The following is a 195,599-nucleotide window of genomic DNA, read 5'->3' as shown; positions in this document are numbered from 1 at the left end:
TTTATTATAGGAAGGAGAATCAAGATGTCTAATCTGCTTTTTATAATATTAATGATCATCATAATTTTCAGTCAAATGTATATGTTTAGATTCGATGGTAGTGAAGAAGGAAAGGATGAAAGAGGGAAAGAAATTCAACGGAAAAGAAATAACTTACTTTACGGAATTTTGTACTTAGGTATTATTTTAGTATGTATTCTCGTGGATATGTTTGACGTATTCCAAGTTGAACATCTGCCGACGGTTTTATTAATGTTTGTACTCTCGCTAAGCATTATTGGCAGTATATACACTTATGTCCTTAGAAATAGAAGAAATTATTAATCCTTATTCAACCTGAAATGTTAAGAGTGCCAGTTACCAAGATAAAAGGTGAGGAGGAGATGTAGTGTTTATAGTAAACGTAGAAGGGGCCATTCACCGTAACGGCAAATGGCTTTTCATCAAAAGAAGTGAGAAAGAAGAGCATGCAGCTGGCGCTATTTCCATGGTTGGAGGAAAATGTGACATGGAAGGTATGTCTTCTGATATTTTAGAGCGTACATTAATGCGGGAAATCTATGAAGAAGTTGGCATAAAAGTTAGTAATCTTACTTATGTGAACAGTTCCGCCTTTGTTACCGATAAAGGAACACATGTGATTGATATTGTATTTCTTTGTGAATATATAACACGTGAACCTTATGCCAAGAGTGAGGAAGAAGTGGCTGCTGTAATGTGGATGAGTACGCAGGAGGTACTTGAGAATCCTCATTCACCAAACTATTTAAAGGAAAATATAAAACGGGCAGAACTAGTGCTGCAAGGGAAAGAGAGAAGAGCGGCAGTCATTGAATGACAGCACTTATATTCTGTCCTAGTAAGCACCAAATAGGATTACAAGAGTTATGCTAGAATCCTTCTCCCAATGCTGACTTTATCTCATAAATTATTCCTTGTTTCACGCCCATCCAAATGTGGAAAGAGTATCCATGAGATAACTCAGCAAAGGAGAGATATTCATGGAACCAAAAAACATGCAAACAGATGGAACACCAAAGCAGGAGCAGAATCGCCAGCCTGGTATTGAATCTAGAATGGATCCGCTGCCGCATCAGCCGAAGGAATATAAAGGGTCTAGCAAGCTGCAGGATAAGGTAGCGCTGATTACCGGAGGCGATTCTGGTATTGGACGTGCTGTAGCTATCACCTATGCAAAAGAAGGTGCAGATGTTGCTATTTCTTACTTGGATGAGCAAGATGATGCGGAAGAAACAAAACGATTAGTCGAAGCAGAGGGTCGGAAATGCTTGCTGCTTCCTGGCGATATTAAAGATGAAGAGCATTGTATCAACTTGGTTGAGAAAACAGTGAAGGAATTCGGCAAGTTAAACATCCTTGTAAGTAATGCGGCTATTCAATATGTTGTCGATGATGTCCTTGAGATTTCTAGTGCGCAATTCGAGGAAGTATTCCGCACAAACTTCTTCCCGCTATTCTACTTGACTAAAGCTAGTGTGAAGCATATGAACGAAGGTGATTCTATTATTGCAACGTCTTCTATCAATGCTTTCCAAGGTAATGCCATCTTCATGGATTATTCTGCTACGAAGGGCGCGATTACAGCTTGGATTAGAAGTATTGCGCAGAGTTTAGCAGGAAAAGGCATTCGTGCTAATTCTGTGGCACCGGGACCTGTATGGACACCGCTTATCCCGGCTTCAATTCCTGCTGATAATATTGAGAACTTCGGTCAAAGCAATTTAATGGGCCGTCCTGGACAGCCATCTGAGCATGCGTGGGCATATGTAATGTTGGCTTCAGATGAAAGCTCGTATATGACTGGTCAAACTATTCATATTAACGGCGGACAATATACATCTTCCTAATAAAAGAGAGAAAGTACCAGCCAGTGCCGGCTGGTGCTTTTTTGTGCGTTCATTATTGATTTTCCTGGAGAAGTTTAGGCATCCTGGCATGATAGTGCTTAAATAAAGTTCCCACTAGTAATCAGCTCTTAAGTCCACATATGGAAGATACGCACAATACCTCGTCCAATCCAAAGAACAAAACGAATGGGCAGTTCCGGAACCCAGAATAGTAAATCGATGATATCCCATTTGTAATTTGGATTTTCTTCCTTTTTTCGCTGTCTCCTTCTTTCACGAGGCGTCAAGTTGCATCTCCCCTTAAGTCAATATTGGTAGTCTTATCATAACATATCGAATTACAATATATGTAAGTTAATTATATGCGGATTTGACTGAATCTTGACAAAAGAAGGAAATGCTAACACTATTAAAGAAAGCGCTTTCTGATGTGCGAAGCGATGACTGGATAAAGGAGTGTCATACACATATGGCATTATGCAAAACGTTGATTGTAGATGATGAGATTCTTATCCGACAGGGAATTAAGCATTATATAGATTGGGAGAAAGAAGGCTTTACAATCGTAGGGGAGGCATCGAACGGAAAAGAAGCGTTAGAGCTGATCGAATCGCAGCAGCCGCATATTGTGATTACTGATGTTGTTATGCCAATTATGGACGGTGAAGCATTAACAAAAGCTGTAAAAGAGAAATACCCGCATATCGGTTTAATCGTTTTGAGCAGTTTTAGTGAATTTGATTATGTTCGAAGTGCCTTTCAAAATGGCGTTATCGACTATATTCTGAAGCCTAAACTGAATGCAGAGAGTTTGCTCAAAGCGTTGCGTCAAGCAGCAGGTCAATTAGACGATATGGTGCTGAACAGGAATGAAGCACATGAACAGACACTAAATGAAAAACTGCGAAAACTATATGAAGGAAACGACATCAACATAGAAAATGAAGCAGCGGCAAAATTTCTGTGCAGTGTTTTTCAAGTAATCAGTTATAAGAATAAAGCTGACCAAGATACTGCGGCGATTTTTCGTGCGATCAAGAAATTGGACGGTACTCTAATGACGCTGCAATCAACAGCGGACTATGATGTTTACTTGTGGAATGGCAGGGAGGCGCTCGGTAAAGACACTTTTTCAGATTTAATGAAATCCAGCGTCGTCTGCGGTACGAATGCTTTTTATAAGCTTTCCGAACTTAAAGACAAACAAAAGGAACTGGAAAAGCTAGAGAAGTATCAGTTTTTCTTTCCAGAAGATACTTTTCTATCGGAGAGCACACTTCCGTCGCCACCTGACGAAAGACGTGTGTTTCAGCTGGACTATTTTATAGAGGCTTGCAAGAGGGATAACTTTCATGAAGCTTTTTCCTATTTAAGTGCCCATCTGGAACAAATGGCACAAGATTATCGGCAGGATGTTGATGAATACAAAGCATTTCTTAATAATATTCTGTTCAATCTGATAGTATTGCTTGGTAATTTGAACTACCAAACTGAAGTGTTGCAAGCACAGAAGTATGCGTATTTTCAGCGTATCAGCCAAGCAGCAGATGTATATACCGCCAACGAAACGGTGAAGTCATTCCTAACAGATGCAGAAGGGATTGTAAAGACGGAGGAAGAACAGGGGCATATGCGTAAGCTGATGGACTATATTAAATCGCATTATCATGAGTCATTATCACTTTCTGACATTGCACAGCATTTCCATTTCAGCCCGTCTTATTTGTCCAATTACTTCTCTACTCATAGCAAAGAGGGGTTCAGTGAATATCTCAATCGGATACGGATTGAGGCGGCTATCACATTGCTCAGACAGAATGATATACCAATTGCAAAAGTAAGTGAGCAAGTGGGTTTTTCTGATCATAGTTATTTCTGCCGCGTTTTTAAAAAGCAAACAGGCTATTCTCCTTCCCAATACCGGCGGAAAAGGATAGCGCCTTGAGGAGGTAATTGGATGAAATTCATTAGAGACCGTCTTCATCCTAATGGTCTGTTTATGAAAATGTTTTTCATAACTGTTGCGCTTATTATGCTAGTGGCTGTTACAGTAACACTTGCAACAATCCGAATGGCAGAGCAATTTTTCGTCGAGAAGTTCAGTATTACAAATTCCCAAATTATTAATCAGATCCAGGATGATTTTGAGGAGTTGAATTATAGCATTGTAATGGCTGCTACAGACATCAGTAAAAGCAGTACAATTGAAAGATACTTGTTAGCAGAGGAGGCACGAGATAATGAACGGATACTCAGTCTATTTCTGGTTATGCGGCAAATAGATAATTTGCGGGAGCAGCTTGGAGATCAGAATGTTGAAATTGCCATTGCTGATCAAACGGAAATTATTTATACAACAAACTTTACATATTGGCCTGCTGCATCCACGGACATTCGTGCACACCGTATTACACAAGCAATCACAGCTGAGCCGAATAAATTACGCTATTTTCAAGCTTCGCGAGGCACCTCTGATGATTACGTTGTTGCTGCCAAGACACTTATGGATAGCGACACAGATCAAGCGTATGGTGCTGTGTATCTTCCAATTAAGGAAGAGCAGCTGCGTTCTTTCTATCAAGATTATGTGAAGCCTGGGAACGATTTTTATGTGTTGAATCAAGATGGAGAAGTTGTTTCGAGCAGTTTATCCAATGCGATTGGTACATCGCTCCCCGAGCTTCATCAACAAGCTGAAACGATGGTGAAAGATGGGGAGTTATTCAAGGAAATAAATGAGGAAGATACAAGTCAGATAATGGTGGCAGAATATTTGCCCTACTTTAATATGTATCTCGTTAATATGGTGGATAAACAAGCGGCAGTCGGAAACTTAATTGATACGAAACAGATTATTTTATTGCTAGCAGGCGTCGTTGTGCTTGCACTTATAATCGTATTCCTTGTTACCAAGCGGCTAACCAATTCTCTTTCTAAGCTCGTTAACGACATCGAGGCAGTACCTAAAAAAGGGCTGAAGCGGCGGCTGGATTATACAGGTACTTATGAAACAAAACAAATTGGCTTGGCTTTTAACAGTATGATGGATGAATTGCAGGTGCATGTAGAGAAACGTCTTAAAGCGCAAAAACAGCAGCGCCATGCTGAGCTGGCGGCTTTACAGCAGCAAATTAATCCGCATTTTCTTTATAACACAATGGCTTCAATAAAATTCCTAGTGATAATGGGAGAACGTACGGAAGCTGAGAAAACGATTGATGCGTTCATTACATTGCTGCAAAACACAATTGGGAATGTGGATGAGTCCATTACGGTAGAGTTGGAATTAGCCAATTTAAAAAACTATGTACTTATCAATCAGAAACGTTATGGAGACAAGATTCAGGTGCAGTTTATGGTAGCGCCAGATTGTTTGCAATGCCAGATACCAAAACTTATTCTCCAGCCATTTATTGAGAACTCCTTTTTCCATGCGTTTAATAAAACAGCAGCAGGAACAATCTCTGTTCTTGTATGGAAGGAATCAGATGAGCTTCTCTGTGAAATAGCGGATAACGGCGATGGCATGGCAACAGATGATAAGCAGCTTCCCAATACAAACCGAAATCGGCAGTTATTTTCCGGAATAGGGGTAAAGAATGTGCATGAGCGAATTCAGCTGTTGTATGGTACCGACTACGGTGTAACGATTACTAGCAAGGCAGGGGAAGGAACTACCGTAAAGCTGCGGCTGCCGGCAATTCCTATGGAACAGGCTGAGGAAACTGTTATGTGAGCATACGTCTCAGGAAAGTGCATAGTCAAGCTTTTTCGCCAACTAGCTTGATTATGCAGGATAAAAAATTGGTTGGTGAACCGGCGAAAGATACACTTTCAATTCCTGCAATTAGACAGAACAGTTAATCAAAATAAAGTGCTAATTACAAAAAATAATCCTAATCCTCATAATGAAAGCGCTATCAACAAAGTGATTTACTCCTAGTTTGGATAAAGAATTTCCTAACAAAGAAGGAAGTGCACATGCTACGATAAGAATATAAAGATAGCGCTTACAAAAATGAGGAGGGTTATATGATGAAGAAGTTTTTAGCACTTTTATTTGTTAGTTTGCTCGTTTTGGTTGCATGTTCTTCGGGCTCCAATTCCGAAGCTGATGCCGACACAAACGATATCAAAGTTTGGGCGTGGGATCCGAACTTCAATGTAAAAGCGATGGAGCTTGCCAAAGAAGCATATAAAGAAGAAAACAGTGAGCTGAACATTGAAATCATTGAAAATGCCCAAGACGATATTATTCAGAAGCTGAACACAAGTCTTAGCTCCGGTACGACAAAAGGGATGCCGAACATTGTGTTGATTGAGGATTATCGTGCACAAAGTTTCTTACAATCCTACCCGGATATGTTTTATGCGGTAGATGATGCTATCACTACAGAAGAATTTGCTAAATATAAAATTCCGCCTACAAGCTTCGAAGGTAAGCAATACGGTGTACCTTTTGACTCTGGTGTAGCTGGTTTATATGTAAGAACTGACTACTTAGAGGAAGCAGGATACAACAGTGAAGATTTACAGAATGCAGACTGGGAGCAAGTAATTGAAATTGGTAAAGCTGTGAAAGAGGCAACAGGCAAGCAAATGATTACGCAGGATCCTAAAGATCTGGGGTTGCTGCGCATGATGATTCAGACAAGTGGTGCATGGTATTTAGAGGAAGATGGTGTAACACCAAATATCGCCAATAACGAAGCATTGAAAGAAGCTTTCCGCTTGTACAAAGAAATGATAGATGCAGACTTGGTTAAACCGCATGCGGATTGGAGTCAGTTCATTGCGGCAATCAATAACGGAGATATCTCCATGGTGCCGAGCGGTAACTGGATTACACCTTCCATTAAAGCAGAAGCATCGCAATCTGGTAATTGGGCAGTAGCTCCATTCCCGAAACTGCCTGGTATGGAATCTGTCAGTGCATCTAACCTGGGTGGAAGCTCTTGGTATGTGTTGAATATCCCTGGTAAAGAAAAAGCAGCTGAATTCCTAGGCAAAACATTCGGAGCAGAGAGCAGCTTTCATCAGCAATTTGTTGAGGAAGTTGGCGGCGTAGGAACTTACCAGCCAGCACTTGAAGGAGATGCATATCAAGCAGAAGATGAGTTCTTCGGCGGCCAGAAGATTCTATCTGACTTCGCTGCTTGGACGGAAGAAATTCCGCAAGTAAACTATGGTTTGCACACGTACGTCATTGAAGACATTCTTGCAAATGAAATTCAGAAGTATCTAGATGGCGAGGATTTGGATACTGTTATGGATAATGCACAATCGCTGGCAGAACAGCAAGCGAACTAATCAATGGCCCTGGGACGCTGCAAACAATCATGCTGCTTCCCGGGGCTTTTTTAGAAAGGAGAACTTATATGAATATACCAAAGAACCTCGGACCAGAAAAAGTTGCTAAAAAGCCAGCGCCACGTCCGGCGCAGTCTTTGCGATTGAAAAATACGCTCGTTGGCTGGTCATTTGTTTCCTTAGCTTCACTGCTTATCGGAATCTTCTATTTCTATCCGATGGTGCAAGCGTTAATTCTGTCTTTTCAATCCGGTTCAGGTGTAAATCTGTCTTTTGTCGGATTTGAGAATTATGTGCGTCTATTCCAAGACCCTGTGTTTCTTACCACTGTGAAGAACACCGTAATCTATCTAATTATCCAAGTACCTGTGATGATCTTATTGGCATTATTTTTGTCTGTTGTGCTGAATAACAAGACGCTGAAGTGGAAAGGGTTTTTCCGAACAGCAATCTTCCTGCCGTGCGTAACGTCACTTGTTGCATACTCTGTTGTGTTCAAGTACTTGTTCGCACCAGATGGCATCGTCAACATGATGCTGCTTAAGATTAATCTGGTCGCTGAACCAATTCAGTGGCTGACAGATCCATTTTGGGCAAAAATAACGATCATCTTGGCTATCACATGGAGATGGACCGGCTACAATATGATCTTTTATTTATCAGCGCTGCAAAACGTGGATCGATCTATCTATGAAGCTGCTAAGATTGATGGTGCTTCCGCTATACAGCAGTTCTTTAAGATTACCATTCCGATGCTGAAACCGATTATTTTGTTCACCTCAATCACTTCCACAATCGGTACTTTGCAGCTATTTGACGAAGTAATGAATATTACAGCGGGCGGTCCAGGGAATGCAACCATGACCATCTCTCAATATATCTATAATCTCTCATTCAAATACACACCTGACTTTGGCTACGCTGCGACTGTATCGTACGGCATTGTCTTCTTAATTGTCATCTTCTCAATCATCCAATTTAAAGCGGCAGGTGATAAAAAATGAAACTACCGAATAAAGTAATTGGCTATTTGTTTCTAAGCATTTGTGCGATCATCTCTATTTTTCCGTTTTATTGGATGGTCGTTAGTATGACCAACACCTCAGCAGATGTTACAAGAGGCAAACTGCTGCCGGGCGGGCATTTTATAGAAAACTTTAAGAACCTCTTGCAGACTGTTGACCTTGTGCCAGCGTTAACAAATTCAGCTCTTATAGCAGTAGGGACGACTATACTGAGCTTGCTAATCGCTTCCTTAGCAGGGTATGGGTTTGAAATATACCGCAGCAGAGCAAAGGACGTTGTGTTTAATGTTTTACTATTATCGATGATGATTCCATTTGCTGCATTGATGGTGCCTTTATTCCGGATGTTTGGTTCGATTACGCCAGTGCTGCCGTTCATTGGAATTGACACACTTTCGGCTGTTGTTCTTCCGACAATCACAACAGCTTTCCTAATCTTCTTTTTCCGGCAAAGTACCAAAATGTTCCCGAAAGAAATACTAGAGGCAGGTCGTATTGATGGGTTGAAGGAGATCGGCATCTTTTTCCGTATCTACGTACCAACCATGAAGACGACTTATGCAGCAGCTGCCATTATTACGTTTATGGCAAGCTGGAATAACTATCTCTGGCCGCTAGTTGTGCTACAGTCGCCAGAAAAACAAACCATTCCGTTACTTATTTCAAATCTAGGTTCCAGTTACTCGCCAGATTACGGGATGATCATGATGGCAATCGTTATCGCCACACTGCCGACAGCGATCATTTTCTTCTTTATGCAAAAGCATTTCGTAGCAGGAATGATGGGCTCTGTGAAGTAATAGATACAAGAGGGAGGAAGATTTTATGACAAATGATACAAAGGTGACACCAAGTTTGGATTGGCTATCGGATACAAGTGTTTTTGAAGTCAATCGTGTTGCTGCACATTCTGATCACTTGTATTATGAGACGATGGAACAGGCAAAGTCGCGCGGAGAGATGTCGTGGCGCCACAGCTTAAATGGCCAATGGAAATTCCATTATGCCAAGAATCCCGCAGTTCGGCCGGCTTCCTTTTATGAACAAGAATTTGATTGCAGCTACTGGGATACCATTACAGTACCGGCACATATTCAGCTGGAAGGACACGGGACACCTCAATATGTAAATACAATGTACCCTTGGGATGGGGTACATGATATTCGACCGCCAGAGGTGCCGATGGAGGATAATCCAGTCGGCAGTTATGTGACACAGTTTACAGTACCAAAGCATATGGAAGATATGCCTTTGTTCATCTCCTTCCAAGGAGTAGAATCTGCATTTTATGTGTGGCTGAACGGTCACTTTGTGGGTTATAGTGAGGATTCTTTTACACCGGCAGCGTTTGATCTGACAGATTACTTGCAGCAAGGTGACAATAAATTAGCGGTGGAAGTTTACCAGCGCAGCACAGGAAGCTGGCTGGAGGATCAAGATTTCTGGCGTTTCTCTGGTATTTTCCGTGACGTATATCTCTATACAACACCAGAAATGCATGTGTTTGATTTGGCAGTACAAGCAAGATTAGACGAAACGTATTCGAAAGGTTCCTTAAAAGCAGCAATGCTATTCCAAAAAGAACTGCCAGCTGCCGCTAAAATAACTGGCAGTCTATACGACAGAAACGGCAGTTTGGTGCAGGAAGCAGAAGGGCTATTCAGCGAACAAACAGCAGTTGTCCCTATTGATATCGACAAACCGAATTTATGGAGTGCAGAGGATCCCTATTTGTATTCACTGTATCTGCAAATTTACAACGAAGAAGGGCAGCTTGTGGAAGTTGTCCCGCAGCAAGTTGGTTTCCGTCGTTTTGAAATGATTGATAAAGTAATGTGTCTGAACGGAGAGCGCGTTGTATTCAAGGGTGTCAATCGACATGAGTTTAACGCTCGTACTGGGCGAGTTGTTTCGGAAGCGGATATGCTGTGGGATATTAAAACGATGAAGCAGCACAATATCAATGCTGTCCGCACATCACATTATCCCAACCAGACCCGCTGGTATGAACTATGTGATAGGTACGGTCTGTATGTTATTGATGAGATGAACTTGGAAACACATGGGTCATGGCAGAAGCTCGGTGAGGTGGAGCCATCTTGGAACATCCCGGGAAATTTGCCGGAATGGCAGGATATTGTTATGGACCGGGCAATCTCGATGCTAGAACGGGACAAAAACCATCCATCTATCTTGATTTGGTCTTGCGGCAATGAATCATACGCGGGCGAAGTAATTGTGCATGTAGCGAACTACTTCCGACAAAAGGATCCAAGCCGTCTTGTTCATTATGAAGGTGTGTTCCATGCTAGAGAGTATGATGAAGCAAGTGACATGGAAAGCCGCATGTATGCAAAAGCTGCTGATATTATCACCTATCTGGAAAATGATCCGGAAAAACCTTTTATCAATTGCGAGTACACACATGCGATGAACAACTCATTGGGCGGAATGTACAAATATACCGAACTGGAAAATAAGTATCCGATGTATCAAGGCGGGTTCATTTGGGATTATATAGACCAAGCATTAGTGAAAAAAGATCGTTATGGTCAAGAATTTCTTGCCTACGGGGGAGATTTCCATGATCGTCCGACGGATTATATATTCTGTACCGATGGACTCATTTTTGCCGACCGCAAACTTTCACCAAAAATGCAGGAAGTAAAATACTTGTATCAAAACATTAAGTTAGATGTAACAGATAAAAAAATCAAGGTACGAAACGAAAATCTTTTCGTAGATACATCAGCTTATGAGTTGGTCTGGACACTGCGAAGAGATGGTGTGACGATGTATGAAGAATCCATTGAGCAGAATGTCAAAGCCGGGGAGGAAGCAGCATATAGCATTGCTATTCCAGAGAATGTATTAGCTGAAGCAGGTGTCTTTACAATAGATGCGAGCATGAAATTAGCCAAGTCCTCCGCATGGGCCGAAGCAGGATTTGAAGTGGCATTTGGCCAATATGTTTGGGAAAAGCAGCCTGTTGCACCGAAACCATCCGGAAAACTTCGTGTTGTCGAAGGAGATGTGAATATCGGGGTACACGGCCAAGATTTCGCTGTCCAATTCTCGAAAGTGGCAGGCAGTCTCACGTCACTTCGTTATGATGGAAAGGAAATGATAGAGATACCTCCTTATCCAACATTCTGGCGTGCTAGTACAGATAATGACAATGGCTATCAGCAAAGCTATACGGCTGGCGTGTGGCTGGCGGCGAGTACAGCGAGAAAATGCACAGACGTAGCGCTGCATGCTGACGAAAAGCAGGTGGACGTAACTTTCACTTACACGTTTGCCATGGCTGAGAAGGTGACTGTACAAAGCCTTTATTCTGTATTCCCTGATGGAGAGGTTCGTGTGAAAGCAGTATACCATGGTGCAGCAAACTTGCCAGATCTGCCAACGTTCGCTCTTTCTTTCAAAACGAGTGCTGATTACAGCAATCTAGAATGGTTTGCCAAAGGACCAGAAGAGAATTACGAAGACCGTAGTCACGGTGCAAGACTGTGTCGTTTCCAAAATACGGTGGAAACTAACAGAACAGCATATGCAAGACCCCAGGAGTCTGGCACGAGAACAGGAGTCCGCTGGCTGACACTTACGAACGATCAAGGCAGCGGTATACAGCTGCAAGCGGCAGATGCGCCAATTACGTGCAATGCTTCTCCACATACAGCTTTAGAAATAGAGCAAGCGAATCATGCTTATGAACTGCCGACTGTCCATTACACAGTCTTAACTGTTGCTGGCAAGCAGATGGGTGTTGGGGGAGACGATAGCTGGGGTGCACCAGTACATCCGGAGCATAGATTAGCAGCTGCAGAAGAACAGTCATTTGTATTTAGCATAAATAGAGCGTAAAGAAAATCCCCTTTGCTAAGGCAAAGGGGATTTTCTTATGCTAACATGGCTTCTTCGTATTGCAATAATGTTTTTGTCATAACAGGAGCTTCATCTTTTTTCTCTTTGCGCATTGCACGATGTTCAGCGACATGTGATTCACGGGAGATCCAAGCGACGAAATCTTGCTTTTTATCCCATTTCGTCACAATTGCATAAGCAACAGTATCACTTTTCTTTGTATCTTTATTCCAGCATTCAGCTGTGTGTAAGCCGCTAACATCTGTCAGTTCTTCCATCGTATGCTTTACTTTATTGATAATTTTATCTTCATTGGCAATGTCACCTTCAAAAATAACTTGATTGACAAACATAGGATTGCCTCCTTATTTAACTGATTCTTCTTTAACGGTATCAGAAAAAAAGTAGGTAGTCAATGAGAATGATTATCAACGATAAAAGAAAAGGAGCTGTGCAAGACAGCCCCAAATTCCTTAATAAACTTTATCTCCGTTAAAGATGCTGTTTTTCACAACAACATAATCAACGTTGCGAATTGCTTCTAGTTTGTTTCCGCCTGCGTATGAAATGGAGGACTGCAGATCTTGCTCCATTTCTGTCAATGTATCTTGAAGAGCGCCTTTGTGCTCAACGAACATTTTCTTGCCTTCGACGTTGCGTTTCTCGCCTTTTTGGAATTCAGACGCAGAACCGAAATATTCTTTGTACAGTTTGCCATCTTTTTCAACTGTATCGCCAGGAGATTCTTCATGACCAGCGAATAAAGATCCAATCATAACCATAGAAGCGCCGAAACGGATGGATTTTGCGATATCACCGTGTGTGCGGATACCGCCGTCCGCAATGATTGGCTTGCTAGCTGCTTTGGCACACCAGCGAAGTGCAGCCAGCTGCCAGCCGCCAGTACCGAAGCCGGTCTTGATTTTCGTAATACATACTTTACCTGGTCCAATTCCTACCTTTGTAGCATCAGCACCTGCATTTTCAAGTTCTCTGACTGCTTCTGGTGTACCAACGTTTCCGGCAATGACAAAGCTCTCAGGTAAATGCTTTTTAATGTGCTGAATCATGCGGATAACGGCATTTGAATGACCGTGTGCGATATCAATTGTGATGTATTCTGGAACCAAATTCTTGCTGGCTAGTTCCTCAATAAAGCCGTATTCGTCTTCTTTTACACCCGCACTAATAGAAGCAATCAAATTCTGCTCCTGCATTTGCTTGATAAAAGCAATTCGTGTCTCTGGCTCAAAGCGATGCATCACATAAAAATAATTATTTTTTGCCAAGTAAGTGGCGATTGTTTCATCAATGATCGTCTGCATGTTAGCTGGTACGACCGGCAGACGGAATGTATGGTTTCCGAGTGTGACCGCTGTGTCGCATTCTGAACGGCTCTCCACTACGCATTTTGCAGGAATTAACTGAATATCTTCGTAATCAAATACATTTTCCATGTTTATACCCCTCTAAAGACGAATTATTTTTGGTTATATCTTTTATTTCGTTCGCCCTTTGGTACTATACAATAATTCAGAAAACAAAGCAAAGGTTTTTACCTAAAAAAATAAAAAATCAGTCAAATAGGGTAAGCTATAGAAGGAGGGATACAAGATGAAACTTCGAATGAAAATCATTTATTGCACACCAAGAGGTACGGAAGCAGCATTTCATTCAGAATTTATGCCGGCTGGAGCTGTATTGCTGTTAATGGAGGACATGCAGCAAAATGGCAGAGTGGTACAAATGGAATTGATTGATCAGTATGAGACAGAATGGACGTTAAAGGAATTACGAGCTTACATGAAGGAACTCGAGATTGAACCGCATCATGTTCGTTTGTTTGCTGATGGCGGTTTTGAGAAACATTCGGGACGGTCAGGGCTCGGCTGTGTTGTACATTACGAACAAAATCAGAAGGAATTTCGTCTTCGGCGCAATCGAGAAGTGGAACAGCTTGCTTCTAATAACGAAGCAGAATTTGCAGCTTTACATTTTGGAATCGGTATCTTAGGGGAGCTAGGTGTACAAAATCAAGAGATAGAAGTATTCGCTGATTCTCGTGCTGTCATCATGCAAATGTCTGGGGAGTGGCCGGTTTATGAGAAAGAACTGCAGTATTGGGCGGATAAAACAGATGACTTACTAAAGGAATTCGGCCTTTCTGTTCAGTACACACATGTGGATCGTAAGCAGAACAAGGAAGCGGATCAGCTTGCCAGTCAGGCTCTGAAAAAAATCGAAATCGACAGCACCATACAAAAATGACCGCCTGGCACATGATTGGCCGGGCGGTCATTTTTATTTGGAAGTCTGTTGATCAAGCGCTTCGATCAAACTAGTTTTGGTTGAACCAGATGCTGCTTCCACTAATGTCTGGAAACGTTCTGTCAGCAAATCTTTGTTTTTGTACTCCTCCGGATGGTTCTGATTATAATAGAAACGGAAGACAGCTTCTTCTGGGAAGTGCTGTTTACCTGTCTTAATCATGAATCCAACAGGGAGCTTATGATAAGCATATGCTGTTGCTGTTTTTGTTTCTGCAAGCGGTGCTTCAGCTTTCACGGCAGCTGTAGTCTTTTCAGTTTCCAGCTGCTGCATAGCCTGCTTGATGAATTTCTTGCGAGCGCGCTTTTTCTTGGAACGCATGTTCATTTCAGCAAGAACTTTATCCAGACTTTCAGTTTTTGTAAGTACAGTCACGACGAAAAACTCCTCTATTATTGTCTGCAACCTCTATCATATGATATTTTCGGAGATTTTAGAAGGCTAGAGGTAGAATTGTTAACATTCTGACAAATCATCAATACGTATAAGTGGTTGAATATGTCGGATCTGTATCAGGGATTAAGGAAACGCCTATGATTGTAAATATAATCACGAAGAGTATAGAAAGCACGATCATAACGGCAAATAAGAGGAAATAAGCAATCGCAAAATTTCTTCTTGGATTCGTTCGATCAACTGCCCAGATGATGAGCATTACGATATTTACCACTGGAAGTGCAATTAATAACAGCGTCCAAAACCAATCCATAATACTGAGCTGATTACTTGCCCGGGTTCCTCGTTCCTGTTGTTCCATAAAATCGCTCCTGACTAAGATTTAATAATGGCAAAAACAACTATAAAGGATAGTTTCTGTATATTCAACCAAAGTCAGTAAGGTCACAATCGGCATGAAAAAAGGTTTTTAAGGACTTTTTCCCTGTTTTGCTGCGCGCTCAAGCTGTTGCTTCATTCGAAGCATCTCTTGTCTTGCAAGCGGGTCAAAAAGACCTTCGTTCAGTGTTTTATCAATAAATTTTATGGCTTGGTCCATTTGTCGATTCAATTTGCGTTACCTCCTGTCCTTTAGGTTTCATTTCCTATCTTAGTTTGTGAACACCTTCATTAGAATAGCTCATAATTGCATCTATTATACTAGGTCAAATGATGGCATATTTATTTGGAAAAGCTTGTCTGACCTCACGTAGTTCGATACACTTTCGTTAATGAAAAAATGAGGTGAATGAAGATGTTATACGATGTAATTGTTCAGGGAGCTGGGTCAATGGGGATGAGTGCGGGCTACCAGCTTGCGAAAAAAGGACAGCAGGTGCTTTTACTGGATTCATATCACCCGCCGCATGTACATGGGAGCCATCATGGGGAAACGAGAATTATACGCTATGCGTATGGAGAAGGAGAAGCATATGTACCGCTGGCTCTGAGGGCAAAAGCATTGTGGAAAGAGCTTGAACAGGAGATAGGCAAAGACATTTTTGTTGAGACTGGTGTACTAAATAGCGGACCGGAAACAAGTCCTTTCATTCAAAACGTTATAAGAAGCGGGAAAGCTTATGATTTGCAAGTAGAGCAGCTTACTTCTGCAGAAATGAAAAAACGCTGGTCCGGACTTACCGTTCCGCCTGATTATATTGGTTGCTACGAAAAAGACGCTGGCTACTTGCTGACAGACCAAATTCTAAAAGGCTACGCACATTTGGCTGCTTCTCATGGAGCTGTTGTGGCAGGCGGACAACGTGTGGAAGCAATCCAAATGAAAGGAAGTTTAGTGGAAGTTAAGACGAAGGAACATACATATCGAGGGAAGAAATTGATCGTAACGGCGGGCGCGTGGGGAGGCGAGCTGTTGGCAAAGCTTGGACTAAAACTGCCGATTCAAGTGACTAGGAAGACGTTTGCTTGGCTTCATGCAGATAAAAACTTTCGGGAAGGCAGTTTCCCATGCTTTAGCTTTGATACAGAATTGGGCACATATTATGGTTTTCCAGACATCAACAATACCGGATTAAAGATTGGACGTCATGATACCGGCACACCAATCCATCCAGATGATAAGGATGCGCCTTACCATGAAGGAGATACAGAGGAGCTGCTTCGTTTCTTGACACAATTCATGGGAAAGGGTTCATTCAAGTTGCGGGAAGGAAAAACATGTATGTACAGCATGACGCCGGACGAAGATTTTCTAATAGACTATCATCCAGACTATCCGCAAATTTTGTATGCGCTTGGCTTTTCCGGTCATGGCTTCAAGTTCGCCAGTGCAATCGGTGAGGTTTTGAGCGAGATGGCAATGGAAAAAGAGCAAACAATAGACATAAATTCATTTTGCAATACAAGATTCCAATAAAAGAGTCTGTGAAATGAAGGACTTTTGTGACAGAATGGTCATAAATAGAAATTCAGCGTTACGCTGTCATGGTATAATAAGTGCAGATTATTAGTAAGGAGATGCATTTCATGCCACCAGTAGTACGTTTAATCGTCATTTCGTTGTTTGCTTTGCTCACTGTCGGGCTCTTAGTTCTTGGAGCTGTAAAGAGTAAGCAAATGCGATTACCATTTACAATTTTAGCGATAGTGTTAGCATTTATTTATATCGTGTCATATATTGTATTATTTATCTTCTAAAACATGTGCGCTTCCGTGCATGTTTTTTATTTTTCTACAAAAGTACTGAGATAATTCTCCAGCATATGAAAAATGAAATATTATTGTAATGTTTTGTCAGACTCTCGTGTAGTATACTGTTCCCGGAGATTACTTTATTTCTATTCTAATTCATCGCAGACTAATCGAACTAGGAATGCTAACGCCTATACAATAGATTCACAGGGGGAAACAATTTGAAAAGAAAATGGCTACATATTGGCTTGGCTGCAGTGATCGGAACAGCTGCGTTAGTTTTGCCGGTATCAGGAAATGCTGCATATGCCTATGAAGATTTAGATGAAAAGAAGGAAGAAGTCGAACGGAAAAAAGAAGACATTAATAAGGAGCAGGCAGAAAAGACAGAGAAGCAGGACGATCTGCAAGCTGCTGCTGAGAAACTGCGCGTAGATTTAACAGAGATTGATAGTAAAATAGGGAAAACAAATACAAAACTAACAGAGACTGAATCAGAGGTTTCTGAGCTGGAATCTGATATTAAATCATTAAAAACAGAGATTGCAGACTTAGAAAAAAGAATTGAACAGCGTCATAGTTTGCTGAAAGACCGGATACATTCATTGCAGAAAAATGGCGGCCAAGTCAGCTATTTAGCTGTCATTATGGAATCAAAAAGCTTTTCTGACTTCCTAAACCGTGTAGATGCTGTAAGCACAATCATGGGCGCGGATCAGGAATTAATGGATGCGCAGCAACGTGACCTGAAAGACGTCGAATCGAAAAAGACAGAGCGTCAATCGAAACTAGCACGTGCGGAGCAGCAAGCTGCAGCACTGAAAGAAACAAAACAAACACTGACTGATCAGCAAAATGAGAAGGACAAGCTTATCGAAGATGTCATGAATGAATATGATATAACATCTGAAGAGTTATTCAGCCTGACAGAAGAAGCAGAGTTATTAGCTGCTCAAGAAGAAGCAATTGCGGCTGAAGCTGCACATCGTGATAAACAGAAGGCAGAAGAAGAGGCTCGTAAGGAAGCAGAACGCCAGCGTGCTGAGCAAGCGAAGCAGGAAGAAGCGGCGCGTATAGCGAAAGCTGAAAAAGAAGAAGCAAACGAGGCAGCAGCTCAGGCGGATGCTGAGCAGCAAAAAGCAGCGAAACAAGAAGAAGCAAAACAAGATGCAGCAGAAGAGAAGCGTGTAGCATCTGCTGCCAAGAAATCTTCATCTGAAACCGAACCGAAGCAAAAAGTGGAGAAGAAAGCCGACTCCCAGCCAGCAGCACAGCCTAAACAACCGGCAAGCCCTGCACCTAAGCAAGAGAAGCAGCAAGAGTCTAAGGCTCCAGCCTCCAGTGCTAATTTCATTACACCAGCACCAGGTTACATCTCTTCTGGTTTCGGACCAAGATCTGGTGGATATCATTACGGCATTGATATTGCTAAACGAGGTGCAGGAGTTCCAATTTGGGCAGCTGCATCCGGGGAAGTTAAACGAGCATATTATTCACCTAGCTATGGAAATGTGATTTTCGTGACACACTCGATTAATGGCAAAACGTATACCACTGTGTATGCTCACTTAACTTCGATGAACGTAAGCGCAAGACAGCACGTATCACAAGGGCAGCAAATCGGCACAATGGGGAACACAGGTATGTCACATGGACAGCACCTTCATTTCGAACTGCATACAGGTCCTTGGAATAATTCCAAATCAAATGCGGTCGATCCGCGTTCATACCTTAACTAACAAAAACGCCAACGCTCAATCTGAGGGTTGGCGTTTTTTCTATTTTATGTAAAAATTATGGAATATATATAAAGGGGAGAGAAGATGCAGCAAGAAGCGTTACATAAATTAGCTGATTTGTTAGCAAGCGAAAAGGAAGTAAAGGCAGTCTTTGTGAAAGGATCCTTCGGCAGAGGAGAAGAAGATGCGTTTTCCGATATTGATTTGTATTGTCTGGTAGAGGAAGCAGAAAGGCAAGCTTTTCTAGCGAAAAGATTGTCTCTGCTCGCAGCATATCGCGAAGTCCTCTATAGCGAAGAGCTATTTATTATCGCGCCTCAATTAATTGTTGTGTATGATAATTTACTGCATGTGGACTTGTTTACCGTGACGGAGGAGACATTTAAGCAAACCGATCAGTTTCTTGTTCTTTATGATCCGGAAAATCGACTCCAACGATTTAAAGAAACGCAGACATTGACAATAACGGATGAAATGTACGGAGAACAAGTAATTGATTTGACGTGGTTCCTGTTTCAGTACCGAAAAGCAGCTTTAAGAGGAAATGGGGCATGGGCTGCTGCGATGCTCCAGCAAGTAACAGAGCCGCTAGCGCGAATGCTGCTGCATCATTACGCACCGACACGTGCCCTGCTGGGTCTAAAAAGAGCCCAGCAGCTCTTACCAGCAGCAGTATATAGTAACTTACTGGACGTCTTGGAACATGTAACACCAACCGGTCATGGCAGGGCTGCAGCTGCTGTGTTACAACTACTGGAAAACGAGAGACCTTTTTTAGAGAAACATGTAAAAGAAGAAGAGAAAAATATAATAGAACCACTTTTTGAGCGTTTAATTACAAGGAAGCAAATAACAGAGTCAAAAGAAAAGCCATAACCGTAAAAGGATATGGCTTTTAATCTATGCAAGCTTGGACCGACCAAACGACATTGCTTTTCGTGTGGGTTTTAAGTTTCTCTATCAAATCAGCGGCATCCGCTTCATTAAGAAACAGCATATCTGAAGATGTATTTGAATGTTTTAGGTAGGTTTTCGTTCCGTTCGCTTCTCGTGCTATTTTGAACATCGAACACACTTCCTCACCTATTTATTTTCGATCTATTGCTATTTTCTCATAGCAGTATAGCCATGTATAGGTACAGAGGTGAATATTAGATTAAGGTTTTGTGGTAAAACGGTGAAAATCTCTCTTTTCAGTCATGAAATTAAAGTATGGAAGAATGCTTTCATAAAACCTGGGCAGAGAGGAAGCGAATGCTGTAGAAGAAACAGATATTCCTTCTTGGAGACAGTTTGTTATAACGGATATCCTGGCGAAAAATGTTAGACTTATAAATAGAGTATTTGCAGGCAAACAAAACAGCCAATCGCCGATTGAGTACCGGCGATTGGCTGTTTGTAAGTGTTCCTGTCCCAGTCTCAATGACCGGGGCAGTCCCAAACCAAAATAAAGTTTATTTTATTAGGGTTTAATTATACTTTTTGAACGTTTGCTGCTTGTGGTCCACGCTGACCTTGTTCAACATCAAACGTTACTTTTTGGCCTTCATCCAATGATTTGAAGCCTTCGCCTTGAATAGAGCTGAAATGTACGAATACATCGTCTCCACCCTCAACTTCGATAAAACCGAAACCTTTGTCTGCGTTAAACCATTTTACTGTACCTTGTTCCATTATATTGCCTCCTAGAATCTAAAAACTTCACTAGATTATGTTTGAATCTAGCCTATTTCCTATAATAACACAATAAAGCTGTTTTAAACTTAATTTCTCAGGGTTTCCATAATAAATATAATTTAATGCCTATTCCGCCGTGAAAATACGTGAATATGGTTAACCTTGGTTGTTTCTTTTCCTAGTCACTTTAGGGGAACGATTAAACTCTGCTAATAGCTCTTTTCTGGATTTACTGCTCTTTGAAGCCGTGCAACTTAAAGACTTAGGCCTTGCCCGAGAAATCAGAGCAATTCGTTTACAATGCCGTAATTTTCGCCGCTCTTACAAGGGAGAAAATTCATTATATAGCAGCTTCTTCTTATAAGGGGAGAGATAATCTTTTGTAAACACAGTGTAAATTCTTTACGTTATGGGTGTGCGTTTATTTGGAGATGAGAGAAATGGCAAGGCTTTATTCCGCTATTCATTTTTTAAATTTTTACATTAATTAAACATATCTTCACAATATTTTAAACACTAGCTTCATATTCGGCTTGTACAGTTAACAATATAAGAACAACCGAAGGGAGATAGTGTATTGGAGAATATATATTTTTCTTCAACTTTGCTTTGGCATGAGTCTGTTGAACAAGTTGTCCGGCAGGCTGCAAGTGATCAGCTGCCAGGTATAGAGATCTGGGCGCCGCACGTGTTCATTCAAGAAAGTGATCCACGCATCATCCGTAAAACCAAACCGACCGAAATGCAGTTTACCATGCACGCTCCAAGCTGGGATTTGAATATTACAAGTATTGATTACAGCGTCCGAATTGCTTCTGTAAACAGTATTATTCAATCAATCGAACTAGCCGACAAATTGAATGCAGATTCGATTACAATTCATCCGGGGTATAAGAGTTTGGCAAATTGGACACAAACATTCTACGAGGAATTGATGCAGGAAGCACTTTACTGGATCTATCAGCGAGCTGGTGAGCTAGGCAAACGTATTTCGCTGGAATTAATGGAAGAGCGACCGAAGGAGGTAGCTGTTACTCCTGACGTAATGAATAAGCTGGTTCAGCCATTTTCAGATATGTACACAACTTTTGATGTGGCTCATATCACGAAGCCATCAGATGCACCATTATTTTTTAATCAAATGAACCGTTGTGACAAGATTCATATCAGCGATAACACAGCGGCACAGATGCATGTACCTCTAGGGACGGGTCTTATACCGGAGGAAGTATTGCAGCACTTTCTTCAACAGAATCAAAAAAATGTCGTTGAAGGAATGGATACGACCTCTGTCTCTTGGAATCAGAATCTTTCCTTCATTCGTCAGCATTTGCAGGCAAAGGAGCGTGTGATATGAAAATACTTGTTACCAATGACGATGGCATCTTTTCGCCGGGTGTGGAAGCGATGATTGAGACGCTTCAGCATTTTGGTGAGGTGTATGTTGTCTGTCCGGATCAAGCGAGCAGTGGTATCAGTCATCCTGTTACATCGCGTCAGCCAATCCGTGTCAAAGAGATGTATCATTTTCCGGGAGTAGCAGGTGCATGGTGTCTCAATGGGACTTCAGCAGATTGTGTAAAATTAGCAGTAGAAGTTCTAATACCGGATGAGCTGGACTTTATCTTTTCTGGAATCAATCTCGGTCCTGCTATAGGGCGGGATGTTTATTATTCCGGTGTGGTGGCAGCAGCAATAGAAGCCTCCCTTTACAACATCCCGGCTGCTTCTGTCAGTTTGAATTGCAGTTCCCAAAATCATGTGAACTACTCGAAGGTTAAGACATTGTTTTATCAGGTTGCCGAGGTACTGCTGCAGCATAAGTCAAAGTCAATCGGTCTGCTGAATGTGAATTTACCAAATATCGACAAGCGGGAATGCAAGGGAATCCAAGTTATTCCGATGGATATGAGTGTATCCCGTTATCGTTTTGTCGGTCTGCGTGATCCGCATGGAGAAGTGTATTACTGGCTGAAGGATCAGCTGCAAGAGCTTGCGGCTTTTCATCCGACGAGTGATTATCTTCTATTAAAAGAAGGATACATAACCGTTTCACCAATAGAATTGCGCAATAACTATCGACGAAAGCAAGAACAAGTGGAACGCTGGTTTAAAACAATGGAAACAAATACTTCTGAATAAAAACGAAAATGAATGGAAATCGTAGATGCAATATTCTTAAGCATTTTCTCAGTAAGATGAGCGAATAGAAGAAGCTGCAAGAACACAGGTATAGCAAAGCAGTTAAAGCAGCAGCGCGTGTTTCCGGCCAGAGAAGAGAGACTGCGGGGCAAGATAAACAGCCAATTCCAAGGAACAGAAAGACATTACGTCATACAAGATGGTAATATGGATTATCAAGCTTCTCACCCATTTCTCTTACAGCTTGGCGGGAAGGCGATCGTGTAGCACTGCAAGTAAAGGGGCAGCAAACGACATTCATTTCTGAATCAACGAGGCTAGAGATAACATAGTAGTGCGTGACTTCCTTCTAGAAGGAAGTCTTTTTTTGAAGGAATAAACGAATCAAGGCAGAAATAAGGGATGAGGTGATGCACATGAAGCGTGATATGAGTATTATCAGAGACCTTCTATTGGATATTGAATCCGAATACACAGAGGGCGGATTTGCACTGGAGGTGACAGAGGAGGATGACTATACAGAAGAGGAAATGAATTATCATTTGCAGCTGATGAAGGAAGCGAAGTTGATCAAATTGGAAACGGTGCTTGATGAGGAAGAGGAAGAAGAGGAGCTGCTCATTTACGGACTAACCTGGGATGGACATGAACTTTTGGACAGTATTCGTGAAGAAGCAATATGGCAGCAATTATTAGTAAAGCTGAAAAGAGAGAAGGGAAGCATGCCGTTTTCTGTGTTAAGGAAGCAGGCAGCTAAAGCGGCCGAGGCGTACTATGCAGCCGAATAAGGTTTTAATTTCATGTTCTTCTAATTACCTGGCATACCCGAAAATAAATTCGCATATTATCTTATAAAAGTTAAAAAAATGAGTTTTAATAATCAGCAAATTGGCAAAACAGAAGTAACAAACAAAAGAGGAGGGTCGAGCATGTTCTGCATCTATTCTGCGGCAAAGGAAAAATTTAAAGAAGATTATCAAAAGCAGCAGCAGGCAGCTAAAGTTAATGCAAAGACTAATTCAACCGCTATTAAAAAGTAAGCTTGAAACAGACTGCGTACTTATAAAAAGATGCAAGAACGTGCAGACTAGGGTTAAAAGCAAAAAGAGGTGCTAGTACGTGCGCAGTCGGTATTCATTTATGAGAGGATTTATGTTAGGTATTGTTGTGGCACTCGCAGTATGGTTTGTTGTAACTTATATCGCTTCTAAATTTATATAATCCAAAAAGAAACACAGCTATTATCGCTGTGTTTTCTCTTGTTTATGGACATTGTTTTCATATTCCGTTTCCGGATGACCGTACTCTCCGTTCATTGCTTGCTCGTCTTGATCCAGTCCGATTGCTTCTGCTGCTTCATCACGCTGAACGGATTTAGTTTGTTTTTGCTGCATATCAAGCCACCTCCTGACTAGTAGTGTGGCTTTGTTGTCAAAAAATATGTAGGGACAGCAATAGCTGCCCATCTATATTAACGCGGCCGCCCTGGATAATAGTAGTTGCTGTAAGGGTAGGGTGCAGGATAGGCATAAGGGACTGGATAAGGAACCGGATAAGGGTTGCTGTATTTGTAACCATACCCCGGACCGTTTACGAAAGCACTGCCTAGTAGCCCGCCAGCAAGTCCGCCAAGAAATGGGATGAATGCAAACCCAAACCGTTGATCTTCCCCATTATTTCGCGGATAAGGATGTGTATATGCTGCCTGTGCTGGATGATACGTGTAATGTGTATAGCTCATGTTCATTCCTCCTATCTCTTTACTGTATGCACAATCGTCCAGTAAAGGATGGGCAAGTAACTTGAAGAGGTGAAAAGAATTCCAAGTCAGAAAGCAATTAACAGGACTAGCTTTCACGTTCGGCACATACACTAGCCATAGCAAATCCATGTTTGTCATTAGAGATGAATGGGTATAAATCGTTTATGGATTGAACTTTAACTTACATAAACATAGTAAAGGACTGGATTATGCAAAAACTACTCTCGCATTCCTTATTGATCTTCTTTGTTGTTAGTAACTTGTGTCTATTGCTTTATTTGCCGATGCAAAATATGAAGCAAGGTGTATATCCAGCAAAAGTCTACGCAGATGAAAGATTGCAGCCTTTTTTAAATGAAAAAAACTTGCATACAGTAGAAGGACCAGCTTCCCTTGTCTTATCAGATCAAGAGAAGCAAAAACCAGAATTGGAAGAAGTAACGTTTAAACAAAAACAATATAACGCAGAGGACATCAATCTTCTGCAGAAGCTAGTTCAAGCCGAGACGAGCGGAGAAGACTATCCAGGAAAAGTAGCAGTTGCGACAGTTGTCTTGAATCGCATAGAAAGCGAAGAATTTCCGGATACAATTCATGATGTCATTATGCAAGAGGGGCAGTTCCAGCCAGTAATGACTGGTGTTATTTGGAAGAGTGAACCAACAGAAGAGACAGAACAAGCTGTAGCGGATGCACTAATTCAGAAAGATAATATGAATAATATTGTTTGGTTCATGAACCCAAAAACTGCTACAACGAATTGGATAGCCGATACACAAGAGCAAGTGAAGCAAATCGGAAATCATGTATTTTATCGCTAACAGGTAGCGAGTTGAATTTTAACTGCCTGGTCAAATTGCTCGTTTTCTGTAAAATATGTAGTCAGCAAGTGACGGAAGCGCTCCGTTGCATGTTCGTGTCTTGCTCCTTGAAGCTGGGACATGCTAGGTTCTACTAATACACGAAAGCCCTCTGGATCATTAAACTTTTTCACAAGCATGGCGAAACGCCACAGATAATGTTGACTGTTTTCCTGTTTGCATAATTGGAATCCATGTTCAAAAGCCTGATAAGCCTTCTGGTGATTTCCTTGTTCCATATAAGCCTCTGTACGCAAGTAGTCATTCGCAATAAGGAGGGAAGAATCTGCAAGTTCACTAACTTTTTCAAGATAAAAAAGTGCGTCTGCAGTTCTGTTTTGATGAAGAAATAACGCACCTAGATTATGGTAGACAGCAGCAAGTGATTGTTTATGCTCTATCTTCTCAGCTATCTTTGTTGCAAGCAGAAGATATTTTTCGGCATCTTTTTCTTCTCCAGCACTTAGTGAAGTAAGTCCCATACCCATAAGTGCATGTGATTTACGCACTAAAGAAGCAGTATCCTTGCTAAATATTCGAAATGCTTGCTCGAAATGAAGCTTTGCAAGAGGTGTTATTCCAAGATAGTGAAAACCCGTTCCGAGCTTGTAATGCAGTTCCGCTGAGTCATTCTCTTCTACAGCCGCCACATAATTTTCCGCTTTCTCCAAGGTACAAATTGCTTTCTTGTATTCGCCATCTAAAAGAAAAATATCAGATTGGAAAAGACAATAATAAAACAAATAGTTAGGATCTAATTCTTGTATAGATATGGACTTTATTAAACCTTTTGCTTTTGCTATGTAATGGTTTTGCAGCAAATGCTTTACTTCAAATAGTCTGAATAGCATCAATTCCCTTGCTGACTTTGGTAACTCCTCAAGCATATTACGAAGTATTAACGCCTCGGCTGTCTCATGCAATTTAACATGTTCGTACCATTTGATAAGCGAATTATGAAAACTATCTTTCGAAATGACTTGCATATATTCCAGTCCTTTCTCTTTATTTACAAGAAGATTGTTCGGTTATCTGCCTTTATTTTAGCAGATTAAACAGCATTAATATACATTTTAAGGAAGAATTTGCTGAAATTTGTCGAAAGGCAATCCATGCTTGACCTCATCTCATTATGTACATGTTTCGTTTTGTGCTAAGCCGGTAAAACATTACAGAAAGCATAATGGCGAAGGAGAGTTTTTAGACATGGGAAAATTAGATAATCGTATTGCAGTTGTTACCGGTGGAGCAACGGGCATTGGCAGAGCAACTGCTTCTTTATTTGCGAAAGAAGGTGCTGCTGTGCTTGTAGCTGATTTAAAGAAAGATGATTTAACTGAACTGACGGAGACTATCCAAAAAGATGGAGGACAAGCAGAAGCTTTTGAAGTAGATGTATCTAACGAAGAAGGGGTGCAGGAATTCGTCAGATCCGTAAAAGAAAAGTACGGTAAAGTAGACGTACTTTTCAACAATGCTGGTATTGACCAAGAAGGCGGCAAGGTGCATGAATATCCGATTGAATTATTCGATTCAATTCAAAAAACAGATTTGCGCGGAACGTTCTTAATGAGTAAGTTCCTCATTCCGCTTATGCTGGAGAACGGTAAGGGAGCAATTGTGAACAATGCGTCCATGAGCGGCAGCTTTGCTGATCTGGACCGTTCTGGATATAATGCTGCCAAGGGTGGTATCATTAACTTCACGAAAGCAACGGCTATCGATTATGGCAGATTAGGCATCCGGGCAAATTCTGTTTCACCAGGTACGATTGAAACACCGTTAATTGACGAATTGTCTGGCTCAAAGGCAGAGGAGCAAGGCAAGGAATTCCGTGAAGCGAACAAATGGATGGCTCCGATGGGCAGACTTGGTGCCCCGGAGGAAATTGCGAAAGCAGTACTGTTCCTCGTTTCCGATGACAGTTCCTACATTAGTGGGCAAGATTTAGTTGTTGATGGCGGACTGACTGCTTACACATGGCCAGGTAAAATGGTGATGGACGACAGCTGGAAAGAAACAACTGAAAAAGGGTGATGCGTAAGCATCACCCTTTTTCAGTTGAGCAAGCTCGTTGACAGGAAGAGACTTACGATATATCATTGACCTATCAATCGTTGATGTATCAATTATATGGGAAGGGTTTTGCCAATGAATGATTCTTGTTCTGTCCGTTTACAGATTTTTTTACAGCTGCAGGCAGTAAATAAGGACCTTTGCTCAAAGTTTGAGACATGTTTCGGTGCTAGTACTTCCCGAGTGGAGATACTTCATTACCTGCTGCAGCACGGAGAAGTACCTCAATCTTCCTTACAAAAGGAAGTTAACATTGATGCTGCAGCTGTGACCAGACATCTCAAACAACTAGAAGCTGCCGGTACGATTGTTCGTTACAAGAAAGCAGACGACCAGCGAGCTACATGGGTAAAGCTGGATGATGAGGCACAGCGACACATTGAGCAATCCTATCAGGAAAAGAGTCAATTTATAGAAGAGACACTGGCTGATTTTTCAGAAGAGGAATTGCAGCAATTTCTGCATATGTTAAGCAAAGTTAGTGATAATGTCTCCCGCGTCACGAAACAGCATCTAGGAGGAGAAAAATGAACCAGGCATCAACTTATAATAAAGAGGCGTTTCTGCAAGTTTTACATGACCGCCGCTCCATTCGCCGCTATGACGAAAGTGTTAAAATCAGCAAAGAGGAAATGACTGAAATTCTTGCATCCGCAACAAAAGCACCATCCTCTGTCAACTTACAGCCATGGCGATTTGTTGTCATTGAAAGCCCAGAGGCAAAGGCAAAACTTGCATCGCTGGCATGGTTTAATCAGCGGCAAGTTGAGACATCATCAGCAGTAATTGCAGTATTCGGTGACTTACAAAATCTTAATTACCTTGAAGAGATATACAGCAAAGCTGTTGAACTTGGCATGATGCCACAGGATGTGAAAGAGCAGCAAGTAACTTCTATCCGCAGCCTGCTATCTGGTATTTCGGAACAAGGAAATCGTGATTCTGTCATGATTGATAGCGGACTTGTATCCATGCAGATTATGCTTACAGCCAAAGCTTATGGATACGATACGAATCCAATCGGCGGTTTTGAGAAAGATAAAATAGCAGAAGCATTTGATCTGGATAAGAATCGCTATGTGCCAGTTATGCTTCTCTCAATAGGAAAAGCATTGGACAATGGCCATCAGTCTTATCGTTTGCCAGTAGAACAAATTACAGAATGGAAATAAGGAGAGATAAATATGATTATTATTCATGCTAGAATGGCAGTAAAACCTGAGAAGAAAGAAGAATTCCTGAAAGAAATTGATGCTGTTATAGAAGGAAGCCAGGCAGAAGCAGGTAACAATAGCTATGACCTATACCAAGATCCGAAAGACGCAAACAGCCTTATCATGATCGAAAACTGGAAAGACATGGATGCCGTACAAGCGCATAACAGCAGCAGCCACTTTCAAAAATTCAGTGAAGCAGCGAAGGAAATGCTAAGCGCACCATTAGATGTGGATGTTTATCAAGGTGAGAAAATAAACTAATAAAAAGGGATGACCACAGCGGTCATCCTTTTTTGTTTGTGTGCAGTGTTACAGAATCTATATACGCTATCGGCTTGTTGCTGAGAAAAGTAATTAAACCGAGAAATAGTACTAGCTCGTAACTGTCAGTCTTTTTCGTTAGCTAATGAAATAGCTGTATGTCCAATTATTAGATTCTGCTCTAGCTGCTGAGCGGTGTCATGAGGATGATAATAGCCTTTATCCATCATATATAAAGAGATGTTTCGATGCTGCTTGATGCTATCGTCTAATTGTTTTATAAGTACCTGTCTTATTTCCGGGGTGGCAGTTTCGGTAATTGCGAGTGCATAGCTTTTAATACCTGCTTTTGCCGATTGCAGCATATCAGATGCAATCACTTGGTCGCTAAAAGCTCCCATCCCAATAAGCTTCTTTACCATTTCGTTCATACTTGTTTCGTCCTTTCCAGCAAACGCGTTAGTTCTTGGACGTGCTCAAGTGATGTAGCGGTGTCGGTTTTCATAAGTTGTTTTAAGGAGGGATCCGAAACAAAAGCTTTCATCATGGACGATTTGGTCAGACAAAGACTTTTAAAATGCAGCAGTTCCTGTAGCTCGAGTTCTTCATGTAATCCAGCTTTCATTGCATTCCACCTGTCCCCTCTAGTGCTTCAGCAATATAACTGCTATCTTTCTCGAGCTGATGCGGAACCCGATATGCATCATAAATACCACGGTCTTGCAGGAAACCATAAATCTTTTCATGCTGCTGAATGGCTTTATGCAGTTCATCTGTCAGAAGTTCATGCAGCTCCCCAGTTGTAGTTTCTGTAATGGCAGCCGATAAGTCTTTAATGGAAGCTTTTGTTTTAAACAATAGATCGGTAGCGATACCGCGATCAGCTACCGATAATGGTTGTTCTTTCATACAGATCCCTCCCCGTGCATAAACGATTGGCTGGCCGATTCCAAGAAAGGCTGCATATGCTTGATCGTTAGCTTGTCTTGTTCTGCACTTGCTTGAAGAAGTTGTTTTAATTCGTTGTTTTCAACTTGCTGGAGCTGGGCTTGTGTTTGCGTCAGGCAAGCCCATTTGAAGTTACTAAGTTCCCTTAAATCTGTTATCTCATGAACGCCGAATTGTTTGCTTTTCATCAGCTCATCCATCCTTTTTTGTTTCCCTTAGTATGTGGTCAAGTCAGGGGATTATGCGAAGGATAAAGAGAAAATTTTATGTGCTGCTGACAAGCGCTGTAAAAAAAATAGCCGCAATATCTGCGGCTATTTCATATTAAACTTAGTGTTTAGCAACATATGATACGTATCTTCATTAATTGACTGTTTAGCAGCTGCACCGTTGCCCCATTCTGTAAACGAGGTTGGCGTCAAAGTAAAGAGCCCGGCTGCTGTTCGCTTCGTAAGTAAAGGTGATTTATTGAAGGGTGAAGCAGCATCAGTCTCGATTAGTCTCTGAATCTGTTCTAATTGTCTTAAATCTGTAATTTTGTTTCCTTCTGAAAAGCGATAACCTGTGCGCCATACATGATCACGATTTGCTAATTTTAATTCAAGTATAGGAAACATATCTTCCTGTCTGATCCGAAAAAGACCATTAGGAGTGGAGACTGTTTGGCCATTTAAAGGTACAGGAGCAAGAGGAATATTTGCTCCAAACCCTGCATCGACAATATATTTCTTACCGTAACGCTCTAAAAGGATTATTACATGCGTATTACCTGTTGCATTCCATGCATTTTCCTGCTGATTATAGATGCAGGCTGTCAGCATGGTAACATTCCATCCCTCATCTAGTAAGTAATGGTAGAGGAGCGTATTTAATTCATAACAGACGCCGCCTTCATTTCGTAGAAGAATCTTATTCTCCAAGTCAGCTTGTGTGAGCGGGCTTGTTTGTTGATTTATAATACGTAGATTCTCAAATGGTATTGCTTGTGAAAATTTCTCTAAAAATATCGGCAGGGTTGTAAAGGTTACTTTTTCGGTTATTCCAATTCGCTGTTCTAGTAATGCTTTAAACGAATGCATACATACACTTCCTTCTAACCTTATTATAAAGGTCTTAATCTTTTCATGCTTGCATCCTGCTCGCTAAGCCTTTATACTGACAGAAATAAATACGGAGATAGTTTTCTAGGGTTCCGCAGCTGCATGTTGGCCTGGTCCGAGAGAAAACACACAGTATTGCTGTGACACGGAAGGATAAAAGCCTGGGAGATGATAAAATCTCCCAGGCTTTTTGATTGGAGGAAACGAAAATGACAAAACAATGGCTGTATGTCTTGCTGGCAGGGATTATTGAAGTTCTGTGGGTGATCGGTTTGAAGCATGCGAGTAACTTTTGGGAATGGACTGGTACGGTTGGTTGTATTTTACTCAGTTTTTATTTAATGCTACATGCGAGTAAGCATTTGCCTGTCGGAACGGTTTACGCCGTTTTCGTTGGGATTGGATCAACTGGTACAGTTATCGCAGATATGCTCTTCTTTGGAGAACCATTCCAGCTTGCAAAAGTAGTATTGATTGCCGTACTGCTAGTGGGGGTAATTGGACTTAAGTTTGTAACAGGGGATAACCAGAAGGAGGAGAGTATGTGATGGCTTGGATTGTATTAATAATTGCAGGTTTGTTTGAAGTACTTGGGGTGACCATGATCAATAAGATAAATCAAAAACCAAATGCATTAAATATAAGCGTATTTGTACTAGGGTTTGCAGGCAGCTTTGGATGCTTATCCTATAGTATGGCTTCTCTACCGATGGGAACCGCTTATGCTATTTGGACCGGAATCGGAACGGCAGGAGGCGCCATTGTCGGAATGCTTTTCTTCCAAGAATCCAAAGATTGGAAGAGGATTGTGTGTATTGCGATGATATTAGCAGCTGCAGTTGGATTGAAATTGATTGCTTAAGTGAGCAGGAGCATGTATATACATGCTCTATTTTTTATATGAAAATATACGGATAGTATGCAACTCGACAATAATCCTCATTTTACCAGTTTATAAGACTTTTATAACAGGTCTTTATAATTCTGTTGCAATAACCGGGATATAATCCTAGCAAACACCGTGACTTACTAATCAATTTCTGGAAATCGTTTCATACTCCGTTGACTTTAATTTTTTCTTTCTTTAGGATTTAAATGTGAAGGTGAAGGGTATACATTTATTGGAATAGATACAACCTTCTGTAAAAAATAATAAGGAGCTGAGTAAATGTCTGGACAAATTCGCATGACCCCAGAGCAATTACAAAACCACGCAAAAACATATGGTACTAGTTCACAACGAATTGATGATGTTCTAAACACCTTATCTAATTTACAAGACCAACTTCGCCAAGAGTGGGAAGGTAGAGCATTCGATCGCTTTGATGATCAATTCGTTCAGCTTAGACCAAAAGTTCAAGAATTCTCTCAGCTTATGCTTGATATTCAAGCTCAGTTGGAAAAAACAGCACAAGCCGTACAAGAGCAAGATCAAGCACTATCCCAAAACTTCGGTTTCAGATAAGCACCCATCTGGCTGCTGCGTAACCGTCGCATGAGACGACAGAGTGGGCTGCATGACGCATGCGTTATGCAGCCTAATTAATGTAGAAAGACAGGTCATAATGTACCATGCTGTTTTACTTATTGTTTTTTAAAACAAAAAATATACAAACTGGAGACACCAGGAGTTGAAAATACATTGAAAAAGTTTGATAAAAGATGGATTTTGTTTCTAGTACTGATTGTATTGCTGGCGTCTGGTTTATCTTACTTAACGCTTCACCAAGAAACGACCAAGACAGCTGAGCAGCCGAAGACACAAAATATGTCTATCGCTCTCGTTAATGAAGATAAAGGCTCTACTTTCAATGAAACCGAGCTAGCTTTCGGCGATGCCTTTGTCAGTTCGGTAAGTGAGAACGAAAATAATGAATGGTTCGTTGTGAGTCGGGGAGTTGCGGAAAGCGGCTTGAAGAATAATACATATGACATGATGATCGTAATTCCCAATGACTTCTCAGAAAAATCGTTAAACATAACAGCTGAAGCGCCAGAGCAAGTAGTGCTTCAATATAAGGTTAATGCATCAGAATCGCCTCAAATAAAGCAGCAAGCAGAAAAGACAGCAAGCGATGTCTTGAATGACTTTAATCGTCAAATCATTGACGTTTATTTTGCGAGCATCATCGGAAATCTGCAAAATGCACAAGATAGTATCGGGCAAATGGTGAACCGACAGGCAGTCTATACGAATTCCTATAATTCGAATGTATATCAGCCGCTATCAGGTTATACAGACCAATTTAACAGAGTGAAAGACAATACGAAAGCTTCCAAAGAGAGCTTTACAAGTTTCGAAGATCTATTAGCTTCTTATGAAGAACAGTTAGTAGATGAATCACAGACGGGCGCAGATTTTGTTAATGAACTAGACGAAGTAATGAAACTTAAAGAGTCGAATACAACAAATCTAGCAACCTTCCAAGAACAAATGGCGCAATTTAGTGAAGGGCTCACTTCTGCAGAGGTAGAGCAGCAGCTCGATCAACTAGCAGCTACAAATGAAGCTATTAATCAACAATTTACGGCTAATCGTGAGAATGCTGCAAATACAACAGTGATGCGCAGACCTGTCACAGCGCTGAATACAGCTAATATCTATTCTGGCTCTGTTTCATTAAAACAGCAGCTGCAGCAATCTTCTGAAAGAGTGGCAGCTTTACAGGAAGACATCAATGCCTACTTAACAGAAAGCAACGAGCAATTCAGAGCTAAGATTGGGGAAAGAATTCAGAGTACAATTGAGCAGGAATTAGCCAATGATTCTGAGCTAAATATTAATAGGCTCTTTGAGGAACCTGATAAAGAAGCAAAAGAAAATATTAACACTGTTATTAGTAGACTTCCCTCTTTGAATTCAGAAGATTTTAGAGGTGTAGGATTACCAAAAGAAACAGAAAACTATATTGCAAATGTTATAGAGATCACGAAAAAGTATCGTACGAGTAAAGAAAACGAATATGTAGAGATTAATCCAGATCCATCTGAAATCCTTAAAGATAATTTTAATCGTTTGAATGAAAAGTTAACTGTGAAAGGAGTTCAAGTAACAGACAAGGTAGAGATCCTTGAGAATGAGAATAAAAAAGAAGGTCAAATATTTAGCTTGGATGTACCAAAAGGATTCACCGTTGAAAATCTAAAACTCCAACTGCCAGATGAAAAAGAAAAAAGCTATATGAACGCTTACCACTCCGGCGATGGAGAAATTAAGCTGCCCGCAAACAGCGCAGGTGAGTTCAAAGTTAACCTTACACTTAAAAAGAAGAAAAAAGAGTTTGATGTATATAAACCAATTAATTGGGGATGGAAGTTAGAACAGAAAGACCTTAAAGATGTGGACAAGCCAGACGAATTGGCATATGCACCCACTCCTGGAAAACTGCTCGCCTCTTTAAATATCAATGCAGAAACAAATATAAACTCTGAAGAAGGTAAAGCAGAAGGTAACACAAACTCTACTACGCCTCCTAAAGAAAACGGAGAAACAGAACCGAATCAGGATGCAGGCAAGGAACCAAACAATGATGGCGATTCAGATTCAGGAAACACAGATACACCTGAAGACGAGCAAGGTAATAATCAGGGAAATGAAGATGAAAAACCTGATCAACCTGCTGGTGGAGAAAACCCGAGTGTTGATGGAGATGCCGGTGAGGATTCTGGAACTGATAATCCTGTAAATGAAGATGAAGAAGAAAAGCTTGATGGTGAAGAGCCTAAGGAAGACAAAGAAGAACAAGAGCCAGAGAAGCTGTATGTAGAAAATAATATCATCCAGCATAGAATTAGTACTTCTTTAGAAGAGATTGATGAGATAGGCTTAGACAATACAACAGAGACCTTAATTAATACGGTGACAAATTCAATCTCAGCATATAAAGAGCTAGGTTCTCTTTATGAAAGCTATTATGGCTTTGAATTGGAACGTCTTCCTGAAGATTTCAATGATAAGTCTTTATCCAGTCTGGCGACAAAGGATTCACTGCACTATCTATTCAATCAAAAAGATATTAAACAATTGCTAACAGACTATATGACGGGTCAGATTACTGGCAGTGTAACAGAACAGCTACGTACACCGACCGAAGCATTCCGTCTGCAAGTTAGCAATTATCAAGAAAACCTGCAGCAGACGATTGCAAATGCTGATACGCTGACGAATCAAGTTGCTGCCACTAACGAACAAGCTGCAGTCTTGAACCAAAGTGTGAATCAGACATTAGAGGATGTAGCAGCATGGCGTGATCAGATGCTGGCATTGCTTGAGCAGCAGGCAGAGATTCAAACAAACGCACAGGGCGAGCAGGAAGCAGTTCTTACACTTAATAGTGAGTTTCAGCCGCTGTTAACATCAAGTCAAGCTTTGGCTGAACAGGCTCAGAATAATACAAATACAGCCGAACAAGTTTATGACACTTTTGAAAATATTGATACACAAGCGCAACAGATCGAAGAAAGCGGTACAACGCTAGTAAGTGAGGCGGAACAGCTCGCATCCAATATGACCGATAAACTATCTGATGACCGTAACTTTACAGAAAACTTTACAGAGGTCTTGGAAAATAGCCGAGTTGGGGAAAGACAGAATGAAAATCTGTATGAATTCTTGTCAAATCCTGTTCAAACTAGTAACGAGGGTACAATCGCAGCACAAAGTGAAACGATCTTCACGCCTTATTATCTTGTGCTGATTAGCTTTATTGTCGTATTGTTTACAGCTTACGTGATTTCGACGTTGCACATGAAGCGTAAACAAAGTGATCAATTTGCATCGGGAAGCTCCATATTTGCACAAAATGTACCAATTACTATTATTACCGCCGGTCTTGGTTTGCTAGAAGGTATTGTTATCGGTATCGTATCAAGTTATTACTTGCCTATCGATGACATGAACAAGCTGCAGATAACAGCTGTTATGGCGTTTCTTATTACAGCTATGCTGCTAGTAGCAACGTACCTGCTGAGACAGCTAAAAATGATTGGTATGTTCATCCTGCTAGCGATATTCAGTTTGTATCTGTTCTTTACAAATGCAATCGGGACAGCAAGCACAGCTTTCCCAGCTATTGAAAAGTTTTCTCCTTTGCAGTACATGGAAACATTTATGCTTCGTATTGTAGAAGGTTCCGTCAACTATACAGCTGCGATATTCATTTTGATTGTTGCCGCAGCAGCAGGGGCACTTGTGAACCTGCTGGTGTTCAGTCAAACGGACAAAGGAGTAGATATTGCCGATGAAGACCAAAAAGAAACGGTTTGATTTGGCGTTCATATTCATTATCTTTCTGCTGATACTTCCAATGGAAGTATCAGCAGAATCTCATTCTGAAGATAAAAATGAAAATGGAAGCTTAGATTTACAAATCGACCGTATTCAAAAAGACAAGAATGTCGTAACGGAAAACCAAGAAACAGAAAAGGAAAAGAAGTTTCCAAATTTATTTAAAGCTGATACAACCGAAGAAATTCAGCAAAAATCCGAAAAGCAAAAAACAGAATTAGAAGAACTTCAAGATACTATATTCACACTTAAGATTAATGAGCCAACGCGTAATGAACAAGTACAGGAGTCGTTGTTTACATCTGACTATACTTCTGAGGCAGCAACTGTGCAGGAGGAATCAGATGAGACGAAGGAGGACGCTGGTAAAGGTGTTTTAATCTTCTTAATTGGAATTGCGCTGGTACTGTGTGTTGGTTTGTACATGCTGATGAGAAAATTATTAGACTAGGAGACAGACGATGGCTAACACGAAACATGTTAACGTAACAATGGATTTTCATCGTGTCAGCGGAGAAAATTCTGCTTATGACCTACGTATTCCTACCCAATTGACGGTAAAGCAGCTGCTTCATCATGTGATGGAAACATTACACATTGAACAAAGCTGCACTATTTCCACAATCAAGATTCTAACGAAGAATCTTGTATTAGCGGATGATGACCATCTGAGAGACTATCCAGTAACAGACGGCGACGTACTTGTAGTCTTATAAGTTGCCTATCTGTGCTGATTGTGAAGGAGCTAGCCCACTATGAATGAAAAAAAGATAGAATTGGATAACGCCATATATAATCTGCGGCGCGACAACCAAACAGTTCAAATTACTATACCGAAATCACAAACAGCTGTTAAAGATATTCGACAGCTGCATTTAATGCAGCAGCCTTCTGAGTTTTTTGTACCGATGGAAGTACAAGATGATGAGGATACGTTAGAATTCACCTATAATATCCATAATCAGCGAAGAAAATGGTCCGAGGCGCAACAGCTGCGTCATCACGATAAGCTGCGTATTCTCAGCAATATCGGTAAGCTTGAACGATTCCTTTCCAGTCGAATCACGTTCTTTCTTCATCCAGACAATTTAGTTTTCGATGAGAATTTAATGCCGCAAATTATACATCGCGGTGTGCGTGAGACTGTACCCCCATTTGACATACAGTCAGAAACTTTCCTAAAACAATATAAATGCATGAGCATTGCAATGTTTTCAAAAAAGTATACATTTGACCAGCTCTATCATGGTTCCTTAGACAACGCAAATGAATCGGATTTCGAAAAAGGTGTCCAACAAGCTGGAACGATCGAAGCGCTTCGAAAGTTCCTTCAAGACAGCTATGAAAAAGAACAAAAGAAGACAGATAAAATAATGAGTTTTGTTCCAACCAAACGCTTCCGCCTTTATAAGCGGCTGTCGATTGTTATGATTGTTCTTAGTGTTTTACTAGCAGTTCCGCTTGTTTACTTCGCGCTGATCAAAGAGCCTTTCCAAGACAAGCAGCTAGAAGCATTTGAGCAGTTTCTGGCAGAGGATTATAACAAAGTCATTTCTACTTTGGAAAGAGAAGATCCTGAGAAACTCCCAAGTCAGACGAAATATGCTTTAGCATATTCCTACATTCAAGCCGAATCTCTCTCAGACGAAGAAAAGAAATCTATTTTAAATAATGTAACGCTCAAAAGCGATCAAGATTATTTGCTTTATTGGATTTATAACGGCCAGGGTGAATTTGATGCTTCTTTAGAAAAAGCGAAATTTATCGACGATCCGCAGCTGATTATCTATGGATTAATTAAGAAAATGGAACAAGTGAAAAACAACCCAGACATCTCGGGAACAGAACGCGATAAACAAGTAGAAGACTTACAAAATCAGCTAGATAAATTGCTCGAAGAATACAATCTTGATCCTCTTGGTGAAGACACCGGAACAGAAGAAGCAGAGCAGGAAGCTGCATCAGCAAGCGAAGAACAGCAAACCGCATCTCAAGAAGAACAGAAGAAAGAGGAAGAGAAACAGGCAGAAGAAGAGAAAAAACAAGAAGAGAAATAATGTCGATCAGCAATGGATGGCGTGCATAGAGAGGAAGAAGGAACGATGGCACATAAAATACTGCTAGCTGCATATCAAGATAAATTGCATAAATGCCATTTACCGGCAGATTCCGGCCAAACGATAACCATTGGAAACAGCCGTAAGAATCAGGTAACAATAGCTGCGTTCACAGATGAATTGGTATTGGAATGGGATGGACACAACTTACGTGATGGCAAAGAAGAAATCGAGTCTGTTAAGCGACTAGGAGAACTGTCCTTATATGTAATAGACGAGCATACGTCTGTTATGTACGATATTGCTGGCCAGTCTAGTCTCACCTTTGGTGCAGCTTCTTATAATGCAATCAGCAAAAAGAATTGGAAAGCAGACTTTGTTCTGATGAGAAGAGAATCGTTACCTGTTTTTGAATTGGATATTCAAAGTGGGGCTGTCTACCACAATTATCAGCTTGTATCGAGTAATCAAGAGGTGTTGGTAGAAGAAGGAGATATCCTATTCGCTGACGGTGTACTGTTAAAAGTAAGTATGGACACGATTGAATTACAAGCAAATAAAGCGATAGATACGTCATTATTAGAATTGATTGGGCAAGAAAAACCTTATAGTGGCGAATATCCAGATTATCATCGTTCGCCAAGGATTATCTACCGAGAGCCAGATGAAAAAAGGACCATTGCTAAACCTGCCAATAAGCCAAGCAAGCCAAGTGAACAGTTAGCGAGAACTATCATACCTCCGCTAGTTATGATTGCGGCCTTGGTAATTATTTCACTAATACAGCCGCGAGGTATTTTCATTATCGTTATGGTTGCTGTTACGACAGTTACGATTATTTTCTCAATTACCTCTTATGTAAAGAGTGTGAAAGAATATAAAGCGAACATGAAGCATCGCGAAAAAACATATAAGGAATATTTGCAGCGGAAGACGAAGGAATTGTATTCCGCCAGTGAAGAACAGCGGCATGCACTGCAATACCACTATCCGGATGTGGAAGGAATCTCAGAGATGGCTGCTGCTACAGAAGCACGTATCTATGAAAAAACTATGTATCATCACGATTTCTTAAACTTCCGGACAGGCTTAGGAAGCGTGGATGCAAGCTTTGAGATTTCTTTTAACGAAGAAGAATTCACACAAGATAAAGATGAACTGGTAGATGAAGCCAGACATTTGCTGGGCCAATTTGATGAGCTAAGGGACGTTCCTGTGATTACTTCCTTGAGAAAAGGACCAGTCGGATACATTGGACCGCGAAAATTAGTATTAGAACAATTGCAGTTGCTTGTCATGCAGCTGTCGCTTTTCCACAGCTATCATGATTTGCAGTTTGTTACTGTCTTTCCGGAAGAAGAAAAGAAAGATTGGGAATGGATGCGCTGGCTCCCGCATGCAAGTGTACGTGACATCAATGTGCGCGGATTTGTTTATCATGAACGCTCACGTGACCAAGTTCTGCACAGCATGTACCAAGTGCTGAAGGAACGGAAGCAGCAGGTCGATGAGAAGAAAAATTCGAATGAGAAGATATATTTCTCACCGCATTATGTTGTATTGCTTACGGATGAAAAGCTCGTTCTTGATCATACAATTATGGAATTCTTTAATGAGGACCCAAGTGAATATGGCGTTTCGCTTGTATTCGTTCAAGACGTATTGCGAGCGTTGCCGGAGCATGTGAAAACCGTAATTGATATTCGCGACAGCAGTGACGGTAAGATTGTGCTAGAGGAAGGCGAACTCGTTAATAAGGCATTCCGTCCAGATCATTTTCCGAAGAATTTCAATAAAGAAGCTGTTTCACGAGCGCTGGCACCACTCAACCACCTACAAAACCTAAAAAACTCGATACCCGAGCAAGTGACTTTCTTAGAAATGTATGGTGTAGAAAAAGTAGAAGAACTCGCGATTCAGAACCGATGGCAGCGTAACGAAACCTACAAGACATTGGCGGTTCCATTAGTGCTTCGCGGTAAAGAAGATATTGTTCAGCTTAACCTCCATGAGAAAGCCCACGGACCGCATGGTTTAGTAGCCGGTACAACAGGTTCTGGTAAGTCGGAAATCATCCAGTCTTACATTCTATCGCTTGCTGTCAATTTTCACCCTTATGAAGTCGCGTTCCTGCTAATTGACTATAAAGGCGGAGGCATGGCCAATCTGTTCAACAAGCTGCCGCACCTGATGGGTACCATTACCAACTTGGACAAAGCGCAGTCCATGCGAGCTTTAGCTTCTATTAAAGCGGAGCTGCAAAAGAGACAGCGACTGTTTGGAAAATATGAAGTAAATCATATTAATCAATATCAAAAGCTCTTCAAGCAAGGAGAAGCGGATGAGCCAATGCCGCATTTATTCCTTATATCGGATGAGTTTGCCGAGTTGAAATCCGAACAGCCTGACTTTATGAAGGAGCTTGTCTCCACTGCTCGGATCGGACGTTCCTTAGGCATCCATTTGATATTGGCTACTCAGAAGCCAACCGGTGTTGTCGATGATCAAATCTGGTCGAACTCGAAATTCAAATTAGCATTGAAAGTACAAAATGCTGGAGATTCAAACGAAATTTTAAAAACACCTGATGCAGCCGAAATTACCCTTCCTGGGCGTGCTTATTTACAAGTCGGTAATAACGAAATCTACGAACTTTTCCAAAGTGCTTGGAGCGGAGCGGATTACGTGCCGGATAAGAATGATGAAGATCATGTTGATTTAACGATTTATGCCATCAATGATTTAGGGCAGTACGATATTTTGACCGAAGATCTTAGTGGCCTGGAACAGAAAGAAACTGTTGCCAAAATACCGTCTGAACTAGATGCGGTTATTGATCATATTGCAGATTACACGGAAAAGCAGAAAATGGAACCATTGGCGCGTCCTTGGCTGCCGCCGCTTTCAGAGAAGCTATTCGGACCGGAACTCCATCCTCTTGTATTCCAAGATGCATGGAAAGAGTCGAAGAAGCCATTGCAGCCAATGATCGGACTGCTTGATCAGCCGGAATTGCAGCAGCAAGCACCGCTGACATTGAATCTTTCCAAAGACGGGCACATAGCAGTATTCTCTAGTCCAGGTTACGGGAAGTCGACCTTCTTGCAAACCGTCGTGATGGATTTAGTGAAGCAGCATAATCCAGAGCATTTGCATGTTTATTTGCTCGACTTTGGTACAAATGGTTTGCTGCCATTGAAAAACCTGCCGCATGTGGCCGATACATTCCTCGTCGATCAGACAGAGAAAGTCGGAAAGCTCGTTCGGATGCTGACGGGCGTGATGAAGCAGCGCAAACAGAAGCTGAGTCAATACGGGGTAGCGAATATAGGATTGTTTGAAAGAGCAAGCGGGGAGACCGTCCCAAACATTTGTCTTGTAATTGATAACTATGAATCGGTTAAAGACAGTGATTTTGGTGATGATTTCGAAAAAGTGATTACGCAAGTCGCCCGAGAAGGCGCCAGCATCGGTATTCACCTTATTATCAGTGCAGGTCGTCAGAGTGCCATGCGTATGCCGCTATTGTCCAATATCAAGACACAAATCGCACTGTATTTAATTGAAGGTAATGAAGCGCGTTCAATTGTTGGAAGAACTGAAATTGAAATTGAAGAAATTGCTGGCCGAGGACTTATTAAACTGGAAGATCCCGCTCTGTTCCAGACCATGCTTCCAGCTTACGGCGAAGAACCATTGCAAATACTCGACAACATCCAAGGGTTAGCAAAAGAGATGAACGACGTATGGGATGGCGACTATCCAGATCCAATTCCAATGATGCCGGAAGGAGTCGTGGACTTCCAGCAATTCAAAGAACAACGCAGAACAAAACGAATGGTTGAAGAGAAAAAAATACCACTTGGCTTAGATTTCGAGGAAGTTTTGCCGGTTGCATTTAACCCCGCACAACACGGCAACTTAACGGTCGTCAGTGACCGCAAAGATGGACTGGATCGTATGATTCTGTCAGTGGCGAAAAACGTCACGCTGCTGAAAGAAACATACCAAACGATGCTGATTGATACTGCTGATCAAGATTTCTCCGACATCGGGAGCAGTATGCATAACTACGTATCCGAAGATGTTGGCATTGCAGCAATTAAGAATGAAGTTATAAGTGAAATCAAACAGCGAAATGCAAGTAATAATACCAATTCAAAATGGCTTATCCAAATTGCAGACTTACAGGACTTTATCGAACGCTCCGGGCTGACATTGGATGAAGTTACTTATATGATGGAACGCGGTTCAAAAGCAGGTATACACTTCATTATCTGCAGCGATTATACCTATCTTGGCATCAGCTACGAACAAATTCCCAAGTACCTTAGAAGCCAAGCTATCTTTGGACTCGTCGGGATGCGCCTGGGTGATCAGGATATTTTCAAGCAGCCGTACATTCGCCAGGAGCAATATCCAGAAGCATATGAATGCTATGTAGCAATGGATCATCAGCATGTGAAGGTGAAAATACCGAACTAGAATCTCTGAATGGAAGAGGGGAGGGGATGCCAAATGTGGGATTGGCTTATTGGTACAGAAAATGAGAGGAAAAGAGACGAGTATCATGATCTTTACAATAAGTTAGAAGACTTGAGGAGAGAACACGACAATCTGATTAAGGAAGCGGAATCTGCCTTTTCTTCTTACAAAAACAGCATGCCTTGTGTAGCAAGTGATTCGATGCCTAGCAATGATTTCCTTCCTGCGCAAGAACGTTTAGATAAGCAATTCTCCAATTATATGGACGAAGAAATGGACTATCGAAGCAGTCTTGTTACAGCAAGCAATCAGGCATATGACCGGTATTTGTATTACAAGCGTAAAGCGATCGAAGAGGCAAAGGAGGATTAACGAATGGCTGAAGATGTTGTGATTGATCAAGAGGAATTGAATAATGCTAAAGAAGCCGCAGCTAAGCTCAAAGAATCCTTGAACAACACGTATACACAAAGTGAGAGCCTGCTAGCCCAAGTACAAGGGTCGAATTGGAAAGGCAAATCTCGTGATAGTTTTCTAGCTTATTTAGAATTGCTGATTCAATATCATGGTGATCTGAAAGATGCAGCCAATCTGCAGAAAACAGCACTGGATAACTTGGAAGACTATAAAGCTGACTTTTCTAGCCACAGTACAGTTAGGGAAGTGAAGAATCTATGAGCCAGCAAGAAACAGATAGTTTTCATGTTACCGAATTGTATTTGCTTGCTTCAGCTTTTGATGCAGAAGCTTTATTCGGACTACCTGACAAGAAAGCTTATCAGCTTCAAGGAGAAGAACCTTGGCGAGAAGCGCATGAACGCCTTATAAAGAAAGGCATTTTCACTTCTGAGGGTAAAATGACAAAAGATGGCATCGTCATTATTCAATCACTGTATGAATACTTTTTTAGCCAAAAATATGTCCGGATTAATAATTTGATGTTCGCTTTTCGTGAGAAAGAGGCGGATGAAGTGATTATTCTGGCGGAGACGGAAGCAGGATCTTACAGACTTTATGTTATGGCAAAAGCGCTTGTGCTTAAGTTGCTAGGAGAGAAAGTTCCACTCATAAACCGTGAGCCACTGGAGGGAGAGCTAAATTTCTTAAGGCGTGAACTTACAGAAGTAGATAAGGAAGAAATTAACCAGCTGGAAGCGAGCGAGGATATGGTCAATATAGAGCTATTCCATCCGCGCGTTAAACCGCAATCTGCTAGCAACCCAAATTACTATCAGCAATGGATCGCCCTCACGAAAGCTGAAAAGCTGGTTATGATTGATACGTATAAAAAGCAATATTACCAAGCAAGTCAACATTGGTTTTTAAAACTTTTATTTGATGCTTTGGACTTTCCATATCGCCAGAAGGAGGTAAGGTAATTGCACGCATCGCAAGGTAGTTCAACTGCTAGTATTACGATTGATCCAACGGAAATCACGAGTATATATAAAGCGCTGCTCGCTATTATGAACGATTTAGAATCCAACGCTCTTCCAGCAATCAACAAAATTAAGGATTCTAATTTCTACAAATCAGGTAAAGCCATGGAGGCGATAGAAGCTTATCCAGATGCGAACGATAAATTCATGGAACTGCAAGACCATTACGCGCGTATCTCAACATTGGTCGTTCACACACTGGAAAAGATGATAGAAACCGATCAAGCCATCGCCGCAAAAATTATCGATGAACTGGAGGTATAGCGATTGGATGTACATTATCGGAGCAAGCAATGGGAAAACACCAGGGAAGGTATCCGTGATTTTATTGAATTAGGCAGCTGGGGAAAAGGCGGCATTGATACAATGAAGGATGTCACCAAAAACCTAGAGGATGCCAGTGACGCAGTGAGAAGGAATGACCCAGATGGCGTTGTTTCCTTCTCTTACAAAAGTGATGAAAATAAGTACCAGCAGCTGTATAAAGATTATAAGGTCTTGGAAAAATTCACTGCAAAGGTAGGCAATATTGTAGAAGATACCATTGATCAGCCCTTCTATGAAGACATCGATAAATTTGTCCATACAGTCCGAGATGCATCTATATCCAACTATACAACAAAAAACCACATCGGCGCAGTTGAAGTAACAAGCATGCCCTATGGGTACGGGGCCTATTCGGAATATGAGACAGAGAAAAAGGAAATCAACATAGACGATATCCTCAGCGGGGATAATTATTACGCCGATCAGATTAAAACTTCTTTTGCAGAATATAAAGCTGAAAACCCCGACGAAGATATCAGCGAAGAAGACTACCGAACTGCTGCGGTTAACACACGGGCTTTTGAATATGAGTCTATAGAGGACGATCAATTCACCAAGGAACTTTGGATTAACATAGCCGCCCTCGTCGTCACCGTTACCGTTACAGTTGTATGCCCGCCGGCAGGTTTCGTATTAGGAGCAGCTTATGCAGGAGCAGAAATGGGCAGCGCTATATCCGGGAAGGACTGGGCATCTGGGCGTGAGCTGGATACGTCGGAGCGCTGGTTACGCGGCATAGCGGCACCAGTCGATATATTGCCGGTAGGAAAAGCCGCAACAACCTTCACAGGTACAGCGCGCACCACTAATAAAGTAGTCGACTTAGGAAGTGCACTAAATAAAACAAAACTTAGCACCTCACTAGCAAGTGATACCGCTCATCAAACATCTAAAGTGAAACAACTAGTAGAAAAAGCAGGACAGCAAACATCATCCAGATTAAGAAACGCCAGCCATTCGGTGAAGAACTCCACAAGTGTTCTAAAAAACAAACTCGGCGAAGAAGCAATCAAAGTCGCACAAAAGGGAGATGCGGGGATCACAAAAGTTCTCCATATGTTCCCGCAAGCAAACTTAGCAACAGGTAATGGCATAATGTTTGCATCTCCCGGTAATTTTAATAAACTAGAAGCAGGGACTACGAAGGTAGTAGATAGACTTGGGGCTGCTTCTAAGGGTACGGATAATGGTAATAAAGTTAACAAAGTTAAAGAAATTGATTTTGGAAAGCACATTATAAAAGGTGAAAATGGTAAGAAACAACTACTCCCAAATACTAAGTACGTAACCAATGATAACTACAAATATAATACCGATGAACTTGGACGTATTGTAAATGTAGATGCTCCCGAACTTGTATTGAAAAAGGCTAATAGAAATAAATACGCTCAAGCAAATGTAGGGGGAAAAGACAGATTACTAGATGATGATGGCGGACATTTAATAGGGGCACAATTTAATGGTCCTCCTGATATTGATAATCTTGTACCACAAAATAGTCAAATTAATAGGAGGGGTGGAGTTTGGTACGAAATGGAGACTGAATGGGCCAATGCATTGAAAGAGGTACCGCCCAAGAAAGTCTCTGTTAGTATAGAACCGATCTATTCTAATAATTCAATGCGACCAGATTCCTTTATGATAGAATATGAAATTGAAGGCCAATTTCCAGTGATTCGCGAGATTGCAAATAAATCAGGAGGCTGATATTGATGAGTTTTGAAACAGAATTAAACGAGTTATATAAAGAAATTGCACAACAGGTTAATGATATGATTCCAACTGAATGGGATAATTTCTATTTTAATGGTGAAGTTAAGGAGGGAGAAGGAGGAGTTTTCTTCTTTTTTACGCCAAAAGGTGAGGAACAACACATTTTTTCACATTATATTCCAAAGTTATATAGTGTAGATAAGAGGACTTATAATAAAGAACTACATAAATTATTTCAACTTACTGTTGAACTCCAAAAAAAATTTATTGATAATGACCAAGATCCGTGGTTTTCAGTGACATTAATATTAAATGATGCAGGTAAATTAAACGTACATTTTGACTATACAAATTGGCATGAAAGTGAATTTGGTCCAACAGATAGAATTAAGTATTTTGAATATAAATATATAAGTCAAAACAAAGAACAGCTAGATTTAAATTTATTAGAGAGAATGAAGGAATTTAAAGAAAAATAAAAAATAAAAGCACTTGGTTACCTAAAAGGCAACCAAGTGCTTTTATTTTTGGTGAAGTAAGAACAAGGTGAATGAGACCAGTTTGAAATTCAAAGCTTATGAAGGTATTACCATAATTGGTGTTTTATTTTAATATTTGAATATTGCGAGAAGTACGATAACGAGACGAGATGACATCTTACATGCCAAGAGGGCTTATGGTACTGCAAAACACACAAACTAATGAAAATGATAAAACTCGTAATGCTAAAGGTGGTATCGATACGGATACATAAAGATAGTGAATAATAAAAAGTGAAGATTTTTGAGTGAGACAATAAGAATGTGATTTGTTTGAGAATCGAAAGCTCATGATGGTTGTACTATCATGGAGTATCGTTTTAATACTTGGGTAGTAAGAAAAGTACGATAATTAGGCGAGATGACATTTTATATGGTAGGGGTAGTTATGACATGTATTGGCTAACAAACTAAAGACAATGACAAAGCTCGTGGCGATAACCAATGGGTAACGTAAAGAGGTGCTGTTTTATTGTATAAGAAAATTAACTTATGGTTGTATTTTTACAAGAGACGGTCGTATAATACTCGCTATTCGTAAAAAAACGTTACGAAAATTAAAATTTATGTAACGGGAGGGTGAAAAGTTGAACGTTGTTGGGTATATACGAGTCTCCACTCAAGGGCAAGCTAAAGAGGGATATAGCTTGAAATATCAAGAAGATGAAATTAAAGCATACTGTGAAGAACAAGGCTTAAACTAGATTCATATTTTTAGAGATGAAGGAATTAGTGGCGCAAGACTAAATGAAGAAGCATTAGAAATTGACAGGGTGGGCTTACAGGAGATGTTGGCTCACCTTTCGTCTGCCCAAATTGATTATGTGGTAGTGCTGAACACATGCCGATTATGGCGGTCGGATATTGTTAAGGTGCTGATCCAACGAGAGCTGAAGAAATATGGCTGTGATATTTGCGGTCAACACGCGAGCTTTCGAATATGAGTCCATAGAAGACGATCAATTCACCAAGGAATTTTGGATTAACATAGCCGCCCTTGTCGTTACCGTTGCCGTTACAGTTGTATGTCCACCGGCGGGAGCGGTATTAGGTGCCGCCTATGCGAGCGTTGAAATGGGGAGTGCTATTTCCGGGAAGGACTGGGCATCTGGACGGGAGCTGGATACGTCGGAGCGCTGGACTCGAGGAATATTGGCACCAGTCGATATATTGCCGGTAGGAAAAGCCGCAACAACCTTCACAGGAACAGCGCGCACCACTAATAAAGTGGTCGACTTAGGGGGCGCACTAAATAAAACAAAACTAAGCTCCTCACTAGCAGGTGAAACCGCTCATCAAACATCTAAAGTGAAACAACTAGTAGAAACAGCAGGACAGCAAACATCATCCAGATTAAGAAACGCCAGTCATTCTGTGAAGAACTCTACGAGCGTTCTCAAAAATAAACTCGGCGAAGAAGCAATCAAAGTCGCACAAAAGGGAGATGCGGGGATCACAAAAGTTCTCCATATGTTCCCGCAAGCAAACTTAGCAACAGGTAATGGCATAATGTTTGCATCTCCCGGTAATTTTAATAAACTAGAAGCAGGGACTGCGAAGGTAGTGGATAGACTTGGGGCGGTTTCTAAGGGTACGGATAATGGTGTTACAAAAGATGAATATAAAAACTTGAGGAAAAAGACACCAAGTAACGATATAAGAAAAATGGTTAATCCAGATGGTCCTAAAGTGGATCCAGTGTACGGGTATGAAGTAGATAAGTTTGAAGCAGACCATATTGTTTCAATGAAAGAAATAACTGAAATGGATGGATTTAGTAGGTTAACTAGAGAACAACAAATAGAAATTCTAAATCTAAAAGATAATTTTGTTGGTCTTGGAAAATCTTCGAATGCATCTAAGGGAGCTCATAGTTGGGCTGATTGGAAAGGACATTCTAAGATGGGAGAGGTTCCTGTTAATGTTAGAATGGAAATGCTTGAAAAAGAGAAACAGGCTAGAGAAGCTCTAAAAATAGCTATAGAAGAGAGGTTGAAGAAATGAAGAAATTTGAAAAGAGTATTATGGGTAAAACCATTATAGTGACTGCTGAAAAAGAATTAGAACCTCAAGTAGAAAGTTTGTTTGCTATATTAGAACAGGTAGACCGTAATAAATTAATTCATGGATTCTCATTACAAGTTGGTTGGTCCGTCTATTATTTACAGGAGAGAGAAACTGGGAATTTTATATTGACTACTCCTGACTACTCTAAAAATCCATTTGAAGATATAACAGAAGATTTAACTTTAGCATTGTGGGTACAACTAGAACAAGGTCATTTTTTGAGAAATATGAATGTAGATGGTTTATCAATAAAATTTAGTGATAAAATCATACTTTCTAAAGGTGTACTAGAACTCGAAAAAATATATTTACAAAGAAATGGAGATGCTGAAAAAGGAGATTCAGGTTGGTATATAGGACCTGTAGAGGATAATAATACTACAGAGTTGTATGCTCTATATGCTTATCAACTACTAAAAATTAAACCAGAAATCATTCAAGTTCTTGCTTTACCAAATGACTATATGGTTGTTTTTAAAGGTAATGAAATAAAAGCAGTATTAAACGAAAACGATGTAGATGTTTTAAAAGATTCAATATAGCTTTTATTTATGGAATTTATAGTTACACAACTAAACTATACAGGAAGTAAAACACTGAATAAAGCGCTTGATTGTGTCTACTAATGGCAACAAGTGCTTTTTGTTAGGAATGTAACTTTGGACAAATTAAAATGTCTACATGAAATTCATAACTCATGAAGGTAGTACCATCAAGGCATTCTGTTTTAATAATTGCTTTGCGAGAGAAGTACGATAAATAGGCGAGATGACATTTTACATGGCAGGAATAGTTATGATATGGAATGGCTGACAAACTAACGAGATTGACAAGGCTCGTGGCTATAAACAATTGGTAATGTGAAAGGGAGTTGTTTTATTGCCTTGGCACTTAAATTTTGGGTTGTATTTTTCCTAGAGACGGTCGTATAATACTCGCTATTCGTTTAAAAGCGTTACATAAATTTTAATTTCCATAACGGGAGAGTGAAAAGTTGAACGATGTTAGATATTTACAAGTCGTGAGTTTCGGTTTTTATATGAGAAAGAAGCATGCCCTACACATGCTTCCTCTCACAATGGATTAATCAATTCCTCCCTATTATTCCTCGGCGAATTAACTAATGTGGAAACGGGATACGCAGTCAATTCCTCTGAAAAAGGCTTCAGTATTTGCTGTAGTGTTTCTGTATTCTGCTCATTCCGATCCAGCCAGATGGCTTGTGAATTGGCTGGTAAAATAACGGGCATGCGGTGATGGATTTGTTGCATGAAGCTGTTGGCTTCGGTGGTGATGATGGTACAGGTGTAGATGGTGCTTCCATCGTCGTCTTGCCATTTCTCCCAGAGGCCGGCGAAGGCGAAAGGGGTTTTGTCCTTGCGCTGGATGCGCATGGGCTGCTTGTTGCCGTCTTTGGTTTTCCATTCGTAAAAGCTGTCGGCAGGAATGAGGCAGCGCTGTTTTTGAAAGGCTTTCTTGAAGCTGCGTTTTTCCTGAAGTGTTTCAGCTCGGGCGTTGATCATTTTGCTGCCGATTTTCTTATCTGGTGCCCATGGTGGAATTAGACCCCAGCGCAAACTTCCTAGCTTGCGTTTTTTGCCATCATGAATGATTGCTGCTATTTGTTGAGTTGGTGCTATGTTGTAGCTTGGCTCAAGTGATTCTATTTCCGAGACAGCGTCATACGTCCGTAAAAGTTCTTCCCAGGGCGTGAGTAGTGTAAATCTGCCGCACATGTTAAAGCTCCTTTTTTTCTCCAGTATAACCTTTCAGACAGCTACTGAAACGATTTAGAAAAGACAATGCACAAGCCAAGCGCGCAAATCATGACAAAACCGAATACCCAATCTGTCCATCGTATGTGATAAGAGCGGTAATATGTTCGATCTCTTTCTCCGGTGAACCCTTTGGATTCCATGGCAACGGCAGTTCTTTCGGCTTTACGAATAGCACTTGCCAACAAAGGAATCGTATATTGTTTATATCTCGTCAGTCTGCTTGTTTTTGTTCTGGCTCCCCGAACAAGGTGGGCAGATCGAATGGTGGTTAATTCGTTTGTCAGTAATGGCAAGAAACGATAACCGGCTAGTATGCCGTATGCAAGCTTAGGCGATACACGGCATTGCTGAATTAAGCTTAAAATAAAGGCTACCTTGTCGGTCGTCAGGACAAACAAGAGGGATAACGTGGCATAGCTGAATACACGAATAGCCAATGCCAGTGCATCCTGCACGGTTTCCGATGGTAAATTCCAGAATAGAAACTGCTGTGTAACAGAAGGATGCGCTGGTGTTTTCGCAAATAGCAAAGTTGAAACTAGCATGCCAAGTGCAAAAATCGTGAAGGGAAGCAGATAAAGGAAGTACTTTCTTATCTGTATTTTCCCTAACAGCAAGGTGACAGCCATTGTCCAGCCGGTGTATAACAGCAAGGTAACTGGGTCAAACAGAAATGCAACGGCGATTGCGGCTATTGTAACCGTACCTGCTTTTACACTAGGGTTGATGTTATGCATGGAGGCTCACCTTCAGTTCTCGTTGCTGATAAGCTTCTTTCAAGGGCAGAGAGAGCCCATATTCTGATAAATCGGCCGTTTTCCAAATGGCTTCAGGTGTGTCGTCAAGTACAATTTTCCCTTCATTAACAAGGAGGACACGAGATGCGTAACGATCAACCAGCTCCATATCATGCGTTATCATGACAATTGTACAACCGCGCTGATGCTGCGCCGTCACTTGCTGCATTAACATAGCTGTCGTAGTGCTGTCTTGGCCGAATGTTGGTTCATCCAGTACGAGCAGCTGCGGCTCATGAACCAGCATCGTAGCGACACTGAGTCGTCTTTTTTGACCCTGACTTAACAGAAAAGGATGTTTATCGGCATGTTCGGCTAACTGGATTTCGTCTATTAATTTTTCCGTTTTAGCTGTACTAGCCGGTTGGCCAAAGGCAATTTCATCTAGAACTGAGTCAGATAGGAATTGATGTTCTGGATTTTGAAACACGTACCCAATTTGCTGATAAAGTTCCTCCTGTTTCCACCGTTTGAGCTGTTTGCCTAGAAATTCAATTTTTCCAGATGAGGACTTTCGCAGGCCGGTCATCATCTGGGATAGAAGTGTTTTTCCGCTGCCGTTTTTGCCAGTAATTGCGATAAACTCCCCCTGATGGATAGCAAGTGATGGAATGTCCAGTAGGAGCTTATCTTTACTTTTAAAGCTGCCGTGATTAATCTGTAACATAATCTTACCAAAGTGGTTAGCGGCTTGTTTCGCTGCATGCAAAGTTAATCCATTAGGCAGCTGATCGGCTGTGATCGGCCATGGCTTTGCTAGCTTTGCATCTTTGGCAAATCGGGTTACCTCAGGGAGCCAAATCCCGCGCTGCTCGAGTTCGGCATCATATTGATTGATTGCCTCTGTCATCTCACCATCAAAGAATAGGGAGCCATTTCGGTCTAATACTATCGTTCGATCGATTATCGGAAGCCAGTAATCAATATTGTGCTCGATTATTAGAAGTGTGAGATTTTGCTGCTTTTTCAGCTGACAGATTGTCTCTGCCAGCTCTTTGCTGGCGGCCGGATCCAGATTAGCTGTTGGCTCATCGAGAATAAGCATACTAGGGCTTAACGCAAGAACTGCTGCTAAAGCGAGTTTTTGTTTTTGTCCGCCAGAGAGTGTATGAATTGTATCTTTTCTTCGATGCTCTAACCCGACAAGAGAGAGGACCCGCTCGATTTCTGCATCCATTCGCTCGGGAGCCATTTTCTTGTTTTCCAAGCCAAAAGCAACTTCATCTTCCACTGTCAGCATACAAAACTGTGTTTCTGGGTCTTGAAATACTGTTCCGACTTCTAAGTTAAGCTGCCCGCTGGCATATTGATCAAGGGGTTTGCCGGAGAATGATATTGTTCCGCCCATTTCCCCGTCAAGCTCTTTTGGATATAATCCATTTAAACAATAAGTGAGCGTGCTCTTGCCAGAGCCGCTTGGACCTAGTAAGAGAATGCTGTCTCCTTTCTTTATGCTAAAGCTCAATTCATTTAGAGTAGGGTGGCTTTCCTCTTCAAATGTAACGGACAATTGGTTAACTTCCAGCAGGACATCTTTCATCCGGCTTTTCGCTGGCGATAGGTTTTGCCGAGCGGGAAGCTCGTCAATGTGCCTGTTTTGGCTAGCGCCTCACTGATTGCTTTACCGATTAAACCACTGATTACCGCACCGCTAATGATGCGCACAACCAGCATAAGTACAACATAAGAGGGATCTAGGGCAGTGAAACCGCCGCGGAAATATCCCCAGATAAAACTTGTAATCGCTGCTCCTATGCCGGCTCCCATCAGGACAAATACGTGATAAGAACGATAACGGGTTATAGTAAAAGCAGCTTCCGCCCCAAACCCCTGGACGACAGCAGAAAGAATAACAATCGGTCCGACACTGCTGCCAATTAGCACTTCAACAATTCCAGCGATTGTCTCCGAAATAAGCGCAACGCCAGGCTTTTGAATAATATAAGCAGCAACAATGGATACAAGGAACCAAACTCCAAAAATAATGTCTGTTCCAATGGGTCCAATCAGTCCCATCATTACAACGTTGACAGGGAGAAATACCAAGTACACAATCCCAAATACGACAGCTAGTGCTGCCATGACGACAATATCTTTCATACGCCAGTTCTTCATTTGGTTGCTCCTTTGGCAGAAGGACTGTTTGCCGACATGGTAACTGTCATCACAGTATGAGAAGAACCAGATGCTTCTGTTTCGGTAAAGACGTGCTCCAATCCTACAAATACATCGTATGCATTGCCATCGAGACGAGTGGAGTAGTGTGATTTCGATACCGTAATCCCTCGAGCTCGCATATTTTCAATTTGTGTATAAATGGTATCCATATAATTACCGCCGCCTAACGGATAGAGAGAAAATTTAGAGGCGGTTTCCAGTTTTATATCTTTTATGTTGGGCATGTTCTGTTTTGTTTCGTCTTCGGCCATATACACATCGCCAGTTGAATCGCCTGGACAGCCGATTGAATAGGTGCCATTAAAAACAACGTGTTCATCTGTTTTTGCGGCCGCTAAAAAAATTGCGGATGTAACATCAAATACATGAGGGATTCTTCCGCGCACAAGTGTAGTCACATCGTCTGTTTCTATCCATACCTTTGACGTGTCTACTTGATTAAGTGCGTCTAAAATAATTTCCTTAAATTTGTCTGCCATCGGGTAAATCGAAAAACTGCAGCCGGCAATGCGGCTTGTTCCACAAACATTCTCCATTACAGATCCTCCTATTTTTTGCATGAAAAAAGCGACTGCACCATAGGGTGCAGTCGCAGAATATATACAAAAAGAGTAAGAGCATTCTGGCTGCACTTCCCCACGCTGGTATTATCCAGATCGAGTTCAAAGGGTCGGAAAAAGTCCTCTCAGCCGTTGCCAGCTCCCCTAGTGCGTCGTAATTTTTATGCAATTGTTAGGTATATAGTAAGAAAAACAAGTACTTTTGTAAAGGGCTTCTTTTCAAATTCTTTACAGGTATAGAAGTTTATTCGTCTGATTGCGCTGTTTTCTGGCCTATTTTCAGCTTATTAATTAATGGACCAACGGTAAGACCTTGGATGAGCAAAGAAAATAGTACAACCCCGAAGGTTAAGATGAGTATATTATCTCTGCCTTCAAAAGACTGCGGCAAACTTAATGCCAATGCGATGGACAGACTTCCTCTGAGCCCGCCCCAATTTAAAATAAGCTTGTATGTTGATTCGAAGCCTTTGATTGGCAGTGTGCTTAGGTAGATAGCAATCGTTCTTGAAGCTAATACAATGACGATTGCGGCAACAATCAATCTCCATTTTCCCGATAAATCGATATTTTGTATTTCTAACCCAATCATTAAGAAAATGAGTGAGTTGGCAATAAGTGTAATGGTATCCCAGAAAGAATCGATATTCATCCTCGTCGTTTCAGACATACCAATTTTTGCTCCATAGTTTCCTAAAATTAGTCCTGAAACAACAACTGCGATAACACCGGAAACGTCAAAATGCTCGGCAATAAAATAGCTCCCGAAGAATAAAAGCATGGAAAACACAATCTCTAATGGGTAGTCATCATAGAATTTGAAAATCCGAGAAATAATCCAGCCTAATACAGACCCGACAACGACACCGCCTACACTGAATTTCAAAAATAATAACAAACCATGACCAAGACCTGCCCAGCCCATTTCTATATATGTTAACAAATACATAGATGCAATTTGAAACAGCACAACGGCAATACCATCGTTAAATAATGATTCTCCTTCAATGATTGTAGTCAGTTTTTTGGGCACACCCAAAGATTTAAAGATGGAGATAACACTAATTGGATCGGTTGCGCTCATTAATGCCGCAAATGTAAAGGCAACGACAATTGGCAAATCCATGAAATAATAAACACTGAAGCCGACGGCTATAAATGTAATTAATGTTCCGCCGAATGCCATTGCAATTACAGGTTTCTTCTCTTGGTTCAAGTGAGAAAAAGGTAACTTAATAGACGCGTCACCCAATAATATTGGTAAGAATAAAGAAATCACGATTGCTTGGAAGACATTGGATTGGACGATATAGTTCTCTGCTTCTTCTAAAAAGGGAATATCAACAAGACCTAAAATTAATCCGACAAGAACTAAGGCAATCGAATAAGGTTTGTTAAATGTTTTGGATAAAGCGATTACTGTTACAGAAATGGCGAGCAGGATAAGTAATTGGATAAATGTTTCGTTGAAATGATGCAAGATAATACGCTCCTTAGAAGATGTACTGGATAATAAATTCTTCTTAATAGTTCCCCAACTTGCTGTCTGGTATAGCATGTTTTATTATATTTTCAACTTTCTCCTTGTGAATCCATTATTTGTAGAGACTAAATTAACAAAAAATAGCAGAGGGGGAAACATTGATTTCTCCCTCTGCTATTAAATATGCTTAATTCACTTTATCTTTCTGTTTGTTGGCGGCCTCTTCCAAGCGGCGGTAACGCCTTAAGTCAGCTTTGCGGATAGGAAGTGGTTCATTTTTTAGCATTATAACCATGCTGACTATCATAAGAAGGATGAGAATGGTAAACGGCAGGGCCGAAATGAGCGATGCGGTTTGCAAGGCATCAAGTCCACCCGCATAAAGCAGTACACCTGCAATGGCAGCCATTAGCAAACCCCAAATAATTTTCACATACAGCGAAGGGTTAAGGCTTCCATAGCTTGTCATGCTGGCTAAGATGTAGGTAGCTGAATCTGCGGAAGTAACCAGGAAAGTAAAAATAAGTAAGATGGCAAGAACAGAAACAAGCTGTGTGAGCGGCAAGTATTCAAATACTTGGAAAAGAGAAGAATTCAAATCTTGATTTACAGCTTCTGCTATTGCGGTTCCATTATTTAAATCATTATAAAGCGCTGTTCCGCCGAAAACAGCAATCCATAAACACGCGATTGCTGGCGGGATGACCATAACGCCAATAATATACTCCCGTATCGTTCTTCCGCGGGAAACGCGCGCTACAAATGCTCCTACAAATGGTGACCATGCAATTGCCCATGCCCAGTAGAATATCGTCCAATCGAGTACCCATTCGCCGCCTTGGTAAGGCTGTAAACGTAAGCTGTATGGAATGAATTTCGTAATATAATCTCCTATTGCCACGACAAAAGTATCCAAAATAAATACGGTTGGTCCGGCAATAAAAACAAACACTAGTAATAGAAGGGCAATGCCAAGGTTCAAGTTACTTAGATAAGCAATCCCTTTTTTTAATCCGGTTGCTGAAGATATCGTATAGGCAATGAGCATGGCAGCAATAATCAAGAATTGAGTACCGATTGCGTTTTCTGTGCCGAATACTGCATGCAAACCGCCATTCATCTGCATAACGCCTAATCCAACCGAAGTAGCAATACCCATTACTGTCGCAATAACTGCAAGCGAATCAATTGTTCCTTTTACAGCAGGCTTCTTTCCTGTAACAGGTTCAAGTGCAGTTGAGACTAAACCATCTTTCTTTTTTCGAAACTGCAGAAAGCCGATAACAAGTCCTACAATGGCAAAAACGGACCATTGACTAACTCCCCAATGAAAGAACGAATAGCCCATCGCCACTCGAGCTGCTTCCTCTGTCTGTGCTTCTTGGTCAGGGAAAGGAGAGGAGAAGAAGTGACTCATTGGTTCGGTTACACCCCAAAAAACGAGACCTGCCCCAAATCCGCCTGAAAACAACATGCCGATCCAAGTGAAAAAATGGAATTCTGGTTTTTCGTTTTCTCTACCAAGTCGGATTGAACCATACTTGCTAATTGCCAAGCAAGCTAAAAATACAATGACAATAAATACGGCGAGTAAATAGAACCAGCTGAAATTTACAAATGGAAGATTCGATTTGCGACTGCCCCAAAAGCTTTCGGCTTAGCGGAACCGACTACTACTAAAGTGAGGATAACGAGAGATGAAACAATGAATACAGGATTTTTCCAAACTTGTTTATTCATGATTACCTCCTATTATGTATCTCTTATCCATACCCAAGCCAAAGCAGTATAAACCTGTTATTTTATTGACTAAAAATATCAATGAAGGAGAAAACGCTACTTGATTTTTTTGGAGGCAATAAACCGAGTAATATTAGTGAAAAAAAGAATTATAAAATAAAGTATCTATTAAAGGAAATATCAAAAAGTCACCCCATATCACAAACGAAAGATGGGGTAGTATGGAAAATAAAGTAGTAAAGGCAATAGAAAATTATAGCGTTCCTTTAACAAGTCCTGTTGACTTGGACATTTTAGAGGAAGGAGTTGGAGAAGCAAAATTTGTCCTGCTGGGGGAGGCGTCTCATGGTACCTCGGAATTCTATACTGTACGAGCGGAGCTAACAAAGAAACTTATCACAGAGAAAAATTTTACTTTTGTTGCCGTGGAAGGAGATTTGCCTGCTTGCATCGAGCAGGTGCGTATGACAAAGTACTTATTTTTAACGAGGAAAATAAAAAGATCTTTCAGCAGCGAATAGGGCATCGCGCAATTGGTGTTGTGTATCGCCGGAGTTTGAACAGTTTGGTAATTATGTGCCATCTGTCATGTCTCAGCGATATGATGCTTTCATTTATATCGAGGAATCGAGAGCGCTGCTGCCATTAGTTTTAAGAGGATAGTGCTTTGAATCTGGAGTTATAAGGTTGAGAACATGTTGGCGCATTCGCAGGGAAAGAAAAATCCATTTTAGGATTTTCTTTTCCTGCTTTTATTAAAATAAACGCAGGGATTGCAGTTTAATGCACACCAAGGTATTCTAACGCATCTTTTACTGTAGTTTTAGTCGGCGTTCGAAGCTGGCTTATGTCCATGTTTGCTGCTTCTAAAGCATGGTTTGGCTGTATACCGGTGTAAATTGACTTTATGCCTAATAAGTTAAGAACATGGCTGAGTTTAAACAAGTAATCTGTAACAACTTGATGTAATTGATAAGTACCAGAAAAATCAATGATTAAACAATCAATACCTTGCTGCTTTGCCTTCTCCGGCACTATCTCGAGTAGTTGAAAGGCACATGTTTCATCAATTTCACCTACTAAGGGCAGTACAGCAATTCCTTTTAATAAAGGTACTAAGGTAGCGGAAAGCTCGTTTATATGCTTCGTTAATAACTGTTGTTTCGTTTCTGCTGCTTTTCTTTCCGAGATATCTGTTACATAAGTTTGTATTGCTTTTTTATTACCAATTAAAACGGGGTGACAATATAATTCGACGTCAACTTTCTCCCCGTCCAGCTTGAAGATTGTTTCTTCTATCACTTCTGCAGGGGTTTCATAAGCTGATTGAATTCTTTTATCAATGGAGGACTTTGAACTTTCTTGAAAAATATCCAAAGGACTAGCTCCAACAATGTCATTCCTATTACCTCTGAAAAAAGCCTCAGCTGCAGCATTGACATAAAGTATCTTAAGATCAGTATGTACAATCAAGGGATTCAGTGAATATTCAATAACTTCCCGGTAATCGATTTTCGATATATCTTCACTCATTTTATCCCTCCTAAACTTTAAGTATAGATAACTTGGTACGGTGAAACAAGGGAGACGCATGTTTAGCAGAAATAAGAAGACTTTGTGATTGTTTTAACAAGGGAATTCTCTAAATAACTAGAAGTATATACATACAGGGATAAAAGAATGATGTCTAACTATATACCTGTCAAAGAGGATGATTCACGGAAACTAGAGGGAGAGGGAAGATGAAAAAACGTGGGTTAACTTTGTGTCTAGTAATGATGTTAACTGGTTGTAATCAGCAAGTAGAACATTTAGAACCAAGTACATATGAAAACAAAATCTTAGAGATGGATCAGTCGACTGGAATAACACTCGTTGCAGAGGATGTTACGATAACAATGGAGGAAGATGAAATAGTTTACAAGATAAGAAATAATACAGATAAGCAGATAGGTGTCGGGCGAGAATATGTGATTGAGAAAAAAGTTAATGGTGAATGGATGCAGGTACCCTTTAAAAAGAATATAGGTTTTCTAGCTGATGCTCAAATTCTGTTTCCGCATTCAGAAGGCAGATTCACAGCGTCTTTTGATGTATTGGATTATAACATATCAGAAGGCGAGTACAGGTTGATAAAACCGTATGGAGCTATTATTCTTTATGCTACTTTTAATGTCATTAGGTGAAATAAGAGGTAAACAAGAATCAGAAAGGAGAATTAGATGAAAGTTGTACTTGCAGGCGGAACTGGTTTTATTGGAGAGTATTTAGCTAATAAATTTAAAGATTCAGGTTATGAGGTTATTGTTATCTCTAGGAAAAATCCATATTTTTCTTGGGACAATAAGCTAGGACTGATAAAGGCTGTAGAAGGAGCAGAACTGCTCATCAATTTAGCTGGGAAATCAGTAAATTGCCGCTATAATGAAGCAAATAAAAAAGAAATAATGAATTCTAGGGTAAAGACGACAACATTATTAGGAGAAGCTGTCCAAGCGTGTGATAACCCGCCTTCATTGTGGATCAATTCCAGTACAGCCACCATATATCGGCATGCCGAAGATCGGCCAATGACAGAAGCTGAGGGAGACATTGGAACTGGCTTTTCTGTTGATGTAGGGACAAAATGGGAAGAGACTTTCTTTTCATATGAACTGCCGAAAACAAGGCAAGTTGCTTTACGTATAGCTATTGTGTTAGGAAAAGATGGCGGTGTAATTACGCCTTACAAGAACTTAGTGAAATTCGGACTCGGAGGTAATCAGGGGACGGGGAATCAGATGTTCAGCTGGATACATATTGAAGATTTATATCAAATCATTCTTTTCTTACAAGAGAAACAATCTCTAAGCGGTATTTTTAATTGTGCGTCTCCGGAGCCGGTTTCCAACCATGAGTTAATGCGAACGCTGAGAGAGACCATGCGTGTCCCGTTTGGCTTGCCTGCGCCTAAATGGATACTGGAATTCGGGTCCGTTATGATTAAAACGGAAACAGAGTTAGTTTTAAAAAGTCGCTGGGTTGTCCCAGATCGGTTAGAGCGGGAAGGCTATACGTTCCGTTTTAAAGCTCTTGAGAAAACCTTACAAGATATACTGTAAGGTCTTCGTATATAGGGAGAGTGAAACTTTTCTGCTTCTGTTTCGTATAGAAAGTACGACACTTAAGGGGGAACAGCATGATTTTTCTTATCGCGTTAGCCAGCATGGCTGGTTTTATCTTAATTGCTTTGGCTGATTTAGCAGCTGGGGGAGGAAAAGCAAGACTTAAACAGTATATTCTAACAGGAATCGCTGGTTACATTGTGCTTTTCTTGATTATATACTTCGTGTTGCCTGCATTTATTATTCAAAATATACTTTGGCTGAACGCCATCGGTATTTTCTTCGCTGTTTATGTGCTTTTTGCAAGCAAACGGACGGAAGCGGAAACGAAAAAGAATACGGGATTGCAACTGACAGCAGGATTGTTTGCAGTGCTGCTAATAGGAGCAGTTGTTTGTGTGATTGCGAATTTCGCAGTTTATCAATCGGCATATGATCATGTTGTCAAATCAACCGAAGATGAAGCAAAGCCGCTTGATGAAGAGAAAACACCAATTGCTATTGCGCCGAGCTCGGTGCGTAATATGATGAACAAGAAGATGAGTGTCGTTCCGGAGACGCAGCTGTATCAGCTTGGCAGTCTGCAAACACAGACAGTCGGGGATACAAATGAATATATTGCACCTGTTGAATTTGATGGATTTTTTAAATGGATAAAAGGCGGCGAAACGTCAGGGTACTTTGTTATCGATGCAACTAGTTTAAGCGCACAGCCGGAATTTGTTGAAAACAAGCTAACTTATGTACCATCTGCATACTTTCACAAAGACCTAGAACGTATTATCTATTCACGATATCCAACTCACATTCGAGAAGGAGAGGCTCGTTTGGAAATCGATGAAGATGGAAAAGCATGGTATGTGCAGACCGTATACCAACCGAAATTGTTCACTGGAAAGGCAAATGGAGATGACATTCAAGTGGTCGTAGTTAATCCATATAATGGCGAGTCTAAGATTTATGATGCTGATAAAGCACCTGCCTTTATTGAGAATACGATTGCTCCGGAAATGGCAAGCAAACTTAACACGTATTATGGCGAGTACAGCGGCGGTTTCTGGAATCGATACTTTGGGAAATCCGGTGTGAAGATACCTAATGATAACGGCACAGAGCATGGTGTGACAGCTGTTTTCTCTGAGGACGGCAGCATCCAATACTTTACTGATTTTAAATCACCAAAAGAAAATATTGATTCTGCGCTAGGCTATAGCATGGTAGATGGCCGAACAGGTGAAGTAACATTCTACGGCGGTGAAAAGAACAATGGCATAATGGACTCCTCAGGTGCAGTGCAAGTTGTTGAAAAGGAATATCCAGAGAAAAAGTGGGAAGGAAAGATGCCGGTTCTGTACAACATTGACGGTAATCCGACTTGGGTAGTCAGTGTACTTGATGCCAATGGCATATTTAAGAAATATGCCTACGTGCGTGCAGCTGATTCTGATTATGTTGTGTTCGGGGATGATGCAGAAAGTACACTGCAGGCTTATCGATTGCAGCTCAGAACGGATCCAAGCACCGCAGAATCTACAGGTGATGCGCCTGTACAGCAGGTGAGCGGAAAAGTATCGCGCTTGTACATTTCTGGAGAAAGTTCCGGGACGAAAACAATTCAATTCCTGCTGCAAGGTCAAGATACCATTTATAGCATCAGTTCTGCTGATGCGCCATATGCGATCTTCTTGAAAGAAGGGGATCAAGTCAACTTCGAAGCTGCGATGCAAGAAGATGCTTCATCAGCAACAATAGAACAAATCTCCATTGACGGTTTAAATTAATCTTAAAGCCAGCTTCTTGAGGAAGCTGGCTTTATTTTATATTTGTAATTGTGTATAGAACAATATATTCAAAAGAAAAGGAGTGACGGCATGAGTAATGAGAAAGAATCACCGGAAGAAAGAAGAGAAAGGTTGCGCCAAGAGGAACGAAAGAATAATCCTGGCGGCAATTTTCATGATGGGTTAAACCGTTCTGAACATAGCAACCTTGCAGATTTAGTTGGCGGTTTAGGTTGGAAAGGTACAGGCATTATCTTGCTAATTATTATTATAGCTTTGGCAGTTTTATGGATATTTTTTAGCTAAGCAACTGCTTTATTAAGCGATAGTCATATACTGCGTAAAGCGTTTCTCTGCAACAAAAGGACCGTGCTGAATAGAATGATGATAGAACTCGATACGAGCAGAATGGATAGAATGGAGATTTCTGCTACTAATAATAGCGAAACAATTCCGTAAGATAAAGGAACCAATCCAATGGAAACAAGTGTACTTACACTAATTATTCTGCCAATTAAGTGTTTTGGTACAATTTGCTGGATGATGCTGATGACAGGTATGTTGATGGCAGAGACGCACATACCGAGCAGGCAAAGAAGTACACTAGCAAAAATAAAGCTGCCTGACTGGCTGTATATACCGAGCAAAAAACCTTCTAAAAGCAAGACAGCTGCAATCCAGCGTCCTTGCTTTTTTATTAGAAAGAAACTAAGCAGGAATCCGCCAACGACAATTCCGCCTGAAAAAGAGAGTTGCAGAAAGCTAAGTGTAAACGCATTTCCTTCCAGAATGTTTTCAGCAAAAAGCGGAATGCTTAGCATCAATGGACCTATATAAAGTAAATTATCCACAATGAATGTCAACATAAGCAGTTTGAGTGTAGGGCTTGTTTTTATAAAATGAATTGCTTCTTTCATCTCTGTGCGCATGGAAAAGTCAACCTGGCCTTCATTTTTAGGCTCCTTGATCATCAATTGACAAAGACTGCCTAAAAGAAGAGATGCGCCTACCATACAGAACACCGCTGCATAAGGAAATCTGGATATTAGGAGTGCGGCAGTGGGAGGGCCGAGCACGACACCGAGCTGATTTATAGTCTGCATTATTGCATTCGCTTTTGCTAAATTGGCTTCTGGTATGATCTGCGGGATGATGCTGTCTCGTGCTGGCCAAAAAAAAGCATCCGATATACCAAAAATAATAGCGAAAAGTAAAAGAGGAGCAAAATGCAACATGTTGTTGTCTGTAAGGAAAGCTGCCAGCATCAGCAGCAGACTCCTAACGAAAAGTGAACAGAAAATAATACGGCTTTTTCGCAGTCGATCAGCAAGTATTCCGCCGAAAAACATACAAATAACACGAGGCAGTGTTGTCGCTAATAAAACGATACCGACTAGTTTTGGGGCGCCTAACTTATTTATCACATACCATTGTTCGATTAGCAAATACATAGATATGGATAAACTTGAAAAGATACTGGAAACAAGCAGCATACGAAAATCACGATTGACCAATAGGTTCATCTTTTTCCTCCTAGTAGTTTGATGAGTATCTAATTAGATGTGAGGCAACGGCCCGCTCTCAAAAGCTAGCGGGCCACATTTCCTCAGGATTCAATTGGTATTTATTATTGTCACGATAAAGAAATTGGTGCGTAATCCACTCTCGTCGGATGGTCGCATAATCGGAATGGTACCGCTGGATATAACCATTTATTTCTTGTTCTTCATAAACACGGTGCTTCTCTAAATGCTGTATCATATAAGCTAAAACAACGACGCGTTTTTTCTCTTTAGCCGGTAATTGGAGGAGCTTACCATCGGGAGAAAAGAAATTCTTTACTAATTTAAGCTTTTCCTCAGGATTTACTTGCGCACTTGGGTGCACGCTTTCTTCGCCGAGCTGCAAGATACTTTTTGATAATCGTTCTAAGTGCGGTTCGTCTAAGTAAAAGTAAATACTGTTACCGTCCCTAATTGGATAAATAATGCCGGATTCACGCAGCTTTGTTATATGGTGTGTGATGGTGGGCGGCTTTAATCCAAGCTTATGCGCGATAGCTTGCCCGTGAAGCGGTCCTCTTTTTAACACTGCGATGATTCGCATTCTTGTAGTATCTCCAACAGCTTTGTGGAAGCGGACGATTTTATCAAGCTGCATTAGATCATCTCCTTTTGATTAGATTACTATCTAATTAGATGGAAGTCAAATTAGATGTGGTTTCATTTATGTTAAGAAAAGGTATAGACAGGAAAAAACAAAGAGAGGTGAAAACGGTGCGAGCTATGCTTATTATTAATCCTTCATCGGGAAAGGAAAAGGCAATGGACTATGAAGAAAGGGCAGTTGGGGTGCTTGGCAAGCGGCATGATTTAGTCGTAATAAGATACACAGAAAAAGCGGGGGATGCGACAAAATTTGCGGCTGAAGCTTGTGACGGTACATATGAAACACTGCTTGCTATGGGCGGAGACGGTACAATTAATGAATGTGTCAATGGGTTGGCTGAAAAGAAGCAGCAGCCTGCATTTGCTTTTGTTCCGCTTGGGACAGTAAATGATTTCGCCCGTGCATTGCAGATTCCAAAGAAGCCGAAAGAGGCGCTAGATTTACTGGAAGGTTACCATACAAAGCGCGTGGATATCGGTAAATTGGGGAATCGGTATTTTATGAATGTGTTAGCAGTTGGCGTCATCGCAGAGGCTGTCTACGATGTTACGCCGGAGGAGAAAAGCAAGTACGGCCACTTTGCTTATTTGAGGGAGGGTGCAAAAGCATTCCGTAACAAGACACCGTTTCTGCTGCAAATGGATGCGGACGGGATAGAAGCATACCATGACAACGCATATATGATGCTAGCAGCAATGACAAATTCCGTGGCTGGATTTGAGAAGTTTGCAGAGCAAGCCAAAGTAGATGACCATCAATTTCATATCTTCCTATTAAAAGACCTTTCTATCCCAAAGGCAGCTTCCATTATTCCGGACCTTGTCAAAGGGAAGCTAGGTGCGAATGAGCAAGTAGCTTATTTTAAAGCGAAGTCAATTCGGGTTCAATCAGATACAAAGCTTGTTGTTAATATTGATGGGGATGAAGGGGTGCCGCTTCCATTCCAAGCTGAGGTTTTGCCCGAAGAAATTCGGGTAATTGTACCAAAAACAGTATAAGAAAAACCCCGCCTTATTAAGGCGAGGTTGTGGGAGTGCTAGAGTCAAGCGCCGGCAGCTCCAATTGATCACGCAGTGTTTGGGTAGCGTTAGCAAGTGAAGTGGGATCTGGAACAAATGCCCAAGCACCGTATCCGGGAACGATACCAGTTCCTCCTTGACCTTCAAGTTGTATCGTTTCCATAGACAATTTATTATTGACTCCATAAGAGACAAAGCTCTTCATTTCATCGAATGTCATATTTGTCTGCATATTGCTTCCAACAGCTTCTAATAAATCCGAATACTTAAGGACAGAACTTAGGTCCGTTGCTTTATCCATCATAGCTTTGATGATTTGCTGCTGTCTTTCACTGCGGGCAAAGTCACTATCCTGCTTACGCGTTCTGGCAAGTGCTAGAGCTTCCTCACCGTTCAGCTTTTGAACCCCAGGCTGCAGGTGGATAGCGCCTTTTTCATCTTTGGAATTCATCTCTTCCAGTTCATATGGGACATCAACTTTAACGCCGTCTAATGCATTAACGACACTAATGAAGGCTTCAAAATTTACATCCAAATAATAATCGACAGGTACTTGAAGCAGTTCTTCTACAGCTTCAACTGTTGCAGTAGGCCCGCCATTATAGGAACTATTAATTTTGGTGTTCCGTTCCAAATAAGGGACGTATGTGTACGTGTCACGCGGAACGCTAAGCATTTTGATGCTTTTCTCATCCTTATTAAATGTTGCAAGAATCATGGTGTCAGACCGTTTACCGATGTTTTGATTTTCCCGCTTTTCACTGGAATCAGAACCGATAAACAGCACGCTGACACTGTCTTTAGCTGGATCTACAGCACTGTCACGAAGGGAAGATTTGTCGCGCCCATCATCTTGATAGGAATCGTTGGCCAAATTTCCGGCTTTCACGTATAGATAACCGGCGTATGCTGCCGGGATAAGGAGCAAGAGTATAACAATCAGAAAGATATTTCGGATGACACGCTTTTTACGTGATTTCTTCCGTTTTTTCTGCGATCTGCGCAGCTCCTGTCTTTCTTCTTTAGGCATATATTGGTGTCTCCTTTAATTGCTAACTAAAATTTTGTCAATATTTGTTTGAATATTACCAGAGTCTACTATAACATATCATTCGCTTTCAAGGGAGATTTTCTATATGATGAGGAGAAGAACCAAAAGGTGAGTGATGCGTGTGCAATTGCATAGTATAGAAGCGGCAGAGCGTTTCGTAGACGAGAATCAGCTTGCCATCTTGTTTATCTCGTCACCAGGATGCAGTGTATGTGAGGCACTTCTGCCTCGTATGAAAGAGCTTGCGGCTAGTCTGCCTGATGTACAGCTAGCTTATACAGATGCAAGTGAGGTGCAAGAAGTAGTCGGCAGGTTTATGGCTTTCGGTGCGCCAACGATTTTGGTGTTTGCAGGAGGTAAGGAACAAATTAGAGAAGGCCGATTTGTCCGTATGGAGGACTTCGCTCAGAAACTCGATAAAATTATTTCATTAATGAACAAGTAGAAATAAAGAAACGTTTTTTGAGGAACTTAGTTGGATTACCAATCGTATAGGAAACAGTAGAAGTAAGGGAGGAAAGCTTATGTTCAAGAAGTTTATCCGTAAATTAAAAGAATCCGCCGGCGGCAGCAGTCATCGTCGCAGCAGAAGATACGATTCCAGCGGTCACCGTGGCCGTCGCTATGATTCCAGCAGCCATCGCGGCCGCCGTCGTCATGGTTCGAGCGGAAGCAGCGGTTATGGTCGCAATCGGTATGGAGGCAGCAGCCGATATAAACGCCGGGGTTATGGAAGCAGCAGTTAATCTGCTGCTTTTTCTTTTGCTGTTTCCATTGCTTTAACTGCTTCTGCTACCGTGGCGAAGGGATCTCGAATGCCAAGTAATCTTTCCAGAACAAATTTGCAATCAGCTGATAAGGTAAGCTCTTCTGTCCAAGGAAGGGCTTTTTTATTTGTCTGTTCGAAAGTTGTATACAAGAGGTAAAGAAGGATATCACCTAAATCAAACAAGTCTTGTTCCCTGCGCAGCTGTTCTTCTCTCGTTTCTGAACCTGTAAATTTTGCTGCCAATCCAAAATCAATTAAAGAAGCATGCCCTTTTATTAACATGACATTCGGAATGCGAATATCGCCATGGTATATACGCTGTGCATGCAGGTATTCTACAATAAGGGCGATATCCATTGTCAGCGTCAGTGCATCTTTTTCGGTGTATTTTTTCTTTGTATCAAAAATATGCTGTTCGATATTTTCGCCAGCTAGATAGTCCATAACAAAGAAATAGCCATGTTCTGTATGGAAAAAGGATGTAGCTTCGGGAATGGCGGGATGCTGAAGTGCTTGCAAAAGCTCAAATTCGCGCTCGAACATCGCGAAGTATTTTTTGCGCTTTTGTCTGCTGCGCCGCAGCTGTTTCACAGTGCATGTTTGATTTAGCACAGTATCGTCACATAGATAAGTTGTGCCGTAGCTTCCTGAACCAAGTTTTCGTATGACATTGTATCGTTCTATTATGTGCGAGCCAGGTGGGTAATTCTTATCGACTAGCTGACGGTGCAGCAAGCGAAACGGTCTGCTGATGTGATAAAGCATATATTTTCTCCGTTCTTTTTCTTTTTAGTATATCGGCTTGTCAGCAGGTTGCAAAGTAAGTTATCTGAATATATAATAATATTAAAGTGATATCACTTTAATATTAAAATGTAGGAGTGACGTGTATGAAAGAAAAGCAGGCTGCCGTCTTGAATGGTTTTCTAGGAGTATTGATTATCCTCGCGCTGGTGGGTGCTGGTATCTTTAGTTTGACACAAGAGGTGATTTTTCCGGCTATCCTTCTGTTTATTGTTGGTTTGCTGCTCATTACTGGTATTGTTATTGTACCTCCAAACCAATCCTATGTGGTGACTTTCTTCGGAAAGTACATCGGCACAATCCGTGCCAATGGGCTGTTCCTCACTTTTCCATTAACAACAAGACAGCGAGTTACGCTGCGTATCCGCAACTTCAACTCCAAGACGCTTAAAGTAAATGATGTAGAAGGGAATCCAATTGAAATAGCAGCCGTGATTGTGTATCGTGTAATAGATACGGCCAAAGCGGCGTTTAACGTGGATGATTACGAAGAGTTTGTTGCGATACAGAGTGAAGCGGCAGTGCGTTATATTGCTTCCAATTACCCGTACGATAATTTTAATGAAACTGGATATTCGCTGCGTGAAAACGGAGATGAAATTACCGGGAAACTGCAAGCAGAGCTGGAAGCGCGTTTGAGTGAAGCGGGTGTGGAAGTTATGGAAGCGCGTTTCACGCATTTAGCTTATTCAACAGAAATTGCACAAGCGATGCTGCAGCGTCAGCAAGCGTCAGCCATCATTGCTGCACGTAAAATGATTGTAGAAGGTGCGGTCGGCATGTCAATGGATGCTGTTGAAGCTTTGAATGACGGTGATTTAGAGCTTGATGCAGAGCGTAAAGCACAGATGGTGAATAATTTGATGGTGGCCATTGTTTCCGATCGCGGGACACAGCCCGTCGTAAACAATGGATCGCTGTATTAAAGCAGGGGTATTATGGCAAAAAAGAAGAGTTTTCCGTTGCGCATAAACCAGGAAATTTACGATATGGTGCAGAAGTGGGCAGACGATGATTTTCGCAGTGTGAATGCTCAAATCGAATATCTGCTTCGCGAGCAGCTGAAGCAAGCTGGGCGACTGAAGTCAGAGAAAGAAAAATAGAGCAGGAAGCGATGTGCTTCTTGCTCATTTTTTATGCCATGCTGTTGGCGGGGAGATGCATAGTATGTGTGTGCAGCTCAGACAGCTTCTGAAGATCGAAGTTCCCACCGCTGATGATAATCCCGCAATGCTTGGAATGAATACTCTGATGATGGCGCATCAAGGCAGCGAATGCTGCCGCACCAGCTCCTTCTGCAAGCGTTTTGTGCCGTTCAAGCAGCTGCAGAATACTTGCTGCAATATCATGTTCTGAAATGGTAACCACATCATCCACATATTGCTGAATCAGCGGCATCGTCACCTTGCCAGGTTCCTTTACAGCAATTCCCTCAGCAATTGTCTTGCAAGTCAAGGACGGAAGCAGATGCTTGTGAAAAGTATGATACGTTGCACAAGCTGCCTCTGTCTGTACGCCGATAATACGGATGGACGGTTTAATCTGTTTAGCTGCAAAAGCAATACCGCTAATTAAACCACCGCCACCGATAGGGACGATTAAGGTATCCAGCTGAGGCTGATCTGTGAGCATTTCGATGGCTATCGTACCTTGACCTGCAATAATATCAATATCATCAAAGGGGTGGATGAACGTGCTTCCTGTTTGCTGCTGTTCTTTTTGGGCAGCGAAGAGAGCTTCTTGAAAGTTCTCGCCTGCGAGCTCAACTGCGGCTCCGTAACTCTTGGTTGCCTCGACTTTAGGCTTTGGTGTATGAATCGGCATAAAAATCTTTGCTTGAATACCCCGTTTTGCTGCAGCCAATGCTACACCTTGTGCGTGGTTGCCTGCAGAAGCTGCTATAACACCGCGTTTTGCCGCTTCATCATTCATGCAGCCAATCTTAAAGCAAGCCCCACGCGCTTTAAAAGCACCTGTTTTTTGTTCGTTCTCCATCTTCAGATAAACGTTCATTCCTACCGATTGGTCCAAAGTGGTAGAAGTACGAATCGGTGTGTGATGCACCAAGTTCTTCAAATAAGCTGCTGCTGCTTGTATTTTCTTCTGACTTAAGCAATCCCCAATGCCCTTCACACTCCTTTAATTATGTGTCTGTTCAAATTGTTTGATCTGATCGGCATACGTCAACGTAATACCGATTTCGTCTAGTCCATTTAAAAGCATATGCTTATGGTAGGCTGGAATGTCAAAGCCTGCCTTAAACTCAAGATTATCATATACTATCTGATTTTTCAGATCTATTGTTAGTATATACGAATTTTTTTCTGCTTGCTTGAGCAAGTAGTCTACTTGCTCTTCCGAAAGTTTAATAGCTAAAATGCCGTTCTTTGTCGTATTATTATAGAAAATATCGGCAAAGCTCGGTGCAATAATCACTTTAAATCCATAATCTAATAGGGCCCATGGCGCGTGCTCGCGTGAGGAGCCGCAGCCAAAGTTATCGCCGGCAATTAATACAGATGCACCTTTGTATTTTGGCTCATTTAATGTAAAATCTTGTCTTGGCTGACCATCGTCATCAAAACGCCAGTTATAAAAAAGAAACTGGCCGAAACCTGAGCGCTCAATCCGTTTCAAAAATTGCTTCGGAATAATTTGATCGGTATCGACGTTTCTTTTTGGCAATGGGTACACGAGGCCATTATGTGTGTTAATTGGTTCCATTATTCATCCTCCTTACACAGTTGGTGCCATCACTTGCCGCACATCGACGAAACGACCCTCTATGGCTGCTGCTGCTGCCATCTCTGGACTAGCTAGATGGGTCCTTGCCCCATTACCTTGACGTCCTTCGAAATTCCGGTTTGAAGTGGAAGCGCAGCGCTCCCCAGCAGGTACAACATCCTCATTCATTGCCAAGCACATACTGCAGCCTGCATCACGCCATTCAAATCCTGCTTCCCGGAAGAGAGTGTCCAGTCCTTCTTGCTCGGCTTGCATCTTGACCGTGAATGAACCAGGAACAACCATTGCCCGTACGGAAGGATGTACTTTTCGTCCGCGAATGACACTAGCTGCTTTGCGTAAATCGGTAATACGTGAATTCGTACAGGATCCGATAAATACATGCTGTATTTCAATTGATGTTAGCTGTTGGTTTGGCTTTAGTCCCATGTAAGCCAGCGCTTGTTGTACTGCATTTTTCTCGTCTTGATCTTCAATCAAAGCAGGGTCTGGCACACTTGCAGAAATAGGCAGACACATACCGGGATTTGTTCCCCATGTTACTTGCGGCTCTATTTTTCTTGCATCAAGCGTAACGGTATGGTCATAAGTGGCGTCTTTATCCGTGGCTAGCTGTTTCCATTCTTCCACTGCTTCCTCAAAAGCTGCAGCATCGGGTGCATATCTTCTGCCGCGCAAATACTCAAATGTTGTTTCGTCTGGACTAATCAAGCCAGCACGAGCACCAGCTTCAATCGACATGTTGCAGACTGTCATGCGTTCTTCCATAGACAACCCGCGAATTGCTTCTCCTGTGTATTCAATCACGTAACCAGTTCCAAATTTGACCCCGAATGTACCGATAATAGCAAGAATCAAATCCTTTGCTGTCACACCTGGACCGAGCGGACCGTCAATCTGGACGTTCAAAGTTTTTGGCTTGTTTTGCCAAAGCGTCTGGGTTGCTAAAACATGTTCAACCTCGCTCGTTCCAATACCGAAAGCAAGTGCTCCGAATGCACCGTGTGTCGACGTATGACTGTCACCGCAAACAATCGTTTTACCAGGCTGGGTTAGGCCAAGCTGGGGTCCGATTACATGGACGATTCCTTGGTCGGGGTGATCAATGTCGGCCAAGCGGATGCCAAACTCTGCACAATTGGATCGTAATGTATCCATTTGTTTACGAGCAACTTCATCGCGAATTAATGGGCGGTTGATTGTTGGAACGTTATGATCCACTGTTGCATATGTTCGTTCCGGCTGACGTACTTTGCGTCCTGTTAAGCGCAGTCCTTCAAAGGCTTGCGGAGATGTTACTTCATGGACTAGATGCAGGTCGATATACAGCAAATCAGGCTTTTCGGTTTCCTGTACAACGGTATGTTTTTCCCAGATTTTCTGGATGATTGTCTTGGGCTGTTTCATCGTAATCTTACTCCTTTCATTACGCACGTACTTTCGCAGCTTGCAGCTGCTCTAGAACCAGTGATGTCATCTTCTCGGTGCCAACAGTAAGCTCCGGGTCAGCTTGCATATCAGTTGTGCCATATCCTTTCGTTAGAACATGGTCTACAGCAGCTTCAACGCTATCTGCTTCTTTTTCCAACCCGAAGGAATAACGCAGCAGCATAGCTGCCGACAAGATGGCACCTAGCGGATTCGCGATATCCTTTCCGGCTATATCCGGAGCGGAGCCATGCACTGGCTCATAAAGTCCAAGCTCATCTTTTCGAAGGCTTGCAGAAGGGAGGAGGCCGAGAGATCCCGTAAGTACGGATGCTTCATCGCTCAGGATATCGCCGAACAAATTCTCTGTCACAATGACATCAAAGTAGGTCGGATTGGTAATTAGCTTCATTGCAGTGGAATCAACGAGCATATGTTCAACAGTTACTTCCGGATAATCTTTACTTTTTTCATTAACAACTTCCCGCCAGACCTTACTGGATTCGAGAACGTTCGCTTTGTCAACAGAAGCAAGGCGTTTATTCCGGAGCATTGCACTTTGGAAACCAATCTCCACAATTCTCTCAATCTCGCTTCTCTCATAATGCAGCGTGTCTACCACGGTCTGCCCATTGTCACGACGCTCGCTTGGGAGACCGAAGTAGAGGCCGCCAGCTAATTCCCGTACAATTAATAGATCGCTACCTGCAACAATTTCCGGCTTAAGCGGTGAGCTGTCCAGCAGGGAAGGGAAGGTCTTCACAGGACGTAAATTAGCAAAAAGGCCAAGCCCCTTGCGCAGCTGTAGCAACCCTTTCTCTGGCCGTAAATGAGGGGCTTGCTGCTCCCATTTCGGACCTCCTACAGCACCTAATAAAATAGCATCTGCTTCCTCACAAGCATGCAGCGTATCAGCTGGCAGCGGTTCACCAGCTGTATCAATTGCTGCACCGCCAATTGCTTTTGTGTGTAAGGTAAACGTGTGAGAAAAATTAGCAGCCACTTGCTGCAGGACAGAAGCCGCAGCTTCTGTTACGGCAGGGCCGATTCCATCTCCTGGAAGCAGGACAATTGTTTTTTGCATAATCAACACTCTCCAAAACAAGTTTTAGGTTATCGGTTGTGTTTTCTTCAGGGTAGCTGCCCGTAGTGCACGGTTCACGCCATTTACAAAGGCATGGCTCGAAGCTTTTAATACATCATTAGCTGTACCACGTCCGGTAAACGGCTCTCCGTCCACTTGCAGCTGCACATGTACTTCAGCCAGTGCATCTTCGCCTTTGCCGACCGAATGAATGCGATAGTCGGTGAGTGTTATTTGTTCGGCAATTAAAGCTTCCAACGTGTTGTAAATAGATTCTACTGTCCCGTGACCAGTTCGGGCCGTTTCTTTAATTCCGTCGTCCGGTGTTTGTAAAGCGATTGTTGCCGTCGGCAGATTTTGCGGCCCCATCGTTACTTGCAGCGCTTTTACTTCATATGTCCGTACAGGATCATGCTTCGTTTGGACGTCTAGTGCAATGGTGAATAAATCATCATCTGTCACTTCTTTTTTCTTGTCGGTTAAACGTTTGAAACGGTCGAATGCTTCTTGCAGCTGCACTTCAGAAAGAACAAAGCCTAATTCATCTACCCTTGTGTTAAAGGCATGGCGACCTGAATGCTTTCCAAGCACAAGATTGGTAGCGTTCATACCGACTAGAGCAGGTGTAATAATTTCATACGTTTCAGCGTGTTTGAGCATGCCATCCTGGTGAATGCCGGATTCATGAGCAAAGGCATGATCTCCGACAATCGCTTTGTTTCCTGGAACAGTCATACCAGTCAGTTTACTAATAAGGCTGCTCGTTCGTTTAATTTCCTGTAAAACAAGACGAGATGTATGTTCGTAAGCATCTTTGCGAATGTGCAAAGCAACTGCTACTTCTTCCAAGGCCGCATTTCCGGCGCGTTCACCAATGCCATTGACTGTTCCTTCGATTTGAGTGGCACCATTCTCTATAGCAGCAATACTATTGGCGACAGCCATTCCTAGATCATCATGGCAGTGGGCGGAGAGGTCAGCTTTTTCGATATTGGGCACATGTTCTTTCATATAAGCGAACATTTTGCCGTATTCAGCTGGTGTCGCGTAACCGACTGTATCAGGCAGGTTCACCACGGTTGCGCCCGCTTCGATGACAGCTTCCACAACTTGTGCCAAAAAGCTAAGTTCAGAGCGAGATGCATCTTCTGCCGAAAATTGAACGATGGGAAATCGTTCCTTGGCATAAGAGACCATCTCGACAGCAGTTTGCAATACTTCTGCCAGCGTCTTTTTTAGCTTATATTCCATATGGATAGGGGAGGTGGCCAAGAACACATGGACTCTTGGCTGTTCCGCATCCTTTAAGGCTTCCCACGCAGTATCGATATCACTTTTCTTTGCACGAGCTAATGCGGTAACCGCGGTAGTCTTGATAGAACGGGCAATTTCCTGAACTGCAAGAAAGTCCCCCTCGGAGGAAGCGGGGAATCCCGCCTCCATGACATCCATACCGAGGCGCTCCAGCTGACGGGCAATTTCAAGCTTTTCCAGTTTGTTTAGATTGACCCCCGGTGTTTGTTCACCATCCCGAAGTGTTGTATCAAAAAATTTTATTTGAGCCATGGACGATCACTTCCTCAGCGGATTGATTTTTCTTGCCTTGTTTGACGAATGGCATCAATTCGCGGAGCTCACGACCGACAGTTTCAATTGGATGATTTGTTTCTTTAGCGTTAATTGCATTAAACTGCGGACGGTTGACTTGGTTTTCCAAAATCCAGCCTTTAGCGAATGTACCATTTTGGATATCTGTCAATACGTCTTTCATGCGCTCTTTTGTTTCAGCATTCACAACACGCGGTCCGGAAACAAAGTCACCCCATTGAGCTGTATCAGAGATGCTGTAGCGCATTCCTTCCAAACCAGATTCATACATCAAGTCAACAATCAGCTTCAGTTCGTGCATACATTCGAAGTAGGCAACTTCAGGCTGATAGCCAGCTTCTGTCAACGTTTCAAATCCAGCTTTCACAAGACTTGTAAGTCCGCCGCAAAGTACTGCCTGCTCCCCGAACAAATCGGTTTCGGTTTCTTCTTGGAAAGTAGTTTCCAAGATGCCGGCACGGCCAGCTCCGATCCCTTTTGCATAAGCAAGTGCGACTTCTTTGGCTGTGCCGGTTACATCTTGGTAGATACCATAAAGTGCAGGGACGCCAGCGCCTTCTGAAAAAGTACGACGAACGAGATGTCCAGGACCTTTTGGTGCTACTAAGAACACATCAACATTTGAAGGAGGTGTAATTTGATTAAAATGAACGTTAAAACCGTGCGCGAATACTAGTGCATTGCCGGTTTCCAAATTTGGTTCAATGCTTTCTTTATAAACAGCAGGCTGCAGCTCATCCGGTACAAGTACCATGATGACATCCGCAGCTTGTGCGGCTTCGGCTGCTGAACGAACATCATGTCCATCCTCGATTGCTTGGTTCCAAGATTTACCTTGACGAAGACCGACAACAACATCAAATCCGCTTTCCTTTAGGTTTTGAGCATGGGCATGACCTTGGGAGCCATATCCGATTACTGCGATTTTCTTACCTGTTAGTACCTCTTCTTGGATATCATTGTGATAGACTACTTTTGCCATAAACGTGTCATTCCTCTCTGTTTTTAATAGGTTTTTAGTTTGTTATAAGTGAATACGTGTTTCCATCCGCAGTTTGCGGCTGGTGCCCACGTAGGAAGGCCGTTACACCAGTTCTAGTCAATTCTTTAATTCCATAAGGTCGAACCAGCTCGAGAAAGGCTTCGATTTTATCGGAGTCGCCAGTTACTTGAACGATCATACTATCTTTGCTAATGTCAACCGCGCTTGCGCGGAAGGGAGCAATGATACTTTGTAATTCACTGCGGCTGGCAGGGGGGCAGACAACTTTCACTAGCGCAAGTTCTCTGGCCACAATGGCATGATCGGTAATATCAGCAACTTTCAGTACATCAATTTGCTTGTGCAGCTGCTTTGTGAGCTGTTCCAGCTTCTGCATGTCTTCAACTTCGACGACGAATGTCATGCGGCTGATTTGCTCGACTTCTGTTTTGCCAACAGAGATGCTGTCGATGTTAAATTGCCGTTTTTGCATCAGACCGGTAATCCTGTTTAGTACTCCGCTTCGATTTTGAACAGTAGCAGTAATGACTCGCTTCATCGACTCACTCCAATCATTTCATGCAAACCTTTGCCAGGGGCGATCATTGGGAATACATTTTCCTGCCGTAGCACGCGGCAATCAATAACGACAGGTTCATCAGATTGAAGTAGGGAAGGGAGCTGTTGGACCAGCTGTTCCTGTGTATCAAGCCGCACTCCCTTGATGCTGTAACTGTCCGCCAATTTGATAAAATCAGGCTGTACATTTAGCAATGATTCTGAATAACGCTCTTGGTAGAAAAATTCCTGCCATTGTCTTACCATGCCGAGACTTTGGTTGTTTACAATCAGTACCTTGACAGGCAGTCTGCGTTCTTGCAGAACAGACAATTCCTGCATCGTCATTTGGAAACCACCGTCGCCAACAATACTGATAACGGTACTGTCAGGACATGCCAGCTGAGCTCCGATAGCTGCAGGGAAGCCAAAGCCCATTGTACCGAGGCCGCCGGAAGTGACCCACCTATTTGGCTGATCAAAACCGTAATACTGCGCCGCCCACATCTGATGCTGCCCGACGTCGGTCGTAATGATCGCCTTGCCGTCAGTTGCTTTATGCACAGCTTGCATGACCCATTGCGGGGTAAGATCTTGTACTGGATTGTTATACCAGAGCGGAAAATCTGCTTTGTATTGCTGCAAATGATTGCACCAATCTTCACTAGCAGTTGCACTCGATTCTTCTGCCAAAAGCGCCTCGATTGCTGCTTTTGCATCTGAAACAACGGGAATGCTTGTTGGAATAATCTTACCAATCTCAGCTGGATCAATATCGATATGCGCTATTGTTGCTTCAGGAGCAAAATGTGCTAAGTTTCCAGTCAGCCTGTCATCGAAACGAGCGCCTACATTGATTAGCAAATCGCATTCGTACAGGGCGCGGTTAGCTGCATAGGTGCCGTGCATGCCACCCATTCCTAGGAATTGTGGATGACTGGCAGGGAAGGCACCAAGTCCAAGAAGGGTAGAAGCGACAGGCAGCTTGAAATGTTTTGCGAAATTCTCAACTTCCTGTGCTGCTTTTGCGTGCAATACCCCTGCACCTGTTAGAAGTACTGGACGTTTTGCTTCTTCAATTGCCTGAATCAGTTTTTTTATTTGATTGCTGTTCGGTTTTGTTGTCGGCTGATAACCTGGAAGGTGAATCGCATGTGATGATACAGCCGTTTGGTAAGCTTCGCCTGAAATATCTTTTGGAATATCTATCACAACGGGACCAGGTCGTCCTGTTGTCGCAATATAGAATGCTTCTTTGACAATGCGCGGCATATCTTCTTGTCGCTGCACTTGATAGTTATGTTTCGTAATTGGTGTCGTAATACCCATCACATCTGATTCTTGGAAGGCATCGGTACCAATCACACTTCTGCCTACTTGGCCAGTGAAAATAACTAGAGGTAAAGAGTCCATCATGGCATCAGCAATCCCGGTAATCAGGTTGGTAGCACCAGGTCCTGAAGTAGCAATCACAACGCCAGGTTTTCCGGATACACGTGCGTATCCTTCTGCTGCGTGAATGGCACCTTGTTCGTGACGGGTCAGAATATGCTTGAATTGTGGTTCAGCGCGATACAAGGCATCGTAGATTGGAAGTACTGCTCCTCCTGGATAACCGAAAATCGTATCGACACCGGCTGCTTGCAATGCTTCTACGAATAGATCAGCACCAGTCTTGGGAACTTTTGCGGCAGGATTTCTTTCCTGTACGGCTTGCGCCTTCACCTTCATGGTTTTATCCCTCCAAAAGATTGTTTGTTATATATAAAAAAGCCTTCTTTCTCCATTCAAGCAAGCTTGCAAGAAATGGGGAAAAAAGACTTTTCTTTTCTCGGTACCACCCAAGTTCACAGTTTCCTCACGGTAAACTGCCTCGTGGAGCTGAACTTCCGCTCCGTTTTGATAACAGGTGCTGCACACCTGGCTCAGCCTACTCTGATTTCAGCTTTGCACTCGGGGAAGAGAGATGACGGATTATATTGCCAGGATTTCAGCACCCCTGGCTCTCTGTGAATATAATGTATCCGTCACTATGGTCCCGTCTTTGTTTTGGTTATATTTTCATAACACCGCCAGTATTAGCAGAGGTTACGAGTTTTGCATATTTTGCTAGGTAACCGGTTTTAATCTTTGGTTCCGGCTGTTCCCAGTTCTTACTGCGTTCTTCGAGTACATCTTCATCGACGAGCAATTCAATGCTGCGTGTCTCTAAATCAATTAAAACTGGATCTCCATTTTCAACAAAAGCGATTGGACCACCTTCGGCTGCTTCAGGAGAAATATGTCCGACAGAGATACCTCGGGTCGCCCCAGAAAAACGACCATCTGTGATTAAGGCAACTTCTTTTGCTAACCCGCGTCCGGCAATAGCAGAAGTGGGGGTTAGCATCTCTGGCATTCCTGGTCCGCCTTTTGGCCCTTCATAACGGATAACAACAACGTGACCTGCTTGCACCGTACCATTCGAAATACCTTCTTGCGCTTCATCCTGGGAATTAAATACAATTGCTTCTCCTAGGAACTTTTTGATGGAAGGATCAACAGCTCCTACTTTAATGACACTGCCATCTGGCGCTAAGTTGCCATATAAGATACTTAGACCGCCGACAGGGCTGTAAGGGTTATCCAGCGGACGAATCACATCTTTGTTCAATATCTCGTAATTTTCTACATTCTCTGCAATTGTTTTGCCGGTAATTGTAATGCGTTCTCTATGAAGCAGCCCATCAATCTTGCAAAGCTCTTTAATAATGGCACTTACTCCGCCGGCGAGATGAACGTCATGCATAGAATAGTCAGATGCTGGACTGATTTTAGATAAATAAGGCACTTTTTCAGCAATCTTGTTAATATCAGCTAAGTTATAATCAATACCTGCTTCATGTGCTATTGCAATCGTATGGAGTACCGTGTTGGTAGATCCGCCCATTGCCATATCCAAAGCAAAGGCATTATCAAAGGTTTCTTTTGTCATAATGTCACGAGGACGAATATCTTCTTTTACGAGGCGAACCAAATGTCTGGCAGCTTCGTAGATTAGTTCGTGACGCTCTTCTGACGTTGCCAGCAGTGTTCCGTTTCCAGGAACGGTCATGCCAAGCATTTCCATAAGGCTGTTCATCGAATTGGCAGTGAACATACCTGAGCAGGAGCCGCATGTCGGACAAGCTAGTGTCTCGATGGTCGCTAATTCTTGTTCTGTCATAGTGCCATTTTGAACGGCGCCTACACCTTCAAACATAGATACAAGATTCAATGGTTTGCCTTCTGGACTAACACCAGCTTCCATTGGACCTCCGGATACAAAAACGGAAGGGACGTTTGTTCTCGCTGCCGCCATTAGCATTCCTGGGGTAATCTTATCGCAATTCGGTATATAGAAGACGCCGTCGAACCAGTGAGCCTGTATAACTGTTTCTGCACTGTCAGCAATAATTTCTCGACTTGGCAAGCTGTAGCGCATGCCGATATGTCCCATCGCAATACCATCATCAACTCCGATTGTATTAAACTCGAACGGAATACCGCCTGCCTCACGAATAGCATCTTTTACAACTTCAGCAAATTTGTTCAAATGCATATGTCCAGGAATGATATCAATGTAGGAGTTGCAAACTCCAATGAATGGCTTTCCTAGGTCGGACGTTTTTACACCCGTCGCATGCAGCAAACTGCGGTGTGGTGCCCGGTCAATTCCTGTTTTGATCATGTCACTTCTCATAAGATCAAAACACCTCCCAATTGCAATAAATTCTCTTTTTTTAGTGTGATGCATTTCATTTTTGAATAATTCGAAAATTCTTTTATTTGGTTAATTGTCAGTTATCATAACGCCTAACTAGAGCTAGGTCAACAGCAAAAACAATAAATTTTCAGATTCTTTAAATGATTTAATTAAATTGAAAGCGTTAACAAAAGGATGGCAGTGGGGATGTTTGTGAGAAAATTTGCCAAGAAACTTTTTTATAGACTTTACTTACAGCAAATGATTACCAGTAACAAACGAAAAAAACGCAGAGATATAGGGTAGCTGGCGGGGTCAGTTCGATATCAAAGCGAATAAGCATAAGAAGAGGTCGCATGAAGAGAATTAATTATTATTGACAGGAGGCAAATAATTTCGATGTCCCCCCAGAATATTATTGTTAATGGCGGGTTCGAGTCTGGTAGTTTAGTACCTTGGGTCTCATCTTTTGCATCTATCACGCAGTAATATACGAATAGCGGAAGCTTTGCAGCGTTACTAGACGGAGGGCAAAACGTTGCTTATCTTGCACAGTACGCGTCACCAATCGTTCCAGGAAACAGATATACGTTAACGCTATATTTGGCAAAGGCAAGTACGCTTCCTGCGCCACCAGTGCAGATACAATTACTCTTTCTAACAGCTGACTTTCAAGCTGTTGGAAGAAGCGAGTTCTTAATCGTACCAACAGAAAACATACCGTTTGCCGGACTAGATAGCTGGAGAGCGACTACGATTACTACCGATGTCGCACCAGCAGGAGCAGCTCAAGTCTTTTTATTAATCAACACGCTGCCTGACACAGGATCGGCTGATATTTTAGTGGATGATGTTAGTGTGACAGAAGTTGGCACAGGACCGACTGGAATCACTGGTGCAACTGGAGCGACCGGACCTGCGGGTGCAACTGGAGCCACAGGACTCACCGGAGCGACAGGACTCACCGAAGCGACAGGAGTTACCGGAGCCACAGGACTCACAGGAGTAACAGGACTCACTGGAGCGACAGGACTTACTGGAGTAACAGGACTCACCGGAGCGACAGGAGTTACCGGAGCGACAGGAATCACAGGAGTAACAGGACTCACTGGAGCGACAGGAATCACCGGAGCAACAGGACCAACCGGTGGTGCTCTGCCTGCTATTGCTGCAATTACAGCAAATCAGGCAACTGCTTCGCTGCCAATTCCTCTAAATACAGAGACAACAATAAACACAATAGCTCCTGCTGTAACTATAGGGAATAATATAAAGTTGGATTTAAACGCCCAAGTGGCAATAGTAGTTACTGCAAACTGGACTGTTTCGATTGTACTCAATCTTCGCAGGGGAGGTACTCTTATAAATCAAGTTACTATTACAAGGACAGGTCAGGCTGCCGGTACCCAAAGAATACTCATCCCAAATACATTTGTAGATGTCGCTCCTGCAACGGGGAGTGCTTCCTATACAGTTAGTGTGACGGTTGTTCCCGTCTCAAATGTAACCTCAGCAGCTGCTGAGACGCGTAATTTGAATGGTATCCGTTTTATATAAATGCATGGAGGCTATAGTAACGAATAGTGCTATAGCCTTATTTGATGAAAAATATCGAACACTAAAACTTTTCAGTCAATAGTTCGAGGCGTATAATAGAGTGGTAATTGAAGGAGGCATACATAATGACAAATAAATATGGACAAACATGGGATTTGGATGTAATTTTCCCGGGCGGCAGTGACTCAAGTGAACTTTCTGAATACGCTCAGAAAGCAGAGCAAGCATTACAAGAATGGAAACAAGCGCTGGAGGATTTCCAAGTACCAGATGAGTCCGCAAATCCTGCTGGTTTATTAAGTATAGTAGAAAAATGGGAAGGATCTGCGAAACGTGTATTTGAGGTTGTTGCGTTCGTGGAATGTCTCGTGGCACAAGATGTAACAGATAAGAAAGCGAAGCAGTGGTCAGGTAAAAAGGATGAGCTCATGGCTGCCTACAGTGGAACACTAACGGGTGTAGATAAAGTCATTACGCAAGTGCCGCAGCAGACATGGGAACAGATGCTTGAGAAGGATGAACTGATTAATTATGCATTTGTTCTTGAGGAACGCAGAAAAGAAGCAGCTGAGAAGCTATCTCCAGAACAGGAGGTACTGTTGAATGATTTGGCTATCGATGGTTACCATGGCTGGGGAAGCATGTACGACACTATTGTCAGCAGTATTCAAGTGCCATTGGAGATTGATGGGGAAGAGAAAACGTATTCTGTTGGCCAGGCAGCAAATAAATTAGATGCGGCAGATCGTAAAGTGAGACAGCATGTATTTGGAAGAATGCAGGAAGCTTGGACAGAAAAAGAGGACTTCTTTGCCGAAACGCTCAATCATTTGGCTGGTTTTCGTCTGCAAACGTACAAGCATCGGAAATGGGAGAACGTCTTAAAAGAACCGTTAGCATACAACCGTATGTCCCAGCAAACATTGGATGCAATGTGGGGCGCGATTTCAGATGAGAAAGATACCTTTGTAAAATATCTTCAGCGAAAAGCTGATTTACTCGGATTGGAAAAATTGAGCTGGTATGATATTGATGCACCATTATCTTCCACTACGAAGCAAGTAACATACGATGAAGCAGCGGACTTTATTGTAAAGCATTTCCGTGCTTATAGTACACAAATGGCTGACTTCTCTCAACAAGCGTTTGAAAAACGATGGATTGAAGCAGAAGATCGCAATAGCAAACGTCCCGGCGGATTCTGCACAAGCTTCCCAGACAAAAAGGAAAGCCGTATTTTCATGACGTTTAGCGGAACAGCGAATAATGTATCGACACTTGCGCATGAATTAGGACATGCTTACCATAGTTATGCGATGAATGATGTTGAGCAGCTGAATCAGGAATATGCAATGAACGTAGCGGAGACAGCGTCCACTTTAGCTGAATTGATTGTCTCAGACGCTGCCGTAAAAGAAGCAGCAGCAAAGGATGAAAAGGTTGCGTTAATCGAGGAGAAAATCCAGCGCAGTATCGCTTTCTTCATGAATATCCATGCTCGCTTCTTATTTGAAACTAGATTTTATGAAGAACGCAAAAATGGACTTGTGTCAGCAGCGCGCTTGCGCGAATTAATGGTCGAGGCTCAAAAAGAGGCGTACAGTGATCAGCTTGGGGAATATGATCCGACGTTCTGGGCTTCCAAACTTCACTTCTATGCAACGGATGTACCGTTTTACAATTTCCCTTATACATTCGGTTTCTTATTCAGTACGGGTATTTATGCGAAAGCAGCAGAAAATCCGGAAACATTTGAAAGCTCTTATAATGCATTGCTTGAAGATACAGGACGCATGACGGTTGAGGATCTGGCGATGAAACATTTACAAGAAGATTTAACACAAAAAGACTTCTGGCTGAAAGCAATTGAAGTGTGCAAGCAAGACGTTGAAGAATTCTTGCGCCTGACGGCAGAATAAAATAGGAAAACTAAAAAATTAATAAGTAATGAAGATGGACCGAACATTTAGAGGTATCTAATTGTTTGGTCCATTTTTTCTATCCAATATAAAAACGCTGCATCTTACGCCATGTTACGAAGTTTGTTGGAAAAGAACTTTTGCCATGGAGATTGAGTATTCAGTTGCTTTGTCAGCACCTATTAAGGTTGTCATAGAAGTAGTTCCTTCGAGCAGTAATGTGAGCTGGTTGGCCAAATGCAGCTGATTTTCACCCTGCTTTTCTTCTGTTAACTGCTGAAAATAATGAAGCAATTTTGATTTATGTTCCCTTGCAATAGTTTCAATCTCGTTGTCTGTTCCCGTATAATCCTCTATCGCTCGCAAAAACATATCCCCATTATAGGAATGTTCCTTTAACCAGCGACAGTGACCTTCTACAGCTAGAATAAAAGGAGAATCTGAGTCTGTTGCTATAGAGGAATCAAGGTAGGACCAATAACGTTCCTCACGTCGCTTTAGTACTTCTTCTACTAGTTTATCCTTCGAAGGAAAATGATTATATAGTGTCATTGTAGCTACATCTGCTTCTTTAATAATTTGCTTTAAACCCACACCGCGAAACCCATGTTCGTAAAACAACCGTTCCGCTACTTGTAGCAACATATCCTTTTTAGTTGATCGACTCATATGATTAACTGCTCCTTAAATTAATTAGAACCAAATTACAAGTTACAATTTCCAGTAACTAGAGTCAAGCAATAGTTTGTAGTGCAAACTGTGTTTTGACCAAGGAATTCGTTCTTGTATATCTATCTAAAGAATTTGATAGGTAGATTAAATCAAATCAATTAGCGCTAAACAATTGATTATGAAACATCTATATGTAAAAATAGAAAGGTCGTTCTATCTAAATAGATTAACTCGCTACGATAGTTCTTCACTGCTGCTCGTAATACGAGGATAGAGTTTACTAGCTATATAGCAGCTGCTTTAGAACTTAGTTGTACATGAAAGGGGAATATTTTATGAGTAAAGTGGGCAAAGTTTTTTGGATATCTTTGGCCATCTCAGCTATTTTTGTTGTTTGGGGTGTAGCAGCACCAAAAAATCTAGAATATATCTCTAACGAGGCGCAATCTTTCTTAACCTCGCAATTCGGGTGGTTTTATATTGTTTCAGTTGCTATTTTCTTAGTCTTTTCCATATACCTTATTTTTAGCCGTTTTGGTCATATGCGTTTAGGAAAAGAAGGAGAAAAACCGGAGTACAATAGAATTACTTGGTTTGCCATGCTATTCAGCGCCGGAATGGGTATCGGCCTTATTTTCTGGGGAGCGGCAGAGACGTTAGCTCACTACGCTGCACCGCCTGAAGCAGAGGCGGAAAGCATTGAGGCTGCTAAAAATGCACTGCGTTACTCGGTATTCCATTGGGGATTACAGACTTGGGCTGTATACACAGTAATTGCTTTAGCAATTGCATACTTCAAATTCAAAAGAGGTGCACCAGGCCTCATCAGTTCAACATTCGAACCTTTGATTGGAGAAAGAACAAAAGGCTGGATTGGTAATGTTATTGATATTATTGCGGTATTTGCAACTATATTTGGTGTTGCAACTTCTCTAGGTTTGGGAGCTTCTCAAATTGCGGGCGGTTTGTCGTTTATCTCTGATATTAAGAATAACTTTACAACACAATTCATCATTATTATTATCGTAACAATATTGTTTATGGCATCTGCTTGGTCAGGTATTGGCAAAGGAATTAAGTGGCTAAGTAACGCGAATATTGTATTAGCTGTCTTGCTTCTTTTACTAACGTTATTCTTGGGACCAACGCAATTTATTCTTAATACATTTATTGCTACTATGGGTTCTTACGTGGAGTCCTTGCCTTCCCTTAGTTTCCAAACAGGTTCATTTAATGATAATTTCAACGGATGGATTCAAAGCTGGACTATATTTTATTGGGCTTGGTTCATTGCTTGGTCACCTTTCGTTGGTACCTTTATTGCACGTGTATCAAAAGGGAGAACAGTTCGTGAATTTGTAATAGGTGTATTATTCATACCAACTATCTTTTGTGCATTCTGGTTCATCGTGTTTGGCGGATCCAGCTTGTTCCAAGAGATAAATGGTATCAACACGGGTCTTACTGATTTAGCGCAAGAAGAAACTTTGTTTGGTTTGTTTGAAGGGATGCCAATGTCGTCCGTTCTAACAATTATTGCATTGTTCTTAATCAGTACCTTCTTTATTACATCTGCTGACTCTGCGACGTTCGTTCTAGGTATGCAAACTACAAACGGCAGCTTGAACCCTTCCAATAAAATTAAGATGATCTGGGGAATTATTCAAGCGGCAACTGCCTCAGTACTGCTTGCAACAGGTGGGCTAAATGCATTACAGACAGCGTCCATCGTGTCGGCCTTTCCATTTGCTTTCATATTGCTATTTATGGTTGTGGCACTTGTAATGGCTATGAATGAAGATTTAAAGAAGGAAAAGAGTAGTAAGAGTAAAAATTAAAAAAATGTAATGGTCTGGGTCCTATGTTGATAGGATGCAGACTATTTTTTGGTTTCTTAAATGGTAGCTCCGGTGTACGTGTATGACATTTGTCACTTTTAACAGTGACAAAACTTCCTTACACTTCCAAAGGTATCTTGCTATTCTGAAAACAGGAGGTGGGCATAGATGCTGGAGCTGAATCACATTAAGAAATCCTTTCAAGGAAAATCTGTGCTAGAGGATGTTACGTTCAAAATGACGCAAGGAGAGAGCGTCGTCATGCTGGGGGCAAATGGTGCAGGAAAATCTACTTTATTGAAAATTATCATGAAGATGTTAAGGCCGGATGGCGGAATGATAGAATCGTCGCTGGAGAAGTCCCGAATCAGTTATGTACCTCAGTCGCCTTCCATGATTGGCAATCTAACTGTCTGGCAGTTTGCTTCTTATCTACTAGCGCTGCATGGGAGAAAGGAACAAACCCTTGAAGCGCTGCGAAAAGCGGGGCTGGAAGCAAAGAAAAAAGAAATCGCGGAGAATTTGAGTGCCGGACAGATGAAGCGGTTATTGTTCCAGCTCGCTGTAATAGAAAAACCAGAATTATTGATTATGGACGAACCTACAGCTGGGATGGATTTAGAAGCAAAGCGGCAGTTTTACCGCCAATTGGCTGCTATGCGTCAAACAGGGATGAGTTTTATAGTAACAACGCATATTCTTTCAGAAGCCGAGCAGCTTGCGGATCGGCTGTTATATCTGGAAGGAGGCATGATTAGGGAGGATCGGCTCATTGAGGAGATTAAACAAGACCAACAAACGATAACTTTTCGTGCCAGCAGACAATATAACAGGCTCCTGCTCTCCTTGGGATATCAATATCAAGATGGAATCTACCGGAAATTAACGAAAAAAACAGTGGAGGAGATAAAAGTACTGCTAGATGCTGCTGTTCCATTAGAACAACTTGAGGTGACAAACAATACGTTAGAGACGTATGTTGAAGAACTGGAAGGAGAGGAAACTCTATTATGAAGCCAATCATGCTTACTGTCAGCATGGAAAGCAAGCGCATGCTAAAAGATAAATACTTTCTCGTGTTCTCACTTCTTCTGCCGTTTGTACTCTATAGTTTATTTACTTATATAAACCGCGGGCAAGCAATCGGACAGATCGATTTCGACTACTATTTTCTCATCTCTATGACTTGCTATAGCTTGGTTGTAACCTCGGTTCAAACGTTCGGCATACAGATTATGTATGACCGGAAACAAACTTGGATGGCATATCTGTTTACGCATCCGATCTCAGCTGCACAGTATTTTGCAGCCCGTATGATTACACAGCTGCTGCTCAATACGCTGATTATTGCTTTCTTCTTTTTTATCTCAAATGCATGGAAACAATTTGACCGTCCGCTTGGCGAATGGCTGGTGATTAGTTTGTGGCTGTTAATGGGATCCATACTTTTTCTGGCAATCGGCATACTGATTGCTCAAACGAAGAAGCTACAGACTGCTTCTGTTACGGCGAACATCCTTGTTTTGACATTTGCTATACTAGGCGGGCTTTGGATGCCGCTAGAGACATTTCCAAATTGGGTCCAAGCAATTGGTGAATGGCTTCCATCTCATATATACGCACAAGGTGCTTGGCGTATTGCAGCGACTGGAAGTTTGGCATTTTCAAATATTATACTACTTGTTTGTTATTTTTTGGTATCCTTTATAGGAGTAGTGTTTTTGCAGTACAAACAAAGGAGCTGATCTTATAAAGCGTTTTCGGCTGTTTCCGAAAGAAGTTGGCTACATACCGCATCTCTGGCTGCTTTATTTCTATTATTCCTGTACTTACTTAATTGGCGAGCATGGCGTAAGGTTTTGGGTGCCATTATGTATTCTAATTGCGCTCTTTTTTTGTTATCGAGAGACGTTTTGGCGTCCTCAAAGAGCATTTCTTGTAGTATTGGTTTTTGCTATTTTAACCAGCAGTTTGATTTTTTTGTTTAATCAAATATTCTTTTATCTGCTTCTCTATTCATTTAATATGCTCTATATTGTAAACAAACGGGTACATTTTTGGGCGGGATACGCAGCAATTAATGCGGTAACAGGATGTATGATAATCGCTGATATATTCGAATTGAAGGAGTGGACATGGGAATACATTTTCCCAGGTATCCTAATCGCTCTTATTACCCCAGCTGTCATGCGAGTGCAAGAGCAGTGGAACCAAAAGTGGAAAGGAGTCAACGAAGAACTCGCTGAAGCGAATAAACGAGTAGAAGAACTAATCAAGGAACGAGAAAGAGATCGAATTGCCAGAGATTTGCATGATACGGTAGGACAGACTTTATCTACTATCTCCGTCAAAAGTGACATTTCTATGAAACTGTTATATCAAGATCAAAAGCGCACTGAACAGGAAATTCGTGACATTCAGCATTTATCTCGCAGTTTGCTTCAGGAAATGCGTGAGATTGTCAGTGATATGAAACGTGTGACATTGAAGGAGGAATTAGAATCAGCACATCGACGTCTGCTGGAGGCATCGATTGCTATACAGCTGGAAAGCCCGATTCCAAAACTTCAAGATAGTACAAAAGAAATGATGCTTGCTTATGTTGTGAAAGAAGCTGTTACAAACATAATTCGTCACAGCGGCGCTAGCGAATGTGCGATACGTTTTATGGAGAGTGAACAGGAGCTTTGTCTCGAACTTATGGATAATGGAAGTTTCCACATGAAAAAACTACAGGAAGGGAATGGACTAAGCGGCATTAGAACGCGCGTTAGTCTAATGAAGGGGACGGTGCAAATTCATGCACGAGCAAAAGGCGGGATGCACATGGTCGTTCGTGTTCCTTTGCATCTGGGGGGGAGAGAGACAGATGATACATATGCTGTTAGCGGATGATCAGAACATGCTGCGTGGAGCAATGGCTACGATGCTTGATTTAGAAGCAGATTTTCATGTATCCAGCCAAGCGGCAAATGGGGAAGAAGTACTCCAGGCAATGCGCACACAGCAGTTTGATTTAGTGATTCTGGATATTGAAATGCCGATATACAATGGATTAGAAGTAGTAAAATTAATGCGGCAACAAGACAGAACTGAAAAAGTATTAATGCTGACAACTTTCTCTACAGCCGCTTATGTGAAAGAAGCAATGAAATGGAAGGTAGAAGGTTATTTGCTAAAAGATACACCGAGTGATCAGCTGGCATTAGCAGTTCGAGATATCGTGTATAACGGACGTACAGTTATCAGTCCGGAGATAACATATCAATTTGTACAAGGTGCCAATAACCCATTAACAGAACGGGAAAAAGAAATTCTGCATCTAGCAGAAAAGGGTTACTCCACAAAACAAATAGCCACTGAACTCTTCCTGTCACCTGGTACAGTCAGAAATTACTTCTCTGAGCTATTAGATAAGCTCGGAGCGCAGAACCGTTCGCAGGCAGTCTACCTGGCAAAAGAAAAAGCATACATATAAAAACACAGCTCCTTTACGGAACTGTGTTTTTGTTAGTCTCGAGCATCTAGCATAGTTTGCAGTTTCTTGGATACAGTTAAGAGGATAAGACCTACTATAATGGTTACAATCCCGATTGCGCTAAAAATTTCCAAGTATCCGAGAGATTCTGTTAAAGCTGCAAGTTGACCAGCAATGATATTGGAAATTCCTGTTGCTGCCATCCAGATACCCATTAATAGGGAAGCTATTTTAATAGGAGCAACTTTACTTATCATTGACAACCCGACTGGTGATAGACATAATTCTCCAAGTGTATGGAAGAGATAAGTAAATACGATGAACAAAATGTTTGCTTTTTGGGTGATATCTGCTTCACTACTACCAGTAAATAATACTGCTGGTACTAAAATGATGAAACCAATTCCTAGTAGAACCATCCCCATAGACATTTTGGTAGTAGTATTGATGTCTCCGCGTTTTGTTCGACTTAGTTTTAACCATATACCCGAAAGAATTGGAGCCAGAATTACAATAAATACTGGATTCAGGGATTGGAACCAAGAAACAGGTACCTCGTAGCTTCCAATAGTTCGATCGATAAAGTCACGTGTATAAAGCGTTAGGGAAGTCCCGGCTTGTTCGAAGCCTGCCCAGAAAAAGATAACGAAACAAGCTAGAATTAATACAGCTACAGTTCGTTTTTTATCCGCTTTTGTTAGTTTGGCAGGAGTCCCGCCATTCACACTTGCAACTTTTCTTGCTGGTTTTGTACCAATGTCGCCAAGATATCGTTTGCTTAAAGAGTTAAAAATAATTTGCCCGATAATCATTCCAATTGATGATGCTAGGAATGCCCATTTAAAACCAAAGTGTTCAATTCCAGACGCATCTACGGTGTGGAAAAGATCTTCTGCTAAGAAACCTGCCACAAGTGGAGAGAAGAAGGCTCCAATATTGATTCCCATATAGAAAATTGTGAACGCAGCATCTTTCCGTTTATCAAGCGGCTCATATAATTCACCGACATGTGTGGAAATGTTCGGTTTGAAAAATCCGTTACCAATAATCAAGAACAGCATCCCGACGTAAAGGCCTGCTTGTGTATTGAAAAGGAATAAACTGAAATCACCAATAGCCATTAAAATACCGCCAATTGTAATTGCAGTTCGTAGTCCAATAAACCTGTCTGTAAGCCAACCGCCAATAATAGGGGTGAAGTATACAATACCAGTATAAAAACCATATATAAGCGCTGCGGTTTGAGTATCCATTCCTAACCCGCCACTTATTACCGTGGCAGTCAGATACAGCATTAGTACAGCACGCATACCATAATAGCTATATCTTTCCCACATCTCGGTGAAGAAGAGAAGATACAATCCCTTTGGATGCTTCTTCCCTTGTGGGATTGTAGCTGGTGTATCCATAATAAAAAATCCTCCCTTTTTGTCGAACAGTGTCCATTATACGTTATAGTTTTTCTCGAATTCAAACAATTTTGTTATATGAAGTAAAAGTAAAACAATTGCTAAAATTGGCACTTGGGCATTATTACAACTAAAGGAAAAATTAATATTTGTTGCTAGCGTTGTCATTTTTCTTTATAATAGAAAAACAACAGAAAACAATCGGTACAAAAAGCCTGCAGGGGGAGCCATTATGGCTGAGATGGACGTATGTTCAGACCCTTTGAACCTGTGAGTTAGCACTCGCGTAGGGATGTAGCTTCTTTGATGGGAAAACAATGCACATTTGGGCCATCGGAAGTCCCGCTGCAGCATTGTTTTTTTGTTGCATTCTTTTTATAGGGGAGAAGCAATATGCAATCAAGAAGCAAGGTTTTATTTTTAGTAGAAGTGGCGATTTTTGCCGCGCTAGCATTTGTTTTGGACTTCTTTTCCATTAAAGCATGGGCACAAGGAGGCAGTATCTCCTTGCAGATGGTGCCGATTTTCTTGATGGCTTTCCGCTGGGGCTGGAAAGGCGGACTGACAACTGGATTAGTTGCCGGGCTGCTGCAGCTGATTACGTTTCCTTATATAATACATGTTGTCCAAGGATTCTTAGATTATCCGGCAGCTTTTACTCTTGTCGGTTTGGCTGCAGTTACTGCAGGATCTGCACGTAAGGCTGCGAAAGCAAACAATCGAATGCGGCTTGCCGGTGTGCTCTTTATTGGAACGCTAATTGGAAGTGTTGGACGCTTTGCTGCTCACTTTATAGGCGGCATGGTTTTCTTCGGCAGCGCAGCTGCACCTGGGCAATCAGTATGGGCTTATTCATTAATCTATAATGGTTCTTATTTATTACCTAGTTTTATAGCTAGTATTGCAGTTATTATTATTTTAGTGTTCGCACAGCCCAAACTTATTCTTCCTAAGTGAAAAAAGAAGGCACTGTCCATTTGGACAGTGCCTTTTGCTTTAGATAAGCAAGCCTTCCACATTTTCAGTTTCTGTGACGATAAGGAAGATTTTCCCTTCATCTAAGTCTTCTTCAAAATCTTCCGCTTCTTCTTGAGAGAAGCCAATATCTTTTAGTTTCGCGCGCAGTTCATCACCTTGTTTACTGAACAAGCTGCCTACTGCACTTTTTGCATCCATTTCGGAAAGGCCGATTGTGTTCGCATCTACTTTGCTTGATACGCGTTTCGTGCGATCATCATCATGTGATAGGACGTAGATATTATTTTTACTAACGCCTTTTGTACTCAGCAGCTGAATGTCTTCTTGTAGTTTTTCATCGTTTGCGTATTCTCTCAAATATGGTTTCATGTGAATCTCTCCTTCAAAAATTAATGTGATAGTAAATATGTACCCGCAGATAACAAAGTTAAACTATTATATAATTCCCTAGAGAAAAGCATACATCTGTTCGCATATATGATAAACTTAAAGAAAAGCGCTTTGAATGTTTTCTGGTTATATAATCGGGAGGAGGAAGCGTTATGGCAAATATCATTGATATGGATCAGGTACGGACAAAGAAACGAATGCTTCAGTTTGCCAGGCCAAAAGGAATTGAATATGAGATTTATTTGACTGTGGTAAAGTACGTGGACAAACATGCCCGGCCAGATTCGACGAAGGAAACCATAATGACGACATCTTCCGATTTAGCTAAGGTATACAATGGAGATCGTAAGCTGTTTAAGGCGAGCTATTATGAATTGCTGAGCTATTGGAAAATCGCCTTACTTGATGAGGAATTTCCTACTGATAAAGAATTTGAGCAGTTCCCCAAACTAGGAGATTTGTGCAGTTTTATTGATCGTAAAGTACAACAAGATAAATATACAAGTTAAAGTCAGCAGCAGCTAGCTGCTGTTTTTTTGTGTAAGGATAGAAAGTACGTAACTGCGAATCCTATTGGCATGACGTTTCATTTCGCATGGGAAAGGCAATACAGAACTAATTGATCGTAAAAAGGAGAGAGTCATATGGCAAATAAAACAACTGATGTTTCGGCAGCTGAAGTAGTGGAGCTGCTGGAAATAGATGGCGGCGAGAAAGTAATTGTCTTTGGTGCTGGAAATGGCGACTTGGTTATTCCGATTGCACACAAAACGAAGGACCGTGTGACAGCGCTTGAGAAAGATGAGAGCTTATTAGATAAGCTGGCACTTCGAGCAGAAGAAGAGACACTAACGAACATTGACAGAATGCCGAGCGGCTTAGGAAGACTTAATTTTCCTGACTCGGCCTTTCAGCGTGGTCTTGCGGCATTCGTCTTAGATAGTACAGACGATATAGAATTAGCAGCTAAAGAAATCTATCGGGTAACGATTGAAAAAGGTATCTTTTTGGCACTTGGTTACAGTAAAGATCACAGTGTTGACTTGGTAGCTGATAAATTGCAAGGAGCTGGCTTTGAAGTTACGAAAGGGCAGCTGCATGAGGAACTTTACTATGTAAAAGCATATAAAGCATAAAAACCGCCATTTGGCGGTTTTTTAGCGTTGATATTACATTAACTTTTCTTCAGCATACTTGGAATATCACTTTCGGCTGTTGGGTACGCCCAAAGCAGTGACTTCAGTACTTGGATATCTGCATGTAATTCGATAGCTAATGTAAACAAATTAATGAGATGCTCAGCGTATGGGGAGAATAGATGTGCTCCTACAATTGTTTGTTTTTGCTTATCTAAAATAATTTTGCTGTAACCTTCTTGCAGTCTTGTTGTTTTATTTGTAAAGAAGGAACTAAGATCCTGATCTAGGATTGTATAGTCTTCCGGATTTTTAGCTGCATCTTCTGAATGGATACCAACAGAGGCGATACCTGGCATTGTGTAGCAAACAGAAGGCTGAACATGCTGGAAAGCGTCCTGCTGTTTCTCATCAAGCATATGTTTGATGACGCGGCTGCCTGCTTCGCCTGCGAGTGGGGTGAGCGGAAGTTTCCCATCGTCAGCACAATCTCCTGCAGCGTAAATATGAGGTGCTGAAATACTTTGTTGATTTTTATCAACTTTTATACCATTTTTACTGTAAGCAATAGATGTTTGATCCAAGCCTAAATTTTGGACATTTGGAGTTCTGCCAGCACCATGAATAACTATATCCGCTGTCAATTGTTCAGCGTTATTACCGGTTTTTACGTGCACATTATACGTATTGCCTTGCTTTTCAACAGACTCCAGTTCCGTATTGGTGCGGACATCAATGCCCATTCTTCGGCTGTAATCAACTAAATGGCTGACCGCATCAGCATCAAAGCCTTCTAAAGGCCTGTTTCCGCGATGGACAATTGTAACTTTACTGCTAAACCTTGCGGCAATATGGGCGAACTCAAAGCTGATGTATCCGCCGCCCACTAATATAATCTCTTCTGGCAGTGCATCTAATTCAAAAAATGCATCACTTGCTGTCAAATGCTCGAAACCATCCACTGGAAGCTTTGCCGGAGAGGCACCAGCAGCAAGTAAAATATAAGCGGCATGCAGCTTTTCTCCGTTAATTTCTAACGTGTAATCGTCAACAAATTTAGCATGCCCATGATAAACATGAATACCAGCTTGTTCGAATTCTTCTATTGTCGCTTCTGAAATTGGTTTGGTGAAAGTGTCTTTATGGTCACGTAACTGTTTCCAATTCAATTGGGAGTTCCCGGTAAGCCCATAACCTTCCATCCGGTTGAAGGCGTCTTGAATCTTTACAGTTTCAACTAGCACTTTCTTTGGGTCGCATCCCCACTGGGGACAGGTACCCCCAAACGGTTTATCGTCTATGATGGCTACTGACCAGCCTTTTTTTCTCGCAGCGGAAGCGGTGCTGTGGCCGCTCACACCTGAACCAATCACAATTAAATCCAGTTTTTGCATCGTATCATCCTTCCTCCGTATATCCTGTTTCCTTACCCGTAAGACTTGTTACAAAAACACATTGCTTACGAGAAGGATAAGTTCTGATAAGATAGAGAAAACAAATCTATGAAGACAAATGGATAGGAGTGGTACTTATGAAAACATTCAAATTAGCAGAACTTATCTTATACCCTACAAACCAAGATAGCTTAGAAGGGAAGGAAATGCAGCTTACAGAGGGGTTAATTATTAATAAAGAAGAAGATAACGAATGGGTGTTAGAAGCTGTACTAGGCAAAGAAGATTTGGTAATCGTAAGTAAATTATCACAAGAAGGAAATGTAGTGCTTGCTCAAGTGCGGATCACGAAGCCAGAAAATCGTCCAGCTTTATTCCTTATTCAAGTTCAGGAAGTCAATGATTTAGAGGAAGAAGGTAATGTCATCATGAGGGGCAACTTAAGAAGAGAGGATCGGCTTGATTTACTCACGACAATCAAACGTCTGCGCAAGGAAGGTAAAGCGGAAAGTGAAATTCTTGTAAACGGAACCGGTTTAGCAGAATAAGGCATTAAAAAAACAAGCTATTCTTTTATATCCCTGCTATAATAAACGTTTGAAACGTGCAATAAAGGAGTTCTAGTATGCGTACCTACGACCCGCGTTGGCGTTGGGCTAATAATATATCGCCAACTCGATTGATTATTCTATTTTATTTAGCAGCGGTATTAATATCTACTTGTCTTTTGGCATTGCCAATAGCACATCAGAAAAACACCGATCTTTCTTTTATAGATGTGCTATTTACAGCGGTAAGCGCTATTAGTGTGACAGGGCTTTCTTCCGTGCCAATTCATGAATATTTTAATACAACAGGTATTATTCTAATCGCTTTCACGATGCAGCTGGGTGGTATCGGAGTTATGACGCTTGGTACTTTCGTCTGGCTGCTGTTTGGTAAGAAAATTGGTTTCAAAGAGCGAAGACTCATCATGGCTGATCAGAATCAAGGTTCTTTTAAAGGTGCCGTGTCATTAATGCGTCAAATTCTCATTGTTGTCCTGACAATTGAACTTATTGGATTCTTAGTATTGGGTACCTATTATCTGCAGTACTTTCCAACTGCTGGAGAAGCGTATTTCCAAGGATTATTTGCATCTATAAGTGCTACGACAAACGGTGGATTTGACATTACTGGGCAGTCGCTTATTCCATTTCAAAATGATTATTTTGTACAGTTCGTACATATGCTTCTGATTGTTCTTGGTGCTATTGGCTTTCCTGTACTTATCGAAGTAAAGCATTTTATTTTCGCATCTAATGAAGAACGGAATTTTATCCGGTTCACTTTGTTTACAAAGTTGACGACAGTTACATTTTTAGTACTGATTGTTATGGGGGCTATTGTCATTGCCTTATTGGATTCCGGTCATTTTTTTGCAGATAAATCATGGCATGAGATCCTATTTTATTCGCTTTTCCAATCTGTTACGACGCGTAGCGGAGGGTTGTCCACGATGGACGTAGCACAGCTTACCGAACAAAATGAATTATTTATGTCGGCACTTATGTTTATAGGGGCTTCACCTAGCAGCGCGGGCGGAGGAATTCGCACAACGACGTTCGCTTTGGTTGTCATCGCTCTGTATCACTTTGCCAGAGGGAACAAGCAGATTAATATTTTCCGCAGAGAAATTCACGCAGAAGATTTATTCAAGGCAGTCAATGTGACGATTTTCGGTATTCTGATCGTCTTCACCTCGGCAGTTATTCTGGCATCGATTGAGCCATTTTCACTTACTGAAGTACTATTTGAAGTATGCAGTGCATTCGGAACTGTCGGCTTGAGTCTTGGTATTACCGCTGAGTTGACCGATGTGAGTAAAGTCATTCTGATGCTCTTAATGTTCCTTGGGAGAGTCGGCATTTTGACATTCCTTTATTCTTTACATCGCAAGTCTTCAGGAGCTAATTACCATTATCCGAAAGAGCGTATTATCATTGGTTAAAAAAAGACGGCAACCCAATCGGGTAGCCGTCTTTTTAAAGATATTAGCAGTAAAATGCTGCACCTACAATAATCAACAAGATGAAAAGTACAACGATTAATGCAAAACCGTTGCCACCGCCGTAGCCGCCAGTGTTTTCACAACCGCCGCCATAGCCACCGCCGCCGAAACCGCCGAAGCCACCGTATCCGTAACCCATTTTGTTTCACCTCCTAATGCTTACACCTTACTATATGGCAAACAGCCAGAAGGTGTATGGTCATCCGCCCAGTTTTACAGGTGTTTTTCTTTAGCTAGGGTATATGGAATGTATAGCTGGCGAACTAAATGCTTGTATGACAAAGAAAACGAATAAATGTCAGCTTTTGCCGAAGGTTAGGAGGAATGAACGGGGCCTGTCGAGTACATATGTAAAATGTGTGAAAAGTAAGCGATAAACTTTACTTTTTGACAAACTTTTGGCATGATAAGCTATGGAAAAGATTTGAAACTTATGAAGGATAATGGTGATGACATGATTTTGCCTGAGCACGCCAGATATTGTCTGCAACACTCAAATAAATTAATTAACTTAAATAGGCTCACACGGCAAATCGAAGTACTTCGTGAGCAAATGGCCGAAGTAGCTTTTGAAAAAGGATTTACAAGCAGTGAATCCATTGCCAAAAGCCAGGAGCTAGACAAGCTCTTGAACTTATACGAAGCAAAACGGAAAATATAAAAAGGACAGGTGCCGAAACCTGTCCTTTTTATTATGACAGCTGGTTGGAGGAAAGAAATCTCTCCAATCTGTCCATTCCTTCTTGAAGTTGTTCTATGCTGTATGCGTAGGAAAGGCGCATGTATCCTTCTCCAAGCTGTGAAAATGCATCCCCTGGCACGATTGCCAAACCGGATTTCTCGACAAGTGCTAACCCGAGTTCGAGTGAAGTCATTTGCTTGATCGGGAACTTTGGAAATATATAAAAAGCACCATTCGGCTTCTCGACTGTTAATCCCATCATTGATAGACGTTCCAAGCAGTAATCACGACGTTCTCGGTAAGCTAGACGCATTTCAGCAGGATCTTCCAAACCGTTTGTTAATGCTTCAACGGCAGCGTACTGGCTGACAGAAGAAGCACATGTTGCATTGTATTGATGTACCTTAAGCATATGGGTGCTTAACCAGGCAGGTGCTAAAGTAAATCCGATTCGCCAGCCTGTCATAGAGTGGGATTTACTTACCCCATTAATGATGATTGTCTTATGTCTAACCTGCTGAAAACCTGCAATTGAAACATGAGGCTGATCGTATGTTAGTTCACTGTAAATCTCATCGGATAAAATGAAAATATCTTTATCAGCTAAAAATACTGCAATCTCTTCCAGCTCTTCATATGTAAGTGTTACGCCTGTTGGATTAGATGGGTAAGGCAGAATAACGCACTTCGTCTGCGGCGTCATGTATTGCTCCAATACCGTCTTTGTCAATTTGAATCCATTTGCTGTTGTATCTGCAAGGACAGCTTTTGCTCCTGCAAGGGCAATAAGCGGTTCATAACCTGGATAAACTGGACCTGGTAAAATAACTTCGTCTCCTGGCTGCAGAATTGTACGCAGCGTTATATCGATTGCTTGGGAAGCTCCCGTCGTCACAATAATTTCACTCTCGGCTTGATAGGCCGGTGCGTATTTTGTATAGAATGTTTGAATTGCTTGTCGTAATTCCATTAAGCCAGCATTCGGTGTATACGTTGTTTGGTTAGAGCGGATTGCCTCGATACCTGCTTCTTTTACATGAAGCGGAGTCGGGAAATCGGGCTGACCGATTGTGAGGCTGATTATATCCTTTTTATCTGCTACCAAATTGTAAAACCGTCGAATACCGGAAATTTGAATGTCTTTTACATGCGGGTTGATATGCTGTTCCATCAAAACCCCTCCATTTTTCATACTTTCTTAACGTAATGTTCAAACAATTTTGATTATAGCGTGCTAACATTGGGAATAGCTAAGGGAAAATAAATAGGGAGGCCAATATATGAGACCTCGTAAGCTTTCTTTAGAAGAATTAGTCACGCAAAACAAAAATGAGTTATTACAAGATGATCAGGAGATGCTCCGAATTGAAGAATCGCTGGATAAGAAGTACGGTATCCAAACTGATCATATGGAATAACGATTGATACATTATAACATAGTGACATCACACAAGGAATCCCGCGTAGACGGGATTCCTTTTTCGTTTAGAAAAAGGAATTTTGGTCGAAGCTTTTGGAAGGGAGGGATGATAATGACGATTATACCGGTATTTGGAATAATAGGGGCGGTGTCGCTTTTTGCAGTTATATTCTTGTTTGTTCGATGGTTTGTCAAAAAGCAATGGTATGCCTTTTTATCGGTACTTTGTGCACATATGCTGTTAAGTTATCTGCTAAGTAAGGGGTGGCTTCCATTGCCTTTTTCACAAAGGGAATTACAGCTGATGATAACAACAGCATGCGGAATTCTCGTTTTAGTCAAATTACTGGAATACAAAAAGAAAAAGCGTACAGTTTATTAACTGCGTCGCTTTTTCTTATCGGGCCATGTAAACTGACCAAGGGAGGATGGCGTATAGTATGCGGATCTGCTGACTGGTGGCTGCTGTTTTTTCTTGGCTTCTTGCGGTGACAGATTCAAATAAGACGCAAGAATCCGTTTTGCTTGAGAGAGGGAGAGGTTCGGCTTGGGATTCCGAAAGGTCTTGTCCAATTCTCCAAGATGCGGCAGTGTCTTAAAGTCTTCTTTAGCAGCGGGAATGTGAAAATAATATTCTGCAACTTGCACCAGCATCGTTGAATGCTGGCGGCTAAGCTTTGGATGTTCCGAAAAGTGCAAACCAATTTTCTTTGCCTTGTTCTGCTCAAGCAGCTTGGCCACGGTCTGTTTCTTTAATTGGTATAAGTAGCTTGGATCAGGTGCTGTTTTCGCGTGGCGATTAACAACAAATAATGCTTTCGCAATATCATTTAATGTTGTATTTTCTTTCAATTGTGTAACCTCCTATTGCAGGAATAAACCTAGCGGAGAATGGTACTATCGTACAGAAAAGCTGTACCGTTGGCAAGTTCTTTTTTACAGCTTTTCAACATTCTGCTGCCCGTGTTTTAAGGTAAGGACGCTGATTTCGGGCGGACATGCAAATCGGATTGGCATCCTGGTTGTTCCAACGCCTCTAGATACGAATACATGCAAAGGACGGGAGCCAATCTCATAATAACGATTCGGGTAGCGTCTTCCATAAGGCGGGACAATTACCTCTCCGTAAAAAGGAATACGCACTTGACCACCATGTGAATGTCCAGAAAGCTGAACATCTACTGGTAAATGTTTTACATTATCGGCCAAATCAGGTTCATGCGCTAACAGAATTGTGAAGAGGTCATCATTGCTATGCTGTGTAGCAGCATGCAAGTTTGGTGTACTTCGTATAACATCATCGATGCCTGCAAGAATAATATGTTTCTGCTCGCGCTTTAATAGAGTAGCTGTATTATGAAGTGCTGTGAAGCCCCCGGCTTTCATATATTTTGCAACAATTGCTTCACTCTCATCGCGATAGTCATGATTGCCAAAGATCCAGTACTTTCCGAGTGGAGCGTGCAAGTCCGTTAGACAGTCAACGATTTCTTGCTTCCATTTCAGACGGATTGGTCGATCGGCGAAATCTCCTGTGAATACAATTAAATCTGCTTGCTGTTCTTGAATGTGACGAACAAGCCGTCTGAGTTTCCTAATAGAGTAATGATAACCTAAATGCAGATCACTAAACTGCACAATTTTCAGACCGCTGAATTCCTTTGGCAAACGCTCATTTGTCAGCGTATAAGATTTGGTGACCAATTTTGCTGGTTCAATGTATCTGGCATATGTAAGCCCAAGGCCTGCGCCTGCAAGCAGTGTTCCGGCAGCTGCGGATAGCCATTTTTTGTTGTTGTTTTTCATAAAGGCACCTTCTTTTAACCGTTAATAAAGGCACTCTTCCCTAAAATAAATGGAAGAATGCCTTTTGTCTTTAAATGAGAAAAAGAATGGCGAAGAAATGAAACGCCGATCCCGCAAGTACAAACATATGCCACACGGCATGGTGATAAGGGATCTTTCGCCAAACATAGAATACAGCACCAATTGTATAAAGCAGACCGCCAACGAATAAGTACAAAAGCGTTTGCTGCGGCAATACTTCAAGCAATGGTTTCCAAATGAACATAATCATCCAGCCCATTAGGAGATAAAGTATCGTTGACATGATTAGAAATTTTTTAACGAAGAAAATTTTAAATATTGTTCCGGCGATGGCGATTCCCCATACAATCCCAAAAATCGTCCATCCGAGCGGATCTCTAAGGCTGATCAGCAGTATCGGTGTATACGTACCGGCTATAAATAAATAGATAGCCGCATGATCAATAATCTGGAAAATATCTTTTGTTTTTCCTTCCGGTAATGCGTGCACAATTGTAGAGGAGAGATACATAAGCAGCATCGTCGTCCCAAAAATGGTGACAGAGACAATAACCCAAGGGTCACTCGAAAAACTCGACAGGACGATTGCAACAGCAAGGGCCGCTATACTAAGTAAAGCACCAAAACCATGAGTAATAGAATGCGCTGTTTCCTCTTTTTTTGTAAAAATATATGTTTCCAATTATTTACCTCATTTCTGCTTTGTTTCAGTATAATGCTTTTTCTAGCTTAACACCATTAAAAGCGGTTCAATCATGGAAATATTTTATGGTGCAGCTGCCCAAATGTGACACATTGCAGACGATGTCGAAATTGGTAGCCTGCCTAGGGATGTGGTAAACTGTTAGGGGTAATTGCCTCCTTCTATTGCCACAGACAAAAGGAGAGATCGAATGGCAAAATTAGAGCTTCAGGAACTCACTGAAATGATGGTGGGAGACTTAATGATTGAATCTGAAAAAGTCGCCCATGTACAATTGAATAATCCATTGGAGCACGCCTTACTTGTGCTTGTTAAATCTGGTTATTCTGTCATTCCGGTACTTGACCATACGTACAAGCTGCAAGGTATGATATCGAAAACTGCTATCTTAAATGAAGTACTTGGTATGGAGAGATTTGAGATGGAGAAGCTTTCTGAATTAAAGGTATTGGACACTATGCTGACAGATGTGCCGATTTTAAAGAAATCAGACCCATTTTTGACCGCATTGAAAGCTGTAGTGAATCAAGCTTTTCTTTGTGTGCTGGATGAGGAAGGATACTTTGAAGGAATTCTGACTCGCCGCGCTATCCTCAAGCAGATGAACAGATATCTGCATGAGCAAGTGCATTTTCACCCTGCAGGGGATAAGACCAATGCGTAAACTAGTACTTATTATGCGATGAACCCCGCTTAAATGCTTGTTGATTAGTAAAAGTTTTGTTAAAGTAATTCCATACGTTCTACATAGGAGGCCAAAACCATGAAAATGATGGATGCAAATGAAATTATCTCTTTCATTTCGAATAGTAAAAAATCTACACCAGTTAAAGTATACGTAAAAGGAAACGACTTGGATAAATTAACTTATCCGGAAGGTGTTAAAGCATTCCCAGAAGCAAATACGGCAGTTCTTTTTGGTGAATGGAGCGAGCTGGAAGGCTTCCTTAAAGATACAGGCGCGATTGAAGACTATGTCATCGAGAATGACCGTCGCAATTCAGCTATTCCGCTTTTGGATATGAAAGGTATCAACGCCCGCATCGAGCCAGGCGTAGTGATTCGTGATCAAGTGGAAATCGGTGATGGAGCAGTTATTATGATGGGTGCTTCCATTAACATCGGTTCTGTAATCGGCGAAGGAACAATGATTGATATGAACGTTGTAATGGGTGGGCGTGCTACTGTAGGTAAAAACTGCCACGTTGGTGCAGGTACTGTCTTGGCAGGCGTAATTGAACCGCCATCTGCGAAACCAGTTGTTATTGAAGATGATGTTGTGATTGGTGCGAACGTTGTCGTCTTGGAAGGCGTGACAGTTGGAAAAGGTTCCATCGTTGCTGCAGGTGCGATTGTGACAGAAGATGTAGCTCCAAACACACTTGTTGGCGGAACACCGGCACGCGTATTAAAAGAAATTGATGATCAAACGAAATCCAAGACAGAGATTCGTCAAGAACTTCGTAAATTGAACTAACAAAGAAAGGAGCAGCTGCTGCTCCTTTTTTTATTATCACATAAAGCAGGTGAAAAAAATGGAAAACAAGTTGATTCAAATCAGAAGAGATTTACATCAAATTCCGGAGCTCGGTTTCCAAGAGGAAAAAACACAAGCGTATTTGCTCGAGTACATACAACAGCTGCCGCAGGAGCATCTTCAGATTAAAACTTGGCGGACAGGCATTATTGTAAGTGTTACGGGGGCTGACGGGTCAAAAACAATTGGCTTCCGAACCGATATTGATGGATTGCCCATAACTGAAGAAACGGGACTGCCTTATGAGTCGCAGCATGAAGGACGTATGCACGCCTGTGGTCATGATTTACATATGACAATTGCATTAGGCGCACTAACGGCCTGCGCAAATAAACAACCTGTGCAGAATATCGTTTTTATCTTTCAGCCTGCTGAGGAAGGTCCAGGAGGCGCACTGCCGCTTTTAGAAAGCGGCGTGTTGAAAGAATGGCAGCCGGATGAAATCTTTGCGCTCCACATTGCACCAGAACTGCCGGTCGGAACGGTTTCCTCCAGGCCAGGTATTCTCTTTGCTAATACTAGCGAGCTGTTTCTGGATTTCAAAGGCAAAGGCGGTCATGCTGCATATCCGCACTTAACAAAGGACATGGTTGTTGCAGCTAGTACCTTCATAACGAATATGCAGGGGATAGTCGCTCGTAATCTTGATCCCTTACAAAGTGCTGTTATTACGATTGGTAAAATGGAAAGCGGGTTTGTGCAGAATACAATTGCGGAGACTGCTCGGTTGGAAGGAACAATACGGACGATGGATCCAGAGGCAATTGCAGTAGTAAAACAGCATATCGAGCAGCAGGCGAAGGGGCTGGAGATCAGCCATGATTGCCAGATTAGTATTGATTACGGCTCCAATTATTATCAAGTGTATAACGATAACACGAAAGTAGAAGCTTTTCAGAAGGCGATAGCAAGGACTTCCTTAACATACAAAGAGGCCAACCCTGCCATGACTGGGGAAGATTTTGGTTACATGCTGAAGGAAATACCAGGCTTTATGTTCTGGCTGGGAGTCAATTCTCCGTATGGATTGCATCACAGTAAATTGACGCCGGACGAACAAGCGATAAACTGCGGTGTTGAAGCGGTTTTAACGTATATAAACGAAGCATAAAGAAAAAGCGCAAAGCTTATTGCTTTGCGCTTTCTTCTGTCCGCTGCAGAAATACTTGGTGTGGATAAGGTATTTCGATGCCTTCATTGTCGAAAGCTTCCTTGATTGCCTTTTTCATATCTCTTTCAGCGCCATATTGTTCCATATTGGCAGTGTGCCCGATGATCCGCAATGTCACTTCAGATGCTCCCAGTTCTTGTACACCGATTACGTCCGGGCCTTCCCGGAAGCGTTCGTCATGCTGGAAATCTTCACAGATACCTTGAAGAACACGAAGTGCATGATCGATATCATCTTCATAACTGATGCCAATGTCGACCATCGCACGCATATTTCCACGAGAATGATTGCTAATACCGGTAATATTTCTGTTCGGGATAAAATTTAATGTCCCATCAAAGCTTCTAACTTGCGTTGTGCGCAATCCTACTTCTTCTACTACCCCGTTATAGCCTGAAGCCGTAATCACATCTCCTACTTCGATTTGTCTTTCAAGTAGGATGAAGAACCCTGTCACCACATCGCTTACTAATCCTTGCGCACCAAAACCAATGGCCAATCCAATAATACCGGCTCCGGCAATTAGCGGTCCAATTTGAATATCAAATACGCCAAAAATCATAACAACAAGCAGGAAAATCAATGTATACCCATATGTATTGAGCAACAGCTTCTCTAGCGTCACCATTCTGCTGGTTGATATGCGCTGTTTAGTGCTGGCTTTATTTAAGCTGGAGCTAATAAGTTTTTTACCTACTGCTCGTAAAACAAAATAACCAATTACTATTAGCAATAGTTGCAGACCAACTGAGATGATGACCTCAATTAACCCGTCGTAATTAAAATTTAGTCCGTCTGTTAAAAAATTCATAGAATGTCTCCTTTTCCGATTATCAACTCTAGGTGTATTCCCTGTTACATTCTACATGAAACGTCATGTAACGCAAGGTGTGATTTTGGCATATAGTGACACTGGTGAAAAGAAGGAGGAGAGTTCGTGATCGGGAAAATTGCACCTCAATTCGAGATACCTGCTATTATGCCGGATGGAAGGACAGCAGCTGTCAGCCTGAAACAAAGTATAGGGTCTGAAAGATGGCTTGTGCTCTTCTTTTATCCACGTGATTTTAGTACCGTCTGTCCAACGGAATTAAATGACTTGTCAGATAGGATGTCTGCTTTTGACGCATTAAATGCAGACGTCATTGCGGTTTCTACAGACAGTCTCGCATCTCATCTGGCCTGGCAGCAAACGCCGCGAGAGGAAAACGGAATAAAAGGTACCGCATATCCGCTTGCTTCGGATTTCACAGGTAATGTGTCCCAAGCTTATGGCGCGTTAAATGCAGGAGACTACACGTCGCAACGGATGACACTCATCATCGACCCAACTGGAATTATCTGCTATTGTGTCATGCATGCAGACTTGGTAGGACGAGAAACAACAGAATTGCTGCGTGTATTGGAGGCTCTTCAGACAGGAGGAGCTTGCGGTGTGAATTGGCAGCCAGGTGACGAACAGCTTAAACAGGAGGAGGTATAATATGCTATCTCAATTACCTCCCGTCATTGATCAGCAGTCGAAAAATTGGCTCATCCAGCCTGAACAGCAAACAGGAGGTCGCCCGCTAGTTGTCTTCTTTTGGTCGATAAGCTGTACGATGTGCAAAGAAAAAATGCCTAGCTTTTTACACTTTGCCAAAGAGGAATCGACATTTTTTGATATGCTATTTGTTCATGTTCCACGTTCAGCAGCGGATTTGGCTGTACATGAGATCAAGGAATATATGCAGCAATCAGACGTTCCCGTTTACTTGGATCATAAGCATCAAATGAAGAATACGTTTCGTGTTCAGAAACTGCCCAGTATTGCCTTAATTGACAGAAACGGAAGGTTACGGCATATACAAGCAGGCGGTAATTTTACAACGATGCTGACAAAACAGCTCGATGGATTGAAATACAGTTAAGCATGCTTTCTCCTTGTGAGCAATTCATGGTAAGCTTGCTCTATCAGAAAATAAAGGATGAGCGATATGAGCAAGCTGCTATACAGAGAGAATAGTTTTTGCCAGAACTGGCAGACGGTAGTGACCGATACATATGAGAAAGATGGACTGTATTTTGTTGCGTTGCAGGAAACAGCATTTTACCCCGGTGGCGGAGGACAGCCAGCCGATAAAGGTTCCATTGCCGGAGTAGAAGTGAAGGCGGTTGAAATGAAAGAGGATGTTCCTTATTATGGTTTGGAATCGCAGGTGAATAAACAGGTAGATTGCCAAATCGACTGGGAGCATCGATTTGATTTGATGCAGCAGCACACGGGACAGCATTTATTGTCTGCTAGCTTTAGAATGACAGCTGACCGGGAAACGGAAGGGTTCCATCTCGGACAGGATGACGTAACAATTGACGTAGCAGGTGACAAACTAACCAATAAAGAGCTTATAGAAGTCGAACGCAAAGCAAACCAGCTGCTGTACGATGATATAGGCATCTCCAGTTATTATGTTACTTCCGAGCAGCTAGCGAGGCTGCCCGTTGTCAAGCAGCCGACTGTTACGGAAAACGTTCGGATTGTTGAGGTTGAAGGTGTGGAATATAATCCTTGTGGAGGGACACATGTCCGATCTACAGGTCAAGTAGGTATAATTAAGATATTAAAGGTGGAGAAACAAAAACAAGCACAACGGATATATTTCCAATGTGGTAAGCGGGCATTTGAAACAACAAAAACTATATTTGAGATTGTGGATAAAGCAGCAGCGCAGTTTCAAACAAATCGTATGGACGTGCTTGAACGACTGGAAAAGCAGTCAGCTGATTTGCAATCTGCTGTAAAACATGCAGAGGAACTAGAAAATCAGCTCGAGGAGTTGGAGCTAAAGGAAATCATGCAAACAGAAGAGCGCATGACTATTCGCTCTTTGGAAGGTAAGACAGTCAAAGCATTGCAGCGAATGGCAGGTACGGCAGCGGAATCGGGTAAAGATTTTGTTATTCTGTCCAACTATTCGGACAAGAAACTAGTACTGGCCAGCCATTTAGAAGGTGTGCATAGCGGCAGTTTGTTCCGTGAATCACTAGCTGAATTCAACGGTAAGGGCGGAGGAAATGCGCAGGTGGCACAGGCGAGTTTCTCTTCCCAAGAAGATTTGGAACGTTATGTCGACTTTCTAAAGGAACATTATCAGAGCATCGTTTAATCGATGCTTTTTTTATTTGCCCGGAAATCAGACTTTTTTAAATTATCGTAAATTCATGCTGGTAAATTAGTTCGGAACCCGATATATTAGAACATGCGACGAAATGTGGAGGGAGAGAAAGGGCTTTGAATATTTTCCGAAAGTTAAAGGAATTCTACTGGCCGCACCGACGAAACTTCTATTTTTCACTCTTGTTTATTGCAGTTGTAACTGCAATTACAGTTGTTTACCCAGTCATTTTGCAAATTACGATTGATGATGTTGTGCTGGGGAACCAGTATGAGCTTATTCCTATGTTGTCAGCTGTATTCATTTTGTTGATGCTTATCAAAGGGATATCCAATTTTCTGCAGCAGTATTTAGGGGACTTGTTTGGTGTACAGACTGTTTTCCGAATGCGGAACAGCTTGTATCAAAAACTCCAGCGGTTAAGCTTCACGTATTATGACAATGCCAGAACAGGCGATTTGATGTCCAGACTGACTGCTGACGTGGAGGGGATTCGTTTTTTCCTATCAGCAGGAGTAGGGCAATTACTGAGAGTTATCTTATTAATTGTTATCAGCTTAGGAGTTATGTTTTTCTATTCCATTCCGCTTGCCCTTATCACAATGGTTTCTATGCCATTTCTGGCGATTGTAGTATATCGTTTCGATCGTCGTGTGCATCCAGCTTTCCGCAAAATCAGATCCTCTCTCGGCGTGCTCAATACGCGCGTACAGGAAAATATCAGTGGCATGAACACGGTAAAGTCATTGTCACGAGAAGATTTCGAAATCGGTCGTTTTACCACCAATAATTCCACATACCGTGATAACTACATTTCTACTTCAAAAATATGGGCAAAGTTTTTCCCGCTCATGGAACTAATCGGCAATATTTGCATGGTTGTACTTATTTCATATGGAGGCTATCTAGTCATAACGGAACGGCTTGAGCTTGGTGCTCTTGTTGCCTTCTTCAGCTTAGTCACTTATATATTAGGACCGCTTGCCAACCTCGGGTTTATTATCAATATGTTTTCACAAGCGAAAGCTTCTGGTGAGAGGCTGCTTGAAGTCTTGGAAGCAAAGGAAGATATCGTTGAGCATACACAGCCGCTTCCGAAAAGAAAGATTCGCGGTCATGTGACATTCAACCAAGTATCCTTGCAATATACGAAAGAAGATGACTTAGCGTTAAAGGATGTCAGCTTTGATGCACCTCCTGGAAAAATAATCGGTTTGGTAGGAGGAACAGGAGCGGGTAAAACAAGTATCACGCAGCTGATTACGCGTTTTTATGAACCTGCTTCAGGCGAAGTCTACATAGATGGAAAGCTGGTGCAGGACTATGATTTAAGGTCGCTGCGGCAGCATATTGGCTTCGTCTTGCAAGAGGCATTCCTTTTCTCAACAACGATTAAAGAAAATATCGCTTATGGAAATCCAGATAACATCAGCTTCGAACAAATTGTCGCTGCAGCGAAACGAGCGCAAGCACATGACTTTATTATGGAGCTGCCCAATCAGTATGACACGATGCTTGGCGAACGTGGGATGGGTCTGTCTGGAGGGCAGAAACAGCGTATCGCGATTGCACGAGCACTGCTGATAGACCCGAGTATTTTAATTTTGGACGATGCGACAAGTGCAGTAGATATGCAGACAGAAGTGAAGATTCAAAGGGCAATGAAAGAAGTGATGAAAAACCGGACGACATTTATCATTGCTCACCGTATTTCCTCGGTTAAGCATGCAGATGAAATTATCGTACTAGATAACGGAGCAGTTGCCGAGCGGGGGACGCATGATTTTCTCTTGCAAAATGGTGGTTTGTACCAACGTATTTATGACATCCAATACCAAGATCAAAAAGCAATTATGCGCTCTGCGCAGTAAGGAGGGGAAACAGTGGAGAACCTGCAATCGAATCAGCAACGGCACACAAACAGATTCCACTATTCGCAGGATCAAGTCATGGAAAAGCCTTTTGATTGGGGGCAGATAAGACGGCTACTCGCGTATATAAAACCGTACAGCAAAACATTGCTGCCTGGTGCGATTATTACGATGCTGCTAGCAACGCTCATCCGCTTGCTCATTCCAATTTTAATCGGAAAAGTGGCAATTGATATAGCCATCGCAACAGGAAATACACGTTATCTCGTTTATCTGGTCATGTTGATTGGCGGTTTGTATATCTTAAGCTATGCAGCCAATATATTTCGGATCAAATGGGTGAATATCCTTGGTCAGCATGTGATTTATGATTTGCGTAAAGCGCTTTTCAGTCATATACAACATTTGTCTCATCGCTTTTTTGATACTCGTTCTGCCGGATCGATCTTGGTTAGAATCTTGAATGATATCAATTCGTTACAGGAACTGTTTACCAACGGAATTATTAACTTGTTAACAGATTCTGTAATGCTAATAGGGATCATTGCCATTTTGTTCTTCCTTAGTCCTAAGCTTGCTATAGCAGTGCTGATTATACTGCCGCTTATGTTTTTCATTTCCACAAGACTAAGACGAAATATCCGGCGTTCCTGGCAGCAAGTGCGCATGCAGAAATCTCGACTTAATTCACACCTGAATGAAGCGATTCAAGGCATACGAGTGACGCAGTCTTATGCTCAGGAACCGGAGAATACCGATTACTTTGAAGCACTTAACCGAGATAACTTTGAGAGTGAGCGGATCGCTACGAAAAAAAGCGCATATTTCGGTCCATTTGTAGAAATGAGCAATGCGGTCGGAACAGTCATTCTAATTGCATATGGTGCTCATTTGATATTGACCAATCAGATTGAAATCGGCACATTCGTAACATTTGCTTTCTTCCTAGGTATGTTTTGGGAGCCAATCTCCCGCTTAGGTCAAATATACAACCAGCTACTTGTAGCGATGGCATCGTCGGAGCGAATTTTTGAATTTCTTGATGAAGAACCAAATGTTAAAGAACAAAGAAATGCGAAACGTTTTCCCGAAATGAGAGGGGATATTCGCTTTGAAAAAGTGGTATTTGCCTACAATTCAGATCGTATTGCACTGCATGAAATTAATTTACACATCCAAGCAGGCCAGACAGTGGCACTTGTCGGGCACACAGGTTCCGGAAAATCAACAATCGCTAACTTGATCAGCAGATTTTATGATCCAACTGCAGGTACAGTGAAAATAGATGGGGAAGACTTACGTGAAGTAAGGCTGCAAGATGTAAGACAGCAAATTAGTGTTGTCTTGCAGGATACGTTTGTCTTTTCGGGAACAATCATGGAAAATATACGCTTTGGCAACCCCGAAGCAAGCGATGAACAAGTAAGGGAAGCTGCACGCATCGTTGGTGCAGATGATTTTATCCAGCGATTGGCGGATGACTACGAAACAGAAGTAGAGGAACGGGGAAATATCTTATCAGCAGGAGAACGACAGTTGCTGTCATTTGCGCGGGCGATGCTTGCTAATCCACGAATTATTATTCTTGACGAAGCAACAGCAAGTATTGATACAGAAACAGAACTCAAGATCCAGCATGCCCTGCAAACATTATTGCAAGGACGCACAGCAATTATGATCGCACATCGACTGTCCACTATTCGGGAATCAGATAATATCATCGTCCTTGAACAAGGACGCATCTTAGAGCAAGGCAATCATAGCAGTTTAATGGAAAGACAAGGGAATTATTATGAACTCGTAAAAACACAGTTCCAATCCGAAGAGCATTAATTTAGACGAAGATCATGCAGCGTGTGAATCGAAAGATGGTGAATTCTTTTATTAGAATTTACCATCGTTCGTTTTTTATTGGACAGGATGCTTCCTTTATGAGAATCGATTGTTGCGGTCTTCCGTTATATCCCGCCTCATTCTTTTGGGTAATTTTTTCTTCTATGGGCATAACAAGAGAAGCGATTATTCTATAAAGAAAGCAGGGATGCACGTTGTTCGCATATGATAGTGTCATTTTAGCTCGAATGCTTACGTCCATGACGCTGGTTTTTCACATCATTTTCGCAACGATTGGTGTCGGTGTGCCACTGTTAATTAGTGTAGCCGAATATATCGGAATTAGAAAACGAGACCCGCATTACGTATTATTAGCACGACGATGGACGCGAGGCTTTGTCATTATAGTAGCAGTCGGTGTCGTAACCGGTACTGCCATCGGTCTGCAGTTATTTCTCTTATGGCCAACATTTATGCAGATAGCTGGTCATGTCATTAGTTTGCCGCTTTTTATGGAGACATTCGCTTTCTTCTTTGAAGCGATTTTCCTTGGAGCCTATATCTATACCTGGGATCGATTTAAAGGACGCTATACGCACTGGTACCTTTCCTTACCTGTTATTATCGGCGGCGGTATGAGTGCCGTGTTTATTACAAGCGTTAATGCTTTCATGAACACACCGCAAGGCTTCACTTTAGTCGGAAGGACCATCACTTCGGTAGAGCCGCTAAAAGCGATTTGGAATCCGGCAACGCCATCTAAGGTCTTTCATGTACTGACTTCTTCTTATATGACATGTGGAGCAGTTCTAGCTGCGATTACCGCGTTTTTTATATTGAAGTACGGCAACAACAAATACTACAAAAAAGCATTGAAAGTTACCATGATTGTAACTTTGATTTTTTCCATTTTTACAGCAATTGCGGGTGACACATCCGCCAAATTCCTAGCCTCGTATCAGCCTGAAAAACTGGCTGCGGCAGAATGGCATTTCGAAACAGAAAAAGGAGCCGATCTAATTCTTTTCGGAAAATTAACAGAAGACAATGAAGTGAAAGGCGCTATTCATCTGCCAAAGCTGCTTAGTTTCTTATCCTTCGGTGACTTCAATAGTGAGGTTATTGGGTTGGATCGGGTAGATGCAGATTTAATACCGCCTTTGTGGATTCATTATATGTTTGATTTGATGGTCACACTTGGCGCATACAGTATCATGATTAGTATGCTGTTTGTACTGTTTATGTTTTGGAAAAAAAGAGACCAATATAACAAATGGCTGCTGCGAGCGATTGTCATCAATGCCCCATTTGCCATGCTTGCACTCGAGTTTGGCTGGATTTATGCAGAGGTAGGAAGGCAGCCATGGATTATGCGTGGGTATTTGCGCGTGGCAGAAGGAGCTGTCTCCTCGCCGTATGTCCATATTGCCTTTGCCATGTTCCTGATTCTGTATGTACTTCTCGGTACTTTTGTAACGGTTGTACTTGTCCGTCTGTACAAGAAGAACCCGATTCAGAAGGAGTGGGAACAGCGGTTTCCGGATACGTTGTTTGGAGGTGACCAAAAATGAGTTACGAAATCTTAGGGCTCTCTGCTCTATGGTTTTTCCTTTTTGCTTACTTGATTATCGCGTCAATTGATTTCGGTGCGGGGTTCTTTGCTTATTATGCAAAGCAAACAAAGAAAGACCATATCTTAAACAGGCTGATTGCACGCTATCTATCACCAGTTTGGGAAATCACAAATGTGTTTTTCATTTTCTTCTATTATGGACTAGCTGGTTTCTTCCCTGATGCGGGTTATTACTACGGTTCTGCTATGCTGATACCAGGTTCCATAATTTTAGTTTTGATTGGGATTCGAGGGTCCTTTTATGCCTTCGAGAATTACGGCTCTCGCAGCAGCTTGTTGTATACGTTTCTATATGGAGCAAGCGGATTGCTTATTCCAGCTGCAATTGCTACTGGGCTTACAATTTCAGAAGGCGGATTCTTGAGAGAGGCGAATGGCAGTGTATACTTACGTTATACAGAATTGCTGACAAATCCATTCTCCTGGGCAGTTGTCTTCCTGGCAATTGTTTCTGTCTTATATATCAGCGCAAACTTCCTGACATATTACGCAAGTAAAGCGGGGGATGAGCCAGCAAAGAAACTTTTGCGTTCTTATGCGCTGTTTTGGGCAGCACCGCAGATTATTGCCAGTTTGACCGCATTTATTGCTATAAGCAGACAAAATCCAGAGCATTACAACAATATGCTTAATCTTTGGTGGATGTTTGGGCTGTCAGTATTATTCTTTTTAATCGCAGTTTACTTAATTTACAAAGAAAAACGTTTCGGACTTTCGTTCATCTGTGTGATGCTGCAGTTCTTTTTTGCCCTTTTAGGATATGGTATCGCACATATGCCTTATATATTGTACGATCAAATTCAAGTAGCGGCTGATGCGACGCTTCCGGCAATGGGCACCGCATTGCTATTGGCGTTTGGAGGCGGTCTGCTCATGCTGATTCCATCCCTGATACTCGTGATGCGTATGTTTCTTTTCGATGCAGAATATGTGAAAGGAAAGAAATGATACAACCTTGACTGTTTATGATAGACTATTATTAGTTTGTAAATAGTGGAGGAAGTACGATGAAGAGAGAATTTGCAGTAATCGGATTAGGCCGGTTCGGCGGCAGTATCTGTATGGAATTGAGTCGGGAAGGCTTCAATGTACTCGCGATAGATATGGAAGAAGATAAAGTAAATGAATTCCGCAATATAGCATCGCATGCAGTAATTGCTGATACGACAGATGAGCAGGTTCTGAAAGAATTGGGAATTCGTAATATTGAACACGTAATCGTCGCAATCGGAGAAAACATTCAAGCGAGTATCCTAACGACAATCATGCTAAAAGAGCTAGGTATTAAAAAAATTACAGTAAAAGCACAAAACGATTATCATGAAAAAGTGTTAAACAAAATAGGTGCTGACCATGTTGTTCACCCAGAACGAGATATGGGGAAGCGGCTTGCGCATAAAATTATCAGCAACAATATCCTCGATTACTTGGAGCTGAGTGACGAACATAGTATTGTAGAGGTGCAAGCTGGTAAGAAAATGGCTGGAAGATCTCTTATTGAGCTTGACATCCGGGCCGCTTACGGCTGTAACGTTGTTGCAATTAAACAGGGAAATGAAATTAACGTCAGCCCTTCACCGGATGCAGAGCTTAGTGCGGATGACGTACTAATTGTGATCGGTGCCGACCGCGATATTGGCCGTTTTGAACGCTCCCTGGCAGAAGATTAAAAACAGACTCCAAACAGTTTTACCTGTTTGGGGTTTTTTTGTGTCTAAAAAAGGTTACATATAAAAGGAGACAAAAAATTGAAACGGGAGATGGTTAGATGTTTGAAAGAAGAACTGGAGCAGTCCTTGCTGATCAGTTGGTTGACTGGGGTGTAGACCATGTTTATGGCATTCCCGGTGATTCTGTCAATGAATTTATTAGTGACTTACATAGAAAGGAAGAGGACTTGAAATTTATCCAAGTCCGCCATGAAGAGGCAGGAGCACTCGCGGCAGCTGCTTATGCGAAGTTAACTGGTAAACTTGGTGTCTGTCTGTCAATTGCAGGACCTGGAGCGGTACACTTAATGAACGGGTTGTATGATGCACGAGAAGATAAGGCGCCGGTCCTTGCGATTGTTGGGCAAGTGAAAAGCCATGAACTAGGCACAGGAGCTTTCCAGGAAGTTAAGCTCGAGCAAATGTTCGAAGATGTAGCGGTCTTCAATGAAAGAGCAGAATCTTTTGAACAGCTGCCTGATTTAATGAATCAAGCAATTCGCAAAGCCTATGCTAACTCTGGCGTGAGTGTACTGGTTGTTCCTGATGATTTGTTCGCACAGAAACATCCGGAGAATTCTGGCAAAACCTCTGCCAACTATGCGAAACCACGTATTTCACCTTCGAAGCAGGATTTGCAGGAAGCAATCAAACTGATTAATAATGCCAAAAAACCGGTTATTCTTGCAGGTAGAGGGACGAAGCATGCACGTGCTGAATTGATTACGTTCGCTGAACATATTAAGTCACCAATCATACTAAGCTTGCTGGCAAAAGGTGTCATTCCAGACATGCATAGCTACAATTTAGGGCAAAATGGCCAAATAGGTACCACACCATCTTATGAGGCAATCCAGGAGGCGGATTTACTGCTGCTCGCAGGAACCACTTTCCCATATCGTGCTTTCTTGCCTGATAATGTTCCAGCCATACAAATTGATATTGAACCAAGTACAATTGGCAGCATTTATCCAATTCAAGTTGGATTGCCAGGAGATACAAAGGAAGTGCTGGCGGAATTAACAGCAACAACAGAAGAAAAACAGGAAACAGCCTTTATTGAGAAATATCAAGACAAAATGAAAGAGTGGCATACACAGCTGCAAAAGCAAAAGAAAAGAGAAGAATCCCCGATTCAGCCGCCGCAAATTATGTATGCGTTAGAAAAAAACATGGACAAAGATGCAGTTATTTCCTCTGATGTGGGTAATGTAACGGTCTGGACGACGCGATACTTACCGTTAACCCAACAGGAATTTGTCGTTTCCGGGCGATTAGCTACTATGGGATGCGGCTTACCGGGAGCAATTGCAGCAAAAATGGCATACCCTGACAAGCAGGCGATTGCAATATGCGGAGATGGCGGTTTCAGCATGAACATGCAGGATTTTGTTACGGCGGTGAAATACGACTTGCCGGTTAAAGTGATCGTACTAAACAACAGCCAGCTTGGATTAATAAAATTTGAACAAGCAACGATTGGTTCGGCGAACTACGGTATTGATATGGGTGAGATGAATTTTGCTAAGTTTGGTGAATCTTGTGGGGGAGAAGGCTATCGTGTAGAAAAATTTGAGGACTTGGAAACTAGTTTAAAACAAGCCTTTCTTTCTGATAAACCGGCTGTCATTGATGTCGTGATTGAGGATTTAGCTCCGCTGCCAGGGAAAATTTCTTACCAGCAAGCTGTTAAATACACGGAATATCTGATTAAAGAATTTTTCTCCACCGGCAAAATAGAATTGCCGAATATGAAAGAGTCAGTAAAACGTCTTTTAAAATAAGAAAAAAGCCTGAGCTCGTAAGCTCAGGCTTTTTTGTGCTTTACACTTCCATGATGATTGGAAGTACCATTGGGCGTCGTTTTGTTTTCTCAAACAAGAACGGTGCAATTGTATCTGTGATTTCATTTTTAATTTCAGACCATTGTGTCGTTTTTCTTTCCATCACTTTATTTAGATGGGCAGAGACGATTTTTTGTGCTTCGTTAATCAGATCTTCTGATTCACGCATGTATACGAAACCGCGAGAAATAATGTCAGGCCCAGATGCAATGCGGAATTCTTTCATGTTGATGCTGACAACAACAATGACAAGACCTTCTTCAGAAAGGATACGGCGATCACGTAAAACGATATTTCCGATATCACCGATACCGCTTCCGTCTACATAGATAGAACCAGAAGGAATCTTACCTGCAATTGCTGCACTGTCTTTACCTAAGGCCAAGACGTCTCCGTTATCCATGATAAAGGAATTGGCTTCGTCAATGCCGCAAAGCTTACCAAGCTTCATATGCTCGACAAGCATCCGGTACTCCCCGTGAATCGGCATGAAGTATTTCGGATTCATCAAACGAAGCATTAGCTTCTGTTCTTCTTGGCTGCCGTGACCCGAAGTATGAATCTCATTCAATGGACCATGAATGACATCTGCTCCAGCACGATACAGCATGTTAATTATACGGCTTACACTAATTGTGTTACCTGGAATTGGTGAAGAAGAGAAGACGACTGTATCACCAGGCTGTATTTGGATCTGACGGTGTGTGCCGTTGGCAATCCGAGATAGGGCAGCCATCGGTTCACCTTGGGAACCAGTACAAAGGATAACAACTTCATTCGCAGGCAAGCGGTTAATTTGATGAGATTCAATAAACGTGTCTTTCGGTGCGTTAATGAATCCAAGCTCGATACCTAAGTTAATATTTGTTTCCATGCTTCTGCCAAAGATAGCAACTTTACGGCCTGTTTTTACTGCCGACTCGATTACTTGCTGCAATCGGTGGATATTAGAAGCAAAGGTAGCAAAAATTAAGCGTCCGTCTACTCTTCTGAAAATATCGTTGATGCTTTCGCCAACAACACGCTCAGACATTGTGAAGCCAGGGACCTCACTGTTCGTAGAATCGGATAGTAAGCAAAGTACGCCTTCTTTGCCTATTTCAGCCATTTTCGCAATATCAGCAGGCTGTCCGACTGGTGTGAAATCAAATTTGAAGTCACCGGTGTGCACGACGTTGCCAGGAGGGGTCTTGACTACTACACCGAATGATTCCGGAATACTATGTGTTGTGCGGAAGAAGCTGACGGAAGTTTTTCTGAACTTGATCACATCATCTTCGCCGTAAATGTTAAGTTTTGCATTACGCAATAAGCCGTGTTCATCCAACTTATTCTTGATCATTCCCATCGCAAGTTTACCTGCATAAATAGGGATATTCACTTCTTTTAGAAGGTAAGGAACACCGCCGATGTGGTCTTCGTGACCATGCGTAATGAACAAGCCTTTTACTTTATCTTGATTTTGAATGATATAAGTGAAATCAGGGATTACGTAATCAATACCAAGGAGCTCGTCCTCAGGAAATTTAATTCCGGCATCAATAATAATAATTTCATCTTGGAATTGGACACCATACATGTTTTTGCCAATTTCACCTAGTCCGCCGATGGCAAAAACAGCTGTTTGGTCATTTTTTACGAATTTCATTTCGCTTGCTCCAATTTGTAGTGCTCGGATTGTTGCTCATATGCAAGATGTTCCTTATCGAGCGGCTGGATGAACTCGATGTTAATGTTGCGATCTGCTAGAGTTTTACGTACTTGTCTTACACTCTCCGCTTCCATGTACAAGCTTTTTGTGTCTTCTCGTACTGGAATTTCGGATGGGTTTTCTTGATAAAATACTTTAAATACCATATTTATCTCTCCTATTCTTATGGTTGACAATTGCTTTATGTCCATATCGAACGGAGCAAGTCTGTACACAACCGAATTGCTGACGTAATGCTATTCAGTTAGATCTTGTCCGCACGTTGTAGGCACTCGTCGTTTTTGGCCAAATAAATCTTTCCACCGTTTCTTTAACTTTTCCTTCAAACGCTTGAGCACACGAAGCAACTCCTTTCGTTTCGCAGAAAAGCAAGAAAAAACGTTTACCCGTCCAATCCCTCTTACCTACAGTATAGTATGAAAACGCTAAGATGAAAACAAAAACACTATAGAGTTTCAAAAAAACTGCCTGTAAAAGGAAGGAATGGTTGTTTTCTCTTGGGATTCATGTAAAGATATTTTTCGACGAACCTGCATAACTTATACTCGATTATAAGAAGTAGAGAGGAAAGATGCAAGGGCAGGGGGAACGAGGAGGAGGATATAGTATGGAAAAAAAGATTGTATTCTTAGATATTGATGGCACAATTTTAAATTCGCAAGGTAAAATTCCGCAAGCGACAAAGGAAGCAGTTCAGGCACTGAAAGACAACGGCCATTACGTCGCAATCGCTACAGGGCGGGCTCCGTTCATGTTTGAGGATATCCGCCAAGAACTTGATATTACGTCTTTTGTTAGTTATAACGGGCAATATGTCGTCTTCGAAGGGGAAGTTATCCATCAGAATCCGATTGCAAGAGAACATCTGCTGCATTTATATAATGAAGCATCTGAAAAAGAGCTCGCTATGGTCTTTATGGGCGAATCCATTATGAAGGCATCCGAAACGGATAATGGATTTATAAGAGAGAGTTTAGCTTCTCTTGGATTTACATACCCGGAAATTGATAAGGATTATTTTCACCATGAGCCAATTTATCAAGCACTTTTATTTTGTGAAGAGAAGGAAGAAGAAACATTTGCTTCCCATCATGACCATGTACGCTTTATCCGTTGGCATCCTCTATCCTGTGATGTACTTCCTAGAGATGGATCCAAAAAGGTCGGCCTTATGAAATTATTAGATGCTGCCCAACTATCAGTTAATGCAGCCTATGCATGCGGAGATGGCCTGAATGACTTAGAGATGATTGCTTATGCAGGGACAGGAATTGTAATGGGCAATGCTGTACCCGAACTTAAAGAGCTTGCTGATATTCAGACAGCCCATGTAGATGAAGATGGATTAGCACTTGGTCTGAAGCAAGCTGGATTGATATAAATAAAATGCGCACTCAGCGGAGTGCGCATTTCTTATAGTTCAATCGGTTTTGAATTTTCCGGCTGCGCAAAAGGATCTTCTTGGTTAATTCGGTCATAAAACATCGTGCCGTTCAAATGATCAATTTCATGCTGGAAGACAACGGCAGCATAACCTTTTAACCGAAGTTTAACTTCTTTTCCTTCCAATGTTACTGCTTTAACAGTGATACGGGAATGACGAGGTACGTATCCAGGTATCTCGCGATCAACTGAAAGACAGCCTTCTCCGCTCATCAGATACGTATTTTCTACAGAGTGGCTGACGATCTTCGGATTGAACAAACCATATTCATAAAGGGTGCCGTTCGGATCTTCAAAATAAATAGCAATCATTCTTTTTGAAATGCCGATTTGCGGCGCTGCCAAACCTACACCAGGACGTAAACCATATTTTTCGGCTGTTTCATCATCTTGACTGTTCTTCAAGTATTCAAGCATTTCCGTCAACGTTTGTTTATCTTCTTCCGTAGCAGGAATCTCTACTTCCTCCGCTACTTGCTCGAGAATGGGATTCCCCTCCCGGATAATATCATCCATTGTAATCATGTTGATCACTCCTTGCGCTGTTACTTTTCAATTTTATAGTCTATCACAAGTATGCATGTATGACACCAGAATCAAACTGGAAATTGAATTATCGAATTTCTTTCACCATTTTCTTATTTGGTATACAATGGGTGGGACTACATAGAAGCTGTGGGAAACATGGCAGAGGAGGATACGTTTTGCGCAAGTTAGGACTAAGCATACTCCTGATAGGGAGTGCTGTGGGACTCACTGCATGTAACAATGCATCGCCGGAGGAACAGGTTTATAATCACCTGGAAGAGACGGTTTCGCTTGAATCAGGATACGTCGACCAGCAAGAGCCCCTGACGAAGTTAGAAAAACGGGAACAGGACTTATACAATGAAATCCTGCAGTTGGGAGAAGACGAGCTGGATCAGATCAAAAGCAAAGCAAAAGAAGCGATTGATGTGATCGGGCAGCGCAGAGATGCGCTGGAAAAGGAACAGGAGAGTTTAGAGAAGGCACAAGCAGAATTCGAGGAAATTGAATCCGTTATCCCTGATTTAGAGAATGAGGAAGCGAAACAGAAGGCGGAATCACTCTACGATACAATGGAAGCTCGATATAATGCTTATGAAAAACTTCACAGTGCGTATACAACTGCACTCGATCAAGACGAGAAACTATATGAGATGTTCCAGAAAGAAGACATTTCACAGGACGAACTAACTGCTCAAATTGAAGAGATTAACGCAAGTTACGAAAACATCAAGACGGCCAATGATGGATTTAATAAGCAGACAGAAGCATTTAACGAACAAAAACAGCAGTTTTATGAAGCTGCAGGATTAGACGTAGAGACGAAGTAAACAGTGAAACCCTTTTCTCAAAAAAGAAAAGGGTTTTTTAATTACTGATACAGTATTAAAATTATGTGTAGTACAGTTCAAAAACAGGAGAAGTGCGAAGATTCTATTAATAACGTTTTCATAAATTTTTATTAATATCAAATCTAAGTTATTGACCTTTTCCGGCAAAATAAGCTAAACTATAACAGGACATGAATTGTATCACTATTTGTTAACATGATTAATGTAACAGTTTTGTGTACTTCTGTTTTATCCGGTTATACGGGGGGACGAGATGGGTACAGTAAACTATTGTGGTACTTCCCGTGTTTTTGGAAAGGCTATTACAGTAAAATATAGTTCTAGGAAGGATAGGTGACTAGCTTTGAAACGTACGCTAGAAGGAATCGAAGATCAATTTGAAATGTTTCAAATTCTTAACGAAGATGGCGAAGTCGTAAACGAAGAAGCTTTACCGGATTTGTCAGATGAAGAATTGAAGGAATTAATGCACAGAATGGTGTATACGCGCATCCTTGATCAGCGCTCCATTGCATTGAATAGACAAGGTAGACTTGGGTTCTACGCGCCGACAGCAGGTCAGGAGGCGTCCCAGCTTGGTACCCAGTTTGCTTTGGAAAAAGAAGACTTTATCTTGCCTGGATACCGTGATGTACCACAGCTAATTTGGCATGGTCTTCCACTTTACCAAGCATTCCTATTCTCTCGCGGACACTTCCACGGAAACCAATTCCCTGAAGGTGTAAACGCACTCAGCCCAGCAATTATCATCGGTGCTCAAATCACGCAAGCAGCTGGTGTGGCACTTGGTATGAAACGCCGCGGCAAGAAAGCTGTTGCAATTACTTACACTGGTGATGGCGGTACGTCACAAGGTGACTTCTATGAAGGTATGAACTTTGCAGGAGCATTTGAAGCACCAGCAATCTTCGTTGTGCAGAATAACCAATTCGCTATCTCTGTACCACGTGAAAAACAAACAAAAGCTAAAACACTTGCTCAAAAAGCAGTTGCTGTAGGTATCAATGGTATCCAAGTGGATGGTATGGACGTACTTGCAGTATACGCAGCTACTAAAGATGCTCGTGAGCGCGCGATCAACGGCGAAGGCCCAACATTGATCGAAACTCTTACTTACCGTTACGGCCCGCATACAATGGCTGGTGACGATCCAACTCGCTACCGTACAGAAGATATGGATTCCGAGTGGGAAAAACAAGATCCATTGGTTCGTTTCCGTAAGTATTTGGAAGCAAAAGGCCTATGGTCCGAAGAAGAAGAAAACAAAGTAATCGATCAGGCGAAAGAAGAAATTAAAGCCGCGATTAAACAAGCAGATGCGCATCCTAAGATGAAAGTATCCGACTTGATCAACAATATGTACGAAGTACTTCCTTCTAACCTTAAAGAACAATTGGAAGTGTACAAAGAAAAGGAGTCGAAGTAAGTCATGGCACAAATGACAATGATCCAAGCAATCACTGATGCTCTACGTACAGAACTGAAGAATGACGAAAACGTTATGATCTTCGGGGAAGACGTTGGTAAAAACGGCGGTGTATTCCGTGCGACTGAAGGTTTGCAAGCTGAGTTCGGCGAAGAACGTGTATTCGATACACCACTTGCTGAGTCTGCAATCGGCGGTATGGCTGTAGGTCTTGCAGTTGAAGGCTTCCGTCCAGTTCCGGAAATCCAATTCTTTGGTTTCGTATACGAAGTAATGGACGCAATCAGCGGACAATTGGCTCGTTTGCGTTATCGTTCTGGCGGCACGCAAAGTGCTCCAGTAACAATCCGCGCTCCTTTCGGCGGCGGTGTGCACACTCCTGAATTGCATGCGGATTCTCTAGAAGGCCTTATGGCGCAACAGCCTGGTCTGAAAGTAGTTATCCCATCCAATCCATACGATGCAAAAGGTCTTTTGATCTCCGCGATTCGTGATAACGATCCGGTTGTCTACCTTGAGCACATGAAACTTTACCGTTCATTCCGTGAAGAGGTACCTGAAGAAGAGTACACTGTAGAAATCGGTAAAGCAGCTGTTAAACGTGAAGGTACTGACGTAACGCTTATCGCTTATGGTGCTATGGTACAAGCTTCCATGAAAGCTGCTGAAGAGCTTGAGAAAAACAACGTATCTGCTGAAGTAATTGACTTGCGTACAGTAAGCCCAATTGATCTTGATACAGTTCTAGCTTCTGTTAAGAAAACAGGCCGTGTAGTAGTCGTTCAAGAAGCACAGCGCCAAGCTGGTGTTGCAGCTCACTTGATTTCTGAAATTCAAGAACGCGCTATCCTGCATCTTGATGCTCCAGTAATGCGAGTTACTGCACCGGATACTGTATTTGCTTTCTCACAAGCAGAAGAAGTATGGCTTCCAAACCATAGCGACATTGTTGAAAAAGCGAACGAAGTAATCAATTTCTAAAAGCAGAATCAGGAGGTAATTATTTTGGCTTTCGAATTTAAAATGCCGGATATCGGTGAAGGTATTCACGAAGGTGAAATCGTAAAATGGTTCGTCAAAGAAGGCGACACTGTAGCAGAGGACGACGTACTTTGCGAAGTTCAAAACGATAAAGCAGTAGTAGAAATTCCATCTCCTTACGATGGTACTGTTTCTAAAATCTCTGTTGGTGAAGGTGAAGTAGCTATTGTTGGTGATACACTTATCACTTTCGACGGAGAAGGCGGCGACGCTGAAGGCGGAAATGCTCCGGCTCCAGCTGAGCAAGAACAGACTTCCATCCAAGCAAATGGAACTGAATCTAACGAAACAGTTAAAGAAATTAAAGAAGAAGGCCCTAAAGCAGAAGCTCCATCAGGAGACCTAGTTATTGCAATGCCTTCTGTACGTAAATATGCTCGTGAGCAAGGCGTTGACATCAAGCAAGTATCTGGCTCTGGTAAAGGCGGCCGTGTACTAGCTGAAGATATCGACAGCTTCAAAAATGGCGGTGCTGCGAAAGCTGCTCCACAAACAGATGCTGCTGAACCAGCTGCTGAAGAAAAAGCTACTGCTTCTGCTCCTGTTGTTTCTGGCGACGAGTTCCCAGAATCCAGAGAGAAAATGAGCGGTATCCGTCGTGCGATTGCAAAAGCGATGGTAACTTCTAAAACAACAGCTCCTCACGTTACATTGATGGATGAAGTTGATGTTACTGAGCTTGTTGCACATCGTAAGAAATTCAAAGCAGTTGCTGCTGAAAAAGAAATCAAGCTTACGTATCTTCCATACGTTGCCAAAGCGCTTGTTTCTGTATTGAAAAACTTCCCGATCTTGAACTCTTCCATCGATGATGCGACAGACGAGATCGTTACAAAACATTACTACAACATCGGTATCGCAGCAGACACTGAAAAAGGTCTTCTAGTACCAGTTGTTAAAGATGCAGATCGTAAATCCGTGTTTACTATTTCCCAGGAAATCAACGAGCTTGCAGTTAAAGCACGTGACGGTAAACTAGGACCGAACGAAATGAAAGGTGCTTCCAGCACTATCTCTAACATCGGTTCTGCAGGTGGTCAGTGGTTCACTCCGGTAATCAACTACCCTGAAGCAGCAATCCTTGGTGTTGGACGTATCGCTGAAAAAGCAATCGTTAAAGATGGTGAAATCGTTGCAGCTCCAGTGCTTGCGCTTTCTCTAAGCTTTGACCACAGAATCGTTGACGGTGCAACTGCTCAAACAGCAATGAACCACTTGAAACGTCTATTAGCAGATCCACAACTAATCATGATGGAGGGATAAGGAATGGTAGTAGGAGACTTCCCAATCGAATTAGATACTCTTGTTGTAGGTGCGGGACCTGGCGGCTATGTAGCTGCCATCCGCGCTGCACAAGAAGGTCAAAAAGTAACAGTAGTAGAGAAAGGCAACCTTGGCGGTGTTTGCTTAAACGTTGGTTGTATTCCTTCTAAAGCATTGATCCAAGCTGGTCACAAAGTAGAATATGCACATGGTGATGCTGATCTTGGTATTTCTACTGAAGGAGCAAAAGTAGACTTCTCTAAAGTACAAGACTGGAAAGCTAGCGTTGTAAACAAGCTTACTTCTGGTGTTGGCGGTCTATTGAAAGGAAACAAAGTAGATGTAGTATCAGGTGAAGTTTACTTCGTTGACAAAAATACAGTAAAAGTAATGGATGAGAAGAACTCTCAAACTTACACATTTAACAACTGTATTATTGCAACAGGTTCTACTCCGATCGAGTTACCAACATTCAAGTACACTGATCGTGTACTAGATTCAACTGGTGCACTTAATCTTAAAGAAATTCCTAAGAAACTTGTCGTTATCGGCGGTGGTTACGTAGGAATCGAGCTTGGTACTGCTTATGCTAACTTCGGTACTGAAGTTACAGTTCTTGAAGGAATGAAAGATATCCTTAGCGGTTTCGAGAAACAAATGACATCACTTGTTTCCCGCGGACTGAAGAAAAAAGGCGTTAACATTGTTACAGAGGCTATGGCAAAAGGCGTTGAAGAGTCTGCTGATGGCGTTAAAGTAACATATGAAGCAAACGGTAAAGAAGAAACAATTGATGCTGATTATGTACTTGTAACTGTAGGTCGTCGTCCGAACACTTCTGAACTTGGTTTAGAAGAAGTAGGCATTAAGATGACTGACCGCGGCTTGATCGAAATCGACGAACAGTGCCGTACAAATGTTGAAAATATCTATGCAATCGGTGATATCGTAGAAGGACCGCCACTTGCTCACAAAGCTTCTTACGAAGGTAAGATTGCTGCGGAAGCAATCAGCGGCAAACCATCTGCTATCGATTATAATGGTATTCCAATGGTAGTATTCTCTGAGCCAGAACTTGCGTCTGTAGGTCATACAGAGAAGTCTGCTAAAGATGCTGGCTACAAAGTAAAAGCATCTAAATTCCCATTTGCTGCTAACGGTCGTGCACTATCTCTTAACGACAGTGACGGTTTCATGAAACTTGTTACTCGTGAAGAAGACGGTGTTGTCCTAGGCGCGCAAATCGCTGGTCCTAATGCTAGTGATATGATCGCTGAACTTGGCCTAGCTGTTGAGTCTGGTATTACTGCTGAAGATATCGCACTTACAATCCATGCTCACCCATCTCTTGGTGAGATCACAATGGAAGCGGCTGAAGTTGCAATCGGCACACCAATCCATATCGTAAAATAATGGATTCTTAAAAGCCTACCCTTTTTGGGTAGGCTTTTTTGCTATATAGCCATAAATTGCTTTTTTGGAGAGGTTCTTTCCGGAAAACCAATCTGAAGCATTTATATCTAATAGAGCTCCTTGAGCTAAAGATGTAATTAAGCGCTTTGTTTCAAACGAATAAGCAAACGTATGTAATGTACCAAATAAGTTGTCGTAGTCATCAAAAAAGAGGGGAGAAGCAGGATCTGCGAATAACTTGAATAAATCTGTCTGGTTCATCAAGGCAGTTCTTTGTGCAGACAGAAAGCTGTAACGAGCGCGCGTGCTAGTCACATCCTCTCGGTTATACTTTTCTGTCTGCACAAAGTGATTCGTACAAACTAAGCCTGTATCCGATGTGCGAACATAAACTGTATTCGGGGTTATTTCTAGGACGACATGATGTCCATTTGCATCTCCTACAGAAAAATTATAGCAAGAAGCATGGGGCAGCAGCTTAAATAACTCAATCACCTGATTAGTTGTTGCACAAGTATCAAGTGCTATACGGACAGCAGTCCAAGCAGCCAAGCCTTTGCTGAAGCCTTGATTACTGACGAAATGAAGTCCAATGACGAGTCCTTTTTCATTTACTCCCTCGTGTCTACCAATTAGCTGAAGGTTGTATCCGATTGTACTATATACATCAGTTGGAGACAAAAAGCTTAAGCAATGATCATATTAGTCAGGTGTAAAATCATAATTTCTTACATAGGCAGCATGGTTCCCAAGAGCAGAGCAGCCAAGAGCATGGGGGCGTTGCATATTATACCCGCTGTAAAAAGAAGCAGCTTGCAGAGGATGAATACCTATACCATCTGCAATTTCCTCTAGTTCATCTAGAAGATGAGGGGCAAAAGAGGAGAACAGATCTTGTATCTCTTGGTAGTTTGTATGAGAAGCGGATAATTGCTTAAATTGGTTCAGTATAGAGTTGCCAGCATAAAAAGCACCTATTTTTTAACCGATAGTGTAGGAAGTATCTCGTATTTGCAAAATATCTTCTTTTAATTCCGCGAAATTCACCTCTTGCTAATTGAATTTCGTTGAGAACAAAATTCCTGCAAACAAAAAAACAGGAGAATTACTCTCCCGTTTTTTCCTTTTTCGATGTAGCTGTTAAATCAAGACGTTTAGCTTCTTGCTTAAACGAAATAATGAGTGAGACAACGACAAGTACCATTATAATCGCAAATGGAAAAGCTGCAATGATGGATGCTGTTTGTAAGGCATTTAATCCGCCAACGAAGAGCAGAATAGCTGCTGTTGCTGATTGGATAAGTCCCCAAGTAAGACGTACGCTCTTGCTTGGATGGATATCTCCATTTGTTGTCTGCATACCCAATACAAAGGTAGCGGAGTCCGCTGATGTAATGAAGAATGTACTAATCAACAACAAAGCTACAATAGAAAGAACTGTTCCACCTGGAATATTGGATAACAGTGCAAATAAGCCTACTTCTGAGCCGAATTGAGAAATGTCACTGAACAAGTCAATTCCTTCAAAGTATTCCATGTGAATACCTGTTGCACCAAATACAGCAAACCAGATAGCACCGAAAATAGTTGGCACTAAGAGAACGCCTGTCACAAATTCACGGATAGTACGACCCCGAGAAACGCGAGCGATAAATGTCGCAACAAATGGTGCCCAAGCAATCCACCAAGCCCAGTAGAACAGAGTCCAATTACCGATCCATGCGTTGTCGGTATCGTAAGGTGTCAAACGGAAACTCCATTCCGGCAGATGCTGGATATATTGTCCGAGTGACGTGGAAAATGAACTTAAAATAAAGTTAGTTGGACCTAGGAAAAGTACTGCCAGCATCAAAATAATCGCGATGATGATGTTAGCGTTACTGATTAACTTCATCCCTTTATCAACACCGCTTAATGCAGAAGTGATGAACAGTACTGTCACAATAACAATAATTAATAACTGAAGACCAAATGATGACTCAATTCCATCAAATACATACCCCAAACCGGTGCTGATTTGAATGGCGCCCAATCCTAAAGAAGTTGCAACACCAAAGATAGTAGCAAATACCGCTATGATATCAATTGTCTTACCTAATGGCCCCAAAACACGTTTACCAAAGATTGGCTCAAGAATGGAACTAATCACACCGCCATTCGAATCTTTACGGAAAGTAAAGTAAGCAATTGCCAGAGCTAGTGTGGCATAAATAGCCCATGGGTGCAGACCCCAGTGAAAGAAGCTGTACGCTAAGGCAGTTGTTCCAGCTTCTGCTGAGCTTGCTTCGCCTACAATTGTAGGAGGCGTATTGAAATGGTTAAGAGGTTCTGAAGCTCCCCAGAACACAAGACCAATACCCATACCGGCACTAAACAGCATTGCAAACCATGATATGTAGCTGTACTCCGGTCTGTCTTCTGGTTTACCCAGTCTGATTTTCCCGTACTTCGAAAACATGAGGAAAATGGCAAAACCAAGGAAGATAGTAGCAGCAATTAAGTAGAACCAGCCAAATTGATCAATTAGAAAAGCTTGTATAATGTTTGTAACATTCGCTGTATTCCCGTTTGGAAGAATAGATTCAGGAATGCTTCCCCAAATTAGAAAAGCAATTACGATTCCGACTCCCCACCAGAATACACTAGTTGTTTTTTTCATAAGTCAATCCTTTCCGCTAAAAGCTTGTACTTTCTTATGCAAATAACCATTATAACAAATTATCACTTTCTTTTGATACCCATAATTCGATTTAAATAAACCATTATTGATATAATTCCTTGCATCTCGACAGGAAAGGCCTTCTTACGTTACATGAGCAGGTGTTTCCTCTATAATGGCAATAACATGTCATTTTGGAGGGTGTAAGTTATGAAGAGATACTTAGTATTTCCGCTGCTAGCTGTATTATCCGTTCTGGTGTTTACCGGTTGTGCAAGTGCGGATCAGTCATCATCTGAGCAAACCAAGGAAGATACGTCCCAAGAACAGGAACAAGAACAAGAAAAGCAAGAGGAAGTAAAAGCGGAAAAGGAAGCAGAACAGGAAAAACAAGAAGCGGTAAAGCAGGAGGAGAAGCAAGAACCGAAGTACAAGGTTTCCGAAATTTCTTCCATTGTACCTATTGATAACGCAGAAGCACAGGTAGCTTTGCTGACATTTGACGATGCGCCGGATAAGCATGCATTAGAAATTGCAAAAACATTAAAAGAACTAAATGCGCCGGCAATCTTTTTTGTTAACGGACATTTTTTGACAACGGATGAAGAAAAAGAGACATTAAAAAAGATTCATGACATGGGTTTTGCTATCGGAAACCATACATATAGTCATGCGAATCTAAATGACTTAACACAGGAAGAAACAAAAGAAGAGATCTTAAAAGTAAACAAATTGGTAGAAGAAATTACTGGGGAGAAGCCAGCGTTCTTCCGTGCCCCATTTGGAGAAAATACGGACTACTCAAGACAGCTGGCTGAAGATGAAGGAATGGCAGTCATGAACTGGACCTATGGGTACGATTGGGAAAGTCAGTACCAGGACAAAGACGCGTTGGCAGATATTATGGTAAACACAGAGCTGCTCGGAAATGGGGCGAATCTGCTTATGCATGACCGAGAATGGACAGCAGCAGCTGTTCCTGAAATTGTGAAAGGCTTGAGAGACAAAGGCTTCACACTAGTAGATCCCGAAACAATTGAACGACCATCTTAACAATGAACGTGCATTAAACAAAAATCCGAGCTATGCCGATTCTTTAATAAGAATTGACGTAGCTCGGATTTTCTCTTGTTTAAGAGTCGGGGAAGCGTTAAATCTGTTGCCTTCATGTATAACCCGATTACTTCGCTTTATTACCGGAAAGCGCGATGTTCTTTAATGACACGAATATATTCGCTCGATTCATCCATTAACCCCTGTACGGGGAGACCTGCTTCTATATTGCGTTTAATATAGATGATATTTTCAGCGCTTATAATTTCACCGGGAATGAAAATCGGGATGCCTGGTGGATAGACCATAATAGATTCAGCACTAATCCGCCCTTCAGATTCCGCTAGCGGAATTGCTTCTGTATCGGCGTAAAATGCGTCACGAGGACTAAGTGACAAAACGGGCATCTCAGGAACAGAGACTTCCATGTTAGGAGCAGAAATGCCTCCTTGGTGCAATGCAGCCAGGTCAGCTAAAGCATGCAGCAGCTGCTGGATTTCCTTTTCTGTATCACCCGGCGTAATTAAGAATAACAGATTGTATAAATCCGAAAGTTCTACTTCCATATTTTTTTCTTGTCGCAGCCACCGCTCTGCATCACTCCCAGAAATACCAAGCTGTTTAACTGACACAAGTAGCTTCGTCGGGTCGATAGCAAATGCGGCTTCTGAATCAAGTATTTCTGCACCAGCACAATACAGACCAGTGATGGCATTAATTTGCTTTCGTGCATCATTCGCAAGCTGGATCGTACGTGTGTTCATTTCCGCACCTTTTGTGGCAAGCTGGCGGCGTGCTGCATCCAAAGATGCCAGCAGGATATAGGAAGTGCTTGTCGAAGTAAGCATGGAAAGCACCGTTTGTACTTGCTCATGCCGAACAAGCCCTTCACGCAGATTTAATATAGAACTCTGCGTTAAAGAACCGCCCAGCTTGTGGACGCTTGTTGCCGCTAAGTCTGCTCCTGCCGCCATTGCTGAGACAGGCATTTGTTCGTGAAAATGGATATGAACACCGTGTGCTTCATCGACAAGAACAGGAACATTATATCGATGCGAAACATCTACAATTTGAGTTAAGTCCGCCGCAACACCAAAGTACGTCGGGTTAATGACGAGTACTCCTTTGGCATCAGGATTTGCCTCTAATGCTTTCTCGACAGCAGCAGGTGTAATGCCGTGTGAGATACCAAGATGATGATCCAGCTGCGGATGAACGAAAATAGGTATGGCGCCTGAAAAGATTAGTGCACTTGTGACAGACTTATGCACATTTCGCGGAACAATAATTTTATCTCCAGGTTTGCATACACTCATTACCATTGCCATAATTGGTGTGCTTGTACCTTGAACGGAGAAAAAGGTGTAATCCGCGCCAAAAGCTTTGGCTGCAAGCTGCTGTGCTTCTTGAATCATGCCATGTGGATGATGCAGGTCATCCAATGGTTCTATATTGATTAAATCGATGGAAAGTGCGTTTTCTCCGATAAAAGCGGAAAATGCGCTGTCCATTCCTTTGCCTGTTTTGTGACCAGGTATGTGGAATTGAAGTGGTTTGTTCGCGGCATGCTTACGCAAGCCATCAAACAATGGTGCTTGTTCTTGTGAAAACATCTTTGCTGACACCCTCTTTACTAGTTAAAAACAAAAGAATTATAGCAAAACTAGCTTGTGATTACTAGCTTCGCATGGATTGCTCTTTTCGTGTTACACTATTATCCAGAGAAGGAGGGGGTAAAATGAGCTATAGCTATCCATTAGATGAAACGTGGACAAAAGAGGAAATTATTGATGTTGTAAATTTCTTCTCCTTAGTCGAGCGTACATATGAAGATGGCATTTTGCGGGACGACTTGCTGCTTGCTTATGAGCGCTTTAAACAAATAGTGCCTTCCAAGTCAGAAGAGAAACAATTGGGAGCACAATTTGAAAAAGACTCTGGATACTCTAGTTATCGGGCAGTTCAAAAAGCAAAAGCTGCATCTCCTGGAGAAAAAATAAATATGTAAAGCAAAATCCCCCTCCAAGCTAGGAAGGGGATTTGATATTTATTAAGCATGTTGATGCGCTGCTTGTTCATACAAAATAGCTGTATGTTTCAAGACATCTTGACACACCTTAAGAAATTCTGCTTTTGAAGCGAGTGCCGGATCGTCAGGCTGCAGATGAACACCGCATACCAATTCTGATTTCTTAATATGCTGCAGGCGATCTGCTATCTTATCGTACAATTCATCGGAGATAGGTGAAGCATCTGGCTTCATATGATCCATTGACCAGACATAGTGGGATGGGATGGTATTTAGAATCTGCTGCTTTGCTTCTGTCATTTTCTGTCCAACTGCTTCTTTAAAAGGACTTTCGTATATAAGGGCAAATTGAACAAATACATGACTGCCCCAAAGGCCAATCTGAAAATGAGGAAGCTTTTTATACCCTCGCTTACTGGATGCTAAAGCTGACCACGTATCTTTTGGAGGATTTTTCGTACGGCGAGCGTGCTTAGCAACATGCACATACATATCTTCATCCGTCACTTGCTCTGCAAAGGGAGCCAGTTCAGTTGCAAGCATCTCTAACTTCGGAGACAGCCGACTGCGCAGCTCTTCCATTCTTTCTTCCAATCCATCTATCGTAAATACATCAAAATCCTGCTGTGTAAATAATGCTGACATTTGTGTCACTCCTTGCCGAAATCTGTCCGTTAAATCTTTTTCATCATACCTGTCAAGCAGGAAGATTGCAAGTAAGGAAAGGTTTACAAACGGCGCTGCAGTGGTAAAAAGAAACAACTTGACTGAATGATAAAAAACATGAAGGAGGGAAGGGAAATGCGTGATGTAGTGGAGGCATTGCGGAGAAGGGAAGCAGAGGAGAAAGTGCCGGCGATTCGCCTGGAAATCGATTATCAGCTTGTTACGTTGCATGATGCCATACAGGAGAATGATAAGACCGTAATTAAAGAGACGAAAGCAAGGCTGAATATACTGCGAGAGCGTCTGAATCAATTCGAATCATAAGATGTTTTATGTTAAGCTAGTGGAAAGAATGGGGGAGCACAGATGGAGCAATCATTGAAGCACACATTACATGAACAGGCCTATCAATGGGTGCTGGAAGCTGGACAGCTGATCAAAGAGAAAATGGATACACCATTGGAAATTATGACAAAGTCAAGCCCAAAAGATCTTGTGACTGAAATGGATAAAGCAGTGGAATCTTTCTTCTTAAAGAAAATTGAAGAAAATTATCCAAGCCACAAAGTCTTAGGTGAAGAAGGTGTAGGAGAAGCTGTTTATGAGACTACCGGTACCGTTTGGATCATCGACCCAATTGACGGAACAATGAATTTTGTCCACCAAAAAACCAATTTTGCCATTTCCATCGGGATTATTCATGAAGGTATAGCCGAAATTGGTTTGATTTACAATGTCATAGAGGGCACTATTTATCATGCAAAACGAGGAGAAGGTGCTTTCAAAAATGATAAGCATCTTCCAAAACTTCCGGAAAAAACGCTCGACCAATGCTTGATTGAACTGAATCATTTTTGGTTATGCCCAAACCGTCGTGTAAATGAAGAAAAGCTGCAGCAGCTAGTATACAAAGCAATAGGAACGAGAGCTTATGGTTCAGCAGCTTTAGAACTCGCTTTTCTTGCTGAAGGTATTACAGATGCATATTTGACTTTTAGTTTACAACCCTGGGATTATGCAGGCGGCTATGTTTTATTAGAGGAAGTAGGAGCCAAATTGACGGATGCTTCTGGACAGCCAGTCGATTTCTTAAACAGGACAACAGTAGTAGCGGCAAATACAAGCATCCATCAAGAATTAATTGATGACTATATTGAGTTAAAATAATTGAGTTAAAATAAAAAAGACGGAAGCCCGTCTTTTTTATTGCCCTTTTNCATCCAACCGTAATTCTGGTAGCTGATTGTCACGCCTGCTGCTACAAAACAGGCAATTACCAAAATGGCAGTTAATAAAGCTAGTCCTTTTGACATCGTTTCACCTCATTTGATTAAATTAAAGGTTCATCTGTCTTCGATTCCCGATATAACTGAAAGTTGCCGGTTGCTTTTCTTTCTTTCGTTCGTAAGGTAATGCGCTCTGTACAAGTTGTACACATATGCATTGTATTACGTCGATTGCGCAACTTCTTCGCTTGTGGACTTCCATCATCTATTTCTTCGACTATATCGCAAATTACGCACTTTACTCGCATGCTATCACCTCAGAAAGTATAATACTTTTTCAGTTTACCATACGATACGACTTTGTGCTTAGCGCCGGCATTCGCAGTCTTACCCAATACGAGGCATTGCTATACAGCAGCTTAGCTAATACGTATTTGGCGGATTGCCATTATAGGATGTTCTTGTTTGCTGGGAAGGTAGCAGTGTGCAGGACCAGTTTCTTTAATGCTGCGTCCGTCTACTGCAAATAAGAACATACTCGCTTTGAGATCGTCCAAAGCAACGCTTTCTTCCCCGGTTTCTGTCACGAACACGGCATGTGTAGCATCCTCCTGTATGTTAGCAGTAGCAAGAAAATCAGCAATTGGCATCACGTAGCTGTTCTCCAGTGCTTTTTTTCGTTCTTCCCGTGTAAGACTTTTGTTAATAGGCGGTTTCATCTTTTGCTGGTAAACAGAACGATCCCAATGTTTTTCCTCCGCATCAGGAACAGGTTCCACCTCTTTAAAAGCGTTTTCAAAAAGGACTTTGCGATCATCAAAAATCCAGACTGATGGGTCAAGTGTGAGTGGAAATTCCACCTTGCCTGTCAATGTAATTATCATATGGAGACACTTCCTTTAACAGAATATACTCTCTTTTTGACTAACATATTGGTAGTTTAACATAAGTAATGCGTCGAATGACAAAGATTCGACAAAATTAATAGGAGGACGTGTCTTGCAATTTAGCGGGAGTACCGCTAGAATTGTATAGAAGAAGTCTGTTTAACGGAGGGATAATTTTGATATCTGAGATCACCGTTAGTAATCAAGAGAAAGCATATGCCCTTCTTTTGGCGGATGCTGATAAGATACTTAAACTAATCAAAGTACAGATGGACAATCTGATGATGCCGCAATGTCCGCTTTATGAAGAAGTGCTTGATACACAAATGTTTGGATTGTCTCGTGAGATAGATTTTGCTATTCGATTGAACCTTGTGAAAGAAGAAGATGGAAAAGAGCTTCTGGAAAACTTGGAAAGACAGTTGAATGTGCTGCATGAAGCGGCACAGCGGTCTATGCGTTCTTAATACAAAGGGCAGGCCGCTTGTCATACACTTGTACGGGCATCCCATATGAAAGATGAAAACCCTTTGCCCTTCAAATTCGGCGGGGTTTTTTTATTATTCCATCCATACTGCGGTTTAGTGATGATCGTAAAATACATACTGGGAGCTTTAATATGAAAAAAAGATTGCGTAATTTCGACTTTACTTTGATGTTCACACCATTACTGCTGACTGCTTTTGGTGCAGTAATGGTTTACAGTGCCAGCTATACAGTTGCTGTAGTCAAATATGATTGGGCAGCGACTCATTTCTTTGTACGGACGCTTGTATGGTTTGCATTAGCTATTCCAGTGTTTGCGTTTTTTAGTTTCGTACCCTATAAAAAATATCATAAGGTGATTAAGCCGCTGATGCTGGTTATCTTTTTGATGCTAGTTTTAGTATTATTTACTGGTAAAGTAAACGGTTCCAGATCTTGGTTCAGTCTCGGCTTTTTCAGTGTGCAGCCTGCAGAATTGGCTAAAGTAGGGATGATTATTTATCTAGCATCTATTTATTCGAAGAAACAAAGCTATTTAGATAGTTTCTCCAAGGGAGTTCTGCCTCCATTAATAGCATTGGGAATGATTCTTGGTTTAATAGTTATCCAGCCGGATGTTGGGAATGCCTCGATTATATTCTTGATTTCCTGCTCGATTATTTTCAGCGCCGGAATTAAGATTAGGCATTTGAGTTTATTGATTGTTGCGGGGCTTTTATTAATTTTGGCGGTGTGGCCCCATATGGTTACAGAAGAAAGAGTATCCCGTTTTACGGGTGCCTACCAGCCATTTGATGAGGAACATGTTCAAGATGACGGATTCCAGCTCGTTCAATCCTACCTTGCCATTGGTACAGGCGGTGTGTTTGGTGACGGTCTCGGTCAGGGCGTACAGAAACTAGGGTACTTGCCAGAACCGCACACAGACTTTATTATGGCAGTTATAGCAGAGGAACTTGGCTTTATTGGCGTAGCAGCAGTACTGGCTATGCTAGCCATTATTGTGCTGCGGGGTCTTTATATTGCCAAGCAGTGCCGAGATAGTTTTGGTTCATTATTGGCAATAGGCATTTCGTCGATGGTGGGTATTCAGACCTTTATTAATCTGGGTGCAATCACCGGCCTATTGCCAATTACAGGTGTAACACTGCCGTTTGTCAGTTACGGAGGTACATCCTTGCTGATTTTGTTCGCTTCTATGGGCATTTTGAATAATGTTGCCAAGTATGTACGTTCACAGGAACTGATTGTATCAGACAGCACCTTTACACAAGATAAGCGGGGAAAACGTCCCTCCAATCGACAGAGGATCCGCACCACTAGTACAACTACACAAAACAGGGGAAAGACTAGAGGAGGAGAACGATGGACGAACTAAGGGGAATTAGTAAAGTTTTAGTTGCAAACAGAGGGGAAATCGCTATTCGTGTATTCCGAGCTTGTGTTGAGCTCGGTATACAGACGGTTGCGATTTATTCAAAAGAGGATAAATCCTCCAGTCACCGCTTTAAAGCGGATGAGGCATATCTGGTCGGCGAGGGGAAAAAGCCGATTGATGCCTATCTTGATATCGAGAATATTCTTGAAATTGCGAAAAATTCTGGAGCGGATGCTATTCATCCAGGTTATGGTTTTCTTTCTGAGAACATTCATTTTGCGAGGCGCTGTGAAGAAGAAGGCATTACTTTCATTGGGCCGCACAGCGAACAGCTGAATATGTTCGGGGATAAAGTAAAAGCAAGACAGCAAGCATTACTGGCAGAAATACCAGTCATTCCAGGAAGTAATGGACCAGTCCAAGATCTTGAAGAGGTAGAAGCTTTTGCTGCCAAACATGACTATCCGATCATCATAAAAGCTTCGCTTGGCGGCGGGGGACGTGGTATGCGTGTCGTTCGTGATGCAGCAGAAGTAGCAGAAGCCTATGAACGTGCGAAATCAGAAGCGAAAGCTGCATTTGGCAGTGATGAAATGTATGTAGAGAAACTGATTGAGAATCCGAAGCATATTGAAGTTCAGATTCTTGGTGATAGTGCAGGCAACGTCATTCATTTGTACGAGCGTGATTGCTCGATTCAAAGACGTCACCAGAAAGTCATCGAAGTGGCACCAAGTGTCGGTCTGCCAGAGTCGCTGCGACTTGCGATTTGTGATGCAGCCGTTAAATTGATGAAGAACGTATCCTATTTGAATGCGGGTACTGTAGAATTCCTTGTAGCAGATAATCAATTTTACTTTATCGAGGTTAACCCGCGTGTCCAAGTAGAGCATACAATCACAGAAATGGTGACAGGTGTTGATATTGTGCAGACACAGCTTTTGCTGGCGCAAGGGTACAGCCTAACTGATCAGCGACTTGGCATACCTGCACAAGCTGATATCAAAACAAATGGCTTTGCCATTCAAGCACGTGTCACGACGGAGGACCCGTTAAATAATTTTATGCCGGATGCGGGTAAAATTATGGCTTACCGTTCCAGTGGAGGATTTGGTGTCCGTTTGGATGGAGGAAATGCCTTCCAAGGTGCGGTGATAAGTTCTTATTATGATTCCTTGTTAGTAAAAGTCTCAACTTGGGCAGCTGGTTATCAGCAAGCAGCTTATAAATTGGAGAGAAATCTGCGCGAGTTCCGGATTCGAGGTATCAAAACCAACATTCCGTTTTTGGAAAATTTAGTCTTGCACGAAAAGTTTTTATCGGCGGACTACACTACGAGCTTTATTGATGAAACGCCAGAACTGTTCGATTTTCCGAAAAGTCGGGACAGAGGAACAAAGATGCTTCAGTATATCGGCTATACGACGGTCAATGGCTTTGACGGAAGCGGCAAAGTAGAAAAACCTGTATTTCCGCCCCAAAGGATACCCAAGCTGCACAAAGGCCTTNGGACAAAACAAATACTTGATGCACATGGACCAGAAGGGCTTGCTGATTGGCTGAAGAATCAAGAAGAAGTGCTATTGACAGACACTACTTTCCGAGATGCACACCAATCCCTTTTGGCCACACGCGTTCGGACAAAAGATTTGCTTGCGATTGCCGAACCAACGGCTAAACTGCTGCCAAATCTTTTCTCTGTCGAAATGTGGGGCGGAGCTACTTTTGACGTTGCCTATCGCTTCTTGAAAGAAGACCCATGGCATCGCTTGGCGAAGCTGCGAGAAAAAATGCCGAATGTATTATTCCAGATGCTTCTGCGTGCTAGTAACGCAGTAGGATATAAAAACTATCCGGATAACGTTGTAGAAAAATTCGTGGAGGAAAGTGCGCAGGCCGGTATTGATGTGTATCGTATTTTTGATAGCTTGAACTGGATTGAAAATATGAAACCAGCAATTGAAGCAGTACGCAAGCAAAATAAAGTAGCGGAAGCAGCGCTTTGTTATTCTGGCGATATATTAGATCCGAGCCGAACAAAATATGATTTGGCATATTACACGAAGATGGCCAAAGAATTAGAAGAAGCGGGTGCTCATATTATTGGTATTAAAGATATGGCAGGTTTGCTCAAGCCGCAGGCGGCATATGAACTGGTGCATGCGTTGAAAAACACTGTATCTCTGCCAATTCATTTGCATACGCATGATACAAGCGGTAATGGTGTGCTCACCTATATGAAAGCTGTGGAAGCAGGTGTTGATGTCGTCGACGTTGCAGCAGGGCCGATGGCTGGCCTGACATCTCAGCCTAGTGCCAGCTCGTTCTATCATGCGATGCAAGCAATGGACCGTAAACCTTCCATAAATGTCGATAATTATGATGAGATTGGCCATTACTGGGAAGATGTGCGCGCGCGCTACAGTGATTTTGAGAGTGGAATGAAAGCTCCGCACGCAGAGGTTTATTTACATGAGATGCCAGGCGGACAATACAGTAATTTGCTGCAGCAAGCCAATGCTGTCGGCTTAGGTGATCGCTGGGACGAAGTGAAGGTCATGTACAGAAGGGTAAATGATCTGTTTGGAGATGTTATCAAAGTAACACCATCCTCAAAGGTAGTCGGGGATATGGCGCTCTTCATGGTTCAAAATGATTTAGATGAAAAGACCGTCATCGAACAAGGAGAGTCCTTAGACTTCCCTGATTCTGTTATTGAATTTGCGCAAGGTTATCTTGGTCAGCCATATGGAGGTTTCCCGAAAGAACTGCAAAAGGTAATTGTTAAGAATAGAGAAGTAATTACGAAACGTCCGGGTGAATTGCTTCCTTCCGTTGATTTTAATGTGCTTCGCAGAGAACTAGAGGAAAAGCTTGAAAGTGAAGTTACGGAACAAGATGTTGTCGCCTATTCGCTGTATCCGAAGGTATTTGAAACATACGCCGCTTTCAAGGAAGCGTACGGCGACTTATCCGTATTGACAACACCAACGTTCTTCTATGGCATGAAAATGGATGAAGAAATCGAAGTGGAAATTGAATCTGGTAAAACGTTGATTGTTAAGCTGGTTGCAATTGGCGAAGCTGGTCCAGATGCAATGCGAACGATGTACTTTGAGTTTAACGGTCAGCCGCGGGAAATACTTGTGCGCGATGAACAAGTGCAAGCAACAGTCAAAACAACACCGAAGGCAGATAAGCAGAATAAAAAGCATATCGGTGCCACAATGCCAGGTACTGTAATCCGAGCACTTGTTGGACCAGGTGATCAAGTGCAGAAGGGACAGCAGCTCCTCGTTACGGAAGCAATGAAGATGGAGACAACAGTCCAAGCGCCTTTCGATGGAAAAGTAAAAGGAGTCTACGTAAAAGACGGAGAACCAATCCAAGTAGGCGATTTGCTTGTAGAGTTTGAATAAATACTAAAAAATCCACTGCTTTTGGGAACGGATCCCAGGGACTGACCCCATACGCTGAGACAAATAAAAAACACCTTCAAGGTTGAAAACGGACGATTGTTATCCGAAATAATACTTGGAGGTGTTTTTTCTATGGGAACTAGAGTCAGTTATCCAGTGGAGATAAAAATGAAGGCAGTTGAAATGCGCTTGGCAGGCGTGCCTGTAAAAGAGATTATGAACGAACTAAATATTAAGAGTAGGTCTCAAGTGAAGACATGGGTTAGATGGTATAAGTCTGAAGAGACGCATCGTTTTGAACAGCCAGTTGGCAAGCAGTACACCTACGGGAAAGGGCCAGCCTATTCTTCAGAAGTAGAGGAATTACAAGCTGAGAACCGATTTTTAAGGCAACAAAATGAAGTTTTAAAAAAGTACAAGGAATTGGAAAGGAAGTTGATAGAGAAACGGCAGTCGAACTTGTAGAATCACTGCATAACACAATGACAATACAGGATATTTGTGTACATTTAGGTATCTCGAGAGCATCTTATTATCGCTGGAAGAACAAAGAGAAAGACGATTCGAAAGAACTACTTAAAAAGCAAATTGGCATATTGTGCCGAGAACACAAGTATCGGTACGGTTACAGAAAGATTACTGCCTTACTGAGACAGGAGCAATGCATTAACCACAAAGTCGTGCAGCGAGTAATGCAGGAGAATCAATGGCAGTGCCGGGTTAAAGTGAAGAAACGTAAGAAAACTGGACAGCCATATGCCGTCGCAGAAAATTTATTGGATCGGAACTTTCAGTCTGATCGTCCTCTTGAGAAGCTCGTAACCGACATTACATACCTGCCTTATGGTCAGAAACTAATGTATCTTTCCAGTATAATAGATTTGTGCAATGGCGAAGTAGTGGCGTCCTCTATTGGAGATAAACAAGATACAGCTTTCGTGTTGGAGACACTCGATCAGCTGCCACCATTGCCTGAGAACTGCATATTACACAGTGATCAGGGGTCGGTGTACACATCTTATAAGTACCAAGAAGCTGTAAAAGCAAAAGGCATTACCATGAGTATGTCCCGAAAAGGAACGCCCGCTGATAATGCCTCTATCGAATCGTTTCATTCCATACTAAAGTCTGAAACATTCTATCTTAACAGCATAAATCGAACTTCGACTGCCATCGTAGAACGTACTGTTGAAGAATATATTTATTATTATAACAATATTCGTATCCAAACGAAACTAAACAACCAATCACCGATACAATATCGGCAATCGGCTGTTTGAAGGTTTTTTGATCCCTGTCTCAGAAACGGGGGTCAGTCCCCCATAAGCAGTGGATTTCTTATTGTTCTTTTTCGAATTTCGCACTTCGGAAGGATAGCATGATAAAGTACGTCATCATGCCAAAGTAGATACTGATAATCAAGGAGTGCATTAAGGCGATATATAGATTCATACCTGTGAAGATGACTAATACACCGACTACTGCTTGTGCTGCTAGCATGCAAAAGCTAATAATCCATCCTTTTGTCATGACAGCATGTCCCTTGTAGCGACGCAGCACTTGGACCATGATGATGAAGGACCAGACAAGCGCAAGCATCGCAGCTCCACGGTGGAGCATCTGTACCATCTGAGCAGTGCTGAGACCAAATAAGCCCGGATCAGCGTTTGAACAAAGCGGAAAGTCTCCGCAAACAAGACTGGCATGCATGTGGCGAACGAGTGCACCAGTATATACAACAAGATAAATAAAGATTGTATGCAGGTAAAACTGGATACGCATCCCTTTTTTAATAACGAGCGCACGTGCATCGAACTTCTTGTCCACCTCGAAAACAATCAATGTTAGCAATAGGACAGAAGCGAAGGAAATGAGTGAAATACCGAAATGCAGTGCTAGGACTGCGTCAGATTGTTGCCAAACAACAGCTGCAGCACCGATTAATGCCTGCAAAACAAGGAAAAACACGGCCAGGACAGATAAGAATTTAACCTCTCGAATGTGACCGATTTTGCGCCAAGCAAATATAGCCAGTAAGAGAATGACAATTCCTATTGTGGAAGAAACAAATCGATGAGCTGATTCAATGACAAGCTCGGGAGTTACATTTGTGAGCGCTCCTTCACATAAAGGCCAGCTTTGACCGCAACCATCCGCAGATCCTGTCTTTGTTACCAAAGCACCCCCAAGAAGGATGAACAACATACCGACAGTACTGATTACAGATAAATATTTTAATAATTTCATGCAGGAAACACCTCTTATATACAAACTTATAGCGTTACAAAAAACATCAAGCTTATCGTAACATGAAATCAACAAGAAGAATCAGAGATTTCGTGTCAATTTTATGACCTGTAGTCACCTGGGGAAGTAATTACTAGCTGAAAGAATAGGTTAGTTCAGTAAATTGTCAAAAACAGTTTCTTATCTTAGAATATAACGTGTTACAATATGAAAAGTGTAATAGAATACAAGAATTATGTGTAACCAAGCAGAAAGGATGTGCTGGTGTGAATAAAGCCGAATCAACTTCTTCACAAGTATTGAATGGTGCAGAACACGCCGATTCAAACACTAGTCTATGGACAGACTTCAAAGCACTTATAAAAACTGGAATTATTAACTCCAATCTATTAACTGCATTTGGCGGTTTTTGGCTTGCGCTTTACATGACGAATGAGCAATTCGTTCATCATATTCCGACATTCATCTATATGATGCTCGGCAGCGGGTTGGTTATTGCTGGCGGATGTGTAATCAATAACTACTATGACCGAGACATTGACCATGTAATGAAACGGACGAAGAAACGCCCGACTGTAACCGGAACTATACCGCTTTCCGTTGTACTCACGATGGGAATTGGATTTACCGTTCTCGGTGTCGGCTTCTTGTTCTTGACAACATGGCAAGCAGCAGCGATTGGTATTTTTGGCTGGTTTGCTTATGTCATCCTTTATACGATGTGGTCAAAACGCCGCTATACCATTAATACTGCTATCGGCAGTTTTTCCGGCGCAGTGCCTCCGCTAATCGGTTATGCTGCCATTGATGGCGGTTTGAGCACGGAAGCATGGATTGTTTTTGCTATTATGTTCATTTGGCAAACGCCGCATTTCTTAGCTTTAGCTATGAAAAAGGCAGAAGACTATAAAGCAGCGAATATTCCAATGCTGCCTTCTGTATATGGATTTGGAATTACGAAGCGTCAAATTATTGTATATACAGTATGCTTGCTTCCCCTTCCGTTCTATTTAACAACCTTGGGAACTGTGTTTGTTGCCATTGCTACTGTATTGAACGTTGGCTGGCTCGCAATTGGAATTGCTGGCTTCTTCATGAAAGATGATTTAAAGTGGGCAAATTGGATGTTTATCTACAGCTTGAACTACTTAATGATCTTCTTTATCGCACTTGTTGTATTCACAACACCTGCAATCTTCTAATAAAAGACACTGTTGTAAAGTGTCTGAATTTAAAACCGAACTGGGAAGTGAATTCTTTCACAAGAATTCACTTAGGTTCGGTTTTTTTATTTATACTACAAATAGATAGTCAAATTACCATCCAGTTATATGGAATGAAGAGCAACTCCTGTTATGTCTCTTCTTGGAGCTATTTGTGTAAAATGGAGTAGAGACTTCGGCCAGCTGTTTTTTACTAGCGGACTTTATCACGTCCTGCCAAACTAGCGGCGTATTCTTTCAGCGCAGCAGTTAGAGCGCTCCGCTTATATGTTGGCTCTAAATATTTTGTGTTTATCGAGTGCATCGTTTTGGGAATAAAGACCATAAACGTGCACCGAAGAGAGGGTAAAGAAATGGATATGGAAACACCCCGTTTAAGTTTAAAGGCAATAACAACCGATATGGGAAAGCAGCTTGTCCGATTTCCAATTAGGTTCTTTTATGAACAGGAAATTTCGTATGTAACGGACTGGCCATCCAATGCTTTAAAAGCGGAGCTGCCGCTTTATCTGGAGGATCTTGCAACGGGACAGACAAACTTCGGTTTTGGACCGTGGATTGTACATACAAAATATAAGCAGGAGATGGTGGGTGACATTTTTATCCGCCAGACAGCTCCTCATGCTGAACTCTTTTTCCATATACGGAGAGAGATGGCTGGCAAAAGATATGAAGAGGAAGCGATTGTCGGCATCTGTGACTGGCTGTTGCAGCAAGGCGTGGAAACAATTCATGCGTTTTGTAAGCCACAAGAAGCAGAAAAGCAGCAAGTGCTGATACGCTGCGGCTTCCATAAACTCGGACAAGCGGATGGGCTGGTTCAATTTAGAACATATGGGCAGCTGCTTCCTGCAGATGGTTTGTGAAGGTTGTCGAAAAAGTCAGCTATTTCCACATGCTGTTTTGTATTATAATAGGTGCAGTGCAACGCATGAAAAGAAGGGGGCTGGAGCATGAAAGGTTTGCGAATCGTGCTATTGTTGCTCGTAGTGGGAGCGGGTATTTTATTCATTTGGAATAGAAATGATTATTTGGCTCCTGCCCAAGATGCCAAGACAAAAAATACGGAAAATACACAAAAGGCAGAAGCTGCCCAAAAACCGAATGGAGATATAGAGCGCTGGATCAATCAAGCCCCTGATACGCTGAAGAAAGATCAAGGTGAAGCTGATCATGTTGATAAATCTTCTTACGGGTATGAGTGGTATGTATATGATAAAGGAGACGCATATGCACAGTACGGAGTGAAAGATGACCGTATCGTTACAGCCTTTGCTGTGGGGGAAGCAACTTTAGCTGAAGTGAAACTTGGTGAAAGCCGTGAAGAAGTAGAACAGGATTATACGTTGGAGAACGAGGTGTCTTTCCGCTATGATGGTAACCGATACACGTTTAAACTAAAGGACAAGGATCAGCAGATTCAGCCTTTAGCACAGCTGGAAGACGGATTGTTCGCCCAGTTCTACTTTGACACATTCAAGGACGAACTAGCTGCTGTGCGTGTCATAACCGATGAGCAGCTGATTATGGAACGTCCGTACGATATTACGTATACAGGTCAGCTTCCTGAGCAGCCACAGCTCTCAACAGAAGAGTGGCAGCAAGTACAAGCAGGTATGGAGCAGCAAATTATCGAGATTACGAATGTGATGCGCGCTCAATTCGATGTTTCTCCGCTTGAATGGAATGATAATGTGGCGGCAGTCGCACTTGGTCATAGTGAAGATATGCAGAAGCAGCAATACTTCTCGCATGTCACACCAAGTGGTGAAGAGCTTGGGGATCGCCTGGCAGCTGGTCAAGTACCTTTCCAAAATGCAGGTGAAAATATCGCTGCCGGCTACACGGACGCGCCAGCCGCTATGGTTGGCTGGTTAAATAGTGAGGGGCACCGTAAAACAATGCTTGATTCAACCTATAAAGAGTTGGGGGTAGGCGTTTACCGCTATTACTATACACAGAACTTCTTGCTTCAATAACCGAGTTTCTTCATGAAACTCGGTTTTTTGTGTGTCATTCTGCTTAGGCTTTCATACATTGTTTAGAGAGAGTAATTTTTGGATAGGAGTTGAATCGTAATGTCAGAAACGAATCTGCATCCATCGATTCAGGCATTCAAGCAATTTGTCGAGCAGCACCCGAAGCTTATTGAAGAAGCGAGGCAGAAACAGACTGGATGGCAGCCTTATTATGAAAAGTGGGTGCTTTTAGGAGAAGAAGATCCGAGCTGGCAAGCGTATAAAGCAGCTGCACAGACGAATCAGATGGAGACAGACGAGGAATCAGCCGAAAAAGGAAACGAAATGGTTAGTAAGATGATGGGCATGGCAAGTCAATTCGATTTGCAGAAGCTATCAGGTCATATCCACCAGCTGAATGGCGCATTAGATAACGTGAAGCATTTAATCGGGCAATATCAAGGTGTGAAACAACAGCTTCCGGCAAAGAAAAAAGGGCCGACATTCTTTCACAAAGACTAGAAGGAGATGGGTATGATGCGGCAGGATATCTATCAAAGGCTCAAGCAGCGGGAAGAGCTGCTGCGTTTTGTCAGACTTCACCCTGTCTGGTATCGAACGCTATCACGTGATCCAAATGCGTTTGCAGATATGGAGAAGCAGGCAAAATATTTTTACGGAAAAACCGTACCACAGCGCATGGGACAGTTCGGGGAACAGCTGAGTATGGTGAACATGCTGATACAGATGGCAAGAGCAATGCGGGATTAGGTCTTTTCATTTCCCTATTATTTGGTATGATAATAGTGGAGGTGGTTATATGTTTGCAACTGTGGAATTTGTTGAGCTATTGGAGAGATCCGAGAATTTAGGCAGAATGATTCGAGATTCGGAAGTAATGGCTGCTTATAATTCTTCGCAAGAAGCGCTCTACCAGGATAGTGAAACAAAAGCGAAAATTGACGCATTCACTGCTGTAAAGGAACAATATGAAGAAGTGCAGCGATTCGGCAGATACCACCCGGATTACAGCTCTATCATGAAAGAAATTCGCAGCAAGAAGCGTGAGATGGACATGGATGCCAATGTTGCGGCATTTAAAATAGCAGAGCGGAATCTGCAAAAACTGCTCGATGAAATAAGCGGAACACTCGCTGCTACGGTGAGTGAAACTGTGAAAGCACCGCGGTCTGGTGCGGCTATGAAGGACTCTGGCTGTGGCTGCGGCAGCGGCGGAGCTTGCGGCTGTGCCTCTTAAAAACGACCGGCAAGCTTCGGCTTGCCGGTTTTTTATGTTGCTCCAGTGGGGCAGGCTTTGCTACACTAGTAAAAAAGCTGTAAAGCGAGGAACATCACTTATGTTGACAAAACGTCAGGGAATCGTCGTATGGTTCCAACATATGAAAAATATAAAGCAGCTGAAGCGGCACGGACATTTGGTCTTTGTTTCCAAAAAGCAAAAGTATGCCATGATTTATGTGAACATGGAGGAAGCAGAAGAAAAAGAAGCAGTATTACAAAGGCTGCCGTTCGTATCTAAAACAGCGTTATCGTACCGCCCATTTGTACGTACAGATTTTGAGAATGCAATACAGGATAAAGCAAAAGAATACGATTATAAGATCGGTATATAAAAAAAGCCTGCAGGGAATAGCCCTGCAGGCGCCTTTTGTTTCCGATGAAAACAAACAGGCAAAGGGAGAGGAGAAACCGGAGGAAGAGCTTATGGGGAAACGTAAGTCTTCTCCGTGTTCATGAAGCAGCTATAAGCGTGATAGCCGCTTCAGTAGTACAGTATGGACTGGCTTTAGCAGGATTATACATCGTTTTTGAAGGAGTGATAAAGCAATGCGCGTGATTGCTGGAGAGCATAAAGGACGGGCACTAAAAGCCGTGCCCAATCAATTGACAAGACCAACGACTGACAAAGTAAAAGAAAGCCTGTTTCAGGTGCTAGGCCCATTCTTTGAAGGAGGCGCGTGTCTTGATTTGTTTGCAGGAAGCGGCGGGCTTGGTATTGAGGCGCTTAGCAGAGGAATGGATACTTGTATTTTTGTTGATAAGCAAGGCAAGGCTGTTGAGACGATCCATCAGAATTTGACGACGTTGAAGCTGACAGACGCTGCCGAAGTGTATCGAAATGATGCACTGCGTGCGCTGAAAGCTGTTGCGAAACGAGAGAAGCGGTTTGATCTTATCTTTTTAGACCCGCCATATCAAAAAGTATCATACGAGAGCTTACTGGAGCAGATTAGCGAGACTGGTATACTTGGAACTGGCGGACAAATTGTTTGTGAACACGATGGACGTAAAGAACTGCCAGCATTTATCGCTGGTTTTCAAGCGGTGAAACGGGAAACTTATGGGAACACTACTGCTATTACAATTTACCAAGCTGCTCAGGAGGGTGACAGATGACAATCGCAATGTATCCAGGCTCTTTTGATCCTGTAACGAACGGCCACGTGGATATTATCAAACGAGCAGCCACTATCTTTGATGAAGTGATTGTTGCAGTAGCTGTGAACAACAAGAAACAGCCACTTTTCAACGCAGAAGAGCGAGTAGAACTTGTACAGGAGTCACTGAAACATTTCCCGAATGTGACCGTAGCAAAAGCAGAAGGTCTTACTGTAGACTTTGCAAAAAGATATGACGCGCGCGTACTGATTCGAGGGCTGCGGGCTGTTAGTGATTTTGAAAGTGAAATGCAGATAAGCGGTATTAACCGCCATTTAGAACCGGAATTAGAAACGCTGTTCATCACAGCTGATGCAGCATACAGCTTTTTGAGTTCCAGCATTGTGAAAGAGGCAGCAAGTTATGGAGCGGATATAAGTAAGCTTGTACCGCCCCCTGTACATAAGGCAATCAAACTGAAATTTTAAGAAATTAATGGGATAGACGTCGTCGCAGCAGAATAAGTGTACCTAGTGCAAGGATGCTTATTGTAAACAGCGGCCCGAAAGATGCTATCCGTTCCAGCAGCTCCATGGAATTTGGAGCTGTTTTTTCATGTAGAAAAGTATAGATACTCGTTTCTTTATGTCTTGCGTAAAGTGGTACATATAAGCAAGCTGCCAAACCTGCTGCAATAAAGCCGTGCAGTATACGCGCAAAGAAATAGGGTGCAAATCGAATATCTGTATCCGCAAGAATGCTCGCTACTTGGGCTTGCACGGAAAAGCCGTTGAATGCGAGGACAAAACTGACAATTACGATAGGGAAGAAGAAATCAGATCCGGCTGCTTGTGCAATCATTTGTCCGCCCATCGTGATTTCTAAGAAACCAGAGAGCATTGGAAGGACCAAATCAGCTGGGATGCCAAACAAACTGGTAATTATTTTTAGCCCGTTTGCCAGGAAATCGGTGACACCTAGTATAAATAAAAGCTTATTGAAGACAGAAAACATAATAATAAATCCACCAATCATCAGCAGTGTCTGGATAGATTGAATGACAGCATCGCCAAAGATCTTACCGAAAGGGCGCTTATCTGCCAAACGTGTTTCATGCAATTCCCGAAAAGCGCGTTTTACTAGTCCTTTCTCACGCACATAGACAGAGCGAGTTTCATTACGGCCGTAAAANAAGCAAGGGCGATTTTCATTCCGGCCGAAAAATCGAATGCAGATACCTACAAGTATATTCCCGCCGTAGTGTGCAATAGCAAGCAGGAGCCCAAGCTCGGCGTCACCGAAGAAACTAACAGCGATTACGCCAACAATGAATAGAGGGTTGCTGGCATTTGTGAAGGATACGAGTCGCTCTGCTTCTGTTTTTGTCAGTTGTTTTTCCTGCCGCAATCTGCTGGTGAGTTTAGCTCCCGATGGATAACCGCTAGCCATTCCCATTGCCAGTACAAAGCTGCCGACACCTGGTACATTGAACAAAGGCCGCATGATCGGCTCGCAGAATACACCGATGAAGCGAACCATCCCAAAAGCGATTAACAGCTCTGCTGTGATGAAGAAAGGCAGCAGAGATGGAAATACGACTTCCCACCACATATTCAGCCCGCGTATGCTTGCTTGCAGTGCTGGATCCGGATATGTAATCAGGCTGACTGCTAAAAGCAGCGCTGCCCCAGCGAACAAAATCGATTTCATTTTTTGCACAATGATCCCTCCGATTTGTGACTGCTGTACTTCTTGATATCGAAGTAGTACACTTGAATTCAGTCTGTTGGTACAGGCTACCTTAACTATACGCGTGCTTCAAAGAGAATTATGCTTCTTCTGCTGAATTAGTAGAGAAAGAGGGCACAAAAGGGGAACTGAAGATGAAACAGAAAACGCGCTATACCCTGTTTATCGTGCTATTGCTGCTCATTGTCTTCTGTTTTTCCGGGATTTACAGAATGCCGTATTATATATACAAACCCGGGGGAGCAGATGCACTTGATCCAATTGTTTCGGTGGCTGGCAGTGATAAAAGCGAAGGAGATATGCATCTTGTCACCGTACGGGGCGGACAGGCAACGCCATTTCAGTATGTGATGGCACACATTCTCCCGTATCATCAGATTGAGAAACTGGAGGATGTTATTCCAGAAGGCATTTCCGAGGAAGAATATACCCAGGCACAACTCATGCAAATGGAGAGCTCACAGGAAGCCTCTACAGTCGTTGCTTATCAAGCAGCAGATGCCGATTTGCAAGTGGATTATCAAGGGGTTTATGTCGTATCCGTGGTAAATGATTTGCCTGCTGATGGAATTCTAAAGCCAGGTGACCATATAACCGGTATAGATGATAAAACTGTGAATGAAGCAACAGATCTGACAACATACGTGACATCTAAACAATTAGGCGATACGATCACTTTGCAAATTAATCGCGGCGACAAGCAGCTGGAGAAGGAATTGAAGCTTGAAGCCTTGCCTGATACCCAGATTCCTGGTATTGGTATTACATTAGTAACCGACAGGGAAGTAAACGAAGATCCGGAAGTTACCTTCTCAAGCGGAGAAATTGGCGGTCCAAGTGCAGGACTGATGTTCAGCTTGGAAATCTATGATCAGCTGGAAAAAGAAGACTTGACGCAGGGATTACAAATTTGCGGTACTGGGGAAGTTGATTACGAAGGAAATGTTGGCCGTATTGGCGGCATCGATAAGAAGGTTGTGGCAGCAGATAAGGAAGGCTGTGCTGTTTTCTTTGCGCCAAATGAAAATGGTGCAGAAGATTCTAATTACCAGCTCGCAAAACAAACAGCAGAAGATATTAAAACAGACATGAAAGTCGTTCCAGTAGACACCTTTGAGGAAGCAAAAGAATACTTAGAAAAATTGCCTGAGAAATAAAATAATAGGTTAGAGCTATATAAAAAATCCAAACGATACTGCGAGCATCGTTTGGATTTTTTTCTACATCAAAATTAATATGCAGGACTAATAAAGTTTCGCTTTAATTGGCTGTGTTGTTATATGAATTTAGGAGGCGAAATCTCTTGTTTGCGAGCGGCAGCAGCTGCTGCCGGCGCTAAAGTGCTGTAGTAGGCATCCGATGCTTGAAGCTCTAAATCAGCTACTGGATGGCTGTTATCCTTTAACTGCGTGAAAAGCGGCACCTCAAGCTGCTTCTTTTTAGAAGACAGAAATGCGCGACCTGCTTTGCTCATCCCCAAAATTCGAATGTATGGCAGCTGTTTGTTATCCAGCCACTCGGTGACGAACTGCTTGTGTGAATTCGTCAAAAGGTACACACAAACGCGCTGAAGCCTTGTCCACGTGTAACGTTTTGTCTTGACGTGAGTGAGGAATTGCTCAAAGCTACCGGATTGCTGAATGTATCGCTTGAACCGATATTCTAAACCTTCGTCCATTCCTTGAATCTTTCGCAGCATTTCAGGTGTATGGGTTAGGATGAGATAACGCAGCAATGGAAAATAGTCTTCCCAACTATGAAGCTGTTCCAAATCTTGTAAGGCAGCGTATGTAGATTCGGGCACAGCTTGTTTTATGCTTTCTGCTTGATCTCTTAGCCGAGCAGACCGAATAGAGGTTGCGCTTGCAATCGGTCCAGTGATGGATTCGTCATGGTAGTCTGCTTTTATACGTGGAATGGTATCCACTTGTATGTTTGCGTGAAGCTGCTCAGCCGCTCGCAAGTACGCGAACCCGAGAATATTGTTTGGACTTTGCAAATCTAAAGTTGAATTTATTCCTATATTTTCATATGCAGACCGGCTTGCCTCTGGATACGATAAGCCTTGTTCGAGTGACTGTTTCAAGATCTCGTCAAATTCTTCCTTCTTCTGTGTACGTTTTAGCTGTGCTTGACGAAAAGCATCAATAGTGCCATCTTCAGAACCAAATACAAGGTGGTCAGCGCCTAACGTATCTAAGATAGCTACAGCACCCTTCGCAAATAAATCAGCATGCTGAACTGCATAAAGGAAAGGAAGCTCTACTACCAAATCGACGCCAGCTTGCAGAGCAGCCTCCGTACGGCTGAACTTATCCAAAATAGCTGGCTCACCCCGCTGCATAAAGTTACCGCTCATCACAGCAATCATACAGTCACTTTCGGTTAATTTACGGGCCTCCTGTATATGATAAATATGACCGTTATGTAATGGGTTATATTCAACGACAATACCGCATGATTTCATGTGGGACCTCCTTTTTGGGGTAGGGATAGTTTTTGGCGATAAATCCCTGCGAGTGGAAAAGCATCACTCCGGGCTTTCTCATTTACCGAGTGATGTCTAGTTCCGAAAACCAGAAACTGTGCTGTAAGCAATAAATCCCTGCGTGGGGAAAACGCCCACTCCGGGCTTTCTCACTTACCGCTTCGTTTCTAAACGGTTTTCTACGCTTTTCGGTTGTGTCTAGCTCCAGAAACCAGAAACTGCGGTATAGGTGATAAATCCCTGCGAGTGGAAAGGCATCACTCTCCGGGCTTTCTCACCTATTCCTCCGTTTCTAAACGGTTTCTTCCGCTTTTCTAGTGTGTTAATATGAATATAGGCTAATTATTGCCTTGCTGTAAAGAAAATATATTGACAAAGCTTCTGTTTTTTTTTACAATTACTTTTGTTGCCATGAGGTGAATTAACGTGAAAATTCCGGTTCAAAAGCTTAAAGCTAAAGGTCTTGAACCTTTCGAATTTACAGAGCAAGTGGATGTGTCTGACATCCAGGGCAAGAATGATATTCGTCGTATTGATCCGGTGAAGGTCAGCGGTCAGGCGACTTCTTATGGTAACGACATTACTGTTAAGTTTGCGATAGACGGCAAGATGATCTTGCCATGTGCGCGTACTTTGGCGGATGTGCCGTATGAATTCCATATTGATGCGACTGAACTGTTTACTTTGTCTCCTTATGCAAGCGCGGATGACGAGTCGGAAATTCATCCAGTTGATGGAGAACTGCTTGACTTGAAACCGTATATAGAGGAAAATATTCTCTTGGATGTTCCTTTCCGTGTTTTCTCCGATGATGAAGAGGTATTGGATAATGCCGTCAAACAAGGAGAAGGCTGGCAGGTTGCCAGTGAGGATGCACAGCAGGACAAGATCGATCCGAGGCTTGAGAAGTTGCAGGCTCTCTTGAAGAAGGACGACGAATAAGCATGTGAATGATTGAAGGAGGTGTAGGACAGTGGCAGTACCTAAAAGAAGAACTTCTAAAAAAGTTAAAAATCAACGCCGTACACACAAAAAATTGCATGTACCAGGAATGGTAGAATGCTCTAACTGTGGCGAACTTGCAAAACCACACCACGTTTGCAGATCTTGCGGACATTATGATGGCAAAGCAGTGGTTGAAGCGTAAGAACTGAAAAACACCTATCGTCAGAAATGATGATAGGTGTTTTTTTATATTCTATCTACTTTTTTCTAGTCTAGCATTTTTCCCTCTTGCATACATTGATAGCAGGATAGAAGAGGGGGGAAGCTTGTGAAAAGTACAAGGCAGGATGCATGGACTGACAAAGAAGATGTGCTATTAGCAAATACAGTGCTGGATTATATTCAGGAAGGTAAAACACAGCTGGATGCATTTCGGGATGTTGCGGTAAAGCTTAACCGAACAGGTGCAGCTTGCGGTTTTCGTTGGAATGCCTCACTTCGGCAATATTATCAAACGGATATTGAAATAGCGAAACAAAATAGGAAGCAGCAAAGTGCAGAACCAACTCCAGAGGCTGCTCCGAAGAAGGCAGGAAAGGATTCTGTCAGTTTGGAGGCTGCGATAGATCTTTTGGAAAAAGTGAAACAAAATTTCCATGTTCCTGATAAGCAGCCTGATGAAGAACTGCGCACGCTGCAAATAGAGAATGGGAAGCTTAAAGATCAGCTGAAACGGTATCAAGATGCATGTATCGAGATGGAAAAGCTGTGTCGTTGGGTGATTGAGGAAGCAGAGACAAAATAAAAAGCCCAAAGGGGCTTTTTTATTTTGTCGGCTGCCAAGTCATTACAGACAAGTTATCTTCTTTTTTGCCAGTCTCTTTGAAATAACACTGTTCCCAGAAGGACTCAGAATTAACTCGTGCTTTCGTACGTACGGGTTTCGTAAAGGATTGTACAAATTCAACTAGGGATGAGCCGAGTTTTTTTCCTTGGTATGCTGGCAGCACTTCAAGTTTGGTAATCTCCACGTATCCTTTTGGAGGATAAAATGTATTATCTTTCTGTTCGCTTACGAAAGTGAGTGCCATTCTTGCGGCAAGCTGTTCATCCATATAAATGCCGTAAAAAAGCGTGTCATCGTCACTCTCAATTAAGCTGAGCTGAAATTCATCGAACATCGAAAGCTCTGCATTTCCCTGAGCTGCAAAGCGTTCAAAATCCTCTGCTGTTTTATAGTTCACTGGCAATTTTTCCACTTTAGCTACTGTCATACAGATTCCCCTCTCCGTATTAAAAAAAATCGCTAGGTGCTTATGCATTCAGCATATATGAAAACGTTTGCAAATTCAAGCGTTATATTTCTTATATCCTTTTGGCAGCTACCTTGCTAAAATAAACAATTAGGTATGTGTCAAATGGGGGGGACGGAGATGAGAATCACTGTAATCGGTGCAGGTGCAATCGGACTGCTTGCAGCCGCAAAACTTAGCAGCATGCATCAGGTGCAGCTTTTGACAAGAACAAACGTACAAGCCGAATTAATTTCTGCGAAAGGCATTCGTCTGGATGGAGAAACAATACATATAAAAGCTATAACATTGGATGATTTGTATACTGTGCAATCAACTGATCTATATATTGTCTGTACGAAGCAATACGACGTAAAGTCTGTATGGGATAAACTAGTGTCCCATGCTGCAGCACCAGTCGTGTTTCTCCAAAATGGAATGGCTCACACGGATATGCTGCGGTCTGCGGCGTTTGACTATCCAATCATTGTCGGATCTGTGGAACAGGGTGCCCTGCGGGTAGATCAGCAGAGTGTGCTGCATACCGGAAAAGCAGTTATCCGACTGGCAAACCTAACGGGTAACAGCGCCGAAATGCTTGTCAAACATTTACATGACCCGAACTTCCCTTTTCTATTGGAGAAGAATTGGCATCGTATGCTTGGAAAGAAACTGATTGCCAATGCAGTGATTAACCCTTTGACGGCGATATATCGTGTGAAAAACGGGGAGCTGCTTGAACGTCCAGCGTTCTGTGCGATAGCGCAGAAACTATGTGAGGAAGCAGCGGAAGCACTGGATTTCGATTTCGCGGAACAATGGGTGTATGTACGTCAGATTATTATGGCCACCAAAGGCAATCGTTCTTCCATGTTAAAAGATATTGAAGCAGGCAGAAAGACCGAAGTGGAATCCATCTCAGGATATGTGCAAAAGCATGCTAAACGAGCCGTTCCTTATACGGATTTTGTCTACTATAGTATACTTGGACTTACAAGACAGCAAGAAAGGACTAGCTTATGACGCATTTTATCGCTTACCTTCTGGCAGCAGCCATTACAGTACCGCCGCTTGCAACTTGGATATATTTTCTTATTGTTCGAAGGTTCATTCGGAAAAGACGGAATGCCTTTCTGCATACAGTTCAAACGACAGCCGTGTTTTACATCGTTTCTGTTATGATAATGTTGCAAATCATTTTACAGCAAGCTGTCATCGGATATATGATAGGATTTCTTGCAGTATTGTTTATGCTCATCGTATTTATGAATTACAAATACCGAGGCGAGATTGTTTTCAAGCATATTTGGCGTATGTTCCTGCGCATTTGCTTCTTAATGTTTGCTCCGCTGTATGCACTGCTGCTCGTAGCAGGCATTATCGTTACATTCATTAGGCAATAATACATACAATATAACTGTTAATTTAAACAAAGGAGTACTTACTATGGTAATACAACCAATGAGACTGGAAAGTCCGAATAAATTGGTGGCCGATTATCGGGCAGAGCATCCTTCTGTTATAGATAAATTCGATTACGCACCATTTCGCCAGGATAGCTATAAAGCCCGGCAGCAAGAGTTGAAAGAACGCAGCTTTCCGCGAGGAGAACTGGCTGATTTGCTATATAAACGAAATAAAGAGTGGGGAGCAGACGACAAGGCGCTTCACAATACAGAAGCCTTGGCAGACCCTAGTACCGTTACAGTGGTTGGCGGTCAGCAAGCAGGTCTATTTACAGGTCCGTTATTGACGCTGCATAAGATCACTTCTATTATTGCACTTGCTGCACAGCAGAGTGAACAGCTTGGAACCAAAGTAATTCCAGTATTTTGGATTGCCGGAGAAGACCATGATGTAGAAGAGATTAACCACATTTATCTGCCGAAACAACATAAATTACATAAATTCAAATGGAAACAGCAGCTGACACAAAAAGTGGCAGCTTCCGATGTGGTGCTTGATAAAGAGCTGACGCATCGCTTTCTGCAGGAAGTGATTGCTGCTTTACCAGAAACAGCAGATACGAAGGATATCCATCAAATTGTTAGCGACTTACTGGATCAATCCGACACCTTTGTCGACTTCTTTGCGAGACTTATCCACCATCTTTATCAAGATTCAGGTCTGATTTTACTGGATTCCGGTGATAAACAGCTTCGACGGATAGAAGGGCCGTTTTTCCAGCAGCTGATCAAAAAACAGCAGGAAATAAGTGCAGGGGTGTATAAAACAGCACAGGAGCTGCAGCAGCAAGGCTATTCTAATACATTAGGACCGGAAATAGAGGATGCCAATCTCTTCTGTTATATTGATGGCGAAAGAACACTCTTGATACGTGATGAGGAAGGCAAATGGCGCGGGAAAGCAGATGAAGCGGTCTTTACCGAGGACGAGATAGTGCACATGGCAGAAGCTGCGCCGGAACGACTTAGTAATAATGTGGTAACACGCCCGCTTATGCAAGACTACCTTCTGCCAGTGCTAGCTTTTATCGCTGGTCCTGGAGAGATTTCTTATTGGTCGAATTTGCAAGCTGGATTCCATGCCGTCGGTTTTAAAATGCCGCCAATTATGCCGCGGCTTTCGTTTACGATGCTGGACAGCAAAACAGAAAAACTGCTGCATCGCTATCAGTTGAATACGGAAAAAGCAATCGCGGACGGAGTAAATGCAGAAAAGCTTCAGTATTTAGCCGCTCAAGCGCAGCCTCCACTGTCTGTATTGTCACAGCAAGTAAAACAAGCAATGGCAGAATTGCACGCGCCGCTTCGGCAAAGTGCTTCATCAATTGCCGATGATCTTGGTCGGCTTGCAGATAAGAACCTGCTTCATTTGGAAGAAGATATTGATTTCCTTGTAAGCAGAATGGAAGCTAGGATTAAAGAGCAGCACCATGTAGCGCTGTCACATTTTGAGCATTTGCAAGTTGCGCTGCATCCCGAAAATGGGCTGCAGGAGCGGACATTAAACGTATTTGCAATCTGGAATACATCCGGCGTGGGGATTTGGCGTGAATTATGGCAGAAAAACTATGATTTTACTACAGAACATTATATTGTTTCGGTATGATGACACAGGAAGCGTGTTTGGTCGACGACCAGGCACGTTTTTTTGTGCAGTTATCTCCGAAAAACCGCTAAGTACGGGAGAAAATGCTAGTAAAAAGTGTGAATATTGAGGTGGTGTAATGTGGGGGGATGTGGTACTATGAAAATGGAAAGTGGGGGCGGAGTCTATGTTCATGGGGGAATACCAGCATACGGTCGATACGAAAGGACGTATTATCGTGCCTGCAAAGTTCCGCGAGGACTTAGGTGAGCGGTTTGTACTTACACGCGGATTGGACCAATGTTTGTTTGGTTACCCTATGGAGGAATGGAGACTCTTAGAAGAAAAACTAAAAAAGCTGCCATTGACCAAAAAGGATGCCCGCGCATTCACACGCTTCTTCTTTTCAGGAGCAGTGGAATGCGAGCTTGATAAGCAGGGAAGGATCAATATTCCTGCACCGCTCCGGAAATATGCGAATCTAGAGAAGGACGTTGCCATTATCGGCGTGTCTGGACGGATCGAATTCTGGGCGGAGAGCGAATGGAATTCCTATTTCGATGAATCTGAAGAATCTTTTGCTGAAATTGCTGAGAATATGCTTGATTTCGATATTTGATGGCAGCCGAAAGGATGTATAGCTTGTTTGAACATTATAGTGTGCTGAACAGAGAGACAATTGAAGGACTCGCTGTGAAGCCAGAAGGTACATATGTCGATTGCACCCTAGGTGGAGGCGGTCACTCGGAAGTGATTTTGAAGCAGCTGTCTGATAAAGGAAAGCTGTATGCGTTTGATCAGGACAAGCAAGCCATAGAGGCCACATCGGCGAGGTTGGCGGAATACAGCGATCGAATCGAATATATCCAAGCTAATTTTCGTGATTTGAAAAGTGAGCTAGAAGCAAGAGGTGTGACAGAAGTGGACGGGGTTGTATTTGACCTTGGTGTTTCTTCACCCCAGCTTGACCAGGCAGAGAGAGGATTCAGCTATCAGCACGATGCGCCGCTGGACATGCGCATGAACCAACATCAAACGCTGTCTGCCTACGAGGTGGTCAATACGTGGTCTTACGAGCAGCTTGTACGGATTTTCTTCCGCTACGGCGAAGAGAAATTTTCCAAGCAAGTTGCAAGAAAAATAGAGAACAGACGAGAATTGAAACCAATTGAATCAACCTTTGAACTTGTAGAAGTGATCAAGGAAGCCATACCTGCACCTGCAAGACGAAAAGGCGGCCATCCGGCCAAACGGATTTTTCAAGCGATCCGAATCGCAGTAAATGATGAACTGCAATCATTTCGGGACGCGCTGCAGCAAACAGCAGAGATTGTAGCAATAGGAGGCAGGGTTTCTGTCATAACCTTCCATTCACTGGAAGACAGGATGTGCAAGCAAGCATTTAAAGCTTGGAGTACGCCACTTCCTGTGCCGCGTAACATCCCAATATTACCGGAAGACAGTAAGGCACCATTTGCTCTTGTTACGAGAAAGCCGATTGTTGCAAGTGAGTCGGAACTAGAAGATAACAGAAGATCTCGTTCCGCAAAACTTCGCGTAGCAGAAAAAATAAAACCGTGGAGTTCAAAATTCGAATTCTAGTACAGGGGAGGAATAAGCTTGAGTGCAGAAAGAGCTAGAAGCTGGCAGCAAGGCAGTCCGGCACAAAGACCGCAGCAGGAGCCGAAAAGGCAGGTAAAAGTAAAAGTCCAGAAAAAAACGTGGATAACGCCAGGAGAGAAGGTTCTTTATGCATTCTTTGGCTTAATCATCTTGGCTGCAGCATCTTATTTCGTAACTTTCGCAGCGTCTACCTACAACGTCAATAGTGACCTGGAAGCACTGGAGTCCAAAATTGATCGCCAGCAGGTTGCCAACCAAGACCTCACATATGAAGTAAAGGAATTGAGCAAACCGGAACGCATCATTGATATCGCGCGTGATGCGGGCTTGAAGGTGCAGAGTACGAAAGTAAAAGAGGCAAATAAAGTCTCTGAATAAGCGAGGTTGTTAGCACTATGAAAAAGAACAAGACGACACAAAAGATGGCGATTACGCTATTATCTATCTTTTCCGTGCTCTTTCTTGTCTTAGCTGGACGCTTTTTATTCATCCAGGCCTCTGGGGAAGTGGCAGGGAAAAATTTAATAAAGTATGCGGCAGATAAACGAACCGATGCGTATAAGTTAGAAGCAACTCGTGGGAAGATATTAGACCGCAATGGAATGGAGTTGGCGTACGATCAGCCAACTTATTCTATTTATGCCATCGTTACGGAAGAATACTCCACAGATAAAGATAATCCAATTCATGTGACCGATGTGGACAAAACAGCTGAAGAAATTGCTCCCATAATAGGAGCAGATGCTGCAGATTTAGAGAAACGCCTGCAGAAGGGCATCGATGACGATTTATGGCAAGTAGAATTCGGTGCTGCAGGAAGCGGCCTTTCACAAGATCAAAAGAAAAAGATTGAGGAACTTGACTTACCTGGCATTCAATTCACAGAAGAAGCGAAGCGCTTCTATCCGAATGGAACCTTTGCTTCCCAAATCATCGGATTGGCACAGCGAAAAGATGGAGTTATCACTGGGCTGACAGGTATTGAACAGCAGCTCAATGAACAGCTCGCTGGCAAAGACGGCAAGATATCTTATGAGCGCGATGGTTATGGGACGAAATTAATCAACCCGAATGAACAAGTGCAGGCCGCTCATGATGGAAAAAATGTCTACTTGACGATTGATCAGAAAATCCAAACATTACTGGAAGACACCCTCACGCAAGTTGACAAAAAGTACAATCCGAAAAAAGTCAGTGCCATCGTCATGAATCCAAAAACCGGAGAAATTGTCGCAATGAGCAACCGGCCCAGCTATGACCCGAACAATCCGGAAAATGTCGAAAACTGGTATAATGATAGCATCTCCAATCCAATGGAGCCTGGCTCTACAATGAAGATGTTTACGGTAGCATCTGCGATAGAGGAAGGGAAATGGAATCCGGAAGAAAAATATAAGTCTGGTACGTACAAAGTGGATAATACAGCTACAATTAAGGACTGGAATAACGGTGAAGGCTGGGGTTCAATCTCTTATTTAGAAGGTATGCAGCGGTCATCTAACGTCATGGTTGCGAATCTCGTGGATAAGAAGATCGGCGAAGATACCTTCTTGGATTATCTGAAAAAATTCAACTTTGATCAAAAGACAGGCATTGATTTGCCGGGAGAGATACCTGGTACGATTTTGTACAACTACCAGTCGGAGAAAATTAGTACTTCATTTGGACAAGGTACTACGGCAACTCCAATTCAGATGATCACAGCAGCTACGGCTATTGCTAATGATGGCAAGATGATAAAGCCGCATATTATCGACAAAATAGTCGATTCGGATACAGACAAAGTAGTAGAACAGAAGAAGACAGAAGTACAAGGCAACCCAATTTCCAAAAAAACTGCGGATGAGACGCTGAAGATACTCGAGTCAGTGGTTACCTCCGAGCATGGAACTGGAAAGCCGTATAAACTGGACGATTATAGTGTGGCAGGAAAAACTGGTACGGCACAGATTCCGTCACCTAATGGCGGTTATATGGGAGGGAAGGGGAATTATCTATTTTCTTTCCTAGGCATGGCTCCGGCAGATGATCCAGAATTAGTGATGTATGTGTCAGTTCTGCAGCCAGAATTGGAAGCGAGTGAAGCAGACTCTGCACCTACTTCGTTTATCTTTAAAAACGTAATGGAAAATGCGCTGCATTATATGGATATTAGCCCTGATCAGACGAGCGATCAGGAAGAAATTACGGAAAAACGAGTTCCTAATATCGACGGCATGTCCACTCGCGCAACCAAGAAAGCGCTCGAAAATGCTGGCATGGAAGTCGTCGTAATTGGTGACGGAGATGATGTTGCCAAGACGAGTGTAGACGGTGAAGAGAAAGTGATTGAAGGGCAGCGTGCGCTTATTGTAACCGATAAGCCGACGATGCCGGATATTACAGGCTGGTCGATGCGAGAAGTATTAGAGTTAAGCGAACTGCTGGAGCTTGATGTGGAAACGATCGATAGCGGTTATGCGAAGATACAAAGCATCAAAAAAGGCACAAAACTGAATAAAAACGACTACCTTGCTGTCGAATTTTCGACATAAGGATAACGAACAGTGGTCTATCCACTTGCGTACCGTCATAACATGGATACAAGCCTACCTTTGTGTATGAGGGAGAGATTTGTATGAGAAGAGTATCCAATGTTACGATGCGCAAGCGGTTAGTCACTGTTTTTATTTTGGCTTTTATCGTGTTCCTTGTTATTGGAATCCGGTTGGCATATGTCCAATTTGTTCTTGGCAAAGACTTAGTGGACAAAGCAGAGGATTCCTGGAGCCGAAATATTACGTTCGAACCGGAACGAGGAAGAATTTTAGATCGAAATGGGGATGTGCTGGCGGAGAATGTATCGGCACCAACTGTCATGGTCGTACCGCGTCAAATTAAAGATCCAGAGGAAGCAGCAACAAAGCTTTCGCAAATACTTGGGATGGAAAAGGACAAGGCTATGCAGCATGTGACCAAGAAAGCTTCAATTGAGAGAATTCATCCAGAAGGACGGAAGATAACTGAAGAGCAGGCAGAAGCAATCCAGGCGCTGAACATGGAAGGGGTTTATATTGCCAAAGATTCTAAGCGCCACTACCCAAACGGTGACTATTTATCTCATGTACTTGGCTTCAGTGGTATCGACAACCAAGGCTTGATGGGGCTGGAGGCATATTATGATGAAGAGCTGAGCGGACAAGCGGGCAGTCTGTCCTTCTTCTCTGATGCTAAAGGACACCGGTTGGAGGATATGGCAGATGTCTATCAGCCGCCAACCGACGGTGAAAATCTGCAGCTGACAATTGATTCGGATATCCAAACGATTGTGGAGCGAGAACTGAACAATGCGGAAGCAAAGTATAATCCAGACGGCGCCATCGCATTGGCGGTTGATCCGGACAATGGAGAAATTTTGGCAATGTCCTCCCGTCCGTCATTTGACCCAGAGAAATACAAAGAAACAGACCCGGACACATATAACCGAAACTTACCAATTTGGAGTTCGTATGAACCAGGGAGTACATTTAAAATTATTACACTCGCCGCAGCTTTGGAAGAGAAAGTTGTTGACCTGGAAGAAGACCATTTTCACGACAGTGGTTCGATAAAAGTGGATGGAGCTACGCTGCATTGCTGGAAGCGAGGCGGACATGGCGACCAGACGTATTTGGAAGTCGTGCAAAATTCCTGTAACCCGGGTTTTGTTTCATTAGGTCAAAAGCTCGGCACGGACCGCTTGTTTTCGTATATTAAGAATTTCGGATTTGGGGAAAAGACAGGAATTGATCTGCAAGGAGAAGGAAAAGGAATTTTATTCAACCCAGACAAAATCGGCGCAGTAGAAACGGCAACTACCGCTTTCGGTCAAGGAGTTTCCGTCACACCTATCCAGCAGGTGATGGGCGTATCAGCTGCAATCAATGGTGGTTATCTGTATCAGCCGCATATTGCCAAGTCGTGGAAAGATCCTGTAACAAATAAGACAGAAACGGCGACTGAGACGGTGATGAAGCGACGCGTTGTATCAGAGGACACGTCCGAACAGGTCCGCTTAGCTTTGGAAACAGTTGTGGCGAAGGGGACAGGGCGTGGTGCTTATCGCGAAGGCTTCCGCATTGGCGGCAAGACTGGGACAGCACAAAAAGTTGGCACCAACGGCAGATACATGGATAACAACTATATCCTATCTTTTATCGGATTTGCGCCAGCAAATGATCCGGAAATTGTTGTCTATCTCGCTATTGATAACCCGAAGAACACGATTCAATTTGGCGGAAAAGTAGCAGCACCGATAGTAGGAGATATCTTGGAAGACAGCTTGCGTTCTATGGGGGTGGAGCCACAGACAGACGGACTTGAGAAATCGTACAGCTGGCCAGAGGAACCGCCATTGGAAGCGCCAAACTTCATTGGGATGAAGAAACGGGAGCTAACAGAATACTACACAACGCTCCAATTAGAAGTAAGCGGTTCTGGTGACTTTATTATTGATCAAGAGCCGAAAGCAGGCACAAAGGTGGAGGCAGGATCAACAGTACGATTGTATTTGTCGGAAAACCCGCCGGAATAAATCGGATGAACCATTCCTGCAGACATAAATTCTGGTATAATGGTGTTTGGTATAAAATCAAGATTAGTATAATAAGGTCTTTTGATAAGCAGCCTTATAAAATCAAACATCTTTTCGTAAGGATAAATGAAGGACGTGGCAATTTTGAAACTGGCAGCACTATTATCCGCACTGCCATTCTATGAACCGCAGGCGGAACATGAACAAATCAACATTAACGGCTTGACGATTGATTCTCGGAATGTCGAATCTGGCAATCTATTTATTTGTATAAACGGAGCGCTTGTCGATGGACACCGATTTGCCAGTCAAGCAGAGAAACAAGGGGCAGCAGCAATTCTCGCGGAACGCCCGCTTGATGTGAATGTACCTGTTATCCTTGTAAAGGACACGCTTCGTGCTTCGGCTGCATTGGCAACTCACTTTTATGGACACCCATCAAAAGAAATGCGTATCATTGGGATTACGGGCACCAATGGAAAAACGAGCATGACCTACTTGTTGGAGAGTATTTTCCGAGCTAATGCGGAAGCGACTGGGGTTATTGGCACAATTCAGATGAAAATTAAAGAGGAAACTTATCCGGTTAAAAATACAACACCTGACGCACTATTCCTGCAGAAAGGCTTCCGGAAAATGGTTGACCAAGGTGTAGATACGGCAGTTATCGAGGTATCTTCCCATGCCTTGGATATGGGAAGGGTGCACGGAACAGATCTTGATGTTGCTGTATTTACGAATTTGTCTCAAGACCATTTGGATTACCATAATAGCTTTGAGGATTATTTCCATGCGAAAAGTTTGTTATTCTCCCAGCTAGGCAATACGTTTGACTCGAATAAGCCGAAATTTGCGGTTATCAATACAGATGATCGTTATGCGGACGCTTTGATTAAATCGACGGCACAGCCAGTTTGCAGCTATGGGATTGAAAAGCAAGCCGATATTATGGCTACTGACATTGAGCTTGCGGCCAATGGAACATCTTTCCGGTTGCACACGCCTAAAGGCGAGGCAACGATCCACAGCAAATTGATGGGCAAATTCAACGTATACAACATGCTTGCAGCGGTTGGTGCAGCTTTATGCAGCGGCGTGCCTTTTGAGACAATTTGCAGTGCCCTGTGTGAGACTACTGGGGTAGCAGGACGATTCGAACCGGTTGCGGCTGGTCAGCGTTTTGGGGTTATCGTCGATTACGCGCATACGCCTGATTCACTGGAAAATGTACTGACTACGATAAAATCATTCGTGAAGGGTAAGATAATTACAGTAGTAGGATGCGGCGGAGACCGTGATAAAACAAAACGTCCGTTAATGGCCGGAACTGCTGTACAATATTCCGACACAGCTATCTTTACAGCTGATAATCCGCGAACAGAGGATCCGCATGCGATTATGGAAGACATGATTGCAGGATTAGACGAGCAAGCATATGTTGTTGTGCCTGAACGGGCAGAAGCAATTAAGCGTGCAGTAGAGCTTGCAGAAGCGGACGATATTGTTCTTATTGCCGGAAAAGGTCATGAGACGTATCAAATTGTAGGAGATCAAGTACTGGACTTTGATGATCGCCTCGTTGCTGCGGAAGCAATAAAACATGCGGGATTAGGAGAATAAAAATGCTATTTTCAAGTGAGTTTCTATACAGTTTATTCCCTGATGCAACAAAGCAGCAGGAATTTGCAATCAGCCAAGTTAATACCGATAGCAGAAAAGATGCGCCAGGCAGTCTTTTCGTTCCGATTCGCGGGGAGCGTTTTGACGCCCATAACTTTATCGAACAGGCAATAGCACAAGGGGCATCAGCAGCACTGTGGGACCGTTCCGTACCGGTCCCGCAGGCAGCTTCTGCAATTGTGCTCTTTCTTGTTGATGATACACTGGAAGCTTTGCAGAAACTGGCACAGGCTCACCGGGAAGCAGTTGATCCAATTGTTGTAGGTATTACCGGTTCAAATGGTAAAACAACGACAAAAGACCTTGTAACGAGTGTACTGAATGAGAAATATGAAGTGCTCGCGACAAAGGGGAATTTCAACAATCATATTGGGTTGCCGCTCACGGTTTTGTCCATGCAGCCATCTTGTGAGGTGCTCGTATTGGAAATGGGCATGAGCAACTTTGGCGAGATTGAGTTATTGTCCCGCATTGCACAGCCAGACTATGCAATCATTACGAATATCGGAGAGTCCCATATCGAATTTCTCGGTTCCAGAGAAGGTATTGCCAAGGCGAAGAGTGAGATAACTGCCGGAATGGGAGAAACCTCAATCTTGATTATTGATGGAGACGAGTCATTACTAGATTTCCATCACGGGAAAGAAAATACCGTTACATGCGGTTTTGGAGAACAGAACACAGAGAAGTTGGTAATTGAACAGACAGGCGACAGCGCAACAGTTTTTTCTGTTAATGGTGAAAGTTACTCATTTTCTTTGCTAGGTGCGCATAATGTACGAAATGCAGGCTATGCAATTGTACTCGGCACACAACTTGGTGTGAGTAAGGATCAAATCCAACTGGCATTACAAGCTCCGGCAATGACGGGGATGCGGATGGAACAGCTGGAAGGAAAAAATGGAAGCAAGATTATCAATGATGCATATAACGCATCACCAACTTCCATGAAAGCTGCTATCCAGACAGTACAGGAACTTCCGTTTGAAACGAAAATTCTTGTACTTGGGGATATTTACGAAATTGGTGCTGAATCTAAACGCTACCATCGTGAAATTGCTGACGTAATTACAGCAAAATCGGCTTATGTTTTCACAATTGGCGAAGATGCAGAAGAAATTTCAGCAGCAATAACAGATCAATCTATTCAAAGTGCCCACTTTTCAGATAAGGCTTCTTTGGCAGAAGCACTTCTGCCACTGCTGCAGGAAGATACAATTGTGCTGCTCAAGGCCTCCCGCGGTATGAAGCTGGAATCCATACTTGACACAATTGGCATTATGAAAGAAAATTAATAGCTGGTATTTAGAAACGCCAAAACAGATGCTTTTCTTAGCATCTTGAAATGATTGGACGGGTGCTTTTTTAAAGGAGGAAACAACAATGAACGTGGCACTATTACTTGTGACAATTGCGGTAGCATTCATCGTCACCGTCCTTATTTCTCCAATAGTCATACCATTTCTACGCAGATTGAAATTCGGTCAGAGTATTCGTGAGGAAGGACCTAAATCCCATATGAAGAAGTCGGGTACACCGACAATGGGCGGCGTTATGATCATCATCAGCATTGTCGCCTCAACATGGATTATGCATGCAATCGGAGGTATCCAGATTAGCTTAGAAACATGGCTTCTTCTGTTTGTGCTAGTCGGATATGGCTTACTTGGATTCCTGGATGATTACATCAAAGTTGCGATGAAGCGTAACCTTGGGCTAACATCCAAACAAAAAATGCTTGGACAAATTATTATTGCAATCGTTTTTTATGCATTGCTTCGCTACAATGATTTCGGTACTTACATACAAATTCCCGGAACGTCGATTCAATGGGATCTTGGCTGGGGTTATTTCTTCTTAATCCTTGTTATGCTGGTTGGTGCATCCAATGCAGTCAACTTGACCGATGGACTGGATGGACTGCTTGCAGGTACCGCAGCAATCGCTTTCGGAGCATTCGCTGTAGTCGCGTATTATGACGTACAACAAACACAGGTAACTGTATTTGCTTTGGCTGTTGTCGGGGCTTTGCTCGGATTCCTTGTGTTTAATGCGCACCCTGCAAAAGTATTTATGGGAGACACAGGCTCACTCGGGCTTGGCGGTGCAATTGCTGCTGTTGCCATTCTGACAAAGATGGAGATTTTGTTAATCGTTATTGGCGGTGTGTTTGTCATCGAAACACTTTCTGTCATGATTCAGGTAATCTCATTTAAGACAACGGGGAAACGGGTCTTTAAGATGAGCCCGCTTCACCACCACTATGAATTGTCCGGATGGTCTGAATGGCGTGTTGTTACTACATTCTGGGCTGTAGGACTACTATTCGCTGTCATCGGCGTGTACATGAAGGTGGGATTATAATGTCTGATTTTGAGACGCACTTCCCATATAAGCGCGTTCTTGTGCTTGGTTTGGCGAAGAGCGGCTTTGCAGCTGCCAGCACCTTGCTAGCGCATGGACGCAGTGTACGCGTTAGTGATTTAAATGCTTCCAATCAGGATGAGTTAGTAACGATTCTGGAGCAAAAGGGAGCGGAAGTGAAGCTTGGACCGCAGGAAATCGAACTCCTCGATGGAATGGATGTCCTCATCAAGAATCCAGGTATCCGTTACGAAAATCTGATCGTGCAGACAGCAATTGAACGAAACATTCCGGTCTTGACGGAGGTAGAGCTTGCTGGTTTGCTTCATAAAGGAACACTAATCGGTATTACTGGTTCGAACGGCAAGACAACAACAACAACACTTGCATATGAAATGCTCAAGGAAAGTCAAGTGCGTACATATGTAGCAGGCAATATCGGTACTGCAGCATCAGAAGTGGCGAACAAAACAACCGAAGATGATCGACTTGTTTTGGAGCTGTCCTCTTTCCAGCTGCAAGGAATTGATCAATTCCGACCTCATATTGCCGTCATGCTGAACATTTTTGAAGCTCACTTAGATTACCATCATTCCTTAGAAAATTATGAACAAGCGAAGGCGAATATTTTCCGTAACCAAGATGCGGGAGATTATCTTGTTTATAATGCAGAGGATGAGCGTTTGCAGCATATTGTCAAAGATGCAAAGGCGACGCTTGTTCCTTTCTCTGGTTCCAGGAAGCTTGCTGATGGAGCATGGTATGATCAGACGCATGTCTATTTTAAAGACGAAGCCGTGGCTGCTATGGAAGATATTTTGCTTGTAGGGGGCCATCAGCTGGAGAATATTCTTGCAGCAGTAGCTGCTGCAAAGCTTGCTGGAGCTACGAATGAAGGTATTCAGCATGTATTGAAGACTTTTTCAGGCGTGGAACATCGATTGCAGTATATCAAGCATCTGAACGGGAGAGCTTTTTACAATGATTCCAAGGCTACCAATATATTAGCCACGTCTAAAGCTTTATCATCGTTTGAGCAGCCGACTATTCTGCTTGCCGGCGGATTGGATCGCGGTAATACGTTTGAAACACTTGTCCCATTCATGGATCATGTGAAAGCTTTAGTCGTATTTGGTGAAACAGCTGAAAAGCTGCGGGAAACTGCTTATTTGGCCGGTATTGAGCTTATTGAGTATGTAAAAGACGTAAAAGAAGCAGCGGAAGCCGCTTATCGTCTTTCTGAGAGCGGTGATGTGATCCTGCTGTCCCCAGCATGTGCAAGTTGGGATCAGTACAGAACATTTGAAGAAAGAGGAAACATGTTTGTAGAAGCGGTGCATACATTAGAGTAGGGGCTTGTCCTGCTCAGCCGCTTCGCTGCATGCGGACCCCCAATTCCAATCAAGGAAATGGGGTTTTTCTTTGCGTAAAAGTAATCTTCCAAAGACGGACTGGCTGTTGCTTTTCTCTATTGGCGGCTTACTGACAGTCGGTATCATTATGGTTTACAGTGCTTCAGCAATTTGGGCGGGCTATAAATTCGGTGACAGTTTTTTCTTTGCTAAGCGACAGTTATTGTTTGCCGGGGTGGGACTGGCTGCAATGCTGATCATCTCCAGGGTGCATTACGAGAATTGGCGCCGATATGCGAAAGTGCTTCTGCTCATTTGTTTCCTTTTGCTTATCGCCGTTCTCATACCAGGCATTGGGATGGTGCGAGGCGGAGCCCGAAGCTGGATCGGAATCGGAGCATTCAGTATCCAGCCTTCCGAATTTACGAAGCTTGGCTTAATCATCTACTTAGCCGTCTATCTATCAGCCAAACAGAAGTACATCACTTCCTTAAAGCAAGGATTTCTTCCATCACTGCTGCTCGTTTTTACTGCATTCGGAATGATTATGCTTCAGCCTGACCTTGGAACAGGCGTGGTCCTTGTACTCACCTGTATGGTGATGATTCTTGTCAGCGGGGCTAGGATTTCTCACTTTGTCGGACTCGGTTTACTCGGAGTTGGAGCTTTTGCAGCCTTGATCCTGTCAGCTCCTTATCGAATTAAGCGTATAACCGCTTTCCTGGATCCTTGGGAAGATCCGCTGGGAGAAGGGTTCCAAATCATTCAATCGCTGTACGCTATTGGACCTGGCGGGCTTATGGGACTAGGGTTAGGGAACAGTTTGCAAAAATTCTTTTATTTGCCTGAACCCCAGACGGATTTTATTTTTGCTATCTTGGCCGAAGAACTTGGTTTCATCGGTGGTGCTGGTGTGATGCTTTTGTTCCTGCTGTTTTTATGGCGGGGCATTCAGGTAGCGCTCCGTGCTCCTGATGGATTTAGCAGTCTGCTGGCTTTAGGGATTACAGGTATGATTGCAATTCAGGCGATGATAAACATCAGCGTCGTCACCGGATTGATTCCTGTTACCGGTATTACATTGCCATTTTTAAGTTACGGCGGATCCTCACTAACTCTGACCTTAAGTTCTGTCGGGATATTACTGAATGTCAGCCGGTATAGTAAGCTTTAGACTTTCCTTTCAAATTCGTTTCAAAGACTGCTGTATAATACTGGCAGTCTTAAGTCCTAACAAAAATGCTTACCTTAAGTTAAAAGAGCTTTTCCCTTAAGAAATGAGCAAAGTACTATTTTAAAAATATTTGCACAATTGCATTGACTTTCCTTTCCAGCCCACGTATCATGTAAATTAATTTCATATAGTTCTTATCAAGAGAAGCTGAGGGACTGGCCCGAAGAAGCTTCAGCAACCTCTGACACTGTCAGAAAGGTGCTAATTCCAGCAAGATTAATTTCTTGGAAGATAAGAGTGCGGGCGATTTTTTCAAAGCTCTCTTTTCTTCGGAAAAGAGAGCTTTTTTTCGTTTCGTCACTTTAACCGAAAAAAAGGAGGAGAAGAAACATGTCTGACATTATTATTTTATCTGGAAGTCCATCACGAAAGTCGAGATCGCTGCTAGCAGCAGCCTATGCAGGAGAGCTGGTGAAGCAGCAAGGCTTTACAGCTGACGTAATCAGCATTACAGATTTTAAACCGGAGGATTTGGTCTATGCGCGATTTGATAGCCCTGCTATCGTGGTGGCTGGCAAAACAATTGAGAATGCGAAGGCACTCATTATCGCATCGCCAGTTTACAAAGCTTCCTATACAGGGGTGCTGAAGGCGTTATTGGACGTGCTGCCTCAAGGCATATTCACCAACAAACCTGTACTTCCGATTATGACGGGCGGGAGTCCGGCGCATCTGCTAGCAATAGATTATGCGTTAAAACCACTTATCGCTAATTTAAAGGGTGAGTCTCTGCAAGGCGTTTATATATGTGATCAACACATATTAAAAGACAACCCAACAGAGCCGATTGCGGAGGAAGATACAGCTGCAAGATTAAAGGCACAGACAAATCACCTTATCGAAGCAATCCGCCGTAACGATACAGTTAGTTTGGTGAAATAAAGGAGGAGAAGTTATGCAGATACCGTTAGCGGAAAAGAAGTTGTTTGGTATGCCGATTCAAATTATCGGAGGGCTGCTTGCGATTTTATTGTTTATGACTGGTGATGGGATTGAGCAGGCTTTTCTATCAAAGTATGTTGTCGACATAGGTTTTTCTGCTAATCAATCTGCCATTATGTTCAGCGCCTATGGCATTGTACTTACAGTAGCTTCTTGGCTTGCCGGCGTACTCGGAGAAGTAATCGGTCCGAAAAAAACAATGCTGCTTGGTCTCATCACGTGGGTGCTCTTTGAAATAGGCTTTCTCTACTTCGGTCTGTATCTAGAAAGTTTTTCGATGATGGTGCTTATGTACGGATTGCGTGGTTTCGGATATCCACTGTTTGCGTTCGCCTTTATCGTGTGGATTGCTTACCGTACGGAAAAACATAAACTGGCAACGGCTATGGGATGGTTTTTCTTTATGTTTGCTGGTGGAATCGGGTTCCTCGGTTCGTACTATCCTAGTATTTTTCTTCCGTTTTTTGGTGAAATGGTAACGCTGTGGAGTTCCCTTATCTGGATTATTATCGGAGGCGTTCTTGGCGTGTTTCTTGTCGATGATAAAGACCGGCAAGGTATTAAAATTCAAGACCAGGTGAAGGGAAATAAATGGGCGGAAGCGTTGAAAGGAATAACGATTCTTTGGGAAAGTCCGCGCGTTGCAGCAGGTGGTTTGCTGCGTGCCATTAATACTGCTGGGTGGTACGGGTTTGTCGTTGTGATGCCGGGTTTCTTTACGAGTTTTTTGGATATCACCACGAGTCAGTGGTTGCAGCTCTGGGCTATCCAGTCTGTCAGTAATATGGTGATGGGGGTTTTGTTTGGCATGCTCGGTGACCGAATTGGCTGGCTGCGGGTTGTTCGTTGGTTTGGTTGCTTTGGTGCAGCAATTTGTTCCTTGCTTTATTACTATATACCAGTTGCGTTCGGGGCAAATATTCCGCTGCTTGCACTGAATGCCATTCTTTTTGGTGCAGCAATTGCAGCTTTTGTTCCACTGTCGGCTATCTTGCCTACATTGGCTCCGGCAAACCGAGGCGCAGCAATTTCGGTACTCAATTTAGGTGCAGGAGCTAGTCAGTTTGTAGGACCAGTACTTGTTGGTGTTCTTAACAATTATCTAGGGATTGTCGGTGTTGTGTGGGGATTTGCCATTATGTATGCGCTCAGTTTCTGTTTAACAGTATTTTTAAAACCAGCTGCGAAAGCGCAACTGCATGCGACGACCGATGGACTCGCTGTTCGATAATCAAAGGAGGAATAACAAATGACAAAGAAACGAATTTATCTCAATGCTTTTGACATGAATTGTGTAGGGCACCAATCTCCTGGTTTATGGACGCATCCGGAAGATCAAGCACATCGTTATAAGGATTTGGATTATTGGACAGAGCTAGCGCAGATTTTAGAAAAAGGACAGTTTGATACATTATTTTTAGCGGATGTACTTGGAACGTATGATGTTTACCAAAGCTCCCGGGAAGGAGCGGTACGCCAGGCAGCTCAAGTGCCTGTCAATGATCCGCTGCTAGTTGTACCGGCGATGGCGCAAGTTACCAAACATCTAGGCTTTGGAGTTACAGCTTCCGTTACGTATGAGCATCCATACAGCTTTGCGCGTCGTGTATCCACATTGGATCATCTAACAAATGGCCGGGTAGGCTGGAATATTGTCACTTCTTACTTAGAAAGCGCAGCTAGAAATTTAGGGTTAGATACACAAATCAAACATGATGAGCGCTATAACATTGCAGAGGAATACGTAGAGGTTTGCTATAAGCTTTGGGAAGGCAGCTGGGAAGACGATGCAGTTGTGCGCGATACAGAGCGAAAAGTGTACACTGATCCGGAGAAAGTCCATGACATTCATCATAACGGCAAGTATTATCAAGTCCCGGGAGCACATCTGTCCGAACCTTCTCCGCAACGGACGCCAGTGCTCTTCCAGGCAGGTTCCTCCCCAAAAGGCAGAGCGTTTGCTGCTAAGCACGCCGAATGTGTGTTTATCAGTACACCGACGGTTACCGTGACAAAGCGCTATGTAGAAAAGCTGCGGGAGGAGACGAAGCGTCAAGGCCGAAATCCGGAAGAAATTAAAGTAATGAGCTTGTTTACACCAATTGTGGCAGAAACAGAAGAAGCTGCCCAGCTAAAGTTAAACGAATATCGCAGTTATGCAAGCTATGAAGGCGGACTTGTTTTACTAGGAGGCTGGACTGGTATCGATTTCTCCGAATATGACCCAGAGGAAGAATTGCGTTTTGTAGAGAATGAAGCAATTCACTCAGCGGTAGAGACGTTTACCAAGATAGATCCTAACAAAAAATGGACGGTACGTGAAGTTGCTGAATTTGTCGGTATTGGCGGGATTGGTCCTGTTGTCGCCGGAACACCTGAACAAGTTGCAGACGCGATGGAGGATTGGGTGGAACAAACAGGTGTCGATGGGTTTAATATTGCCTATGCGGTTACACCAGGAACATTTAAAGATCTTGCTGATTATGTTGTCCCGATTTTACAGAAGCGTGGAAGAATTAGAGAGAAATACGAGGGAAAAACGCTCCGTGAAAATTTAAGTGGAAACAGCAAACTTCCGGATCGTCATCCTGCGCGACAAGCTGGGAAAGCAGTACAGCAGGCAAGAAAGCAGACGGTGTAACATGCTATATAAAGAAGATACAAAACGAGAGACAATTCGGACTTTGGTTGATGCTGTAATTGAACAGGTTATAGCCCCTTCCGCAGACCAGCTTGATCGGGAAAAGATTTTTCCGAAAGCAAACATGCTGGCACTTGCAGCAAAACGCTTGAACGGCATTCTGCTTCCTGAGCATCTTGGCGGACTTGCTGCGGGCTATACTGAATTCTCTGTTGTAGCAGAAAAAATTGCCGCGCATTGTCCATCCACTGGCCTTGTGTACACAATGCACATCGAAGCAGCTGATGCGATTTATCGGCACGGTACCGAGGCGCAGCACCAAAAGTGGCTGCTGCCAATACAAGAAGGGAAATTTGGTACAACATCAACAAGTGAACGGATATCTGGGGGCAGATACTGGATTAACGCCAGTCGAGCAAAACGCACGTCAGGAGGTTATCAGCTGGATTTAGAAAAATCCTTTACGACAAGCAGTGGCTTTGCAGATTTTTATGTCGTACAAACTGGGTCGCCAGAAGCGGAAGCAACAGATGACTTGAGTTATTTTATTATGGAAGGTTCAGATCCTGGTATAACCTGGGGTAGTTGGGATGCGCTTGGGGTAAGAGGAAATCATAGCGCATCACTGAAGCTGGCTGGCGTACGAGTACCAGAGGAAGATTTGCTTGGAGGTGAAGGAGGCGGCAGAACAATTATTGAGCATAGTGTCGCTTACTTGCTTGGACTTGGTTCTGTCTGGACAGGATTGGCCGGAGGGATTGTAGAAGAGGTTACAGCATATGCGAAGCGAAATCACCACCAAGATGTGAATAAAAGCCTAAGTGACTATCAAGTTATTCGTGGATTGCTTGCCAAGGCAGCCATTCAATACAAAGGATTGGCTGCGTGGCTGCAACAACTTCGTAACGACATTGATCTGCAATTTCAGAACAAAGAAATGCTCGCCCTCTCTACACAGCAAGATTTGCTGGCATTTAAGATTCATGCTTCTGAAACAGTGAATGAGATTGCGCAAATTGCCATGGACATTACCGGCGGCTACGGCTATAAGATTGGGAAGTTGGAACGATTTTACCGAGATAGCAGAGCCGGTATGGTAATGGGACCATCTAACAACTTGGCGCGTGATTTTCTTGCAAAACAACTTGTTGGGATATCAAATAATTTATGGGAAGAAACCTCTACTTAAATAGAGGTTTCTTTCTTGGTGAAAAGGGGTAATAGGGTAGTTGGCTGTATTTTGCAGCAATTTATCCTGCTGTCGTATCGTTTGAACGGTATCATGATAGGCTTGTATCTCTTACTAAGTTTGTCTTTACTAAGCGTCCTAAACCACTTGGCTAAAATTACTAAATGAAAAAACAGCCCGTGACCGCCAGAACCGAAGGCATACAATCGAATGTCATGGTAGAATGAGAAAGAAAATCCTGCAAGGAAGTTATCATTTCTTCGTCTTGGAGGAAGGAAATTAGCGGCTTCTTATGTAATTAGGTAAAGAACCCCTTTTACTAGCGGATATTTGACAATTTAATGGTTTGGAGACTACTTCCGCTATATGAATGTGTTATAATTTTATAATTACAATACAAGCAGTTTTGAACTGTACAGCATAGGAAGAAGAGGAAATGAGCGAAAAGAAAAAAATTGTTTCCATCGAAGATCGTATCCCAAAATTAAAGCAAGCTAGAAAAAAGAAAGCAAATAGAAGACTTGTATTCTATTTATCTATTTTCTTTGTACTGATTTCCATCATCGTGTACTTACAATCTCCATTAAGCGATATTCATCGTCTGCAGGTGGAAGGCAACGAGTTTCTGTCTGATGATGTCATTATCCAAAGCAGTGGTCTTACTGTTTCGGACAATATTTGGCGAATTGATAAGGACAAAGCAATCAACCAAATACAGAAAAATGAAGAAGTCGAGAAAGTTTCAATCAGCCGAGAGTTTCCCGCAACCGTTACAATCCAAGTAACGGAACTTGGCAGAGTTGGTTATCTGCAGCAGGATGGAAGATATCGTGCGCTGCTTGCCAATGGAAGCATTTCAGAGAAGGAATGGTCTCAGCCAAAGTCAGATGCTCCGATACTTTATGGTTTTTCTGATGATGAGTACTTGGAGGAAATGGCCGAAGAGCTCGATCAGCTTCCAGCGTCTATCACCCAGCTCATTTCAGAGATTCACTACAAGCCATCGGAAGATAGCAAATACGTCATTCAGCTGTTTATGAATGACGGAATGGAAGTGCAAGGCACGATTCGGACTTTTGCCAACAATATGGAGGCATACCCGAGTATCGCTGCGCAACTGAATCCCGATGTGGATGGTGTACTGCACATGGGAGCAGGTGTTTATTTTGAACCTGCTAAAAAGAAAAAAGAAAAAGACGAGTAAGTACAGAAATGCCGAGAATTTTTGTCGGTTTATGTAGAATAAACGAGCTATATAAGGTATAGTCGAGTCAATTACTAGAGTAATAGGCAAAATTCTTACAGAATGTCGCTTTTTCAGCAAATTTCCTCGTGAAATTTGTTATAATTATGCGTGTCTGCACACAAATACAAAAATTGAGTAAAATTAAAAATGATTTCTTGGCCACATGTCTCTAGGATTAGGAGGTGCCTTACATGAACAACAGTGAAATTTTAGTCAGCTTAGATGTAGGAACATCAAAAATTAAAGTGATTATTGGGGAAGTATTTCAAGATTCCCTTAACATAATCGGTGTCGGTACTGCAAAATCAAACGGTCTGAAAAAAGGCGCCATCGTCGACATTGATCAGACTGTCCAATCGATTCGCAATGCTGTAGAACAAGCCGAGCGAATGGTCGGTATGCAGATTGAACGGGTAGTAGTAGGAGTCAATGGCAATCAGATTCAACTGCAGTCCTGTCATGGAGTAGTTGCTGTGTCCAGTGAAACAAGAGAAATTGACGATGAGGATATTTCTCGAGTAATTGAAGCAGCACAGGTTGTATCCATTCCTCCTGAACGCGAAATCGTTGATGTAATTCCTAAGCAATTCATCGTGGACGGTTTGGACGGAATCAATGACCCGCGCGGCATGCTCGGTGTACGGCTTGAAATGGAAGGGACCATTATTACTTGTTCTCGTACAGTCTTACATAATCTATTAAAATGCGTCGAGAAGGCCAACCTAGAAGTGATGGATATATGTCTGCAGCCTTTAGCTGCAGGGGCTGTTGCCCTTTCGGAAGATGAAAAGAATCTAGGTGTCGGTTTGATTGACATTGGCGGAGGCAATACGACTGTTTCTGTTTTTGGGAATGGTCAGCTAATGTCAACAAGTGTTGTCCCGCTTGGCGGAGAGAATATCAGCAAAGATATATCTATTGGTCTTAAAACATCCTCTGAAGAAGCGGAGGAAATTAAGCTGGGATATGGACATGCTTTTTATGACGACGCCAGAGAAGAAGAGACATTTGAAGCTTCCATGATTGGCAGCAATAAGAAACAAACACTTTCCCAGATTGATGTAGCGGACATTGCTGAAGCCCGCGTGGAAGAAATTTACGCTTATGCTGATAGTGAAATCAAGCGTATGGGCTTTCCTGAACTGCCTGGCGGCTATGTGCTGACAGGTGGAACGGCGATGATGCCAGGGATGCTGGAGCTTGCACAAGATTGTTTCCAGGCAAACGTCAGATTGGCAATTCCTGATTATCTAGGCGTGCGTGAACCCCAATTTACCAGCGCTGTCGGAATCTTGCAATTTGCTTATCGTAATGCGAGAATACAAGGGAAGGAAATCTTCTCAGCAGTATCTGAGGGAGATTTTGACGAGCCGGAGAAAAGACCGGCAAAACCTGCAAAAACACAAAAGAAAAAAGGCGAAGAGAAAAAGAAAGAATCAGGGTTTGCTAACCTGTTCAAGTACTTTTTCGATTAAGACAGACATGATTCTTCCATTAAAACAGGAAGAACGATTGTAAATAGGAGGACGTTAAGATGTTAGAATTTGACACAAATATGGAAACATTAGCAACGATAAAAGTCATCGGCGTCGGCGGTGGCGGAAGCAATGCCGTTAACCGAATGATTGAACATGGCGTCCAAGGCGTAGAATTCATCGCTGTAAACACAGATTCTCAAGCATTGAATCTATCCAAAGCGGATGTGAAAATGCAAATCGGTGCAAAACTGACGCGCGGTCTTGGTGCTGGTGCAAATCCTGAGGTTGGCCGAAAAGCAGCAGAAGAAAGCAAAGAACAGATTCAAGAGGCACTTCAAGGTGCTGATATGGTCTTCGTAACAGCTGGTATGGGAGGCGGAACTGGTACAGGTGCCGCACCTGTCATTGCACAAGTAGCGAAAGAACTTGGTGCCCTAACTGTCGGTATCGTAACTCGTCCGTTCTCCTTTGAGGGCCGGAAACGCCAAACACAAGCACTTGCTGGAACGGAAGCGTTAAAAGGCAGTGTTGATACACTGATTGTTATTCCGAATGACCGTTTGCTGGAAATCGTTGATAAAAATACACCGATGCTGGAAGCATTCCGTGAAGCGGATAATGTGCTGCGTCAAGGTGTACAAGGTATTTCTGAATTGATTGCTGTACCTGGATTAATCAACGTTGACTTTGCTGACGTGAAGACAATCATGGCTGACAAAGGTTCAGCTCTTATGGGTATCGGTATCGCAACTGGAGAGAGCCGTGCAACGGAAGCTGCCAAAAAGGCGATCAGTTCTCCATTGCTGGAAACATCCATCGATGGTGCACATGGTGTCTTGATGAACATTTCCGGTGGCGCGAACTTGAGCTTGTATGAAGTGCAGGAAGCTGCTGACATCGTGACAAGTGCAGCTGACCAGGAAGTAAACGTTATTTTCGGTTCCGTAATTAATGAAGATTTAAAAGATGAAATCGTTGTAACAGTTATTGCTACAGGATTTGATGAGACGCAGATCCAGCAAGCAATGAACCAGCCGCGTCCGAAAGCACGCCCTGTACAAAAGGAAACGCAAAGTACAGAGCAGCAGCCTTCGAACACAGAAAGAAGAAGAGAGCGTGAAGAGCTTCGTCGTGAGACACCTTCTTCTTCACCGCAGCCGCGCAAGCAGGAAGAGGAAACACTTGATATTCCTACATTCCTTCGCAACCGCAACCGCAGAAGATAAGGAATCAGGGAAAGGATAGCATCCATGGATGCTATCCTTTTTTTTTATGCGAAAAAACGTTAGACAAAAAGCCCGGAAAAGACATAAAAATAGTGGATCGTAACAGGCATAAACTGACAGCTTTTGAATGCTTGCTCCGTTATACTAACTTCATCTATTAAGGATGAAAGGACGGGCTGGTGTGACAATCTATCTTGATGCTGTCTGGACGCTCAATCTATTTTTGGACTGGCTGCTGCTCTTAAGTACACAAGCAATTGCGAGATTGCAAGTAAGTAAGCTGCGTGTCTTCCTAGGTGCACTCCTTGCTTCTCTCATCGTCCCTGTGACTGTCTACTTTCCGGAAAGTGTCGCAGTACACCCTATAGGCAAACTGATGTTTTCTATGGTTATTATCTGGTGTGCTTTCGGATATCGCTCCATCGCACGTTTTATCAAACTACTGTTACTTTTTTATTTCGTAACATTTGCAGTGGGCGGCAGTTTGTTCGCCGTTCATTATATGCTGCAGACACAGTTAGCATTCACGCCTTCTTCCTTCTTGACTGTAAGCACTGGTTATGGAGATCACATCAGCTGGATATTTGTTATCGTCACATTTCCAGTCGCGTTATTTTTTACGAAAAACAGAATGGACAAGCAGCGGTTTGAACAATTTCGTTACGACCAGCTTCATGACGTTCAGGTTAGCATTAATGGCATCACACATAAGACATCAGGCTTTATCGATAGCGGAAATCATTTATCAGATCCGATGACAAAGCGCCCTGTTGTGATTTGTGATCAGCATTTTCTCCAAAATTGGTTCGGAGAGAAAGAGTGGGAGTTATTGTCACAAGCAAACCAGGAACTAGATTTGGATGTGCTGCCGGCTAACTGGCCTTATAATTTTTCGGTTGTTCCTTATCAAGGTGTAAATGGGGAAGGAGCTTTGATGCTTGTTCTGAAGCCGGATTCTATCTTAATAGAACTAGATAAAGGATCAGTAGCAACAGATCGGGTATGGATTGGTATCCAATTCGGCAGTCTCACTGCAGATCGGCGATATCACTGTCTGTTGCATCCGTCACTCGTACATGATGCCAGCACGCAAGCAGGATAAAAGAAGGGAGATAAACATGAAAACAAAAGTATGGAAGCTCAAAATCTGGTGGTATAAACTTCTGGTCAAGCTAGGAATCAAGAGAAAGGAAATTTATTATATTGGCGGCAGTGAGGCATTGCCGCCCCCGTTATCGAAGGAAGAGGAATTCAAACTGCTGCAGCTCTTGCCTACAGGTGATAAATCAGCAAGAGCTATGCTTATAGAACGAAATCTCCGTCTTGTTGTTTACATCGCGAGAAAATTTGAAAACACAGGCATCAATATTGAGGATTTAATAAGTATTGGGACAATCGGTTTAATTAAAGCTGTTAATACATTTAACCCAGAAAAGAAAATCAAGCTCGCAACGTATGCATCCCGCTGTATTGAAAATGAAATCCTAATGTACCTGCGTCGCAACAGCAAGCTGAAATCGGAGATAAGCTTTGATGAACCGCTCAATATTGATTGGGATGGAAATGAATTACTTTTATCGGATGTGCTAGGTACAGATGACGATATTATCACGAAAGATATAGAAAAAAATGTAGATAAAAATCTACTCAAAAAAGCTTTAGAACAGCTTAATGATAGAGAAAAACAAATTATGGAGCTTCGTTTTGGGCTTATTGGGCAGGAAGAGATGACACAAAAGGATGTGGCAGATATGCTTGGCATCTCCCAATCCTATATTTCCCGTTTAGAGAAGAAGATTATTAGAAGATTGCAAAAAGAATTTAATAAAATGCTTTAATCCCAACTGGTGCCTGTGTTTGTCCTTCGTAGACAATATCAGGCACTTTTTGTCTCTGCATAAAAAATTTCCCGCGAGGAGATACTGTGCTTGATCGTATCTTCAATCGGGAGGAAAGAGAACATGTCGAGACAAAAAGTTGAAATATGTGGTGTAGACACTTCGAAGCTGCCAGTACTAAAAAATGATGCAATGAAAAAACTATTCATTCGCATGCAGCAAGAGAACGACATATCAGCCCGGGAAGAACTCGTAAATGGAAATCTTCGCCTCGTGCTCAGTGTGATTCAGCGTTTTAATAATCGCGGGGAATATGTCGACGATCTTTTTCAAGTAGGCTGTATTGGACTAATGAAATCCATTGATAACTTTGATTTGAAGCATAATGTGCGTTTTTCTACATACGCAGTGCCGATGATCATCGGCGAAATCCGCCGATACCTAAGGGATAATAATCCGATTCGTGTATCCAGGTCATTACGCGATACGGCATATAAAGCCTTACAAGTGCGCGAACAGCTGATAGCCAAGACTTCTAAGGATCCAACAACAGCAGAAATTGCAGCTGAGCTCGGTATAGAGCCTTCTGACATCACGTTTGCCATGGATGCTATTCAAGATCCGGTCTCCCTATTTGAGCCAATTTATAATGATGGCGGAGATCCGATATTCGTTTTGGATCAGTTGCGAAATGAATCTGAAAACGATGGAACATGGCTTGATAACCTGTCGATCAAAGAAGGCATGCATCGTTTGAACGAACGTGAGAAAATGATACTGAACAAACGCTTTTTCCAAGGCAAAACGCAAATGGAAGTAGCAGATGAAATCGGCATCTCCCAAGCGCAAGTGTCCAGACTCGAGAAAGCAGCAATCGAAGAAATGAATAAGCAGATGTTTGAATGAGAGGCACCTTTTATAGGTGTCTTTTTTTATATAGAAATGTACTTTAATCCCCGCTCCAGAAACTACTTCACTTATAATAATTGCCATATCATCAGCTTGGCCGCATAGAATAGTATAAAACAACAAAGGGGTCTGGCTTAGATGACATTAACCGAATTGCAAATGAAGGACATTATTTTGATGGAAAACGGGAAAAGGGTAGGAAATGTTTCGGATTTAGAGATTAATGAGCAGAATGGTCATATAGCAGCAATTGTTGTAACACTTCGAGGAAAAACGATGGGGTTGTTTGGCAAGGAAGAAGAGCTAGTCGTTCCATGGCATCAGATTATTACAATCGGAACAGATGTTATCTTGATTAAAAGCCCGGAAGCTGTATCTGCTGCAGAAGAAGAGGGGAAGTAATCCTATACAGTATAAAGCTGAAATATGGTACTATTAAAGGAATTAGAGGAGTGAGAGTACCATATGAGAGAAGCAGCTTCCAATAAACAAAGATTGTATATGGAGCTTGGCGGCTGGTCAGCTCCTAATAGGATAGTAAGCGGTATTACAACGAAGAACAATGGTGTAAGCAAATCACCATTTACTAGTTTTAATATGGGGCTGCATGTCGGCGATCAGGAAGCTGATGTGATTCAGAACCGTCAGCTCCTTGCAGCCGAAATACAGTTCCCGCTAGCGAATTGGGTACTGGGCGAGCAAGTACACGGCACAGAGATTGCAGTTATTCCAAAAGAGGATGCCGGTCGGGGAAGCAAATCGTTATCAGATAGTATACCGTCAGTTGATGGTCTGATAACGAATGAACCGGGATTGCTTCTGGCAGCTTTTTTTGCAGACTGTGTTCCGCTGTATTTTTTTGATACAAATACTGGCTGGATTGGCATGGCACATGCTGGCTGGCGCGGCACGGTCGGTGACATGGCCGGAAAGATGATTGCAGCATTATGCAGTCAAGGCACCGATTCTGCTAACATAGAAGCAATGATTGGCCCTTGTATTTCGAAACAAAAGTACGAAGTGGATGATCGCATCTTCCGGCATATTCCGGAGCGGTTTCGTGAGGAAGTACTCACAGCGAATGGCGAATCGGACAAGTATTATTTGGATTTGCAAGCGCTAAATCGACTGTACTTGCTGGACGCTGGTGTGAAGGATGAACATATAAAGACAGCGCCATTTTGTACATATGAAATGCCGGAATTCTATTCGCATCGGCAAGATCAAGGTAAAACAGGCAGGATGATTGGTTTTATCGGAATGAAAGAGGAGCAATTATGAACCCAGTACAGGAAAATCTCGTACAAATTCAAGAAAAAATAAAAGCAGCAGCAGCTAAAACAGGCAGGAATTATGAGGATATTACACTCCTAGCCGTTACGAAATATGTTACAATTGAACGAACAGAGGAAGCAGTCAATGCCGGTATTGTCGATTTAGGTGAAAATCGGATTGAGGGCTTCTTAGAGAAGCAGGCGGCCATTGGAGATAGAGCTGTTTGGCATTTCATTGGCAGTTTGCAATCTAGGAAAGTGAAAGATGTCATTAATCAGGCAGACTATTTGCATGCGCTTGACAGACTATCACTTGCTAAAGAAATTCAAAAACGTGCAGAAAAATCAATTAAATGCTTTGTACAGGTTAATGTGAGCGGTGAGGAAACAAAAGCAGGTGTTTCACCTGATGAGACGCTTTCTTTCATCCAGCAGCTGGAAGCATTTCCTGCCATACAAGTCGCAGGACTAATGACAATGGCACCTCATACAGAGGATGAAGATGTGCTTCGCCAGGTATTCAGCGGGTTAAGGGAGCTTCGTGATCAAGTAGCAGCAGCAGGTATGGCGCATGCACCTTGCACATTGTTGTCGATGGGAATGAGCAATGATTACCAAATAGCAATTGAAGAAGGAGCCACTCATATCCGAGTCGGCTCGGCCCTTGTAGGTCCATACGAATAAGCGAGGTGAAAATATGAGTTTCAAAAATAAGATGAGGAACTTCTTTACAGTGGATGATGAAGAGTATGAGTACGTGGAGGAACAGCCGAACGAAGCGGATGAAGTAGAACCGTACCCTAACGGCAGGGAGCGCAATCAAAATCACAACCAAAACGTTGTCAGTTTGAAGAGTGTCCAGTCGTCTTCAAAAGTAGTCCTTTGCGAACCGAGGACATATAACGAAGCGCAGGAAATTGCTGATCATGTAGTGAACAGAAAAGCGGTTGTACTCAATCTGCAGCGAGTTGACCATCAGCAAGCGAAACGGATTGTGGATTTTCTCAGCGGTACGGTTTATGCGCTGAACGGGGATATCCAAAAGCTAGGCAGCCAGACCTTCCTGTGTGCTCCTGACAATATCGAACTTACTGGTAATATAACCGATATGATAGAGGAACAGGATGAGTATAATAAGAGGTGGTAGAAGCAGATGCTTTTAAACATAATTAGTACAGCCTTCACGGTCTATTCCTTTGCGTTAATCATTTATATTCTGATGTCTTGGTTCCCTGGAGCAAGACAATCAGCATTTGGTGAAATGCTCGGCAGGATTTGTGAACCATATTTAGACGTATTTCGTCGGTTTATTCCGCCACTTGGAATGATCGATCTATCGCCGCTTATCGCGTTGATTGTTCTTAATTTGGCGCGAAGTGGAGTAACGACAGTTTATTTCATGATCTTCTAATAAGGAGTATACAGCAGCGTGAGTATTTACCAGCATTACCGGGAAGAAGAACGTCCTTTCATTGACCAGATTCTGTCCTGGATGGAACAAGTAGAGCGAACTTATCAGCCGCGTGTTACTGATTTTCTTGATCCAAGAGAACAGCTTATTTTCCGGCAGCTGCTCGGCGGGCAGTCTGAGCTGCAGTGGGCCTTTTCTGGCGGTGCTGATGCGGCAGAACGAAAACGCGGCATCATCGCACCGCTTTATGATGCTGTTGCAAACAGTGACTTTGATATTGTGATGCTGGAAGCGACTTACCCAGTTAAGTTTGTTTCCTTGGAGCATCGTGATGTGATGGGGGCATTTATGTCTCTTGGGATAGACCGCAGAAAATTGGGTGATATTAGCGTGCAAGATGGTGTTATGCAGCTATTTACAACAGCTGACATTGCAGTGTACATACGGGCCAATTTGACGGAAGTAAAACGCGCGAAAGTAAACTGGGAGCTTGCTGATGCATCCAGATTTCGGCCAGAACAAGCAGAATGGATGCAGATGGAAGCGTCTGTTTCCTCTCTCCGCCTTGATGCAGTGATGAAAGAACTGTATCGAATGTCGCGGCAGCAAGCATCATTAAGCATCCAGAAAGGCCTTGTCAAAGTTAATTTTAAAACAGTCGAAGATAGCAGTTACCCGCTAGCCGAAGGAGATCTAATTTCTTTACGCGGCAAAGGCAGAGGGAAGCTGACGGAAGTGAAAGGCACGACAAAGAAGGACAAGCAGCGTATTACATTAGAAAAATTAAAGTAGCAGTATCAGCTCTTTTGTGCTATCTTTGTCGAATAACAGCAATTATAGATCTATTAATAGGAGGTGGCCGTTGTGCCATTAACACCTTTGGATATTCATAATAAAGAGTTCGCCCGCGGATTCCGCGGTTATGATGAAGATGATGTAAACGACTTCCTTGACAGGGTGATTAAAGATTACGAAATTATCATCCGTGAGAAGAAGGAATTAGAGGAGCGAGTAAGCACGCTGGAAGAACGTCTTGGTCATTTCAATAATATTGAGACGACATTAAACAAGTCCATCTTGGTAGCCCAAGAAACAGCAGAAGAAGTGAAAGGCAATGCGATGAAAGAATCGAAGCTGATCATTAAAGAAGCAGAGAAAAATGCAGACCGCATTATCAATGAGTCACTGTCGAAATCTCGTCAAATCGCACTTGAAGTAGAAGAGCTGAAGAAACAGGCAAAAGTATTCCGTACTCGTTTAAAAATGCTTGTTGAAGCGCAGCTAGAGATGATTGAAACAGATGACTGGGATGGTTTGTTCGCGACAGAAGTAGCTTATGAGCCGCAAGAAGAGCCGGCTGAATAAGACGCGCTTGACGTTTTTCGCAAACTTACATATAATCTTACTATTATTAGCAAACAACATGACTTAGATATAAAGACTGTGATCGGGACAGTAAGAAGTCCATGCCGATTGAAGCGAGCCAGGGAAGGTGAGAGCCTGGTGCGGTATTTCTTCCGAACATCACCCGTTAGTTTCCATTCGAACCGCAAGCAGTAGAAATGGACGTCTCATTCACGTTACGAATTCGAGTGGATAGAAGTATACTTCTGTCTATAAGGGTGGTACCGCGAGTCTCTCTCGTCCCTTTGGGATGATGAGGGGCTCTTTTTATTTACCCGGAAAAGATCTGGTCATGATAAGGAGGAAGAACATTGGATTACAAAGACACACTGCTGATGCCGTCCACGGCATTCCCAATGCGCGGCAACTTGCCAAACAAAGAACCAAAAATGCAGCAGGAATGGGAAGAACAAAATATCTACAAAAAAGTACAAGAAAGAACCGAAGGACGACCGCTTTTCGTCTTGCATGATGGACCTCCGTATGCAAATGGTGATTTACACATGGGTCATGCACTAAATAAAGTACTGAAGGACTTTATCGTCCGTTATAAATCCATGTCTGGCTTCCATGCCCCATATGTTCCAGGCTGGGATACACACGGCTTGCCGATTGAGCAGGCGCTTACGAAGAAGAAGGTTGACCGTAAGAAAATGACGGTTGCAGAATTCCGCCGTCTATGTGCAGAGTATGCGATGCAGCAAATTGATAATCAGCGCAGCCAGTTCAAACAGCTTGGTGTACGCGGTGATTGGGATAATCCATACATCACGCTGACAAAAGATTATGAAGCAGCCCAAATTAAAGTTTTCGGTGAAATGGCTGAAAAAGGTTTCATCTACAAGGGTATGAAGCCGGTTTATTGGTCTCCATCTTCTGAATCTGCATTGGCAGAAGCAGAAATCGAATATCAAGATAAACGTTCTGCATCCATTTATGTTGCTTTCCAAGTGAAAGATGGCAAAGACTTGTTTGAAGGAGATGAGAAATTCATCATCTGGACAACAACGCCTTGGACATTACCTTCTAACGTAGCGATTTCCCTTCACCCGGAAGTAACTTATGTGGTCGCTAAAGTTGGCGGCGAAAAATTTGTCGTAGCAGAAGACTTGTTAAGCAGCGTAACAGAAACACTTGAATGGGAAAATCCAGAAGTAGTGAAAACTTTCACTGGAAAAGAAGCGGAATACGTTACAGCACAGCATCCGTTTTATGACAGAGAATCCCTTATCATCCTTGGTGAGCACGTGACAACAGACAGCGGTACAGGCTGTGTACATACAGCGCCTGGACACGGGGAAGAAGATTTCTTCGCTAGTCAAAAATACAAGCTGCCTGTTATCAGCCCATTGGATGATAAAGGTGTCTTCACAAAAGAAGCTCCTGGTTTTGAAGGTGTATTCTATGATAAAGCAAATAAAGAAATCACCGAACTTCTTGAAGAAAAAGGTGCTTTACTAAAGCTAGAATTCTTTACACATTCTTATCCGCATGACTGGCGTACGAAAAAACCGGTTATCTATCGTGCGACTGCACAATGGTTTGCTTCTATTAAAGCATTCCGCGATCAGATTATCGAACAAATTAAGGAAGTGGAATGGTTTCCGAAATGGGGCGAAACACGTCTTTACAATATGTTCCGTGACCGCGAAGACTGGTGTATTTCTCGTCAGCGTGCCTGGGGTGTACCAATCCCGGTCTTTTACGGAGAAGATGGTGAACCAATCATCACAGAAGAAACAATCCAGCATGTGTCTGATTTGTTCCTAGAGCACGGATCGAACATCTGGTTTGAAAGAGAAGCGAAAGAATTGCTTCCAGAAGGCTTTACTTCCGAACATAGCCCGAATGGTATCTTCACAAAAGAAACAGATATCATGGATGTTTGGTTTGATTCCGGCTCCTCTCACCAAGGTGTGCTTGTAAATCGTCCGGAATTACAGCGTCCAGCTGACTTATACCTGGAAGGCTCTGACCAATACCGCGGCTGGTTCAACTCTTCTTTGACAACTGCTGTTGCTGTAACAGGCAAAGCGCCTTACAAAGCAGTTTTAAGCCATGGCTTCGCGCTTGATGGTAAAGGGAAGAAGATGAGTAAATCACTAGGTAATATTGTTGTACCGTCTAAAATCATGAAGCAGTACGGTGCCGATATTCTTCGTCTGTGGGTTGCTTCCGTCGATTATCAATCCGATGTTCGTATCTCGGATGAAATCATTAAGCAAACTTCTGAAGGATACCGCAAAATCCGTAACACATTCCGCTTCCTGTTAGCCAACTTACATGACTTTGAGCCGGCGAAGGACAGTGTTGCATTTGCTGACATGAAAGATGTAGACCGTTATATGCTTGTGAAGCTTTCTGATTTGATCAAGCGTGTGCGTGAAAGCTATGACAAATACGAATTCGCTGATGTGTATTCGGCTATCTTAAGCTTCTGTTCTGTAGAGCTAAGCTCGTTCTACTTGGACTTCGGGAAAGATATTCTTTATATCGAATCTGCTGATCATCCAGCTCGCCGCAGCATCCAAACAGCGTATTATGAGATCATCAAAGCGCTCGTACAGATGCTGTCACCGATCATTGCGCATACTGCAGAAGAAGCATGGAGCTATATCCCCGGCGAGAAAGCTGACTATGTACAGCTGACTGACTTCCCAGAAGAGCTGTCTATTGCAGATCACGATGACCTGCTGACAAAATGGGATCATTTCATGGAAATCCGTGATGATGTCTTGAAAGCTTTGGAAATCGCGCGCAGTGAGAAAGTAATCGGTAAATCGCTTGAATCCAAGTTGACAATTGCTGCGAAAGATGAAGCAACAAAACAGCTGCTTCAGAGCATCGATAACTTGCATCAGCTGCTTATCGTATCTGAAGCAAATGTAGTGGATGCTGATCCAGAAGCTGCTAATTATGAACATGTTGCTGTATGTGTGGAAAAACACCCAGCAAAACGATGTGAACGCTGCTGGGTTGCATCTGAAACGGTCGGCGAAGATGCGTCGCATCCGGATTTATGCTCCCGCTGTGCGAGCGTTGTAGAAGCTCATTATCAGGCGTAAAGGAGAGAAAGCTTCGCCAGTAAGGCGGAGCTTTCTTTTTTATCTATACAATCTTTTTGTGTGTAATTATGGTAAAATGCAAGATAGATTGTATTGAACGGGGGAAAATAGAGTCCATGTATTTTATCATCGCGATCATCGCAGTCATTATTGACCAATTAACGAAATTAGCTGTTGTGAAGAATATGACAGAAGGAGAGTCAATTCCAGTCATCGACAATTTCTTCTACTTGTCTTCTCACCGTAACCGGGGAGCAGCTTGGGGAATCTTGGAAGGGCATTTTTGGTTCTTTTATTTAGTCACAGCGATTGTTATTGTTATAGTCAGTTACTATATTGTGAAATATAGCAAAGAAAGCAAGTTGATGGGCACAGCACTTGCGCTAGTACTAGGAGGAGCGGTCGGAAACTTCATCGATCGTTTGTTCCGTAAAGAAGTCGTCGATTTTGTGGATACGAGGTTTGGCGATTATCATTATCCGATATTTAACGTGGCAGATTCCTGTCTGGTTGTCGGCGTTATCCTCATCATCATCGCAATGCTGCTTGATGAGCGAAAGAAAGGGAGAAAAGAAACATGAGTCAGTTTGAACATACAGTTGCAGCCGAGCAAGCGGGTCTGCGCATCGATAAACTGCTGTCAGATATCCAGGAAGATGTTTCCCGGAGCCAAGCACAAAGCTGGATTAAAGAAGATCTTGTGACAGTGAATGGCACGACAGTAAAAAATAAGTATACCGTACAAGAAGGCGACGAAATTGCATGGACGATTCCAGAGCCCGAGGAAATGGAAATCAAAGCGGAGAATATCCCGCTTGAAATTGTTTACGAAGATGCAGATATTGCAGTCGTAAACAAGCCAAGAGGAATGGTGGTTCATCCATCCAACGGACACCAGTCTGGTACAATGGTACATGCATTGTTATATCATCTTAAAGATCTTTCCGGTATCAATGGCACGTTTCGTCCGGGGATTGTTCACCGTATCGATAAAGATACGAGTGGTCTGTTAGTTGTCGCCAAACATGACAAAGCACATCAGAAATTAACGGATATGCTCAAGGATCACGATATTGAACGTAAATACCGTGCAATTGTTCATGGTGTAATCGACCATGAATATGGCACGATTGAAGCACCAATCGGACGTGACCCGAATGATCGTCAGAAAATGGCTGTTGTAGAAAATGGGAAACCAGCAGTAACACACTTTGAGGTGTTAGAGCGCTTCGAAGATTTTACTTACATTGAATGCAAGCTGGAAACAGGCAGAACACACCAAATACGTGTCCATATGCAGTATATTAGCTATCCGCTGGCAGGAGATCCGAAATATGGTCCGCGCCGTACACTCGACATTGGCGGACAGGCGCTTCATGCAGCTGTACTCGGCCTTCATCATCCAATTACAGGAGAATGGATGCGTTTTGAAGCTCCTGTACCAGAAGTGTTTCAAGCGGAATTGGACAAGTTAAAACTGAACACTTGACAGTAATGCAACCCTATGCGATACTAATTACAGTTGAATAAGAACCTTTAAGACAGTCCAGAGAGGCTGATAAGGAAGCGGAAATGAACGGGATACAAGTGTGTATCCATGCCCCTTATTACCTCATGGTGATAAGGGGTTTTTTCATAGCTTCAGAAAGGTGGGACAACAATGAACAAAAAAGCGACTTTGCTTGATCAAGCGGCAATTAACCGCGCTCTTACGCGAATTGCTCATGAGATACTCGAGCGAAATAAAGGACCAGAGAATTTAGTGCTGGTCGGCATCCAAACGAGAGGTGTTCCCATCGCCAAACGCTTGCAGCAAAAGATAGAAGGAATTGAACAAGCGACGGTTCCGCTGGAAGAAGTGGATATCACATTGTACCGTGATGATTTAGCACATGCTTCTGATAATCAAGAACCAACGGTGCAGCCAGTTAAGCTTGGAACAGACTTGACGAATAAGACAGTCATCTTAATTGATGATGTGTTATATACAGGAAGAACAGTCAGAGCAGCAATGGATGCGATTATGGACGCGGGACGTCCAGCGCAGATTCAGCTTGCCGTTTTGATTGACCGCGGTCACAGGGAACTCCCAATCCGTGCTGACTATATTGGGAAGAATATCCCAACATCGCAATCGGAAATTATCGTCGTTGAATTGGAAGAAACAGACGATTACGAGAGCGTAGATATTTACGAAAATTAAATAGGACCTTTAATGGAAGTCCAGAGAGGCTTACAAGGTCGCAAGCAACAACGTCGTCACGACTAGTGGCAGACGTGTGCCTCTTTGCGACCGACATCGCAAAGAGGCTTTTTTTATAGCCCAAAAGAGGAGAGACACAGATGAAACCAGCACTAGCAATACACGACATACCAAAATGGCACCAATGGATAATATTTAGTTTACAGCACTTATTCGCAATGTTTGGCTCGACAATTCTTGTGCCAGCGCTGACAGGCCTTGATCCGGCTGTCGCACTTGTATCCAGCGGGGTCGGAACACTGGCGTTCATCCTTATAACAAGAGGATCCGTACCAGCTTATCTTGGATCCAGTTTTGCTTTCATTTACCCTATCACACAGGCAATTGATGCTTCTGGTATCGGTGGTGCCATGATCGGCAGCTTTTTCGCGGGTCTGTCTTACGGTGTTATTGCAATTGCCATCCGACTTGGCGGTATGAAAGGTATCATCCGGTTGCTGCCGCCGATCGTTGTCGGACCTGTCATTATCGTCATCGGTTTGGCGCTGGCACCGACTGCAGTAGACATGGCAATGAATGCTCCTGATACAGGAGAATACAGCACCAAATACTTTATCGTAGCACTTGTTACATTAGCAATCACAGTAGCAGCTTCTATCTTCCTGCGAGGGTTCCTCGGTCTGATACCAGTTTTGATTGGAATTGTTGGTGGATATGTTTTCGCTTTAACACAGGGGATCGTTGATACAAGTGGTGTGCAAGCAGCCTGGAACCAAATTGTAACGGCTGATTCCGTCGGAGCATTCTTTAGCGGCATCTTCCATGTTCCGAACTTCACGGTTCCATTTGTAGATTACAATGTCGCTGATGTGTTCAGCTGGCAGCTGTTCTTCACCATGGTGCCAATCGCGGTTGTTACCGTATCGGAGCATATCGGACACCAGTTAGCGCTATCCAAAATCGTAGATAAAAACATGCTGGTGAAGCCTGGACTGGACAAATCCATCACTGGAGATGGTGTAGCGACCATAATTGCTTCTATGCTTGGAGGTCCGCCAAATACAACATACGGAGAGAACATCGGCGTACTGGCGATTACAAGGATATTCAGTGTGTATGTTATCGGAGGAACAGCGGTGCTCGCNTGTGAAGATGACAGTCTTGTGCCGGGAGGCGTCATGCATGAAGGAACAGCGAGCAAAAGACTAGGATTGCCTGGTATTAATAATGTGTCTGAGTCAGTACATATTGCCCGAGATGTTTTACTAGCTGAAGCAGCGGGCTGTCATTATCACATTTGCCATGTTAGTACAAAAGAGTCCGTTCGTGTTATCCGTGATGCGAAGCGCGCCGGAATTCAAGTGACAGCAGAGGTAACACCGCATCATTTACTTTTAACAGACGAAGATATCAAACATGATGATGGCAACTTCAAAATGAATCCGCCACTTCGATCCGAAGCGGATCGTCAGGCACTTATCGAAGGACTGCTGGATGGCACAATCGATATGATTGCAACGGATCATGCACCGCACACAGCAGAAGAGAAAAATGTCAGCATGCTTGATGCATCATTCGGCATCGTTGGATCAGAAACAGCATTCAGTCTGCTGTACACACAGTTTGTCGAGACAGGCATCTTCACGCTTCGTCAGCTTATCGACTGGCTGACAATCAAGCCAGCACAAGCATTCGAGCTGCCGTACGGGCGCTTTGAGGCAGGAGCAGCTGCAGATTTGACTGTACTGGATCTGCAAGCGGACGGACTAGTGGACCCGACTTTATTCCAATCAAAAGGAACAAACACACCATTTATCGGCTGGCGTTATACAGGAGAGCCGACAATGACAATCTGCAACGGAGAAATTGTATACAGAAAGGAAGCGGTAAAATGAAGAAACGACAACTTATCCTAGAAGATGGGACTGTATTCAACGGAACAGCATTTGGAAGCGATCAGTCAACAACGGGGGAAATTGTTTTTAATACAGGAATGACCGGCTATCAGGAAATTCTATCTGACCCTTCCTACTGCGGACAAATCGTCACACTGACCTATCCGTTAATCGGCAACTATGGCGTCAATAGTGATGACTTCGAGAGCATTCAGCCATCCATCCAAGCACTTGTCGTAAAAGAAGCAAGTGCCGCTCCTTCTAATTTCCGGAAGCGGCACACAATGGACAGCTTCCTAAAGTTTCATGAGATTCCTGGTATCGAAGGCATTGATACTCGTAAACTAACAAAAATCATTCGCAAACAAGGTGCGATGAAAGCTAGATTGACAGAAGCAGCCGAAACGGTGGAAACAGATGCTTCTTGGAAAGCAATCTCCCTGCCAAATGATCAAGTGCAGCGCATGAGTACAGCCAAGCCATATGTCGTTCCGGGCCGCGGCAAACGTATTGTAGTGATGGACTTCGGTATGAAGCATGGTATTTTACGTGAGCTTGCAGCACGCGACTGTCATATTACGGTTGTACCTTGGCACTACTCGCCAGAACAAATCCTTCATTTAAATCCTGATGGCGTTATGCTGACAAATGGACCTGGAGATCCGAAAGACGTGGATACTGCCTCCAAAACCATTCGTGAGCTGATCAGTCAAGTACCGATATTCGGTATCTGTCTCGGCCACCAGCTAATCGCACTTGCAGCTGGCGCCAATACAGAAAAACTGAAATTCGGCCACCGGGGCTCCAACCACCCTGTCAAAGATTTAGCAACAGGGAAAACCTATCTAACATCTCAAAATCACGGTTATACCGTTACAAAAGAATCACTCGCTTCGACGGAGCTTGAATTAACGCAAGTAGCGTTAAACGACGGAACGGTTGAAGGGCTTCAGCACACAAAATTCCCAGTTATGAGTGTGCAATACCATCCAGAAGCAGCTCCAGGACCAGAAGATACCCGACATTTGTTCGATGATTTCCTGGACATGACACAACAAACAACACAACCATCATCCAAGGGGGAAGCTACTTATGCCTAAACGTACTGATATTCAAAAAATCCTTGTTATTGGATCCGGTCCAATCGTCATTGGGCAGGCTGCAGAATTTGATTATTCCGGCACACAGGCTTGCCAAGCACTGCGTGAAGAAGGATATACGGTCATTCTTGCAAACTCTAATCCAGCTACCATCATGACGGACCACACGGTAGCGGATATCGTCTATATGGAGCCGCTCACAGTAGAATTCCTAAGCAAAATTATACGCAAGGAACAACCCGATGCGTTGCTGCCGACACTTGGCGGTCAAACAGGTTTAAACTTGGCAGTAGCCCTTGATAACTCTGGTATTTTAAAAGAATTCGGTGTCGAGCTGTTAGGAACTTCTTTGGAAGCTATTCAGCAGGCGGAAGATCGGGAGAAATTTCGCGATTTGATGCACCAGCTTGGTGAACCAGTACCAGAGAGCCAAATTGTCACAACTGTAGATCAAGCCGTAGCCTTTTCTGAGGAAATCGGGTTTCCGCTGATCGTCCGTCCTGCATATACACTTGGCGGCACAGGGGGCGGTATGTGCTATGACTTAGAGGAGTTAAAGACAATTACGAAGAACGGCCTTGCACTTTCTCCCGTCACACAATGTTTGATTGAGCGCAATATTGCCGGGTTTAAGGAAATTGAATACGAAGTGATGCGCGACAAAAATGACCAGGCAATCGTTGTTTGTAACATGGAAAACGTTGATCCAGTCGGTATTCATACGGGAGACAGCATCGTTGTTGCGCCATCGCAAACACTAAGCGACCGCGAATACCAGCTGCTTCGAAATGCTTCGATCAAGATCATTAAAGCATTGCAAATTGAAGGCGGATGTAACGTTCAGCTTGCGCTTGATCCGCACAGCTTTAACTATTACATCATAGAGGTGAACCCGCGTGTCAGCCGCTCTAGTGCGCTTGCTTCTAAAGCAACTGGTTATCCAATTGCCAAAATGGCAGCTAAAATCGCGGTTGGTTTGACACTGGACGAAATTAAAAACCCTGTAACAGGTACTACATACGCTTACTTCGAGCCGGCGCTCGATTATGTTGTAGCAAAACTGCCGCGCTTTCCATTTGATAAATTCGTCAGCGGCAATCGCAAGCTTGGCACCCAGATGAAAGCAACAGGAGAAGTGATGGCAATAGGGCGCAATATCGAAGAAGCGTTACTGAAAGGTGTTCGTTCTCTCGATAATAAAGCAAACGGCCTGGCTTCCCTGCGTTTAGATGAAATGACGAACGACGAGATGGAGCATCGCCTTGTCAAAGCCGATGATGAGCGCTTATTCATACTGGCAGAAGCATTCCGCCGCGGCTATTCCGTTGAACAGCTGCACCAACTGACAAAGATTGATCGCTTCTTCCTTTGGAAAATAGAAGCACTTATCGAAATGGAGATTTCCTTACAAGAACAGCCGTGGGAGCTTGAACTGTTAAAGGAAGCAAAACAAAAGGGCTTCTCTGACCGTGAAATTGCGCACTGGTGGAACACAAACGAAGACAAAGTTTATCAGTTCCGCATGGAAAACCAGCTCGCACCGGTTTATAAAATGGTAGACACTTGTGCAGCAGAATTTGAGTCGCAAACACCGTACTTCTATAGCACGTACGAAGAAGAAAATGAATCCATTGCCTCTGATAAAGAAAAAGTGATTGTGCTTGGATCCGGTCCAATTCGCATCGGTCAAGGAATCGAGTTCGACTATGCCACAGTTCATTCTGTCCTGGCAATCCGGGAAGCGGGCTACGAAGCAATTATTATCAACAGCAACCCAGAAACCGTTTCGACCGATTTCAGTGTATCTGATAAGCTGTATTTTGAACCGCTAACTTTAGAAGACGTCATGCATGTGGTCAACTTGGAAAATCCGCTGGGCGTTATCGTTCAATT

195 protein-coding genes, 7 pseudogenes, 4 riboswitches and 1 other annotated feature are annotated in these 195,599 nt (G+C 42.5%); of the genes and pseudogenes, 142 read left to right on the top strand and 60 right to left on the bottom strand.

The window, feature by feature from the left end; translation table 11 throughout:
* The 3 genes from B1K52_RS18125 to B1K52_RS16200 all read left to right on the top strand — a co-directional run.
* Positions 1 to 324 (top strand): hypothetical protein (locus tag B1K52_RS18125; RefSeq protein ID WP_256855942.1); only part of this gene is annotated, 324 nt, incomplete at its 5' end.
* Positions 325 to 388: 64 nt separating this feature from the next.
* Positions 389 to 838, top strand: coding sequence for an NUDIX hydrolase (locus B1K52_RS16205; protein WP_077310085.1), 450 nt, complete (start codon positions 389 to 391; stop codon positions 836 to 838).
* A 163-nt stretch (positions 839 to 1,001) separates the two neighbouring features.
* The gene (locus B1K52_RS16200) at positions 1,002 to 1,868 is read left to right on the top strand and encodes an SDR family oxidoreductase (protein WP_077310083.1); all 867 of its coding nucleotides are present in this window, start codon (positions 1,002 to 1,004) and stop codon (positions 1,866 to 1,868) included.
* Between the two features lie 128 nt (positions 1,869 to 1,996).
* On the opposite strand, the gene B1K52_RS18060 is transcribed toward B1K52_RS16200, so the two are convergent.
* Positions 1,997 to 2,155: a hypothetical protein gene (locus tag B1K52_RS18060; protein WP_179106583.1), complete on the bottom strand. Its 159-nt coding sequence runs from the start codon at positions 2,153 to 2,155 to the stop codon at positions 1,997 to 1,999.
* A 182-nt stretch (positions 2,156 to 2,337) separates the two neighbouring features.
* On the opposite strand from B1K52_RS18060, the gene B1K52_RS16195 reads away from it, so the two are divergent.
* The 6 genes from B1K52_RS16195 to B1K52_RS16170 all read left to right on the top strand — a co-directional run bounded on the left by B1K52_RS16195 (position 2,338) and on the right by B1K52_RS16170 (position 12,070).
* Positions 2,338 to 3,813 (top strand): response regulator transcription factor, encoded by a 1,476-nt coding sequence (locus B1K52_RS16195; RefSeq protein ID WP_143588903.1) that lies wholly within the window; start codon positions 2,338 to 2,340, stop codon positions 3,811 to 3,813.
* A gap of 12 nt (positions 3,814 to 3,825) precedes the next feature.
* A complete protein-coding gene (locus tag B1K52_RS16190) occupies positions 3,826 to 5,604 on the top strand; it encodes a sensor histidine kinase (protein WP_077310079.1) in 1,779 nt (592 codons plus the stop codon).
* A gap of 299 nt (positions 5,605 to 5,903) precedes the next feature.
* Complete coding sequence (locus B1K52_RS16185) at positions 5,904 to 7,178, top strand: ABC transporter substrate-binding protein (RefSeq protein WP_077310077.1); 1,275 nt, start codon at positions 5,904 to 5,906, stop codon at positions 7,176 to 7,178.
* A 68-nt stretch (positions 7,179 to 7,246) separates the two neighbouring features.
* Positions 7,247 to 8,182, top strand: a complete 936-nt coding sequence (locus B1K52_RS16180; protein ID WP_077310075.1) for a carbohydrate ABC transporter permease — start codon at positions 7,247 to 7,249, stop codon at positions 8,180 to 8,182.
* Complete coding sequence (locus tag B1K52_RS16175) at positions 8,179 to 9,003, top strand: carbohydrate ABC transporter permease (RefSeq protein ID WP_077310073.1); 825 nt, start codon at positions 8,179 to 8,181, stop codon at positions 9,001 to 9,003. Before B1K52_RS16180 ends, B1K52_RS16175 begins: the two co-directional genes overlap by 4 nt.
* 25 nt (positions 9,004 to 9,028) lie before the next feature.
* The gene (locus tag B1K52_RS16170) at positions 9,029 to 12,070 is read left to right on the top strand and encodes a beta-galactosidase, LacZ type (protein ID WP_077310071.1); all 3,042 of its coding nucleotides are present in this window, start codon (positions 9,029 to 9,031) and stop codon (positions 12,068 to 12,070) included.
* A gap of 35 nt (positions 12,071 to 12,105) precedes the next feature.
* Here the strand turns inward: B1K52_RS16170 and B1K52_RS16165 are convergent, their stop codons facing one another.
* Together B1K52_RS16165 and guaC are read right to left on the bottom strand one after the other, a co-directional pair.
* Positions 12,106 to 12,423, bottom strand: coding sequence for a hypothetical protein (locus tag B1K52_RS16165; RefSeq protein WP_077310069.1), 318 nt, complete (start codon positions 12,421 to 12,423; stop codon positions 12,106 to 12,108).
* 120 nt (positions 12,424 to 12,543) lie between these two features.
* A complete protein-coding gene (gene guaC, locus B1K52_RS16160) occupies positions 12,544 to 13,527 on the bottom strand; it encodes a GMP reductase (protein WP_077310067.1) in 984 nt (327 codons plus the stop codon).
* 157 nt (positions 13,528 to 13,684) lie between these two features.
* Here guaC and B1K52_RS16155 point away from each other — a divergent pair, with 157 nt between their 5' ends.
* Positions 13,685 to 14,338 carry a reverse transcriptase-like protein gene (locus tag B1K52_RS16155; RefSeq protein WP_077310065.1) on the top strand — a complete coding sequence of 218 codons (654 nt, stop codon included), beginning with the start codon at positions 13,685 to 13,687 and terminating at the stop codon, positions 14,336 to 14,338.
* Positions 14,339 to 14,371: 33 nt separating this feature from the next.
* Here the strand turns inward: B1K52_RS16155 and B1K52_RS16150 are convergent, their stop codons facing one another.
* The 3 genes from B1K52_RS16150 to B1K52_RS18055 form a co-directional block, all read right to left on the bottom strand.
* Positions 14,372 to 14,773, bottom strand: a complete 402-nt coding sequence (locus B1K52_RS16150) for a hypothetical protein (protein WP_077310063.1) — start codon at positions 14,771 to 14,773, stop codon at positions 14,372 to 14,374.
* 100 nt (positions 14,774 to 14,873) lie between these two features.
* Positions 14,874 to 15,155 carry a hypothetical protein gene (locus B1K52_RS16145; RefSeq protein ID WP_077310061.1) on the bottom strand — a complete coding sequence of 94 codons (282 nt, stop codon included), beginning with the start codon at positions 15,153 to 15,155 and terminating at the stop codon, positions 14,874 to 14,876.
* A 108-nt stretch (positions 15,156 to 15,263) separates the two neighbouring features.
* Complete coding sequence (locus tag B1K52_RS18055) at positions 15,264 to 15,404, bottom strand: hypothetical protein (protein ID WP_179106582.1); 141 nt, start codon at positions 15,402 to 15,404, stop codon at positions 15,264 to 15,266.
* 183 nt (positions 15,405 to 15,587) lie between these two features.
* Between B1K52_RS18055 and solA the strand changes: the two genes are divergently transcribed.
* The 4 genes from solA (at position 15,588) to B1K52_RS16130 (ending at position 19,599) form a co-directional block, all read left to right on the top strand.
* Positions 15,588 to 16,709: an N-methyl-L-tryptophan oxidase gene (gene solA, locus B1K52_RS16140; protein ID WP_077310059.1), complete on the top strand. Its 1,122-nt coding sequence runs from the start codon at positions 15,588 to 15,590 to the stop codon at positions 16,707 to 16,709.
* A gap of 110 nt (positions 16,710 to 16,819) precedes the next feature.
* Positions 16,820 to 16,990, top strand: coding sequence for a hypothetical protein (locus tag B1K52_RS18050; protein WP_179106581.1), 171 nt, complete (start codon positions 16,820 to 16,822; stop codon positions 16,988 to 16,990).
* 215 nt (positions 16,991 to 17,205) lie between these two features.
* Complete coding sequence (locus B1K52_RS16135) at positions 17,206 to 18,723, top strand: murein hydrolase activator EnvC family protein (RefSeq protein WP_077310057.1); 1,518 nt, start codon at positions 17,206 to 17,208, stop codon at positions 18,721 to 18,723.
* Positions 18,724 to 18,807: 84 nt separating this feature from the next.
* Complete coding sequence (locus B1K52_RS16130; protein ID WP_077310055.1) at positions 18,808 to 19,599, top strand: nucleotidyltransferase domain-containing protein; 792 nt, start codon at positions 18,808 to 18,810, stop codon at positions 19,597 to 19,599.
* Between the two features lie 19 nt (positions 19,600 to 19,618).
* Here B1K52_RS16130 and B1K52_RS18045 read toward each other — a convergent pair whose 3' ends face one another.
* Both B1K52_RS18045 and B1K52_RS16125 read right to left on the bottom strand, forming a co-directional pair.
* Positions 19,619 to 19,789, bottom strand: a complete 171-nt coding sequence (locus tag B1K52_RS18045; protein WP_179106580.1) for a hypothetical protein — start codon at positions 19,787 to 19,789, stop codon at positions 19,619 to 19,621.
* Positions 19,790 to 20,196: 407 nt separating this feature from the next.
* Positions 20,197 to 20,397 (bottom strand): cold-shock protein, encoded by a 201-nt coding sequence (locus tag B1K52_RS16125; RefSeq protein WP_077310053.1) that lies wholly within the window; start codon positions 20,395 to 20,397, stop codon positions 20,197 to 20,199.
* Between the two features lie 580 nt (positions 20,398 to 20,977).
* Here B1K52_RS16125 and B1K52_RS16120 point away from each other — a divergent pair.
* The 4 genes from B1K52_RS16120 (at position 20,978) to B1K52_RS16110 (ending at position 23,330) form a co-directional block, all read left to right on the top strand.
* Positions 20,978 to 21,757, top strand: coding sequence for a TIM barrel protein (locus B1K52_RS16120; protein ID WP_077310051.1), 780 nt, complete (start codon positions 20,978 to 20,980; stop codon positions 21,755 to 21,757).
* Entirely contained in the window at positions 21,754 to 22,542 is a 789-nt protein-coding gene (surE, locus tag B1K52_RS16115; RefSeq protein ID WP_077310049.1) for a 5'/3'-nucleotidase SurE, read from the top strand. The genes B1K52_RS16120 and surE overlap by 4 nt, the downstream gene beginning before the upstream one ends.
* Positions 22,543 to 22,659: 117 nt before the next feature.
* Positions 22,660 to 22,809, top strand: coding sequence for a hypothetical protein (locus B1K52_RS18120; protein ID WP_218668042.1), 150 nt, complete (start codon positions 22,660 to 22,662; stop codon positions 22,807 to 22,809).
* A gap of 149 nt (positions 22,810 to 22,958) precedes the next feature.
* Positions 22,959 to 23,330, top strand: a complete 372-nt coding sequence (locus tag B1K52_RS16110) for a DUF2513 domain-containing protein (RefSeq protein ID WP_077310047.1) — start codon at positions 22,959 to 22,961, stop codon at positions 23,328 to 23,330.
* 453 nt (positions 23,331 to 23,783) lie between these two features.
* Here B1K52_RS16110 and B1K52_RS16105 read toward each other — a convergent pair whose 3' ends face one another.
* Entirely contained in the window at positions 23,784 to 23,936 is a 153-nt protein-coding gene (locus B1K52_RS16105) for a DUF4021 domain-containing protein (protein WP_143588901.1), read from the bottom strand.
* A 77-nt stretch (positions 23,937 to 24,013) separates the two neighbouring features.
* A complete protein-coding gene (locus tag B1K52_RS16100; RefSeq protein WP_256855941.1) occupies positions 24,014 to 24,283 on the bottom strand; it encodes a hypothetical protein in 270 nt (89 codons plus the stop codon).
* A 230-nt stretch (positions 24,284 to 24,513) separates the two neighbouring features.
* Between B1K52_RS16100 and B1K52_RS16095 the strand changes: the two genes are divergently transcribed.
* Positions 24,514 to 25,125, top strand: a complete 612-nt coding sequence (locus tag B1K52_RS16095; protein WP_077310044.1) for a cell wall hydrolase — start codon at positions 24,514 to 24,516, stop codon at positions 25,123 to 25,125.
* Here the strand turns inward: B1K52_RS16095 and B1K52_RS16090 are convergent.
* Entirely contained in the window at positions 25,122 to 26,150 is a 1,029-nt protein-coding gene (locus tag B1K52_RS16090; RefSeq protein WP_077310042.1) for a tetratricopeptide repeat protein, read from the bottom strand. The two genes, B1K52_RS16095 and B1K52_RS16090, sit on opposite strands and share 4 nt — an antisense overlap.
* Before the next feature lie 220 nt (positions 26,151 to 26,370).
* Between B1K52_RS16090 and B1K52_RS16085 the strand changes: the two genes are divergently transcribed.
* The 4 genes from B1K52_RS16085 to B1K52_RS16070 all read left to right on the top strand — a co-directional run bounded on the left by B1K52_RS16085 (position 26,371) and on the right by B1K52_RS16070 (position 28,718).
* A complete protein-coding gene (locus B1K52_RS16085) occupies positions 26,371 to 27,201 on the top strand; it encodes an SDR family oxidoreductase (protein ID WP_077310040.1) in 831 nt (276 codons plus the stop codon).
* A 114-nt stretch (positions 27,202 to 27,315) separates the two neighbouring features.
* Positions 27,316 to 27,771: a MarR family winged helix-turn-helix transcriptional regulator gene (locus B1K52_RS16080; protein WP_179106579.1), complete on the top strand. Its 456-nt coding sequence runs from the start codon at positions 27,316 to 27,318 to the stop codon at positions 27,769 to 27,771.
* A complete protein-coding gene (locus tag B1K52_RS16075) occupies positions 27,768 to 28,412 on the top strand; it encodes a nitroreductase family protein (RefSeq protein WP_077310036.1) in 645 nt (214 codons plus the stop codon). The genes B1K52_RS16080 and B1K52_RS16075 overlap by 4 nt, the downstream gene beginning before the upstream one ends.
* A gap of 12 nt (positions 28,413 to 28,424) precedes the next feature.
* Positions 28,425 to 28,718: a putative quinol monooxygenase gene (locus tag B1K52_RS16070; protein WP_077310034.1), complete on the top strand. Its 294-nt coding sequence runs from the start codon at positions 28,425 to 28,427 to the stop codon at positions 28,716 to 28,718.
* A 125-nt stretch (positions 28,719 to 28,843) separates the two neighbouring features.
* Here the strand turns inward: B1K52_RS16070 and B1K52_RS16065 are convergent, their stop codons facing one another.
* The 5 genes from B1K52_RS16065 to B1K52_RS16045 form a co-directional block, all read right to left on the bottom strand.
* Entirely contained in the window at positions 28,844 to 29,149 is a 306-nt protein-coding gene (locus tag B1K52_RS16065) for a spore coat protein (RefSeq protein ID WP_077310032.1), read from the bottom strand.
* Complete coding sequence (locus B1K52_RS16060; RefSeq protein WP_077310030.1) at positions 29,146 to 29,343, bottom strand: hypothetical protein; 198 nt, start codon at positions 29,341 to 29,343, stop codon at positions 29,146 to 29,148. The genes B1K52_RS16065 and B1K52_RS16060 overlap by 4 nt, the downstream gene beginning before the upstream one ends.
* Positions 29,340 to 29,627, bottom strand: a complete 288-nt coding sequence (locus B1K52_RS16055; RefSeq protein WP_077310028.1) for a spore coat protein — start codon at positions 29,625 to 29,627, stop codon at positions 29,340 to 29,342. Before B1K52_RS16055 ends, B1K52_RS16060 begins: the two co-directional genes overlap by 4 nt.
* Positions 29,624 to 29,854 (bottom strand): hypothetical protein, encoded by a 231-nt coding sequence (locus B1K52_RS16050; RefSeq protein WP_143588900.1) that lies wholly within the window; start codon positions 29,852 to 29,854, stop codon positions 29,624 to 29,626. Before B1K52_RS16050 ends, B1K52_RS16055 begins: the two co-directional genes overlap by 4 nt.
* Before the next feature lie 126 nt (positions 29,855 to 29,980).
* Complete coding sequence (locus B1K52_RS16045; protein ID WP_077310024.1) at positions 29,981 to 30,745, bottom strand: arylamine N-acetyltransferase family protein; 765 nt, start codon at positions 30,743 to 30,745, stop codon at positions 29,981 to 29,983.
* 94 nt (positions 30,746 to 30,839) lie between these two features.
* A riboswitch (guanidine-I (ykkC/yxkD leader) is annotated at positions 30,840 to 30,936 on the top strand.
* A 39-nt stretch (positions 30,937 to 30,975) separates the two neighbouring features.
* Between B1K52_RS16045 and B1K52_RS16040 the strand changes: the two genes are divergently transcribed.
* The 17 genes and pseudogenes from B1K52_RS16040 to B1K52_RS15960 all read left to right on the top strand — a co-directional run bounded on the left by B1K52_RS16040 (position 30,976) and on the right by B1K52_RS15960 (position 49,222).
* Positions 30,976 to 31,314, top strand: a complete 339-nt coding sequence (locus B1K52_RS16040) for a DMT family transporter (RefSeq protein WP_077310021.1) — start codon at positions 30,976 to 30,978, stop codon at positions 31,312 to 31,314.
* Positions 31,314 to 31,628 (top strand): DMT family transporter, encoded by a 315-nt coding sequence (locus tag B1K52_RS16035; protein ID WP_077310019.1) that lies wholly within the window; start codon positions 31,314 to 31,316, stop codon positions 31,626 to 31,628. Before B1K52_RS16040 ends, B1K52_RS16035 begins: the two co-directional genes overlap by 1 nt.
* A 306-nt stretch (positions 31,629 to 31,934) precedes the next feature.
* Entirely contained in the window at positions 31,935 to 32,231 is a 297-nt protein-coding gene (locus tag B1K52_RS16030) for a WXG100 family type VII secretion target (RefSeq protein ID WP_077310017.1), read from the top strand.
* A gap of 177 nt (positions 32,232 to 32,408) precedes the next feature.
* Entirely contained in the window at positions 32,409 to 36,032 is a 3,624-nt protein-coding gene (esaA, locus tag B1K52_RS16025) for a type VII secretion protein EsaA (protein WP_077310015.1), read from the top strand.
* Entirely contained in the window at positions 36,007 to 36,504 is a 498-nt protein-coding gene (gene essA, locus B1K52_RS16020) for a type VII secretion protein EssA (protein WP_077310013.1), read from the top strand. The genes esaA and essA overlap by 26 nt, the downstream gene beginning before the upstream one ends.
* A 10-nt stretch (positions 36,505 to 36,514) precedes the next feature.
* Positions 36,515 to 36,769, top strand: coding sequence for an EsaB/YukD family protein (locus B1K52_RS16015; protein ID WP_077310011.1), 255 nt, complete (start codon positions 36,515 to 36,517; stop codon positions 36,767 to 36,769).
* A gap of 39 nt (positions 36,770 to 36,808) precedes the next feature.
* On the top strand, positions 36,809 to 38,110 hold the full coding sequence (gene essB, locus B1K52_RS16010) for a type VII secretion protein EssB (RefSeq protein WP_077310009.1): 1,302 nt from the start codon (positions 36,809 to 36,811) through the stop codon (positions 38,108 to 38,110).
* A 45-nt stretch (positions 38,111 to 38,155) separates the two neighbouring features.
* Complete coding sequence (essC, locus tag B1K52_RS16005) at positions 38,156 to 42,595, top strand: type VII secretion protein EssC (protein ID WP_077310007.1); 4,440 nt, start codon at positions 38,156 to 38,158, stop codon at positions 42,593 to 42,595.
* 33 nt (positions 42,596 to 42,628) lie between these two features.
* Positions 42,629 to 42,967 (top strand): hypothetical protein, encoded by a 339-nt coding sequence (locus B1K52_RS16000; protein WP_077310005.1) that lies wholly within the window; start codon positions 42,629 to 42,631, stop codon positions 42,965 to 42,967.
* A 3-nt stretch (positions 42,968 to 42,970) separates the two neighbouring features.
* A complete protein-coding gene (locus B1K52_RS15995; protein ID WP_077310003.1) occupies positions 42,971 to 43,273 on the top strand; it encodes a WXG100 family type VII secretion target in 303 nt (100 codons plus the stop codon).
* Positions 43,270 to 43,974: a DUF5081 family protein gene (locus B1K52_RS15990; RefSeq protein WP_077310001.1), complete on the top strand. Its 705-nt coding sequence runs from the start codon at positions 43,270 to 43,272 to the stop codon at positions 43,972 to 43,974. The genes B1K52_RS15995 and B1K52_RS15990 overlap by 4 nt, the downstream gene beginning before the upstream one ends.
* Positions 43,975 to 44,298, top strand: a complete 324-nt coding sequence (locus B1K52_RS15985; RefSeq protein ID WP_077309999.1) for a hypothetical protein — start codon at positions 43,975 to 43,977, stop codon at positions 44,296 to 44,298.
* Between the two features lie 3 nt (positions 44,299 to 44,301).
* The gene (locus B1K52_RS18360) at positions 44,302 to 46,068 is read left to right on the top strand and encodes a DNA/RNA non-specific endonuclease (protein WP_077309997.1); all 1,767 of its coding nucleotides are present in this window, start codon (positions 44,302 to 44,304) and stop codon (positions 46,066 to 46,068) included.
* A gap of 5 nt (positions 46,069 to 46,073) precedes the next feature.
* The gene (locus tag B1K52_RS15975) at positions 46,074 to 46,553 is read left to right on the top strand and encodes an immunity protein YezG family protein (protein WP_077309995.1); all 480 of its coding nucleotides are present in this window, start codon (positions 46,074 to 46,076) and stop codon (positions 46,551 to 46,553) included.
* A gap of 647 nt (positions 46,554 to 47,200) precedes the next feature.
* Positions 47,201 to 47,527 (top strand): annotated as a pseudogene (locus B1K52_RS15970) (recombinase family protein); the annotation flags it as partial.
* Positions 47,514 to 48,617 (top strand): hypothetical protein, encoded by a 1,104-nt coding sequence (locus B1K52_RS18040; RefSeq protein ID WP_077309993.1) that lies wholly within the window; start codon positions 47,514 to 47,516, stop codon positions 48,615 to 48,617. The pseudogene B1K52_RS15970 and the gene B1K52_RS18040, both read left to right, overlap by 14 nt.
* Positions 48,614 to 49,222, top strand: coding sequence for an immunity protein Imm33 domain-containing protein (locus tag B1K52_RS15960; RefSeq protein WP_077309991.1), 609 nt, complete (start codon positions 48,614 to 48,616; stop codon positions 49,220 to 49,222). The genes B1K52_RS18040 and B1K52_RS15960 overlap by 4 nt, the downstream gene beginning before the upstream one ends.
* Positions 49,223 to 49,753: 531 nt before the next feature.
* Here B1K52_RS15960 and B1K52_RS15955 read toward each other — a convergent pair.
* From B1K52_RS15955 to B1K52_RS15925, 7 genes and pseudogenes are all read right to left on the bottom strand, one after another.
* The gene (locus B1K52_RS15955; protein ID WP_077309989.1) at positions 49,754 to 50,416 is read right to left on the bottom strand and encodes an SOS response-associated peptidase; all 663 of its coding nucleotides are present in this window, start codon (positions 50,414 to 50,416) and stop codon (positions 49,754 to 49,756) included.
* A gap of 41 nt (positions 50,417 to 50,457) precedes the next feature.
* Positions 50,458 to 51,195, bottom strand: a complete 738-nt coding sequence (locus B1K52_RS15950) for an energy-coupling factor transporter transmembrane component T family protein (protein ID WP_077309987.1) — start codon at positions 51,193 to 51,195, stop codon at positions 50,458 to 50,460.
* Entirely contained in the window at positions 51,188 to 52,795 is a 1,608-nt protein-coding gene (locus B1K52_RS15945) for an ABC transporter ATP-binding protein (protein ID WP_077309985.1), read from the bottom strand. The genes B1K52_RS15950 and B1K52_RS15945 overlap by 8 nt, the downstream gene beginning before the upstream one ends.
* Positions 52,792 to 53,370 (bottom strand): ECF transporter S component, encoded by a 579-nt coding sequence (locus tag B1K52_RS15940; protein ID WP_077309983.1) that lies wholly within the window; start codon positions 53,368 to 53,370, stop codon positions 52,792 to 52,794. Before B1K52_RS15940 ends, B1K52_RS15945 begins: the two co-directional genes overlap by 4 nt.
* Complete coding sequence (locus B1K52_RS15935) at positions 53,367 to 53,969, bottom strand: YkoF family thiamine/hydroxymethylpyrimidine-binding protein (RefSeq protein ID WP_077309981.1); 603 nt, start codon at positions 53,967 to 53,969, stop codon at positions 53,367 to 53,369. Before B1K52_RS15935 ends, B1K52_RS15940 begins: the two co-directional genes overlap by 4 nt.
* Positions 53,970 to 54,049: 80 nt before the next feature.
* A riboswitch (TPP riboswitch) is annotated at positions 54,050 to 54,149 on the bottom strand.
* Positions 54,150 to 54,237: 88 nt separating this feature from the next.
* Positions 54,238 to 55,473, bottom strand: a complete 1,236-nt coding sequence (locus B1K52_RS15930; RefSeq protein WP_077310632.1) for a cation:proton antiporter — start codon at positions 55,471 to 55,473, stop codon at positions 54,238 to 54,240.
* Between the two features lie 190 nt (positions 55,474 to 55,663).
* Positions 55,664 to 57,216 (bottom strand): annotated as a pseudogene (locus tag B1K52_RS15925) (BCCT family transporter).
* A gap of 221 nt (positions 57,217 to 57,437) precedes the next feature.
* Between B1K52_RS15925 and B1K52_RS15920 the strand changes: the two are divergent.
* Positions 57,438 to 57,737: a hypothetical protein gene (locus B1K52_RS15920; RefSeq protein ID WP_077309979.1), complete on the top strand. Its 300-nt coding sequence runs from the start codon at positions 57,438 to 57,440 to the stop codon at positions 57,735 to 57,737.
* Positions 57,662 to 57,879: pseudogene (locus tag B1K52_RS18515) on the top strand (erythromycin esterase family protein); the annotation flags it as partial. The gene B1K52_RS15920 and the pseudogene B1K52_RS18515, both read left to right, overlap by 76 nt.
* 117 nt (positions 57,880 to 57,996) lie before the next feature.
* Here B1K52_RS18515 and B1K52_RS15915 read toward each other — a convergent pair.
* Positions 57,997 to 58,749, bottom strand: coding sequence for a PAS domain S-box protein (locus B1K52_RS15915; protein ID WP_077309977.1), 753 nt, complete (start codon positions 58,747 to 58,749; stop codon positions 57,997 to 57,999).
* A 209-nt stretch (positions 58,750 to 58,958) separates the two neighbouring features.
* On the opposite strand from B1K52_RS15915, the gene B1K52_RS15910 reads away from it, so the two are divergent.
* The 4 genes from B1K52_RS15910 (at position 58,959) to B1K52_RS15895 (ending at position 62,407) form a co-directional block, all read left to right on the top strand.
* Positions 58,959 to 59,402, top strand: a complete 444-nt coding sequence (locus tag B1K52_RS15910) for an immunoglobulin-like domain-containing protein (protein WP_077309975.1) — start codon at positions 58,959 to 58,961, stop codon at positions 59,400 to 59,402.
* 36 nt (positions 59,403 to 59,438) lie between these two features.
* Complete coding sequence (locus tag B1K52_RS15905; RefSeq protein ID WP_077309973.1) at positions 59,439 to 60,317, top strand: TIGR01777 family oxidoreductase; 879 nt, start codon at positions 59,439 to 59,441, stop codon at positions 60,315 to 60,317.
* Between the two features lie 77 nt (positions 60,318 to 60,394).
* A complete protein-coding gene (locus tag B1K52_RS15900; protein WP_077309971.1) occupies positions 60,395 to 62,101 on the top strand; it encodes a hypothetical protein in 1,707 nt (568 codons plus the stop codon).
* A gap of 90 nt (positions 62,102 to 62,191) precedes the next feature.
* A complete protein-coding gene (locus B1K52_RS15895) occupies positions 62,192 to 62,407 on the top strand; it encodes a DUF6366 family protein (RefSeq protein WP_077309969.1) in 216 nt (71 codons plus the stop codon).
* A 23-nt stretch (positions 62,408 to 62,430) separates the two neighbouring features.
* Here the strand turns inward: B1K52_RS15895 and B1K52_RS15890 are convergent.
* Both B1K52_RS15890 and B1K52_RS15885 read right to left on the bottom strand, forming a co-directional pair.
* A pseudogene (locus tag B1K52_RS15890) lies at positions 62,431 to 63,627 on the bottom strand (MFS transporter); the annotation flags it as partial.
* Positions 63,628 to 63,682: 55 nt separating this feature from the next.
* A complete protein-coding gene (locus tag B1K52_RS15885) occupies positions 63,683 to 64,261 on the bottom strand; it encodes a DUF2087 domain-containing protein (RefSeq protein ID WP_077309965.1) in 579 nt (192 codons plus the stop codon).
* A gap of 68 nt (positions 64,262 to 64,329) precedes the next feature.
* Here B1K52_RS15885 and B1K52_RS15880 point away from each other — a divergent pair, with 68 nt between their 5' ends.
* Positions 64,330 to 65,268: a diacylglycerol/lipid kinase family protein gene (locus B1K52_RS15880; RefSeq protein ID WP_077309963.1), complete on the top strand. Its 939-nt coding sequence runs from the start codon at positions 64,330 to 64,332 to the stop codon at positions 65,266 to 65,268.
* A 16-nt stretch (positions 65,269 to 65,284) separates the two neighbouring features.
* Here the strand turns inward: B1K52_RS15880 and B1K52_RS15875 are convergent, their stop codons facing one another.
* Positions 65,285 to 66,319, bottom strand: a complete 1,035-nt coding sequence (locus B1K52_RS15875) for an LCP family protein (RefSeq protein WP_077309961.1) — start codon at positions 66,317 to 66,319, stop codon at positions 65,285 to 65,287.
* Positions 66,320 to 66,455: 136 nt separating this feature from the next.
* Here B1K52_RS15875 and B1K52_RS15870 point away from each other — a divergent pair, with 136 nt between their 5' ends.
* The gene (locus B1K52_RS15870) at positions 66,456 to 66,785 is read left to right on the top strand and encodes a thioredoxin family protein (protein WP_077309959.1); all 330 of its coding nucleotides are present in this window, start codon (positions 66,456 to 66,458) and stop codon (positions 66,783 to 66,785) included.
* A 79-nt stretch (positions 66,786 to 66,864) separates the two neighbouring features.
* A complete protein-coding gene (locus tag B1K52_RS15865) occupies positions 66,865 to 67,086 on the top strand; it encodes a hypothetical protein (RefSeq protein ID WP_077309957.1) in 222 nt (73 codons plus the stop codon).
* On the opposite strand, the gene B1K52_RS15860 is transcribed toward B1K52_RS15865, so the two are convergent.
* The gene (locus B1K52_RS15860; RefSeq protein ID WP_077309955.1) at positions 67,083 to 67,874 is read right to left on the bottom strand and encodes a serine/threonine protein kinase; all 792 of its coding nucleotides are present in this window, start codon (positions 67,872 to 67,874) and stop codon (positions 67,083 to 67,085) included. The genes B1K52_RS15865 and B1K52_RS15860 overlap by 4 nt on opposite strands.
* A 125-nt stretch (positions 67,875 to 67,999) precedes the next feature.
* On the opposite strand from B1K52_RS15860, the gene B1K52_RS15855 reads away from it, so the two are divergent.
* Complete coding sequence (locus B1K52_RS15855) at positions 68,000 to 68,839, top strand: SPFH domain-containing protein (RefSeq protein ID WP_077309953.1); 840 nt, start codon at positions 68,000 to 68,002, stop codon at positions 68,837 to 68,839.
* A gap of 12 nt (positions 68,840 to 68,851) precedes the next feature.
* A complete protein-coding gene (locus tag B1K52_RS15850; RefSeq protein WP_077309951.1) occupies positions 68,852 to 69,016 on the top strand; it encodes a type II toxin-antitoxin system antitoxin in 165 nt (54 codons plus the stop codon).
* Between the two features lie 31 nt (positions 69,017 to 69,047).
* On the opposite strand, the gene B1K52_RS15845 is transcribed toward B1K52_RS15850, so the two are convergent.
* The 9 genes from B1K52_RS15845 to ilvD all read right to left on the bottom strand — a co-directional run bounded on the left by B1K52_RS15845 (position 69,048) and on the right by ilvD (position 80,039).
* On the bottom strand, positions 69,048 to 70,046 hold the full coding sequence (locus tag B1K52_RS15845) for a threonine/serine dehydratase family protein (protein WP_256855940.1): 999 nt from the start codon (positions 70,044 to 70,046) through the stop codon (positions 69,048 to 69,050).
* A gap of 6 nt (positions 70,047 to 70,052) precedes the next feature.
* Positions 70,053 to 70,637, bottom strand: a complete 585-nt coding sequence (leuD, locus tag B1K52_RS15840; RefSeq protein ID WP_077309949.1) for a 3-isopropylmalate dehydratase small subunit — start codon at positions 70,635 to 70,637, stop codon at positions 70,053 to 70,055.
* 12 nt (positions 70,638 to 70,649) lie between these two features.
* Entirely contained in the window at positions 70,650 to 72,065 is a 1,416-nt protein-coding gene (gene leuC / locus B1K52_RS15835; RefSeq protein ID WP_077309947.1) for a 3-isopropylmalate dehydratase large subunit, read from the bottom strand.
* A gap of 19 nt (positions 72,066 to 72,084) precedes the next feature.
* Complete coding sequence (gene leuB, locus B1K52_RS15830) at positions 72,085 to 73,170, bottom strand: 3-isopropylmalate dehydrogenase (RefSeq protein WP_077309945.1); 1,086 nt, start codon at positions 73,168 to 73,170, stop codon at positions 72,085 to 72,087.
* A gap of 24 nt (positions 73,171 to 73,194) precedes the next feature.
* Positions 73,195 to 74,736 carry a 2-isopropylmalate synthase gene (locus tag B1K52_RS15825; RefSeq protein WP_077309943.1) on the bottom strand — a complete coding sequence of 514 codons (1,542 nt, stop codon included), beginning with the start codon at positions 74,734 to 74,736 and terminating at the stop codon, positions 73,195 to 73,197.
* Positions 74,714 to 75,760 (bottom strand): ketol-acid reductoisomerase, encoded by a 1,047-nt coding sequence (ilvC, locus tag B1K52_RS15820; RefSeq protein ID WP_077309941.1) that lies wholly within the window; start codon positions 75,758 to 75,760, stop codon positions 74,714 to 74,716. The genes B1K52_RS15825 and ilvC overlap by 23 nt, the downstream gene beginning before the upstream one ends.
* 34 nt (positions 75,761 to 75,794) lie before the next feature.
* The gene (gene ilvN / locus B1K52_RS15815) at positions 75,795 to 76,319 is read right to left on the bottom strand and encodes an acetolactate synthase small subunit (RefSeq protein ID WP_077309939.1); all 525 of its coding nucleotides are present in this window, start codon (positions 76,317 to 76,319) and stop codon (positions 75,795 to 75,797) included.
* Positions 76,316 to 78,049 carry an acetolactate synthase large subunit gene (ilvB, locus tag B1K52_RS15810; protein ID WP_077309937.1) on the bottom strand — a complete coding sequence of 578 codons (1,734 nt, stop codon included), beginning with the start codon at positions 78,047 to 78,049 and terminating at the stop codon, positions 76,316 to 76,318. Before ilvB ends, ilvN begins: the two co-directional genes overlap by 4 nt.
* 322 nt (positions 78,050 to 78,371) lie before the next feature.
* Positions 78,372 to 80,039, bottom strand: coding sequence for a dihydroxy-acid dehydratase (gene ilvD, locus B1K52_RS15805; protein ID WP_077309935.1), 1,668 nt, complete (start codon positions 80,037 to 80,039; stop codon positions 78,372 to 78,374).
* A gap of 507 nt (positions 80,040 to 80,546) precedes the next feature.
* Between ilvD and B1K52_RS18355 the strand changes: the two are divergent.
* Both B1K52_RS18355 and B1K52_RS15795 read left to right on the top strand, forming a co-directional pair.
* Positions 80,547 to 81,599 (top strand): annotated as a pseudogene (locus B1K52_RS18355) (NTTRR-F1 domain); the annotation flags it as partial.
* A 125-nt stretch (positions 81,600 to 81,724) separates the two neighbouring features.
* The gene (locus tag B1K52_RS15795) at positions 81,725 to 83,518 is read left to right on the top strand and encodes a M3 family oligoendopeptidase (RefSeq protein WP_077309930.1); all 1,794 of its coding nucleotides are present in this window, start codon (positions 81,725 to 81,727) and stop codon (positions 83,516 to 83,518) included.
* A gap of 114 nt (positions 83,519 to 83,632) precedes the next feature.
* Here the strand turns inward: B1K52_RS15795 and B1K52_RS15790 are convergent, their stop codons facing one another.
* Positions 83,633 to 84,187 carry a TetR/AcrR family transcriptional regulator gene (locus B1K52_RS15790; RefSeq protein WP_077309928.1) on the bottom strand — a complete coding sequence of 185 codons (555 nt, stop codon included), beginning with the start codon at positions 84,185 to 84,187 and terminating at the stop codon, positions 83,633 to 83,635.
* A 338-nt stretch (positions 84,188 to 84,525) separates the two neighbouring features.
* Between B1K52_RS15790 and B1K52_RS15785 the strand changes: the two genes are divergently transcribed.
* The 5 genes from B1K52_RS15785 to B1K52_RS15765 all read left to right on the top strand — a co-directional run bounded on the left by B1K52_RS15785 (position 84,526) and on the right by B1K52_RS15765 (position 89,506).
* Positions 84,526 to 86,028 (top strand): glycine betaine uptake BCCT transporter, encoded by a 1,503-nt coding sequence (locus B1K52_RS15785; protein ID WP_077309926.1) that lies wholly within the window; start codon positions 84,526 to 84,528, stop codon positions 86,026 to 86,028.
* Between the two features lie 168 nt (positions 86,029 to 86,196).
* Positions 86,197 to 87,042, top strand: coding sequence for an ABC transporter ATP-binding protein (locus B1K52_RS15780; protein ID WP_077309924.1), 846 nt, complete (start codon positions 86,197 to 86,199; stop codon positions 87,040 to 87,042).
* Positions 87,039 to 87,773, top strand: a complete 735-nt coding sequence (locus B1K52_RS15775; protein WP_077309921.1) for an ABC transporter permease — start codon at positions 87,039 to 87,041, stop codon at positions 87,771 to 87,773. Before B1K52_RS15780 ends, B1K52_RS15775 begins: the two co-directional genes overlap by 4 nt.
* Before the next feature lie 235 nt (positions 87,774 to 88,008).
* Entirely contained in the window at positions 88,009 to 88,923 is a 915-nt protein-coding gene (locus B1K52_RS15770) for a sensor histidine kinase (protein WP_143588898.1), read from the top strand.
* Positions 88,898 to 89,506: a response regulator transcription factor gene (locus tag B1K52_RS15765; RefSeq protein WP_077309917.1), complete on the top strand. Its 609-nt coding sequence runs from the start codon at positions 88,898 to 88,900 to the stop codon at positions 89,504 to 89,506. The genes B1K52_RS15770 and B1K52_RS15765 overlap by 26 nt, the downstream gene beginning before the upstream one ends.
* 32 nt (positions 89,507 to 89,538) lie before the next feature.
* Here the strand turns inward: B1K52_RS15765 and B1K52_RS15760 are convergent, their stop codons facing one another.
* On the bottom strand, positions 89,539 to 90,915 hold the full coding sequence (locus B1K52_RS15760) for a peptide MFS transporter (RefSeq protein ID WP_077309915.1): 1,377 nt from the start codon (positions 90,913 to 90,915) through the stop codon (positions 89,539 to 89,541).
* 210 nt (positions 90,916 to 91,125) lie between these two features.
* Positions 91,126 to 91,225: riboswitch (TPP riboswitch) on the top strand.
* A gap of 83 nt (positions 91,226 to 91,308) precedes the next feature.
* Between B1K52_RS15760 and thiT the strand changes: the two genes are divergently transcribed.
* Positions 91,309 to 91,872 carry an energy-coupled thiamine transporter ThiT gene (gene thiT, locus B1K52_RS15755; protein WP_077309913.1) on the top strand — a complete coding sequence of 188 codons (564 nt, stop codon included), beginning with the start codon at positions 91,309 to 91,311 and terminating at the stop codon, positions 91,870 to 91,872.
* A gap of 39 nt (positions 91,873 to 91,911) precedes the next feature.
* On the opposite strand, the gene B1K52_RS15750 is transcribed toward thiT, so the two are convergent.
* Entirely contained in the window at positions 91,912 to 92,262 is a 351-nt protein-coding gene (locus tag B1K52_RS15750) for a YflT domain-containing protein (protein ID WP_077309911.1), read from the bottom strand.
* Positions 92,263 to 92,435: 173 nt separating this feature from the next.
* On the opposite strand from B1K52_RS15750, the gene B1K52_RS15745 reads away from it, so the two are divergent.
* Both B1K52_RS15745 and B1K52_RS15740 read left to right on the top strand, forming a co-directional pair.
* The gene (locus tag B1K52_RS15745) at positions 92,436 to 92,792 is read left to right on the top strand and encodes a hypothetical protein (protein WP_077309909.1); all 357 of its coding nucleotides are present in this window, start codon (positions 92,436 to 92,438) and stop codon (positions 92,790 to 92,792) included.
* 135 nt (positions 92,793 to 92,927) lie between these two features.
* On the top strand, positions 92,928 to 93,419 hold the full coding sequence (locus B1K52_RS15740; RefSeq protein ID WP_077309907.1) for a class I SAM-dependent methyltransferase: 492 nt from the start codon (positions 92,928 to 92,930) through the stop codon (positions 93,417 to 93,419).
* 38 nt (positions 93,420 to 93,457) lie between these two features.
* Here B1K52_RS15740 and B1K52_RS15735 read toward each other — a convergent pair whose 3' ends face one another.
* A complete protein-coding gene (locus B1K52_RS15735; protein ID WP_077309905.1) occupies positions 93,458 to 94,813 on the bottom strand; it encodes a dihydrolipoyl dehydrogenase family protein in 1,356 nt (451 codons plus the stop codon).
* A gap of 137 nt (positions 94,814 to 94,950) precedes the next feature.
* Between B1K52_RS15735 and B1K52_RS15730 the strand changes: the two genes are divergently transcribed.
* Both B1K52_RS15730 and B1K52_RS15725 read left to right on the top strand, forming a co-directional pair.
* Positions 94,951 to 95,361, top strand: coding sequence for a YwpF family protein (locus tag B1K52_RS15730; RefSeq protein WP_077309903.1), 411 nt, complete (start codon positions 94,951 to 94,953; stop codon positions 95,359 to 95,361).
* A 77-nt stretch (positions 95,362 to 95,438) separates the two neighbouring features.
* On the top strand, positions 95,439 to 96,803 hold the full coding sequence (locus tag B1K52_RS15725) for a TrkH family potassium uptake protein (RefSeq protein ID WP_077309901.1): 1,365 nt from the start codon (positions 95,439 to 95,441) through the stop codon (positions 96,801 to 96,803).
* A gap of 43 nt (positions 96,804 to 96,846) precedes the next feature.
* Here the strand turns inward: B1K52_RS15725 and B1K52_RS18510 are convergent.
* A pseudogene (locus B1K52_RS18510) lies at positions 96,847 to 96,933 on the bottom strand (YjcZ family sporulation protein); the annotation flags it as partial.
* 363 nt (positions 96,934 to 97,296) lie between these two features.
* On the opposite strand from B1K52_RS18510, the gene B1K52_RS15715 reads away from it, so the two are divergent.
* Complete coding sequence (locus B1K52_RS15715; RefSeq protein WP_306278132.1) at positions 97,297 to 97,524, top strand: aspartyl-phosphate phosphatase Spo0E family protein; 228 nt, start codon at positions 97,297 to 97,299, stop codon at positions 97,522 to 97,524.
* Positions 97,525 to 97,555: 31 nt separating this feature from the next.
* Here B1K52_RS15715 and B1K52_RS15710 read toward each other — a convergent pair whose 3' ends face one another.
* Complete coding sequence (locus tag B1K52_RS15710) at positions 97,556 to 98,716, bottom strand: aminotransferase A (RefSeq protein WP_077309897.1); 1,161 nt, start codon at positions 98,714 to 98,716, stop codon at positions 97,556 to 97,558.
* A 109-nt stretch (positions 98,717 to 98,825) separates the two neighbouring features.
* Here B1K52_RS15710 and B1K52_RS15705 point away from each other — a divergent pair, with 109 nt between their 5' ends.
* Together B1K52_RS15705 and B1K52_RS15700 are read left to right on the top strand one after the other, a co-directional pair.
* On the top strand, positions 98,826 to 98,963 hold the full coding sequence (locus tag B1K52_RS15705) for an FbpB family small basic protein (RefSeq protein WP_077309895.1): 138 nt from the start codon (positions 98,826 to 98,828) through the stop codon (positions 98,961 to 98,963).
* Positions 98,964 to 99,077: 114 nt separating this feature from the next.
* Positions 99,078 to 99,347, top strand: coding sequence for a hypothetical protein (locus B1K52_RS15700; RefSeq protein WP_077309893.1), 270 nt, complete (start codon positions 99,078 to 99,080; stop codon positions 99,345 to 99,347).
* Here the strand turns inward: B1K52_RS15700 and B1K52_RS15695 are convergent.
* The 3 genes from B1K52_RS15695 to trhA form a co-directional block, all read right to left on the bottom strand.
* Positions 99,344 to 99,817: a YkyB family protein gene (locus tag B1K52_RS15695; protein WP_077309891.1), complete on the bottom strand. Its 474-nt coding sequence runs from the start codon at positions 99,815 to 99,817 to the stop codon at positions 99,344 to 99,346. The two genes, B1K52_RS15700 and B1K52_RS15695, sit on opposite strands and share 4 nt — an antisense overlap.
* An 84-nt stretch (positions 99,818 to 99,901) precedes the next feature.
* Complete coding sequence (locus B1K52_RS15690) at positions 99,902 to 100,771, bottom strand: metallophosphoesterase (protein ID WP_077309889.1); 870 nt, start codon at positions 100,769 to 100,771, stop codon at positions 99,902 to 99,904.
* Between the two features lie 70 nt (positions 100,772 to 100,841).
* Positions 100,842 to 101,474 (bottom strand): PAQR family membrane homeostasis protein TrhA, encoded by a 633-nt coding sequence (gene trhA / locus B1K52_RS15685; RefSeq protein ID WP_077309887.1) that lies wholly within the window; start codon positions 101,472 to 101,474, stop codon positions 100,842 to 100,844.
* 211 nt (positions 101,475 to 101,685) lie between these two features.
* On the opposite strand from trhA, the gene cbpB reads away from it, so the two are divergent.
* The 3 genes from cbpB (at position 101,686) to B1K52_RS15670 (ending at position 104,143) form a co-directional block, all read left to right on the top strand.
* Positions 101,686 to 102,159 (top strand): cyclic-di-AMP-binding protein CbpB, encoded by a 474-nt coding sequence (cbpB, locus tag B1K52_RS15680; RefSeq protein WP_077309885.1) that lies wholly within the window; start codon positions 101,686 to 101,688, stop codon positions 102,157 to 102,159.
* A 99-nt stretch (positions 102,160 to 102,258) separates the two neighbouring features.
* Positions 102,259 to 102,972 (top strand): 2,3,4,5-tetrahydropyridine-2,6-dicarboxylate N-acetyltransferase, encoded by a 714-nt coding sequence (gene dapD, locus B1K52_RS15675; RefSeq protein WP_077309883.1) that lies wholly within the window; start codon positions 102,259 to 102,261, stop codon positions 102,970 to 102,972.
* Positions 102,973 to 103,030: 58 nt separating this feature from the next.
* Entirely contained in the window at positions 103,031 to 104,143 is a 1,113-nt protein-coding gene (locus B1K52_RS15670) for an N-acetyldiaminopimelate deacetylase (RefSeq protein ID WP_077309881.1), read from the top strand.
* A 16-nt stretch (positions 104,144 to 104,159) separates the two neighbouring features.
* Here B1K52_RS15670 and B1K52_RS15665 read toward each other — a convergent pair whose 3' ends face one another.
* Positions 104,160 to 105,014 carry a mechanosensitive ion channel family protein gene (locus B1K52_RS15665; protein WP_077309879.1) on the bottom strand — a complete coding sequence of 285 codons (855 nt, stop codon included), beginning with the start codon at positions 105,012 to 105,014 and terminating at the stop codon, positions 104,160 to 104,162.
* Positions 105,015 to 105,140: 126 nt separating this feature from the next.
* Between B1K52_RS15665 and B1K52_RS15660 the strand changes: the two genes are divergently transcribed.
* The 9 genes from B1K52_RS15660 to B1K52_RS15620 all read left to right on the top strand — a co-directional run bounded on the left by B1K52_RS15660 (position 105,141) and on the right by B1K52_RS15620 (position 116,188).
* On the top strand, positions 105,141 to 105,686 hold the full coding sequence (locus B1K52_RS15660; protein ID WP_256855939.1) for a peroxiredoxin: 546 nt from the start codon (positions 105,141 to 105,143) through the stop codon (positions 105,684 to 105,686).
* A 1-nt stretch (position 105,687) separates the two neighbouring features.
* Positions 105,688 to 106,113, top strand: a complete 426-nt coding sequence (locus B1K52_RS15655) for a TlpA disulfide reductase family protein (RefSeq protein WP_077309877.1) — start codon at positions 105,688 to 105,690, stop codon at positions 106,111 to 106,113.
* A 66-nt stretch (positions 106,114 to 106,179) separates the two neighbouring features.
* Complete coding sequence (locus B1K52_RS15650; RefSeq protein ID WP_179106578.1) at positions 106,180 to 107,349, top strand: alanyl-tRNA editing protein; 1,170 nt, start codon at positions 106,180 to 106,182, stop codon at positions 107,347 to 107,349.
* Between the two features lie 125 nt (positions 107,350 to 107,474).
* Positions 107,475 to 109,229, top strand: a complete 1,755-nt coding sequence (locus tag B1K52_RS15645; RefSeq protein ID WP_077309873.1) for an ABC transporter ATP-binding protein — start codon at positions 107,475 to 107,477, stop codon at positions 109,227 to 109,229.
* 78 nt (positions 109,230 to 109,307) lie between these two features.
* Positions 109,308 to 111,062 carry an ABC transporter ATP-binding protein gene (locus tag B1K52_RS15640; protein WP_077310628.1) on the top strand — a complete coding sequence of 585 codons (1,755 nt, stop codon included), beginning with the start codon at positions 109,308 to 109,310 and terminating at the stop codon, positions 111,060 to 111,062.
* Positions 111,063 to 111,277: 215 nt separating this feature from the next.
* The gene (locus B1K52_RS15635; RefSeq protein WP_254391837.1) at positions 111,278 to 112,633 is read left to right on the top strand and encodes a cytochrome ubiquinol oxidase subunit I; all 1,356 of its coding nucleotides are present in this window, start codon (positions 111,278 to 111,280) and stop codon (positions 112,631 to 112,633) included.
* A complete protein-coding gene (locus tag B1K52_RS15630) occupies positions 112,630 to 113,643 on the top strand; it encodes a cytochrome d ubiquinol oxidase subunit II (RefSeq protein WP_077309871.1) in 1,014 nt (337 codons plus the stop codon). The genes B1K52_RS15635 and B1K52_RS15630 overlap by 4 nt, the downstream gene beginning before the upstream one ends.
* 59 nt (positions 113,644 to 113,702) lie before the next feature.
* Positions 113,703 to 114,365, top strand: a complete 663-nt coding sequence (locus B1K52_RS15625) for a potassium channel family protein (RefSeq protein ID WP_077309869.1) — start codon at positions 113,703 to 113,705, stop codon at positions 114,363 to 114,365.
* A 98-nt stretch (positions 114,366 to 114,463) separates the two neighbouring features.
* Entirely contained in the window at positions 114,464 to 116,188 is a 1,725-nt protein-coding gene (locus B1K52_RS15620) for a pyruvate oxidase (protein WP_077309867.1), read from the top strand.
* 40 nt (positions 116,189 to 116,228) lie between these two features.
* Here B1K52_RS15620 and rnjA read toward each other — a convergent pair whose 3' ends face one another.
* Positions 116,229 to 117,896: a ribonuclease J1 gene (gene rnjA / locus B1K52_RS15615; protein WP_077309865.1), complete on the bottom strand. Its 1,668-nt coding sequence runs from the start codon at positions 117,894 to 117,896 to the stop codon at positions 116,229 to 116,231.
* The gene (locus tag B1K52_RS15610; protein ID WP_077309863.1) at positions 117,893 to 118,105 is read right to left on the bottom strand and encodes a DNA-dependent RNA polymerase subunit epsilon; all 213 of its coding nucleotides are present in this window, start codon (positions 118,103 to 118,105) and stop codon (positions 117,893 to 117,895) included. The genes rnjA and B1K52_RS15610 overlap by 4 nt, the downstream gene beginning before the upstream one ends.
* Positions 118,106 to 118,566: 461 nt before the next feature.
* Here B1K52_RS15610 and B1K52_RS15605 point away from each other — a divergent pair, with 461 nt between their 5' ends.
* Positions 118,567 to 119,340: a Cof-type HAD-IIB family hydrolase gene (locus B1K52_RS15605; RefSeq protein ID WP_077309861.1), complete on the top strand. Its 774-nt coding sequence runs from the start codon at positions 118,567 to 118,569 to the stop codon at positions 119,338 to 119,340.
* Positions 119,341 to 119,372: 32 nt separating this feature from the next.
* Here the strand turns inward: B1K52_RS15605 and def are convergent, their stop codons facing one another.
* Complete coding sequence (gene def, locus B1K52_RS15600; RefSeq protein ID WP_077309859.1) at positions 119,373 to 119,927, bottom strand: peptide deformylase; 555 nt, start codon at positions 119,925 to 119,927, stop codon at positions 119,373 to 119,375.
* Between the two features lie 179 nt (positions 119,928 to 120,106).
* On the opposite strand from def, the gene B1K52_RS15595 reads away from it, so the two are divergent.
* From B1K52_RS15595 to lpdA, 5 genes are all read left to right on the top strand, one after another.
* The gene (locus tag B1K52_RS15595) at positions 120,107 to 120,760 is read left to right on the top strand and encodes a YkyA family protein (protein WP_179106577.1); all 654 of its coding nucleotides are present in this window, start codon (positions 120,107 to 120,109) and stop codon (positions 120,758 to 120,760) included.
* Positions 120,761 to 121,163: 403 nt separating this feature from the next.
* Complete coding sequence (gene pdhA / locus B1K52_RS15590) at positions 121,164 to 122,207, top strand: pyruvate dehydrogenase (acetyl-transferring) E1 component subunit alpha (protein WP_179106613.1); 1,044 nt, start codon at positions 121,164 to 121,166, stop codon at positions 122,205 to 122,207.
* Positions 122,208 to 122,210: 3 nt separating this feature from the next.
* Positions 122,211 to 123,188: an alpha-ketoacid dehydrogenase subunit beta gene (locus B1K52_RS15585; RefSeq protein WP_077309853.1), complete on the top strand. Its 978-nt coding sequence runs from the start codon at positions 122,211 to 122,213 to the stop codon at positions 123,186 to 123,188.
* A 24-nt stretch (positions 123,189 to 123,212) separates the two neighbouring features.
* Positions 123,213 to 124,511: a dihydrolipoamide acetyltransferase family protein gene (locus B1K52_RS15580; protein ID WP_077309851.1), complete on the top strand. Its 1,299-nt coding sequence runs from the start codon at positions 123,213 to 123,215 to the stop codon at positions 124,509 to 124,511.
* 3 nt (positions 124,512 to 124,514) lie between these two features.
* The gene (gene lpdA / locus B1K52_RS15575; protein WP_077309849.1) at positions 124,515 to 125,924 is read left to right on the top strand and encodes a dihydrolipoyl dehydrogenase; all 1,410 of its coding nucleotides are present in this window, start codon (positions 124,515 to 124,517) and stop codon (positions 125,922 to 125,924) included.
* Between the two features lie 15 nt (positions 125,925 to 125,939).
* Here lpdA and B1K52_RS15570 read toward each other — a convergent pair.
* A pseudogene (locus tag B1K52_RS15570) lies at positions 125,940 to 126,614 on the bottom strand (C45 family autoproteolytic acyltransferase/hydolase); the annotation flags it as partial.
* Positions 126,615 to 127,029: 415 nt separating this feature from the next.
* Positions 127,030 to 128,583, bottom strand: coding sequence for a glycine betaine uptake BCCT transporter (locus B1K52_RS15565; RefSeq protein WP_077309845.1), 1,554 nt, complete (start codon positions 128,581 to 128,583; stop codon positions 127,030 to 127,032).
* Positions 128,584 to 128,793: 210 nt separating this feature from the next.
* Here B1K52_RS15565 and B1K52_RS15560 point away from each other — a divergent pair, with 210 nt between their 5' ends.
* Entirely contained in the window at positions 128,794 to 129,636 is an 843-nt protein-coding gene (locus tag B1K52_RS15560) for a polysaccharide deacetylase family protein (RefSeq protein ID WP_077309843.1), read from the top strand.
* A gap of 140 nt (positions 129,637 to 129,776) precedes the next feature.
* On the opposite strand, the gene B1K52_RS15555 is transcribed toward B1K52_RS15560, so the two are convergent.
* A complete protein-coding gene (locus B1K52_RS15555) occupies positions 129,777 to 131,249 on the bottom strand; it encodes an aminotransferase class I/II-fold pyridoxal phosphate-dependent enzyme (protein WP_077309841.1) in 1,473 nt (490 codons plus the stop codon).
* Between the two features lie 125 nt (positions 131,250 to 131,374).
* Between B1K52_RS15555 and B1K52_RS15550 the strand changes: the two genes are divergently transcribed.
* Positions 131,375 to 131,644, top strand: a complete 270-nt coding sequence (locus B1K52_RS15550; protein WP_077309839.1) for a UPF0223 family protein — start codon at positions 131,375 to 131,377, stop codon at positions 131,642 to 131,644.
* Between the two features lie 42 nt (positions 131,645 to 131,686).
* On the opposite strand, the gene B1K52_RS15545 is transcribed toward B1K52_RS15550, so the two are convergent.
* Positions 131,687 to 132,310, bottom strand: a complete 624-nt coding sequence (locus B1K52_RS15545) for a YktB family protein (RefSeq protein WP_077309837.1) — start codon at positions 132,308 to 132,310, stop codon at positions 131,687 to 131,689.
* A 156-nt stretch (positions 132,311 to 132,466) separates the two neighbouring features.
* On the opposite strand from B1K52_RS15545, the gene B1K52_RS15540 reads away from it, so the two are divergent.
* Entirely contained in the window at positions 132,467 to 132,655 is a 189-nt protein-coding gene (locus B1K52_RS15540; protein WP_077309835.1) for a hypothetical protein, read from the top strand.
* Between the two features lie 42 nt (positions 132,656 to 132,697).
* Complete coding sequence (locus tag B1K52_RS15535) at positions 132,698 to 133,498, top strand: inositol monophosphatase family protein (RefSeq protein ID WP_077309833.1); 801 nt, start codon at positions 132,698 to 132,700, stop codon at positions 133,496 to 133,498.
* A gap of 163 nt (positions 133,499 to 133,661) precedes the next feature.
* On the opposite strand, the gene B1K52_RS15530 is transcribed toward B1K52_RS15535, so the two are convergent.
* Together B1K52_RS15530 and B1K52_RS15525 are read right to left on the bottom strand one after the other, a co-directional pair.
* Positions 133,662 to 133,865, bottom strand: a complete 204-nt coding sequence (locus B1K52_RS15530) for a YlaI family protein (protein WP_077309831.1) — start codon at positions 133,863 to 133,865, stop codon at positions 133,662 to 133,664.
* A gap of 111 nt (positions 133,866 to 133,976) precedes the next feature.
* On the bottom strand, positions 133,977 to 134,441 hold the full coding sequence (locus B1K52_RS15525) for a hypothetical protein (RefSeq protein WP_077309829.1): 465 nt from the start codon (positions 134,439 to 134,441) through the stop codon (positions 133,977 to 133,979).
* 179 nt (positions 134,442 to 134,620) lie between these two features.
* On the opposite strand from B1K52_RS15525, the gene B1K52_RS15520 reads away from it, so the two are divergent.
* From B1K52_RS15520 to B1K52_RS15500, 4 genes are all read left to right on the top strand, one after another.
* A complete protein-coding gene (locus tag B1K52_RS15520; RefSeq protein ID WP_077309827.1) occupies positions 134,621 to 134,911 on the top strand; it encodes an Fpa/YlaN family protein in 291 nt (96 codons plus the stop codon).
* A gap of 152 nt (positions 134,912 to 135,063) precedes the next feature.
* Complete coding sequence (ftsW, locus tag B1K52_RS15515; protein ID WP_077309825.1) at positions 135,064 to 136,308, top strand: putative lipid II flippase FtsW; 1,245 nt, start codon at positions 135,064 to 135,066, stop codon at positions 136,306 to 136,308.
* Entirely contained in the window at positions 136,296 to 139,727 is a 3,432-nt protein-coding gene (gene pyc / locus B1K52_RS15510) for a pyruvate carboxylase (protein WP_077309822.1), read from the top strand. The genes ftsW and pyc overlap by 13 nt, the downstream gene beginning before the upstream one ends.
* Positions 139,728 to 139,859: 132 nt before the next feature.
* Positions 139,860 to 141,007 (top strand): IS3 family transposase gene (locus tag B1K52_RS15500; RefSeq protein WP_143588897.1). Its coding sequence is split into 2 segments (ribosomal slippage): positions 139,860 to 140,133 and positions 140,133 to 141,007, totalling 1,149 coding nucleotides; the frame shifts between segments, so codons are not numbered across the junction.
* A 58-nt stretch (positions 141,008 to 141,065) separates the two neighbouring features.
* Here the strand turns inward: B1K52_RS15500 and B1K52_RS15495 are convergent.
* Positions 141,066 to 141,974 carry a COX15/CtaA family protein gene (locus B1K52_RS15495; RefSeq protein ID WP_077309818.1) on the bottom strand — a complete coding sequence of 303 codons (909 nt, stop codon included), beginning with the start codon at positions 141,972 to 141,974 and terminating at the stop codon, positions 141,066 to 141,068.
* A 266-nt stretch (positions 141,975 to 142,240) separates the two neighbouring features.
* On the opposite strand from B1K52_RS15495, the gene cyoE reads away from it, so the two are divergent.
* The 9 genes from cyoE to coaD all read left to right on the top strand — a co-directional run bounded on the left by cyoE (position 142,241) and on the right by coaD (position 148,043).
* Positions 142,241 to 143,176 (top strand): heme o synthase, encoded by a 936-nt coding sequence (gene cyoE, locus B1K52_RS15490; RefSeq protein ID WP_077309816.1) that lies wholly within the window; start codon positions 142,241 to 142,243, stop codon positions 143,174 to 143,176.
* A 374-nt stretch (positions 143,177 to 143,550) separates the two neighbouring features.
* On the top strand, positions 143,551 to 144,063 hold the full coding sequence (locus B1K52_RS15485) for a GNAT family N-acetyltransferase (RefSeq protein ID WP_077309814.1): 513 nt from the start codon (positions 143,551 to 143,553) through the stop codon (positions 144,061 to 144,063).
* 87 nt (positions 144,064 to 144,150) lie between these two features.
* Positions 144,151 to 145,176, top strand: coding sequence for a CAP domain-containing protein (locus B1K52_RS15480; RefSeq protein WP_077309812.1), 1,026 nt, complete (start codon positions 144,151 to 144,153; stop codon positions 145,174 to 145,176).
* Between the two features lie 99 nt (positions 145,177 to 145,275).
* A complete protein-coding gene (locus B1K52_RS15475) occupies positions 145,276 to 145,677 on the top strand; it encodes a YlbD family protein (protein ID WP_077309810.1) in 402 nt (133 codons plus the stop codon).
* 15 nt (positions 145,678 to 145,692) lie between these two features.
* Positions 145,693 to 145,926 (top strand): YlbE-like family protein, encoded by a 234-nt coding sequence (locus B1K52_RS15470; RefSeq protein ID WP_077309808.1) that lies wholly within the window; start codon positions 145,693 to 145,695, stop codon positions 145,924 to 145,926.
* 49 nt (positions 145,927 to 145,975) lie between these two features.
* Positions 145,976 to 146,413: a YlbF/YmcA family competence regulator gene (locus B1K52_RS15465; RefSeq protein WP_077309806.1), complete on the top strand. Its 438-nt coding sequence runs from the start codon at positions 145,976 to 145,978 to the stop codon at positions 146,411 to 146,413.
* Between the two features lie 100 nt (positions 146,414 to 146,513).
* Positions 146,514 to 146,789, top strand: coding sequence for a YlbG family protein (locus B1K52_RS15460; protein ID WP_077309804.1), 276 nt, complete (start codon positions 146,514 to 146,516; stop codon positions 146,787 to 146,789).
* 214 nt (positions 146,790 to 147,003) lie between these two features.
* A complete protein-coding gene (gene rsmD, locus B1K52_RS15455) occupies positions 147,004 to 147,573 on the top strand; it encodes a 16S rRNA (guanine(966)-N(2))-methyltransferase RsmD (protein WP_077309802.1) in 570 nt (189 codons plus the stop codon).
* On the top strand, positions 147,570 to 148,043 hold the full coding sequence (gene coaD / locus B1K52_RS15450) for a pantetheine-phosphate adenylyltransferase (RefSeq protein WP_077309800.1): 474 nt from the start codon (positions 147,570 to 147,572) through the stop codon (positions 148,041 to 148,043). Before rsmD ends, coaD begins: the two co-directional genes overlap by 4 nt.
* 4 nt (positions 148,044 to 148,047) lie before the next feature.
* Here coaD and ylbJ read toward each other — a convergent pair whose 3' ends face one another.
* Positions 148,048 to 149,265: a sporulation integral membrane protein YlbJ gene (ylbJ, locus tag B1K52_RS15445; RefSeq protein WP_077310626.1), complete on the bottom strand. Its 1,218-nt coding sequence runs from the start codon at positions 149,263 to 149,265 to the stop codon at positions 148,048 to 148,050.
* Positions 149,266 to 149,438: 173 nt separating this feature from the next.
* On the opposite strand from ylbJ, the gene B1K52_RS15440 reads away from it, so the two are divergent.
* Positions 149,439 to 150,461, top strand: coding sequence for a SepM family pheromone-processing serine protease (locus tag B1K52_RS15440; protein ID WP_077309798.1), 1,023 nt, complete (start codon positions 149,439 to 149,441; stop codon positions 150,459 to 150,461).
* A 119-nt stretch (positions 150,462 to 150,580) separates the two neighbouring features.
* Here the strand turns inward: B1K52_RS15440 and B1K52_RS15435 are convergent, their stop codons facing one another.
* Positions 150,581 to 151,771 (bottom strand): nucleotidyltransferase, encoded by a 1,191-nt coding sequence (locus B1K52_RS15435; protein ID WP_077309796.1) that lies wholly within the window; start codon positions 151,769 to 151,771, stop codon positions 150,581 to 150,583.
* 447 nt (positions 151,772 to 152,218) lie between these two features.
* Here B1K52_RS15435 and B1K52_RS15430 point away from each other — a divergent pair, with 447 nt between their 5' ends.
* From B1K52_RS15430 to B1K52_RS15420, 3 genes are all read left to right on the top strand, one after another.
* Positions 152,219 to 152,734 (top strand): YceD family protein, encoded by a 516-nt coding sequence (locus tag B1K52_RS15430; RefSeq protein ID WP_077309794.1) that lies wholly within the window; start codon positions 152,219 to 152,221, stop codon positions 152,732 to 152,734.
* Between the two features lie 31 nt (positions 152,735 to 152,765).
* Positions 152,766 to 152,939, top strand: a complete 174-nt coding sequence (gene rpmF, locus B1K52_RS15425; protein WP_077309792.1) for a 50S ribosomal protein L32 — start codon at positions 152,766 to 152,768, stop codon at positions 152,937 to 152,939.
* 126 nt (positions 152,940 to 153,065) lie between these two features.
* Positions 153,066 to 153,542 (top strand): hypothetical protein, encoded by a 477-nt coding sequence (locus B1K52_RS15420; protein WP_077309789.1) that lies wholly within the window; start codon positions 153,066 to 153,068, stop codon positions 153,540 to 153,542.
* A gap of 19 nt (positions 153,543 to 153,561) precedes the next feature.
* Here B1K52_RS15420 and B1K52_RS15415 read toward each other — a convergent pair whose 3' ends face one another.
* Positions 153,562 to 154,011, bottom strand: a complete 450-nt coding sequence (locus B1K52_RS15415) for a GNAT family N-acetyltransferase (protein WP_179106575.1) — start codon at positions 154,009 to 154,011, stop codon at positions 153,562 to 153,564.
* A 159-nt stretch (positions 154,012 to 154,170) separates the two neighbouring features.
* On the opposite strand from B1K52_RS15415, the gene B1K52_RS15410 reads away from it, so the two are divergent.
* The 37 genes from B1K52_RS15410 to carB form a co-directional block, all read left to right on the top strand.
* Entirely contained in the window at positions 154,171 to 155,052 is an 882-nt protein-coding gene (locus B1K52_RS15410; protein ID WP_179106574.1) for a 2-dehydropantoate 2-reductase, read from the top strand.
* A complete protein-coding gene (locus tag B1K52_RS15405) occupies positions 155,049 to 155,432 on the top strand; it encodes a DUF3397 domain-containing protein (protein WP_077309781.1) in 384 nt (127 codons plus the stop codon). Before B1K52_RS15410 ends, B1K52_RS15405 begins: the two co-directional genes overlap by 4 nt.
* Positions 155,433 to 155,475: 43 nt before the next feature.
* Complete coding sequence (bshC, locus tag B1K52_RS15400) at positions 155,476 to 157,101, top strand: bacillithiol biosynthesis cysteine-adding enzyme BshC (RefSeq protein WP_077309778.1); 1,626 nt, start codon at positions 155,476 to 155,478, stop codon at positions 157,099 to 157,101.
* A 166-nt stretch (positions 157,102 to 157,267) separates the two neighbouring features.
* The gene (gene mraZ, locus B1K52_RS15395; RefSeq protein WP_077309776.1) at positions 157,268 to 157,699 is read left to right on the top strand and encodes a division/cell wall cluster transcriptional repressor MraZ; all 432 of its coding nucleotides are present in this window, start codon (positions 157,268 to 157,270) and stop codon (positions 157,697 to 157,699) included.
* Between the two features lie 23 nt (positions 157,700 to 157,722).
* Positions 157,723 to 158,682, top strand: coding sequence for a 16S rRNA (cytosine(1402)-N(4))-methyltransferase RsmH (gene rsmH, locus B1K52_RS15390; RefSeq protein ID WP_179106573.1), 960 nt, complete (start codon positions 157,723 to 157,725; stop codon positions 158,680 to 158,682).
* 18 nt (positions 158,683 to 158,700) lie between these two features.
* The gene (gene ftsL, locus B1K52_RS15385) at positions 158,701 to 159,081 is read left to right on the top strand and encodes a cell division protein FtsL (protein ID WP_179106572.1); all 381 of its coding nucleotides are present in this window, start codon (positions 158,701 to 158,703) and stop codon (positions 159,079 to 159,081) included.
* 17 nt (positions 159,082 to 159,098) lie between these two features.
* Positions 159,099 to 161,237: a penicillin-binding transpeptidase domain-containing protein gene (locus B1K52_RS15380; RefSeq protein ID WP_077309770.1), complete on the top strand. Its 2,139-nt coding sequence runs from the start codon at positions 159,099 to 159,101 to the stop codon at positions 161,235 to 161,237.
* An 83-nt stretch (positions 161,238 to 161,320) separates the two neighbouring features.
* Complete coding sequence (locus B1K52_RS15375) at positions 161,321 to 163,255, top strand: stage V sporulation protein D (protein ID WP_077309768.1); 1,935 nt, start codon at positions 161,321 to 161,323, stop codon at positions 163,253 to 163,255.
* 144 nt (positions 163,256 to 163,399) lie between these two features.
* Positions 163,400 to 164,875, top strand: coding sequence for a UDP-N-acetylmuramoyl-L-alanyl-D-glutamate--2,6-diaminopimelate ligase (locus B1K52_RS15370; protein WP_077309766.1), 1,476 nt, complete (start codon positions 163,400 to 163,402; stop codon positions 164,873 to 164,875).
* Positions 164,876 to 164,877: 2 nt separating this feature from the next.
* Positions 164,878 to 166,230 (top strand): UDP-N-acetylmuramoyl-tripeptide--D-alanyl-D-alanine ligase, encoded by a 1,353-nt coding sequence (locus tag B1K52_RS15365; RefSeq protein ID WP_077309764.1) that lies wholly within the window; start codon positions 164,878 to 164,880, stop codon positions 166,228 to 166,230.
* Between the two features lie 88 nt (positions 166,231 to 166,318).
* Complete coding sequence (gene mraY / locus B1K52_RS15360; RefSeq protein ID WP_077309762.1) at positions 166,319 to 167,299, top strand: phospho-N-acetylmuramoyl-pentapeptide-transferase; 981 nt, start codon at positions 166,319 to 166,321, stop codon at positions 167,297 to 167,299.
* Positions 167,299 to 168,651, top strand: a complete 1,353-nt coding sequence (murD, locus tag B1K52_RS15355; RefSeq protein ID WP_077309760.1) for a UDP-N-acetylmuramoyl-L-alanine--D-glutamate ligase — start codon at positions 167,299 to 167,301, stop codon at positions 168,649 to 168,651. Before mraY ends, murD begins: the two co-directional genes overlap by 1 nt.
* A gap of 70 nt (positions 168,652 to 168,721) precedes the next feature.
* On the top strand, positions 168,722 to 169,825 hold the full coding sequence (spoVE, locus tag B1K52_RS15350; RefSeq protein WP_077309758.1) for a stage V sporulation protein E: 1,104 nt from the start codon (positions 168,722 to 168,724) through the stop codon (positions 169,823 to 169,825).
* A 191-nt stretch (positions 169,826 to 170,016) separates the two neighbouring features.
* Positions 170,017 to 170,123, top strand: a riboswitch (SAM riboswitch).
* A gap of 92 nt (positions 170,124 to 170,215) precedes the next feature.
* Complete coding sequence (gene ssuE, locus B1K52_RS15345; RefSeq protein ID WP_077309756.1) at positions 170,216 to 170,767, top strand: NADPH-dependent FMN reductase; 552 nt, start codon at positions 170,216 to 170,218, stop codon at positions 170,765 to 170,767.
* A gap of 13 nt (positions 170,768 to 170,780) precedes the next feature.
* Positions 170,781 to 172,058, top strand: a complete 1,278-nt coding sequence (locus B1K52_RS15340) for an MFS transporter (RefSeq protein WP_218668041.1) — start codon at positions 170,781 to 170,783, stop codon at positions 172,056 to 172,058.
* 18 nt (positions 172,059 to 172,076) lie between these two features.
* Positions 172,077 to 173,468 (top strand): LLM class flavin-dependent oxidoreductase, encoded by a 1,392-nt coding sequence (locus B1K52_RS15335; RefSeq protein WP_077309754.1) that lies wholly within the window; start codon positions 172,077 to 172,079, stop codon positions 173,466 to 173,468.
* A gap of 1 nt (position 173,469) precedes the next feature.
* A complete protein-coding gene (locus tag B1K52_RS15330; RefSeq protein WP_077309752.1) occupies positions 173,470 to 174,657 on the top strand; it encodes an acyl-CoA dehydrogenase family protein in 1,188 nt (395 codons plus the stop codon).
* A 436-nt stretch (positions 174,658 to 175,093) separates the two neighbouring features.
* On the top strand, positions 175,094 to 175,861 hold the full coding sequence (locus B1K52_RS15325) for a cell division protein FtsQ/DivIB (protein WP_077309750.1): 768 nt from the start codon (positions 175,094 to 175,096) through the stop codon (positions 175,859 to 175,861).
* Between the two features lie 233 nt (positions 175,862 to 176,094).
* Positions 176,095 to 177,378: a cell division protein FtsA gene (gene ftsA / locus B1K52_RS15320; protein ID WP_077309748.1), complete on the top strand. Its 1,284-nt coding sequence runs from the start codon at positions 176,095 to 176,097 to the stop codon at positions 177,376 to 177,378.
* 59 nt (positions 177,379 to 177,437) lie between these two features.
* Complete coding sequence (gene ftsZ, locus B1K52_RS15315) at positions 177,438 to 178,607, top strand: cell division protein FtsZ (protein ID WP_077309746.1); 1,170 nt, start codon at positions 177,438 to 177,440, stop codon at positions 178,605 to 178,607.
* A 181-nt stretch (positions 178,608 to 178,788) separates the two neighbouring features.
* Positions 178,789 to 179,709 carry a sigma-E processing peptidase SpoIIGA gene (gene spoIIGA, locus B1K52_RS15310; protein WP_179106571.1) on the top strand — a complete coding sequence of 307 codons (921 nt, stop codon included), beginning with the start codon at positions 178,789 to 178,791 and terminating at the stop codon, positions 179,707 to 179,709.
* Positions 179,710 to 179,725: 16 nt separating this feature from the next.
* The gene (gene sigE, locus B1K52_RS15305; RefSeq protein ID WP_077309742.1) at positions 179,726 to 180,445 is read left to right on the top strand and encodes an RNA polymerase sporulation sigma factor SigE; all 720 of its coding nucleotides are present in this window, start codon (positions 179,726 to 179,728) and stop codon (positions 180,443 to 180,445) included.
* A 123-nt stretch (positions 180,446 to 180,568) separates the two neighbouring features.
* Positions 180,569 to 181,351, top strand: a complete 783-nt coding sequence (gene sigG / locus B1K52_RS15300) for an RNA polymerase sporulation sigma factor SigG (protein ID WP_077309739.1) — start codon at positions 180,569 to 180,571, stop codon at positions 181,349 to 181,351.
* A 141-nt stretch (positions 181,352 to 181,492) separates the two neighbouring features.
* Complete coding sequence (locus B1K52_RS15295) at positions 181,493 to 181,756, top strand: YlmC/YmxH family sporulation protein (RefSeq protein WP_077309737.1); 264 nt, start codon at positions 181,493 to 181,495, stop codon at positions 181,754 to 181,756.
* A 63-nt stretch (positions 181,757 to 181,819) separates the two neighbouring features.
* Entirely contained in the window at positions 181,820 to 182,635 is an 816-nt protein-coding gene (pgeF, locus tag B1K52_RS15290; protein WP_256855937.1) for a peptidoglycan editing factor PgeF, read from the top strand.
* Complete coding sequence (locus B1K52_RS15285; protein WP_077309735.1) at positions 182,632 to 183,312, top strand: YggS family pyridoxal phosphate-dependent enzyme; 681 nt, start codon at positions 182,632 to 182,634, stop codon at positions 183,310 to 183,312. Before pgeF ends, B1K52_RS15285 begins: the two co-directional genes overlap by 4 nt.
* A 13-nt stretch (positions 183,313 to 183,325) precedes the next feature.
* Positions 183,326 to 183,775: a cell division protein SepF gene (locus B1K52_RS15280; protein WP_077309733.1), complete on the top strand. Its 450-nt coding sequence runs from the start codon at positions 183,326 to 183,328 to the stop codon at positions 183,773 to 183,775.
* A gap of 6 nt (positions 183,776 to 183,781) precedes the next feature.
* Positions 183,782 to 184,039, top strand: coding sequence for a YggT family protein (locus B1K52_RS15275; protein ID WP_077309731.1), 258 nt, complete (start codon positions 183,782 to 183,784; stop codon positions 184,037 to 184,039).
* 18 nt (positions 184,040 to 184,057) lie between these two features.
* Positions 184,058 to 184,831, top strand: coding sequence for a YlmH family RNA-binding protein (locus B1K52_RS15270; RefSeq protein WP_077309729.1), 774 nt, complete (start codon positions 184,058 to 184,060; stop codon positions 184,829 to 184,831).
* 72 nt (positions 184,832 to 184,903) lie between these two features.
* Positions 184,904 to 185,404: a DivIVA domain-containing protein gene (locus tag B1K52_RS15265; RefSeq protein WP_077309727.1), complete on the top strand. Its 501-nt coding sequence runs from the start codon at positions 184,904 to 184,906 to the stop codon at positions 185,402 to 185,404.
* 69 nt (positions 185,405 to 185,473) lie between these two features.
* Positions 185,474 to 185,691 (top strand) — a binding site (T-box leader).
* Positions 185,692 to 185,754: 63 nt separating this feature from the next.
* Entirely contained in the window at positions 185,755 to 188,508 is a 2,754-nt protein-coding gene (gene ileS / locus B1K52_RS15260; RefSeq protein WP_077309725.1) for an isoleucine--tRNA ligase, read from the top strand.
* Positions 188,509 to 188,624: 116 nt separating this feature from the next.
* Positions 188,625 to 189,089, top strand: coding sequence for a signal peptidase II (gene lspA / locus B1K52_RS15255; protein ID WP_077309723.1), 465 nt, complete (start codon positions 188,625 to 188,627; stop codon positions 189,087 to 189,089).
* Entirely contained in the window at positions 189,086 to 189,997 is a 912-nt protein-coding gene (locus B1K52_RS15250) for an RluA family pseudouridine synthase (protein ID WP_077309720.1), read from the top strand. Before lspA ends, B1K52_RS15250 begins: the two co-directional genes overlap by 4 nt.
* Before the next feature lie 171 nt (positions 189,998 to 190,168).
* Complete coding sequence (pyrR, locus tag B1K52_RS15245) at positions 190,169 to 190,711, top strand: bifunctional pyr operon transcriptional regulator/uracil phosphoribosyltransferase PyrR (protein WP_077309718.1); 543 nt, start codon at positions 190,169 to 190,171, stop codon at positions 190,709 to 190,711.
* Between the two features lie 140 nt (positions 190,712 to 190,851).
* Positions 190,852 to 192,606: a dihydroorotase gene (gene pyrC / locus B1K52_RS15240; protein WP_077309716.1), complete on the top strand. Its 1,755-nt coding sequence runs from the start codon at positions 190,852 to 190,854 to the stop codon at positions 192,604 to 192,606.
* Positions 192,603 to 193,706 carry a carbamoyl phosphate synthase small subunit gene (locus B1K52_RS15235; RefSeq protein WP_077309714.1) on the top strand — a complete coding sequence of 368 codons (1,104 nt, stop codon included), beginning with the start codon at positions 192,603 to 192,605 and terminating at the stop codon, positions 193,704 to 193,706. The genes pyrC and B1K52_RS15235 overlap by 4 nt, the downstream gene beginning before the upstream one ends.
* The coding region (carB, locus tag B1K52_RS15230) for a carbamoyl-phosphate synthase (glutamine-hydrolyzing) large subunit (protein WP_143588945.1) at positions 193,699 to 195,599 on the top strand (1,901 nt) is incomplete at its 3' end. The genes B1K52_RS15235 and carB, both read left to right, overlap by 8 nt.

The organism is Terribacillus halophilus (assembly GCF_900162685.1).
GTDB lineage: Bacteria > Bacillota > Bacilli > Bacillales > Amphibacillaceae > Terribacillus > Terribacillus halophilus_A.
This window is presented reverse-complemented; position numbering and strand designations above follow the sequence as displayed.

Excerpts from the sequence above, each read along its gene's own strand:
- B1K52_RS16200 (WP_077310083.1), top strand. The coding sequence starts at position 1,002 with ATGGAACCAAAAAACATGCAAACAGATGGAACACCAAAGCAGGAGCAG.
- B1K52_RS16195 (WP_143588903.1), top strand. The coding sequence starts at position 2,338 with ATGGCATTATGCAAAACGTTGATTGTAGATGATGAGATTCTTATCCGA.
- B1K52_RS16190 (WP_077310079.1), top strand. The coding sequence starts at position 3,826 with ATGAAATTCATTAGAGACCGTCTTCATCCTAATGGTCTGTTTATGAAA.
- B1K52_RS16185 (WP_077310077.1), top strand. The coding sequence starts at position 5,904 with ATGAAGAAGTTTTTAGCACTTTTATTTGTTAGTTTGCTCGTTTTGGTT.
- B1K52_RS16180 (WP_077310075.1), top strand. The coding sequence starts at position 7,247 with ATGAATATACCAAAGAACCTCGGACCAGAAAAAGTTGCTAAAAAGCCA.
- B1K52_RS16175 (WP_077310073.1), top strand. The coding sequence starts at position 8,179 with ATGAAACTACCGAATAAAGTAATTGGCTATTTGTTTCTAAGCATTTGT.
- B1K52_RS16170 (WP_077310071.1), top strand. The coding sequence starts at position 9,029 with ATGACAAATGATACAAAGGTGACACCAAGTTTGGATTGGCTATCGGAT.
- B1K52_RS16165 (WP_077310069.1), bottom strand. The coding sequence starts at position 12,423 with ATGTTTGTCAATCAAGTTATTTTTGAAGGTGACATTGCCAATGAAGAT.
- guaC (WP_077310067.1), bottom strand. The coding sequence starts at position 13,527 with ATGGAAAATGTATTTGATTACGAAGATATTCAGTTAATTCCTGCAAAA.
- B1K52_RS16155 (WP_077310065.1), top strand. The coding sequence starts at position 13,685 with ATGAAACTTCGAATGAAAATCATTTATTGCACACCAAGAGGTACGGAA.
- B1K52_RS16145 (WP_077310061.1), bottom strand. The coding sequence starts at position 15,155 with ATGGAACAACAGGAACGAGGAACCCGGGCAAGTAATCAGCTCAGTATT.
- solA (WP_077310059.1), top strand. The coding sequence starts at position 15,588 with ATGTTATACGATGTAATTGTTCAGGGAGCTGGGTCAATGGGGATGAGT.
- B1K52_RS18050 (WP_179106581.1), top strand. The coding sequence starts at position 16,820 with ATGCCACCAGTAGTACGTTTAATCGTCATTTCGTTGTTTGCTTTGCTC.
- B1K52_RS16130 (WP_077310055.1), top strand. The coding sequence starts at position 18,808 with ATGCAGCAAGAAGCGTTACATAAATTAGCTGATTTGTTAGCAAGCGAA.
- B1K52_RS18045 (WP_179106580.1), bottom strand. The coding sequence starts at position 19,789 with ATGTTCAAAATAGCACGAGAAGCGAACGGAACGAAAACCTACCTAAAA.
- B1K52_RS16125 (WP_077310053.1), bottom strand. The coding sequence starts at position 20,397 with ATGGAACAAGGTACAGTAAAATGGTTTAACGCAGACAAAGGTTTCGGT.
- surE (WP_077310049.1), top strand. The coding sequence starts at position 21,754 with ATGAAAATACTTGTTACCAATGACGATGGCATCTTTTCGCCGGGTGTG.
- B1K52_RS16110 (WP_077310047.1), top strand. The coding sequence starts at position 22,959 with ATGAAGCGTGATATGAGTATTATCAGAGACCTTCTATTGGATATTGAA.
- B1K52_RS16105 (WP_143588901.1), bottom strand. The coding sequence starts at position 23,936 with ATGCAGCAAAAACAAACTAAATCCGTTCAGCGTGATGAAGCAGCAGAA.
- B1K52_RS16100 (WP_256855941.1), bottom strand. The coding sequence starts at position 24,283 with ATGAGCTATACACATTACACGTATCATCCAGCACAGGCAGCATATACA.
- B1K52_RS16095 (WP_077310044.1), top strand. The coding sequence starts at position 24,514 with ATGCAAAAACTACTCTCGCATTCCTTATTGATCTTCTTTGTTGTTAGT.
- B1K52_RS16090 (WP_077310042.1), bottom strand. The coding sequence starts at position 26,150 with ATGCAAGTCATTTCGAAAGATAGTTTTCATAATTCGCTTATCAAATGG.
- B1K52_RS16085 (WP_077310040.1), top strand. The coding sequence starts at position 26,371 with ATGGGAAAATTAGATAATCGTATTGCAGTTGTTACCGGTGGAGCAACG.
- B1K52_RS16080 (WP_179106579.1), top strand. The coding sequence starts at position 27,316 with ATGAATGATTCTTGTTCTGTCCGTTTACAGATTTTTTTACAGCTGCAG.
- B1K52_RS16075 (WP_077310036.1), top strand. The coding sequence starts at position 27,768 with ATGAACCAGGCATCAACTTATAATAAAGAGGCGTTTCTGCAAGTTTTA.
- B1K52_RS16070 (WP_077310034.1), top strand. The coding sequence starts at position 28,425 with ATGATTATTATTCATGCTAGAATGGCAGTAAAACCTGAGAAGAAAGAA.
- B1K52_RS16065 (WP_077310032.1), bottom strand. The coding sequence starts at position 29,149 with ATGAACGAAATGGTAAAGAAGCTTATTGGGATGGGAGCTTTTAGCGAC.
- B1K52_RS16060 (WP_077310030.1), bottom strand. The coding sequence starts at position 29,343 with ATGAAAGCTGGATTACATGAAGAACTCGAGCTACAGGAACTGCTGCAT.
- B1K52_RS16055 (WP_077310028.1), bottom strand. The coding sequence starts at position 29,627 with ATGAAAGAACAACCATTATCGGTAGCTGATCGCGGTATCGCTACCGAT.
- B1K52_RS16050 (WP_143588900.1), bottom strand. The coding sequence starts at position 29,854 with ATGAAAAGCAAACAATTCGGCGTTCATGAGATAACAGATTTAAGGGAA.
- B1K52_RS16045 (WP_077310024.1), bottom strand. The coding sequence starts at position 30,745 with ATGCATTCGTTTAAAGCATTACTAGAACAGCGAATTGGAATAACCGAA.
- B1K52_RS16040 (WP_077310021.1), top strand. The coding sequence starts at position 30,976 with ATGACAAAACAATGGCTGTATGTCTTGCTGGCAGGGATTATTGAAGTT.
- B1K52_RS16035 (WP_077310019.1), top strand. The coding sequence starts at position 31,314 with ATGGCTTGGATTGTATTAATAATTGCAGGTTTGTTTGAAGTACTTGGG.
- B1K52_RS16030 (WP_077310017.1), top strand. The coding sequence starts at position 31,935 with ATGTCTGGACAAATTCGCATGACCCCAGAGCAATTACAAAACCACGCA.
- essA (WP_077310013.1), top strand. The coding sequence starts at position 36,007 with ATGAAGACCAAAAAGAAACGGTTTGATTTGGCGTTCATATTCATTATC.
- B1K52_RS16015 (WP_077310011.1), top strand. The coding sequence starts at position 36,515 with ATGGCTAACACGAAACATGTTAACGTAACAATGGATTTTCATCGTGTC.
- essB (WP_077310009.1), top strand. The coding sequence starts at position 36,809 with ATGAATGAAAAAAAGATAGAATTGGATAACGCCATATATAATCTGCGG.
- essC (WP_077310007.1), top strand. The coding sequence starts at position 38,156 with ATGGCACATAAAATACTGCTAGCTGCATATCAAGATAAATTGCATAAA.
- B1K52_RS16000 (WP_077310005.1), top strand. The coding sequence starts at position 42,629 with ATGTGGGATTGGCTTATTGGTACAGAAAATGAGAGGAAAAGAGACGAG.
- B1K52_RS15995 (WP_077310003.1), top strand. The coding sequence starts at position 42,971 with ATGGCTGAAGATGTTGTGATTGATCAAGAGGAATTGAATAATGCTAAA.
- B1K52_RS15990 (WP_077310001.1), top strand. The coding sequence starts at position 43,270 with ATGAGCCAGCAAGAAACAGATAGTTTTCATGTTACCGAATTGTATTTG.
- B1K52_RS15975 (WP_077309995.1), top strand. The coding sequence starts at position 46,074 with ATGAGTTTTGAAACAGAATTAAACGAGTTATATAAAGAAATTGCACAA.
- B1K52_RS18040 (WP_077309993.1), top strand. The coding sequence starts at position 47,514 with ATGGCTGTGATATTTGCGGTCAACACGCGAGCTTTCGAATATGAGTCC.
- B1K52_RS15960 (WP_077309991.1), top strand. The coding sequence starts at position 48,614 with ATGAAGAAATTTGAAAAGAGTATTATGGGTAAAACCATTATAGTGACT.
- B1K52_RS15955 (WP_077309989.1), bottom strand. The coding sequence starts at position 50,416 with ATGTGCGGCAGATTTACACTACTCACGCCCTGGGAAGAACTTTTACGG.
- B1K52_RS15950 (WP_077309987.1), bottom strand. The coding sequence starts at position 51,195 with ATGCATAACATCAACCCTAGTGTAAAAGCAGGTACGGTTACAATAGCC.
- B1K52_RS15945 (WP_077309985.1), bottom strand. The coding sequence starts at position 52,795 with ATGAAAGATGTCCTGCTGGAAGTTAACCAATTGTCCGTTACATTTGAA.
- B1K52_RS15940 (WP_077309983.1), bottom strand. The coding sequence starts at position 53,370 with ATGAAGAACTGGCGTATGAAAGATATTGTCGTCATGGCAGCACTAGCT.
- B1K52_RS15935 (WP_077309981.1), bottom strand. The coding sequence starts at position 53,969 with ATGGAGAATGTTTGTGGAACAAGCCGCATTGCCGGCTGCAGTTTTTCG.
- B1K52_RS15920 (WP_077309979.1), top strand. The coding sequence starts at position 57,438 with ATGGAAAATAAAGTAGTAAAGGCAATAGAAAATTATAGCGTTCCTTTA.
- B1K52_RS15915 (WP_077309977.1), bottom strand. The coding sequence starts at position 58,749 with ATGAGTGAAGATATATCGAAAATCGATTACCGGGAAGTTATTGAATAT.
- B1K52_RS15910 (WP_077309975.1), top strand. The coding sequence starts at position 58,959 with ATGAAAAAACGTGGGTTAACTTTGTGTCTAGTAATGATGTTAACTGGT.
- B1K52_RS15905 (WP_077309973.1), top strand. The coding sequence starts at position 59,439 with ATGAAAGTTGTACTTGCAGGCGGAACTGGTTTTATTGGAGAGTATTTA.
- B1K52_RS15900 (WP_077309971.1), top strand. The coding sequence starts at position 60,395 with ATGATTTTTCTTATCGCGTTAGCCAGCATGGCTGGTTTTATCTTAATT.
- B1K52_RS15895 (WP_077309969.1), top strand. The coding sequence starts at position 62,192 with ATGAGTAATGAGAAAGAATCACCGGAAGAAAGAAGAGAAAGGTTGCGC.
- B1K52_RS15885 (WP_077309965.1), bottom strand. The coding sequence starts at position 64,261 with ATGCAGCTTGATAAAATCGTCCGCTTCCACAAAGCTGTTGGAGATACT.
- B1K52_RS15880 (WP_077309963.1), top strand. The coding sequence starts at position 64,330 with ATGTTAAGAAAAGGTATAGACAGGAAAAAACAAAGAGAGGTGAAAACG.
- B1K52_RS15875 (WP_077309961.1), bottom strand. The coding sequence starts at position 66,319 with ATGCCTAAAGAAGAAAGACAGGAGCTGCGCAGATCGCAGAAAAAACGG.
- B1K52_RS15870 (WP_077309959.1), top strand. The coding sequence starts at position 66,456 with ATGCGTGTGCAATTGCATAGTATAGAAGCGGCAGAGCGTTTCGTAGAC.
- B1K52_RS15865 (WP_077309957.1), top strand. The coding sequence starts at position 66,865 with ATGTTCAAGAAGTTTATCCGTAAATTAAAAGAATCCGCCGGCGGCAGC.
- B1K52_RS15860 (WP_077309955.1), bottom strand. The coding sequence starts at position 67,874 with ATGCTTTATCACATCAGCAGACCGTTTCGCTTGCTGCACCGTCAGCTA.
- B1K52_RS15855 (WP_077309953.1), top strand. The coding sequence starts at position 68,000 with ATGAAAGAAAAGCAGGCTGCCGTCTTGAATGGTTTTCTAGGAGTATTG.
- B1K52_RS15850 (WP_077309951.1), top strand. The coding sequence starts at position 68,852 with ATGGCAAAAAAGAAGAGTTTTCCGTTGCGCATAAACCAGGAAATTTAC.
- leuD (WP_077309949.1), bottom strand. The coding sequence starts at position 70,637 with ATGGAACCAATTAACACACATAATGGCCTCGTGTACCCATTGCCAAAA.
- leuC (WP_077309947.1), bottom strand. The coding sequence starts at position 72,065 with ATGAAACAGCCCAAGACAATCATCCAGAAAATCTGGGAAAAACATACC.
- leuB (WP_077309945.1), bottom strand. The coding sequence starts at position 73,170 with ATGCAAAAAACAATTGTCCTGCTTCCAGGAGATGGAATCGGCCCTGCC.
- B1K52_RS15825 (WP_077309943.1), bottom strand. The coding sequence starts at position 74,736 with ATGGCTCAAATAAAATTTTTTGATACAACACTTCGGGATGGTGAACAA.
- ilvC (WP_077309941.1), bottom strand. The coding sequence starts at position 75,760 with ATGGCAAAAGTAGTCTATCACAATGATATCCAAGAAGAGGTACTAACA.
- ilvN (WP_077309939.1), bottom strand. The coding sequence starts at position 76,319 with ATGAAGCGAGTCATTACTGCTACTGTTCAAAATCGAAGCGGAGTACTA.
- ilvB (WP_077309937.1), bottom strand. The coding sequence starts at position 78,049 with ATGAAGGTGAAGGCGCAAGCCGTACAGGAAAGAAATCCTGCCGCAAAA.
- ilvD (WP_077309935.1), bottom strand. The coding sequence starts at position 80,039 with ATGAGAAGTGACATGATCAAAACAGGAATTGACCGGGCACCACACCGC.
- B1K52_RS15795 (WP_077309930.1), top strand. The coding sequence starts at position 81,725 with ATGACAAATAAATATGGACAAACATGGGATTTGGATGTAATTTTCCCG.
- B1K52_RS15790 (WP_077309928.1), bottom strand. The coding sequence starts at position 84,187 with ATGAGTCGATCAACTAAAAAGGATATGTTGCTACAAGTAGCGGAACGG.
- B1K52_RS15785 (WP_077309926.1), top strand. The coding sequence starts at position 84,526 with ATGAGTAAAGTGGGCAAAGTTTTTTGGATATCTTTGGCCATCTCAGCT.
- B1K52_RS15780 (WP_077309924.1), top strand. The coding sequence starts at position 86,197 with ATGCTGGAGCTGAATCACATTAAGAAATCCTTTCAAGGAAAATCTGTG.
- B1K52_RS15775 (WP_077309921.1), top strand. The coding sequence starts at position 87,039 with ATGAAGCCAATCATGCTTACTGTCAGCATGGAAAGCAAGCGCATGCTA.
- B1K52_RS15765 (WP_077309917.1), top strand. The coding sequence starts at position 88,898 with ATGATACATATGCTGTTAGCGGATGATCAGAACATGCTGCGTGGAGCA.
- B1K52_RS15760 (WP_077309915.1), bottom strand. The coding sequence starts at position 90,915 with ATGGATACACCAGCTACAATCCCACAAGGGAAGAAGCATCCAAAGGGA.
- thiT (WP_077309913.1), top strand. The coding sequence starts at position 91,309 with ATGCAATCAAGAAGCAAGGTTTTATTTTTAGTAGAAGTGGCGATTTTT.
- B1K52_RS15750 (WP_077309911.1), bottom strand. The coding sequence starts at position 92,262 with ATGAAACCATATTTGAGAGAATACGCAAACGATGAAAAACTACAAGAA.
- B1K52_RS15745 (WP_077309909.1), top strand. The coding sequence starts at position 92,436 with ATGGCAAATATCATTGATATGGATCAGGTACGGACAAAGAAACGAATG.
- B1K52_RS15740 (WP_077309907.1), top strand. The coding sequence starts at position 92,928 with ATGGCAAATAAAACAACTGATGTTTCGGCAGCTGAAGTAGTGGAGCTG.
- B1K52_RS15735 (WP_077309905.1), bottom strand. The coding sequence starts at position 94,813 with ATGCAAAAACTGGATTTAATTGTGATTGGTTCAGGTGTGAGCGGCCAC.
- B1K52_RS15730 (WP_077309903.1), top strand. The coding sequence starts at position 94,951 with ATGAAAACATTCAAATTAGCAGAACTTATCTTATACCCTACAAACCAA.
- B1K52_RS15725 (WP_077309901.1), top strand. The coding sequence starts at position 95,439 with ATGCGTACCTACGACCCGCGTTGGCGTTGGGCTAATAATATATCGCCA.
- B1K52_RS15715 (WP_306278132.1), top strand. The coding sequence starts at position 97,297 with ATGAAGGATAATGGTGATGACATGATTTTGCCTGAGCACGCCAGATAT.
- B1K52_RS15710 (WP_077309897.1), bottom strand. The coding sequence starts at position 98,716 with ATGGAACAGCATATCAACCCGCATGTAAAAGACATTCAAATTTCCGGT.
- B1K52_RS15705 (WP_077309895.1), top strand. The coding sequence starts at position 98,826 with ATGAGACCTCGTAAGCTTTCTTTAGAAGAATTAGTCACGCAAAACAAA.
- B1K52_RS15700 (WP_077309893.1), top strand. The coding sequence starts at position 99,078 with ATGACGATTATACCGGTATTTGGAATAATAGGGGCGGTGTCGCTTTTT.
- B1K52_RS15690 (WP_077309889.1), bottom strand. The coding sequence starts at position 100,771 with ATGAAAAACAACAACAAAAAATGGCTATCCGCAGCTGCCGGAACACTG.
- cbpB (WP_077309885.1), top strand. The coding sequence starts at position 101,686 with ATGGCAAAATTAGAGCTTCAGGAACTCACTGAAATGATGGTGGGAGAC.
- dapD (WP_077309883.1), top strand. The coding sequence starts at position 102,259 with ATGAAAATGATGGATGCAAATGAAATTATCTCTTTCATTTCGAATAGT.
- B1K52_RS15670 (WP_077309881.1), top strand. The coding sequence starts at position 103,031 with ATGGAAAACAAGTTGATTCAAATCAGAAGAGATTTACATCAAATTCCG.
- B1K52_RS15665 (WP_077309879.1), bottom strand. The coding sequence starts at position 105,014 with ATGAATTTTTTAACAGACGGACTAAATTTTAATTACGACGGGTTAATT.
- B1K52_RS15655 (WP_077309877.1), top strand. The coding sequence starts at position 105,688 with ATGCTATCTCAATTACCTCCCGTCATTGATCAGCAGTCGAAAAATTGG.
- B1K52_RS15650 (WP_179106578.1), top strand. The coding sequence starts at position 106,180 with ATGAGCAAGCTGCTATACAGAGAGAATAGTTTTTGCCAGAACTGGCAG.
- B1K52_RS15640 (WP_077310628.1), top strand. The coding sequence starts at position 109,308 with ATGGAAAAGCCTTTTGATTGGGGGCAGATAAGACGGCTACTCGCGTAT.
- B1K52_RS15630 (WP_077309871.1), top strand. The coding sequence starts at position 112,630 with ATGAGTTACGAAATCTTAGGGCTCTCTGCTCTATGGTTTTTCCTTTTT.
- B1K52_RS15625 (WP_077309869.1), top strand. The coding sequence starts at position 113,703 with ATGAAGAGAGAATTTGCAGTAATCGGATTAGGCCGGTTCGGCGGCAGT.
- B1K52_RS15620 (WP_077309867.1), top strand. The coding sequence starts at position 114,464 with ATGTTTGAAAGAAGAACTGGAGCAGTCCTTGCTGATCAGTTGGTTGAC.
- rnjA (WP_077309865.1), bottom strand. The coding sequence starts at position 117,896 with ATGAAATTCGTAAAAAATGACCAAACAGCTGTTTTTGCCATCGGCGGA.
- B1K52_RS15610 (WP_077309863.1), bottom strand. The coding sequence starts at position 118,105 with ATGGTATTTAAAGTATTTTATCAAGAAAACCCATCCGAAATTCCAGTA.
- B1K52_RS15605 (WP_077309861.1), top strand. The coding sequence starts at position 118,567 with ATGGAAAAAAAGATTGTATTCTTAGATATTGATGGCACAATTTTAAAT.
- def (WP_077309859.1), bottom strand. The coding sequence starts at position 119,927 with ATGATTACAATGGATGATATTATCCGGGAGGGGAATCCCATTCTCGAG.
- pdhA (WP_179106613.1), top strand. The coding sequence starts at position 121,164 with ATGTTTCAAATTCTTAACGAAGATGGCGAAGTCGTAAACGAAGAAGCT.
- B1K52_RS15585 (WP_077309853.1), top strand. The coding sequence starts at position 122,211 with ATGGCACAAATGACAATGATCCAAGCAATCACTGATGCTCTACGTACA.
- lpdA (WP_077309849.1), top strand. The coding sequence starts at position 124,515 with ATGGTAGTAGGAGACTTCCCAATCGAATTAGATACTCTTGTTGTAGGT.
- B1K52_RS15565 (WP_077309845.1), bottom strand. The coding sequence starts at position 128,583 with ATGAAAAAAACAACTAGTGTATTCTGGTGGGGAGTCGGAATCGTAATT.
- B1K52_RS15560 (WP_077309843.1), top strand. The coding sequence starts at position 128,794 with ATGAAGAGATACTTAGTATTTCCGCTGCTAGCTGTATTATCCGTTCTG.
- B1K52_RS15555 (WP_077309841.1), bottom strand. The coding sequence starts at position 131,249 with ATGTTTTCACAAGAACAAGCACCATTGTTTGATGGCTTGCGTAAGCAT.
- B1K52_RS15550 (WP_077309839.1), top strand. The coding sequence starts at position 131,375 with ATGAGCTATAGCTATCCATTAGATGAAACGTGGACAAAAGAGGAAATT.
- B1K52_RS15545 (WP_077309837.1), bottom strand. The coding sequence starts at position 132,310 with ATGTCAGCATTATTTACACAGCAGGATTTTGATGTATTTACGATAGAT.
- B1K52_RS15540 (WP_077309835.1), top strand. The coding sequence starts at position 132,467 with ATGCGTGATGTAGTGGAGGCATTGCGGAGAAGGGAAGCAGAGGAGAAA.
- B1K52_RS15535 (WP_077309833.1), top strand. The coding sequence starts at position 132,698 with ATGGAGCAATCATTGAAGCACACATTACATGAACAGGCCTATCAATGG.
- B1K52_RS15530 (WP_077309831.1), bottom strand. The coding sequence starts at position 133,865 with ATGCGAGTAAAGTGCGTAATTTGCGATATAGTCGAAGAAATAGATGAT.
- B1K52_RS15525 (WP_077309829.1), bottom strand. The coding sequence starts at position 134,441 with ATGATAATTACATTGACAGGCAAGGTGGAATTTCCACTCACACTTGAC.
- ftsW (WP_077309825.1), top strand. The coding sequence starts at position 135,064 with ATGAAAAAAAGATTGCGTAATTTCGACTTTACTTTGATGTTCACACCA.
- B1K52_RS15495 (WP_077309818.1), bottom strand. The coding sequence starts at position 141,974 with ATGAAATTATTAAAATATTTATCTGTAATCAGTACTGTCGGTATGTTG.
- B1K52_RS15485 (WP_077309814.1), top strand. The coding sequence starts at position 143,551 with ATGGATATGGAAACACCCCGTTTAAGTTTAAAGGCAATAACAACCGAT.
- B1K52_RS15480 (WP_077309812.1), top strand. The coding sequence starts at position 144,151 with ATGAAAGGTTTGCGAATCGTGCTATTGTTGCTCGTAGTGGGAGCGGGT.
- B1K52_RS15475 (WP_077309810.1), top strand. The coding sequence starts at position 145,276 with ATGTCAGAAACGAATCTGCATCCATCGATTCAGGCATTCAAGCAATTT.
- B1K52_RS15470 (WP_077309808.1), top strand. The coding sequence starts at position 145,693 with ATGCGGCAGGATATCTATCAAAGGCTCAAGCAGCGGGAAGAGCTGCTG.
- B1K52_RS15465 (WP_077309806.1), top strand. The coding sequence starts at position 145,976 with ATGTTTGCAACTGTGGAATTTGTTGAGCTATTGGAGAGATCCGAGAAT.
- B1K52_RS15460 (WP_077309804.1), top strand. The coding sequence starts at position 146,514 with ATGTTGACAAAACGTCAGGGAATCGTCGTATGGTTCCAACATATGAAA.
- rsmD (WP_077309802.1), top strand. The coding sequence starts at position 147,004 with ATGCGCGTGATTGCTGGAGAGCATAAAGGACGGGCACTAAAAGCCGTG.
- coaD (WP_077309800.1), top strand. The coding sequence starts at position 147,570 with ATGACAATCGCAATGTATCCAGGCTCTTTTGATCCTGTAACGAACGGC.
- B1K52_RS15440 (WP_077309798.1), top strand. The coding sequence starts at position 149,439 with ATGAAACAGAAAACGCGCTATACCCTGTTTATCGTGCTATTGCTGCTC.
- B1K52_RS15435 (WP_077309796.1), bottom strand. The coding sequence starts at position 151,771 with ATGAAATCATGCGGTATTGTCGTTGAATATAACCCATTACATAACGGT.
- B1K52_RS15415 (WP_179106575.1), bottom strand. The coding sequence starts at position 154,011 with ATGACAGTAGCTAAAGTGGAAAAATTGCCAGTGAACTATAAAACAGCA.
- B1K52_RS15410 (WP_179106574.1), top strand. The coding sequence starts at position 154,171 with ATGAGAATCACTGTAATCGGTGCAGGTGCAATCGGACTGCTTGCAGCC.
- B1K52_RS15405 (WP_077309781.1), top strand. The coding sequence starts at position 155,049 with ATGACGCATTTTATCGCTTACCTTCTGGCAGCAGCCATTACAGTACCG.
- bshC (WP_077309778.1), top strand. The coding sequence starts at position 155,476 with ATGGTAATACAACCAATGAGACTGGAAAGTCCGAATAAATTGGTGGCC.
- mraZ (WP_077309776.1), top strand. The coding sequence starts at position 157,268 with ATGTTCATGGGGGAATACCAGCATACGGTCGATACGAAAGGACGTATT.
- B1K52_RS15380 (WP_077309770.1), top strand. The coding sequence starts at position 159,099 with ATGAAAAAGAACAAGACGACACAAAAGATGGCGATTACGCTATTATCT.
- B1K52_RS15375 (WP_077309768.1), top strand. The coding sequence starts at position 161,321 with ATGAGAAGAGTATCCAATGTTACGATGCGCAAGCGGTTAGTCACTGTT.
- B1K52_RS15365 (WP_077309764.1), top strand. The coding sequence starts at position 164,878 with ATGCTATTTTCAAGTGAGTTTCTATACAGTTTATTCCCTGATGCAACA.
- mraY (WP_077309762.1), top strand. The coding sequence starts at position 166,319 with ATGAACGTGGCACTATTACTTGTGACAATTGCGGTAGCATTCATCGTC.
- murD (WP_077309760.1), top strand. The coding sequence starts at position 167,299 with ATGTCTGATTTTGAGACGCACTTCCCATATAAGCGCGTTCTTGTGCTT.
- ssuE (WP_077309756.1), top strand. The coding sequence starts at position 170,216 with ATGTCTGACATTATTATTTTATCTGGAAGTCCATCACGAAAGTCGAGA.
- B1K52_RS15340 (WP_218668041.1), top strand. The coding sequence starts at position 170,781 with ATGCAGATACCGTTAGCGGAAAAGAAGTTGTTTGGTATGCCGATTCAA.
- B1K52_RS15335 (WP_077309754.1), top strand. The coding sequence starts at position 172,077 with ATGACAAAGAAACGAATTTATCTCAATGCTTTTGACATGAATTGTGTA.
- B1K52_RS15330 (WP_077309752.1), top strand. The coding sequence starts at position 173,470 with ATGCTATATAAAGAAGATACAAAACGAGAGACAATTCGGACTTTGGTT.
- B1K52_RS15325 (WP_077309750.1), top strand. The coding sequence starts at position 175,094 with ATGAGCGAAAAGAAAAAAATTGTTTCCATCGAAGATCGTATCCCAAAA.
- ftsA (WP_077309748.1), top strand. The coding sequence starts at position 176,095 with ATGAACAACAGTGAAATTTTAGTCAGCTTAGATGTAGGAACATCAAAA.
- ftsZ (WP_077309746.1), top strand. The coding sequence starts at position 177,438 with ATGTTAGAATTTGACACAAATATGGAAACATTAGCAACGATAAAAGTC.
- sigE (WP_077309742.1), top strand. The coding sequence starts at position 179,726 with ATGAAAACAAAAGTATGGAAGCTCAAAATCTGGTGGTATAAACTTCTG.
- sigG (WP_077309739.1), top strand. The coding sequence starts at position 180,569 with ATGTCGAGACAAAAAGTTGAAATATGTGGTGTAGACACTTCGAAGCTG.
- B1K52_RS15295 (WP_077309737.1), top strand. The coding sequence starts at position 181,493 with ATGACATTAACCGAATTGCAAATGAAGGACATTATTTTGATGGAAAAC.
- pgeF (WP_256855937.1), top strand. The coding sequence starts at position 181,820 with ATGAGAGAAGCAGCTTCCAATAAACAAAGATTGTATATGGAGCTTGGC.
- B1K52_RS15285 (WP_077309735.1), top strand. The coding sequence starts at position 182,632 with ATGAACCCAGTACAGGAAAATCTCGTACAAATTCAAGAAAAAATAAAA.
- B1K52_RS15280 (WP_077309733.1), top strand. The coding sequence starts at position 183,326 with ATGAGTTTCAAAAATAAGATGAGGAACTTCTTTACAGTGGATGATGAA.
- B1K52_RS15275 (WP_077309731.1), top strand. The coding sequence starts at position 183,782 with ATGCTTTTAAACATAATTAGTACAGCCTTCACGGTCTATTCCTTTGCG.
- lspA (WP_077309723.1), top strand. The coding sequence starts at position 188,625 with ATGTATTTTATCATCGCGATCATCGCAGTCATTATTGACCAATTAACG.
- B1K52_RS15250 (WP_077309720.1), top strand. The coding sequence starts at position 189,086 with ATGAGTCAGTTTGAACATACAGTTGCAGCCGAGCAAGCGGGTCTGCGC.
- pyrR (WP_077309718.1), top strand. The coding sequence starts at position 190,169 with ATGAACAAAAAAGCGACTTTGCTTGATCAAGCGGCAATTAACCGCGCT.
- B1K52_RS15235 (WP_077309714.1), top strand. The coding sequence starts at position 192,603 with ATGAAGAAACGACAACTTATCCTAGAAGATGGGACTGTATTCAACGGA.